The organism is Aestuariimicrobium sp. p3-SID1156 (genome assembly GCF_025144225.1).
Taxonomy (GTDB): domain Bacteria; phylum Actinomycetota; class Actinomycetes; order Propionibacteriales; family Propionibacteriaceae; genus Aestuariimicrobium.
On the sequence record NZ_JALXXB010000002.1, the window covers coordinates 1 to 224,843 of the forward strand.

Sequence of the window (224,843 nt, forward strand, 5' to 3'; positions counted from 1 at the left end):
TTCGCCAACGGTGGCGACAACATCGGCGTCTATGTCCCTGTCTTCGTCAGCGTGGAACCCATCGCAGTGGTCGCCTACTGCATCGTCTTCCTCGCGCTCGTCGCGGTCCTGGTGGCCCTGGCAAAGTTCGTCGCCACCCGGCCGCCGATCGCTGAAGTCCTCGAGCGCTGGGAAGACATCCTGTTCCCCATCGTCCTGATCGGCCTCGGCATCGTGATCCTCGTCAGCGGCGGAGCCTTCGGACTCTGACGTAGCGGCAGCGATCCAAACGGCCCCGACCGGGCACACCCCTCTCGGTTCAGACCGCGACACCTACCTGCAGCCAGTCCTGCGTGATCGCGGCAACAAGACCGCCACGGAGCGCTGCAAATACCCCGCCACCAAGCGAACGAAGCCACAGCATTCCGGCGCGCGTCCTGTCTCACGAATGTGACCTTCGCCGGTAAATGGCGGTGTTCTGTCGATGCTCCGTGGCGGCTTTAGTTGGTGGTACCGATGACAAGCGTGGTCTGGCCGTCCGTGGTCGAGAGTCCTGCCGCCGATGCGAGGGCGGCAGTGCCATCGTCAGCAGCTGAGGTGTCCTCGTCGACGTAGCCAGATCTCCAGGGGAATGGTCGTCAGTGGCGGTACCGCGGCGATGATCGAGAGAGCAGTGACCCGCCATGGCCACCGCAGGGTGATGGCGGTGATGAGCGCTATGGCGAGGTAGATGAGGAACATGCCGCCGTGCAGGGCGCCGAAGATGCTGACACCCACGTCGGTTGTGCCCGTCACGTACTTGAGGAACATCCCCGCGAGCAGACCAGCCCAGGTGAAGGCTTCGAGAAAGGCCGCGACGATGGAGACTCTTGCCACAAGCGGAAGTCCATAACGCTGCTGGGTGCTTGCGCTCATTGGTTCGCCTCGTTGCTCGGGAGTTCGTCTGCGTCCGCGACGGAGCGGGCGAGGTGCTCTGCCAGCGCGGCGCGCAGCTGGTGGGGTAGTGGGATCGCGCCGACGGATTCGCTGAGCCAAAGACCGTCGGCAGCGAGGTAGGCGACCATCTTCTGCAGTGCCCGAGGGTCGGTCGGGTCGATGCTGGCGGGGTCGGGGACCCAGCGAGTGATGACTCGTTTCCACGGCTTGCTGAGCTCGCTGTGGGTGCTCGCTTCGAGTATAAGCAGTAACTCCGCGCCGGTGGCGCCGCGGGCGCTGACTCGGGCATAGGCGGCGAGTCGCTCATCCTGCGATGCCTCATCCGGGTCCTTGCCCAGTGCGTGGATCATCTCCTCGTCCCAGTGCTGGGCTTGATGTTCGTGCAGCGCGAGCATCATGGCGTCCTTCGAGGGGAAGTGGTAGAGCAGCCCGCCTTTGGTGAGTCCGGAGGCGGCGGCGACGGATTCGTACGTGAGCGCCGTGACGCCGTCGGTCTCGACAACGCTGAGGGCGGCCTTGAGGATCGTGTCCCGTTTACTGGTCCGCATGGGCGGTCCTTTCTCGGTCAGTGCTCGGAGTGCAGCTGTGACTGGGTGCCAGGCAGGTACCGGCGCAGAAGCACTCCGGTGATGACTGCGCCCACCGCGAGAACGACTGCGACGACCAGCATCACAACGAGGTAGGCGGAGTCGAAAGCCGTCGCCGCCGCCTGGAGGATCTCTGCGTCACCCTGCGCAGCAGCCTGTGCCTCAGCGATGCTGTTGCCAGCCGCGTCCGGGGCGCCGTCGGGTAGAACGACGCGTGCGCCGTAGATAGCCGTGAGCAGGCTCCCGAGCACGGACACTGCAATGAGGCTGCCGAACTCGTAGGAGACTTCTTCGATCGAGGCGGCCATGCCTGCTCGGCGCACCGGCACGTTCCCGATAATCGCGGTGGAGGCGACCGCCAAGGCGGCTCCGATACCAGCTCCGGTCAACAGCAGTCCGAGGATCAGCACGCCGAAGGACGACTGGAATCCGATGACCGTCACCACGACGCCGCCGGCGGCGAAGGCGAGACCGCCGGTGATGAGCGCGAGCAGTCCGGTGCGGTGCAGGAACGCGCCCCCCAGGAGCGCTGTCGGCAACGCGCCCACGGCGGCCGCGGCGACCAAGAGCCCAGCTTCCAGCGGGCTGAATCCGGCGACCTGCTGGAATCGCTGCGTGGTGACGAGCTGGATGCCCCCGATCGCGAACATCGCGAACGACGCGGCCAGCACTCCGGCAGTGAACGCCGGGTTGCCGAAGATGGAGAACTCCAACAGAGGTTGCTCCATACCTCGCTGACGGCGCACGAACAGCCAGAACCCGATGGCAGCAACGAGCAGCGCAACAATGATGGTCGTTGCCGAGGGCGGCGCGTGGCCGATCTCTTTGATGGCCATCACCGTTCCGACAAGCCCGATCATCACCAAGATCGAGGAGATGGCATCCCATCGCTTCGAGGGATCCGGGTCGTTGGCCGGGCGGATCAGCCAGGTAGCGACCAGCGCCAGCACCACAACGGGCACGTTGATCAAGAACACCGAGCCCCACCAGAAGAACTCAAGGAGTGTGCCGCCAATAATCGGGCCGAGGGCGAACCCGATGACCGACATACTTCCCCAGACCGCGATGGCGATATTGCGCTCACGCTCGACCGTGAAAGTGGTGCGGATCAGCGCCAGGGTGGCCGGCATCATCGCTGCCGCACCGACAGCGAGCACAGCACGCGCAGCGATCAGGACCTCGGGTGACGGAGCGAACGCTGCCAGCAGGGAAGCCAGTCCGAAGATCACCAGACCGACAACAAACATCCGCGTGTGGCCGATGCGATCCCCCAGGGTTCCGCTGCCCAGCAACAGCCCCGCCATCACCAGGGGGTAGGCATTGATGATCCAGAGGTTCTGTGTGTTCGAAGCCTGCAGTTCCTCAGTCAGCGTCGGCAGGGCCGTGTAGAGAATCGAGTTATCCAAGGTGATCAGCAGCAGACCTGCTCCAACCGTCACCAGCAGCGACCAGCGTCGCCTCTTCGTCATCGCGGACATGCGCGTCTTCCCCTCGTCGTGAACGACATAACTGTACCGGATGGATGGTGTAGTTAAGTCGACGGAGGGAGAGACTCACGGCGCGCGCTATGCATGGCGTGCGGGCGGCGAAGCTTGGAAGGTTTTAGAGCGAAGGCGCGGCACTTCGATGCAGGCAAAACCGGACGAGCTGGTGCCTCAGTTGGGTACAGGTTTATGAGACTTTCAGCGGGTGGTCGGCCTCAGGTTCGCTTCCTGCGTGAACGCGCTCTCGGGATTGTCTTGCGAAGTCGTCTCGACGGAAAGTGCCTCAAGGCGGTGACTTCCAGGACTTTCTGCACCATGCTGGGGGTATGAGGCTTCTGGGATATACGCGGGTGAGCACGGCGACGCAGGACGCGCAGCTGCAAGTCGATGCGCTGGTGGAGGGCGGGGTGCAGAAGCGGGACGTGTTCTCCGATGTGACCTCGGGTAGCCGGACCGCGATCGAGCGACCGGGGATGAAACGTCTGCTGGACTACGCCGAGGACGGCGACACGGTGGTGGTGTGGCGCATCGACCGGCTGGGCCGGTCCCTGCTCGACGTCCTGAATACGGTCACGCTGCTGCGCGGCCAGGGCGTGAAGATCAGATCGGTCTCGGACGGGATCGACCCGGAGACGACATCGGGCCGGATGATGCTGGGCATGCTCGCGACCTTGGCCGAGTATGAGCGCGAGCTGATCACCGAACGCGTCAATGCGGGGATCGCCGCGGCGAAGCAGAACGGCACCCGCTTCGGCCGACCCCCGGTCGACCCGGCCGTGATCGCGGAGAAGCTCGAAATCGCGGGCGATGCCCGCGCGAAGGGCCGCACCGCCGAGGACGCCGCCCGACTCGTCGGCTGGTCCCGGGCGACGCTCTATCGCCATCGGCAGGCGGCCCGTGCCCGCGAGGCCGTCGCCGAGCAGGTGTGAGGTGGACGGGCCGGCGCGGTGGCGCATCCTGCGGCTGCACGTCGAGGACGGTATCCCGCTGAGCGCCCTGGCCCGGGAGACCGGGATCAGCCTGCGCACCCTGGAGCGCTGGCACGCCCGCTACCGTGCCGACGGGTACGCGGGCCTGGAGACAGGCCAGCGCTCGGACGCCGGCGCCCACCATCTGCCCAGGGAGCTCGTGCGGTTGATCGAGGGCCTGGCGCTCAGCAAGCCCCGGCCCGCGATCGCCACGATCCACCGCAAGGTCACCGACATCTGCGGTACCCGAGGGTGGCCGGTGCCTTCCTACGGGGTGGTCCGCTCGATCGCGGGTGCCCTCGATCCGGGCATGGTCACCCTAGCCCTGGAGGGCGCGGCGTCCTACCGGGACAAGCACGAACTGGTGCTGCGCCGGCACGCCGAACAACCGAATGCGATGTGGCAAAGTGACCACACGCTGCTCGACATTCTCGTGGTGGGCACCGACGGCAAACCAGTCCGCCCCTGGCTGACGACGATCCTCGATGACTGCTCCCGCGCGATCTGCGGCTACACCGTCTTCCTGGGTGCGCCGTCCGCGATGAACACCGCCCTGGCGCTGCGGCAGGCTATCTGGCACAAGAGCGACCCCGCGTGGCCGATGTGCGGGCTGCCGGACGTGCTCTATGTCGACCACGGCAGTGACTTCATCAGCCGCCACCTCGCCGGCACCGCTGTTGACCTGCACATCCGGCTGATCCACTCCACCGTCGCCCGTCCCCAGGGCCGGGGCAAGATCGAGCGGTTCTTCGGCACCGTCAACACCGAGCTTCTCGCTGACCTGCCCGGCCACATCACCGAGGGCCATCCCGCGCCGACGCCGAAGCTGTCCCTGGCCGAGCTCGACAGCGCGGTGGAGGGGTTCGTGGCCACCTACAACGACCGGACCCACAGCGAGCTCGGTGCCTCGCCGCGCACCGCGTGGATCGCCGAGGGCTGGCTGCCGCGCATGCCCGAGAGCCTGGAAGACCTCGACGGGCTGCTGCTCACGGTCGCCCAGTCCCGGGTGGTGCGCCGTGATGGCATCCGCTTCCAGGGGCTGCGCTACGTCTCCCCGACGCTGGCCGGCTACGTCGGACGGCCGGTGGTGATCCGCTACGACCCGCGCGATATCACTGAGATCCGCGTGTTCGACCACGACGAGTTCCTGTGCAAGGCCGTCAACCAGGACCATCACGACGAGAAGATCAGTCTCAAGGAGATCCAGGCTGCCCGCAACGCGCGCCGTCGCGCCCTGCGCCAAGGCATCAATGAACGCATTGCCGTCGTAGCCGCGCACACCACTGAGACGCCATCGACAGCCGAGCCGCCAGCCCCAGCACCGAAGCGGAAGCTGAAAGTCTACAAGGAGGACTTGAGGTGAGCCAGCGCTTCATCGTGACCAAAGAGCACCGCCGCTTCACCGAGTTCGCCGACGCTGTCCGCCGCGGCCACACCATCGGTCTGTGCTTCGGACCGGCCGGGGTGGGCAAGACACTCTCCGCGCGCCGCTACGCCCACTGGGAGAAGGCCTATGACCTGCTGACCTATTGGGGTCCGCGCGCCGACAGCGACGCCAAGATCTACGCCGCCCTCGCTCGGAGTCGTACCGTGCTCTACACCCCCAGCGTGCTCACCACCCCACGGGTGCTGAAGGATGAACTCGACCAGGCGATCACCCGCACCAATATCTGCATCGAGCAGCATCTGGAGGCAGTCGGTCAGATCACCCCGCAGACGTGGGGCCGACGGCACGGCAGGAACCACGTGCAGCTGGTCATCGTCGATGAGTCCGAACGGCTCCGCCCCACCGCGCTGGAGCTGCTGCGCGATCGCTACGACCGCGACAACATCGCCTTGATCCTGATCGGCATGCCCGGCCTGGAGAAGCAGTTCAGCCACTACCCGCAGTTCTACAGTCGTGTCGGCTTCGCCCACCAATACCGGCCCCTGGGCACGGACGAGCTGCTGTTCGTCCTCCAGCGCCACTGGCGCTCCCTGGGCAAGACCCTCGACCCCGAGGACTTCACCGACGCGCAAGCCATCGCTTCCATCACCCGCATCACCCGCGGGAACTTCCGACTGCTGGAGCGGCTCTTCCCGCAGATCGAGCGCGTCCTGAAGATCAACGAGCTCGACACCATCACCAACGACGTCATCGAAGCCGCCGCCAGCACCCTCGTCATCGGCACCACCTGAACAAAGACCGCCACTGAGCATCGACAGAACACCGCCATTTAACAGCGAAAGTCACATCACGAACCCGTCTCACACTAGATTCTCACGAAGGAGCGTCAGTTGAGACGTGCGAGCGGGAGGTGTGGGGCGATGAAGGTGGGGTACGCGCGGGTGAGCACTCATGGCCAGGACCTGGAGGTCCAGCGTGAGCAGCTCGCCGCGCTCGGGGTGCCGTTGCAGCGCATCTACAGCGATCATGGTCTGACGGGGAGGAACCGTGACCGGCCCGGGCTGCGCGAGGCGCTGGCCGCCTGCAGGAGCGGGGATGAGCTGGTGGTGACCAAGCTCGACCGGCTGGCGCGATCGGTTCCCGATGCTCGCGACATCGCCGGCGAGCTGGAGGCCGGGGGAGTGACGCTGAACCTGGGGGGCGCGACGTACAACCCGCGAGATCCCATGGGTCGATTGTTGTTCAACGCCTTGGCCATGATCGCGGAGTTCGAGGCGGACCTGATCCGCGCGCGCACTGCCGAGGGCATCGAACACGCCCGGCGAGCCGGGCGGCTGCCCGGTGGGAAGGCAAAGCTCTCACCCCTTCGCAAGGCCCACCTGGTGCGTGACCATGAGTCGGGGGAATACACCGTGGCCCAGCTGGTGGAGGCCTACGGAGTGTCACGAGCAACGGTCTACCGCATCATCCAGAGCAAGAGGCCCGGCTCCGCCGCGCTGGAGAGCCCGCAATGATCCGGCCCTGCACCCCGCACCTGGTTCAAGCGGTCACCGACTGGATGCACCAGGGCAACCTGTTCATCGTGGACGTGGAGCGCGTCCCCGGTCGACCCACCAGAGCACCCCGGCAACCAGGAAGTAGAAGGCGAGGATCGACACCACCCACACCGACACCCCCGCGTAGCCGAGCTTGGGCACGTCGAGGATGCCGTAGGGGTACCAGTCGATGATCGCCCCGCGGACCATGGTCACCACCAGCCAGACGATCGGGATGAGCGAGGCCAGCCCGATCCGCCGCCAGCTCACCCGCCCCCGCGGACCGAAGACCAGCCACAGCACCGGCGCCAGGATCGGGGTGGCGATGTGCTGGACCCCGTCGTGAAACCGTTGCAGCGGCGTCATCGGGTCGTCGCTGCGCAACAGCAGGTTGAAGACCACCCCCGTGATGATGATGCAGACCAGCCCGCACAGGTGCAGCACGTGGAAAAGCGTCGAGGATGCCCGAGGTCGCAGCGCCAGCGTCCACCCCGTCACTGCCAGCAGGGCATTCGACATGAAGGTGAAGTACATCGGCTGGTTCGCCAGGTGCGGCCAGCCCGCCGGGAAGATGTGGTGGAAGCCCGCCCCCTCCATCATCGTTGACTCGGTCAGCCACCCAGTGCGTAGCGAGAGCAGGCAGCCGAGCAGCGCCAGCGTTCCCAGGATCGCGAAACAGACCCGCGCCACCGGCTCCCAGCGCAGCTGCGGGCGCTCCGTCGAGCTCATGCCGAGAACAGGCCGAGCGCGGGCACTGCCTCGGCTGAGCGTCGCCGCACGATCGCGATGACCTCGTCCAACCAGCCTGTGACAAGCTGCTTCTCGGCATCCGACAGCCCATGGATGGCGGTGAGGTAGTCGTCGCCAGCGTCCGCACGCTGCTGCAGGGCCGTGATCACCTCGGCAGGCGCCTCGACCCTCACTCCCACGCACCCGTCGAGCATGGCCTGGCAGTTGTCGATGAGCTGCTGGCGTCCCTCGTCGCTGGGCTGGAGCTTGCTGACCAGAGCCTTGAGCCGCTTGAGCCGCTCGTTCTGCCCGGACGCCAGCTGCTCCAGTGCCCCGTCGAGCACCTCGCGGCCGAACTCCTGTTGTGCGAAGAAGAGCGCGCGCACCTGCCGGTACCAGTTCTCCAGCGCGACGAGCGAGGCGATGTAGGTGAGGTTCTTCTCCAGCAGGCTGTTGAGCTTGCGGTAGCTGTGTCGCTTGTTCGGCCGCCGCAGGCCGGAGACGACCTCGGGAACGAGCAGCACGTCATCGTCCTCGACGTCCTCACGCAGGATCGACCCGGCACCCACGACCACGCCGAAGCCGGTGGTCACCGGCCCGACCGAGCCGCCCTGGCCACCCAGGAAGATCGGCTTCTGGTCCAGCAGCACCCCGCGCGGGACGTCGCCGAACAGGGAGGCAGTGGTCTTGTCACCGTCGGGGGTGAAGTTGAAGTGGATGTAGCTTGAGCCGACCTCGGAGTGGTCCTTGCGGGAGGAGCCGCCGGCCATCATCACGTCACAGAAGTTGATCAAGGAACCGAGCGTGACATAGGGGAACAGGATCGTCTGCTTCAACCCCACCGTATGCGCGCCGGAGGCCTCCTCCTCCAGGATCGAGCCCTCGCGCACATGCGCGCCCAGGGTCATCGATGATCCGGCCAGGAAGACCGACGTCGAGAAGTAGCCGCCCTTGAGCTCGACCCTCGGGCCCAGCCAGCAGTTCTCGACCGTCACCGGCCCCTCCGCGCCGAGGATGCACCCGGCGGAGATGACCGTCTTGGCGCCCCGCAGCCGCGTCCCCGGGTGGAGCACCACACCCTCACCGCTGATGCGATCCACCGTGACGTCATCGGCGATGTCGATCGTCCACGGGTTGGGGATGCTGACCCCCTTGTCGATGAGGGCCTGCGCCTTGTCGAAGCCGCGCGGTTCCTGCATGTGGGTTGCCTTCCTGACGGTCCAGCACGTGGCACCGAGCCTAGACTGCCCGACCCTCCAGCAGCGTCAGAACGGCTGTCACCCGGCGAGGGGTCCGGGAGCCGGCGGCTTGGTGGGTTTGCCCGGTTGGGTCTTGAGGAAGGGATCCCAGATCGCGCCGGAGGTGACCCGCGGGCCGGACTGCACCGGCTTGCGCGCCCCCGAGTTTGGGGATGCCTCGGTCTGCCCGGGAGTGTTCGGGCGCACCGGCTCGCCCATGGCCTTCCTCAGGGCCTGGGCGATGTCGCTGCCCGCTGAGGGGTCGAATTTGCGAGTCTCGGCCATGGCTGAAGGATACGGGCGGTTGGGCCGACCCTGCGTCCCGGTCTCAGGCCTGCTTGGCGTGGCGGGCGCTGGATCTCGCGGGCCGCGCCCCGGGCCTGGCCCATCCCCCTGTCCCCCATGTCACGCGCCTGGTTCCTGCTGTTCATAGGGGGAAATCTAGACCTCTAGAGTGGGGTCGTGCCCAGAATCGCAGCTGCCAGCGTCCGGGAGCATCGCGCCCAGATGCAGGCCAAGCTGATCGATGCGGCCGAACGCATCCTGCAGGCCGGGGCGCCGCTGACCGCGGGAGAGGTCGCCTCAGCGGCGGGCATCGCACGCAACTCGCTGTACCGCTACGTCGACTCGGTGGAGGACCTGAGGATCCTGGTGCTCAACCGTCACCTGCCCCAATGGGGGACGGTCGTCGGCGAGGCGATGGCGCAGGCCGATTCTCCGGGCGACAAGGTGCTGGCCTACGTCCGCGCCTCCCTGGAGGAGGGCGCTCCCGGCCGGCAGGCCTGGGTCATGCGCACCGCTGGCAGCATCGCTCCGGCCGAGCGCAAGGACCTCGACGAGGCCCATGCGGCCCTCGAAGCCGTCCTGGACGAGCAGATTGCCGCCAGCGGTGCCGAGAATCCCGAGCTGGTGGCCACGATCATTCATCGCGTCCTCGACGCCGGTTTCGAGCGCATGGAGGCGGGCGACGACCCCGATCAGGTCGTCGGGAGCTGTCTGGGCGCCGTATCCGGTCTCCTGATCAGCTGAGGTCGCCGCGGCCAGCGGCCCTCCGGGATCCCGGGTTGGTCACGGGGCGGGCCAGGGGTTCGGCTTGCATCCCTGGGTTCCCTTGGACTGCTGCATCATCACCGGTGCCAACCTGCCCCTGCCCGCGCACCCGACATGCCCCAGCCCGAGCGTGTGCCCCACCTCGTGGTTGATCAGGTAGGCGCGGTACTCACTGAGCGGGATGCCGGCATAGGTTGGAGTCGCCCAGATCCAGCGGTCGGCGTTGACCAACACCTCCGGCCCGGTGGCGCAGGACCACAGGCTGCGGGTCTTCAGCGGGCATCGCCGATCCACAGATGTCGGGCTGGCCAGGCGCACCACGAGCTGGGCCTGCGTGGCGTCCTTGACCAGGCGGAAACGTTGCCCAGCTCCCGGCCCCTGCCGGACACCGCGCCAGCTGCGCGGGTCGTCGAGGATCTTCTGCACCTCCAGTGCGGTCGCATTGACATCAACGTCCACGGAGGACTCCACCATCAGGATCCAGCGGCGGGCGTTCGGGGTGGTCGCCATCTCAACGGTGGAGGTCCGGTACTTGTTGGTACTGGCCAGGTTCGACCGTACGAAACCGTCCGGGTCACGGGTGGCCCCGGGGGGCAGGGTCGCGGTCGGCGTCACCTTCGGGGACGCGCTCGGCCGCGCTGTGGGGGATGCCGTGCCCGGCGTCCGGCCGGGGCTGGGGGGCGTACTGGACGCGACAGGCGAGGAGGACGCACCGGCAGGCGGTGCTGCCGGCGTCCCCTCGTGGTTGGAGACGGTGCAGCCACGGATGACGGCAACGAGGAGGACGAATGCCAGGACGATGCCGAGCGTCCGGAGCAGACGGGCCTGCTGGACGCGACGCGCCAAGGGGGAAGTCACGCCACCATTGTCCGCCACTCGGCACCCCCATTCGCTACTACGCGCCGTGGTTCAGAACTCGGACCAGCGACGTCGTCGGTCCGAGTGACAACTTACGGCGCGTAGTAGGGAGAAGGGGCGCTCAGTGCAGGCCGAGGAAGCCGACCATCTGATCGACCAGGGCGTACGCGCCGGCCTCGTCGAGGTCCTCGGCGACGATGCGCAGCACCGGCTCCGTGCCGGAGAAGCGCGTCACCAGCCAGGCGCCGTCCGCGAGGAGGACCTTCACCCCGTCGTCATAGGAGACCCGCTGGATCTCGCGGCCGAGGTCCGGCAGCTCGTGGCGCTCGAAGAGCTGGTCCATCAGCTCCTGGCGACGTTCGGGGGTGAAGTTCCAGGCGGTCTCGACCATCTCGAGGTTGCCGTACTCCGCGACGATGTCACCCCAGTGGTCACTGAGATGGCGTCCGCTGGCGGCCAGCATCTCCACCAGCAGGGACGCGGCGTAGACCCCGTCCTTGCCGGCGATGTGCCCGCGCACCGTCAGCCCGCCGGAGGACTCGCCGCCGATGATGGCGTCGTACTTGTCCATGCCCGCCGAGATGTGCTTGAAGCCAACCGGCACCTCGTAGGCCTTCTGGCCATGCTTCTCGGCGACCCGGTCCAGCAGGTGGGTGGTGGCCAGGTTGCGCACCACCGGACCGCTCCAGCCCTTCTCGACCAGCAGGTAGCGGTAGAGCAGCACCAGGATCTGGTTCGCCGACAGGTAGTTGCCCTGGTCGTCGATGATGCCGAGTCGGTCGGCGTCACCGTCGGTGCCGATGCCCAGATCGGCATCCGACTCAGCCACCTTCTGCCGCAGCTCATGGAGGGTCTCCATGTTCGGGGAGGGCAGGCGTCCCCCGAAGAGGGTGTCGTGACGGTTGTTGATCACCTCGACATCGCAGCGAGCGGTCATCAGGATCGTCTGCAGGCAGGTCTGGGAGACACCGAACATCGGGTCGAGCACGATCTTCAGGTGGGCATGCCGGATGGTCTCGGTGTCGATCTGTTCCAGGATGGAGTCGATGTACCAGTTCATGGACTTCTGCACCGTGACCAGCGGGTGGCCCTCGAGCTCGTGCGGGGCGACCGTCTTCACATCCTCCGGCGTGAGCGCGTAGATCTGGCCCTGCAGGGAGGCGGTGACCTCGGCATCGGCATCGCGTCCGCCCTCGGTGAAGACCTTGATGCCGTTGTAGACCGCCGGGTTGTGCGAGGCGGTCACTGCCATGCCGTAGGCGCAGTCCTTGCTGCGGACAGTGAACATGATCATCGGGGTCGGGGCGGCGCGGTCGATCACCGTCACGGGGATGCCGTTGCCGACCATCACCGCCGCCAGCCACCAGGCCGACTCGCGCGACAGGAAGCGCCGGTCGTAGCCGATGACGATGCCGCGTTCGGCGACGCCCTCGGAGTGCATCCGGTGGGCCAGCCCCTGACCCAGGAGCTGCACATTCTGCTTGGTGAAACCCTCCGCGATGATGGCGCGCCAGCCGCCCGTGCCGAATTCGATCATGCTCCCAACCTAGAGGTGGGTTCTGCCGAGGCCGGCATTCGGCCCCAAAGTGCTCAGCCCGCCTGTGGACGCCCAGGGTTCGGTCACAATGGCCTTCCACGCGGGGTTCGAGGAGGAGCTGCGGATGGGTGTGAAGCTGTGGGGGCTGGAACCGGAACTGGTGGCCGCTGTGCAGGCGCGGGTGCCCGGTGCCCAGGTCATCGAGGACGAATGCTCGATCGAACCCGCTGACGTGGTGGTGCACGACCCCCGGCGGAGTGACCCGACGCGGTGGGACACCATGCTGGCCTGCCGCGACGTCTGGAGGATCCTGGTGGACCGGGCCCCGGCACGCTATGTGCAGCTCTCCACCATGCACCTGCTCGACCGCTACGACCCGGGTTGGATGATCACCGAGCGATTCGCTCCGCTCCCGGGTGATGACCCGGCGCTGCTGATCGCCCACCTGGCCGAGCTGACCAGCCGTGAGATCACCCGGGCGCGTCCGATCGAGGCCTGCGTCCTGAGGCTGGGGGACCTGGTCGACCACGAGCCCGGCTGGGACGAGCTGCACCTCGACGACGCGGCGGCCGCCATCGCGACGGCGACCAGCGTGACCCTGGTTGATGAGCCGGTGCAGGCGGCAGCCCTTGCCCGCGGAGATGATCATGGTCCGTTGGGGACCCGCTGGCGCGTCCTGCACATCACCAACGGCAGTGGCCGCTACCCCGTGGCCACCGCCGGGGACGAGCCCTTCAGCTACGCGCCGCAGCACCCGTGCTCCGAGCGCCGGCCGCGACCGCGTCCGACCATGATCGACACCCACTGGCCGCAGCCCGTGAGCCGGGCCCTGCCCGAGGACGACGCGGTCGTCCTCTACGGCGCCGGCGGGGCACTCGGGGGTCCGGCCAGCGAGGCGCTGGCGCAGCGCTCACGGGTGGTGCAGTGCGATGCGCTCGACCCGGCGGAGTGGACGACGGTGCGACAGGAGGGCTCTGGGGTCCCGACGGCGATTCGGCTGCCGGCACCGCACGAGCAGCGCGTCTGTGATGTGCGTGACCCCGAGCAGGTGCTGGCGGCGTCCGAGGGAGCGACCTCGATCGTGTCGATGGGCGTGGTCAGGCATGACCCGGTCCTGGCCTGGGAGGTCAACCTGGCCGGGCTGCTGCACATCATCGATGCGGCGCGGGCTCGGGGCATCCGGCGGCTGGTGACCTGCGGGCCTGCGCTGTCGCTGCGGCAGCACCCGATCGGCTACCACGAGGACCGCTGGGTGCCCGGTGACGCGCCCCCGCGCCCCGGCGACCATCTCTACTCACTCACCCAGTTCCTCGCCCAGGAGGCCCTGCGGGTGCTGGCCGAGGAGTGGGACATCTCGGCCTGCATCGTGCTGTTCACCGGTTTCTCGGTGCCCGACGATCCGGACGCCTCGGAGTTCCTGCGGCGGAGCGAGTTTCAGGTGAACTGGCACGACGGTGCCCGGGCGGTAGCTGCCGCGGTGGCGGTGGAGGAACTGCCCAGTTCGGCGCCGACGGTGGAGGTGCGGGCGCGGGGGCCGCATGGCTGGCGTCCGCAGTGTGGGGCCGAGCGGTTGCTGGGTTGGCGCGCTGAGGCGGACATGTCGCCGATGTGGTGGCACCCGGACGCCTCCGGTGGCGATACGGTCAGCTCATGAACGAGCAGCGCAGCCTTGTCGCGCCGGGACGAGCCGAGGTCGACACCACCCTGTGGACCGCTCCCGGCAGTGTCCCCGCGACGCACGCGATCCTGTCGTGGACGCCCGAGGCGTTGACCTGCCGCATGGTCTGCGCAGAAGTCGAGCCGCGCGCGACCTACACGCGTCCCAATGACCCGGTGCACAAGGACTCGTGCCTGGAATGGTTCCTGGCGCCCTGGCCGGGGACGGGGCTGTATCTGAACCTGGAGGCGAACGCGCTGGGCACCTTCTACGCCGCCTTCGGGACGGTGGCTGATCGGGAATTCCTCACCCCGGAGCAACGCCTGCTGGTGGGCTGTCGTGCCGATGTGGAGGAGGGGCAGTGGTCGATCACCTGGACCGTCCCCGCGGAGTTGCTCAGTGCGCTGGCCGAGGTGGCGGGGCGTGAGCCGGTGGAGCTGACTGCGGGCACGATCATGGAAGCGAACTTCTACAAGTGCGGTGACGACACCGAGGTGGAGCACTACGGCGCGTGGAACCCGATTACGGCCGAGACCCCCGCTTTCCACCGTCCGGAGGAGTTCGGCAGGCTCGAACTGGCCTGAGCCTCCGCCCGTGGTCGGATTTCTCGCAGCAGGCCGGGGCGAGGCTTGCCACTGGCCCCGCGCGGGTAAAGGCTGGCGGCATGGAAGCCCCACCTCACGACGCCCAGCCGGTGTCCCAGCCGACACCACCGCGCCCCGCTCCTGACCAAGGGGCGCCCGCGGTCATGATCAACGGCCTGGGGAAACGATTCGGGGCCAAGGTGGCGGTGAACCAGGTCAGGCTGGCGATCCCGCGGGGGAGCTTCTTCGGCATCGTCGGCCCGAACGGCGCCGGCAAGACCACGCTGCTGCGGATGACCACCGGCCTGCTGAGGCCCGATATCGGCGAGGCGATCGTGGACGGCGTCAACGTCTGGGCCGATCCGGTGGAGGCCAAGCGCCGAATGGGCATCCTGCCCGATGAGCGACGCATGTTCGAGCGGCTCTCGGGGCGCGAACTGCTGCTCTACAACGGACTCCTGCGCGGCATGGACGAGAAGTTGATCAAGGAACGCAGTGAGGACCTGCTGGCCGTGCTCGAGCTGTCCGGGGACGCCGACAAGCTCGTGATCGACTACAGCTCCGGCATGCACAAGAAGATCGCGCTGGCCGCGGCGCTGCTGCACGACCCGCGGGTTCTCTTCCTGGATGAGCCGATGGAGTCGGTCGACCCGGTCTCGGCGCGAACCATTCGACACGTCCTGTCGCGGCTGGTGGAGCGTGGCGCAACGGTGGTGCTCTCGAGCCACGTGATGGACATGGTCGAGAAGCTCTGCAGCCATGTCGCGATCATGGCCCAGGGCCAGCTCGTCGCGGCGGGACCGATGGAGCAGGTGCGGCAGGGCCAGCCGCTGGAGGACCGTTTCGTCCAGTTGGTGGGTGCCCCTGCCGATGCGCTGGAGAGGAGGCTGTCGTGGTTGGGAGATTCCTCCGACTGAGGTGGGCCCTGGTCCTCGGTGGCTTCCGGGTCGGCAACCTGACCCAGAAGATCGGCGCGATCCTGGGCGCCGTCATGGGGCTGGCCGTGGGTGTCGGAGGCTTCGCGATCGGGATCGCGCTTCGCTGGATGCCCGACCCCTGGCAGGGCTTCGTCGTGCAGATCGGCCTGGCGCTGGCCTTTCTGGTGTGGCTCCTCGGACCTATCACGGTCGCCGGCACGGACGCCGCGCTAGACCCTGCCAAGTTCAGTCTGCTGCCCCTTACCAGGCGCGATCTGGCACTGGGCCTGGGGGCGTCCACGCTGGTCGGCCCGGGAGGGCTCGCCACAGCGTTGATGCTGGTGGGCGCGGTGATCGGGCTGTCGGACTCGCCGCTCGGGGTGCCGGTACTGGTGCTCGGTGCGCTGCTCTTCCTGGTGATGTGTGCGCTGATCTCGCGCCTGGTGGTGTCCCTGGTGGGGTTGGGGATGCGCAAGCGGGGGACCCGTGACGTGATGGCGGTGGCGATTCCGCTGGTGGTGATCCTGATGAGCCAGCTGCCCAACATCATCGCCCAGACCACGAGCCGGCAGAGTGCTGAACAGCTGCAGCGTGAGGTCGAGATCGCTGCGGGGGTGACCCGGTGGTTGCCGAGTTCGTTCGCGGCCGAGGCCATGCTTGCCGGTCACTCCGGGGTTGTGGGGCGTGGGCTGCTGGAAGTTGCGGGCGGGGTGCTGCTGCTGGTGCCGATCATCTTCGCGTGGGGTGTGCTGCTGCGCAGGGTGATGGTGAACCCGCCGGTGAGTGACGGACCGGTGAAGGGGGTCTCGGCGGACAAGCCGTGGGTTCCTGGGGTGCTCAGGGGTTTCCGCCCGAGGGTGCGTGCCGTGACCGGGTTGGACCTCAAGACCATGTTCCGCGAGCCCGCCCAGCGTGTGGGCCTCATCGTGCTCGGGATCTTCGCACTGGCCGGGCTGGTGGTGCCCATGGTGCTGTTGCGTGGGCAGCCGCTGGCTGCCTTCATCATCGTGGGGGTGGCGCTGCTGGTGGGGATGAGCAACGCCAACATGTACGGCTACGACGGCAGCTCGATGTGGGTGAACGTGGCCGCCGGCGACGATGCCGCGGGGGACATCCTGGGCAAGTTGCTCGCCCGGATCCTGGTCTACCTGCCGGTCCTGGGGCTCGCCTCGATCGTGATGGCGCTGGTGCTGGCACCCTCCCTGGTGGTGTCGGTGCTCGGACTGTCGCTGGGCGCAGGGCTGGCGTGCCTCGGGCTGGCCTGCGTCCAGTCGGTGATCGCGCCCTACCCGGTCATCTACTCCCAGGACTCGCTGATGGCGCAGAACCAGGCAGGCTTCCTGGCCGTGGTGCTGCAGTTCGTGGTCTTCCCGGTGCTGGGGATCGCCATCGGGCCCTTCGTGGTGCTGTCGATGCTGTACCGGAGGAGCGCGTGGATCCCGTCGGTGTCGGGGTTGGGCGCTCTGGCCGTCGGGGCACTGCTGTGCTGGAGTGGCTGTCTTCTGGCCGCGGCGTATGGCAGGAACCGGCAGCCGGAGCTGCTGCAGGCGATCTCGAAGCGGGCAGAGGCCTGAGGTTCCGCCCGGCTGCGGGCGTCCGAGGGAAAATCGGTTGGGGACAACCGGCGGCCCGGCGTATTCTTGCGGAGCTGATTCCGAGCAGCCAGCACGGGGTACCGCACGCTGGTTCTGCGTCACCAGGGCCGCTCGCACTGAAGAAATTTCAGTCTGCATGGTAGCCAGAGGGTTCAATTCCTTCATTGGGACGCCACGCCGGGACTCCGGTGGGGGAGGCCTTGCGCCGTTCGCACGTCGAGCGGCCCGCCAAACCCGCCGCCCGGGGTGGCGTTCGTGTCGGAATCGGTCCAGCGGAAAGTCAGCATTGTCCCTATCCCCATGTGCTGCCGCACAGGCAGCACACTGTGACCGCGTCGAAGGAGGTCGCCGTCATGACCATGTCCCCGTTCCGTATCACCGCACAGCCCGGTGAGAACATCCTCGTCTACCGCAAGGGGTCGTTCGCCTGCGTCTTGCGCCCCGGCGACCAGCGCTCGCATCGGTGGTCTGAGCGTCACGTCGTGGTGCCGATGAAGCAGCAGTCGGCTGAGCTGCCGCTGCAGGAGATCGGCACCGCTGATGGCCTGCAGGTGCGTGTGTCGGCCGTGACCCGCTGGGAGGTCGCCGATCCGCGGGCCTTCCACGAGGTGGACGCCAACCCGGAGTCTGCCCTCTACCTCGCCACCCAGATCGCTCTGCGTGACCTGGTCGCGAGCCTCGAGGCACCGGAGGCGGTGCAGCGTCTGCGTGCCGAGCCCGAGCTGGTGCGCCAGCTCGTGGACGCTGTGCAGTCGCAGGTGGAGGCGCTCGGTATTCGGGTGCTGGCTGTGGTGATCAAGGACGTGCAGCTGCCCGTGGAGATGCGTCGTGCTGCGATCGACCTGGCCACTGCCAAGGTCCGAGGCCTGGCGCAGCTGGAGGAGGCACGGGCTCGCACCGCGTCCCTGCGTGCTCTGGCGAACGGCGCGCGCCTGCTCGACGAGCACCCGGCGCTGGCCCAGCTGCAGCTGGTGCAGGCGGCTCCGATGGGCTCGCAGCTGGTGTTGAAGCTGGGTACCGACGAGCGAGCGGAGTGACGGGTGGGGGCAGTGCGCTACCGCGTACTGCCCCTACCCCAGTGTCGAATGAGACCCAGATCCACCAAACTGGGATCTACGCGACGTCACGCCGCTTTCTCTACATCTTGGTCAGATGGGCTCCTTATCGGAGGTCACGAATAACTCACTTCGGGGGCCTTATCCATCCACTTGAAACGGCCCTCATCCTCCGACTCCACTTGTTCAAGCAAAACTGTCTCCATGCGGATCCGTTGCTCCACGTGATGGGCGCGGTTCGCGAATCGGAGGTCGCGAATCCCTCTGCACCGCCAACGCCCCCCTGGAGGAATCACAACCTCGCTTTCGCGAAGGTGTGAATCCGCCGCCTCCGCAGTTCTTTCCCCGATATAGAACCCGAGCAATGGGCGAAGCTCGAGCCGAAGGGAGGAAGGTCTCCGGACCCATTCGTTTGCCCTCCAAAGGTCAGGTGGTTCAGGGCAAATGCTGCCGAAATGATATGATTTTGTTGTGGCGGATATGGGGAATTGAAATTTAACGCATGCGCCTGCGGTGAGTTCGCGATGTTTCTCTGTCACCCATCGGTCATGCCGATACGAGTCGGCGGGGTGGGTGTCTTGGTAGCGCAGGCATTGGACTCTCCAGACCACGTCTTTAGGGTTGAATCGAAACAGCAATGATTCGGAGCTCAACAGCGTTAGGAATGTTGGGTTGGAGCGATTTTCATGTATCCAGTGGTGAATGCTCTCGAGGTGCTCAGGCTTCAGGAGTTGCAGGACCTTGTCCTCGTGTTCCTTGAGGCGCTTTACTAGGTGGTCGTCCTGGGTGCGTTCTTTGTGCCACGGCGCAAAGGGGGGCGGGGTAGGCTCGCGTGATTCCATAAGTGTTCGTGCATACTGATCGAAGGCGTCATTGACGTCGATCCTGCTGCGAAACAGGTTCGGAAGCTGGTGCTGCACATGCTGAGCGACCCAGTGGCGAGGTGGTAGGCACCAAGCGGGTGGAGGGGGCTCGGAATTGAACCATGTGTCGAGCGCCCCGAGAGTGTTCTCCTTTATGGCCTCGTCTACTGCCGCTTCTCGTGCCTTCTCGAGTTCTTGGAGCCGTCTACGGTGAAGGCGTCGTACAAGCGGTCGGTCAAGCTTGTGGAACTCGTCGTCGATGCTGGCAACTCTCGCTGCTGCGTCGCTTAGAGGCATGGAAAAAGCTTTTAGGTATAGAAGTGCTCAACTGATCGATTGGGGCCAAGGGTGGGCGAGTCAAGCTTGTTGCGTCGCGTACTCCGTTGCCAATTCTTCCATCTGCTCTAGCACCAAGCGCACCGCCTCCGGGGCTTTGTCTGGCGGGTACCTGTGAATGCGCAGCAACCGCTTCACCTCGGCCCGGAGCTTCGCCTGGACATCGGCCCGACGGGTCCAGTCCGTGCGGGTATCGCGGCGCATGATCGCGACCAACTCTCTGGCGATCTGGGCCAGCACGTCCTCGCCCTGCTCCAGCACGGCCGAGTCGTTTTGGCTCACCGCGTCGTAGAAGGCCAGCTCGTCATGGCTCAGCGGAGGATCAAACTTCGCACCCCGATCAGCCTCACCTGACACCTCGTCGGCCAGCAGCGTCAGCTCGTGCATGACCTCGGCGGCGGTCAGCTGCTGGTTGGTGTACTTCACCATCTGCTCGTTGATCCGCTCGCTGAACGCCTTGCGGCGCACCACGTTGTTCCTTGTCGAGCGCGCCGCCTCCTGGATCAACAGATCCCGTAGGGCCTCAATCGCCAAATGCCCGGTGTCGCCAACCAGCGCGTCCTGCAGCGCCTTGTGGTTGAGCTTGCGAATGTCGGGCCGATCAATGCCCGCCACCTGGTAGATGTCGGTGATCCCCCCCGCAGCGGTGGCATCGGCCATCGCCCTGCGCAGGGCCCGGGCGATCTGGTCTGGGATCGGCTGCCCGCTCGCCTCGCGCTCCATGGCGTCGTACTTGGCCATCCAGGTGCGGACCTCCTCATAGAAGGCCACCTCCTGCCGGATGTCGCCGAGGCTCTCCGCCCCGGCCGACAGCGCCCACATGCGTCCAAGCTTCGACGACAGCACCCGGAAGCGATCGGCCAGCGTCTGCTCGTCCTCAGCCACCTGATTGCCCGGGGTGTGGGGCGAGCGCAGGTAGTTCACCGCCCCGCCGACCGCGTTCATCCAGCGCTGTGGATGTCCCGAGTTAGTCACGGCGCGCCAGTCGTACCCGGCCAACAGCTTGCGCAGAGCCTCCACCAAGGAGCGGGTCGCGGCGACGGCCTCGTCGATGTCGCGTCCGAGCGGCTTGCCGGACTGGTCGCTGGGGCTGTACTCCTGCAGCGCGAGCCGCAGGTTCTCTGCCAGCGGCGCGTAGGCGATCATGAGGCCGTCCTGCTTGCCGCGGAAGGTGCGGTTCACCCGCGCCAGGGCCTGCATCAGCAGCGCCCCCTTCAGCGGGCGGTCCAGGAACAGGGTGTGCAGCGGGGGAGCGTCGAACCCGGTCAGCATCATGTCCTTGATGATGATCAACTTGAGTTCGTCGTTGACGTCCTTGAGCCGGTTCTTGATGACCTTGTTCTCCGACTCCCTGCGCACGTGGTCGCGCACCGGCGGCTCATCGGACGCGGTGCCGGAGTAGACGACCTTGATGCGTCCGGTGCTGATGTCCTCGCTGTGCCAATCGGGACGCAAGCGGGTGATCTGCGTGTACAGGTCTGCGCAGATCTGTCGGGTCGCGCACACGATCATCGCCTTGCCGTGCGGTTGATCTTCCTCACCCGAGGTCGGCTGGAGCGACTCGTCCATGGCAGCGCGGCGAATCTCCCATTGCTCGACGATGTCCCTGGCCAATGCCTCCAGACGAGCGGGAGCGCCATAGATCGCATTGATCACGGCCACGGAGCGCTCAATGCGGGCGCGTTCGGCGTCGTCCAGGTCGCGGGCCTGCTCGTCAGCCAGCGCATCCAGGTCCGACTCGGTGACTCCGTCGGCGAGCTTCACCTGGATCAGCCGTGGCTGGAAGTAGACCGGAACGGTGGCGCCATCCTCGACCGCGCGGCTCAGGTCGTAGACGTCGATGTAGTCGCCGAACACCTCGCGGGTGTTGCGTTCGTTCTCGCTGATCGGGGTGCCGGTGAAGGCGATCAGGGTCGCGTGCGGCAGCGCGTCCTTGAGGTGGCGGGCGTACCCGTCGAGGTCGTCGTAGTGGCTGCGGTGGGCTTCGTCGACGATGACGATGACATTGCGCCGATCGGTCAGCAGGGGATGGTCGAGGCCTGCCTGGCGCTCCTCGATGGAGCGTCCGAACTTCTGCAGGGTGGTGAAGTAGATGCCACCGGAGTTGCGGTTGCTGAGTTCGCTGCGCAGCTGGGTGCGGGTGCGCACCTGGATGGGTTCCTCCGGCAGCAGCGTGGAGCGCTTGAAGGTTTCGTACAGCTGCCCGTCCAGCTCGGTGCGGTCGGTGATGACCACCAGCGTGGGGTTGAGCATCTGCGGATGCCCGATGACCAGGTTGGCGTAGAGCTCCATCTCCATCGACTTGCCCGAACCCTGGGTGTGCCAGACGACGCCGGCCTTGCCGTCAGAGTCGACGGCGATCAGTGTGCTGTTGACGGCCTTGCGGACGGCGAAATATTGGTGGGGCTTGGCGATGCGCTTGGTCAGCCCGGAGTCGCTGGCGTCGAAGGCGGTGAAGTGCTGCACCATGTCGAGGAAGCGGTCCTGTTGTAAGAGCCCGAAGGCCAGCGCTTCCAGTTCGGGGTGTTCAGCGTCGGTGGGCAGGGGGACGCCGTGGTCGTCGACCTTCCACGGCGAGTAGTGGTTGAGCGGTGTGAAGGGCGTGCCGTACCTCGCTGCCAGGCCGTCGCTGACCACGGTCGCGACGACGGTGCGGAAGGTAATCGGGAACTCGTGCAGGTAGGTGCCCAGCTGGGCGTGCGCCTTGGCGATCGTGGCGCTCTTGGTGCCAGCCTGCTTCAGCTCGACGACGACCAGGGGCAGCCCGTTGACGTAGAGGACGACGTCGAGCCGGCGTCGGTGCTGGCTGTCCTGGACGCGCAGCTGCTGGATCGCCCGGAAGGAGTTCTCGGCCGGATCAGCGGAGATGAGGCGCAGGGTGGGGGTCTGTTCCCGGCCGTCGCTGTCGGTCCAGGTGATGCTGCGGTAGCCGTGGACGAGATAGTCGTGGAACGTCTTGTTCTCCGCCAGCGGGTCCTGGGAGCCGGGTTGGAGCAGGTCGGCCTTGGCCTGTAGCAGGTACTGGTCGGGGACCGTTGGGTTGAGACGGCGCAGGGCCATCAGGAAGTCGTCGTGGAGGATGAGGTCGGCGTCCGAGGAGCGCTGCGGGTCGACATCGGCACCCTTGCCGGGAAGCCAGGCGAGTTCGCCCAGCCATTCGAGGAGGGCGGCCTCCCACTGCGATTCGGTGATCATGGGTGTTCTCCTGTTCAGCGGCGGCGTGAGGCGGCTCTGCTTGTGCGCCGGGCAGCGTTGAGGTCGATGATGTCGGCATCGGGCCAGTGGATGTCGGGCATCGGAATCCCGGCCCAGTGGTTGATGAGCTCTGGGGGTAGCCCGGTGTAGCGAGCCAGGGAGAGCGCGCTCATGTCGGTCACCCTGGCCAGTGCCTGCTTGAACAGCAGGGGACGCTCATCGGTGACCTCCACAGGTTCGACCAGGGGGTCGCGCCAGCCCAGACTCGACAGCTGGATCTGGAGACTCCTCGCCCGAGCGTCGCTGATGAGTCGCAGGGTGTGTGCCCGCATGATGATGGCGCCCACGCTGACCCCGAAGTCGGCCTTCACGGGTAGCAGCGCGCGCAGGCTGGTTCCCTCGTCGACACGACCCACCATCTCGGACGCGGGTAGGAGCAGGGCGCCCGCGAAGCGATGGGCACGCTGCTCGCGCGGGTCACGGGTGCTGGTCAGTGGGCTGGGCAGGTCACGATCCCAGATGTGGTGGGCTGCCTCATGGGCGAGGGTGAAACGCGCGACCGCGCCGGGGACCTTGGTGCCCAGCGCAATCAGGGGCCGGGAGTTGTGGCGAGAAGGCAGCGTGATGCCGGTGTGGTCCTCCGACGGGAGGCCTTGCGGCATGAGATGCGGCACGACCGCGATGCCCTGCCGCTCCAGCAGGCGGGTGACGTTAGGGACGGGCTCGGTGGCGTTGAGACCGCCGGCGCGCCGCACTTCGCGCGCGCACTGTTCCTCGTCTTCCAGCAGGTCGGGGTCGGAAGGGAACTCGAAGGTGCGGTAGCCAGAATCCTCGGACGCTGTGCTGAAGACACGACTCGCTTCGCGCGCGAGGCGCACGACCTGCTTCTCGTCCAAGGCGCGTGCGCGTGCCCGCTTGCGAAAAGTGGGCGTGACAGCCTCGGCGACGGGGTCCTGGGCACTGAAAAACTCCAGCGGGAGTCCGAAGCGGATGGTCAGGGTATGCGCCAGATCAGCAGGGAAGCGCTGGGAGCCGCCTACGATCTTCGACAGGCGCGCCGCACTGATGTGTAGATCGTCGGCGAGACGGCTGCGTGAGATTCCTTGCATTTCACACAGCGCGCCAATGCGGTCCCCTGAGAGTTGGGCTGTGGGAGACGTCACGCCTGGTCTTCCTCTTCGGCTGGCAGATCGAAGACGAACAGGTCTTCGTCGTTCTCGGAGGCCACGAACCGCAGATCCTCTTCACGGAGGATTCCGCCGCGGGGGATCCTCAGATCAAGGTCACAGGGAGTCGCCCCGCCGAACCGGCCCGGTGCCAGCGTATGGATGATCCGCAGATCGTAGCCAGCGTCCCGTTTGGCGGGATCGAGGTACGCCCAGATGAGCAGGAACGGGGTACCGGCGAGCGCTTCGAGTGAGGTCAGACGGCTACTGAGCCCCATACCCGGGAGTGGAGCTTCGAACCGAGGGTTGGTCCACTTCAGTCGCCTCGCGTGGTTCGAGCCTGCATGGGGGATCCCATCCGGCTGAGAATAGGGCGACTTCAGGAAACGGATGGAAATACCGGTCTGGGAATCCTCGAGGATCAGCTGGCCCATCTTCCGCGGGTCGCCCTCAACCTTCCAGCCGGCGAGGTTGGGCATGGCTTCGCGAGCCAGGCGCACGTCCTGCCGCACATTCATGGGTCGGGTGTGCGGAAACCGCTCATGCGCGAACCCGGCTGCCCGTGTTTCCGTCTGGGTGATCGCAGCACTCATCGCCTCGTCCAGCGCTGGTGCCAACGCCTGCATTCGATCCAGGATGATGGCTCTGATGTCGTCCATGCCCAAACCTTTCCCCGCCCGCCTATGAGAGAAAGTTTTGCATACAGATGTAACCAATCACAGCTTCTCCTCCGCGAGTCGCTCGGCATCCTTGACGCGCAGGGTTCCGTCCATGAGCTTGGGGAGGAGAGTGTCGCGGAGTTCGGCGAGGGTGCGGGATTCGCGGCGGGCGACTTGAATGCGAGCACCGAGCGACCGCAGGAGATCAACCAACTCGTCGGCGAAGTGCTCTGCTGCAGGCGCTGGCAAGTCCATGGCCACGTCTGGTCGTACTCGCTGGTGGCTACCTGAAGTGCCAGCGGCATGCTCGCTCAAGTACGCGGTCGTTCGAGAGTTCGCCAAAACAGCCCATAGGGCGCTGGTGGGGAGCGATTTTGGCTCAAGGACAAGGAACTCAGTAGACGCCGCAGCGCTGTCCTCTGGATCGGGAACATCCCATACGCGAGGAAAGCGCGGGTTGAGCTTTGAGAGAAGAACACTCGGATTCGAGACCTTGAACTTGCCGCTCAAGATTGAACTGCCGGACTCACGTTCTGGGAGAATGTCTGCATCAAATGCGGGAAGCGAGTAGTGCCAAACGGTCGCCCATTCGCTCAGATCGCCTGCTGAAACCTGGACCCGGCTGAGTTCCGCCAAGTCCCGGAGGGTGGCATCAGTGGGAAGCTGCTCGGCATGCGCTGACATCAGTTCCGAAGCAGTCTGGACGAGGCGCTTGTTGGCGGCGATCTTGTCGTCGAGGGCGCCGAGGACCTCGGCGATGGCGCGTTGAGTGCTCAGCTGAGGCGCCGGAATCGAGAACCGACGGATCAGACCCGCGTTCAGGTTCTGCTGAGCTGCCCCATTGGCCAACGAGATCAAGCTTGGCCGATGCCTTAGGAGCGCGTAGAAAAGCCAGCGCGCATCGCACCTGGTTGGGTCAGGAATCAAGGCGCAGGCCGCCTGATTGCATGAAGCATCGATCCCCAACCAGCCAAGCTTGCCCACCGTTGCCCCATACATGGCCATGAGTACGGTGCCGCGCGGGAGAACCTTGGCGCTGGAGTTCTGGAGCCCGGAATCCGTAAGGTGCTCTTCGGTACTCAAAATCTGAGCATCCTGCAGTTCAGAGGTCTTCACCCAAGGAATCCCCTCTCGTGCGAAGTAATCGCTCGTGCCGCGGGGCGGGGTCCCTCCGCTCGTGACCTGAGTACACAGGGATTCGATGCTAGATAGTGCGATCATGAGAGCCTCCCGAGCTGCTGTCGGATGACGGCCTCCAAGCGATGGGATTCTTCGAAGTGACTCTCGAGTTCAGTGGTCAGGCGAGCGAGTCTCTGGCTCAGTTCCTCGCCATCTGAAGCGATGGCTTGAGCCCCCACATATCGTCCCGGGGTCAACGCATACCCCGCGTCCTTGATCTCGGCCAGCGGCACCGACTTGCAGAACCCGGACACGTCCTCGTACTCGTCCAGCAACTCAGCCTCGTCATCGTGGCTAGCCATCTCGGTGACGTCCACCGTGCCCAACCCAAGACGCTCCATACCTCTCCAGGCGTGATAGGTGTCCGCGATCTTGTGGATGTCGGCATCCGAGAATGCCCGCTCGGCCCGGGTCACCATATGCCCCATCGACCGGGCATCAATGAACAGCACCTCGCCGCGACGATCCACCGAACCACCCGCACCGGCGCTCTTGTCCCTGCTGAAGAACCAGATACAGACTGGAATTCCCGTCGACCTGAACAGCTTCTCGGGCAGCGCCACCATGCAGGCGACAAGGTCGTTCTCGACCAGCTGCGCACGAATCTGACCTTCGCCACCGCTGTTGGAGGTCATCGAGCCATTCGCCATCACCACGCCAGCGGTGCCGCCGGGGGCGAGCTTGGAGATGATGTGCTGCATCCAGGCGTAGTTCGCGTTGTTGGCCGGCGGAACGCCGTAGACCCAGCGGGAATCCTCCTCCAACCGGTTCCAGTCCTTGATGTTGAACGGCGGGTTCGCCATCACATAATCCATCTGGGTGCCGGCGTGGTAGTCCAGCGAGAAGGTGTCCCCCCAGCGCGGCCCCAGGTTGCCGTTCAGCCCATGAATTGCGAGGTTCATCTTCGCCATGCGCCAGGTGGACTCGTTCAGCTCTTGCCCGTAGACAGACAGATTCGAGGGGTCCTCGTCATGGGCGGCCAGGAACTTCTCGGCCTGTACGAACATGCCGCCCGAACCGCAGCAGGGGTCATAGACCCGTCCGCGCTTGGGCTGGAGCAGCTCCACGATCACCCGGACCACGCTGGCAGGTGTGTAGTACTCCCCGCCGCGGCGTCCCTCCGCTGAGGCGAACTTCGCCAGGAAGTACTCATACACCTCGCCCAACAGGTCACGAGCCCGAGCCGCTCCCTGCCCGGTGAACTGCACCGAGTTGAGCAGGTCGAGGAGCTCCGCCAGCCGACGCTGGTCGACATTGGCGCGGTTGAACAGGCGGGGGAGGGTGCCTGCCAGTGACGGATTGTCGGCCATCAGCTTTTCCATGGCCGCGTTGATGCGCTCACCGATGGTCTTTCCGTCGGCAGCCTTGGCGTACTGCACCAGCGTGGTCCAACGCGCCGAAGGGTCCACCCAAAACACCCCGCTACCGAGGTATTCGTCGCGGTCCTCCAGGGTCTCCTCGACCATCTCTTCGGAATGCCCAGCCAGCTCAGCACGCAAAGCCTCGCGGCGCTCGCTGAAGGCGTCCGAGACGTACTTGAGGAACACCAGACCCAGGACGACGTCCTTGTACTGGGAGGCGTCCATGGAGCCGCGCAGCTTGTCGGCCGCCTTCCACAGCGTGTCCTTCAACTCCTTGGGAGTCGAGGGCGTGAGCGTGTCGGGCTTCTTCGGGCGTGCCATCACTGGCCTTTCTCGTCGGCGGTCAGGGGAGTGAGCGTGAGGGATCCGGACAACACAGACCTCGACGCCACGTCGCGCAGTTCCTTGAGGAGAGTCTGCCGTTCCCGGAGTTGGGATTCATAGTCGGCCAGCAGATTGAACAATTCCTCAACCTGCGGGTCGGCAGTGATGGTGAGGGGGAGCTGCCAGGTGCGCCATTTGCCATTGCCGGCTGGTAGACGGTTGATGGCGTCCGCCACTGCGACGGTGGTCAGGCGTGGCGAACTGAGACGCAGGACGCGTGCTGGATAGGCGACCGCCGAGCCGCCCACGCGATCGACGATTGCGGCCGGTTGGCCCTGGGTGATGACGATGATGTCGCCGGGTTCGGTGAGCGCCAGGTGCGGATGCTGCTGGGTGAGCGTGAGCAGGTCGACCTTCTGTGGGCTGCCTGAGCGGACGGCATCGGGCGTCCAGAGGCGGGTTGTTCCCGGTTCGGTGGTGCCGATGCGAGCTCCCGGCAGCATGCGCGCCCAACCTTGGGCGATCACCTGGTCGAGGGTGGCCGTGAGACTGTGGCGTGGCTCGCCAAGTGTGAAGTCGAAGGGCATCGGATCGGGCAGGGGCTGACGCAGAGCGGCGCGCAGCTGGGTGAGCCGAATGGCGTCGTCGGCGGGACCGGAGGTGTGCTGGGCCCTCTGGGCGGCCTGGGTCTCAACAAGTGATCCGCCGGACGCGACCAACCTCGCGCGGTCCACCGAGGTGAGGACGCCGAATGCTCGTGCTGTGGGGGCCGACAGTGAGGCCAGGACATCGTCCAGTACGACTTGTGCTGTGCGTCGGGTGAGGCGCGTGCCCGACAGGTCAGCGGTGCGGAGCGCATCTGTGGCATTCGGCGTGCTCATGACCCACAACGCCAGGTGCTGGCGGGAACCGTCCTCGGTGAGGCCTTGCGGAAGTCGGATGGCAGCGCGGACGAGATCGTCTCGCAGCAGGCGGTCGCGTTCGGCCACGCGCGAAGGCTGGAGTGAGTCAACCAGGGTTGCCGCTGGCCCCAGGACCAAGGCGGTCGAGCGAGGTTCGAGCTGGAGGGCAATCTCGTTGAGGAGGTCCAGGCCGGCGTCCGCATCGTCGGGCAGTCTGGCCAGCAGGACGCTGTCGAGGGTGAGTGGCCAGTTCTCATCGAGGTTCAGCCGGCGCGGTGCGGCGCCATGAACCAGGTAGCGGCGCAGGACGTCACGCCCGGTGGGTCCGGTGGTTGGCAGGCTGATGGATGGGGAAGCAACCTCGTCGTCGCTCAGCAGGTGGATGACCAGGTCGGAGGTTGAGGCGTTGACGTCCACGAGGATGCCGCTGTCTCCGAGGAGTTCACGGGCAAGGGCGACCAGAAGACCGGTCAGGTCGCCGGCCAGCCGAGAAGCATGACCAGCGTCGCGGCGATGGAGGATCCGCTCGTAGGCTTCTCGTGGGTGCCACGCGCTGCTGCACAGTTCCTCCGTGGCGGGAGCCATCTCTTCCAAGCGGGGCAGAAGGGCGTCCACCTCGTGGAAGAGGAACTCATCATCTGGATCCAGCCCGTCGGCAGCGTCCACGAGGTCGTCGGCGGACAGGTCGGTCAGTGGTTCGTCGAGGAGGATCCGGACCGCCAGCAGGGTGAGGAAGTCGTTGAGTTCTGCCTCGGTTGCGTGGCGTGTGGCTCGGGTGATCGCAAGGTCTGCTCGAGGCGTCGGGTTGTTGCCGCGGCCAGTGGCTTCGAGCCAGGAAGCGATGGTCTCGGGGTCAAAGGACCCGTCGGGCAACGGTTCGGGGAAAGGCTGACCAGCGAGGGGACGACTGCGCCACATCGACACCACCGGACGCTCCACCTGGGCAAGGCGGGCAATGTCAGCCAGCGTGAATGTCATGGCGTCCCCTTCTCGTGTCGGTGATGTTCAGAGTTTAGGATTTTCGACTGCACTCAACATCAAATGGAGTGATAAGGGGGGTTATCAGATATCGAACGTGACGCACGCCAAGTTGGGGTTCACAGTGGTGTCAACGTCGACGGGATGCGTCGGCCCGACTTCTTTCAGGAGTAATCATGAGCAAGACCCCAGCCATCGGGGCCGCCTTGGCGGTGGCCATCCTGTTCGCCGGCTGCACGGCTACCGGCGGCGAGCCCAAGCCCGCGGCTTCGGAGCCCGCGGGCACCAACCGTCCGGCGTTCAGCGCGCCTGCCGCCACCGAGGGCGAGCCGACTGCGGCGGAGGAGACCACTGAGGCGGAGCCCACCGAGGCCGAGGCGACCGAGGAGGAACAGGACGCGAAGCCGTTCGGATCCTCGTGGACCTGGGAGGATGGTCTCTCCATCACCGTCAGCAAGCCCAAGGACTACAAGCCGAACGTGTACGCCGCCGGTACCGAGGGCTTCACCAAGTTCGTCGTGTTCGATGTCACCCTCGTCAACAAGTCGACCAAGACGTGGGATCCCTCGATGTTCAGTGCCTCCATGCAGTCGGGTAACGAGGAAGCCTCCGAGGTCTACGACTACGGCAAGCTCAAGGAGCGACCCAACACCAAGCTTCTCAAGGGCCGTGAGGTCACCTTCCAGATCGCCTTCGGGGTGAAGGATCCCAAGGACCTCGTGCTCGAAGTCACCCCTGACTGGGAGCGCAAGCCGGCGCTCTACCACAGCTGAACGATGTAAGCGCCCGGAGGGATGACGCTCCGTGCGCTCTTGCTCACCGATCGTTGCGCGTGAACGCCCAGGCCCGGTCCAGCAGCATCATGGACGCCACCAGCCCGCAGACCATCGCGAGTACCTGGAGCACCACGGTGATCCCGTTCTGCAGGGCCCCCATCAGGTCTCCGGAGTTGAAGTAGAGCAGTGCCCGTAGTGCCGGCGCCCCCGGGATCATCACCAGGAGCGTCGGCACCAGCATGATGAGGCGCGTCAACCTCAGGCGCCGTGACACGAGGTGGATCGTCAGACCGATCACCAGCGCCCCGATGAACGTCGCCAGGTGCGCGACGACTCCGGCGTCCAGTAGCCCCAGTCGCACCACCCCGCCGACGATGCCGATGATTGCGGACGCCACGGACTCACGCAGGGGCGAATTGAACATGATCGCCCAGCCGAACACCGCCAGGAAGCTGGCGGCCACCCTCAGCGTCCACTGGGCTGCGCTGGGTAGGTCGAGTGGGGGAGAGTCGGAGGGTTGGAGGCCCACCACGGTGGCTATCGACCAGCTCCCGATGCCCATGGACAGCATCACGACCCCCGCGTAGACGATGCGTCCCATGCCCGCCTGCAGGTCGAGTCGCGCGATGTCGAGGCTGCCGGTGAGGAGCGGAAACCCCGGGACCAGGAAGATGCTCACCGCCATGAAACCGGCGGCAATGTGGGGCACCGAGCCCAGGCGCCCCCCGTGCAGGCCCATCAGCAGGGCCAGGTAGACGACATCCGCGACCATCGTCGAGATGGCCACAGCACCGAAGAGATTGAGACGACTGGCCAGCAGGCGTCGATGCACCATGAAGGACGCGCAGCCTGCAAGCAGCACGGCCAGCAGGTCGCGTCCGCCGGTCTGGTTGAGGAAGCCGACGCTGGCGCAGGCCAGCCCTACCGCCAAGGTGACCAGCCAGGACGGATGCAAAGGGGCGCGGCGCTCAATGGCGTCCAAGCGCTCGGCGATGTCATCGGCGCTCATCGAGGGGTGCAACTCACGGGAGAAGCGCTGGATCTCCTTGATGCGATCGGCGTTGACTCCGGGAGTCGTGACCACCCCGATCTGGGTGCGGAAGATCGGCCCGCGATGGACGGTGGCGACGATATTGGTGAAGGTGATCTGCGCCTGCAGCCGGTCCAGCCCCAGCGCGCGGGCGACGCGTTGCATCGACTGCTGGACGCGCAGCGAACTGGTGCCGGCGCCCAGCATGAGGTGACCGACTCGCAGGACGAGGTTGGAGCGGCGAATCAGGTCCTGGGGCTCCAGCTCGAACTCTGTGTAGGGGCGGTCGTCAGTCACAGCCCCAGAGTCTAGGCGCGGGTCCTCATCCCGGCCTGGACCAGTGAGGCGACGAAGCAGACAACGGCCACCGCGCCGACGATCATTCCTCCGGCTTGCCAACTCATGCCGCCGATTCCAGCCTGCCTCGGGGCCAGAACCGGAGGAGCGGAGGTGAACAGAGGGTGACGAAGTCCCGAGGCGATCGTGTGGGCGGGCGTCAGGCGGTGGTGCTGACCTCGACGTCAGCGTCCAGGAGCTCTTCGGAGACCTCGCCGACCCGCTCGGGGCTGACGGCCGCAGTGAACTGGAGCAGGACCGTGGTGTCGAACCCCTCACGTGCTGAATCAAGGGCAGTGGCCCGCACGCAGTGGTCGGTGGCGATCCCGCAGACGTCGACCTCGGTGATGTCGTTGCCTCGGAGGAAGTCGGCAAGCCCGATCTGCTGGTGCTGGTCGCGGCCCTCGAAGCCGGAGTAGGCAGCCTCGTAGTCGCCCTTGTCGAAGACGCCGTCAAACTCCCGCCAGGTCAGGTTCGGGTGGAACTCGGCCCCTTCGGTACCGGCGACGCAATGGGGAGGCCAGGAGTCGACGAAGTCAGGATCGTCGCTGAAATGGGCACCCGGGTCGATGTGGTGGTCGCGGGTGGCCACGACCACGTCGTAGTTCTCAGCCTGGGTGTCGAGGTACTGGCTGATGGCCGAGGCCACCGCGGCCCCACCGTTGACCGCCAGGGAGCCGCCCTCGCAGAAGTCGTTCTGGACATCGACCACGATCAACGCACGCGCCATGTGTCCAGACTACGGTTCGCCCAGCAGGGATGTCCTCAAACGGGCACGGAAGAAACCCGCGGAGCCGTTTTCGGGCATGAAGTCGAAGGTCCTTGGCGTTCCGTGCCCGTTTGAGGACATGGTCGCCTAGCGTGAAGGGATCAGGTGCCACCGCACCGACCCCGAGATCAGTGAAATGGAAGGAGAACGACCATGCCGAAGGCTGACAAGCAGGGCCACGCCAAGGACGGCGAGATTCCCTCGACCCTGGAACGATCCGATCAGAAGGCCCAGGACACCTTCGCCCAGACCTACGACTCCGCGATGGAGACCTACAACGATGACGAGTCGCGTGCGGCGCGTACCGCCTGGGCAGCGGTCAAGCACACCCACGAGAAGGTCGGAGACCACTGGGAGCCCAAGGACTCGAAGGACTGGGGGCCCTCCGACGAGCGCGCTGCCGAGGGTGGGCCGAATGCCTCCGGCAAGTCCTACGGCGGGGTCGATGCCAATGCAACCAAGGAACACCTCTACGAGATCGCCCAGAGACTCGACATCGACGGCCGCTCGAGCATGTCCAAGGATGAGCTGGCCGAGGCGATCCAGAAGGCGAACGACCGCGACACCCGCCAGGCCAACGAGCGCTCGAAGAAGAACTGACGCCCATCCCGTCCCGGCCTCCGCTGACCCTCCAGTCCGGGGTGACGGGCGGGCGGTTCACGCTCCTCGCCCGGGTGCATCTGGCAGGCTTGCCCGATGGCAGTCCTGATCGATCGCCCGGCGTGGCCGGCCCATGACACGCTGTTCTGCCATCTGGTTTCCGACTCCTCCCCCGAGGAGTTGCACGACCTCGCCGAACGAGTTGGCCTCCCGCCCCGCGCCTTCGACCGCGACCACTACGACGTCCCGGCCCGCCTCTACGACTCGTGCGTCGCCGCCGGGGCCATCCCCACCGATTCCCGCACCCTCGTGGTCGCCCTCCGTCGCAGCGGGCTTCGGCGTCCCAAAGCGGTGGTGCAGGCCGAGAACCAGGCTCTTCGTGCACAACTTCTCGGCCGGTGGCCGCTGCCCCAAGCCCCGGGTGTCGCGAAGGACCTGCTTGACCGATGGGGCGCGCTTGGCCGCTATTCCCGCGACCTTCGCCGCCTCGAAGAGCGTCTGACCGCGCTCCGCAGCCTGCAGTGTGATGACCTCCTGGTCACCCTGGCGGTCTGGTACCACGACGCGGTGTTCGAGGGACGCCGGGGCGCCGACGAAGACGAGTCCGCGCAGCTGGCCGAGCACCAACTGGCCGGGCTGGTGAGTGATGACCAGCGCGCAGAGGTGGTGCGCCTCGTGCGCACGACGATCATGCACAACCCCGAGCCGGGGGACTGGCGAGCCGAGCATGTCTGCGATGTCGACCTCGCAGTCCTGGCTGCCCCGCCCGACCGCTACGACGAGTACCGCCGCCAGGTTCGTCGCGACTACGCCGAGGTCCCGCTCGACCGCTACCGCGAAGGCAGGCTGGCCGTCCTGAACCACCTCGCCAGCCTCGACCCGCTCTTCCATACGGCCAGGGCCCGCGAGCACTGGACGCCCGCAGCCCGCGCCAACATCGCCCGCGACCGGGCCATGCTCAACTGATCGCCTCCACCATTTCGACCAGGGCGTCGACCCGCTGCCCGGGCCAACCATGCAGTTCCCGACGCCACTCGTCGGGGACCTGCGAGGCCCCGTACACCGCTCCGGCCAGCGAACCCGCGATCGCGGCCACCGTGTCGGTGTCGTAGCCGCATCGAACCGCTCGCTCGAGGGTGTCCCGCAGGCCGTCGCCGCGCACGATCGCCGACCACGCCGCCTGCAGCGCCGCGACCACCCAACCGTTGTTCTCGAATTCGTGCGGCTCCCCCGCCTCAGCCTCGTCCAGCCGCGCGGCCCACTTCTGCTGGCTCTCCTCCGGCAGGACGCCCAACTGTTCGCGCAAGGCAAGTTCTCCGGTGAAGATCGCGTGACGAATCGCGAGGGACCACACCACGCAGGCCTCGGCGGCGTCCTCTTCGAAGTGGGTGAGCGAACTGATGGCGGTGGCGGCTTCGATGAGCCCGGCAGGGTCGTCGAGGTAGCCCAGAGCGACCGGACCGGTGCGCATTAGTGAGCCATTGCCCGCCGACCTGCCCCTCACCTGGTGCAGGGCTTCTGCCTCCTCGAGTGCCAGCCGTGATAGTTCTGCGACGTGGTCGATGCCCCGCATCCGGCCGCGAACCGCACGTAGCACATCGCCGATCTGGATGCCCACGTCCTTGGCGTCCTCGGCCCAGCCGACCCACTCACGCACGATGCGCCCTTGAGTGTCCGAATCCCGCAGGTCCTCGCCGTGGGCCAGTGCGCGCAGTATTGGGATGGACATGGCGGTGTCGTCAGTCCACTCGCCCAACTCCCAGGTGGTGTTGGCGTGCATCCTGATCGGTTCCCGGGCAGGAATCGGCGGATTGAACTCGTAGGGTGCCCCGAGCGCATCGCCGGCGACGGACCCGAGCACCGCACCCAGCCGCCGGTCCATGTGTCCATCCAGGGTTGTGGAGCCGGGTTGGTCAGTGGTCTGCATCTCCCCAGCCTGCCCCAGACCTCTGACGAAAGCTGTCATGGGGCCGTAGTAGCCTGCCCGCATGACAATCCCGGCGTGGGGGATGATCCCGTTCGTGGTGATGCTCGGGTGCATCGCGGTGCTACCCCTGATGAAGTCCACAGAACACTGGTGGGAGAAGAACACCTCCAAACTGGGAGTCGCACTCGTCCTCGGGATCCCCGTCGCCATCTGGATCTGGTTGGGGGAGGGGTCGCTCCCGGTCGCCCACGCACTGGTCGAGTACGCGCAATTCATCACCCTGCTGGGCAGCCTGTTCGTGATCTCGGGTGGGATCTTCCTGGCCGGCGACCTGCTGGCGAAACCCAGGAACAACCTCACCTTCCTGGCGATCGGCGCCGTGCTGGCCTCGTTCATCGGGACCACGGGAGCGGCGATGCTGCTGATTCGGCCGATCCTGAACATGAATGCCGAGCGTCGCCACAAGGTGCACACGGTGGTCTTCGCGATCCTGGTCGTGGCCAACTCCGGCGGCCTGCTCACCCCGCTCGGGGACCCGCCGCTGTTCCTGGGGATGCTGCGCGGGGTGCCGTTCACCTGGACCTTCCATCTCTTCCCCGAGTGGCTGTTCACGAACGTGATGCTGCTGATCACCTACTTCGGCCTCGAACGCAGGGCCTATGCGCGTGAGGAGGAGGCAGACATCCAGCACGACATCGAAATGCTGCGTCCACTCCGGGTACGGGGAGGGCAGAACCTGCTCCTGCTCGGAGTCGTCGTCCTGGCCGTTGCCTTCGCCCCCTCCATCAACCTCGAGGTGCTGCACGGAGGCAGCCACCCGATCGGCGACTGGATCCCCTGGCGCGAACTCATCATGATCGGAGCCGCTACCATCTCCTATGTGGCGACGGCCAAGCGGACCCGCTTCCACGACAACGAGTTCACCTGGGATCCGATCCTCGAAGTGGCTGCGCTGTTCATCGGCATCTTCCTCACCATGATCCCGGCGCTGAAGTACCTCGCCCAGGTCGCCCCCAAGCTGCCCCTGAACGAGATCACCTTCTTCGTCTTCTCCGGGGGCCTCTCCTCGGTGCTCGACAATGCGCCGACCTACGCCACGTTCTTCGAAATGGCCGCACAATTGCCCGGTGAGCCGCGGGTTGCGGGCGTCCCCGAGGCCTACCTGGTCGCCATCTCGCTGGGCGCAGTCTTCTGCGGGGCGCTCACCTACATCGGCAACGGCCCCAACTTCATGGTCAAATCGGTGGCCGAGTCACGTGGGGTCGCCATGCCGAGTTTCGGCGGCTACGTGGTGTGGACCTTCCAGTACATGGTCCCCGTATTGGTGGCTATGGTCCTGATCTTCATCGCGGACGCCTGGCTGTGGCACATCCTGGGCATCGTGCTGGCCCTCGCGCTGGCGCTTCGGTCGTTCATGCTGGCTCGGGCTCATCGCGTCTGACCCCGGCACTGGCTGAGCAGCTGCGACCCCTGGGGGGAAATCTCTTACCGCTATTGAGCGAACGCTTGTAAAGAAGTTGCAGTCCCCGTAGCGTCGGCAGCGTCCACCTCGCATGCAGGCGAGCGGGACGACGACGAAAGGATTCGCGATGAAGCGACGCACATTCGGGCTCGGCGCAGCGGCTGCGGTGGCCACCGGGTTCATGGCCCAGCAGGCCCATGCCGCCCCGCCGAAAGTGACCCTCCGCCCGGGCGACCCCCGCGCCTGCGACGGTGACCCCCATTTCACCAAGCACCAGATGCGCGGCCTGTGGATCGCCTCCGTGGTGAACATCGACTGGCCCAGCAAGGCCGGGATCAGCGCCGAGCAGGCCCAGAAGGAGCTGCTCGACTACTTCGACATGGCCGTCGAGATGAACCTGAACACCATCTTCCTGCAGGTGCGTCCGACTGCTGACACCTTCTGGAAGAGCGATCTGGAGCCCTGGTCGCAGTACCTCACCGGCACCCAGGGCCAGGACCCGGGCTGGGACCCGCTCGGTTTCGCCGTCGAGCACGCCCATGCCCGCGGCCTGGAGCTGCACGCCTGGATGAACCCCTACCGCATCGCGATGGACGAGGCCGGCAAGGCGCTGATCAAGGAGCACCCGGCTCGCGTCCACCCGGAATGGACCCTGCCCTACGGCGGCAAGCTGTACTACAACCCCGGCCTGCCCGAGGCGCGCAAGCATGTCGTCGCGACGATCCTGGAGGCGGTCGAGAGGTACGACGTGGACGCCATCCACTTCGATGACTACTTCTACCCCTACCCGGTCGCCGGCAAGGTGTTCGACGACTCCGAGGCCTACGCCAAGTACGGCAACGGGATGAGCCTGGGCGACTGGCGCCGCCACAACATCGACCTGCTCATCAACGAGGTGCGCGAGGGTGTGCGCTCGATCCGCCCGGGCACCCAGCTGGGCGTTTCACCGTTCGGTGTCTGGCGCAACAAGGCCACCGATCCGGAGGGCTCGGCCACCCAGGCCGGCGTGCAGACCTACGACAACCTCTACGCCGACACCCGCAAGTGGACCCGCGAAGGCATGGTCGACTACATGCTCCCGCAGATCTACTGGTCGCGGACCCTGGCGGCGGCCAGCTACGAGGCGGTCGCGACCTGGTGGGCCGCCGAGGCGGCCCGCAGTCCGCGCTGCAATGTCTACATCGGTGAGGGCGCCTACAAGATCGGCGCGAACTCCGACAAGGCCTGGGACAACCCGCGAGAGATGACCTCGCACCTGGAGTACGTTGCTGAGCTCAACGACCGCTACGGCCGCGACGTGATCCAGGGCAACGTCTACTACAACGCCACAACCACCCGCCAGAACCTGCTCGACGGCATCGGTATCACCGTGCGCGAGTGGTACGGCAAGCCCGCGCTCACCCCCCGCATGCCCTGGTTGGACGCGGCCGCGCCGGCTGCCCCGAGCGTTCGCCGCCGTGGTGGACGCCTGGAGATCAGCGGGGCGTCGGACGTGTGGCAGTACGTGATCTACCGCGTCCCGAAGAAGGCCAAGGACGTGCAGGCCTGCGACCTGGCCGACACCCGCCATGTGGTGGCCATCGTGACCGGGGATGTCCGGAACTGGACCGATCCGGAGGTCACCGAGGACTTCGGTCAGTACACCTGGCTGGTCAGCGCTGTGGATCGGGGGTCGAACGAGTCCGTGGCGACGGTGGCTCGCTGAGCGATGAGTCGCGGCCGCCCCAACGGAGCACCAGGCCGGGTCCACCGCAGTGGGCCCGGCCTGCCGAGTGGAGGTCCTACGGCGCGCTGACCGGCTCGGCGTCCTCGAAGGTGGCGGTGTCGATGACGAAACGGAACAGGACGTCGCCCTCGACCACGCGGTCGTAGGCGGCGTCCACCTCGTCGACGCCGATCTTCTCGATGCGGGCGGCCAGGCCGTGCTCGGCGCAGAAGTCGAGCATTTCCTGGGTTTCGGGGATGCCGCCGATGTTGGAGCCGGTGAGCACCTTGCCACCCCCGATGAGGTCGAAGGCGCGGACGTCCATGGCCTCGGGCGGGGCCCCGACGATGGCCATCACACCACGAGGCTTGAGCAGCCGGAGGTACTTCTTGAGGTCGATGTCGGCGCTGATGGTGTTGAGGATGAAGTCGAACTCGCCGCTGTGCTCGGTGAAGAATCCCTCCTCGGTGGTGGAGAGGGTGCGGGCGGCTCCGAGTTCCTGGGCGAGGTCGGCCTTCTTGAGGCTGCGTGACAGGACGGTGACATCGGCGCCCTTGGCGGCGGCGATCTGCACACCCATGTGGCCCAGACCGCCGAGGCCCAGCACGGCGACCTTGTCCCCGGCCTTCACCTTCCAGCGGGCGATGGGGGAGTAGGTGGTGATGCCGGCGCAGAGCAGGGGCGCGGCGACGTCGAAGTCGAGGGCGTCGGGGATGCGGCAGACGAAACGCTCGTTCACCACGACCTTCTGGGAATAGCCGCCCTGGGTGATGGTGCCGTCAACGTCCTCGGAGTTGTAGGTGCCGACCGCGCCGTTGAGGCAGTTGTTCTCGAAGCCGGCGAGGCACTGCTCGCAGGTACCGCACGAGTTCACCAGGCATCCGACGCCGACGCGATCGCCCACCGTGAACTGGGTCACCTCAGAGCCGACGGCCTCCACCACCCCGGCGATCTCGTGACCCACGGCGAGCGGGAAATGTGCCTCGCCCCACTCATTGCGGATGGTGTGGATGTCGCTGTGGCAGATGCCAGCTGCCTTGATGTCGATGACCACGTCGTCGGGGCGAGGGTCGCGGCGCTCGATGGTGGTGACCTGGAATGGCTGGTCCGGGCCGGTCTTCTGTAGGGCCTTCACTGGAATCGTCATGGTGTCCTCCTGCAGCCAGCCTACGACGTCAGTTTCGGCGTGACGGGCCTGCGGATGCTCGGGGGTGTCCCTGCCGTTGCGCGTCCCGCGGCGGGCTCAGCTGCGGGGTGGAGCGGTGCTGGCGCGCTGGACGAACTGCGTCGGTAGGGTGGTGCGGCCCAGGGTGTGCCGCTCAGCCCCGCCCACCTGCATCAGCACCAGACGCACCAGTTCCTCCCCGATGGCGTGAAAGTCCTGGCGAACGGTGGTCAGTGGGACGGCGGCGAACTCGGCCAGTCCGATGTCGTCGAAGCCGATGATCGACACGTCATCGGGGACGCGTCGACCGGCCTCGTGGAGGGCGCGCATCAGGCCGAAGGCGGTCTCGTCATTGCAACAGAAGACGGCGGACACGTCCGGGTCGAGGGCGAGCCGGCGGCCGCTCTCGTAGCCCGAGCGGGCGCTCCAGTCACCGACGAACTGCTGGGGGGGACGGATTCCTGCGCCGGCAAGCGTCTGCTGCCAGGCCGTGGAGCGCACCTGGGCGGGAACCGAGTCCACCGGACCAGAGATGTGGTGCACAGTGCGATGGCCGAGTTCCAGCAGGTGCTGGACGGCCTCTTGGGTTCCGGTGGTCTGGTCGGCGATGGCAGCGGGCAGGTAACCAGCCAGCCGGGAGTCGGAAACGGCGATCGGCAGCGTCGGGGCGATGGCCAACGACTCCGGAGCGGCGCCCTCGGCTCGGATGATGACCAGGGCGTCCATCGCCTGCTCGGAGAGGCGGCTGGCGCGTTGGGCCCAGCTTGACTCGCTCGTTCCCACGACGTCGATGAGGGTGACGGCATATCCCTCCTGTTCGGCTGCCGCGACGACGGACTTCATGGTGAGGGCCTCGCCAGTGCGTTCGAACCGGTGCGCCATCAGACCGATTGTGTGCGTCTGGCCGACGCGCAGTGCCCGGGCGGCCCGGTTGGGGGTGTAGCCCAGTTGCTGCATGGCGAGTTCCACGCGCTCGCGGGTCTCCGGTCGGACATTGGTCGACCCGCTGGAGACACGCGAGACGGTCTGTGCGGACACGCCGGCGAGCCGCGCCACGTCCTTGATGGACAGGCCGGTGCGGCGGGTCGAGGTGGCCCCGGTCGTCATACCAGCACCATATCCCGTGATCAGGAATGGTGACGTTCCCACCCAGCCGGAGGATCTCTTGGGATCGTTGCCCTTCCGTTACCAACCCCCCTTGCGGTGAGCAGTGGTAGGTCCCGTATGTTGACGTAAACATCAGTTGCGCCGCGCGCACCGGAGCGAAAGCGGCGGAACAGAACCAGGAGTGCTGGACCCGGCACCGGGATGGAAAGGACCATCTGCAATGTTTGAACTGAACCGCCGCCACTTGCTGGCCGGCGCACTCTCCGCAGCAGCCGTCACCATGGTCGGGTGCAGCGGCTCCGACGGCGATTCCGAGGGCCCCAAGGCCGGCGACAAGGTGCCCACCAGCGGCGAACTGTCCGTCTGGTGCTGGGACCCGGCCTTCAACGTCTATGCCATGAAGGAAGCGGCGAAGATCTACCAGAAGACCTCGCCCGAGGTGAAGGTCGACGTCAAGGAGACCCCCTGGGATGACATCCAGACCAAGGTCACCACCCTCGCCCAGTCCAAGAAGGGCGACCAGCTGCCCGACATCCTCCTGGTCCAGAACAACGCCTTCCAGAAGAACGTCATCAACTACCCTGAGCTCTTCGCTGATCTGAGCGATTCCGGAGTGGCCTTCGACGAGTTCGGCGAGTCGGTCGTCGGCTACTCCAAGATCGATGGCAAGAACTACGGCGTGCCCTTCGACAACGGCACCGCCATCAACGCCCTGCGCACAGACCTGCTGGAGAAGGTCGGCCTGAAGGTCTCCGACTTCACCGACATCACCTGGGACGACTACCTCACGATGGGCAAGGACGTGAAGGCCAAGACCGGCAAGCCGCTGCTGTCGGCCCAGTCCGGGCAGAGCGACATGCTGATGATGATGCTGCAGAGCGCCGGCGCGTCCCTCTTCGGCGACGACGAGAAGGCCAACATCGCCAACAACGAGACCCTCAAGGTCGTCATGAAGTACTACGGCGAGTTGATGAAGTCCGGCGTCCTGGTCGAACTCAACTCCTGGGACCAGTACATCGGCAGCTTCGTGAACTCCAATGTGGCCGGCACCATCAACGGTGTCTGGATCCTTGGTTCGGTGCAGACCGCCAAGGACCAGGCCGGCAAGTGGGAGATCACCAACGTGCCCAAGCTGGTGGGCGTGGACGGCGCGACCAACTACACCGCCAACGGTGGCTCCTCCTGGGCGGTCTCCGCCAAGGGTGACACCGCCCTGGCCGCGGACCTGCTGAAGAAGACCTTCGCCGGCTCCACCGAGCTCTACGACACGATCCTTCCCAAGTCGGGTGCGCTGGCCAACTGGTCCCCGGCCGGCAAGAGCGAGGTCTACAAGAAGCCACAGCCCTTCTTCAACAACCAGCCGATCTACTCCAAGGTCGTCGAATTCGCCGGAAAGGTCCCATCCAACAAGACCGGCGCCTACTACTACGAGGCCCGCGATGCCGTCGCCGCGGCGATGGTCAAGGTGCTCAAGGGCACCAAGATCGACGAGGCGCTGGCCGAGGCCCAGAAGAACGTCGAATTCGCGATGAAGTGATCGACCGATCCCCTTTGAGTGACTGACCGGTGAGGGGGCCGCTTGCCACGGCGGCCCCCTCCCACGACGAAAGCGTGCAGCGGTGACAGCTCCCCCCACCAGCGAGGTCGAAGCCCCCGACAGGGCCCAGGGCAAGGTCCGATTTCGCTCAGAACAACGGCGCAACCTGACCGGTTGGGTCTTCCTCCTCCCGGCAGCGATCCTGATCTGCCTGATGAACTTCTACCCGATGGTGCAGGCGCTGATCATGTCGCTGAAGACAGGGCGCGGCACCCGGTTCCGCTGGGCGGACCCGCTGTGGGAGAACTACACCCGGCTGTTCGACGACGACATCTTCCGCACCACCCTGTTCAACACCTTCTTCTACTTGATCGTGCAGGTGCCGATCATGCTGGGGCTGGCGCTGCTGCTGGCCACCCTGTTGAACAACCCCAACCTGCGCTTCCGTGGCCTGTGGCGGACGATGATCTTCCTGCCCTGCGCGGTATCGCTGGTGTCCTACTCGCTGGTCTTCCGCACCATGTTCGCCACCGACGGCCTGGTCAACGACACCCTCATCGGGCTGCACCTGTCGAACGCTCCGATCGACTGGCTCGGCAACACCTGGACCGCGCGCATCGTCATCGTGCTGGGGCTGCTGTGGCGCTGGACCGGCTACAACATGGTCTTCTTCCTGGCGGGCCTGCAGAACATCGAGTCCTCCACCCTGGAGGCCGCCCGTGTCGACGGGGCGAATGCCTGGCGCACCTTCTGGCATGTCACCGTCCCGCAGCTGAAGCCGATGATCCTGCTCTGCGCGATCATGTCCACCAACGGCACCTTGCAGCTCTTCGACGAGTCCTGGAACCTCACCCAGGGCGGCCCGGCCAACAGCACCATGACGATGAGCCACTACCTCTACCAGCTCTCGTTCAACCGCAACCCCAACTTCGGCTACGCCTCGGCGCTCTCCTACGCCATCCTCATCATGGTCGCCGTGCTGGCCTTCATCCAGCTGAAGGTGGGTGACAAGCGTGACTAGGACCAGGCTTCGCAAAATCCCGAGCTATCTCTTCCTGGCGATCGCCTCCCTGGTGTCGGTCTTCCCCCTGTTCTTCATGGTCGTCTCGGCCACGAACACCAGTCAGGAGGTGCTCAACTCCAAGCTGTGGCCCGGTGGCCACCTGGTCGAGAACTACCGCCACCTCGTGCAGGCACAGGATCTCTGGGCAGCGTTGTGGCACTCTGCGGCCAATGCCGTGGGGACCACCCTGCTCTCCCTGCTGGTCTGCTCGATCGCCGGCTACGGCTTCGAGGTGTACCACTCCAGGGGGAAGGACTGGCTGATGGGACTGATCCTGCTCGCCATGATGATCCCCTTCGCCGCGACGATGATCCCCCTGTTCCGCATGTTCGCGGAACTAGACATGATCAACTCGATGATGGCGGTCATCCTGCCGGCGGTGGCGACTCCCTTCCTGATCATGCTGTTCCGGCAGTCGGCCCGCTCCTTCCCGCACGAGATCATCGAGGCCGCCCGCATCGACGGCCTGAGTGAATTGCGGATCTTCTTCACCATGTTCATCCCGACCATGCGCGCCACCTACGCGGCAGCGGCGGTCATCACCTTCATGGCCGCCTGGAACAACTTCCTCTGGCCCAAGGTGATCCTGGTGAACAACGACTACCAGACCATCCCGATGCTCATCTCCAACCTGACGGCGGGGTACGTTACCGACTACGGCATGCTGATGCTGGCCGTACTCATCGCCTCCCTGCCGACCATGGTGCTCTTCCTCCTTTTGCAGCGAGCCTTCACCGAGGGCATTACAGGAGCCGTCAAGTGACCTTCGACAGCAATCGCCTCGCCGATCCCGAGTACTTCGGCGAGAACCGCATCCCGGCCCATTCCGACCACCGCTGGTTCGCCTCCGCCGAGGAGGCTGCCACCGGAGTCAGCAGCTTCGAGCAATGCCTCAACGGGCGCTGGCGTTTCCACTACTCCGTGAACCCCTCCGAGACGGTGCCCGGCTTCCAGGCCGTTGACCTGGACGACTCCGGCTGGGACACCATCCCGGTACCGGCCCACATCCAGCTCGAAGGGTGGGATCGACCGCAGTACACCAACACCCAGTACCCCTGGGACGGTCATGAGCAGCTCGACGTCGGGCAGGTGCCGCAGCGCCACAACCCGGTGGCGAGCTATCGCACCAGCTTCGAACTGGAGACCCCGCTGGCCGACGGCGAGGAGCTGTCGATCGTCTTCCACGGTGCCGAGTCGGCGTTGGCGGTCTGGCTGAACGGTCAGTGGGTTGGCTATGGCTGCGACTCCTTCACCCCCAGCGAGTTCGACCTCACCCCCCACCTGGTCGAGGGAAGCAATGTGCTGGCCGTCCAGGTGTTCACGTGGTCGGCCGCCTCGTGGCTGGAGGACCAGGACTTCTACCGCTTCTCCGGCATCTTCCGCGACGTGGTGCTGCTGCGCCGCCCGCGAGCCCACGTCCAGGACCTGCGGATGCGCACGCTGCTGGCTGACGACTTCGCCTCCGGTTCCCTCGAGCTGGAGCTGGACGTGTGCGGCGAGGCCGAGATGAGGGCGAGTCTGGTCGGCCTGGGGGAACTGGAGCGTCGCGGCGAGGGCTGGGTGCTGGAGGTCAACGAGCCACGACTGTGGAGCCCCGAGCAGCCGCACCTGTACGACCTGGTCATCGAGCTGGTCGACGAGCACGGGGTGGTGGAGCACATCGTGCAGAAGGTGGGCTTCCGCCGGTTCGCGATCGAGGGCGGCGTGATGCGGCTCAACGGCGCCCGGGCGGTGTTCAAGGGCGTCAACCGTCACGAGTTCGGGCTGCGTGGCCGCGTGATGGACCGTGAGACCACCGAGGCCGACGTCGTCTTGATGAAGCAGAACAACATCAACGCGGTGCGCACCAGCCACTACCCCAACAACACCTTCTTCTACGAGCTGTGCGACCAGTACGGCCTGATGGTCATCGACGAGATGAACCTGGAGACCCACGGCATGTGGGACCGGTTGTGGCGTGAGGGGCTCGACGACTCCGAGGCCTTCCCCGGCGACCGTCCAGAGTGGTTGCCAGCCCTGCTGGACCGGGCTGCCAGCATGCTGGAGCGTGACAAGAACCACCCCAGCATCATCATGTGGTCCTGCGGCAACGAGTCCTACGGTGGACGCAACATCTTCGAGGTCTCCGAATGGTTCCGGGCACAGGACGACCGGGTGGTGCACTACGAGGGCGTCCAGCACGACCCGCGCCACCCCGGCACCAGCGATGTCAACAGCCAGATGTACACCCCAGTGACTGGCGTGGAGGCCTTCCTGGCCCAGCACCGCGACAAGCCCTTCATCTTGTGCGAATACGCCCATGCGATGGGCAACTCCTTCGGAGCCGTCGACAAGTACCTCGACCTGGCCTATCGCGACGAACTCTTCCAGGGCGGTTTCATCTGGGACTTCTCCGACCAGGCCATCGCGCTGACCACCGGGGACGGTACCCGCTGGTTCGGCTACGGAGGAGACTGCGGTGAAGCCCCGCACGACGGGGAGTTCTGCGGCAACGGGATCCTGTTCGCCGACCACACCCCTAGCCCGAAGCTGGCCGAGGTGAAGAAGCTCTACCAGGGGCTGGCCGTGCACGTCGGCCTCGAGGAGTTCGTGGTCGACAACCAGTACCTGTCGACGCGGTCCTCGCACTTCGACTGCGAGGTCGTGGTGGCACGCGAGGGTGTCGAATGCTCCCGGGTACGGGTGGAGACCGATGTCGCTCCCGGAGAGCAGGGTCGCTTCCTGACCCCGGCGCTGCCCGAGGAGCCGGGGGAGTACACCGTCGACGTGGTCTTCACGCTGCGGGAGGACGAGGCTTGGGCGCCGGCCGGGCACGAGGTCGCCTTCGGACAGGGAGTGTTCAGCGTCGGTGAACTACCCGCAGGTGCTACGGTGCCGCGCCCGGAGGTGGTGACCGGCATCCACAACATCGGGGTGCGCGGTGACGACTTCGAGGTGCTCTTCTCGCTGTTGCACGGCGGGCTGGTGTCCTACCGCTACGGCTCGGACGAACCGTTGCTGCTCGGACAGCCCCGACCGAACTTCTGGCACGCCCCGACCTCCAACGAGCGGGGCTGGCACATGCCCTTCGAAGACGGTCACTGGCAGTTGGCCAGCCGCTATGCCCGACCCAAGCCCGACCACACGCCGGAGGTCGGTTGGGACGGTGACCGAGCCACGGTGCGCTTCACCTACGAGCTGCCGACCCAGCCGGTGGTGGACTGCCAGGTGGAGTACGCCGTCGACGGCGCCGGGCATGTCCGGGTGACCGTGGAATGCGAGCCGCCGGCCGAGCTGGGCGACATGCCCGAATTCGGCATGATGCTGGTGACGCGCCCCGAGTTCGATGACCTGGTCTGGTACGGCGAGGGGCCTCACGAGTGCTACGTCGACCGGCGCCAAGGAGCGCGGCTCGGCGTGTGGCAGGGCACGGTGGGGGAGCAGTTGCCCCCCTACCTGCGGCCGCAGGAGTCCGGCAGCCACACGGGAGTGCGCTGGGCCACCGTCAGTGACGGTGAGGGGCGCGGGCTGCGGTTCGACTGCCCCGGTGGGATGGAGTTCTCGGCGCTGCCGTGGACGCCCACCGAGCTGGAGGAGGCCGCCCATCCCCACGAGTTGCCGGCCCGCCACCGGACCGTGCTGCGTCCTGCGCTGATGCGCCGGGGGGTCGGCGGGGACGACTCCTGGCAGGCGCGCACCCATCCCGAGTTCTGCCTGCCGGCTGGTCAGCGACTGGCGTTCAGCTTCGGTTTCCAGGGAATCTAGGGTCTCGGGCTCCTCCGCCCTTGGGGGAGCAGCCGGCAGGACACTCTTGCCCTGCCAGAGTTGAGGCCGGTGGCACGATGGGCCCATGACTCCAGCACAGGGCACCCACAACCTCGGCCCCGCGACGGCTGACCTCCTGCTCCAGACCACCTGCGAGGGAAAGATGGCCAAGATGGGTCACGACCTGACCATTGTGGCGGAGGACTGGAAGGGCACGCTGGTCGTCGGCGAGACCCCCGAGGCTTGCAAGCTCTCCATGAATGCCGACCTCGGTTCGCTGCGGGTCCGCGAGGGCAGCGGCGGGGCCAAGCCCCTCAACGATGATGACAAGGCCAAGATCAACCGCAATGCGCAAGGGGCGTTCACGAAGGGCCATGCGCTCTCGTTCGCCAGCGATTCGATTCGCGGCAGCTGGGAGTCCGGCACCGTCACCGGGCGCCTCACCCTGAACGACGAGACTCAGGAGCAGACCTTCGACGTCGTGGCGGTGGAGGGCGGCTACAAGCTCACCGGCGTCATCACCCAGACGCGCTTCGGTCTGAAGCCCTTCAGCGCCATGATGGGTGCGCTGAAGCTGGGCGACGACATCGGCGTCACGGTGTTCGTCAAGCTCTGAGCAGCGGGTCCGGACTGCTCGGTACAGCTGACCGCCCGCGATCACCGGCGCCTCGAGTCCCTGGCCAGCAGCCGTGGTCTGACGGCTGAACTCCGAAACCTCCAGGCCGGGGGCGTCGGGCTCAGTCCTCCGAGATCTCGACGTCGTGCTTGCGCGCCGCCTTCTTGATCCGGTCCTTGATCCGGCGCACCTCGTCCTTGGTGTACTTCGCTGCGTTGGACTCCTTGTTGATGTAGCTCCACGCCGCGCGGACGTGCTCCTCGGTGTCGATCGGGTACTTGTTGTTCACCGGATCCGCGAACTCGACGTCGCCGTACTTGTGTTCACCCTCGTCGGGGTTGACGTCATCGCGACGATGGATCGGCTTGCTCATGATTCCTCCTGGGCCATCTGCTCTTTGTCATCCTGGTCAACGATCAGCGGCACGAAACGGAACTGCCCGTGCGTACTGACCTCCAGCTCCCCACCCCGACGGTGTGCGCGGTCATCGTTCCCGCTACCGGGATCACGAGGACGCCACCATCGGCCAACTGGTCGGCCAGTGCATCGGGGAAGCGGTCTGCCTCCGCCGAGACCAGAATCCTGTCGAAGGGCGCCTCCTCCGGCGCGCCCACGATCCCCCGGGACGCTAACCTGATCGCGGCCCATGGCCTTTCACTGCGCTCCAGGTTTGCGCGGCCGAACTCCATCACCTGCGGGATGCGCTCGAGCCCCAGCACGCTCCCGGTCGGGCCGACGAGCTCGGCGAGGATGGCGGTCGTCCACCCTGAGCCGCTGCCCACGTCCAGCACCGTGTGCCCAGGCAGGACGCCCAGGAGTCGCAGCATCTCGCGCACCGTCCAGGGCTGGGAGTTCGTCTGCCCGGACCCGATCGAGAGCGGCATGTCGACGCCTGCCCACTGCCGGTCCGCGAGGAGGAGGAACCCAGCACGCGGCGTGGCATCCATCGCACGCCGGACGCGTGGGTGCGGGCTCCCGACGCAGACGGGCCCAGAAGCCGCGCCGCTGCTCGGCCACGTCGACATCGACGAAGACGACCGCGTCGGTGTTCAGCACCTGGGCGCCGTACCGATTGCGGGTGACCACCGCCAGCAGGGTGCCATCAGTGCTGGTCAACTCGTGGAGCACTTCCTCCCGCAAGGGCGTCCGCGGGTAGTACTCGTTGGGAGGGAGCCTCCCGCCCAGGTGGGCCATGCGGCTGAGTCGGTCCCTGGCCATGGCCGCCGCTTCAGCGACCGAATCCTGGGACCAGCCCCAGAGGGTGACCAGGAGTTCCCCATCGGGGCCCTGCATGCGGCCGGTCTCTCGACTCCAGAATCGGGGTGGTCTGCGCATCCTGGAAATCTACCCGGTGGGCCGTCCCGCGAACCCGAGCCCTCGCCCCGGAGGGTGTCCTCAAACGGGCACGGACGGGTTCGACGAGTCGAGTTCACGCCCGTTCCTGGCTCTCAGGATTTCTTCCGTGCCCGTTTGAGGACATCGGTCGCGGACGTGTGCCACGCTCGGAGCACCACAGCCCGCAGCGCCACCGCCCACAGCACCACCGCCCACGGCACCACCGCCACGGCACCACGAGCGGGCCGCGACCACCCGAAGGAGGCCCCATGCCCGAGCCGCGGGACATCATCTGCCAGGCCGTCAGCGGCCAGCTGGAGGTTCACGAGGTTCTCCGGACCGAGGACACCATCGCCTTCCTCGACCACCGGCCCGTCTTCAAGGGCCACGTCCTCGTCTGCCCCACCCGCCACGCCGATGACCTGGTCGACCTACCCCACGACCTCCTCGAGCCCCTGTTCGCCCAGGTCCAGCGGGTCGCAGCAGGACTCCCGCAGGCGCTCGGGTGTCGGGGCACCTTCGTCGCGATGAACAACACGGTGAGCCAGTCGGTGCCGCACCTGCACGTCCACGTGGTCCCCCGCACCAAAGGGGACGGACTCCGGGGCTTCTTCTGGCCGCGCACCACCTACGAGCCGGGCGAGGCCGAGGCCTACGCAGGCCGCATCCGCGACGCCCTCACCTGACCTTCGTCCCACCAGGTCGGACCCCCATGGCACACTGGGTCCCAGGTCAAGAATGCGTCCCCAACCCCTCGGAGTGGGCGCATGGCAACCGGTAACCGCTCCGGTGCCTTCCGAGGAAGACCTGGCGTTCGGGCGTTCGCCCGCGTCAAGCGGTCTCGTTCCAGCGAGACCTGGAACGAGGAGTGCCATGTCCACCATCCCGCCCTTCGCCGACTGGACCCGTCCCTTCCCGGACGGCCAGATCAGGGTTTCCTTCCCGCCCGGCAAGGCAGATTTTTCGACGCGCCGCCGCGAGCCGGGCGAGCCCGTCGCCGAGTCCTACCTCAGCAATGTCGTCCGCATCCCCACCGATACGGGCCCGGTCGACCTCACCCCGAGCAGCGACCGCGTGAGTGTCGCACCGTCCGAGGTCTACGGTCCCGCGTGTCACATGGTCTGGTTCGTCAGCTCGTCCCATGGTTTCAGTCGCGCCATGACCCAGCCCGAGCAACACCTGCACCAGCAGCGCTTCACCGAACTGCTCGACCTGCAGGGCTGGTCCTGGCGTCCCGCCACCTGTTTCCCGACCGGACGCCAGTGGATCGAACTCGGGTCCGTTCTGCTCCAGACCCCCGAGTCCGACTGGGGCCCCGACGAGGTCCTCTTCCTCGCCCATCAATTCGGTCAGGACGCGGTCATCCGCTGGGACGCCGAGGGTTTCACCGCCCTGCCGACGCCGTCGGTGGCCACCCCCGAAGCACACAGTCACACCGTCCCCGTCTCAGCCGAACTCGCAGCCGGCGGTTGCCCACTGGTCGGCGGACGTGACGAGTGGTGCAAGCGGGAGGGCGGCCCGTGGACGAGCGGTTCCATCACCGCTGCGGCCGTGTGGCAGCAGCACCGCCGGATGCTCGTCGACGCGCTGGGCTGCGGCGTGTGCGGGGGTGGTCCGCACAGTCCAGGGCGCGCGGTCCTGGCGCGTGAGCTCTTCCTGCCCTCGCGCCAGGGCGGCTGGCAGTGGGGAGCCCCACTGTCCCGGGACGAGGTCAACTGAGACTGCGGCGGCGTCCGGGAAACCTCCACCGGGCGCCGCCGGAGGTTCAGCCCTGCCGAGCGCCGAGGTCCTCGATCAGGCGCTCGGCGAGTTCGGCCGAGGATTGCGGGTTCTGTCCGGAGTACAGGTTGCCGTCGACCACTACATGGGGACGCATCGGCAGGATCGCCTTGTCGTACTCGATGCCCGCCTCCTTCAGGGCGTCCTCGAGCAACCACTTGGCCTTCCACGCGAACGGGTTGAGGCGCTCTTCCGCATTGGACAGGCCGGTCATCGTCCGGCCGGCGAAGGCGTTGGTGCCATCGGGCCTGGTTGCGGCGAGGGCAGCAGCGGGGGCGTGGCACAGCATGGCGATCGGGCGGCCCTCCTCGAGGCGCGTGGCCAGCAGGCGCCCGGAGACCTCGTCATGGGACAGGTCCTCCATCGGGGCATGACCGCCGGGGTAGAAGACGAGGTCGTACTGGGTCTCGTCGACCTGGTCCAGCGGCACCGGAGCGTTGAGCTGGTCCTGGATCGAGGCGAGGTATTCCTTGATCTTCTCCCGCTTGCCGGGCATCCCGCCGGTGATGCCAAGGCTCAGCTCGTCCACGGTCGGGGCGATGCCGCCGGGGGTGGCGATGGTGATGTCCCAGCCGGCCTCGGTGAACAGGCGGTGGGGTTCGGCCAACTCCTCGGCCCAGTAGCCGGTCGGGTGGGTTTCCCCGTCCTTCAACGTCCAGACGGTGGCTGCGGACACGACAAACAACACGGTGGTCATGGGATTCCTTCCGTTCAGGTCACCAGTCTGTGCGCCGAGCCGGGGACGCCGAGGGGTTTTGCGCGAATCGCCCTGCGCCCGAATCACTCCGGCCCTTGAGCGTCGCGCCGACCTCGAGTTCGCCCGCTTGGGTCACGCGGCAGCCGTAGGCCAGCCGCGCTCCCGGACGCAGGGATTTCAACAGCGACCGGTCTTCGGCCCCCGTCAGCGGATGATGGTTGATGACGATGCACCGGTCGAGTTCCCGCTCCACCTCGAGCTCGACCTCTCCGAACCGCAGCACATCTCCGGGGCGGAGTGAGAGCGGGGCGTCCCGGTCATCAAGCACGATGTTGGCCCGGTAGCGATCCACGTCGCCGGGCAGGTGGTCCAACTCCGAACGCAGCAGGACGCTGACCGGAGAACTCCAGATGAACCGTGCACCACCGTCTGATCGAGCAAGCCGCACCTCGTGGCGGACCCAGTCCGAGAGACGCTCAGCGAGGCGTCCCCGATGGATCACCGACGGGATGTGTCGCTGGTAGTAGCGAACCTCCCGGATCTGTCCACCGAACAGCGCCTCCTTCGCCTCGGGCAGCTCGTCAGCGGCGACGTGGAGCCCCACCATCGACGGGAAATCCGTGGCACGCACACAGACCAGGTCCGGCCAGACCGGCGCCCACAGCCGGTCACCCACGACGCCGTTCGCATCCACCTGCACCCGCTCGAGGGAGTGCCAGGAGACACCCTTCACCGGCGTCAGGCCCAGCCGCTCGATCGTCGCCATCTCAGTGCTGCATGTCGACGAAGCGTGAGTAGTGGCCCTGGAAGGCCGTGGTGATGGTGTCCGTTGGGCCGTTACGGTGCTTGGCAACGATCATGTCCGCCTCGCCGGGCCGGTTGTCCTTGTCGTAGACATCCTCACGATGGAGCAGGATCACCATGTCCGCATCCTGCTCCAAACTGCCGGATTCGCGAAGGTCGGAGAGCATCGGCTTCTTGTCGCCACGTTGCTCGGGGCCTCGGTTCAGCTGCGAGAGGGCGATGACCGGAACCTCGAGTTCCTTGGCCAGCAGCTTGATCTGGCGGCTGAACTCCGAGACCTCCAACTGGCGGCTCTCGACCTTCTTGCCGGAGGTCATCAGCTGCATGTAGTCGATGATGACCATCTTCAGGTCATGGCGTTGCTTCAGTCGCCGCGCCTTGGCCCGGATCTCCATCATGGTCAGGTTGGGGGAGTCGTCGATGAACAGCGGCGACTCCGAGATCAGCCCGGTCTTGGCGACCACGCGCCGCCAGTCCTCGTCGTTCATCTTGCCGCCGCGGATCGAGCCCAGGAACACCTGCGCCTCCGCGCTCAGCAGGCGCATCACGATCTCGGTGTGACTCATCTCGAGGCTGAAGAAGACGGTGGTCAGCTTGTTCTTGATCGCCGCCGCTCGCGCGAAGTCCAGCGCCAGCGTCGACTTACCGACCGCAGGACGCGCCGCGATGATGATCATCTGCCCCGGGTGCAGCCCATTGGTCAGCTGGTCAAGGTCCTGGAAGCCGGTGGGGACGCCGGACATGATCCCCTTGCGTCCCTCGATCGCCTCGATCTCGTCAATGGTGGGCTCGATCAGTTCCGAGAGCGGCCGGTAGTCCTCACTGGCACGCCCGTCGGCGACCTCGTAGACCGCCTGCTGGGCGGCGTCCACGATGTCGGCCACGTCACCGGCGCCCTGGTAGCCGAGCTGGGCCACCTTGATGGACGCCTCCACCAACCTCCGCAGCACAGCCTTGTCGTGCACGATCTCGGCGTAATAGCTGGCATTCGCCGCCACCGACACGGACGCCAACAGGTCGGCCAGGTAGACATGTCCTCCGACGCGTCCGATTTCGCCGCGCTTGCTGAGCTCGTCGGCGACAGTGATGGGATCGGCCGGCTCGCCGCGTCCGTAGAGGTCGAGGATCGCGTCATAGATCATCTCGTGCGCGGGCCGGTAGAAGTCGCGCCCCTTGAGCACCTCCACCACATTGGCGATGGCGTCCTTGCTCATCAGCATGGCGCCGAGCACCGACTGCTCAGCCGCCACGTCCTGCGGGGGAGTGCGATCGATGGCCTCGTCGAAGCCCTCGCTCATGCCGGGTCCCTTCTCTCGAACCGAATTCTGTGCAGGCTATCCGCCCGCTCCGACACGACCTGCACCCCCACTGCGGCAGCAGGATCGCCTCACGCTACGCACACTCTCTGCCGGACGCAAGCAGAGTTATCCACAGGCTTGTTCCAACCCTGTGGAGAGCGGTGGACGCCACGCGGAAATGCCTGTGGACAAGGTGGACAGGTCTGTGGAGAAGTCATTCACCCACGTCGAGATATTCGCCCTGACTAGGGGTGATGGCGAGACGCGCCGAAATTTTCGCCCATCGGACTTGTTGACAGTTCAGCCAGGGTGTGCCTCCCTGCGGCCAACGGGGAGGGGTTCGTGTGCCTTCGTTGTCCACAGTCCCTGGTGTTTTCCCCAGCCAGCCCGCAGTTGATCATGTGACCTGCGCTGACCTCCCCTCCAGCTGTGCAAGGGCGGCACGAGATCTGGTACCCACCCTTGATTGCATTACCCCAGGGGGGTATCGTGTGGGACGTGACCGAGCACCATCATCACCACGGCTACATCAGCCAGAAGGATGCCTACCTCACGCGGCTCCGTCGGATTGAAGGGCAGGCCCGTGGCCTGCACCGGATGGTCGAGGAGGACAAGTACTGCATTGACATCCTCACCCAGATCTCGGCCATGACAAGCGCCCTGGAAGCGGTGGCCCTTGGCCTTCTCGAGGACCATCTCAGCCACTGCGTCGTCGACGCAGCCCGCCGGGGCGGCCCCGAGTCGGATGCCAAGATCGCCGAGGCGACCGCGGCCATCCGGCGCCTGGTCAAGTCCTGAGCGTTCCTGGGCCCAGGCCCTGGGCGCCAGGTCGCGTCCACAACCCACCCGCTCCGCCCACCCAGAGGAGAACCCCATGATCACCAACTACACCGTCACCGGCATGACCTGCGGCCATTGCGTCAGCGCCGTCACCGAAGAGGTCAGCGCCCTCCAGGGCGTCGACCAGGTCGAGGTCAGCCTCGACAACGGCGGCACCATGGCCATCACCAGCGCCCAGCCCATCGAGTTGGACGCCGTCAGGGCTGCCGTCTCCGAGGCCGGCAACTACGAGGTGGCGCAGGCCTGATGACCTCCACACCTGACCTCGACACCCGCACCCGTTCGCCGCAGCGAGCCCCCCAGGCCGACCCGATCGAACTCGACATCCAGGGGATGACCTGCGCGTCCTGTGCCGCGCGCATCGAGAAGAAGTTGAACAAGGTCGAGGGTGTCGAGGCCAGCGTGAACTACGCCACCGAGAAGGCCCACATTCTCGCCCCCGAGGGCGTCCACGCCGCTGAGCTGATCGGCGTCGTCGAGAAGGCCGGCTACGGCGCCTCGATTCCGACGCCGGATTCCCAGCCGGTCGACCGGGCCGCCCAGCTGCGCACCCGCCTGATCGTCTCGGTGATCCTCTCGGTGCCGATCATGGTCGTGTCCATGATCCCTGCCCTGCAGTTCCCGGGTTGGCAGTGGGCCGCCCTGGTCGCCGCGCTCCCGGTCTGGCTGTGGGCCGGCTGGCCCTTCCACAAGTCCACCCTGGTGAACCTGCGCCACGGCGCCACCACGATGGACACCCTCATCACGATGGGCACCACCGCCGCCATGGGCTGGAGCATCTACGCGCTCCTGTTCACCCATGCCGGTGACATCGGCTTCACCCACGGCTTCGACTTCACTCTCGACCGCGCCATGTCCGGCGCCAATGTCTACTTCGAGGCCGCCGTCGCGATCATCACCTTCCTGCTGGCCGGCCGCTACATCGAGGCCCGCAGCCGCAAGGAGGCAGGTGCCGCGCTCCATGCCCTGCTCAGCATGGGCGCGAAGCAGGCCACCGTCCTGCGCGACGACCAGGAAGTCGACATCCCGATCGAAGAACTCGCCGTGGACGACGTCTTCGTCGTCCGCCCCGGGCAGAAGGTCGCCACCGACGGAGTGGTCCTGACCGGCAACTCGGCCGTCGATGCGTCCATGATCACCGGCGAGTCAGTGCCGGTCGAGATCGGCCCCGAGTCGACCGTGGTGGGCGCCACCATCAACACCACGGGACGCCTGACAGTCCGCGCCACCGCGGTCGGCGCCGACACCCAGCTCGCGCACATCGCCCGCCTGGTCGAGCAGGCGCAGACCGGCAAGTCGGCGAGCCAGCGCCTGGCGGACAAGATCTCCGGCGTCTTCGTGCCGATCGTGCTGCTCATCGCGCTCGGCACCTTCCTCACCTGGCTGCTGCTCGGCGAATCGGTCTCCTTCGCGGTGACCGCTGCCGTCGCCGTGCTGATCATCGCCTGCCCCTGTGCCCTGGGCCTGGCCACTCCCACCGCCCTGCTGGCCGGAACCGGACGAGGTGCTGAGCTCGGCATCGTCATCCGGGGGGCAGAGGTCCTGGAACAGGCGCACGACATCGACACCATCGTGCTCGACAAGACCGGCACCCTCACCACCGGCCAGATGTCGGTCGGCGAGGTCTCGGTCTCCGCCGAGGACACCACCACCGCCCAGGTGCTGGGCATCGCGTCGGCCCTGGAGGGATCCTCGGAGCACCCGATCGCCCGCGCCATCGCGGCTGCCGGCACCCCGGCCGGCCGGGTCGAGGACTTCGAGAACCTGCCCGGGCTGGGCATCCGTGGCCGCATCGACGGCACCAGCTACCACCTCGGCAACCGCGCCCTGATGGGCGACCTCGGCCTCGAGGTGCCCGAGGGCCTGGTGAGCGCCTCCCAGCGCGCAGCCCTGCAGGGGGCCACCCAGGTCTTCGTCGCCGGCGAGGATCGCGTGCTGGGCATGATCGCCGTGCAGGACACCCTGAAGGAGACCTCCGCCCGAGCCGTCGCGGAGTTCAAGGAACTGGGCCTGGCCCCGGTCATGCTGACCGGCGACAACGAGCATGCCGCGCGCAGCATCGCGGCCGGGGTCGGCATCGATCAGGTCTTCTCCGACGTCCTGCCCAGCCACAAGCTCGACGTGGTCCGCGACCTGCAGGAAAAGGGCCACCGCGTGGCCATGGTCGGTGACGGTGTGAATGACGCCGCCGCCCTCACTCGCGCCGATCTCGGCATGGCCATGGGGAGCGGGACCGACGCCGCCATCGCTGCGTCCGACATCACCCTGATGCAGCCCGACCTGCTGCTGGCCGGGGACGCCATCAGGCTCTCGCGACGCACCCTGTCGACCATCAAGGTGAACCTGTTCTGGGCCTTCTTCTACAACGTGATCGCCATCCCGATCGCAGCCCTGGGCTTCCTCAACCCGATGTTCGCGGCCGCGGCGATGGCCTTCAGCTCCGTCTTCGTGGTGGGCAACTCCCTGCGTCTGCGTGGCTTCGAGCGGACGCGCTGACTCGCCATCGGGTAAGGATTCTCAGGAAAAATTTGGGTTCTCTCAGCGTGGCGCCTAGACTGCCTCTGTTTGCTGACGCTCGCTGAGAGGTACACCCCCGTGAAGAAGCTTTCCCGCGGCCCGATCATTGCGCTGTCCAGCGTGCTGGGCCTGGGCCTGGTGGGTGGCGGTTCCGCTGCCGCCATCGCGCTCGACAAGGACACCGTCACCCTCACGGCTGACGGTTCCGAAAAGCAGGTCTCGACCCGCGCGAAGACCGTGCAGCAACTGCTGGACCAGCAGGGCATCTCGGTCTCCGGGCGCGACGTGGTCCAGCCCTCGCTCGACACCCCCATCCAGGACGGTGCGGCCGTGACCGTGCTCTACTCGCGCCCGGTGACCCTGACCGTGGACGGCTACAAGGTCACCCGCTGGACGACCGCCCGCACCGTGGACGCCGCCCTGCGCCAGCTCCGCCTGGACAACCCGAAGAACATCGTGTCGACCAACCGCTCGACCACCATCGGACGCCAGGGGCTCTCGCTGGACATCACCACCCTCAAGAAGGTGGAGGTGAAGACTGCCAAGGGAACCACGGTCGTCGAGGTACCCAGCAACGCCACCCTGGCCGAGGCACTGAAGAAGGCCGGCGTCACCTTCGCCGCCCCCGATGTCGCCTCGCCCGCCATCACCACCCCGGTCAGCCAGGCTGCTGCGGTGACCTACCAGGACGTCAAGCACCGCCCTATCATCGCCAAGGAGGAACTCCCCTTCAGGACGATCGAGAAGGAGGACAGCACCCTGGCCAAGGGCACCCGCAAGGTCGTCACCAAGGGTGTCAAGGGCATCCGCGAGAACACCATCCGCCAGGTCTGGGTGGACGGCAAGCGCGCCAAGGACCAGAAGCTCACCTCGAAGGTGACCCGCAAGCCCGTGGACGAGGTGATCCTGGTCGGCACCAAGGAGGAGCAGAAGCCCGAACCGGTGAAGACCGAGTCGAAGACCTCCTCGAAGTCCACCTCGAGCTCCTCGACCTCGACGCGGAGCAGCTCCTCGACCTCCTCGAAGACCAGCTCCTCGACCTCGAGCAAGTCCACCTCCTCCACCGGCTCGAGCGGTAGCTCGGCCACGCCGAAGGCCGGCGGCTACTCCGGGTCCTGCGAGGCCTCGATGTACTGGGACCCGCAGCCCACCGCCTCCGGTGAACAGTTCAACCCCTGGGCCATGACTGCCGCCCACAAGACCCTGCCGATGGGTACCCGACTGAAGGTCACCAATGTGGCGACCGGCAAGTCCGTGGTGGTCCGCATCAACGACCGTGGCCCCTACATCGCCGGACGATGCCTGGACCTCGCCAAGGGTGCCTTCCTGCAGATCGCCCCGGAGTCCGCTGGCGTCGCCCAGGTCACCTACGTGCAGGTCTGAGCCCGCGGAAGGGCTCGGGAATCCTCGCGACCCATCCAGAGCACCCCGTGAGGCGTCAGCCCACCCTGGTCATGCAGGGTGGGCTGACCCCTTCAGGGTGGCCTGTCCTTGCAGGCGGTCTGTCCCGGCAGGTGCCCAGCCCAGTGCCGGTTCCCTGAGAACCCCCTCGTCCGCTTGAACCCAGAAAAATTTTTCGCCGCCTCGGCGTGTCATGACCCCCACCCTGATGTCCAAGCCCTGACAAGGGTAAATGGCGAGCGCTTCTACCCGTCCACACCCGTCTGAACCCCCTCAACCCTCAACCACCGCTCAAGTTGAGTTTTGTCTGAGAATTTTCAGGGGTTATTGTGAATCGACCGTCGGGGACATCCCCCGAACACCAGCCGCCACGAGCCCCAGGTTCGGGCACCACATTCTGGAGAACGATGTCCAAGATTCGTCACGCCGCTGTCGCCCTGGCCGCTGTCGCCACCGCTGCCACCGGCAGCCTGGTTGCCGCCCCGCAGGCCAACGCCATGACCACCTCTGAGGCGAAGTACTGCTCGACCGGGCCCAATGTCTACTGCGCGATGTACTACGCCCGCGGGACCAACTACAACGCCAAGTACGGCACCAGCAACAGCGCGGTCCGCAACCTGCAGAAGGCGCTCATCGAGGTTCGTCTCGGCCCCTCCGCCGGCGCCACCGGCTACTTCGGCTCGCAGACCAAGGCCGCGCTGGTCAGGTACCAGGCCAGCCGCAAGCTGCGCCAGACCGGCGTCCTGGACTACTCCACCCTGTATGCCCTGCGCGTGGGCGCCGGCCAGAAGGTGGCCGTGGCGACCACCCCCGTGTCCACCTCCGGGACCACCGTGAGTGGTGGCTACTCCGGCTCCTGCGAGGCCTCGCACTACTGGCAGCCCCAGCCCACCGCCTCCGGTGAGTGGTTCGACGGCACCAAGCTGACCACCGCCCACAAGACCCTGCCGATGGGCACCCGCCTGAAGGTCACCAACAAGGCCAACGGCAAGTCGGTCATCGTGCGCGTCAACGACCGCGGCCCCTACATCGCGGGTCGCTGCCTGGACCTGTCGAAGGCCGCTTTCTCCCAGATCGCTCCCACCTCCCGGGGCGTTGCCCAGGTGAGCTACGTGCAGGTCAAGTGATCTGACCTTCCACAGCATTCGGCCCCCGCTCCGCTGGAACGGGGGCCGAACTGTTGTTGTCAACGGGACGCCCGGGGCATGGCTTTGGTCAGGCCCGCCTGCCCGTCACACTCCCTGCCGTCAGGCCCCGTAGCGCGTCTTGGCCCGCTGCAGGGCAGCCACATAGCCTGCCCGCTCGTAGCCGCTGGCCCTGGCCTCCTCGGGAACGGCAAGCATTCCGCGGACCCGGTCCAGGGTGAGGTCCTTTCGGGAGAGCCACTGGCCCAGGCCGTCCACCAGCGTGCTGGCATAGCCGCGCCCGTGCCGCACGAGCGCGGAGGTGGTCATCACCACATCCGCCCCGGCGAGCAGGTACTTCACCACGTCGTCGACGGTCTCCACGCCCGAGGTGCCGGCCAGGGACGCCCGGAGCTTGCCATGGAGCACGGCAATCCACGTCCGTGGCAGTCGTGCCTCGAACGGGGTGGAGAGTTCCACGCCGGGGACGACCTCGAGCCGCTCGATGTCGATGTCGGGCTGCAGGAAGCGGTTGAACAGCACCAGCCCGTCGGCCCCGGCCTCGTCCAGTGCGATCGCCATCTGGCCCACCGAGGAGAAGTAGGGGCTCAGTTTCACCGCCACCGGGATGTCCACGGCCTGCTTCACCCCCGCCAGGATCTCCAGGTGCCGCTCCTCGACCTCGGCGCCGGTGACCCCCAGATCACCGGGCACCATGTAGATGTTGAGCTCCAGCGCGGCCGCGCCGGCGTCCTGCAGTTGACGGGCGGTGTCGACCCACCCGCCGTGGGTGGCCCCGTTGAGGCTCGCGATGAGCGGGATGTCGATGGCCTTGGCGGCGTCCTCGACCAGCTGGAGGTAGTTGCGGATGATGTCCTGGCTGCCGAGCTCCTCCGGTTCCGGGAAGTAGTTCAGGGCTTCCGCGAAAGCCTCCTCGTGGCGCTCCAGCAGGGCGACCTGGCGGGCCTCCTGGCGCCGGATCTGCTCCTCGAACAGGGAATACATCACGACCGCACCCAGTCCGGTGTCGGCCAGTTCCTTGATGCCCTCCACCGACTGGGAGAGGGGTCCTGCCGAGGCGACCAGTGGGCTGCGCAGGTCCAGCCCGAGGTAGCGGGTCGCCAGGCTCGGGGATGCCCCGGTCTCGGCGACGTCGTTCAGCTCCGCCGCCGGCCCCTGGGGCTCTGGGGTCAGGTAGGTCAGCGGGGCTCGCTTGGCCATCGTTGCTGCCGAGGCGGCAGCGGCCATCACCGCCTCGTAGTTGTCCAGACCCGGCCCCTGGGAGGCCAGCTCGCGGGCGTTCGGCGCCCGCCGCGAGAGCTCCGCCTGCTGCTGGGCAGTCTTCGCATACTGCTCCTGCTCACTCATGACAGTGCCTCGTCTTCCAGGTGGGCATCGGACGCGAAGGCCGACGCGGGGCGGGTGGCCAGGTCCTCATACTCCGCCCACCGGCGTTCGACCTGGCGCTGGGCCAGGTTGAGCAGCCGATCGGCCTCCTCCGGGTTGGTCTGCTTCAGCATCTTGAACCTGAGCTCGCGCGAGTGGTACTCGGCCAGTGAGATGCGGGGACGCGGGGAGTCCAGCAGGAAGGGGTTCCCGCCCTGCTGGCGGATGACCGGGTTGTACCGCATCAGCGGCCAGTGCCCGGAGTTCACCGCCTTGTACTGCTGGTCCAGGCCCTTGCGGATGTCGATGCCATGGGCGATGCAGTGGCTGTAGGCCAGGATCAGGCTCGGCCCGTCGTAGGCCTCGGCCTCGCGGAAGGCCTTCAGTGTCTGCTGCGGGTCAGCGCCCATCGCCACGCGGGCGACATAGACCGAACCGTAGGAGACCGCCTGCATGGCCAGGTCCTTCTTGTTGGTCTCCTTGCCACCGGAGGCGAACTTCGCCACCGCACCCAGCGGGGTCGCCTTCGACGACTGCCCACCGGTGTTGGAGTAGACCTCGGTGTCCAGCACCAGGACGTTGACGTCGCGCCCGGAGGCCAGCACGTGGTCCAGGCCGCCGGAACCGATGTCGTAGGCCCAGCCATCACCACCGACGATCCACACTGAACGGCGGAGCAGGTGGTCGGAGACCGAGCGCAGGTCGGCAGCCAGTGGGCCCTCGAGGTCGGCCAGCTTCTCCTCCAGCCGGCGAACTCGCTCGGACTGGGCCAACAGTTCGGACTCGGCGACCTGGGGAGCGTTCAGAATGGCGTCCACCAGCTCGTCATCATCGATCTGCTCGCGCAACTGCTCCAGGCGGGTACGCGCCAGCTTGGTGTGCTGGTCAGCCGCCAGGCGCAGGCCGAGGCCGAACTCGGCATTGTCCTCGAAGAGCGAGTTCGACCAGGCCGGTCCGCGCCCTTCAGCATTGCGCGCCCAGGGGGTGGTGGGCAGGTTGCCGCCGTAGATGGAGGAGCAGCCGGTCGCATTGGCCACCGTCGTCCGGTCACCGAAGAGCTGGGTCAACAGCTTCAGGTAGGGCGTCTCACCGCAGCCGGCGCAGGCGCCGGAGAACTCGAACAGCGGCTGCAGGAACTGCGTCCCGCGCACGGTGCCGAAGTCGATGTGCTGCTTGTTGTTCTGCCGGATCGACTCGAAGAAGGCCACGTTCTGCCTCTCGGTCTCCCGCTCCAGCACCGGCGCCAGGTTGATCGCCTTGCGCTGGGGCTGACCGATCGGACGCACGGGGCAGGCCTCCACACAGAGCCCGCACCCGGTGCAGTCCTCCGCGTAGACCTGTAGCGTGTAGTGCGAGCTGGGCAGGCCGGCCGCGACCAGGGGGGCAGCGAGCCACCCCTCCGGTGCCTCCGAGAGCCGGGAGTCATCGTAGTGCTTGGCCCGGATCACCGAATGCGGGCAGACGAAGGCGCAGTTGCCGCACTGGATGCAGGCCTCCGGGTCCCACACCGCGATGATGTCGGAGATGTTGCGCTTCTCGTACTGCGTGGTGCCCGAGGGGTAGGTGCCGTCGATCGGCAGCTTGGACACCGGAAGGTCGTCACCGCGCCCAGCGAGCATCGTGGCGGTCACATCGCGCACGAACTCGGGCGCGTCCGCCGGGACGGGAGGCAGCAGCCCGTGCTCGGAGGTCACCCGGCCCGGCACCTCGATGTGGTGCAGGTGGCTGACCGCCATGTCGACGGCGGCATGGTTCTTGGCCACGATCTCCATCGACTTGCGGGCATAGGTCTTGGTGATTGCCGCCTTCTGCTTCTCGATGGCGACGTCACGGGGCAGCACGTCGGAGATCGCGAAGAAGCAGGTCTGCAGCACCGTGTTCGTGCGTCCCCCCAGACCGGCGGCGCGGGCGACCTCATTGGCATTGATGGCGTAGAGGTCGATGTCCAGGTCAAGGATGCGCTGCTGCATGGTGTCGGGCAGCCGGTCCCAGACCTCCTCGGCCGGGTAGGGGGAGTTCAGCAGCAGGACGGTGCCCTTGCGGGCGAACTCCAGCACATCGACCCGCTCCAGGATCGACCAGTGGTGGCAGCCGATGAACCCGGCAGCATTCACCAGGTAGGGCGCCTTGATCGGTTCGGCCCGAAACGCAGGTGCGAAACGGTGCGCGAGCCGGACTTCTTGGAGTCGTAGACGAAGTAGCCCTGGGCGTAGAACTCGTCCTCGGATCCGATGATCTTGATCGTGTTCTTGTTGGCACCCACGGTGCCGTCCGAACCCATGCCGTAGAAGACGGCGCGCTTGGTGCGCGGATCCTCCAGATCGAGGTCGGAGGAGTACTCCAGGGAGGAGTGGGTGACGTCGTCGTTGATCCCGATGGTGAACCGCGGCTTCGGGTTCGGGCGGGCCATCTCCTCGAGGATGCCCACCACCATGCCCGGGGTGAACTCCTTCGAGGACAGGCCGTAGCGTCCGCCGATGACGGTCGGCATGCCCTGCCGGCGCCCGGTGGAGGCAGCCTCGCCCAGGGCGGCGACCACGTCGAGGAACAGAGGCTCGCCGCCCGAGCCGGGCTCCTTCGTGCGGTCGAGCACGGCCAGGGTGCGCACCGTCTGCGGCAGCGCGTCCAGCAGCTGGTCGACGGGGAAGGGGCGATAGAGCCGGATGTGCAGCATGCCGACCTTCGCGTCCGGGTCCTTCTCGGTGAGCGCGTCGACGGTCATGCCGACGGTCTCGGCACCTGAGCCCATCACCACGATCACGCGCTCGGCCTCCGGGTGGCCGACGTAGTCGACGAGGTGGTAGCCGCGGCCGGTGAGCTCGGCGAACTCGTCCATGACCTGCTGGACGATGTCGGGGGTGCGCGCGTAGAAGGGGTTCACCGTCTCGCGGGACTGGAAGTAGACGTCCGGGTTCTGTGCGGTGCCACGGATGAACGGGTTGGCGGGGCTGAGCGCCCTGGAGCGGTGCTCGAGGACCAACTCATCGGGTACCAGCGCGCGCAGGTCGTCATCGGTGAGCAGTTCGAGGGTGTTCAGCTCATGGCTGGTCCGGAAGCCGTCGAAGAAGTGCAGGAAGGGGATTCGGGTACGCAGTGTCGCAGCGTGGCTGATCAGCGCGAAATCGTGAGCCTCCTGAACGGACGCCGAGGAGAGCAGCGCGAAACCGGTCTGCCGCACGGCCATGACGTCCTGGTGGTCCCCGAAGATCGACAGGCCCTGGGTGGCCAGGGAGCGCGCGGCGACGTGGAAGACGGTGGAGGTGAGCTCGCCGGCGATCTTGTACATGTTCGGGATCATCAGCAGCAGGCCTTGGGAGGCGGTGAAGGTGGTGCTCAGCGCACCGCCCTGCAGGGCCCCGTGCATGGCGCCGGCGGCACCGGCCTCGGACTGCATCTCGATCACCGTCGGGGTCTCGCCCCACAGGTTGGTGCGGCCCTTGGCCTCCCACTCATCGGCCAGCTCGGCCATGGTGGAGGACGGGGTGATCGGGTAGATCGAGCACAGCTCGCTCAGCCGATAGGCGACGTCGACCGCTGCCTCGTTGCCGTCGATGATGGCCTGGCGCCGCTGGACGTCGTTGAGGCGGTGGAAGACACGCGCGCCGGCGGGGGCTTCGGCCGATGGGCCGGTGCCCGAGGAGTTCGTGTCAGTGCCGGTGCGGGCGGGAACGGGGTTCGTCGTTGGGGCGGTCATCGCAGGCCCTCCGGGATCATCTCGATGGCGTGTACGGGGCACTGGTCGTAACAGGTGGCGCAGCCGGTGCACTTCTCGTAGTCGAACCGGTAGCGATGGCCCTTGCCGAGCTTGATGATGGCGTCCTCGGGGCAGGCACCCAGGCAGCCGTCGCACTCGAAGCAGTTGCCGCAGGACAAGCAGCGCTTGGCCTCGAAGAGGGCCTCCTCGGGCGTGAGGCCGGCGACCACCTCGCCGAAGTCGCTGCGCTGCTCGAGGGCGAGTTCCACGTGCTCGCGGCGTCCATGACCCCCGAAGTACCAGGGATTCATCATGTCGAAGGTGACCACGGGGTGCTTGGGGCCCCTCTCGGGGTTGGCGCGATTCAGCCAGACGTCGATCTGGCGAGCGGCCTTCTTGCCGTGGCCAACGCCGATGGTGACGGTGCGGTCGGAGGGGACGGCATCGCCGCCGGCGAAGATGCCGGGAACGTCGGTCATCAGCGACTGGGAGTCGACCTTGACCACGTCGTCGTCGAACTGCATCCCCGGGATGCCGTGCAGGAACTGGGTGTCAGCGCGCTGGCCGAGGGCGAGGATGACGGTGTCAGCCTCGAGCTGCTCGAACTTGCCGGTGCCGACGGCCCTGCCGTTCTCGTCGAGCTCCATGATCTCGACGGTGAGGGCGTCCTCGTCCATGGACTGGATGGTGCGCAGCCAGTTCATGGTGATGCCCTCGCGTTCGGCCTCCTCGGCCTCGATCTCGTGGGCGGGCATCTGCTCGCGGGTGCGCCGGTAGACGACCACCGACTCCTCGGCACCCAGGCGCCGGGCGACGCGGGCGGCATCCATGGCGGTGTTGCCACCACCGTAGACCGCGACCCGGCGCCCGATGAGGGGACGCTCGCCGCTGGCCACGTCACGCAGGAAACTCACCGCGTCGACGATCCTGCTGGCGTCCGCGCTGGGGATGTCGATGCGCTTGGACAGGTGGGCGCCGACCGCCACGAAGACCGCGTCAAAGCGGCCCTCGGCCTGCTCGGTGGCCAGGTCGGTGACGGTGTGGTTCTGGGTGAAGACGATGCCGAGCTGTCGGAGACGGTCGATCTCGGCGTCCAGGACGTCACGCGGGAGGCGGTACTCGGGAATGCCGTAGCGCATCATGCCGCCCGGCAGCTCGGAGGAGTCGCGGATCTCGACGCGGTGGCCGAGAATCGCCAGGTGGTAGGCGGCCGACAGGCCCGAGGGTCCCGAGCCGATCACCAGGACGCGGAATCCGGTGTGGACGCGGGGCGTGTCGAACTGCCATCCGTGCTCGATGGCCTGGTCGCCCAGGTAGCGCTCGACCGAGTGGATGGAGACGGCCTCGTCCAGATCCTGACGGTTGCAGGCGGTCTCGCAGGGGTGGTAGCAGACGCGGCCGTGGATGGCGGGGAAGGGGTTGTCACGGGTGAGCTGCCGCCAGGCCGCCTCGACCTGGCCGGCCTTGATCAGCCGCAGCCACTCCTGGATGTTCTCGCCTGCCGGGCAGCCCGCATTGCAGGGTGGCAGCAGGTCCAGGTAGATCGGCATGCGGGTGCGGACGGGGCCGACCCGCCCGGACGTCGTGCCGAGGTCCGGGGGAGCGGTCATGTCCTGGGGCTGGGTGCTCATATCGGATCCCTTCTCCGGGGACAGTGGTTGCCAGCGTTGGCAACTACAGCCGATAGTAGTCCCCGCCCCCGGGGGCGTCTGAAGCAGGTCGCACCCCGGGGCAGGATGGGCTCAGGCGGACGCCTTCTTCATCCATTCGTCGAGGTCCTTGCCGACCGACTCGGGGCTGCCCCCCAGTCCCGAGCTGGTTGCAGTGACGTATCCGCCGCCGCCCAGGTCGATGACGCAGACATTGGACGGCTGCCTGCTGTTCTCGGGGGAGGCGTCACCGCAGACTGCGCCGTTGACCACCACCGGGTTGCGGAGCCGTGCTCGTGCCTGGGAGCCGTCGCCGACCGGGATCACCATGACCACCATGCCGCCGGGGACGCCATCGGAGCGCTGGTAGACGTTGATCACGGAGGTGGTGGCGGAGGTGTCGGTCTTCTTCCAGACGCTGAACTCGGTCGGCGGCTTGAGGCCGGCGGCGGAGGTGCTCTTCCACTGGCCGGGGTCAGCGGGCACGTTGCCGGAAGGGACACTGCTGGCGCTCGACTCGGTGGCGCTGGGGGAGTCGGAGGCGCTGGGGGAGTCGGTGCCCGAAGACGACTCGCTGTTGGTGGGGGAGTCGGTGGAGGTTTCAGAGCTCGGAGCGGTCGAGCTCTCCTCGGAGGAGCTCGAGGTGGACTGCTGCACCGTCTGGGTGCTGACCGGGGTGGCGGACGGCCCGGTCTTGTCGTCCCCGCCGCGGGTGAGGAAGTAGACGCTCGCGGCCACCAGGGCCACAGCCAGCAGGCCGACGGTGAGGATCAGGGGGAGTCGGGACGTGGCCTTCGGCTCGGAGGCGTCCACGGCGCTGGAACCCGTGGGATGCTGCGGGGGGCCAGGGTAGGGCTGCGAACCGTTGTACTGCGGCTGACCGTTGTACTGCGGCTGACCGGGGTACTGCGGCTGACCGGGGTATTGCGGCTGACCCGAGTACTGCCGCTCTCCCGGGTAGGACTGGCCGCCGGCCTGGGGACCGGGGCCACCCGGCGAAGGGTGCGAGGGAGTTGGCTGCCACTGGGGCCCCGGCTGCCCCTGGGGATGGGGCTCCGACTGTCCCTGGGGCTGGGGCTGGCGGATGTGGCGGGTGGTGGCGAGGTCCTCATCCGCGGGCTGTGAAGGATACGGACGCCCGGTGAAGGGATCGCGTCCCTGTTCGGGACGGGAATTGCCCCATGAGGAGTTGTCAGGCTGGGACGAGGGAGAGTTGGTGTCCGACATGGTTCTTCTTCCGGTAGCAGTACTGCCCACCCCCGGGACGGGAGCGGGCAGTACAGGTGCTGTCGTGAACTACTTGGCGGAGTCCAGGCAGTAGGTGCGCTTGGTCTTGCCGCTGTAGGTCTGGTACCTGCTGCCCGAGGTGCAGAGGCTCTTGTCGGCCTTGCCGTCCACTCGCTTGGTGACCTTGATGTCGCTGTACAGGTTGCTGGACTTGTCGCAGGCCACGGTCTTGTAGCCGAACTCATCACCCGTCGACTTGGTGTAGCACTTGCCCTCGCCCAGGTTGTTGAGCAGGCAGTAGCGCTTGAAGGGGACGCCGTCGCGGGTCAGGGTGTACTGGGCGTAATCGGTCGGGCAGGTGGAGCCGCTGGTGACCATTCCCACGGTGAAGCCGAGGCCGGAGGTGTCGCCACAGTCGACCTTCGAGATCTTGTACATCGGGGTGTCCTTGGTGAGCGAGATGCACTCACCTTCCTTGATGTTGGCGTTGGCCAGCGTCTGGGCGGTGGTCGACTCCTCGCTGCTGGTCGACTCCTCGCTGCTGGTCGACTCCTCGCTACTGGTCGACTCCTCGCTACTGGTGGTCTCCTCGGTGGAGGTGGTTTCCTCGCTCGAGGTGGACGCCTCGGTGCTCTGCTGCTCGGACGACTGGGAGGTGCTCTGAGCTGGAGTCGTGGTGGCGACCTCGGGCTCCTTGTCCCGGGTGAGGAAGTAGGTCAGACCGACGATCGCAGCCAGCGCCAGAGCGATCAGGCCAACGATGAGCGGAGTGTTCGACTTCTTCTGGGGCGGCTCGGGAGCGAAGTTCTGCTGCCCGTACCCACCACTGGGGGGCTGGCCGTAGCCACCGCCCTGACCGTACCCGGCCTGGGTCTGGGGCTGGCCGAAGCTGTTCTGCTGTCCATACTCAGGTGCGGGCTGCTGCCCATAGCCCTGCGCGGGCTGCTGCCCATAGCCCTGCGCGGACGGCTGCTGGCCGTACTGCGGCGCCGAGGGCTGACCGTAGGGACTGCTCTGGGGCTGTCCGGGCCCGCCCTGGCCGTAGCCGCCTGGCTGTCCGGGGTTCTGCGAGTTGTAGGGCGGGTTGCTCATGGTCATTCACTCCTGTAAGGCTCAAACGGAAGTGCTTGAATGCTATTCGGACTTGGTGTCATCGTCAGCATCCAGCGCTTTTTCGAGTCGGACGATCTTCCCCTCAAGCTCGCCGGTCCAGCCGGGGCGTACGTCGGCCTTGAGCACCAGGGACGCCCGCGGGCCGTATTCCAGGACGGCTTCGGTGGCTCGGCGAACGACCTCCATGCACTCCTGCCACTCCCCCTCGATGGTGGTGAACATGGCGTCGGTGCGATGGGGCAGGCCAGACTCGCGCACGATCTTCACGGCGGCGGCGACGGCGTCATGCACAGAACCATCGGGGTTGTCATTGCCCATCGGGGACACGGAGAAAGCGATCAGCATGGGTCGAGTGTGTCACAGCGACACACTGCGATCACAGCTCGCCACGACGTCGGGGTCGTGGGTGATCACGAGCACGGGACGCCCTGCGGCGGCGCGCCACAGGTCGTCCATGAGGGCGGTGGCAGTCTCCCGGTCCAGATGCTCGGTCGGCTCGTCCAGCACCCACACGTCACTGTCATGGGCGAACAGTCGGGCCATGGCCAGGCGTCTGGCTTCACCCCCACTCAGGGTCGAGCCGGCCTCCCCGAGGAAGCGGTCGGGGGCCAGCGGGAGGCGGGCAAGGTCGAGAACCTGCTGAATGCGCTCGCTGCTGGCGTCCTTGTCACCTATGCGGATGTTCTCGGCGACCGTGGTGGAGAACACATGCGCGTCCTGGGCGAGGTAGCCGAGACGGCCGCCGGTGGTCACGGCCCCGGCCTGCGCGGGAATGGCGCCGAGGATCGTGGCGGCGATCGTGGTCTTGCCGGCGCCGGAGGGGCCGACCAGGGCGACCCGCTCCCGCGGACCGACGGTGAGGGAGAAGTCGCGCACAACCGGGTCGTGGCCGGGCCAGCCGATCGTCGCGTGTGAGACATCGATGCCGGGGGTGTCGGCGGAACTGTCCAGGGGCAGGTCGCCCACCCCGACCGGCGCAGCGGTGATGACCTCATCGAGGCGCTCGAGTGCGGAGCGCGTCCGGGTGAAGGTTTGGGCGGACTGCGTCAGGTTGGCCAGCACCTCGTGCATCGCGAGCGGCACCAGCGCGAGAACTGCCAGGAGGCGCGGAGCCATACGTCCATCGGTCACAGCCTGCCCTCCGATCAGCAGCGCGGCCGCCACGGCGACGCCGGTCGCTGCCAGCTGGGCACCCTGGGCCAGGCCGCGGGTCCACGCCGTGCGGCGTTCGATCTCGCGCAGGGCATGGTCGCGTTCGGCGAGGCGGGCGAGGGTGGCGGCGGTGTGGCCGTTGGCGACCAGATCGGTGGTGGCGCGGGCGAGCTCGTGGAACTCATCGGCCAGGCGTCCACGGGCGGGAGCGACCTCAGCATCGAGGCGGTGGGTGGCCCGCTGGGCGGCGACCGGCACGACGACCCCCGCCAGGACGGAGGTGGCGAGCAGGACCAGTGCGGTCAGGGGCGAGAAGCGTCCCAGCATGACGGTGGTGCCGAGGATGACCAGGGAGGCGGAACAGAACGGGAGGATGACGCGGACCACCAGGTCATTGATGGCGGAGACGTCGGCGATGACTCGCTGGAGCAGGTCGCCGCGGCGGCGCCCGAGCAGGGTGGTCTGGCTGAGGGCATCGTAGGTGCGCAGGCGCAAGGCCTGCTGGAGGCGGAGGGCGAGGTCGTGCCCGACCAGGCGCTCGACGTAGCGGAAGACGCCGCGCGAGATGCCGAAGAAGCGGACCCCGACGGCGGCTGCCTGGAGGTAGAGCACGGGTGGGAACTCCGCGGCGCGGCTGAGCAACCAGCCGGAAACCCCCATGAGGGCGACCGAGGCGCCGGAGGCTGCGGCGGCCAGCAGGATGGAGGCGACCAGCCGCCATCGCGCGCCGGGGACGGCAGTGAGGAGGCTGCGGAGCATGGCGGTGGTGGGGGCGGACTTCATGCGTCCGCCCCTGCCGGGAGGTTGGCCGGGGTGAGGGCGATGACGCGGTCGGCGCGGGAGATGACGGCGGGGCGGTGGGTGACGACGATGGCGCCGGCGCCTGAGGCCTTCACACTGTCCAGGACGCGGGCCTCGGTGTCGGCGTCGAGGCCGGCGGTGGGTTCGTCGAGGATGAGCCAGGTCGCCTGGCCGTGGCGGATGCGGACCAGAGCACGGGCGAGGGCGACGCGGCGGCGTTCGCCGGCCGAGAGGCCCTCGCCGAGGTCTTCGACCGGCTTGTCGACGGGCAACTCGCAGCTTGCGAGGCGCAGGGCTTCGGTGACCTGCTCATCGGTGGCGGTGGGGAGGCCGAGGCGGACGTTGTCGGCGACAGTGCCACGGACCATGCCCGGGGTCTGGGGGACCCAGGCGATCCTGGCCCACCACTGCTCGCGGTCGAGGGCGGAAATCGGGTGGTCGCCCAGCAGGATGCGTCCCGAGGTGGGGGTGGTGAAACCAGCGATGAGGGTGAGGAGGGTGGACTTGCCGACTCCCGAAGGCCCGGTGAGGGCGAGGACCTCGCCGGGGTGGGCGGTAAGGGTGAGGTTGTCGATGACCAAGTGGTCGGCGCCGGGGTGGCGGTAGGTGAGGTTCTCGACGAGGAGGCGCGCATCGGGCGGTGGGACGGGGGCAGACGACTGGGCTGGGAGGGACGGGGCGGGGCCGTCGATGATGGCGAAGGCGGCGTCGGCGGCGGCGACCCCGTCGGCGGAGTCGTGGAAGTGGACCCCGACCTGGCGGACGGGCAGGAATGCCTCCGGGGCCAGGACCAGGACGAAGAGGGCGGTGGTGAAGTCGACGTGCCCGAAGACGACGCGGAAGCCGATGGTGACGGCGACGACGGCGACCGAGAGGGTGGCGAGGAATTCGAGGGCGAAGCTGGAGAGGAAGGAGACGCGCAGGGTCTTCATCGTCTCGCGACGGTTGGCATCCTCGGTCAGGATGACGCCGCGGCGCTGGGCGCGGGCACGGCTGAAGGCCTGCAGGGTGGGCAGGCCCTCGATCAGGTCGGCGAAGTGGTTGGCGAGCCGGTCCGCGACGGCGAATCGGCGGGCCACGGACTGTTGGGTGGTCCAGCCGATCAGGGCCATGAAGACCGGGATCAGCGGGAGGGTGAAGGCGACGATGATGGCCGACTGCCAGTCCGCCCAGAGGATGGCAGCGCCGATGATGAAGGGCACGACGACGGCCAGGCCGAGCTGCGGGAGGTAGCGGGAGAAGTAGCCGTCGAGGTCGTCGAGGCCCTGGGTGGCGACCCGCATCAGGCTGGCCGAACTGACGTCGGTACGGACGGGGTTGCTCAGTCGGGCGGCGGCGAGGTCGCGACGGAGCTCGGACTTCACCTCGGCGGCGGCGCGGTGGGCGAGGGTCTCGCTGGTCCAGGCGAGCAGGCCGCGAGCGGCGAACACGCCGATGAGGCCGAGGATCTGGCCGGTGAAGGGTGCAACGGTGCGGGCGTTGAAGATCCCGACGATGCAGTGGGCGAGCAGCCAGGCCTGGGCGATGAGGAGCCCGGCGGAGATGACCCCGACCAGGACGCTCGCCGCGACGTAGCGCTTGGTGGCCTGGACTCGTTGGAGGAGCCGTGGGTGGATCGGGCCGGCCACTGCTCTCCTCTCTCGGGGGTTCTCGGGTTGTCCTCGAACGGGCATCGAACAACCTACCGGGTCGAGATGATGGCCAGAAATGGTCCCGGCCGGACCTTTCGTGCCCGTTCGAGGACATCGGGGCTGGAGGTCTTCCCGTTGACACCCGGGTGTGAACGGAGCAACGACAAGGCCCCACCCGTGAACCGTGGGTTCAGGGGGCGGGGCCGGTCGATGGATCGGTCAGGCGGTTGCCGCGGCCGGCTCGGCGGCCATGTCATCGGGCATGTTGTCGACGCTGATGCGTCGGCGGAAGACCCAGTAGGTCCAGATCTGGTAGCCGAGTACGACCGGCACGAAGATGGCAGCTGCCACCGTCATGATCTTCAACGTGTACGGAGAGGAGGACGCGCTCCACATGTCCAGGCCGGGCTGCCCTGAACTGATGAAGCCCAGGTTGCCGTACATGGTCAGGAAGAAGGACACGATCATCGCCATGATGCCCACTCCGGTGGACAGGAAAGCGACGCTGTCCTTGCCCTTGCCGACCAGGTAGCCAGCGGCCAGCACCGACAGGCCGGCCAGAGTCATGAGGATCCAGGTCAGGGTGTGCATCATGGCGTTGGACTTGCCGTAGGCGATGTTCATCCAGATGCCGAAGACCAGCAGGAGCGCCCCCGCAACCAGGGCCAGCTTGGAGCCGAGTGCCTTGGCGTCCTCGTGGAGCTCTCCGCGTGTCTTGAGTGCCAGGAAGATCGCGCCGTGGGCGCAGAAGAGCACGACGAAGAGCACTCCGCCGAGCAGGGCGAAGGGGCTGAACAGGCTCCACAAGGAGGCGGTGACCAGAGGCGGGTTGCCTCCGACCGGGATGCCCTTCACGAAGTTGGCGAAGCCAACACCCAGGACCAGCGAGGGCAGGAAGGAGCCGATGGTGGCCATCCAGTCGAAGGTATTGCGCCAGCTGCTGTCCGGGTGCTTGCTGCGGTACTCAAAGGCCACGCCGCGGATGATCAGGCCCAGCAGGACCAGCAGCAGCGGCAGGTAGAGGCCGGAGAAGAGGGTCGCATACCAACCCGGGAAGGCGGCGAACATGGCACCGCCGGCGGTGAGGAGCCAGACCTCATTGCCGTCCCAGACCGGCCCGATGGTGTTGACCATCGCGCGCTTGCGACGGTCGGAGCGGCCCATGATCGGCAGCAGCATGGCGACGCCGAAGTCGAATCCCTCGAGGAAGAAGAACCCCGTCCAGAGCACCGAGATCAGGATGAACCAGATCGGGGTGAGCAGGTGGTGGCCCGCGGAGGCCTCAAGCAGTGTGAGCATCATGGTTCTGCCCTCCCGTCAGTAGGCGAAGGACAAGGGCGCATCCTCGTCCTGCTGGATTTCGACCGGAGCCACTTCGGGGAGTCCCTTGCGCATGAAGTGGAAGAAGAGCCCGACCTCGATCACGGCGAGCAGGCCGTAAACCACCGTGTAGAGGATGGTGGAGAACAGGACGTCGCCCACGCTGTTGCCGGGGGAGACACCGGACAAGGTGGACATGACGCCCGCGACCAGCCAGGGTTGGCGTCCCATCTCGGTGAAGATCCAGCCGAAGGAGTTGGCGAGCAGCGGCAGGAAGGGCAGCACTCCCATGGTCAGCTGCCAGGACCTGCTCGGGGCGGGGATCTTGTCCTTGCGGGTGGCCCACAGGATCAGCAGGGCGCCCGCGATGCCCAGGAAGCCCAGGCCCATCATGAGTCGGAAGGTCCAGTAGGCAACCGGGATGTTCGGGGTGATCTTGACCTCCTGCTTCTTCAGCTCAGGGGCGTAGGTTCGCTGGAGCTCGGTCTGGGAACCGTCGGCACGCTTGAAGCCCTCCGCCGCATACTGCTTCTGGATGTCGTTGATGCCGGCCACCGGTGCGTTCCACTTCCCGGTTGCCAGGAAACCCAACAGACCCGGGACCTCAATGATGTGTTTGGCCTCGGTTCCGCTGGGGTTGCCAATGGAGAGCACGGAGAAGTTGGAGCCGTCGGAGGTGTTGTAGTGCGCCTCGGCAGCAGCCATCTTCATGGGTTGCGCCTCCACCATCACCTTGGACTGGAAGTCGCCGGAGACCACGACGAACAGGCTGGCAATCAGCGTGACCCAGGCACCGAACTTGGCGGCCCACCGCCAGGTGCCGGCGTCCTTGATCGCGACCTCGTCGCCGGCCTGCACACCTCGCTTGTTCTTGGCCAGGTGCCAGCCCGCGATGGCGGCGATCAGGGCGCCGGCGGTCATGTAGCAGGCGGCGATCTGGTGCGGGAAGGTGGCCAGGAAGACGGGGTTGGTGAGCACGGCCCCGAAGTCGGTGAGCTCGGCGCGGCCGTTGCGGAAGGTGGCTCCGACGGGGTTCTGCATCCACGAGTTGGCGGCGAGGATGAATACGGCCGACAGCAGGGTGCCAATCGCGGCCATGTAGATCGCCAGCAGGTGCAGCTTCTTGGGCAGCTTGTCCCAGCCGAAGATCCACAGGCCGAGGAAGGTCGACTCGAGGAAGAAGGCCAAGAGTGCTTCCAGGGCGAGCGGGGCGCCGAAGACGTCACCGACGAAGCGGGAGTACTCCGACCAGTTCATGCCGAACTGGAACTCCTGGACGATGCCGGTGACCACACCCAGGGCGAAGTTGATGAGGAATAGCTTTCCGTAGAACTTGGTCAGCTGCAGGTAGCGGTCGTTGCCGGTCTTGTACCACACCGTCTGGAGCACCGCCACGAGCATCGAGAGCCCGATGGTGATCGGCACGAAGAAGAAGTGGTACACCGTCGTGATTCCGAATTGCCAGCGGGCAATCACTTGTGCGTCCATGAGGCGAAAGATACTACGCCTCGTCGTAATTAGACCAATGGCAGGCTATTCTGGGCGACGTGCCGGTTCTGGGTGAGTTGGAGAGCGCGATCATGCGCGTGCTCTGGAATTCACGCGAGCCGATGAGTGTGAGGGCGGTGCATGACGCGCTCGCCAGCGAACGGTCTTTGGCCTACACCACGGTGATGACGGTGCTGGACCGCTTGGCGAAGAAGGGGCGAGTTGATCGCGAGCAGGATGGCCGGGTCTGGATGTACCGCCCCGCCACGACCCAGGCGGATCTGATCGTGGCCGAGATGCTGGACCTGCTCGAGGAAGCGGGGGAGGAGCAGAACGTCGTGCTCGGACAGCTCGCTTCCGCCCTGAACGCCGCGCAGCGCGAACACCTCGGCCGGGTCCTGAAGGCGCACGCCTGAACTCTGTCAGGAGCTGACAGCGCACACCTGAGCCGCGAGCCGTGCCGCGGTTGAGGCGTCGACCTGGCGGGCCGTGGTGACCCCTACTCTGTGGGATCCGGCCTCATCTTTCGCACCGTCGCCCTGATCTCCTGCGGTCTGCCTCCACCGCCTGCTGTCTCCGAACGGGCACGGAGGAGATCGGCAATGCCTGATTTCAGCCCTGGGTCGCCGTCGATCAGCGACTCGTGCCCGGTCGAGGTCATCAGGGTCAAGAACTCCCCTGTGGACAACGGGGCCAAGACTGCCGCTGGCCCCCATAACCCAGACATGAGACCCCACGAGATCCAGGCTGTGCTGAGCGCGGAGGGCATCATCTGCATCCGCGACCACCCCGGCACGGCTCGCCCATTGTCCCGAATGGCGGCGAAGGGCCTGGTCAAACGCCTGTTCCCCGGTATCTACGTGGCGGCGTCGCAGGCAGAGCTGCTCTGGGTGCGATGCGCCGCCCTGGCCCGCTGGGAGCCGGACGCCGTCATCACCGGCACCGCAGCAGCCAGGTTCAGCCATGACCCCGACGCGAAGGTGGACATCATTGAGTTCCACTCCACCCGCAAGAAGTGGGCCCCGACCGGGTTTCGGCTGCACCGCTCGCCGGTCCCTCCCGAGGACGTCGCCGAGCACAAGCAGCTCCGCATCACTCGAGTCGCCCGGACCATCGTCCACCTTGCCTCCGGTGATGACGGTGCCGCCATCGACTGCGCCTTCCGCGCCACGAGGACCCGCCTGCAGGACCTCCACGAAGCCCTCGACCGGGGCGGCCGACGCCACGGCAATCGGCGTCGCCGTGAGGTGGTGGAGGACAGCCGCGATCAGCCCTGGTCACCGGCAGAGCGACTGCTCCACAAGATCCTCCGCCAGGCGGGCGTCACCGGGTGGGCCACCAACTATCGCGTGGAACTGGGCAATCGCCACGCCCATCTCGACCTGGCCTTCGTCGATCTGGGAATCATGATCGAAGTCGACGGTCGGACCTTCCACGGGGCCGACGCCTTCGAAAGTGACCGCGCACGCCAGAACGACCTTGTCAAGGCCGGGTGGGTGCCGCTGCGGCTGACCTGGGCGATGCTTCAGGAGCCCACCCTCGTGGTCGAGCTGGTCCGCTCGCTGATCGGCCTGCGCCGCCGCCTCCACCGGGCTGCCGGCCAGCAGCTGCTCAGCTTCGCGTGATCTGTGCGTACCGCCCACGGACGTGGTGCAAGGGGGTGTCATCCGCTCCGATGGTGATGTCAACTGCGCGGCAGGTGACCTGCTGCATCCAGCCCACCTCGCAGACGTCCTCCACCTCCACTGCGGCCCAGGTCTGGGCACCTGCCAGCAACGGCCCATAGTCGGTCTGCCGGAACTCGGCATGCTTGAACGGCCCGCGCGGCGCTGGCGTCAGTCCGGCGAACATGTCGGCGATGGCACGGTCGCCCCATTCCAGCAGGGTCACGGTGGCCCGTCCGGTCTCCTCCAGTGTGCTGGCCAGTTCGGAGGTCGGGTCTATGAACCCCACCACCCGCCACGGCTCCCCGGGCACGACGAGCATCGAGCTGACCGTCAACCCCCCCGGCCACTCGCTCAACTGGCCGGCGCACCACAGGCTCACCCGGTTCCCCAGCCGCCCCCGCAACTGCCGCCCCAGCACGCGCTCGTTCTCGGCGAAGGGGTGGGAGGTGTGGATGGTCATGTCTCGGGATTTCCTGTCATTGCGTGGTCTGTCTCTCAGCCGACTGCTGGCAGTCTAGGACGCCACCTCAACAGCTGCCGCGCGGAATTGTGCCTGGTAGAGGTCGTGGTAATGCCCACCGGACGCAAGGAGTTCGGCGTGGGTCCCCTTCTCCACGATGGCTCCGTCCTCCATCACGAGGATCAGGTCCGCGTCACGAATGGTGGAAAGCCGATGCGCGATGACGAAGCTGGTCCGGCCCTCGCGCAGGGTGTTCATGGCCTGCTGCACCAGCACCTCGGTGCGGGTGTCCACCGAGCTGGTCGCCTCATCGAGGATCAGGATCGACGGGTTCGCCAGGAAGGCCCGGGCGATCGTGACCAGCTGCTTCTCGCCGGCCGAGATGTTCGAACCCTCCTCGTCGATCACGGTGTCATATCCGTCGGGCAACGAGTGCACGAACCGGTCAACATAGGTCGCCCGAGCCGCCTCCAGCATCTCCTCCTGCGTGGCATCCAATCGCCCATAGAGGATGTTGTCGCGAATGGTCCCGCCGAACAGCCAGGTGTCCTGCAGCACCATCCCCATCCGGTGGCGCAGCTCAGCGCGCGGGACCGAGGAGATGTCGACCCCGTCCAGCAGGATCTCGCCGCCATCGAGCTCGTAGAAGCGCATCAGCAGGTTCACCAGCGTGGTCTTGCCCGCCCCCGTCGGCCCCACGATGGCGATCGTCTGGCCGGGCTCGGCCACCAGCGAGAGGTCGCGGATCAACCGGCGCCCGGGGGTGTAACTGAAGTCCACGTCCCGGAACTCGACTCGCCCGCGGCTGGGCGCCAGGTGCCCCTCGGAATCGGGGCGCATCTCCTCCGCGTCCAGCACCTCGAAGACTCGTTCGGCCGACGCGACGCCCGACTGCAGGAGGTTGGCCATCGACGCGAGCTGCGTGATCGGTTGGGTGAACATGCGCGAGTACTGGATGAAGGCCTGGACGTCGCCGAGCGGCATCCTGCCCCGCGCGACCTGCAGACCACCGACCACTGCGACCACGACGTAGTTCAGGTTCCCGATCAGGAACATCACCGGCATCATCATCGAGCTCAGGAACTGGCCACGGAAGCTTCGTTCCCGGAGCTCGCGGTTGCGTTCGGCGAACAGCTGCTCCACCTCGCGCTGCCGGCCAAAGACCTTGACCAGGGCGTGCCCGGTGAAGGACTCCTCGATGGTCTGGTTCAGCGTGCCGGTGGCAGCCCACATGCCCTGGAACTCCTTCTGGGCGCGCTTGCCGATCAGCGCCGCCGCCACCCCGGACAGCGGCACGATCAGCAGCGTCGCGCCGGTCAACCACAGGCTCAGTGAGCCCATCATGATGAGCACCCCGACCACCATCAGCAGCGCGTTGAGGATCTGCTGGAGGGTCTGTTGCAGGGTCTGGGCGACGTTGTCGATGTCATTGGTCATCCGGCTGAGGAGCTCCCCGCGGGGCTGCTTGTCGAAGTAGCTGAGCGGCAGCCGGTCGAGTTTGGCAGACAGGTCGCGCCGCAGCCCGTAGACCACCCGCTGCACCACCTCGTTGAGGATCCAGCCCTGCAGGAAAGTCATCAGCATCGCGCCCACGTAGAGCACGAGCGCGAGCAGCAGGATCCGCCCGAGGGCATGCTGGTCGATCCCCTGCCCGGGCACGACCGGCATTGTGGCCAGCATGTCGGCGAAGTCCCCCCGGCCGGCGGCGCGCATCTGCTCGATGACCTGGGCCTTCGTGACCCCGGCGGGCAGGTCCTTGCCGACCACCCCCGCAACGATCTGGTCGGTCGCCCGCCCCAGGATCTTGGGCCCCACGACATTGCCCGCGACGCCGAACACCGCAAGAGCCACCACGATCCCGATCAGGATCCGCTCGCCACGCATCCGCGCGAGCAGGCGCTTCAGCGAAGGCATGAAGTTCGCGGCCTTCTCCACCGGAGCCATCCCGTGGGTTCCGGGGCCGGCGTTCTTCCGAGCGATCGCCTCGTGTTTCGAGCGCTGGTTGGCCTTGACCGACGTCGCTGCCTGGGGGACGCCGGGAGCCGGCTTCGAGCTGGGTTCGGTGCTCATGCGGCGGCCTCCTCGGCGCTCAGCTGGGAGTCGACGATCTCCTGGTAGGTGGGGCAACCGTCCAGCAACTCCTCGTGGGTGCCGCGGCCGACGATGCGGCCGTCGTCCAGCACCAGGATCTGGTCTGCGTGGCGGATGGTCGAGACGCGCTGGCCCACGATGAGCACCGACGCGTCGCGGGTGACGGGCTCGAGTGAAGCGCGCAGCCGCGCGTCCGTGGCGACGTCAAGGGCCGAGAAGGAGTCGTCGAAGACGTAGATGGCGGGTTTCTTGATCAGGGCGCGGGCGATGGAGAGGCGCTGGCGCTGGCCGCCGGAGACGTTGGTGCCGCCCTGGCTGATGGGCGCTTCGAGGCGTCCCTCCATGTCGCGCACGAAGTCCTCGGCCTGGGCGATGCGGAGGGCCTCCCACATCTGTTCGTCGGTGGCGTCCGGGTCGCCGTGGCGGAGGTTGGAGGCCACAGTGCCGCTGAACAGATAGGGCCGTTGCGGCACCAGGCCGACCGATGCCCACAGCGTGTCTGGATCGATCTCGCGGATGTTGACCCCGCCGATGGTGATCTGTCCGCTGGTGGCATCGAAGAGGCGGGGCACCAGGTTGACCAGGGTCGACTTGCCGGCGCCGGTGGCGCCGATGATGGCGGTGGTCTGGCCCGGGAGCAGGTCGAAGGAGACCTCGTGCAGGACCGGCACCTCGGCGCCGGGATAGGTGAAGGTGACGTCCTCGAAGCGGACGTGGCCGGGGTCGGGCAGCTGGCTGATGCCGTGGGATGGTGGGATGACGGAGGAGTCGGTGTCCAGGACCTCCCGGATGCGGTTGGACGAGACCATGGCGCGGGGGGCCATGAAGACCATCATCGTGCTCATCATCACGCTCATGAGGATCTGCACCAGGTAGACCATGAAGGCGGTGAGCTGGCCGATCTGCAGGTGTCCGGCGTCGATGCGCGTGCGGGCGAACCACATCACCGCCACCGAGGACACGTTCATCACGACGAAGAGGACCGGGAAGAGCAGGGACATGATGCGTCCGATGCGCAGGCCCACCCAGCGGAGGTCGGTATTGGCCTGGTCCAGACGGGCTGCCTCATGGCGCTCGCGGGCGAAGGCCCGGACCACGCGGATGCCGGTGATCTGCTCGCGGACGACGCGGTTGAGGGTGTCGATGCGCGTCTGCTGGGCGCCGAACAGCGGGATGACCAGGGCGATCAGGAATCCGAGGATGACCGCGAGGGAGAGGACTGCCATGAGGATGACCCAGGAGAGCTGGACGTCCTCGCGCAGGGCCATGAAGACGCCGCCTGCCATGGTGATCGGGGCGGAGACCATCATGATCAGGCTCATCAACACCAGCTGCTGGACCTGCTGGACGTCGTTGGTGCTGCGCGTGATGAGGGAAGGGGCGCCGAAGGTGTTCAGTTCGCGGGTGCTGAAGCTGAGCACGCGGCCGAAGATGCGGGCGCGGAGGTCAGCTCCCAGGCCCATGGCAATGCGGGCGCCCAGGTTGGCGGCGCTGATTTGCGCGATGGCCTGGACGGCGGCGACCCCGAGCATGATGGCGCCGTTGCGCCAGATGAAGGGGATGTCCTGCTCCATCACGCCGTGGTCGATGATGCGGGCGTTGAGAGTGGGTAGGTAGAGCGAGGCCGCGGCGGCGAGCACCTGCAGGAGAATGACGGCCGCGACCATGCCTGCATAGGGACGGATGTGCTGGTTGACCAGCCGGACGAGGTTCATGCGCGGTCCTTGAGGCCGTGGAGGAGGATGTCGACGAGCACCGTGTCAGGCACGTGCATGTCGAACATCGGGTGGCTTGCGGTGAAGGCGGCCGCGTGGATCTGGGCCACCACGGTCTGCAGGGGGAAGCGGAGCTCGTGCTCGAAGGGGGCGAGGGCCTCGGCCATGGCCTCTTGGAGCCGAACGAGCCGTTCATGGTGCTGCTCATGGGAATGCTGTCTCGGTGCCTGGGGGCGGTCGGCGACGGCGAGGGCGAAGACACGTCCGACCCGTTCCATGGCCCCGCGTTGGAGGCTGAGCATGTCGGCCACGCGTTGCTCGAGGGTGGGGGACTGGAGCTCTCGGAGAGCCGCACAGGTCGGTGCCGGATCGAGGACATGGCAGATGACCGCGTCGAGCAGGGCATCCATGGAGGGGAAGTAGCGGAAGATTGTGCCCTCGGCGACGCCGGCGGCTTCGGCCACGGCCCGTGCCGTGAACCCGGCCGGTCCGGCCATGGCCACGACACTGGCGGCTTCCAGGATGGAGAGCCGTCGCTGAGCGGGGGAGAGGGCGGGGGCGCGCGGGGTCACAGAGGAAAGGGTAATGAGTGAGCGCTCACTCACGCAACGCGAGACGGCTTTCCTCGCTCTCCTCCACGCTCCCGAGCCGTCAAAGGAGGGGTCCATACCGGAGGATGCGAGACCGACGCTGGAGGGGATCCCCACAGGCGCTCCGATGTCCGTAAACGGGCACGGAGGGAACCGGGGAGGCCAGAAATGGCGGGAGTTCATCCCGCGTGATTCATCCGTGCCCGTTTGCGGACATCGGTGTGTCGTTCTCGGGCGGTCGGGGAGCGATTGCCTACAGAGTTGCCGTGCCCGGGGGGTGCCGGCCCAGAGGGGTACCAGGGTCGAGCACACGCACGCTCCCGAGCAATCCCCCCTCGGCCCGACTCATCCCCTCTGAACTCCAGATGTGGGGGTCGTCCCGGTGCCGGGTGCGGTGGAAGCCCTCGCGGCTCCAAGACCCTGGTCGACAGCGGCCTGGCCGAGGCCATCGTTGACAACCTTGCTACGGGACGGTTTATACCGGATCGGAGCGGAATTCGTATCGCATTGCGCTAATCCCACCCCAGCGGATCGACATCGGGCCTATCCGCACATTTCTTTCCACGGCGTGTGACTCTTGAAGACGAGACATCATCTTTCACACGGAAGAGGGGAAAGACATGACCTCCGAACTCGATCCGACCAAGGATCAGGCGGCCGCCGAGGCCTCCGCACTCAAGGACACCGTCAAGACCGAAGCAGCCGATCTGGGCTCCACCGCCAAGGGCGAGGCCAAGCAGGTTGCTGCCGAGGTGAAGTACCAGGCCCGGGGCGTGCTCGACGAGTCGGTGTCGCAGCTGCGCTCGCAGGCTGCCACCGGCCAGAACCGCCTCGCCGAGGTGGTGCGCGACCTGGCTCGTGAGGCCGGCCAGATGGCTGGCGCCTCGGATGCCAACGGCGCTGTCACCCGGCTCGCGGGGGACGCATCCCGGGTCGGCGATGACGTGGCCTCCTGGCTCGATTCCCGCAACCCCGAGGACGTGCTGGACGACGTGCGCCGCTTCGCGGCCCGCCGCCCCGGCACCTTTTTGGCCCTGGCCGCTGGGGCAGGCTTCCTCGCTGGCCGTTTCATCCGCGGCATGCAGTCCGACGCCGACCAGCCGCGTGCGCTCGAGTCGGGACGCCGAGGGCTCTACGACCAGGGGTACTACGAGCGGGCCCAGTCGACCTACACCCAGGGCCAGTACGCCCCCGGCAACCAGTACACCCCCGGCAGCCAGTACACCCCCGGTGCTTCGTACACCACAGGCACCCAGTCCGCGCAGGGTGAGGGGCACCTCTACAGCTACTCCGACGACGAGCAGCGCCTCGGGGAGCAGAACCGATGAGTAACCCGAACAATTTTGGGGCCGGAAGTGGCAATCCCCCGATAGTGCCCGGCCCCCTCTCGTCCGGGGAGGACGAGTACCGCCGAGGTGACCAGTACGGCCAGCAGGGCCAGTACGGGCAGCAGCCCAGCTACAGTCCGGGCACCCAGGATCCGCAAGAGCCGCGCGATGGCTCTGCCGGGCAGGACGGCCAGTGGGGACAGCAGGGCCAGTACGTGCAGCCCGTGATCGGTGATCCCAACGCGGCCGACTATGGCCAGGCCGCAGCGCCCAGCGTCGATGCGAGCGAGACCGTCATCCAGCAGCGCAACCCCTACCAGGGCGACCAGCGTCACGGGGGCGAGAACCCCCACCGTGCCGACCAGGACTGGGGCTCGGTGTCCCACGATCGTCAGGAGCAGCGCTTCGAGGACCAGCGCTTCGCTTCCGGCGACGCGGGACGCGGAGGAGCCTCTGCCGCCGACCGCTCGATGCTCGAGAGCAATCCGCGCGTCCCCGGGGACAGCCGGAACCTCGGCGAGATCATGGGCGACCTCACCAACGACTTCTCGACGCTGATGCGTCAGGAGGTCGCCTTGGCCAAGGCCGAGATCAACCAGTCCGTCAAGAGCGCCGGCAAGGGCGCGGGGCTGCTGGGTGGCGCGGGTGTCGCCGGCCACATGGTGTTGCTGTTCGGCAGCCTCGCCCTGTGGTGGTTGATCGCCCACCTGCTCGACGGGGACGCTCCCAAGTACGGCTGGAGCTTCCTCATCGTGGCGGTCCTGTGGGGTATCGCCGCTGCTGTCATGGCCGCCAAGGGCAAGGCCGAACTCAACGAGGTCCAGGGGGTCCCGCAGACCCAGCAGACCCTCAAGCAGATTCCCGACGCCGTCAAGGGCAATGAGGAGAAGAACCGATGAGCACCAACGATCCCGACCAGATTCGCGAAGAAATCGAGCGCACCCGCGCCAACCTCAGCTATGACGTCAACGCCTTGGCCGACGAGGCCAACCCGAAGAATGTGGCCCAGCGTCAGGCTGACAAGGCGGTCGAGGGAGTGCGCAGCGGCATCCGCAACGTGAAGGAGCGCATCATGGGAAGCGATGACAGCTACGACCAGTACGGCCGTGACCCCTACGGCCACGAGGACCGTTCGGCCACCGACCGTGCTCGTGACGCCGCCTCGGACGCCAGGGACGCGGTGGGCGAGAAGGTTGATGACGCCCGCCACTTCGTTTCCGACAAGGCCGGGGACGCCCGTCAGGCCGCGAAGCAGGCTCCTCGTGAGGTCCGGAGCCAGGTACGTGGCAACCCGCTGGCAGCCGGCCTGATCGCCTTCGGCGTAGGCTCGCTGATCGGCAGCCTCTTCCCGGCCACCCGCTACGAGTCCCGTGCGGCCGACACCATCAAGGACAAGGCGCAGCCGGTGGTCGACGAGGTCAAGGACCTTGCCAAGGATGCTGTGGACCAGGTCAAGCCCGCCGCCCAGGGGGCCGTCGACGAGGTCAAGCAGGCTGCCCAGGACGCCAAGGACAATGTGACCGACCAGGCCCAGAGCGCCAAGGACAGCACGGTCCAGCAGGCCCAGGATGCCAAGGACAATGTCCAGTACGTCCACGAGCAGGACAAGAACACCACCCAGTTCTGATCGTCACGCACCACGAAACGGCCGGCACCTCGAGGTGCCGGCCGTTGCCGTACACGGGCCCTAGAGCGTCGTCGGTGGAGAACCCAGGGGGCGCCCCGGAACTGCCGACGCCCACGAAATCCCGATGCTCACGAAACCCCGACGCTCACGAACTCCCGACGCTCACACGCTCGCGGCGGTCAGAAGCTGACGAATGGGTTGCTCTCCTCGGCGGGCTGCTCCTCCGGGCTCTCCTCAGTGCCCTGCTCGTCCTTTGCTTCGGCGGCGCGCGTGGGGCTCCGGTCCAGCTTCACGGCGGTCCCGTAGGCGGTGATCTCACTGGCCGCGTCGGCGATCTTGCCACCGTCGAATCGCAGCCCGATGACCGCATCGGCGCCCGCGTCCTGGGCCATCTCGACCATCGCGGAGATGGCTTCCTGCCGGGTCTCGGTCAGGATTGCGGTCATGTCGGGGCTCGGACGCATGTCGCGCGGACGCGTGATGACGCCGAGGACTTCACCCAGAACCTCCACCACGTCGCGTCCGGGAATCGACTCAGTGGTGACCACGAGCACATCGCGCCGGATCATCTGGGCCTTACGACGCTCGGGCTCGGGCACGGGAGTCGGCGGCACCGGGTGCGCCGGGCCCGACTGCTGCGGCTGCGGGTGCGGCTGCTCGGACGTGCCCGGCTGGCCTGCCCATCCGGGCTGCTGCTGGGGCTGCCCCCAGGCGGGCTGCTGGGGCTGCTGACCCCACCCCGGCTGCTGTTGCGGCTGGCCCCAACCGGGCTGCTGCGGGGGCTGGCCGCCCGCACCCTGCCAGGGTCCGGAGGGCTGGCCGTAGGGGTTCTGACCATAGGGTGGGTAGCTCATGGTCGCCACGATAACGGTTGCCGGGGGCCCGGGGGAGAGCCTTGGGACGTGAGTTGCCGGCAGCGCATCAGATGAGTCGCGCGAGCCCCAGGATGTGGGCCATCGCTGATGCCCTCGATAGGCTGGGGGAGTGAGTGAGAACAACCAGCCCCAGACCCCGGCGCCGGACAGTTTCGAGCAGGCAGACGCCTCCGAGCAGCAGCAGGTCCGCCGTGACAAGCGCCAGCGCATCCTGGACGCCGGGGGGCAGGCCTACCCCGGTGACCTGCGCCGTTCCCACTCCCTGGCGCAGGTGCGTGAGGGCTGGGGCCACCTCGCGTCCGGTGAGGAAACCCAGGAGGAGGTGACCATCGGCGGTCGTGTCGTCTTCATCCGCAACACCGGCAAGCTCGCCTTCGCCACCCTCCAGGACGGCTTCACCCCCGCCGACAGCGGCGAGCGCCTGCAGGTCATGCTGTCCCTCGCCGAAGTGGGTGAGGACGCCCTCGCGGCGTGGAAGGCCGAGGTTGACCTCGGCGACCACGTCTGGGTGCGGGGGCGGGTGATCAGCTCCCGTCGTGGCGAGCTGTCGGTGATGGCCACCGAGTGGCGGATGGCGTCCAAGGCGCTGCGTCCGATGCCGGTGATGCACAAGGAACTCTCGGAGGAGACCCGAGTTCGCCAGCGCTATGCCGACCTGGTGGTCCGCCAGGAGGCCCGCGACATGGTGCGGCTGCGCTCCCTGATCACCCAGTCCATCCGACACACCTTGGAGGACCAGGGCTACCTCGAGGTCGAGACGCCCACACTCCAGCTGATCCACGGCGGAGCCGCGGCGCGTCCCTTCAGCACCCACCTCAATGCCTTCGACATCGACATGACCCTGCGGATCGCGCTGGAGCTCTACCTCAAGCGGGCGATGGTCGGCGGGGCGGACCGGGTCTACGAGATGGGACGCATCTTCCGCAACGAGGGCATCGATTCCACCCATTCGGCCGAGTTCACGATGCTGGAGGCCTACCACTCCTGGGGCGACCAGTTCACCATCGCCCAGACCATCAAGGACATCATCCAGAATGCCGCGCGTGCGGTGGACCGGATGCAGGTTGAGACCCCTGCAGGGACCATCGATCTGGGTGGTGAGTGGGAATGGCTGCCGCTCTACCCCGGGCTCTCGGCAGCTGTCGGCGAGGAGGTCACCCTCGACACCCCGCGTGCCGACCTGCAGCGCCTCGCCGAGAAGTACGAGATCGAGGTCAACCCGGACTGGAACGACGGCAAGCTGGCGATGGAGCTCTTCGGTGAGATCGTCGAACCCACGCTGATCCAGCCGACGTTCGTCTGTGACTACCCGGCCATCGCCCAGCCGCTGGCCCGCCCGCACCGCGAGGATCCGCGCATGGTCGAGGCCTGGGACCTCATCATCGGGGGCGTCGAGCGAGGCACGGGTTTCACCGAGCTGATCGACCCGATCGTCCAGCGCGAGGTGCTCACGGCGCAGTCGCTGAAGGCAGCCGCCGGAGACCCCGAGGCGATGCAGTTGGACGAGGACTTCCTCAATGCGCTCGAGTTCGGCGCCCCGCCGATGGGTGGCCTGGGGCTCGGCATCGATCGCCTGATCATGCTCTTCACCGACGCCGGCATCCGGGAGACGATCCTGTTCCCGCTGCTACGCCCCCGGGGCTGAGGCCATCGGGCGGGTGCCCTGGGGCGTGGGCGGGGACTACTTCCAGAGAGTGGAGATCGCGAACGCCGCGGCCATCAGGCCCATGCCGATGAGGACATTCCAGTCGCCCAGGTCGCGCATGAAGGGGATGCGGTTACCCGCAATGTAGTAGGTGACCAGCCACAGGCCACCGAGGATGCCGGTGGTGATGAAGGTCGGGGGCACCCAGCGACGCGAGGTGTAAGCAGCGGCGCGCTGCTTCTCGCTGCGCTTCTCCGCAAGCTCAGCCTTCTGCTTGGCCTTGCGCTTCTCGGCAGCCGACTTCGACACCTTCGACTCAGGCATGCTCGTCCTTCTGTTGGGGCCCTGTACCAGAGGTAGCCTAGTCGACCAGAGCGATGCCACCGAATGGCAGGAGATGGGCATGGAGCAGGACCGCACGGCAGCGGCCCCCGCGCGCCTGCGTCGGCTCTGGAAACTGGTCACCGGACGCGGGCAGAAACAGCCGCGCAGCCGTCGTGCACGCGCCGCCACCTTCGTGGCCATCACCCTGGCCGCGCTGATGATGACCGTCGGCGCGCTGGCCGCCAATGGTGGTGACCTCCGCGCCGGACGCAACCAGGACCTCTCTGCCCTGGTCGCCGCGAGGGCAGGGGAGAACAAGCAGCTCGCCGAGCAGATGGCGTCCCAACGCCAGGAACTGGACCAACTGCAGAAAAGCCGAGTCCGGGACCCGCGGCAGGCTGCTGCCCTGGAACGCGCCGCCCAGCAGGCGGGTGCCCGCCCGGTCACGGGGCCAGCGTTGCGCGTGGTGCTAAACGATGCCCCGGCTAAAGTGAAGCCGGAGGGGGTCGACGAGGACCTGCTGATCGTCCACCAGCAGGACATCCAGATGGTGGTGAACACATTCTGGTCGGCCGGTGCCGAGGCAATGACGGTTCAGGGGCAGCGCGTGATCTCCACCACCGGGATCAAGTGCGTGGGCAATTCCGTGGTGCTGCACGGCATCCCCTACGCGCCCCCGTACGTGATCGAGGCGATCGGTGACGTGGATGCCCTGCTCGCTGCCCTGGACAACAACCCGCAGGTGACGATCTACAAGCAGTACGCGCAGGCCTACCAGCTGGGCTGGAAGGTGGAGCGCCTCGGGGAGGTCCAGATGCCGGCCCACACCGGTGGGGTGGCCCTGAAATATGCCCAGCCCGTCCCCTGAGGGTGGCAGACTGTCCGGGTGCGGATCCTGGTCATCGACAACTACGACTCCTTCGTCTACAACCTCGTCCACTACCTGGCCCAGCTCGGCGCCGAGGTCGAGGTCTGGCGCAATGACGATCCGCGTCTGGGCAATCTCGAGGGGGACGCCGACCAGGAACTGCTCTCGCAGGGTTTCTCCGGCGTGCTGCTCTCGCCCGGCCCGGGCACCCCGGAGGAGGCTGGCGCCTGCATCGACATCGTCCGTCACCTGGGGGGGAAGCTGCCCATCTTCGGGGTCTGCCTGGGCCTGCAGTCGATGGCGGTGGCGGGCGGGGCAGTGGTGGGACGCGCCCCTGAACTGCTCCACGGCAAGACCTCCGAGGTCTTCCATGAGGGCACTGGCGTGTTCGCGGGGCTCCCGAACCCCATGATCGCGACGCGGTACCACTCGTTGGCGATCGTGCCACAGACCCTGCCGGAGGAACTCGTCGTGACGGCGCGTACGGCGTCGGGAGTGATCATGGGGATCCGCCACCGTGACCTACCCGTCGAATCGGTGCAGTTCCACCCGGAATCGGTACTCACCGAGGGCGGCTACCAGCTGCTGGCGAACTGGCTCGCCGAATGTGGGGACGCCGAGGCGCCGGCGCGAGCCGCGGGGATGTCGCCGCTGGTCAGCCTGCGCTGAACCAGCTGTCCCAGGGCCTCCGAGGTCAGGCCGAGGCCGACTCGGAGGGAAGGCTGGGGTCCCCCGACGGCGAGGGGGTGGTCGGCGTTGGAGTGGTCGTCGGCGTGGACGTCGCCGGGGATGACGGCGGCTGGGTCGTCCGCGTCGGGCTGGGGGCAGTCGTGGTAGGCACGGACGTGGTTCGGGGCAGCGTCGACGGGGGTTCCTGGGTGGGCGGCTCGGTGGAGGGAGTTGTCTGGGGCGTCGACGCCTCGGTCGTGGGAGCCGCCGCGATCTTCACCGTGATCTGCGTCGTGCGGTCGAGCGCCTCCCCAGACTTCGGGGTTTGTTCGAAGACCTGCCCGGCGGTGTGTTCGGAGGTTGTCACCGTGGTGACCGCAATCCTGAATCCCTTTTCAGCGGCCGCCGATTCGGCCGCCTCCTTCGTCTTGCCGGTGAAGTCGGGGACCAGCGATGTGCCTGTTGCCACCGTCACCTCAACGGCCTGCCCGGCCGGCACCTCGGCGCCTTCGGCAGGATTGAGCTTGCTGACATCGCCCTTGTCGAATTTCATGTCCTCGGTGGCCGGGTCATCGGCCTGTTGCCGGACCGTGAAACCGGCCTTCTTCAGCGCAGCGCTCACCTGGGCGAAGGGTTTGCCGACCAGCCCACCCGGGATCTTGGCCATCTTCGGGCCCTGGTTCACCACGATGTTGACACTGGTGCCCTCGACGGCGGTCGTCTGCCCCTCAGGGGTCTGGCTCAGCACCTGCCCCTTGGTGTCGGCGTCCCTGTTCACATAGGTGACCGTGCCGACCTTGAGCTTGTAGTTGACGATCGTCGAACGCGCCGCCTCCTCCGAGAGCCCCTTCACCCGGGGGACTGTGACCATGGCGACCTCGGGCCCTCCTCCGGGGCGGAGGACCTGCCACAGGCCGAGCGCCAGGGCCGCGACCAGGGCGAGGGCCAGTGCACCGATCACCCAGGGCAGGACGCCGCGGCGTTCCTCCTCCTCGTCATCCTCGGCGATCGTGGTGACCGGGATGACCGGCCGCGGTGGGGTCAGCTGGGAAACAGCGGTCGGGGGAGTGGTGTCAAAGGGCACCGGTTCCTGGGGGAGCGCGGCGGTGATCTCCTCACCGGCGAGCAGCCGGGCGATGTCATCGCGCATCTCCTCGGCGTCCTCGTAGCGATCCGCAGGATCCTTGGCCAGCGCCTTCAAGGTGATGGCGTCCATGCGGGGACTGATCTCGGGATCGAGGTCGCTCGGCGGCACCGGAGCCTCACGGACATGCTGGTAGGCCACCGACACGGGGGAGTCACCGATGAAGGGCGGGCGACCGGCGAGTAGCTCGTAGAGCAGGCAGCCGGCCGAGTAGATGTCGGAGCGGTTGTCGACGGTCTCCCCGCGAGCCTGCTCCGGGGAGAGGTACTGCGCGGTGCCGATGACCGCCGCGGTCTGGGTCATGGTGGCCGAGGTGTCCGCGACAGCTCGGGCGATGCCGAAGTCCATCACCTTCACCACGCCATCGGTGGTCAGCATCACGTTGGCGGGCTTGATGTCGCGGTGGATGATGCCGGCGCGGTGGCTGTAGCCCAGGGCGTCCAGGGTGCCCTGGACGAACTCGAGGGCACGTTCGGGGAGGATCTTGCGGCCATCGCGCAGGATGTCCTTGAGGGTGTGCCCCTCCACGAGCTCCATGACGATGTAGGGGACCTGGATGTGGGCGTGGGGGTCCTCGGCCTCACCGGTGTCGTAGACCGAGACAATGTTGGGGTGGTTCAGGCCGGCGGCGGATTGCGCCTCCCTCCGGAAGCGGGCCTGGAAGGTGGGGTCGGTGGCGAGGTCGACCCGAAGTCGCTTGATCGCCACGTCGCGATGCAACCTCGTGTCACGGGCACGCCAGACCTCAGCCATGCCGCCTCGCCCGATGATCTCGTCGAGACGATAACGATCACCGAGCACGGTGGGTTCCGTGGTCATCGGTCACGTCCTTTCCTCGGGGCTCTTCCTCGCAGCGTCGGGGCACTCATCGCAGGGCCTCGATCACTGCCTTGGCAACGGGGCCGGCCAGGCGACCACCGGCGATGTCATTGCGTTCGACGCCCGACTCCTCGATGAAGACGGCCACGGCCACATCGGGATTCTCGCTGAAGGCGACGAACCAGGCATAGGGCGGACGATTCGGATCCGACTGCGCGGTACCGGTCTTCCCACCCACCCGCACATCGGGGACCCGGGCGGCGGTGCCCGTTCCCTCCTCGACGGTCCTGACCATCATCTCCTGCAGGGCACGCGCATTGTCCTTGCCCATCGCCCGGTTCAGCTTCTGCGGCCGGTGGGTCGACTGGACGCGCAGGTCGGCGCCGCGCACCTCCTTCACGATGAAGGGCTGCATCACCTGACCATCGTTGGCGATCGCAGCTGCCACCATGGCCATCTGGAGCGGGGTGGCGGCGACCTCGAACTGGCCGATGGAACTCTGTGCGGTCTGGGGAGGGTTGAGGTCCTGCGGGAAACGGGAGGAGACCAGCGGCACGTCGGTCTCGAAGTTCTGATTGAAGCCGAACTTCTCGGCCTGCTCCTTCAGCTTCTCAGCGCCCACCTTCATGCCGATGTTGGCGAAGGCGGTGTTGCAGGACACCGTGAGTGCCTGTTCGATGGTGATCCTGTCCCCACCGCAGTCGGTCTCGTTGCCCAGCCAGGTGTTGGTCTGGGGGAGTTTCAGGTGTTTCGGGGCATCGAACAGGGTCTCGGTGCTGAACCCGTTCTCGAGGGCTGCGGCGGCGGTGACCAGCTTGAAGGTCGACCCCGGCGGGTAGACCTCCTTGCTCGCGCGGTTGAGCAGGGGCTTGTTCTTGTCTGCAAGCAGGGCACTCCAGTTCTTCTGGGCCTGCTTCAGGTCGGTGGTGGCCAGCTCATTCGGGTCATAGGTGGGCAGGCTCAGATAGGTCAGGACAGCACCGGTGTGAGTGTCCAGGGCGACGACCGCACCCTTTCGTCCTGCCATCGCATCCCAGGCTGCTCGCTGGGCCTTCGCATTCAGCGTCGTCTGCACCGAGCTGCCCGCCGGGGCCTTGCCTGTCAGGGCGTCGATGGTGCGTGCCAGCGCCTGGTCAGCGCTGGTGCCGGCCAGGCGCTTGTTGTGGTTGAGCTCGATCCCAGCCTTGCCAAAGTCATAGGAGTAGTAACCGGTGGCCGTGGCGTAGAGCTGGGGCTGGGAGTAGTGGCGGGTGTACTTGAAGCGTCCGCTGCTGGGCTTGGACAGGGCGACGGCGTCGGTGCCGACGAGGATCGCGCCGCGGTTGCGTGCGAACTCTGCGTCGGCGACCCGCCGGTTGCGCGGGTCATTGTTCAGCGGGGTGGCGCGCCCCACCTCCAGCCAGGAGACGTTGAGCAGCAGGGCGGCCATCATCAGCGCGGCGAGCATGGCGACGCGTCGGATCGGGCGATTCATGCTGTTGCCCCCTTCGAGAACACTTGGGTCACAGCGTCAGCATCGGTGGCCATCACGGGCTCGTGCTGGACAAGGGTGACCGGCTTGCGGGCCGAATGGCTGATCACGATCAGCAGCCCGACGATGGCCCAGTTCGCGACCAGGGAGGAGCCACCCTGAGACATGAAGGGGGTGGTGAGACCGGTGAGCGGCAGGAGGCGGGTGACGCCCCCGATGATCGCGAAGACCTGGAGAGCGAAGACGAAACCCAACCCGGTGGCCAGTAGCTTGGTGAACTCGTCGTGGGCAGCCAGGGCCGCACGCAGGGCTCGGGCAACGATGATGGCATACAGCATGATGACTGCCATCAGGCCCGCGGCGCCGAGTTCCTCACCGATCGCAGCGGCGATGAAGTCACTCTTGGCGAAGGTGGTGAGGCCGGGACGCCCCAGGCCCCAGCCGCGTCCGGTCAGCCCGCCGTAGGCGAACCCGTACTGGGCCTGAATGACCTGCAGGTTGCGGTCGTAGTCGTCGAAAGGGTGCAGCCAGGCATTGACGCGGATCTTGACATGGTCGAAAAGGCGCCAGGCGAGCAGGCCGCCGGCCGCGAACATGAGACCTCCCACCACGACCCATCCGATGCGTCCGGTGGCGACGTAGAGCATCACCACGAAGAGGCCGAAGAAGAGCAGCGCGGTCCCGAGGTCGGTCTGGAAGACCATGACGGACATCGCCGCCGCCCACATGATCGCGATCGGGCCAAGGTCACGAAGTCGCGGGAGGTGGAGCGGGCCGACCTTGGCTCCGGAGAGCGCCAGTACTTCACGCGTCTGCACCAGGTAGGCGCTGAAGGCGATTGCCAGCAGGATCTTGGCGACCTCGGAGGGCTGGAAGGAGTAGGGACCGATGCGAATCCAGATGCGGGCACCCAGCACCTCGCGTCCCAGGCCCGGCACCATCGGCAGCAGCAACAGGACAAGGCCGCCCAGGAACATCAGGTAGGGGAAACGGTCAAAGACCCGCACGTCCCGGATGAAAACCAGCACCATCGCGAACAGGACCATGCCCAGACCAGTCCACAGGAACTGCGTCCAGGCATCATTGCGCGGAGGGCTGGGGATCAGGTCAATGCGGTGGATCATCGCCAGGCCCAGGCCATTGAGCGCGATGACGCAGGGAAGGATGATCGGGTCGGCGTAGGCCGCGCGCCAGCGGATCAGCAGGTGGCAGGCCAGGGCCATGCCCAGCCACAGCCCGCACACCCAGGGCCAGTTGGAGGGCACCTCGCCTGTCATGTTGAGGCCGGTGAGCAGCCACCCGCCCAAGCCGAAGGTGGACGCCAGCAGGACGAGCGCCAACTCGACATTCCTGCGGCGCCGGTAGGTCACCATGGTGGCGCCCTCGACGAGGGCGACGGGGGGCCCAGCAACCTCCAGCCCGGACATCAGCAATCCTCCGCCGAGGTGGGGGTGCTGCCGGGAGGGGAGGAGGCAGTGGTCTGCGGCTGGGACAACGCCGATTCCGGCGCGGGGATGCCCTCAGGACTGGTGGATGCCGAGGGGCTCATGGAGGAGGGGCTCACCGAGGAGGAGGGGCCGCTCGACGGAGAGGACGAGGGGCCCTCCTGTGGCGGGGTGTTGCGCTGGGCGCGCTTGGCGCGGCAGGCATTGGCCAGCGAGCGAAGCTCGGCGACCGTGCGTCGCGCAGCAGGCAGGTCGTCGGCCTGGATCGTGGCGGCCACACGGTTCTGGTAGAAGGTGGGCAGGTCATCGACCGTGACCTCAGAGGTCTCGGCCACCCGCTGGAATTTCACCCCCAGCAGCTGGCCGGGGATGCCGTTGTAGATCGTCACCTTCTCCTCAGGAGAGGAGCCGACGTAGTACTGGCTCTTCGCGTAGGCGACCCCCCCGAAGCCCAGGCCGGCCAACACGACCACCACCAGGATGCTGCTGAGGACCGGTCCAAGCCAGCGTCGGGGCTTGACGAGGGTGGGCGCATAGCGGAGTGATTCAACGCGTTCGGGATCGATGACAACGTCAGCGGTCTGCTCCTCGTCGTCCTCCTCAGCGACGATGGCGGCGCTCGTGCTCGTCGGGTCGATCTCGGGGACGGTGGTGTCCACGGCGGCGCCGATCACCTCGGCGGGGCGAGCATCCAGCTCGTCCGACTGGGGCAGGACATCGGCCAGGATGATGGTGATGTTGTCGGCACCGCCACCGTGATAGGCCTGCTGGATGAGACCGTCCATGGCGCGGTCGAGGTCGGTGCCCTGCAGGTGGTCCAGGATCTGCTGGTCGTTGGCGAAGCCACAGAGGCCATCGCTGCAGAACAGCAGCCGGTCACCCTCCTGCAGATCAACCAGCAGGGTATCGGGACGGTGGGTGGGCTGGCCGTTGAGGACCTTCAGCAGCAGGTTGCGGTGAGGGTGGGTCTCTGCTTCGGCCTCGGAGATCTTGCCCTCGGCCACCAGGGACATCACCCAGGAGTGGTCGGTGGTCAGTCGTTCGAGGTGGCCGTTGCGCAGGAGGTAGGCCCGGGAGTCACCGATGTGGACGAGACCAAGCTGTTCCCCGGAGAACATCGCTCCGGTGACGGTGGTTCCCATGCCGTCCAGGGAGTGGTCGGCGGCCACCAGGTCAGCGAGCCTGTCGTTGGCGTGGATGACCGCGTCCCCCAGGACCGTGAGCATCTCCTCGCCCTGCAGGCGCTGGTCGATCCTGTCGATGGTGGTGATCGCCACAGTGCTGGCCAGGTCGCCCGCCGCCGCCCCACCCATGCCGTCGGCGACGACGAGCATGTTGGGGGAGGCGAAGCCGGAGTCCTGGTTGTTCTTGCGCAGCGGCCCGATCTCAGAATGGGTGCGGAAGTCGAGGCTGAAGGTCATTGTTTCTCCAACCTCATCACGGTGCGTCCGATGCGAATGAGGTCTCCGGCGCGGACGGGGGTGGGGGCGGTGATGCGCACGGTGTTCAGGCTGGTTCCGTTGGTGGATCGCAGGTCCTCAATGCGCCACTGCCCTTGATCGTCCTGGGTGAGCTGGGCATGCCGGGTGGAGGCATAGTCATCGTCGATGTTGAGGGCCGAGTCCGCGGCCCGTCCGATCCCGACCACCCCTGCCAGCGGAATGGTCAGACCCGCTTGTCGACCTTCAATCACGACCAGTGAGTTGGGTGCCTTCCGTGAGGGGCGTCGGCGTGGCTTGCCGGGGTTCACCAGGGCGAGCTCACCGGTCGCGGTGATCGAGCGGCCGAACATGTCGGTGCGGATCACATTGGCCACGAAGATGATGAATGCCCACATGACCGCCAAGAAGGCGATCTTCAGGGCGCCGACGATGACTTCACTCAAAATCAAGCCCCCGCCGGGGAGTGGATCAGCATCCGGGTGGTGCCGATCTCCAGGCGAGAACCATCGCCCAGGGTTGCTTCACGACACTTGGTCCCATTGACGGTGATGCCATTCGTGCTGCCCAGGTCCTCGATGTGGATGACCATGTGGGGACCCTGCCCCTGGACGTGGATCATCGCGTGCTTGCGGCTCACGCCCGGATCGTTGATGCGCAGGTCGGCCTCGGAACCCCGCCCGATCAGCAGCCCTGGTGGGGTCAGCGGGTGGCGGACACCGTTGACCTCCAGCACCAGCGGGGAACGGCGCTGAGGCTGCAGGCCGACCGGGTTCTGGTACGGGCTCTGCTGCTGGTAGGGGCGCTGCCCCTCGGGCGCATGGGCGCGCGGGGGTTGGGGCTGTCGAGCCTCGACGGTGGCGGCGGCAGAACTGGTGACCGTGAAGCGGCCCGTGGGCAGGGTGTCGTCACGTTCGTAGTCGATGACGATGGGCCCGTTGAAGACGTAGCGCCTCTCGGAGGCATGGTCGCGAAGCTCGGGCACGATCTCCGCGTTCAGCGTCCGGGCGTAGGGCACCAGTCGCTCGTAGTCGCGAGGGGAGAGCCCGACCACGAAGCTGTTCGGGACGAGGCGCTTGTCGCGACTGAGCAGCTTGGCCTCCGCGTCCAGCTCGCGCTGCAGGCGGGCAGCGATCTCCACCGGCTGCACGTCGCCCTTGAAGGCGCGCGCGAAGACGCCGTTGACGGCACCCTCGATGGACTTCTCGACCCTGTCGAACAGGCCCATGGGTGGCTCCTTTCCGCTGGCGACGACTCGACCCGTGGATCGGGCGTCCCGTCCATGCTAGCGACGAGAGCCCCCCACCCAGCCTAGCGGCAGACCCCGGTGGGACCGATTCCCACCAGATGGGGCCTGCGGGGGGATCAGGCGTCCGGTGGTGTGGGTGGGATGGGGGCGCCGAAGGGGATCGCTGGTTCGGTGTTGACCAGTGAGTAGGCGGCGCGCTGCAGGTAGTCGCGCATGGCAGCGTCCAGCTCGGGCTCCAGGTTGGCGGCATCGACGCCGGCCATCATGTGGTGGAGCCAGCGGTCACGAGCCTCGGGGGAGATCTGGAAGGGCATGTGGCGCATGCGCAGGCGGGGGTGGCCGCGGCGCTCGGAGAAGGTGGTCGGCCCGCCCCAGTACTGCTCCAGGAACATGCGCAGGCGCTCCTCGGCAGGGCCGAGGTCCTCCTCCGGGTACATCGCCTTCAGCAGCGGGTCAGCGGCCACTCCCTGGTAGAAGACGTGGACGATCGTACGGAAGGTCTCCGCCCCGCCCATGCGCTCGTAGGGGGTCTGGTTCGCCGAGTTCTGCATGGACCAATTGTTGCAGGCGTCGCCGACAAGCCCTCAGGGACGGGCACGCCCCCAAAGGACGGGCATGGCCTCAGGCCAGGCGGCCGAAGCGCTCCACGGCGTTGATGCTACCGACGACCTGGATCATGTCGTTGGGGCCGAGCACAGTGTCGGGGTTTGCCGGACGCCATCCCTGCCCGGGCTCCTTGACCGCCACCACGGACACCTCGTGCCGGTCCCACAGGTTGAGCTGCCCCAGCCGTTTGCCCTGGAGCTCGACGGTGGGGATGGTGCGGACCAGGGCGAAGTCGGTGCCGAGCTCGACGTAGTCGAGCAGGGCGCCACGGACCAGGTGGGCCACGCGTCGGCCCATGTCCTTCTCCGGCTGGATGACATGCTGGACGCCGAGTTGGCGCAAGATGCGGGCGTGGGGGTCGGTGACCGCCTTCGCCCAGACGTCGGGGACACCCATGCCGACGACCAGCGACGCGGTCAGGATGCTGGCCTCGATGTCAGACCCGATGGCCACCACCACCCGGTCGAACTCGCCGACTGCCAGCTCGTTGAGCACTTCCTCGTCGGTGGTGTCTCCACGAACGACGTGGGTCAGTTTCGTGTTGAGCTTCTGGACCGACTCGCCGTTGTTGTCCACGCCCAGCACCTGGGCGCCGGACTTCATGAGTTCCAGTGCCACGGAGGCGCCGAAGCGTCCCAGCCCCAGCACCGCAACAGAATCGACGGCACCGGAGACAGCAGCGGGGTCGGTACCCCCGAAGAGCGACAACCTAGCCAATGATCGGCCTTTCTGTGGGGAGGTCGTAGAGCCTCTGACGATGGGGGGCCGCGAGAGCCGTGGCCACAGTGATGGGCCCCAGGCGTCCGATGAACATCAGGACCACCAGCACCAGCTGGGCGGGGTCGTTGAGCTTGGGGGTGATGCCCGTTGTCAGGCCCACTGTGCCGAACGCCGAACAGGCCTCGAAGAGCACCTCATCGAGGGAGAACGGGGTGAGTGCCAGCAGCAGTGCGGTGGCCGAGACGACGAGTGCCACGGCCAGGAGGGCCACGGTGATCGCCTGGCGGTGCACCGAACGTGAGAGCCGCTTGCCGAAGACATTGACTGCGTCCTGCGCTCGGATCTCGCTGAGGATGATGAAGAAGAGAACGCCGAAGGTGGTGATCTTGATGCCACCGGCAGTACCTGCCGGTCCGGCGCCAATGAACATGAGGACATCCATGCCCAGCCAGGTGACACCGTGCATGGCGCCGATGTCGACCGAGTTGAAGCCGGCGGTCCGGGTCTGGACGGCTTGGAAGAAGCCCGCCAGGAGACGGCCGGCCGGGTCGAGGTGGGACAGCGAATTGTTCCACTCCAAAACCGTGATGTAGGTCGTCGACAGCACCAGCAGGCTCAGGGTGCCGATGAGTACCAGCCGGGTGTTCATGGTCCACTTCAGAGGCGCCCGGAGGTGGCGTTGGAGCTGCCAGAGCACCGGGAATCCGAGGCCACCCAGAATGATGCCCACGCAGATCGGAAGGCTCACGAAGGGATCGTTGGCGAAGCCGATCATGTTGTCGCTGTAGAGCGCGAAGCCCGCGTTGTTGAAACAGGAGACGGCGTGGAAGGCGGCGTACCACAGGGCTCGTTCGAGGCTGTAGCCCAGCGACAGGAACCGCGCGAACAGCATCAGTGCGACCACGAACTCGATGAGCAGCCCGGTGCCGAGGACTCGTCGCAGCAGGGCGCCCACATCCCTGACCTCGCCCTCGCCCTTGGTCTCGGAGGTGGCGTTGAGGCGCGAGGACAGGCTCAGTTTCCGGGTCACCGTCAGGCCCAGGATAGTGGCCGCCGACATGACGCCGAAACCGCCGATCTGGATCAGGCACATGATGACCGTCTTGCCGAACCCCGTCCAGTAGGTAGCGGTGTCCACTGTGGACAGGCCCGTCACGCAGAGCGCGGACGTGGCGGTGAACAGGGCGGGGAAGAAGGGGATGCCACCGGGGTGCTGGGTGGAGATGGGCAACATCAAGAGACCAGTCCCCATGGCCAGGACCGTCAGGAAGCCGACGAAGGTCGCGCGGGCCGGCTGGGGAATCCGCGTGGGGCTGGAGGCTGCCACTCGCACAAGGCTAGCGCCTCCTGGAAGGGAAACAGCCGGTTCCTGGGGGGAACCGGCTGTCAGTCGGGGTGACAGGATTTGAACCTGCGGCCTCGTCGTCCCGAACGACGCGCGCTACCAAGCTGCGCCACACCCCGGAGTTGGACCGTCAGTGAGTGTATCGCACCCGTGAGGCCTGACGCGAACCAGCCCTCAGCCGGCTCGAGGGGTCAGCGTCACCAGGGTTGCCTCGGGGCGGCAGAAGACGCGGTAGGGGGCGAAGGGAGAGGTTCCCAGACCGGCCGAGACATGCAGCCAGGACGTGTGCCCTCCCGCGATGTGGGTGGACAGCCCCTTCACCCGATCAGTGTCGAGGTCGCAGTTGGTGATCAGCGCACCAGTCGGCAAACAGACCTGGCCGCCATGGGTGTGGCCGGCGAAGATCACGTCGACCCCATCGGCCGTCATCGCGTCCAGCAGTCGGAGATAGGGGGCATGGGTGACCGCCAGGGTGAGGTCGGCATCAGTGGCGACCGGGCCGGCCACCTGTGGGTAGTCGTCACGATCGAGATGGCCGTCGTCGGTGCCACGCAGGTCAATCGTTATCCCCCTCACGACCAGACGGTGCCGCTGGTGGGTGAGGTCGACCCAGCCCCGTTCGCGCAGGGCTGCGCCCAGTTCCTGCCAGGGCAGGTCGTCGGTCTGCCTCCCCGAGCGGTGGGAGCGGCCGTTCAGCAGGTACATGAACGGGTTCTTGAATTGGGGGGCCTTGTAATCATTCGACCCCCAGACGAAGGCGCCGGGGATGTCCAGCAGCGGGTCGAGGGCCTCCAGCGCCGTGCCCATCCCTGCCTGTGACGCCATGTTGTCCCCGGTGTTGATGACCAAGTCCGGCTCCAGTTCAGCCAGTTCACGCACGAAGGCGACCTTGTCCCGCTGGCGCGGGAGCAGGTGCAGGTCGGAGATGTGCAGCACGCGCAGCGGCTCCCGCCCAGCGGGGAGCACCGGGCAGGTGACCTCGCGCAGGGTGAACAGGTGGGCCTCGGTCAGCCCCCAGGCCAGCCCCGCGACGCCGAGGCTGCCCACGACGGCAGCGGCACTGCCGAGGAGTCGGCTGGCAGCGCTCACGGCTTCTTCCCGTTGCCGGGCTTGGTGGGTACCACCGTGGGCTCGTTCGGCTTGGGTGCCGGTGCGGCCGTGGTCGGCGCCGGCTTGGGCGCTGGCTTGGGCGCTGGCTTGGGTGCCGGTGCGGCCGTGGTCGGCGCCGGCTTGGGCGCTGGCTTGGGCGCCGCCGTTGGGGTTGGCTTCGATTCGGGCGTCGGTCGCGATGTCGGCTGTTGTGTGCGCCTGGTGGGTTCCGGCTTGGGGTCCGGCTGCGGTTCGGGGCGCGGCAAACCGCTGGAGACCTGCAGGTAGATGGTGGTGCCGAGCTTCTGCTCACCCCGCGGGTAGGCGCCCAGGAAGGCGCCCACGGAGTAGCGCGAGGGTACCCGCCAGGTCACGGTGTTGAACCCGGCAGCCTCGATGGTCTTCTTGGCCTGGTCATAGCCCATCCCGGAGACATCGGGCACCGTGGCCTTCTTGCCCTCGAGAATGCGAGCGCTGGGCTGCTTGAATCCGGTCTTCGGCTTGCCCTTCAGTGCCTCGGCCATGGCGAGCTTGTAGATCCTGCCGGCGTCACCAGAGCCCGATCCCTCCAAGAGCGTTCCCGAGGGGGTCATCCAGTTCTTGAGGCTCTGCCTGCGTTTCTTCCAGTAGGCCGTGCCCTTCTCGATCGAGATCATCGAGATCCCCGCCATCTCAGGGGTGTAGCCGGCGAACCAGACGGCCTCATTGCTCTCGGTCGTGCCCGTCTTGCCGGCCTGGGGGTAACCGCCGTCGATCGCCGCTCGCGCACCGGTGCCCGGGCGCTCCATGACGTGCTTGAGCACGTAGTTGACGCCGTCAGCGACATCGGGCTCCATCACCTTGGTGCACTTGCTCGGCGGGATGGCGAACTTCTTGCCGGCCTTGTTCTGGACCGACTTGAGGATCAGCGGGTTGCAGTGGACACCGCGGTTGGCGAAGGTGGCGTAGGCCTCGGCAATCGACATCGGGGTGACCTCGGCAGTACCCAGGATGAAGGAGGGGTAGCTCGCCTGGGTGTCCATGTTCTTGCCGTTGGCGAGCTTCGCTCCGGCACGCTGCGCCATCCGGGTGACCTTGCAGTTGCCGACCTGCTGGGCCAGGGGAACGAAGTAGGTGTTCACCGAGCCCTGGGCGGCCTGGATCATCGTGATCCGCTCGTCGTCGTAACCGGACACCGAATTGGACACCGTGTACTCACTGGTCAGGGTGAAAGTGCCCTCGCAGTTCTTCCACACCGTGTCCTTGAAGTCGGCCTCCCGCTTGGCGAGGATCCTGGTGTCCGGGGTGAAGCCGGCCTCCAGGGCGGCGGCGACGCCGAAGGCCTTGAAGGTCGATCCGGCCTGGAAGCCGCTGGCATCCCCGAATTCTCGTTCGACGTTGTAGTTGAGGTAGGTCTGCCCCGGCTTGTCGCCCATCTTGTTGCGCGATTGGGCCATGGCCACGATCAGGCCGGTCTTGGGCTGGATGATCACCGAGGTCGAGATCGCCGGGTCGGTCGGCTTGATGACCGAGTGGATGGCCTTCTCGGCGGCACGCTGGGTGCGCGGGTCGATGAGCGTCTGGATGGTCAGGCCGCCGCGCTTGAGGAAGTTCCAGCGCTCCTCGGGGGTCTTGCCGAAGCTGGGCATCTTGTCGCTCACCAGTGTGCGACGCACGTAGTCGCAGATCATCGGGAACTCGGAGTACATGCACCCGTTGGGCTGGGGCTGGATCTTCTTCGGGTCGAACTGCTCCGCACGGGCCTGGCGGTGCTGCTCGGGGGTGATGATCTCCAGGTCCAACATGCGGTTGAGCACCACATTGCGTCGGGACAGCGCACCGGACGGATTCAGCCGTGGGTTGGTGGCGTTCGGGTTCTGCACCAGACCAGCCAGCATGGCCGACTGCCCGATCGTGAGCTTCGCCGCAGAGGTGTTGAAGAAGTGGCGCGCTGCTGCCTCGACGCCGTAAGCGCCGTCACCGTAGTAGGCGATGTTCAGGTAGCGCTCGAGGATCTGCTTCTTGGCGTCCTTGCCCAGACGCTTCTCCAGGGCAATGGCGTAGCGCAACTCGCGAACCTTGCGCGAGATCGTCTGTTCCTGCGCCTTGGCGATGCCCTCTTCGTCATCGTTCAGCTGGGCCTCGTTGACCAGCACTTGCTTGACGTACTGCTGGGTCAGCGTCGAGCCACCCTGGGTGGCCGAACCTGCCGAGTTGCGGACGAAGGCTCGGGCGGTGCCGAGGGGGTCGAAGGCACCATGCTCGAAGAAGCGGTGGTCCTCGATGGCGACCTGCGCATCCTGCATGTTCTTGCTGATCTTCGACAGCGGCACGTACACACGGTTCTGGTCGTAGAACGTCCCCAGCACTGAGCCATCGGCCATCAGGATTTTCGACTGCTCGGGCTGCGGCGGGATCTCCAGCGCTGCGGGGAGTTGGTCGAGGCTGTCCGCGCCCGCCTTCGAGACCCCACCCAGCATCGCCACGAAGGGCACCGCCAGCCCCGCGGTGAGGACGCCGCACAAGGCACTCACCGCGAAGAACATCAGCAGGGAGTACGCCCTGTTGGCCTTCGTCTGGTTCATGCGGTTCAGATTACGGGACTGCACCAACATTTCTGGTATCCGAACCCTCCAGGGGGACCGCTACGCTGGGCCCATGACCAAGTGGGAATACTTCACCGCGCCCATCCTGACCCATGTCTCCACCCAGATCCTGAACAACTTCGGGGCCGAGGGCTGGGAACTCGTCCAGATCATTCCCGGGCCCAACCCGGAGAACCTGGTCGGCTACTTCAAGCGCCCCATCCAGGCCGCACCCGTCAAGTGATCCACCGCTGGACAGAGACTCCGTACACACACGAGGGACGCCCAGAGCTGGGCGTCCCTCGTGCTGTGTGCGGGGATCGACCCCTGCCCACGTCAGTCGGTGCGGGCAAGCAGGCGCTGCGGTTGTAGGAGGCGGAACTCCTTGGGGCGAACCTCGATGATGTCGCGCTTCTCGAAGTCCGTCAGCGCCTTGTTGACGGTCTCGCGGGAAGCCCCCACCATCTGGGCGATCTCGGACTGGGTGAGGTCATGGCGCACACTGGGCGGGGTTCCGGTGGCCGGATCGCCGGGCACACCGAAGCGTTCATGGAGGTGCAGGATCAGCCAGGCGACTCGGCCGGGGACGTCGGAGAGGACCATCCCGGCGGCTTGGTCGTCGCGTCGACGCAGGCGCGTTGCGAGTTGGGCCAGCATGGCGGAGGTGACATCGGGTCGGTCGTTCACCATCGCCGCGAGCTCGTCTGCCTCAAAGCGCAACAGCACCGACTCAGTGACGGTGCGCGCCGCAGTCGACCGCGTCCCCTGGTCGAAGACCGAGAGCTCACCGAACATGTCGCCGGGGCCCATCAACCACAGCAGCGATTCACGGGCCGGCGGGGGATCAATCCGGCGCCGACGCGGGGGCAGAGTCGGCTTGCGCTGGGGGTGGGGCACCACCTGGGGCTGGTTGCGAGCCAACCGGACGAGCTTCACCTTCCCCTGCAGGATCAGGTAGCACTGCTCGGCGGGGTCGCCGACCGAGAACATGCGCTCTCCGCGCGGGACCTTGAGCTGGGTCGCCAGATCGAGCACGACTTCACGAGATTCGGGGCTCAGGCTGGCCAGAAAGGGGATCTGGGTGTCCACGCGTGAAACCAAGGGTCCCACCTCCTGTGCGTCATTGCGGGCCGGCGAGTCACAGGTTAGCCGATGGGGGTGCCCTGTCCCCGGAGCTGACTAGACTCGGAATGGTGAGCTCCTCGCACCAATCACCCGGGTCCGGGGCGACATCGCAACCGGCGGAGGTCGATCGTCGTCTGGCGGAGTGCTACCCGGACGCGCAGTGCGAACTCGACTTCACCACGCCCCTGGAACTCTTGGTTGCCACAGTGTTGTCGGCGCAGTCGACTGACAGGGGTGTCAACCTGGTCACGCCGGCCCTCTTCCGTCGCTACCCGGACGCGGTCGCCTATGCCGAGGCGGACCTTCCCGAACTGGAGGAGATGGTGCGACCGACCGGGTTCTTCCGCAACAAGGCGACGGCGCTCAAGGGGATCGGGCAGGTGCTCGTCGACGAGTACGACGGGTGCGTCCCCCAGACCCTGGAGGAGCTGGTCAAGCTCCCCGGCGTGGGTCGCAAGACCGCGAATGTGGTGCTGGGCAACGCCTTCGGTGTCCCTGGCCTGACCCCCGACACCCACTTCATGAGGGTTTCGCGACGACTGGGGTGGACGCAGTCCACCAAGCCCGACAGGGTGGAACGCGACGTGGCGGACCTGTTCCCCCCTCGTGAGTGGGTGGAGCTCAGTCACCGCCTGATCTGGCACGGACGCCGCCGCTGCCATGCCCGCAAGCCAGCGTGCGGCGCCTGTCCGGTCGCTGAGTTGTGCCCGTCCTTCGGTGAGGGGCCCACAGACCCCGAAGTGGCGGCCAAGCTCGTCAAAGAGGTCCGCCGATGAAGCGTCTCGCAGCAACGATGGTCTCGCTCCTGCTGGCGGCCACCGCCGCCGGGTGTGGGGGGCAGGAACCGCCCGCAGCCCCCGCGCCGACCACCAACGCCGACCTGGTGAAGTCCCGCAAGGCTGCAGGCATCCCCGACTGCCCGCCAAGCCAGGAGAAGGCAGCCGTGCCACGCGGCCTGCCAGCCCTCACCCTGGAGTGCCTGGGTTCGGGGTCGGTCGTGCACCTGTCGGGGATCGAGACCGACAAGCCGATGATCATCAACCTGTGGGCGCAGTGGTGCGCGCCCTGCCGGGCCGAGGCGCCCCACCTGCTGTCCGCGTGGAAGCAGATCGGTGACAAGACCACCTTCCTGGGGGTGAACACCAAGGAGGAACAGGAGATCGCCATCGCCTTCGCGCAGGAGGCGCGCTGGCCATGGCCGCATGTGGTCGATCCCGAGAGCACGCTCGCGGAGAACATGCCGATCCCACGGGCGCTGCCGGTCACCTTGTTCGTGGATCGTTCGGGCACGGTCGTCTTCACCCACACCGGCGAGTTCACCTCGCCCCGGGAGATCACCGACCTGGCGCGCAAGCACCTGGGCGTGGGGTCGTGAGCCTGCAGCGACTGGTCGAGCAGCTGCTGCCGGTGGGGACCCCGTACGGTGAGCCCTCGGCCGCTGATGCCTCGGTGAGGCTTCCGCTTCCGCCACGGACCCGCAAGTCGGCGATCCTGGCCCTGATCACCGATGAGGAGCAGCCCTGCCTGTTGTTCACCGAGCGGGCGACCACCCTGCGCGCCCACGCCGGGCAGATCTCCTTCCCCGGCGGACGCATCGACCCCAGTGACAGGGACGCCGAGGAGGCCGCGCTCCGTGAGGCTCGCGAGGAGATCGCCCTGGATCCCCGTCGGGTCAGCGTCCTTGGACGCCTTCCAGCGACTCCGCTGATCCGGGCTTTCAATGCGACCGTGGTGGTGGGTGCCTGGGATGGTCGCCAGGAGCTGGTGCCCTCCCCGGCCGAGGTGGCGCAGATCTTGTGCTACCCGGTGGAGCGGCTTGCCAGCGCCGAGGTGCGCGCATCGGCCCCCCACCCGAGGGGCGAGGGGCCGGCGTTCGTCCTGGAGGACATGGTGATCTGGGGCTTCACCGCCCACCTCACCGATCGAATCCTCGAACTGGGCGGCTGGAGCCGTGAATGGGATCGACGAAAGGTGATCCGGGTTCCGGAGCGCTTCATGCGCGAAGGACGCCCCAGGCCCAGTTGATGGTGAGCCTCGTGAGAGGCCGGGGTCAGGTGAGGTTGGGGTTGTTCGCGCGGACCTTGTCGGCGGCCTTTTCGTGCTCGGCCACGGCCTTCTTGTCCTGCTTCAGGCCGACGCGGTCGAGCGCATTGACCTTCACGGACTGCTGGCCGCGCTTGACCGATTCGCCGAGGGCGGCGATGGACGCCTTGGCCTCGGCGATGGTCTGCTCAGGTGCGTGCACCTTGCTGACCTCTTTCTTGCCCAGAAGCGCGAGGACGCCCGCGAGGATGAGCAGGACCAGCGCCATCGTGACGAAACCGAGGGCCAGTGAGGTCAGCGTCCCGAAGCCCTCGACCAGCGAGTCCCACAGCTGGGCGAAGCCGAAGCCGCCGGCCATGAAGAGCAGGGCTGCAGCGCAGGCCCCCAGGTAACCGGCACCACCGAACATGCCAGCACCGATCCCGCCGTGCTTGGCCATCGGCTGGATTTCGGCCTTGGCCAGCGCGACATTGTCCTCCAGCATGCGGGTGCCGTCGGTCTTCAGGCTGGCGATGATCTCGCCGATGCCCATCTGGCCCACCCGCGAGGCGTTCAGCGTGGGTCCGGTCTGCACCGCATGGCGGGGCTGCTCACCCTCAGAGCGATGGGCGCCTGCGGCGGTGGCGCCATGAGACGTGGGTCCGGGCTGCTGGCTCACGATGATTCCTTCCCTCGGGACTGGTCCCACACGCCAGCCTATCGCCCACCCTCGCCGTTGTGCGGGAATTCACCGACTGCGCGGAAAATCCCCCCACTGTGAGGTGATCCCCTCGGTGCCGTGCTCATCGGCCAGCGCGGGCGTGGGCGCGTCCCTGGCGCCACAGCAGCACACCGCCGAGCAGGGCAGCCGCGGCGCTCGCGACCAGAACGGCAGTCTTGGCCGATTCAGTGAGGTCGGGTCGGCCCGGAAAGGCGAGCTCGGAGATGAGCATGGAGACGGTGAAGCCGATGCCGGCCACCACCGCCATGCCGAGCATGTCCCCCCAGCCCACACCGTCGGGCAGAGAGGCGCGGGTGAACCGTGCGGTCAGCCGGGCGCCGCAGAAGATGCCGACTGCCTTGCCGATCACCAGCCCCAGCATGATGCCGAGCGGCACCGGATCACGGAACAACGAGCTCAGGCTGTCGGCGTCCACTCGCACCCCGGCGGCGAAGAGCGCAAACAGCGGAACGACGAGGCCGGCTGACCAGGGCTCGAGTCGATGCATCCATCGGTCGAGGTTGTCATGGAGGATGTGCTCCTCGGTCCTGACCAGCAGGCCCAGTGCCACACCGGCGATGGTGGCGTGGACGCCACTCTGCAGGGTGCACCACCACACGGCGACAGCGATCGGCACGAAGAGCCAGCCGTTGGTGATGCCAGCCTTCTGCAGGCCCCACCACAGCACCAGCAGCGCGAGGGCCCCGGCGAGCCAGAGCGGGGCGAAGCCGTGGGCGAAGAAGATCGCGATGACCAGGATCGCGCCCAGGTCGTCGACCACCGCCAGGGTCAACAGGGCTGCCCGGAGGCCGGTGGGCAGGTGGCGCCCCACCAGGGCGAGGACTGAGAGGGCGAAGGCGATGTCGGTGGCCATCGGCACTGCCCAGCCTCCAAGGTTGCCCTCCGGCAGTGCCAGGTTGGTGCCCACGTAGATCAGCGCCGGGACCGCCATGCCCGCGATCGCGGCGACGATGGGAACCAGCGCGTCCATCGGCCGGGACAGTGCGCCCTCCACGAACTCGCGCTTGAGTTCCATCCCCGCGACGAAGAAGAAGATCGTGAGGACGCCATCGGCTGCCCAGTGGGCCACCGACATGCCTGCGATCTCGGCCTGGCTGGTGGCCTGGTAGCCGCTGGGAAAGAGGTTGGCCCAGGCGAGCGCGCAGAACGTGGCCAGCAGCATGAGAACGCCGCCAGTCAGCTGGTTGCGGAAGATGCCGGAGAGGTGGAGGCGGTCGGCCGGACGGCTCGGCGGGAAAACGGGCGGGCGGGTCGAGGTCGCAGGCATCGCGGGACTTTCGGGGTTTCTGGACAGGATGTCGACCAGACTTCCCGACGCACCGCAGCCCACAATACAGCTGACCGGGCTGGGGTCCTCACAGACGGATCACGAGGCCGTCGTCGTCCACCTCGATGGGGGCAGTCAATTCCTGGTGGTCGACATGGGCTCGCCAGCACTCCAGACGGTAGGGAAGGCGCAGGTTTCCCGCCGCCGGGGCGGCGTCGTCATGGAGGGCGCCGATCTCGGCGGCCAGCTGCTCGCGGTCGGAATCAGCCATGCCCTGCGCAGCCGGGAGCCGGGTCACCATGTCGAGCAGGCCCGCACGATCGATCGGCACCCAGTGCCGGAAGGACTTCTCGTCGATGGCGGGAAAGTACTTCGACTCTCGCACCGCCGCCACCGACTCGGCGCCGAAGGCTCCACGCATCGCGTCCGGGTCGACCTGCTGGACTCTGGCCACCAGCCGCCGAACCCACGGCACTGAATCGTCGCGGACGAGGTAGGACACCCCGAAATGGCCCCCGGGGGACAGCACCCGCGCAATCTCGGACAACACCAGCCCGGGGGCATAGCGATGGAGGTCCTGGTGGCAGATGACGGCGTCGAACTGGCAGGGGTCGAAGGGGAGCTGCTCAGCTTGGGCCCGCACCGGAATGATTCCGGGGACCCCACGCAGGGATTCGGTGACATGCTGCGACTTGTCCAGCGCGAACACCTCATGTCCGGCGGACGCGAGCTGACGCGGTAGCGCAGCCCCGGACAGGCTCAGGATGCGCAGCGGTTGGGTCCAGGTCAACCACTCCAGGGCAGCTGCGGGCAGGCGGAAGCCCGGTCGGGGTCCGGTGGGCGCCCCGGCTGCGGTGGTACTGCGTGACATGCAGTCGATGGTAGCGAGAGCGCAGGGACCCCTCGGAGGCTGTGGAGAACTCCCGCGTGGGAGTTCGCCTGTGGACAACGGGGTCAGAGAGGCGAGCGGCGACCATGACCTGTCCGTGAAGGACGCGATCATGATCTGTCGGGACCTCGGTCTGGTGGAGCAGGTGCAAGGGGCAGCAGCTGCCCTGCAGGCGCGCGTGGAGGTGACGAGGGAGCCCGAGCAGCTGCGTCGGTCCTGGCGGGGCGCCCGCGCAGTCTTCGTGGGCGCTGACTCGGCAAGCTGGGTCGCTGGTCTGGGGCTTCCGCCCCGCTCGGGCGTACATCTGGTCGGTCGGCGGGCTGAGGACGTGATGAGCTGGTCGGTGCCGCTGGAGGCGACCGTCGTGGTGCTACCGGATCAAATCGGCTTCGTCAGCGCGATCCTTGACCAGAGGGACAGCGAGGTCGGCGGCCGGCTGGTGAGGATTGTCGGCGCCTCCGGTGGCCTGGGAGCCAGTACGTTGGCCGCCGGCCTGGCCCAGACCGCGGCCCGCAGCGGACCCTCGGCCCTGGTGGAGCTCGCCCGCGCTGGTGGCGGGCTGGACATCCTGATGGGCCTGGAGCGAGAAGCCGGCTGGCGATGGGATGAGTTGGTGGGTGCCACCGGGCATCTGGACGACCTCGCTCCGCGCCTGCCCCGACTGGGCGGGATGGCCCTGGTGTCGACGGGACGCCATGGACGTGAGCCCGGTGCCGAGGCCGCTGTGACGGTGCTGAAATCCCTGCTGCGTGGCCACCAGACGGTCGTGGTCGACGGGGGACGAGACGACCTCGCCAACGGCGACCCCTGGACCCAGGCACGCACCCTGCTGGTGGTCGGCGCCGATGTGCGCGGGGTGCTGGCCGCTCGCGTCCTGGTCGAGGAACGGGGGTGGGTCGACCTGGAGGTCGTGGTGCGGCGAGGGCCGGGGCGCAGCCTTCCTGTCGATGAGGTGGCCGGGGCGCTCTCGCTCCCCGTGGTGGGGGTGGTGGGCCACCACAGCGGCCTTCCGCGGGCGTTGGAACAGGGCGCGCCACCAGCTACGAGCGTCCCGCGCTTTGCCCGGCAGTGCCGGCGCATCCTGGACGGGCTGGCCGCATGAGGGTTGACCCGACGATGGCGGCCGACCTCGAGGGGGTGCGAGTCCGCTTGGCGGCGCTGGGGCGCAGCCACCAGCCCGAGGATGTGGCTGCCGCCATGCGCGAGCAGGGAATGGTTGTCACCGACTCGATGGTGGTCTGGGTGCTCGAGATGCTGCGCCACACTTCGATCGGAGCCGGGCCGTTGGATCCGCTGCTGTCCCTTCCCGGGGTGACTGATGTCCTGGTCAATGGAGCCGATGAGGTGTGGATCGACCGGGGCCAGGGGCTTGAGCGCACGTCTGTGCGCTTCGCGGACGAGGAAGAGGTGAGGCGCCTGGCCACGCGGCTCGCTGCCAATGCCGGACGACGGCTCGACGAGAGCAGTCCGTGGGTGGACGCCCGGATGGGTGACGGCACCCGAGTGCATGCGGTACTGCCTGCCTTGGCCTCCCCCGGTACCTGCATCTCCCTGCGAGTGCCCTCCCGACGCCAACTCAGTCTCGAGGACTGGCGAGAGGGTGGTGGCCTGGACGCCTTCGGGGAGTCGCTGTTGTCCACACTCGTCGAGCAGAGGGCAGCCTTCCTCGTGTCGGGTGGGACGGGGTCGGGCAAGACCACGCTGCTCTCGACCATCCTTGGGGCGGTGCCCGCCACCGAGAGGATCGTCGTGGTGGAGGATTCACGCGAACTCACTCCTGCTCATCCCCACGTCGTGAGACTCGAGGCGCGGTTGGCCAATGCCGAAGGGGCGGGAGCGGTGAGCCTCACCGTCCTGGTGCGCCAGGCGCTACGGATGCGTCCTGACCGCTTGGTGGTCGGCGAGGTGCGTGGCGCCGAGATCTGTGACCTGCTGACGGCCATGAACACCGGCCACGAGGGTGGTTGCGGCACGATCCATGCCAACTCGGTCGCCGATGTCCCGGCACGCCTCGAGGCGCTTGCCGCTCTGGGACACCTGAGTCGGGATGCCTGCCATGCGCAGGCGCTCGCGGCCCTCGATCTGGTGCTTCACGTGGCTCGGTGGCCCGATGGACGCCGTCGGCTCACGCAGGTCGGGCTCGTCACCGGGGAGGTCGGTTCACTGCACATCGAGACGGCGGTCGAGTGGGGCCCGAGCGGCGTTCGACGTGGGTCGGGTTGGGAGGCGTTGAAGCGCCGGTGGCAGCTGTGATGGCCTGGGTCGCGGCCGGCGCAGGGGCGGTCACTGTCGCCTGCCTCGTGACACCACCGGCGCCTGCCCTACGGCGTGTGGCGACGAGCCGGCGCAGCCTGCGCGGCAGGCGCCGAGGGCTGGTCGTCTCAGGCGCGGTGCTGGGACTGCTGCTGGTACTGGGTCTCGCGGACAGCGTCGCATCGCCCTTCCTGCTCCTGGGCGTGGTCTCCTCGGGCACGTTGGGGTTGCTGGGTTGGCACTCCAGACGGACCCGGGCGGCACGTCAGGAGGCCGAACGAGTGGCCCGGTCCTGCCAGGTCCTCGCCGGCCAGCTGAGGGTTGGGCGGATCCCCGTGGAGGCATTGGCCACAGCCGCCGAGGACTGCCCGAGCCTGGCCGAGGTGGTGTCCGCCCAGCGCATCGGCGCCGATGTCTCGGCAGCCCTGCGGTCTGCCTCCCGGAAGCCGGGGGCGGCTGGTCTGGCCTCGCTGGCGTCGGCCTGGTACCTCGCCGAACGTTCCGGGGCGCCCATGGCCGCAGCTGCTGAGCACGTGTCGACCCAACTGGCCGACGCAGCCCGGCTGCGTCGCGCGGTCTCCGCTGAGCTGGCCCCCGCCAGGGCCACCGGCAAGCTGCTGGCGGCGCTGCCCCTGGTGGGGATTGCGATGGGCTTCCTGATGGGTGGCCATCCTGACGAGTTCCTGCTGGTGCATCCCCTGGGGCGGTGGTGCCTGGCCATGGGCATCAGCTTGGCCTGCCTTGGGGTGCTGTGGACCGAGGTCCTGGCCGAGCGCGTGGAGAGGCGCACCCGATGAGGAATGGGGGAGGGTGATGAGCCTGACCATGACTCTGTTGGCTGCGGGCGCGGGCGCCACGGCGTGGTGGCTGATTGGGGCCCCGCCCGCGGCACGAGGCCTGCTGGCCCCGACGCGCGAGTTCGACAGTGTGGCGAGCAGGCCGCGCCTGCCACCGCCCCCTGCCCCGCTACGACTGTTGTACGCCGCCGTCGCGGGTGTGGCTGCGCTGGTACTCATCCCGGGGTCGAGGGGCGTTGTCGCCTTCGGCATCACCGCTTCGCTCGTGCACCTCGGCACCAGGCGCATGGTGTCGCCAGAGGTGAGACGCACCCGTCGGGAACTCACCGAGGAATTGCCCGAGTGCCTGTCCCTGCTGGCCGGGGTTCTGGCCGTGGGGTCACCGCTGCGGGTGGCCGTGGCTGAGGTCGCCAGCGTGTCGCCCTCGGCGACGAGGAGCCTGCTGGAATCAGTCGCCGGGCACATCCAGGTCGGCCGGGGCGAGGATGAGGCGTGGCAGGCGGTGGTGGATGATCCCGTGGCGGCGCCGGTCTGGGGCCCCGCAGCCCGCGACCTGGCACGCAACGCCCACTCAGGTGCTGCCGTGGTGGACCTCCTCCGGCGGCACGCGGCCGATGCCCGGGCAGAACGCGCGGGAGATGTCGAGAAGCGAGCCCGGACCGTCGGCGTGCAGTCGGTGATGCCACTCATGGTGTGCTTCCTGCCGGCCTTCGTGCTGGTCGGAGTGGTCCCCATCATTGCGGGACTGGTGGGCCAGTTCCCGCCCTGACATTGTGCGAACATGATCGACTGCAGGCCCCTCGGCGACACCCGTCGAGGGGCCTGTTGGCGCCCGTGCTGGTCGCCTCCCCTGAATGCGCTCGGTGCCCGCAGCACGCCGGCGAAAGTTGTCCACAGGGTGTTGTCCCTTCCACCCATGGGCGGCCTCAGAGCACATGATCCCTGCGAACCCACGGGGGGTGGGTCAACCAACGAAAGGGAAAACACCCATGAACGAGCTCGCCGTCAACGAGAGCACCATCACCAAGCCCACTGGTGCGAAGCAGGGCATCGACCTGCTCGACACCGCTGGCTACGCCCCGGCTCCCAAGACGCACGCCCTGGCTCGAGCCCAGCGTCGAGCCGCCCGTCTGTCCTCGCGCGGTATGAGCACCGCCGAGTATGCGGTCGGCATCTTGGCAGCAATCACCTTCGCCCTGGTCCTGCTGCGCATCTTCAGGGACAACCGCCTGTTCAAGACGGTGTTCGACATGGTGCTGAAGATGCTGAAGATGGCCGCCGACAAGATCTGATCCGCACGCTGGTGGGGCGCCGTCCACGGGTTGCACGGCGCCCTTCTGGTCAAACTGGAGGCAATCATGCGTAGATCCCCCACCCGCGCCCTGTCGGCACATGGCTCCCGGTCATCACACCGCGCTTCGGCATGGAGGCGCCGCACGTCACCCGATCGCGGCATGGTCACCCTGGAACTCGCCATCGGCATCCTGTCCGCGGCGATCGTGGTGTTCTTCTGCTGCGCTGCCCTCGCCCTGCTCATCCTGCAGGACCAGCTCGAGGTCGTCGCTGCCCAGAGCGCCCGCCACGCTGCCAGGGGTGACCTGGAGCAGCTGGACGACGCCAAGAGCAAGGCTCCCCGGGGTGCCCGCGTCGAGGTGTCCAAGGTCGGAGGCTGGGCCACCAGCACGGTGACTGCTCAGCGCAGCTGGGGCCGGCTTGGTCCCTTCACTGTCACCGCCACAGCGGCTGCTCCGTTGGAGCCGGGCGAATGAGGGGTGATGAGCACGGTAGCGGCACCGTCCTCACCGCCACCATTGCGCTCTGCTTGACCTTCGGCGCACTGGTGGGGGTGTGGGTCATCGGCTGGGCATCCAGTCACCAGCGCGCCACGCGCGTCGCTGACCTCGCCGCACTCGCCGGCGCCGATGCCACCGCTTCGGGCGGAGACGGATGCAGCGAGGCCCGCCGGGTGGCCGACCGCAACGGGGGATCAGTCTACCGCTGCACACTCAAAGGTGAAGCACCCTCCTTCGTCCTGGTGGTGGAGGTGACGGTGCCGCTCCGGCCCCGCATCACCCTGGCGGGTGCTCCCACCACGGTCAGGGCAGAGGCGGCCGCCGGACCCGCCTGACGTCGGTTGCCGAGGAGCCCGTTCCTGTCACAGGCACGTTCTAGCCTGAGGTCATGATCACCACCCTGGCCGTGCAGGGCTACCGCTCCCTGCACCAGCTGGTCATGCCGCTGGCACCGGTCACCCTCGTCACCGGGGAGAACGGGTCCGGCAAGACCAGCCTCTACCGCTCCCTGCGGCTGCTGGCGGCCACCTCCCGCGAGGGGGTCGTCGAACCGCTCGCCCGGGACGGAGGTCTGGAGCGCATCCTGTGGGCGGGGCCAGAGGTGATCAGCGGCGCCATGCGGCGGGGAGAGGTCCCCATCCAGGGCGCGCACAAGCGCCACAAACCGGTGAGCCTCCTGCTCGGGGTGGTTCAGGATGACCTGGGCTACCTGGTCGACATCGGCCTGCCACCACCCAGCACGAAGACCCTGTTCAGCCATGACCCGGTGATCAAGCGTGAGGAGGTCTTCGCCCCACCATTGTTTCGACCAGCCTCCCGCCTGGTCAGCCGCAAGGGCGGACGGGTGATAACCCACGCCGGTGCCCACACCCGAATGCTGGAGGAGTACCTCCCCGCCCGCACCAGCATGCTGGCAGAGTTCGCGGACCCGGAGCAGACACCCGAGCTGCTCAATCTTCGTCGCGCGATGGCCGGCTGGCGGTTCTACGATGCCTTCCGCACCGATGTGCAGGCGCCGGCACGCCAACGCTGCCTCACCACCTGGACGCCGGTCCTGGCTGAGGACGGCCGGGACCTCGCCGCTGCGCTGGGGAGCATCCGTGAGTCCGCGTGGGCAGGCCCCCTCGACCAGGCCATCACCAGCGCTTTCCCCGGCACCGAACTCGCCGTGGATGACGCCGATGGGCAGCTCATCCTCCGCGTCCATCAGCCCGGCATGCTCCGCCCCCTCACCGCCGACGAACTCAGCGACGGCACCCTGCGCTTCCTGCTCCTCGCGGCCGCGCTCCTCAGCCCCCAGCCGCCGGGACTGCTGGTGGTCAACGAACCCGAGACCAGCCTGCACCCCGACGTTCTGCCCGTCCTGGCCGACCTGATCGTGCACGTGTCGAAGCGGACCCAGGTGCTGGTCGTGTCCCACTCGAGGGAACTCATCGCGCCTCTCAAGGACGCCGGGGGCGAGGACACCGTCATCCACCACCACCTGGTCAAGAACCTCGGCCAGACCCGCATCGAGGGTCAGGGCCTGTTCAGCACCCCACGCTGGGAGTGGGGGAGCCGCTGAACCGCCAGCCCAGGTCCGCGGCGGCGGCGATCAGCCCACAGCATCGCGCTCATCAGGCCAGCTACGCGCTCATCAGGCCAGCATCGCGGTCACCAGGTCCAGCGCCGCCGCCTTGTCGAGCATCTGGTTCCCATTGCCGCACTTCGGCGACACCACGCAGGCCGGGCAGCCCGCCTCGCAGGCGCAGCTGTCCAGTCGCTCCCGGGCTGCCTCCAGCCACTCCCGAGCCGCCTCGAAACCTCGCTCCGCGAAGCCCGCGCCACCCGGCGTCCCGTCGTGGACGAAGATCGTGCACTCGCCCGTATCGGGATGCAGTGCCGTCGACAGGCCACCGATGTCCCACCGGTCACAGGGCGCGAACAGGCCCAACAATCCGATCGCGGTGTGCTCCGCCGCATGGGCCGCGGCTCCGAGGCGAAGCCCCTCCAGACCGACCTTCGTCACCAGCGACGAGGGGATCGTCCACCACATCGACCGGGTTGTCAGCGAGTTCTCAGGCATCTCCAACGGTGTCTGGTCCCACACCGCCCCAGTCCTCTCGTCGCGCCTCAGGTACCCGGTCACCTGGCCGGTCAGTCGCACCTCACCCAGGCACAGGCGGACTCCCTGCGTCCCGAACGGCTCATCACGCGACTGCCGCAAGATCTGCAGGTCCTGGACGCTGACAGCCTGCGTCCAGTAGGTCACGCTGCCCCGGTGGACGATCGCCTGGCACAGTTCCGGGTCGTACTCGTCGACCAGCCACTGCTCGCCCTGGTGCAGGTAGACAGCGCCCGGGTGCACCGTGCGGTCAGCCGCCGACGGGTCCACCTGGCCGATGATCCGCCCGGTGTCCCGCTCCACGATCTGCACCGCAGACGGCCCCATCGTGCGCAGGCTGATGTGGTCCACAGCGCGATCCGGCCGCGTCCAGAACCATGAGCCGCCTCGTCGCCGCAGCACCCCCTGCCGGGTGGCCATGTCGGCCATCGTCTCGGTCCGATCCCCGAACCACCGGGCATCGGCGCTTGTCAGCGGCTTCTCCTGCGCCGCCGCCGCCAGGTGGGCACCCAGCACATGGGGATTGTCCACCCACAACACGGTCCGTTCCACCGGGGCGTCGAGGACCAACTCGGGGTGCGTGGCCAGATACTGGTCGCGCGGATCGTCCCCGGCCATCATCACCACCACGGCGTCCCGGTCGCGCCGCCCCGCGCGACCGGACTGCTGCCACAGCGAGGCCATCGTCCCCGGGAAGCCGGCCACCACCACCGCATCCATCCCCGACACGTCGATGCCCAGCTCCAGCGCATTGGTCGCCGCGACACCCATCAGCTCCCCGGTCTGCAGCGCCGCCTCCAGCCCACGCCGGTCACCGGCCAGGTATCCCGACCGATAGGACGCCACCCGCCCGGCGTCCCCGACCTGGTCGCCCGCCTGCAGCGCGATCAACTCGGCCTGCACCCGCGAGCCCACGAAGGTGATCGTCTGCTTGCCTTCCCCGACCAACCGCGCCATCACCTCCGAGGCGTCGGGCCCCAGCCCTCCGGCTGGCTGCCAGATCACCACATCCCTGGCCGGACGCGGGGAAGCATCCTCGCCCACCACCTCGACGAAGGGCTCTCCGACCAGCAGGCCGCCAGAATTCCCGGCCTCGGTCGCGGTCGCCGATGCCAGCACGAAGACCGGGTCGGCGCCATAGTGCGCGCACAAGCGCCGCAGGCGCCGCAGCACCTGCGCCACGTTCGCGCCGAACACCCCCTTGTAGCGGTGCGCCTCGTCCACCACGACATAGCGCAGCGACCCCAGCAACCCCGCCCACCTCGAGTGCTGCGGCAGCACCGAGCGGTGCACCATGTCCGGGTTGGTGAACACCATCCCGGCATGATCACGAGCGAAGCGCCGTTCCGCCTGGTCCGAATCCCCATCCAGCGCTCCCACAGCCCAGCCCTTCGGGCCCAGCGCCCGCGCAGCCCGCAACTGGTCATGGGCCAACGCCTTGGTGGGGGAGAGGTAGAGCGCAGTGTGCTGCCGTCTGGTCAGCAGCCGGTTGCGCAGGCTGTCCACCGCCACCCCCAGCGACGGGGTCGCCGAGGCCGTCGCCGCCATCACCGGCATCAGGTAGGCCAAGGTTTTGCCCGAGGCGGTCGAGGTGCAGATCGCGGCATGGCGTCCGGCATGCACGAGGTCAGCGAGCTCGACCTGGTGCCGCCACGGACGCTCGATCCCGGCGTCGATGATCGACTGCTGCACGTCTGCGGGCAGCCACGAGGGCCAGTCCACCACCTCGCCCGTCCGTGCAGGACGGTGATGGTGGTGCAGCACGCGCGCATCGTCCATCAGCCAGTCGGGAACACTCACGCCCTTGAGCATGCCACCCCCCTCCGACAAGTCCGGGCGTGCGGCAGGGCTGGAAGACTGGGCCCATGGCCCTCGACCCACTCCTCAGCCCCGACGACGCCCAGCGCCTGCACGAATCACTGCTGGCGATTGACTACACCACCGATGCCGTCCTCGAACGCATCGGCGAGGAGGGCCAGGCCGGCCTGCATCGCAACATCTCGCTGCCCGCCGACCTCGCGCTCACCGGCGGCACGTCCACCATGGACGCCCTCGCGGCAGCCATTCGCCTCTGGCTCCTGCAGCGTCCCGCCCCGCGCTCGGCGATCGAGGGTGCGCTGCCCGTGGACGCCCTCCTCGGCGCCGGGATCCTCCAGGCAGAGAACGATCAGGGCGAGGGCGAGCAGCTCGTCGCCGGCATCGACATCCGCCCCTACGGCTCCCCCGACGACGGCGCCTCCGGCTGGCTGGTCAGCGACCTCACGCCTGGCTTCGACCACCGCCCGGTCACCATCGGCCCCGACTATGTCCTGGGTGCCAGCCCCGCCTCCACCACCCTGGCCCAGGTGACGATGCGCCAGCCCATCGGCCGCGCTCTCGACCTGGGCACCGGCTGCGGTATCCAGTCCCTCCACCTGGCCCGGCACGCCACGAAGGTCGTCGCCACCGACCTCAATCCGCGCGCCCTCCAGCTCGCCCGCCTCACCATGCAGCTCAACGGCCTTGACGTCGACCTGCGTGAGGGCAGCCTCTACGAGCCCGTCACGTCAGAGGCTTTCGACCTCATCGTCACCAACCCGCCCTATGTGATGAGCCCGCCCAGCCCCGAACGCCTCGTCTACCGCGAGGGCAGCTTCGAGGGCGACGGCCTGGTCCGTGCCGTCATCTCCGGCGCCCGCGACCACCTCACTCCCGGCGGGACGCTCCAGGTCCTCGGCAACTGGGCCATCCTGCGCGACCAGCCCTGGCAGGGCCGCCTGGACGCCTGGGCCGCGCCCGACTGCGACTTCTGGGTGATCGAACGCGAGCGCCTCAGCACCTTCGAGTACATCGAGATGTGGCTGACCGACGCGGGCCTCCACCAGAGCCCGCAGTGGGAGCAGAAGTATCGTGAGTGGGTCGACTACTTCGACCGTCTCGGCATCATCGGAGTCGGCATGGGCTGGCTCACCCTCACCCGCAGCGAGCGGGACAATCCCGAACGCCGCTACGAGGAGTGGCCGTGGGCGGTCGAACAGCCCGTCGGCCCGGCCATCGGACGCACGCAGCAGGACCTCACCACCGCCCGCCTCCCGCGTCCTGACCTGCTCGCCAGCACCTTCACCCTGGCCGACCACATCGTGGAGGAGTCCACCGGCGCTCCCGGCGCTGCCGGCCCCGAGCACATCGTGATCCGTCAAAACAGCGGCCTGAGGAGGGCCATTGATGCCGGCACCGCACTGGCCGCCGTCCTCGGCGCCTGCGATGGCGACTTGACTCTGGGAGCGATCATCAACGCCGTCTCCCAGCTGCTCGAGGTCGACGCGGAGGACCTCACCCTAGAGCTCGAACCCCGACTTCGTGAGGCCATCCGGGACGGCTTCCTCAACCGCATCGACTCCTAGTAGACGACCACAGCCTCAGTCGAGGCAGGACTCGTGCCCAGGCACGTGCTGGAAGAAGCGTGGTGGACCGATCTGCCTGCGTCCGCACTAGCGTGGGGGTATGGACAGCGAACCCGTGGTCACGGACTGGCGTCCTGTGCAGATTCGCCACCTGGCGCGCATGGTGAACCCTCCGCGCCTCACCATGGCACCGCTCTGCCTGGCCATCGACGGACGCAGCGCGTCGGGGAAGACGACCCTCGCCGCGCAGCTGGCGGCGTCCATGCCGGATTCAGTGGTCGTGCACACCGATGACCTGGCCTGGCACGAACCGCTGTTCGACTGGGCCCACTTGCTCACCGAGGCGGTCCTGCTACCCGCCCGCAAGCGGCAGCCGGTCTCTTTCACCCCGCCCGCCTGGCGTGCCCGCGGACGCGAGGGCAGCATCGACATTCCGGTCGGAACCCGCGCCGTCATCGTCGAGGGGGTCGGGTCCGCGCACCGTTCCACCGCCGGCATGCTCGATGCGGTCCTGTGGGTGCAATCGGACGCCGCCGTCGCCGAGGCCCGCGGTCTTGCCCGTGACCTTGAGTCGGGCGAGAACGGGGACGAGCAGGCGACCATCGCCTTCTGGGAGGAATGGATCCGCAGCGAGCGGCGTTACCTCGAACGCGACCGCCCCTGGGAGCGGGCAAGCTGGCTCATCAATGGGACGCCCAGCCAGCCGCCGCCGCAAGGGAGCGTCCTGATCGGGCAGGCCTGAGAGTTTTCCACAGGCCGGGTGCGGTTGCTTGACAGCTGACGTACGGTCGGGAGGTGCGCTCCGCCCGGATAGCATGACCGCGACACACCCCAACAGAAGGCAGATGATGGCTGGAACACGACTCGTGATCGTCGAGTCACCGACCAAGGCGACCAAGATCGCCAGCTACCTCGGTGACGGGTACATCGTGGAGTCCAGTCGAGGACACATCTGTGATCTTCCCCGCAACGCCGCGGAGGTTCCGGCCAAGTACAAGGGTGAGAAGTGGGCGCGTCTGGGCGTCGACATCTCCAAGGACTTCGAGGCCCTCTACGTGGTGGACGCCGACAAGAAGGCGACCCTGCGCAGCCTCAAGCAGCACCTGGCCGAGGCCGATGAACTGCTGCTCGCCACCGACGGTGACCGCGAAGGGGAGGCCATCGCCTGGCACCTCCTGCGCGAGCTGAAGCCCAAGGTTCCCGCCAAGCGGATGGTCTTCCACGAGATCACCCGCGAGGCCATCACCGAGGCGGTGCAGAACCCGCGCGAACTCGACATGGACCTGGTCGACGCCCAGGAGGCCCGGCGCATCCTCGACCGGCTTTACGGTTTTGAGGTCTCGCCAGTGCTGTGGAAGAAGGTCAAGCCGAAGCTGTCCGCCGGGCGCGTCCAGTCGGTCGCCATGCGGTTGGTCGTTGACCGCGAGAAGGAGCGGATGGCCTTCACCTCCGCAAACTACTGGGGCATGGACGCCGAACTGGCGGTCAATTCCAGCCAGTTCACTGCCCGCCTCACCTCCGTGGACGGCACCCGCGTCGCCACCGGTTCGGACTTCAACGCCCAGGGCGAGCTGACCCGCCAGGGCGCTGTGGCCCTCACCCAGACCGCCGCGACCGCCCTGGCCGGGGCGCTGGCCACCGTGCCGTTCACCGTGTCCTCGGTGGAGTCCAGGGCCTACACCCGCAAGCCCTACGCACCCTTCCGCACCACCACGCTGCAGCAGGACGCCGGCCGCAAGCTCGGGTTCAGCGCCGACACCACGATGCGCCTGGCCCAGCAGCTCTACGAGGGCGGCTTCATCACCTACATGCGTACCGACTCGGTGAACCTGAGCGCGCAGGCCATCAACGCTGCCCGCGCCCAGGCCGCCCAGCTCTACGGCGCAGACCAGGTGCCCGATCGCCCCCGCATCTACTCCTCCAAGGTGAAGAATGCCCAGGAGGCCCACGAGGCGATCCGGCCTGCCGGCGACAGCTTCCGCACTCCCGGCCAGACGGGACTGACCGGGGACAAGTTCCGACTGTATGAACTGATCTGGCAGCGCACCATCGCGTCCCAGATGATCGACGTGCGCGGCAACACCCTGACTGTGCGCATCGACGCCACTCCTGCCGCCGCCGTCGAGGTCGAAGGCCTGGACGGGGTGGAGGTGGCGCAGTTCTCCGCTTCTGGACGCACCATCACCGAGCCCGGCTTCCTGCGCGCCTACGTCGCCTCCGTGGAGGAGGGCGATTCTGATGACGCCCAGGCCCGTCTGCCGCAGCTGTCGGAGGGGCAGCGCACGGACGTGCTCGAGTTGACCCCGACGGGGCACGACACCAAGCCGCCGGCCCGGTACACCGAACCCTCGCTGGTCGCGAAGCTCGAGGAGTTGGAGATCGGCCGCCCGAGCACCTATGCGTCCATCATCAAGACGCTGATCGGGCGCGACTACGTCTGGAAGAAGGGTTCGGCGCTGGTGCCGACCTGGCTGGCCTTTGCCGTGAGCCGTCTGCTGGTCGAGCACTTCCCGACCCTGGTCGACTACGATTTCACTGCCGAGCTCGAGGACACCCTCGATGAGGTGGCCAAGGGCAATGCCAAGCGTCTGGACGTGCTGAACGGCTTCTGGTTCGGCGATGAGGACGGCTCGCTGGGCTCCGGCTTCAACGACTGGGAGGGCCTGCACCGCCTGGTCACCGAGCTCGGTGAGATCGACGCCCGCGCCCTGTCCACCTTCGAGGTGGGCGAGTTGGGCAATGAGGTGGCGGTCCGCGTCGGGCGCTATGGCGCCTACCTGGAGGGCCCCGAGGAGCGTCGGGCAAACATCCCCGACGACTTGGCCCCTGACGAGCTGACCCCTGAGAAGGCGGCCGAGCTACTGGCCAACCCGGTGGGGGAGGAGCGCGAACTCGGTCTCGACCCCGAGACGCACAATCCGATCGTGGTCAAGAACGGACGCTTCGGGCCCTATGTCACCGAGGTCCTCGACGAGGGTGACAAGACCAAGCCGCGGACCGGCAGCCTCTTTCGCTCGATGTCGCCCGAGACGGTGACCCTGGAGCAGGCACTCGCGCTGATGAGCCTGCCGCGCGTGGTCGGCGCCGACGCCGAGGGCGTCGAGATCACCGCTCAGAACGGACGCTACGGGCCCTACCTCAAGAAGGGCAGCGATTCGCGCTCGCTGTCCTCCGAGGACCAGATCTTCGACATCACGCTGGACGAGGCGCTGGCGATCTACGCCCAGCCCAAGGCACGGGGGCGCGCTGCCGCCGCTGCGCCTCTCAAGGAGCTCGGCGACGACCCGGCCACCGGCAAGCCCATGGTGGTGAAGAACGGACGCTTCGGGCCCTACATCACCGATGGTGAGTACAACGTGACGGTGCCACGCTCGGAGACGGTGGAGGAGCTGACCCAGCAGCGGGCCGCTGAACTGCTGGCCGACAAGCGGGCCAAGGGCCCGGCCAAGAAGGCCACGCGCAAGACCGCCACGACAAAGACGGCTGCCAAGAAGGCGACCGCCACGAAGAAGACGGCAGCCAAGAAGACGACCGCCACGAAGAGCGCGGCAGCCAAGCCCGCCACCAAGGCCACCGCCGCGAAGAAGGCCGCGTCGGCAACCGCCGCCCCGGCGTCCGAGTAGTCAGGAAGGTCATGGCCAGCAAGCGCAAGGCCCTGTTCGAACTGCCGTTTTCGATCGAGACGCCGCGGTTGACCGACCCCGGACTGGGCATCCAGCGACTGGTCGTCCGCGGGGACGGCACCTGGACCCGTCTGGTCACCATTCTCGACGCACCGGACCACCGGCTGCTGCGCGCGGGTGTGATGCTGGCCCACCGCGTTCGTGATGGCCTGGGTGACTACTACCTGGATGCCCCGACCTGGGGCCCGTGGTTGCCCAAGGACCATTCCGAACCGATGGGTGCCGCCGGCGACCTGCCCGAGGATCTCACCGAGCTGGTGCGTCCCTTCCGGCGCCGCGCCGCCCTCGGCCCGGTGGCCGCGGTCGAGACCGATCGCGCCAGCTACACCGTCAAGGACCGCGAGGATGTCAGCCTCGGCACGCTCGTCGACGAGAAGATGACCGTGCGTCGCAATGGGCTGACGATCGGTCGATTCCGCGAGGTCACGCTGACTCCCAGTCCGGCAATGAGCGGTGCCCAGAAGCGTTTCCTGATTGCCGCCCTGACCGGGGTGGGCGCGATCCAGACCGACGAGTTCCCGGACCTGGTGCGCCGCCTCGGTGCCCCCGCGACCGGGCTGACGGACTATCCGGAACCGCGCGCCTGGGATTCGCGAGTGAACCTGGAGACCTTCGTGTCGCAGCTCTTCGCTGCCCGCCTCCAGCACATCGTCCGGGCGGACCTGGCCCTGCGTGCCAGCGAGCTGGCCCGTCGAGCAGCCGCAGCGGCGGTGGATGAAGGGCTGCACGGCGAACCCGCCACACCACCAGCCCCGCTGGACTGTGGGCCGCTGATGTCAGAGTTGATGCGTCTGCGTCACCAGGTGTCGAGCCTGCAGTCGGTGTTGGAGCCGGGCTGGCTGGAGCAGGTGGAAGAGGACCTGCAAGCGGTACTGGACGCCGGTGCCGAACGCCCGGTGAGTTCGCTGAGCGAGCGGTACTTTGCAGTCCTCGACGCCCTGGTGTCCGCCATCCGCGCCCCGCAGTTGGGCGACCGCAGTCGTGAGCAGGCGGCGCCGGTGCTGCGTGACCAGCTGCAGTCGGGCATGCGGATCCTGGTCGATCGCTGCGACAACCTCGGCGCCGAGAGCACGGATGCCGACTGGCTGGCCGCCCTGGTCGCCTGCCGCCAACTGCTCGGGACCGTGGATGGCCTGGAAATCCTCTTCGGCAAGCTCGCTCGCAAGCTCCGCAAGCAGCTTCGTCGCGTGCAGGCCCTGCTGGAGCCCTGCCAGCCGCTGGCCGACTGGCCGACGGACGAGGAACTGGCGACGTGGTCTCCGACCCAGGTCTTCGAAGCCGGACGCACCTTGCAGCGCGCCGGTGATTCCCGCGATGCTGCTCGCGTCCGCTTTGTCCAGGACTGGCGGACACTGCGCAAGAAGCTGACGGCGCTGGCATGAGCGGGGTCTTCGTCGTCTTCGAGGGCGGGGACGGGGCCGGAAAGTCGACCCAGATGAAGCTGCTCGCGGCGTGGCTGGCACGGCAGGGCATCGCCCACCGGGTCACCTTCGAACCCGGCGACACCTGGCTGGGGGCGCGGGTGCGGCAGCTGGTGCTCTCCACCGATTCCGGCCCGATCTCCCCGCGGGCTGAGGCCTTGCTGTACGCCGCTGACAAGGCGCAACACATCGATGAGGTGGTGACGCCCGCCCTGCTCGCCGATGAGGTCGTGGTGAGCGACCGGTATGTCGACTCCACCCTGGCCTACCAGGGTGCCGGCCGTCAGGTCGACGGTGCTGGAGTGGAGGCGGTGGCGCGCTGGGCGACCCGCGACCTGCGTCCCCACCTCACCGTGCTGCTGGATGTGGACCCGGACCAGGCCGTTCACACCAAGGCAGATCCGGACCGACTGGAGAGTGCAGGGCGCGACTTCCACCGTCGGGCGCGGGAGCTCTTCCTGGAACTGGCCGCACGGGACCCCGAACGCTACCTGGTGTTGCCGGGGCGTGCGAGCCGTGAGGAGATCGCTGCGCAGGTGCGTGAGCGCTTGCTCCCGCTCCTGCGCGAGGCCGGTCTTGTCGGGCCCGGGTGATGGAATGACGCCATGAGTGTGTGGAGCGACCTGGTCGGGCAGGATGCCGCGGTGGCGACCCTCCGACGAGCCGTTGAGTCGGCCCACCGGACGATGGATTCGAGCGCTGCCGGGGGCGGTCATGCGATGAGCCATGCCTGGTTGTTCACCGGCCCTCCGGGGTCCGGGCGCTCCAACGCCGCTCGCGCCTTCGGCGCAGCGCTGCAGTGTGCTCGTGGAGGGTGCGGTGCCTGCACCGAATGCCGGACATCCTTGTCGGGGGCACATCCTGATGTGACGTTGGTGAGGACCGAGAAGCTGTCCATCGGGGTGGACGAGGTGCGTGACCTGGTGCGGGCCGCGTCCATGAGCCCGGTGACCGGTCGCTACCAGATCATCGTCGTCGAGGATGCAGACCGGGTGACCGATCGGGGCGCGGACGCGCTACTGAAGGCGATCGAGGAACCTGCACCCCGCACGGTGTGGCTGCTGTGTGCGCCGAACCCGGACGAGGTCATCGTGACGATTCGGTCGCGCTGCCGGCTGCTGAACCTGGCCACCCCCACGGACGCAGCAGTGGCCGAGCTGTTGGTCCGCCGTGACGGGGTTGATGCGGCGATGGCTGCCTATGCGGCGCGGGCTGCGCAGGGCCACATCGGACGGGCACGCGTGTTGGCTCTCAACGAGGATGCCCGGCGTCGGCGTCATGCGGTGCTGCAGATCCCCGGGCAGCTCAGTTCGATCGGTGCCTGCATGGTCGCCGCCGACAATCTGGTCAAGGCCAGCGTCGAGGAGGCCGCTCAGCGCACCGCCGTGGTCGACGAGAAGGAGAGGTTGGCGCTCTCGGAGGCGTTGGGAGTGGGCACCAAAGGCGCGCGTCCGAGGAACGCGGCTGCCGCGCTGAAGGAGCTCGAGGAACAACAGAAGGCGCGGGCCAAGCGGGCGCAACGGGATGCATTGGACCTTGTCCTGACGGAACTGACCACGTGGTACCGCGATGTGCTGGGGCTGCAGACCCGTGGTGTCGACCTTGAATTGGACCCCACCGGCGCGGGTGGCCCGCACCTGATCAACCCGGAATTGCGCAACGAGCTGGCGAAGGCTGCGCGCGGATCGACTCCGGAGCAGACGCTGCGCCGGATCGACGCCATTCTGGAGGCGCGTGAGGCGTTGGAAGGGAATGTGGCGCCGCTGTTGGCGATGGAGTCGCTGATGGTGAGCCTGGCGTCGCCCCGCTAGGTTCCAGGGTCCTTGGCCTACTGGACCGCAGGGGCGGGTGGCGTGCGTGTCCGTCGGCGGCGGTGAGGCGGTGGATGTTTCAATGGAACGTGATCCCTCTTCCCCGAAGGAGCCCGCGATGAGCCACGACCGCAATGACCCGAGTTTCCGCGACGACCAGGCCTTCGGTGCCCAAGAGGGTCTCCACGGGCGCGAGGGTTTCCAGGCAGAGGGCGATGTCGACTTCGAGGCCACCCAGGCGCTTCCGACCGAGATCCACCACGAGCCGACAGCAGTCCTGCCGGTCGATGAGGTGCAGGGAGCCGGAGGCGCGACTGCAGCCGGCGTTGCAGGTGGGGCGGTCGGTGCCACCGCTGTGGGCGCCGGTTCTGCCGGACGGACCCCGAGCGAGATCGATGCTGACGTCGTGCGCAGCCAGCGCGAGGCGGAGCAGCGTCGCGCGATCGAGGACGAGCATCGCCGTCGCCGAGAGGCCGAAGCAGCCCGACAGCGAGCGCTGGGCGTCGTGGCTGCCCCGGCGCAGGAGCAGGCCCACGCGGCTGCCGTGCGTCCGACCAAGCGCACCACCGACAAGTGGTTGCCCTCGCTGGGCCTGCTGCTGTTCCGTTGGGTGATCGCTGCGATCCTGGGAATCCGCGGCTACCAGATGATCACCGACATCCCCGCCACGCGGGACCTGATGGCCAGGATCGGACTGCCCTATCTGGACTACCTCCCCTGGGCGCTGGCCATCGCCCTGCTGCTGGGCGCCCTGGGCCTGGTCTTCGGCTTCGCGGTACGGATCATCGGGCTCTGCGTCGCGGCCCTGGCCATCTGCGTGCTGGTGATGGTGAAGTGGGGCGTCGTGCCGATCTTCCAGTCGGGCGTGACCGGTTTCATCGGGGAGCTTGAGGTCCTGCTGGCTGCAGCCGGGCTCCTCCTCGTCACCCTCGGTGGGGGAGCCTGGGGCATAGACGGTGGCTGGCGTCGCAACCGGATGCGCGACAAGTACGGCGTGGAATGAGTTCTCCCCGGGAGTCGACCGGACGACCTCAGCCTCGGTCGCCCCGCTCCTGCTGTCGTCGCAGCTTCCAGAGATGCCTGGCCCGCTTGTGCGCTCGGGCCCACATCTCCAATTCCTCGACCTCGTCGGGGCGCCCGTGGAAACGCCGGTAGCTGTAGACCAGCAAGCCAAGCGCAATGATCGAGGACGCCACCAGCGTCGCGCCCACGGGCTTCCCGCCGAGGAGCCACCAGTCCTCCCGAAGGAACCACCAGCCGGGTGCCGGGGGCTGCCACAACCACAATCCGCCGAATGCCGCCACGCCCAGGGCCGCGAGCGCGGACATCGAGATTCGGAACCAGGTCTCCACGCCCTCGGCCGCTCCTCGCAGGGCATGGATGCGCACCGGTTGGATCAGGTGCCGCACCCAGGGATGCACGCGGTTCAGCACCACCAGCCCGGCAAGAAGCATCAGCATGCCCGGACCGGGCAGCGCCAGCGCAGCGATCCCTGCGACCACCAGCGTCCAACCAAGCACAGCCAGCACCATCTTCATGGGGACGCCGTGGCGCTCGTGGGGGCGGGGTCCAGTCATGACATCCGAGTCTGACACATCGGCGACCCAGCCATCGGGCACCGGAGGGTAGCCTTGCACGCATGACTTCTGCGCAGGTGATGGCGGTGACCTTCGAACGCCACGGCCAGCTCCACTACCTGCGCGCTGCACCGGGGGAGCGCTACCGCGTCGGTGAGAACGTGCTCTACCCCACCGATGCCGGCCCGGAGGTGGCCCAGGTCGTCTGGGCACCGGAATACGTCGACCTCGACAGCTCGGGGTTCCCCGAATGCGCCGGCCACGCGACCGCCGCCGACCTCGAGCGCGACGAGCGCAATCGCCGAGCCCGTGCCGAAGCCTTCACCCTCGCCCGCCAGCTCATCCATGACCACGGTCTCGACATGAAGGTGATGGCGGTCGACCTGCTCGAGAACATCGAGGACGCCGACAGGTTGGTCGCCATCTACTACACCGCCCCCGAGCGGGTGGACTTCCGTGCCCTGGTGCCCGAGCTCGCGCGCGGACTCAAGGCCCGCATCGACCTGCGCCAGATCAGTGCCAGGGACGGGTCGACCCTGGTGGGCGGCATCGGCAACTGTGGCCGTGAACTGTGCTGCTCCACCTTCCTCAAGAAGGTCGAGCCCGTGGCCATGCGCCTCACGAAGTTGCAGAACCTTCCCCAGAACCCGCTCCAGATCTCCGGGGCCTGCGGCAAGTTGATGTGCTGCCTGAAGTACGAGCATCCGCTCTACGTCGACTTCGCCGCCCGCGCCCCGGACATCGGCAGCGAAGTGCAGACCAGCCAGGGACCTGCGCGCGTCCTTGGGCACCAGATGCCGGCCGACGCCGTGGTCGTCCGCCAACGCGACGGACAGGTGCGCCGCTGCCCCTTGGAAGAGGTCTGCTCCTCCTCGAAGGCGCGCAAGGAACGTTCCGCCGTCCTCACGAAGCGCGAGGAGAGCCAGGGCCGTCATCCACAGGCTGACGGACGCTGAGCCGGTCCCTCCTAGACTCGTCCCCAAGCCGTAGCGCCCGTCGCAGCCTGATCGGAGAAGCCATGCGTCGTCCCCTGTCCCTCATCGCTGGGATGGTGGCCCTGACCACCGTGATCAGCGGCTGCACCCTGCTCGACAGCAGCGGGAAGTCCAGCTCCTCACAGACCACGTCGTCCCAGGCGAAGCCCACCGAGAAGATCGACCCGAACAACCTGCCGGTGGCCTACTACAACAAGGACGACCACAAACTGTTCGCCAACGCCCCAACCTCACCTGATCGCACGTCGATCAGCTCTGATGCCAAGCCGAAGGGCTTCACCGACGCCCCCGCTGGCGAGGGCCTCCAGCGCTACCTTGACCAGAAGATCTCCTGGGAGAAGTGCGACGAGAAGTTCGAGTGTGGCTCCGTGAAGGTGCCCCTCAACTGGGACGAACCGGACGGCCAGGCGATCACGCTGGCGATGAAGAAGCTGCCGGCGTCCGGGACGAAGAAGGGGACGATGTTCATCAACCCCGGCGGCCCCGGTGGCTCGGGTCAGGACTACGTGACCGGCTTCGACGCCAAGGGTTTCCCCGACTACGACATCATCGGCTGGGACCCGCGCGGTTCCGGGGAGTCCACCCCGGTCGTCTGCGCTGACGACGCCGCGATGGACAAGTACAACAGCGTCGACATCTCCCCGGATGACGAGCAGGAGTTCACCACGCTCGAGAAAGCCCAGAAGGACTTCGCCAGGTGGTGCCGGGACAACTCCGGGCCGCTGCTGGACCACATCTCCACCATCGACAACGTGCGTGACCTTGACTACCTGCGCCATCTGGTCGGTGACAAGAAGCTCACCTACATGGGCGTGAGCTATGGCACCCTCATCGGCTCGATCTACGCCGAGCTCTACCCCAAGCGCGCCGGCCGCCTGGTGCTCGACTCTGCGGTCAACATCACCGACCGGGACTCAGTGATCCAGCAGATGGGCTTCGATCTGGCCCTCACACAGTTCGGCGACTGGTGCGCCCAGCAGGGGCGCCTGCTCTGCCCCTACGGAAGCACCGGCGAGCAGGTCGTCACCAACATCACCGAATGGTTCGCGGCGCTGGACAGCAGGCCCATCAAGGAACTTGACCAGAATCGTGGTGTCCTCGGCGTCGCGGCCTTCCTGTACTCCGGCAAGGAGGCCTACAGCACCCTGCTGACGGCCATCCGCATGGCCCGCCAGCTCAACGAGCCCAAGTATCTGGTGATGGCGGCCGAATTGCTCATGGGCAAGGACGAGCGCGGCAACTACACCCCGATGGCCTTCAGCTTCCCCGCCATCTCCTGTGCTGATTCCCCTGATGAGGGCAAGGGTTCGGTGGTCAAGGACTGGAAGGATGCTGAGCAGAAGGCCCCGGTTTTCGGCAAGTACATGGGCCCCGGTCTCACCTGTACCTACTGGTCCGCCAAGCCCATGGACCCGCTGGAGATCACCGCGAAGGGCGCTGACCCGATCCTCGTCCTGGGAGCCACCGGTGACCCCGCCACCCCCTATCAGCAGTCCCAATGGATGGCCAGCCAGCTCGAATCCGGCCATCTGGTCACGTGGAAGGGGGCCGGCCACGGCGTCTACAGCCTGGGCAACCAGTGCGCCAAGGACGCGGTCGAGAAGTTCATCAACGACGGCAAGGTCCCCGTTGACGGCCTGACCTGCTGAGCCCCGGCCGCCCGACCTCATGGAGTGCTCAGCGATTCTGATTGGTGACTGCGGGGTCAGCCTCGGTATAGTTCCTGAGGCTGACCAGTCCTCGGGCTGACCTAGCACGCCGTCTTAGCTCAGTAGGTAGAGCGGCGCTCTCGTAAAGCGCAGGCCACGGGTTCGATCCCCGTAGACGGCTCCACTCCCTCCCCCGGCGTCGGCTGGTTGACGGGCGTTCGTTAGAGTCTCCTCGTCAGACCTCGTGAGATCGCGGGGACATCGTCAGGAGGCTCCATGTTGGATTGTGTGATCGTCGGTGCAGGCCTGGCTGGCCTGTCGGCAGCCACCGACCTGGTCGCCCGCGGACGCTCCGTGGTGGTGCTCGAGGCCCGTGAACGGGTCGGGGGACGCGTCGAGACCCTGCAGCTTGAGGACGGCACCCGGGTGGACCTGGGCGGTCAATGGATCGCCGACTCCCACTCGCACATGCTGGCACTGGCCGAGCGGCTCGGTCTTCCCACTGCTGGGGTCGCCAGCGGGGACATCATCCTGCGGCTGGCCGGCACCGTGAGCCAGGTCCCCGCCGACACCGAGATCCAGGCCAGCCTGAACCCCTTCGAGGTCGCCGACCTGGGCCAGGGTCTGGCGCGTTTCCGTCGCCTCTCCCAGCGCGTCCTGCGTGACAAGGCCTGGGCCGGCAGCAATGCCGCCTGGCTCGCCCAGCCACTCACCCGCTGGGTGCGCAGCAACCTGCGCACGCCGGGCGCCCAGGCCTGGTTCATGAAGGTCTTCGAGGACGCCTTCGGCTCCCAGCCCGATGGTCTCGCCCTGAGCGAGCTCACACTCAGCGACGGACTGGGCCACGCCAATGGCGGTGTCGACCTGGAGTCCTTGATCGCCGTGAACGGGGGGGTGAACCAGCGCCGTGTCGTCGGTGGCATGGCTCGTGTCACCGAGGGCCTGGCCGCAGCTCTGGGTGATCGCATCAGGCTCGATTCCCCGGCGGCGACCATCACCGCCACCGACCACCGCGTCATCGTCACCCTGCGCGATGGCTCCACGGTCGAGGCCTCCCAGTGCCTCGTGGCGCTCCCTCCCGTGCTTGCCACCGCGCTGGACTACCAGCCCCCGCTCGACCAGTGGCGTCAGGAGACAGCCGCCCGCGTCGCTCCCGGCCGCATCATCAAGGCGGTGGCCTCCTATCCTGACCGGTGGTGGGCGGAGGCGGGCCACTCCGGCCAGATGGGCGCCGACGACGGCCCCGTTCGTGTCCTCTTCGACGTCTCCGACGAGGCGAGCGATCGTGGGGTCCTGACCGGCTTCTTCGGCGGCGCCTTCGCCGACCGGACGCCCGGGCTCCGCGAGGTCGCCTTCTCCCAGGCGGTCGCCGAGGCCTTCGGCGAGGGACCGGGCCATCTGGAATACGTCGAGCGTGACTGGCGGGCCGAGGAGTTCACGGGCGGCTGCCACGGAGCCCACTTCGCGCCGGGTGTGTGGACAGCTTTCGGCCCCTCACTGGCGGCGCCGCACGGCCGCGTCCACTTCGCCGGATCCGAGTACGCCACCCGGTTCAACGGCTACCTGGAGGGGGCTGTGCGCAGCGCAGAGGAGGCTGCAGCAGAGGTCGCGCGCCAACTGGACTGAGGGCTCCCCCGGTGCTGGCTATTCTGGGTCGCACGAAATAGGAGGAACCTGGTGTATTGCGCACGCTGCGGGGCAGCGGCCGGCCGTGGCCGTCATTGCCTTGTCTGTGGGGCGGACCTGAACCGCGCCGGAGCGCTCCGGATGACCTCGGGCAGCCTCCCCGACCTGGGTGAGGGTCTGGGTCTGCCCGACGAGATCCTCCGCCGTCACCAGGCCGAGCAGGAGACCCGCGTCCGTCAGCGGGCCCAGCCCCCCGCCCGCGACCGGCAGGACCCCCAGCAGGATTCCGAGGAGCCGACCGTCCGCCGGGACCTCCCGGGCGCCCCTGCGGTCCGCAGTCAGGAGCCGGTCGGTGAACCGGCGCCAGTCGATGACGACCATGGGGTGGCCGCGCGGCCGGTCGCGCTGACCCTGGCCGTCCTGGTCCTCGCCGCAGCCCTGGCTATCGTCGGTTTCCTGGCCGTCCGTTTCCGTGATTTCGGCACCGGACGAGACAAGGCCGCCTCCCCGAGCGCCGCCCCGGCCAGCTCCACCACGCCCAGGCCCACGCCGAAGGCGACGCCAACCCCCAAACCCGCCGTCACGCCGAAGCCGACGCCGAAGCCGTCACCGACGATGACCCTGCCGCCCGAGGCCTCCCGCACGTGCAGCGAGACGGTACAGACCAATGAGCAGACCTCCTGCGGCACCGCCCTGGCGATGGAGCGGCTGGCCAAGGGGAGGTCGGGTACCTTCCAGATCCGGGTCACCAGTCCCACCAGCGGGCGCACCTTCTCCTCCACCTGCGAGAAGGGCAACCCCTACACGATCTGCACCGCCGGGGTCGCGAAGGCCTGGATCAAGTCCTGAGCCTCAGGCCGTGACCTCTGACCAGGGTCGATCCACCTCGATCTCGGTGACGCTGCTCGTCGGGTAGCTGCAGCGCACCTTGTCCGCCAGCTCCCGATCCGTCGTCCAGAGCAACTGCGAGGCCAGCGAGGGGATGCCGGGGGAGTGGGCCACCACCAGCAGCTCGCTGACGTCCTCGTCGACCTCCCCGATCCGTTGCGCGATCGTGTCGGGGGACGCGTCGTAGAGGGCGTCCATGAACTCTGCGCGACAGTCCAGGCCGAGCGCCTCGAAGGTTTGCCGGGTGCGCACCGCGGAGGACACCAGGGCCAGCTGGATGCCCCGATCACGCAGGTCGGCACCGACCTGTTCGGCCTCACGAAACCCCTCCGGGGTCAGGGGCCGCGAGGCGTCCCCGGCAGGACCGACGCTCTCAGCCTGGGAATGGCGCATCAGGTAGAGGTGCTTCATGGACCTCAGGGTAGTCGCATGGCAGGATCGGCTCATGGCCTTCTTCGACCTGCCCCTGGACAAACTCCGCGCCTACCGCCCGGAGGTGAGCAGGCCTGATGACTTCGAGGAGTTCTGGCGTCGAACCATCGACGACACCCGTGCGCACGACCTCAACGTGCGCACTGTCGCCGTCGACAACCGCCAGCCGCTGGTTGACGCCCAGGATGTCACCTTCGCAGGCTACGGCGGACAGGACATCCACGCCTGGCTGCTGGCCCCCGCGGGAGCGAAGGAGCCGATGCCCTGCGTGGTCTCCGCCATCGGGTACACCGGCGGACGTGGCTTCCCCTTCGTCACCCCCTGGGTCGCCGCAGGGTTCGCCCACCTCGTCCTGGACACCCGCGGGCAGGGCTGGGGGACGCCGACGCTGTGGGCGTCCACCCCGGACAACGACCCGAACGCCGGGATGAACAGCCACCCCGGCATGATGACGCGCGGCATCTCCAGCCCGGACACCTATTACTACCGTCGCGCCTACATGGACGCGCTCCGTGGGCTGGAGGCGGCCCGTGAGTTCGACATCGTCGACTCCACCCGCATCGTGGCGCAGGGAGGCAGCCAGGGCGGCGGGCTCGCGATCGCCATGGCCGGGCTGGCGCCCCTGGCCAACCTCTCCCTGGCCGGGGCCCTGGTCGACGTGCCCTTCCTCTGCCACTTCGAACGCGCCATCACCCTCACCAATGACGGCCCCTACAAGGAGATCTCCGAGCTGGCGCGCCGTCATCCCGGTTTCCTCGACACCATGCTGAAGACCCTGCCCTACTTCGACGGGGTGAACCTGGCGCGGTACGCCGAGGTGCCAGCCCTGTTCAGCGTGGGCCTGATGGACACCGTCTGCGCGCCCTCGACCGTCTTCGCGGCCTACAACAACTGGTCCGATGCGCACGAGGAGACCCCGGACACCGACATCAAGGTCTACCCGCACAGCGGTCACGAGGGTGGCCAGAACGTGCACCAGTGGGCGGCGCTGGGCTGGCTACTGGACAAGTTCGGGGACTGAATCCTCAGCCGACCGAGTCGACCGGGTGCCCGTCCTCCAGGTAGAGGAACACGCCATCGGCCCTCAGCGCGGCCCGCACCCGGCGGCGCACCCGTTTGCGCAGCAGGTCAAGAGCCTCCTCCACCGGGAGGAATCTGCAGTCGCTGATCTCCTCGGGCTGCAAGCGGATCGTGGCCTTCTGTTGCTCAGTGACGACGCCGCAGTGGAAGAGGAAACGGATGCCCAGCGGCTCGTCCAGAGAAGGGTCATCAGAATCATGCCTGGCGCCGCGGGTGTCGACCACCACCAGCCGCCCGGAGCGGACAGCCAGACCGGTCTCCTCGAGGACTTCGCGCTGGCAGGCCTCCCAGGGGGTCTCGCCAGAGGCCTCCATGATGCCGCCGGGAATGGTCCACCCGGACTTGTAGGTCGGCTTGAGCACCAGCAGCTGGCCGCGCTCGTCGAAGACCATCGCCCCGCACGAGACCGGAATCGTCGGCAGGGCCCAGTCAATGCCCTCGACGGGCATCCTGGGCTCGTCATCCTGTCCCGGAGTACTCATCGGACCGCCACCACCAGGTCGCGCTGAATGGAGGAATCCACGCGGTGGCTGAAGTCCAGCCACGGTCCCCCCTCCATCACCCGCAGGTCCAGCTGATGCAGTGAGCTGACCAGCGTCTCGCGGGCCAGCCCGTGGGTGTTCCAGGACAGCCCGATCGCACCGCCCGGCTTCAACTGGGACACCCAGACCGGAAGCGCCTCCTCGAGCAGGGCCTGCGGGGAACGGTCACGGCGGGCGTCCCGATCAGCTGCCCCGTGGACCACGCCGTAGGGAAGATCAGCCACCACGGCGTCGAACGTGCGGCGCCCCCAGAGCTGGGCAGAGGTACGGGTGTCGCCGGTGAAGACGCCCAGGGTGAGCGGACGCCGACCAGGCAGCCGTACGGTGGCATCGAAACGCCTGCCCAGCGACCTGCCCTCCCGCCGCACCGGGGTCATGTCGGCGGTGTGCTTCAGCCGCTTGCGGCGAAGCCAGGTCTTGAGGAAGGCCGCCATCTGCTCGACCGCCTTCGGATCACCCTCGACACCGAATCCGTCATGACCCAACATCCAGGCCGTGGTCAGCGTCGTGCCGCGACCGGCCAGCGGGTCGAGCACCTCCAGCGCCCCGCCAGAACCTCTGACCTGCGCCAGCGTGACGTTCAGCAGCAGCCGGGTGAACTGCTCATTGGTCTTGCCCGGGTATTTGGGGATCGTGACCAGGTCCTCATCCAGCCAGTCGGTGCGGGGGAGTTCGACCGGACGCAGCAGCTCACCCTCGACCTCGAAGAGCGCCAAACTCGCCGACGCGCGTGCCACGACCTCGCTGTCCAGCGTCGGGGTCTGGAAGGAGAGATAGCCGACCCCGGCCACCGTCCGCGCTTCGACCGACGTCAGGCCGGGGTGACAGATGGCCAGTTCGGCCGCGGCGAGTCGATCGGACTCGCCGGCATAGACCCGGTTCGCAGCCGGCGCCAGCAGCAGCAGGTAGGTGCTCAAGCCAGGTTGGCGTGGTGGTGCTCGTAGGGGGTGCCCTTGGCGCGCTCGATGGAGTTGGCGATCTCCTGCTCCGCCTCGGCGCGGCCCACCCAGGTGGCGCCCTCCACCGACTTGCCGGGCTCCAGATCCTTGTAGACGGTGAAGAAGTGCTCGATCTCGAGCAGCATCATCTCGGAGACCGAGTCGATGTCTGTGATGTGGTTCTGGCGCTTGTCGGCGGTCGGGATGCACAGCACCTTGTCGTCACCGCCCATCTCGTCGCGCATGCGGAACATCGCCACGGCGCGGCACTCGATGAGGCAGCCGGGGAAGGTCGGCTCGGGCACCAGCACGAGGGCGTCGAGCGGGTCACCATCCTCACCCAGGGTGCCCTCGACGAATCCGTAGTCGTAGGGGTACTGGGTGGACGTGAAGAGCGTCCGGTCAAGTCGGATGCGACCAGTGTTGTGGTCCATCTCGTACTTGTTCTTGGTGCCCTTGGGGATCTCGATGGTGACGTCGAATCGCGGTCCATCAGGGATGGGTGCGAACTCGACCGACCTGGTCTCGTTGGTCAAGGCTGGCTCTTCTCTATGATGGGTTCACCCTCGTCGGGGGCCAGCTTACCGCGTTCGGAGGTTTCCCATGACCCAGCCACGGGGCCGCAGTCGCGTGGCCGTGGCCATTGTGGCGATGGCCACAAGCGGGCTGGTCGCCACCGCCTTCCTGGCACGCGAACCGCTGATGCACGCCGCCGGCCTGCGTGGGGGTCCCCTGCCTCCCGCCTCTTCCACCCAGTTCAGCCCCACCGGGACGCCTTCGCCTGCTGCTTCAGGCCCTTCTGCCGATCCGGCGACGATGCCCCCAGCCGCCCTGGCCTCCGCCTCGGTACCGGTGGACCCTGCGAAGCTGTCCCAACGTATCACCTCGGTGCCCCGTAGGTTCGGGGGACGGTCGTCAGCAATGGTGCTCGACACCGCCTCCGGTCGCGTCCTGCACCAGGACCACCAGTCCGAGTTGTTCACCCCGGCCTCGAACATGAAGACGTTGACGGTATTGGGGGCGCTGCATTCGATGGAGTCCTCGACACAGTTCGAGACCTCGGTCACCTCGCCCGCCCCGGGACGCCTGGTGCTGCGCGGTGGGGGCGATCCCTTCCTGCGCACCGTCCCCGACCCGAAGGTGCCCGAGCTCGCCAGCCTGCGCATCCTCGCCGAGCTCACCGCGAAGGAGCTCAAGGAGGAGGGCCGGACCAGCGTCACGCTCGGCTTCGACGACTCCCTGTTCACCGGCCCGGCCTGGGCGCCGAGCTGGCCCGCCCACTACAACGACCAGGTGACCCCGATCTCAGCCCTCATGGTTGACGGGGGCCGCGGCATCAAGCCCGACGGGACCGTGACCAACCCGGCGCGCTCCCAGACGCCCGCGCTGGCTGCCGCTCAGGCCTTCGCCGCCCAGCTCAAGACCCAGGGCATCACCGTCACCGGCTCTCCCACGGCAGCCAGGGCCGCCGGGGACCGCGTGGCATCGGTGCAATCCGCCGAGCTCGATCAACTTGTCACCCTGGCCATGGTCCACTCGGACAACACCGCCACAGAGATGCTGCTGCGCCAGGTCGCTCTGGCATCAGGCAGGCCGGGAAGCTTCGACGGTGGAACGCAGGCTCTGCAATCGATCCTGGGTGAGCTGGGTATCTGGCAGCAGGGCGCGGTGCTCCGCGATGGTTGCGGGCTTTCCCGCGGCACTCGGATCACCCCGACGATGCTGGCCGGCGCCTGGCAGAAGATCGCGACCACCCCGCGACTGCGGACCCTGGTCACGGCCACCCCGGTGGCCGGTGTCTCGGGCACCCTCCATGATCGTTTTCTGGTCGACGAAGCCCTGGGCGGACGAGGTCGGGTGCACGCGAAGACGGGAACGCTGTCGGAGATCTCGAGCCTGTCGGGCTGGACGGTGACCCGCTCCGGGCAGAGCTTGGTGGTGGTGCTCATGGTCAACGAGTCGAAGAATGACTGGTGGGCGCGAGCCTGGATCGACACCGTGGCGGCCCGGATCAGCGAGTGCGGCTGCTCATGAGCCTGCCCTGGATCGACTGGGAGCTTGCTGGCCGCACCGCCGCCCGACTGGTACCGCCCGGCCCCCGCGCCACCCGTGCTGAACGTGCCGAGTGCGTGGCTGACCTGCGCGAGGCTGCCCTGCGCGCGCCCGCGCTGGTGTCGGAAGCCACCGGCCTGCCGCTGGCGTCCGGCGGCCTGGACCTCGTGCTGGATCGCCCACGCTGGGCGCAGTCGATGGTCCAGACCGCCCCGGCGTTGTGGGAACAGCTGGGCGGCGTGCGCACGCCCACGTTGGGTGGACGTGTGAAGGGGCGTGCTGCAGCCACCCAGCTCGGCGCCGGGCTGGCCGTGCTGGGCACCAGGATCCTCGGCCAGTTCGAGCCCTTCGCCGACCCCTCACGGTTGCTGCTGGTGGCCCCCAATGTGATGCTCGCGGAGCGTCAGATGGGCGTGGAGCCGCGAGATTTCCGGCAGTGGGTGTGCCTGCACGAGCAGACCCACCGGGTCCAGTTCGAGGCCGCACCCTGGTTGCCGACGCACCTGCTCGCGCTGGTCTCCACGGTGCTGGCGGCGGAGGAGCGCGCCGATGAGAGGGTCCTGGACATCCTGGGGCGACTCGGTCGGGATGCCTCCGCAGCCGGGGACAGGTTCAGCAATGGCATGCTCATGGACCTGCTCGCAGCTCCTGGCGCCCGCACCGCCCTTGACCGGGCGATGGCCCTGATGACGCTGCTGGAGGGCCACGCCGACGTGGTGATGGACCTGGCCGGTCCCGAGGTCATCCCGTCGTTGGGGACCATCCGTCGCCGCTTTGAGGGGCGCCGGGATTCGGGCGGGAGACATGCCCTGGTGGGGCGCCTGGTGGGGATGGACGCCAAACTCGCCCAGTACCGCGACGGTGCCGCCTTCTGTCGGGCCGTGATCGACAGTGCCGGTCACCGCGCGATGAACAAGGTCTTCGAGGGCCCCGAGAACCTGCCGACAAGGGCGGAGCTGGCGAATCCGGCTGCCTGGTTGGCCCGGATTCTCTGATGGCCCGCCGGGAGCTGGGCCCCGCCGGTTTCGAGGTGGCGCGTGCGGTGCGGGATGCGCTGGCCGGGGTCCGCAGACAGACCATGATCATCGGTGTCTCGGGAGGCGCCGACTCCATGGCCCTGGCGGCAGCCGTGGCCTGGGAACAGCGGCGACGGGAACGCGCGGGGGAGCCAGCCCTCCATGGCAGGGCGGTTGTTGTTGATCATGGAATCCAGCCAGGTTCCGCCGCGGTGGCTGATGCCGTCGCCGGGCGGGTCCAGCAGCTCGGTCTCGGGTCTGAGGTGTTCCGGGTCCGCATTGCTCCGGATGCCCTCGGTGGCCCCGAGGCGGCCGCCCGTGAGGCCCGCTACGCCGCCCTTCGCCGCGCGGCAGGGGGTGGGGTGATCGTGGTCGGCCACACCCTCGACGACCAGGCCGAGACGGTGCTGCTGGGCCTGGCCCGAGGGTCAGGCACTCGCTCCCTGGCGGGAATGGCACCACGATCAGGAGACCTCCTGCGTCCGCTGTTGACAGTGCGACGTGCCATCACGCGGCAGGCCTGTCGGGAGTGGGGGATTGAGGTCTGGGAGGACCCGCACAACGAGTCCGACGACTACACGCGGGTGCGCGTCCGCAAACATGTCCTGCCGATCGTGGAGAGCCAACTCGGCCCGGGTGTCGCAGAGTCATTGGCCCGTACGGCCGTCCTGGCGCGCGCGGACGCCGAAGCCCTGGAGCAGTGGGCCGCGCGCGAACTCGTCCTGGCCCGGTCAGGGGCCACGGAGGCCGGCTCGCCGCTTGACTGCGCCCATCTCGCGACCCTGCCCACCGCAGTGCTGGGGCGCGTCCTCAAGGGGTGGCTGGAAGAGTCCGGCGGACGTGACCTGACCAGCGACCATGTCCGGGCGGTCGCGGCTCTGGTGACAGCGTGGCGAGGCCAGGGGGCGGTGGCGATACCGGGTGGTGAGGTCGTGCGGCGCGAGGGCAGGCTGCACGCCACCGCTCGGAATCTGTAGGCTGGGCGCATGGATGCGACCGACATTGCGCAGGATCTGGAGCACGTCCTCTACACCGCTGAGCAGGTGGATGGGCGCCTGAAGGAGGTCGCCGCCCAGATCGACGCCGACTATGCCGGACGCGAAGTGCTGCTCGTGGGCGTCCTGAACGGTGCGGTCATGGTGATGGCCGACCTGTCGCGAGCCCTGAAGAGCCACTGCACCATGGATTGGATGGCGGTCTCGTCCTACGGCTCGGGCACCAAGAGCTCCGGGGTGGTCCGCATCCTCAAGGATCTCTCCACCGACATCCTCGACAAGGACGTCCTCATCGTCGAGGACATCGTCGACACCGGGCTGACGCTGAGCTACCTGGTGCAGAACCTTCAGTCGCGGGGACCTGCGTCGGTGGAAATCATGACCATGTTCCGCAAGCCGGAAGCACAGACCAGTGACGTCGATGTGAAGTACGTCGGCTTCGACATTCCCAACGAGTTCGTCGTGGGTTACGGCCTCGACTACGCCGGGCGCTACCGCAACCTGCGTGACGTCGGCACCCTGGCTGCGCACGTCTACAGCTGAGGTCCCCTGCTGATCCCCATGGTGGGCTGCCCTGCTCTCAGTGCGTGATGCTGCCCAGGCGTAGTGGGCGAACGCCCTCGGTCTCGTCGACGAGCTGGGTGGCCACATGATGGGACGCCAGCCGAGCCGCACCCAGGGCCGCTCCGAACTGGTCGAAGTTGCTGACCATGAGCTTGGGCGGGATCTGGACGCTCTCCTGCAGCGCGGCCCGCATGTCCTCGATGAAGATCGGCGCCAGGGGGGCGAAGGAGCCGCTGATCACGATCACCTCTGGGTCGATCAGGCAGGCTGAGAGGGAAACCACCTTGGCGAGGGTCACCATGTCCTCGCGCAGCTGCTGCACAGTCCTCTCCTCGCCCCGGTAGGCGGCTTGGAGGGCTGCCCCGTAGGGATCCTTCTCGTCCTTCCAGGTCAGCATCCATCGGGGCACAATGGTGGTCAGCTCGGGCTGCTTGGACATGTCGCCGGCGAGGTCATGGGCCCCGCGGCGCACCTTGCCCTCGTTGAAGACGCCGAAGTTCGAGCGCCGTCCCAGGTGCACTATCAGCATCTCCTGGGAGCCCTTGGCCACCCCGGCGACGTGTTCGGCCCAGGTCCAGGCGTGGATGTCGTTCTTGATGAGGAGTCGGCCGGGGATGAGGTCTCCGAACAGGTCTGCGATGTGCTGTCCTTCCCATTCCGGAATCGCGACCGAGCGCTCGATGGTTCCATCGGGGGTGACGGGGCCGCTCACAGCCACTCCGGTCATCCAGACGCCGGCGGGGTCGGTGTCTCCGATGACGACCTCCATGAGCTCGGCAACCGCCTGCCGGCGGTCCTCGTGGGTGGGATTGTCAGGCAGCCTGACCTCATGGCGTGACTCGATGGTGTTGTCCAGGTGGTTTCGCTGGGCCCTGAACCATCGAGGGCCGAAGTCGAGCCCGAGGATGTGGGCGTCGATGCGCTTCAGCGAGTACAGCTTGGCGGGGCGGCCACGTCCGGAGTTGGCATCCGGATCATGGACGACGATCCAGTTCTTCTCCTCAAGGTCGCCCAGGACACCCCGGACCGTGGCGGGGGTCAATCCGGTCGCTTCGGAGAGTTCAGAGATGCGCCAGCGTCGGGCGAAATCTGTGGGTTCGTACCATTCGGAACCGTTCATGATCCTGAGCACCAGGACTTCATTCCACTGGCGCACAGAACTCGGGTCGGCGGCATACAGACTCACGGCAAGCCACCCTTGCGCAGTGAGCGGGCTGGGTCAACCCTGCGGGCGTGAATATCTCAACGGGTGCTGCGAAATTCGGCACTCATCGCCGATAAGTCCAACACTGACAATGTTTCGGTCGCGTAGCTCTCTGAGGCGGGGGATCAGGAGGTCTTTGAGCGCGGCCGGCGAGATGGTGTTGACGTTGATCTTGGTTGCCCCTTCGAAGCCAGCGAGGGTCGACACGCGCCATTTGATGTTGATGTACCAGGGCAGCGGGATGCCCACCCGATGCGGGCGCTGGTGCCATTCCTCGTTTGAGGCCACATCAGCGCCGGTAGCGGCATGCAGGGCGTGGACCAGGTCGCTCATGCCGTCGACCTCGATGGGGTCCATCAGCCACGGGTCGCAGACCGGGGAGGTGGAGAGCACCTTGATGGTCGGGTAGCGGTGCCCGAAGCCGGCGATCGCAATCGCGTGGTCGTTCTGGGCAAGCACCAGGTGATGGTGGATGGCCGGCTGCATCACCCGAGTATTGAACATCCCCGGCTGCTGGATCTCGCGGGTCAGTGCCCGCTGGTTGCTGCCGCCGTATTCGTCGATTGCCACCAACTGCTTGTGCAGGTGGTCGAAGGATGCGCCCGCGGGTGTCAGCCAGTTCTGGAAGACAGCCACATGCCGTGCCCGGGGTATCGTCTCCAGCAGGCGCTGCAGGGCTGAAATCGTGAACCGAGTGTACTGGCGGTGCTCCTCGACGGTGAGTGTGCCGGCGGAGGCCAACTGGCTGGTGTCGGTGGCGTCGTCCACCAGATGTCGCCTGGCCACCACGACATCGTGGCCGCCACCGAAGAACCCACTGGCGCGGGAGATGACCTCCTTCTCACCGAGCGCCTCGATCTCGGCATCCGAGAGCCCCGAGATGCGTAGCTTGCCCTTCTGTACGGCCAGCACGTGCTCGCGACCGGCCGGTGTCGACAGGTAGCCCGCCCGGCGCGCGGCAGTGGTGGGGTCCAGCTCATAGCCGTGGTTGAGGTGCCAGTAGTCGTAGCTGAGGATCTCGAAGAGGTTGGGGATGCAGCGGAACTCGGCGACAGTGTCGAAGAGTTCCTCGGCCCGGACACCCTCGAGCTGTCGCCACTGGCCTCCCTCCCGGACCAGCCGCGACTTCTCCGGAGGGGTCTCGAGGTAGCGCGTGTGGCAGAAGGCGCACAGCCGATCGTGCTCGGCCGGGTCCACCGGCTGTGGTGCAGGGCCGGTGATCCCGAGCGGGCGGTTGCCGCGCCCGGGGACGGTCCAGACCTCATTGCCGCTGATCGGGTGCCGCTGTTTGACGGTCCCCTCAGACATCACCCGGAGGAACTCTGAGTTGGTCACTCCTGGCCGAGCCAGCGGTTCCACTTCTCGATCTTGTGCTCGGCCTCCACGATGCGGACGGTGCCCGATGTGGAGCGCATCACGATGGACTGGGTGATCACGTGCTCGCCCTCGTAGCGCACCCCGCGCAGCAGGTCACCATCGGTGATGCCGGTGGCGGCGAAGAAGCAGTTGTCGGTGCGCACCAGATCGTCGGTGCTGAGGACGCGATCCAGGTCGTGGCCGGCGTCGATCGCCTTCTGGCGCTCGTCATCGTCCTGGGGCCAGAGCCGGCCCTGGATCACACCGCCGGTGGCCTTGATGGCGCAGGCCGCGACGATGCCCTCGGGGGTGCCGCCGATACCCAGCAGCATGTCGACGCCGGTATTGGGGCGGGCCGCAGCGATGGCCCCAGCGACGTCGCCGTCCATGATGAACTTCACGCGGGCACCTGCCTCGCGGATCTCCTTGACGAGCTGCTCGTGGCGGGGGCGCTCGAGGACGCAGACGGTGACCTGGCTGACCGGCTTGTCCAGCGCCTCGGCGACCGCGCGAATGTTGTCGCCCACCGACTTGGACAGGTCGACGACGTCGGCGGCTTCGGGGCCCACGACGAGCTTCTCCATGTAGAAGACGGCGGAGGGGTCGAACATCGAGCCGCGCTCGGCAGCGGCGAAGACGGCCAGCGCATTGTCGTAGGCCATCGCAGTGAGGCGGGTGCCGTCGATGGGGTCCACGGCCACGTCGACCTCGGCGCCGGTGCCATCGCCCACCTTCTCGCCGTTGAACAGCATGGGGGCCTCGTCCTTCTCACCCTCACCGATGACGACGGTTCCGTTCATGCGGACGGTGTCCATGTAGGCGCGCATCGCGTCCACGGCGGCGCCGTCAGCGGCGTTCTTGTCCCCGCGGCCAACCCAACGGCTGCCGGCAATCGCGGCAGCCTCGGTCACGCGCACCAGCTCGAGCGCGAGGTGGCGGTCTGGGCTGTTGGGGGAGTCCTGGGTGGTAATGGGCTGGGTGATCACCGGGTTTCTCCGATCAGTTGTGGTCCGCGGGCTTCGTCGTCCGGGTTCATCCTCATCCTAGAGGTTGGCGGCGACGCTGGCCCCCTCGGGGCATGGACCAGAATGAGGCCATGTCAGCCACTTCAATGACGAAGCCTGCCTCGGCCACCCCGGAGCCGAAACGACTTCCTGCGCGCGAACTGCTGTCCCTCGCCCTGGACGACGACTCCTTCCGCTCCTGGGATCTCCCGCTCACCTACCCGGCCGACGCGCCGATGGGTGCCTCCCGGGAGTACATCGACCAGCTCATCGATGCCCAGGAGAAGTCGGGCAGCGATGAGGCGGTGACCACCGGGGAGGGCCTGCTCCATGGGCGCCGCATCGCCATCATCGCCAGCGAGTTCTCCTTCCTGGCTGGTTCCATAGGACGCAATACTGCCCAGCGCATCGTGGCCGCTGTGCGTCGCGCCACCTCCGAGGGGCTTCCGCTGGTGGCTGCGCCCAGTTCCGGGGGGACTCGCATGCAGGAGGGGACGCCTGCCTTCCTGCAGATGGTCGAGATCTCCAAGGCGGTCACAGCGCACAAGTCGGCCGGCCTGCCCTACCTGGTCTACCTGCGGCACCCGACCACGGGCGGAGTGATGGCGTCCTGGGGGTCCCTGGGGCAGGTGACCGCCGCCGAACCGCAGGCGATACTGGGCTTCCTGGGGCCGCGCGTCTACGAGGCACTCCACGGCGCGACGTTCCCCGCTGACGTCCAGGTCGCCGAGAACCTCTACCGGCGCGGCATCATCGATGCCGTCGTCCCGCCGCAGTACATCGGACGCCTGCTGGACAGGGTGCTCCGGATCACCTCCGCGGTTGAGCGCTCTGGGCCGGTCCGGGCACCGATGATGACGGTCCGGGACGCCTCAGCTCTTCCCGAGACCGACGTGTGGCAGAGCGTGCTCGCCTCTCGGCGCCCCGATCGCCCGGGCGTTCGCGACCTGCTGAAGGTGGCCGATGACGTGATCCCGCTCAATGGCACCGGCCAGGGGGAGCGCGACCCCGTCCTGCTGCTGGCGTTGGCCCGCTTCGACAACCAACCCTGCGTGGTGCTGGGACAGTGCCGCCGGAGACAGACCGCCGACCAGCAGCTCGGGCCGGAGGGGCTCCGGGTCGCCCGCCGCGGCATGCAGCTCGCCACCGAGCTGGGCCTGCCCCTGGTCACGGTCATCGACACCTCCGGGGCTGCGCTGTCGCCCGAGGCTGAGAACGGGGGGTTGGCCGGTGAGATCGCGCGTTGCCTGGCGGATCTGTCCACCGTCCGGACCCCAGTGGTCTCCATCATGATGGGGCAGGGAACCGGCGGAGCTGCCCTCGCCCTGCTGCCCAGTGACAGGGTGATCGCTGCCCAGAACTCCTGGCTCTCGCCGCTCCCGCCCGAAGGCGCCAGTGCGATCGTGCACCGCACCGTGGAGCATGCCGACGAGATGGCGCGCTCCCAGCGCATTTCCTGTCGGGAGATGCTCGCCGAAGGCTTCGTCGACACCGTCGTGCTGGAGAACCCCGATGCTGCTGATGAGCCAGAGCAGTTCTGCCGCCGGCTGGCACTGGCGCTCCAGGCCGAGTTGTCGGCCCTGACGCGGCGGCCCCTGCAGTCGCTGTTGACCGCGCGCGGGGTGCCCTGGGCCTGAGCAGCAACGGGCCGGTTCCCGGCGAAGAGGTGGGAGGGGGTGGGGATCGTGACGACCGTCCACCTCCCGGCGTCCCGATCAGTATCGTCGAGCGAGTACGCGATTCGCCCACCCAAGATGGAGGATGCCATGCCCACCCCCGTGACCGCCGAGGACAAGAAGGCCATTCGTCGCGCCGTGCTGCAGCGCCTCGGGATCGAGGACGGGGGCATGGAGGGCACCATCGAGGAGCTCGACCAGGCCTCCGACATCGTGCGCGACGAGCCGATCGATGAGAGCGAGCAGGCGCAGCAGCAGATCGCCGCCGACCTGCAGAACCTGCTAGAGGAATCCGACGACCAGGCCGATCGGGACGCCGACGCGGCGCGAAACCTCGACTTCTCCGCCAAGGACGCCGTCGAGCCGGGCGCCGTGGTCGGCCTGTCCGGTGACCGCTATGTCGTCGGTATCGTGGTGGACGAGGTCGAGGTGGACGGCCAGACCTATTCCGGGCTCTCGGAGGACTCCCCGCTCTACGAGGCGGTCAAGGGGCTGAGAGCGGGTCAGGACTACACGTTTCAGGAGCGCAAGGGCACCGTCGACTTCGTCGCCTGAGGTCGTCCGGTTCCTCGCCTGAGGTCGTCCGGGTCAGCGCCCGGACGCAACCCGACGCCTTGGGGGCCCTGTGTAGGATTGGCGCGATTTGTCGCCTCCCCTGAAGGTGCCCATGAACAACGTCAAGAAGGCCTTCCGCGGGCCTGTCCTGTGGATCCTGCTCGCCCTGGTGCTGATCATCGCCGCGATGAACTTCGCTAGTCAGGCAACCGGGTTCAAGGATGTCCCCACCAGCGAGGTCGTGGCCGCCATCAACGGCACCGAAAAGCTGCAGAAGGTCGAGCTGATCGATGGTGAACAGACCATCCGGGTCACCAAGGACGGCGGCAAGACCAAGATCAAGTCGCAGTGGGTCGACAACTACGGCCAGGAGCTGATCCCGCAGCTGGAGAAGCGGGTGGCGAACAAGAGTCTGGACGAGTGGGTGTCCTCCAACCCCCGCCCGGGGTTGTTGACCAGCCTGCTGTACAACGTGCTGCCCTTCCTGCTGCTCATCATCGGCTTCTTCTTCGTGATGAACCTGGTCCAGGGTGGCGCCGGCGGTGGTCGCGGCGTGATGGGCTTTGGCAAGTCCCGCGCCAAGATCGCCTCCAAGGACACTCCGCAGACCACCTTCAAGGACGTCGCCGGTTGCGAGGAGGCCATCGAGGAGCTCCACGAGATCAAGGAGTTCCTGGCCGAGCCCGCCAAGTTCCAGCGCGTGGGCGCCAAGATTCCCAAGGGCGTTCTGCTCTACGGCCCGCCCGGGACCGGCAAGACCCTGCTCGCCCGCGCCGTCGCCGGCGAGGCGGGTGTCCCCTTCTTCTCCATCTCCGGTTCGGACTTCGTGGAGATGTTCGTCGGTGTCGGCGCATCCCGCGTCCGTGACTTGTTCGAACAGGCCAAGGAGAATGCGCCCGCGATCGTCTTCATCGACGAGATCGATGCTGTCGGACGCCACCGTGGCGCCGGGATGGGCGGCGGCCACGACGAGCGCGAGCAGACCCTGAACCAGCTGCTGGTGGAGATGGACGGCTTCGACGTGCGCGGCGGTGTCATCCTCATCGCGGCCACCAACCGACCTGATGTGCTGGACCCGGCTCTGCTGCGCCCAGGTCGTTTCGACCGCCAGATTGCCGTCGAGGCACCGGACCTGAACGGCCGTGCGCAGATCCTGTCGGTGCATGCGCAGGGAAAGCCGATGGCCGACGACGTTGACCTGCAGTCGGTGGCCCGACGCACGCCCGGCTTCACCGGCGCCGATCTGGCCAATGTCCTGAACGAGGCAGCGCTGCTGACCGCTCGGCTGAACCTGCCGCTGATCGGTCGCGCCGAGATCGACGAGGCGATTGACCGCGTCATCGCAGGCCCTCAGAAGCGCACTCGCCTGATGAACGAGCACGAGAAGCTGGTCACCGCCTACCACGAGGGTGGCCACGCCATGGTCGCGGCCGCGATGCCCGGGGTGGACCCGGTGCAGAAGCTGACCATTCTGCCCCGCGGTCGCGCGCTGGGTTACACGATGGTGATGCCCGACCAGGACAAGTACTCCCAGACCCGTGGCGAGTTGTTGGGCCAGATGGCCTACATGCTCGGTGGTCGTGCCGCCGAGGAGCTCATTTTCCACGACCCCTCCACCGGGGCAGGCAACGACATCGAGAAGGCCACCAAGGTGGCGCGCGCGATGGTCACCCAGTATGGCTTCAGCTCCCGCATCGGCACGGTGCAGCTCGGCGGTGGCGATACCGAGCCCTTCCTGGGCATGACCGGCGCAGGTCAGCGCTCGACGGACTACTCGGATGCGACCGCCGCCGTGGTCGACCAGGAAGTGGCGCAGCTGCTGGAAACAGCCCACCAGGAGGCCTTCGACGTCCTCGAGGCAAACCGGGAGATCCTCGACGAGCTGGTCCGCCAGCTCGTGGTGAAGGAGACCCTGTCCCGCCAGGAGGTCGCCGACATCTTCCGTGACCTCAAGCGGTGGCCTGAGCGCGGCGGCTTCACCGGGTCCGACCAGCGCCGTCCGTCCGACATTCCGCCGGTGGCGATGCCGGAGTTGCCGAATGCGGGTGAGCCCGAGACCCACCCCGCCGGAGGTGCCCAGCTGCCTCCCGGCCAGCTCGGCTCGACCCCGATGCCCGGTGACGAGCAAGGCCCGCACGAGCCCTGGCAGCCGCCACAGGACTGGGCCCCGCCGGCCTGGCCCGGGGGATCGCACCAGTGAGTGCGGAGTCGGCCCGGGGTGAGGCGGCGATGGACCTGCCCCGCATCGAGGCCGCCGTCCGCGAAATCCTGCTGGCCATCGGGGAGGACCCCGATCGCGACGGACTGCAAGGCACCCCGGGGAGGGTGGCCCGCAGCTACCAGGAGATCTTCGCCGGACTCGGCCAGGACGCCGGTGAGCTGCTGGCGACCACCTTCGACATCGAGCACGAGGAGATGGTCCTCGTCCGCGACATCGAACTGTGGAGCATGTGCGAGCACCACCTGCTCCCCTTCACCGGGGTCGCGCATGTGGCCTACATCCCCAACGCGAACGGGCGGGTGACCGGCCTTTCGAAGCTTGCCCGCCTGGTGGACCTCTACGCCAAGCGCCCCCAGGTGCAGGAACGCCTCACCTCCCAGATTGCCGATGCACTCGTGCAGCACCTGCAGGTTCGCGGCTGCCTGGTGGTCGTCGAGGCCGAGCACCAGTGCATGACGATGCGTGGGGTCCGCAAGCCCGGCTCACGCACCACCACCTCGGCAGTGCGCGGCGCCATGCACATGCCCGAGACTCGCGCCGAAGCCTTCGCGCTGATCAACTCGCCCCGTCGCTGATTGACCCGTCGCTGATTGACCCGTCGCTGATTGACCCGTCGCTGATTGACCCGTCGCTGACCCACTGCCACCGGAAGGGGAGCACCATGCGCACGCTCGTGATGGGCATCCTCAACGTCACCCCCGACTCCTTCAGCGACGGTGGTGAACACCAGACCCCGGAGGATGCCCTGGCGCATGCCCGTCACATGCTGTCCGAGGGCGCTGACCTCATCGACGTGGGGGGCGAATCCACCCGCCCGGGCTCCGTGCGTCCCGAGGTCGAGGAGGAACTCGCGCGGGTGGTGCCGGTTGTGGAGAAGCTCGCCGGCGCCGGGGTCATCGTCTCGGTGGACACCATGCGCGCCGAGGTGGCCCGGGCCTGCCTTGACAGGGGAGCGGCGATCATCAACGACGTCTCCGCCGGTCTGGCCGACCCGGACATGCTCGCCACGGTCGCCGAATCCGGGGCTGACTACGTCGCCATGCACTGGCGCGGGCATGGTGACGTGATGGACCACCGTGCCCACTATGAGGACGTCACCGCTGAGGTGAAGGCCGAGCTGGGCCAGCGCATCGAGGCCGCAAGGGCGGCTGGCATCGCGTCCGAGCGCATCATCATTGACCCCGGCTACGGCTTCGCGAAGGATGCCGAGCAGAACTGGGAACTGCTGGCCCGCCAGCAGGAGTTCGTCGACCTCGGCTACCGCGTGTTGGTCGGGGTGAGCCGCAAACGCTTCCTCGGTGACCTGCTCCGTACTGACCTCGGCCCGCGTCCGGTGACGCGACGCGATGATGCATCCGCGGCGATCACCACCTATTCAGCGATGCAGGGAGTGTGGGCCGTCCGGACCCACACCGTGCGCCAGCACCGCGACGCGGTCGAGGTGATGGACCGTCTCAGGGCTGCGGTAGGGTCACGGTAGAAGCGAGGGGAGACACCCATGGCCACTGAACCCGTGTGGATCAGTCTGACCGGCGTCACGGCGACCGGTTTCCATGGCGTGCTCGAAGACGAACGAGCCACTGGACAGCAGTTCGTCGTCGACCTGCGCATCGAATCCGAGGTCGACCTGGCCGCGGATGACTTGGCTGGAACGGTCAATTACGCGGAGGTTGCCGACAGGGTGGTCGCGCAGATCACCGGCGGACCAGTCCAGCTCATTGAGACCCTTGCCGGACGCATCGCCGACGACGTGTGTCAGCTGTCGAACGTGCGAACCGTTGAGGTTGTGGTGCACAAACCACAGGCGCCGATCGCGGTGCCGTTCACCGATGTTGCCGTCACAGTGATCAGGAGCCAATCGTGACCTTTATCGATGTCGACACCCTCGGCAACCTGCGCCCCATCAACAAGGTGGTCTTCAGTCTGGGGTCCAATGTGGGCGACAGCCTGGAGATCCTGCAGGGTGCCGTGACCCAGCTCGCCACCACCCCTGACCTCATCCCGGTGGACGTCTCCGGCGTCTACCTCACTGACCCCGTGGGCGAGGTGGAGCAGGAGGACTTCTACAACCTGGTGATGGTCGCCGAGACCACCCTCGAGCCCGCCACCATTCTGGACCGCGTGGACGCCATCGAGCAGGCCTTCGGCCGTACCCGCGACGTCAAGGGTGGCCCCCGCACCCTCGACATTGACATCATCATGGTGGGCAAGCGCGAACGCGATACCCCCGAGCTGACCCTGCCCCACCCCGAGGCCCAGAACCGCGCCTTCGTGCTGGTGCCCTGGCTCGAGATCGACCCGAAGGGTGACCTGGCTGGGGTCCCGCTCACTGAGCTGGTCGAGAAGGTCGGTCGCGAGGGAGTACGCCGTACCGACGAGGTGATCGAGCTCCCGTGACCCGGGTCTTCGACGAGGATCCCGACGTCGAGCCCGAGCACGAACCCGGTGGGCACCTGCGCCCACTCGGCGTGGGGACGGTCCTGGTCACCCTGCTCATCGGAGTCCTGCTCGGATGGGCACTGGTCAGCCTGCTGGAACTGGTCGACCAGCCGCTGCCGGTCACCCCGTGGACGATGTCGGCCCTGCTCGTGGTCCTCGCGATCGCGGCGCTGGTGGCTGCCCGTCGCATGCGGGCTGCGCTGGCGAGCAGGAAGACGCGGCCAAGCTCGGAAACCGGGGTCGCGGCGCTCTCTGCCGGACGCGCCATGCTTGTCACCGGGCTGCTCCTGGCCGGCGGTCACGTCGCCTACGTGGTGACCCAGATGACCCGCCTGGACATCGACCTGCACCGTGAACGACTGGTCGGGGGATCGGTGGCGATTGTGGCCTCGGCCCTGTTCGCCTGGGCAGGTTCTCGGCTGGAACGGGCATGTCAGATCCCTCGTGACGGAGGCGCTGACGTATGATTCGGCCATGGCCACTCATGCTCTGCAGCAGCCCAGCTCCCGTGAACGACGCGCGACCCTTGGCTTCCTGATCGCCGCCACCGTCATCGGTGTTGTCTGTGCCTTCGGGCCCATCTGGATGGTGCGCGTCGGCCTGGCCGTCGCCCTGCTCGGTGCCGCGGCCAGCGTGTGGTACTCCTTCAAGGAGATCTCCCGCATCGAGATCCTGCACCGCTCCGAGCTGAAGGCCGTCCGTGACCGCGCCGCCGAGGCAGCCCGCCAGCACCACACCGAGTCGATGGAATTGATCGACACCTTCACCCAGCGCTACAAGGCCCACGGCGAGCAGCTGGGCAACCTGCGGGAGGAGCTGGCCTCCCGTCAGCAGGAGCTCTCCACCCTGCGCGGCAACCTGGTGTCGACCCAGGCGGAGGCCGACCGACGTGCCGAGCGCATCACTGAACTGGAAGCGCTCCTCGAGGCGACCGAGGCCAAGCTCAACCAGAACGTGGTCACCCTGCCCCGGCGCCCAGGGCCGTTGCCCACCGCCGCCGAGCTGTGGAGCGATGGCAACCACCCGACCCTGGTCGACGTCGCGCTGCTGCGCATGCCGGAGCTGCCTGAGCGCAAGCGCGCCTGACCCTCCCCTTGCCCTCTGAACGGGCCTGCCTGCTGGCGGGCCCGTTCTGTGCGTTCGGGCCAGAGGTGGCTATTTGTCGAGGTCCCCGATGGTCCAGCCCAGTGAGGCGATGACCGCGTCCAGGTGTTCGCGGGGAGTGCCCACCAGAGCCGACTGCAGGGCGTTCACGGTGGCGAAGGTCGGCGTGCGCAGGGCGAATCTCCAGGGCGTGGTGCCGCCGCGGGAGACCACGTGGATGCCGGCAACACCGAGCGGCGCCTCGATGGACAGCCATGTCTCTGAATCCGGCAGCTTGATGATCTTTGACAGTTTCACATCGACCGGACCGGACACCGAAGCCAGTCGTGCTGCGCACTGGGAGATCAGCGCGAGCGATTCACTGATCTCGACAGCGAGCTGGGCGAACCTGCCTTTCGCGTCGCCTGAATCGATGGTTCTCGTCGCCGGCCATTCCAATTCGGAATAGGCGAGATAGCCCGGGGCTCGCCGCAGGTCGGCACGAGCTCCACTGGCCCGCGCGGCCGGCCCGGATATCCCATGGGAATTGATGGAGTTCTGATCAATATTCCCCAGGCCGTCGGGGAGTTCGAGGCGCGCGACGGCGCCGGCAAGATCAATGCCGGCCACTCGGCCGCTCCAGGCGTCCAATTCGGTGAGCCACTCATCATCAACATCAGCAGCCAGCCCCCCGAGCCGACTGAGCATGGGATGCAATCTGTTGCCGGACAAGCGCAGCAGGAGATTTCGTTGGTCATCGCGAGAACGACGAATCGCCGCAGACAGTTCAGCGTCCCGGAGGGAGTGACCGGCCCAACTGAGGAAAGCCAAATGGGAGCCGACCCGCGCGACCTCCGCCAGCAGCGTCCGCAGCCAGACGGCCCGTGGCGGCGGCGTCAGGCCCATCGCCTGCTCGCAGGCCATCGCCGCCACCAGCTCGCCACTGAAGGACGCCTGCCAGTCGTGGCGGTCGGCCAGCATCAATACCTGGCGATAGTCGCGCACTTCGAAAAGCTTTTCCGCGGCACGGTGCAGATATCCCGGCTGGATCTCAGCGGCGTGCACAATGTCGCCGTCCCACCAGAGGCGCAGACCGACAAGTCCTGCACGGGTGGGGTGTTGCGGACCCAAATCGATGACCCGCGTCCCCAATGTGTCGGCGTCATGGGCAGATCCGTCCTGGGCCAGCGCGCCAATCCACCACTGCTCAGGTTCATTCACGCCCCCAGCCTGCCAGATCTCACCGGGGTGCTCACACTTCTCGCGCCGCGTGGTAAATGCTCGTGTTATTGGTATATATTGCTGAGCACCAACCCCAGTGGCTGTGAAGGAGCCCCGAATGGTTCAGCGCAGTGTTGTCATTCTTGAAGACGACATCGACGGCGGCGAGGCCGCTGAGACCGTCCAATTCGCCCTCGACGGCGTTGCCTATGAGATTGACCTGAACGAGGAGAATGCCGCCAAGCTGCGTGACGCGCTGCAGTTGTGGATCGGGCATGCGCGCAAGGGCGGCAACGGCCGTCGCCGCGCCGCCGCGTCGCGTGGCACCGGCCGTTCACGTTCGCAGGCCGCCGACATCCGTACCTGGGCCCGTGAGCAGGGCTACGAGGTCTCTGGTCGCGGCCGCGTCCCCGAGGAGATTCGGGCGGCCTACGCGGCTGCCCACTGACCCTCGCAGTAGACTCCTCACCTTGGCGCCGGGATCAGGCGCCCACCGAAGCCCTCGAGCTCTTCCCCTGGAGCTCGAGGGCTTCCTGTGTGGCGTCGTCGCGGCAACGCACACCCAGTTCTGCCCCGGGCGAACGGGGGAAGCAGACGGGTGCTTCTGCTCGTTACTAGACTTGACAACACTCTCCGTGGAGATTCCTGGAGAGGGTGGAGGAGACACATGTTTGAGCGGTTCACTGACCGGGCCCGACGCGTTGTCGTGCTCGCGCAGGACGAAGCGAAATTGCTGAACCACAACTACATCGGCACCGAGCACCTCCTGCTTGGTCTCATCCACGAGGGCGAAGGCGTCGCCGCCAAGGCCCTGGAGCAGATGGGCATCTCGCTGGAAGCCGTGCGCGAGGAGGTGGAAGAGGTCATCGGCCACGGCCAGACCCCGCCCACCGGACACGTGCCGTTCACCCCGCGCGCCAAGAAGGTTCTGGAGCTGTCGCTGCGCGAAGCGCTCCAGATGAACCATTCCTACATCGGTACTGAGCACATCCTGCTGGGTCTGGTCCGTGAGGGCGAGGGCGTGGCGGCTTCGGTGCTGATCAAGCTGGGCGCCGACCTGAACCGCGTGCGCAACACGGTGTTGCAGCTGCTGAGCGGCTACCAGGGCAAGGAGGCCGCGACCTCCGGTGCCCCCGAGGGCAGCGCGACCCCACAGTCGGGCACCGTGCTCGACCAGTTCGGGCGCAACCTCACCCAGCTCGCGCGCGAGAACAAGCTCGACCCGGTCATCGGGCGCGAGAAGGAGATTGAGCGCGTCATGGTCGTGCTCTCCCGACGCACCAAGAACAACCCGGTGCTGATCGGTGAGCCCGGCGTCGGCAAGTCGGCCTGCGTGGAGGGCCTGGCCCAGGCGATCGTCAAGGGCGAGGTACCCGAGACCCTGCGCGACAAGCAGATCTACACCCTCGACCTGGGTGCGCTGGTCGCCGGCTCTCGCTACCGCGGTGACTTCGAGGAGCGCCTGAAGAAGGTGCTCAAGGAGATCAAGCAGCGTGGGGACATCATGCTGTTCATCGACGAGATCCACACTCTGGTGGGTGCGGGTGCCGCTGAGGGCGCCATCGATGCCGCCAGTATCCTGAAGCCGATGCTGGCCCGCGGTGAGCTGCAGACCATCGGTGCGACCACGCTCGATGAGTATCGCAAGAACATCGAGAAGGACGCCGCCCTGGAGCGCCGTTTCCAGCCCATCCAGGTGGCCGAGCCGTCGGTGGCCCTCACCATCGACATCCTCAAGGGCTTGCGAGACCGCTACGAGGCGCACCACCGCATCACCGTCACTGACGAGGCACTGTCGGCCGCGGCCAACCTGGCCGACCGCTACATCCAGGACCGCTTCCTGCCCGACAAGGCCATCGACCTGGTGGACGAGGCGGGTGCTCGGCTGCGTATCAAGCGCATGACCGCCCCGCCGGACCTGCGCGAGTTCGACGAGAAGATCGCGGCCGTCCGCCTGGAGAAGGAAGCTGCGATCGACGCCCAGGACTTCGAGCGTGCCGCCAGCCTGCGTGATGACGAGCAGAAGCTGCTCGCCGAGCGTGAGGGCAAGGAGGCCGAATGGCGTGCGGGCGATACTGCCAGCGACGCTGTCGTCGGCGAGGAGGAGATCGCCGAGGTCCTCTCCGGTGCCACCGGCATCCCGGTCTTCAAGCTGACCGAGGAGGAGTCCGCTCGGCTGCTCCGCATGGAGGAGGGGCTGGGCAAGCGCTATATCGGCCAGCACGATGCGGTCAAGGCGCTCTCGCGCTCGATCCGCCGTACCCGCGCCGGGTTGAAGGACCCCAAGCGCCCCTCGGGCTCGTTCATCTTCGCCGGACCCTCGGGCGTCGGCAAGACCGAGCTCACCAAGGCGCTCACCGAGTTCCTCTTCGGTGATGAGGACGCCCTGATCACCCTGGACATGTCCGAGTACTCCGAGAAGCACACCGCCTCGCGGATGTTCGGCTCGCCTCCCGGCTACGTCGGCTACGAGGAGGGCGGCCAGCTCACCGAGAAGGTGCGCCGCAAGCCCTTCAGCGTGATCTTGTTCGACGAGATCGAGAAGGCGCACCCGGACATCTTCAACTCGCTGCTGCAGATCCTGGACGAGGGTCGTCTGACCGACGCCCAGGGCCGCGTGGTCGACTTCAAGAACACGGTGATCGTCATGACCACCAACCTTGGGTCGCGTGACATCTCCAAGTCGGTCAACCTGGGCTTCAGCCGTCAGGGTGACGAGACCTCGAGCTACGAGCGGATGAAGGCGAAGGTGGCAGATGAGCTCAAGCAGCACTTCCGTCCCGAGTTCCTCAACCGTGTCGACGAGATCGTGGTCTTCCACCAGCTGACCCAGGCCGACATCGAGAACATCGTCGACCTGATGGTGGCCCAGATCGAGGCCCGCATGAAGGACAAGGACATGGGTGTCGAGCTGACTCCGGCTGCCAAGTCGCTGGTCGCCAAGCGCGGCTTCGACCCGGTGCTGGGTGCTCGTCCGCTGCGTCGCGCACTCCAGCGCGATGTGGAGGACATGTTGGCCGAGAAGATCCTCTTCGGCGAGATCAAGCCGGGCCAGGTCGTCGTGGTCGATGTGGCCGAAGAGGGTGCGGAGAACCCGTTCACCTTCACCGGCACCCCGAAGTCCGAGGTGCCCGACGACGTGGCCGAGCTGGAGCAGGCCCAGTGACCTGCTGAGTCGTCTGGTCTGAACGCGCGAACGGCGCCGGAGTGATCTCCGGCGCCGTTCGGTGTTCTGGATCGACCCCGCCGCCCCGCGCCCCTTCTCGCTACTACGCGCCGTAAACAGACACTCGGACCGCCGACGTCGACGGTCCGAGTGCGGAACCGCGGCGCGTAGTAGCGCCGGGGGGTGCGCAGTGGAATCAGATGCCGCGGCGCACAGCGAAGACGCCGCCGTGGTTGATGACAGCCCATGCGTTCTTGGTGACCGGGTCCACACCGTAGGTGCCCAGCTCGTAACCCGGACGCCAGGCGCCCTTGACAAACGTGGCCCTGCCGCCGAAGTTCCCGTCGACGGCGTGACCCAGCGGCCGTCGTCAGTGCGCGTGGCCAGGCCGTAATCGCCGTTGGCGCGGAAACCGCGGGGCGTCCCCGACATCTGGAGCACGAACACGTCAGACTCGTCGGTCTCGTCAGCGTTGGGCCACAGTCCCTCCAGGGCCGGGTCGTTCAGCTGCAGGTTGTCGGCCATGCCGAACAGGTACAGGCGAGCCGAGTCGTCCCCCTGGCCGGCGGCCTCCCAACCGGTCACAACACGCTTGCTCATCGGACGCGCGGCGTAGTCCGCCTTGGTGGACTTGTTCGTGCCGGCCAGAATCGCAGCGGTGGTGCCGCGGAACGAATCCCGCACGGAGGTGTAGCTCTCGCCCTGGCCGATGAGGAAGTCCGCACCGTTCAGTGAGTAGCCCCACTGCTCACGCCAGAACCAGCCGGTCTCCGGGGGAGTGGTCTTGAGGCTGACATTGGCGTAGTCCTGACCGGTGCTCATCGAGTAGAAATCGATCCACAGGCGGGGACCATCGACGGTCACGATGTAGTGGGTCACCGTCCACAGCTCCTGGGAGATCACGGTCTCGTCCGGGCCGGCAGCGTAGGTGTCCGCATTCGCGGGACGCCTGGGCACGTAGAACTTGTAGCTGTCCGAGCCGGCGATGAGCTGCTCCACCTCGCTCTTGCCGTCAGGGGAGGTGATCAGGGAACGGTGGTGGACGTGGTCGTGGCCGCCGATCACCAGCGGGACATTGCCGCGGTCCATGATCGAGATGAAGCGGTTGTAGGCCTCGAGGTTCTGGCCGGGGTTCGACCCGAAGAGGGTGTCGACGTGGTTCTGGCCGATCAGGTTCTTGTGGGCGAAGACCAGGCAGTGCATGCCGGCGGGACGGTTGATGACACGGTCCTCGATCCAGTCCAGCTGGTCGACGATGTTGGTGTTGGTGCTGCCGGAGCCGTCGGGACGGGTGAACTGGTCCAGCATGATGACGCGGAGGTTCTTGTTGTCGAAGGAGTAGGACAGGCCCTTGAGCAACTCAGAGGGGAAGGAGAAGTTGGTGGCGCCAGCCAGCACCCCACCCATTCCGGTCGCCTGCGGGAACAGGACAGGCAGTTCGCGGGCGGCCGTCGCCGAGGCCTCATGGTTGCCGCGGAGGGTGAAGAACCCGATCCCCGCGTCGTAGAGCGGCGCCGCAGCCTCAGCCTTGAACGGCAGGGTGCGAACGGTGGGCTGGTTGTTGTAGGTGTCGTTCTCGACATCCACGTTGTCCCCGACCTGGATCACGAACCTGACGTCCTTGGCGATGAACTCCTTGTTCACCAACTTCTGGATGCCGGCGGCGGTGCTGCCGGGGTTCTGGCCGTCCAGGTTGGCCTTCCACTGGGTGTCGGACATGAGGCCGAAGGTCAGGTGACCTTGACGTGAATCGACAGGAGTCGTCAGACGTCGCGCGAATCCGTCTCGTTGTTGCGACGCGCCGCTCGGTTGCCCAGGGCACTGAGAGCGTCCACGACTTTGCGCGCCGCGCCGGACTCGCCCATCCGCCGACGCGCCTCGCGTCCCTCGACGGTCTCGGGGGACGTGCCATCGGGCAGCAGTCGGTTCGCGACCCCCATCAGGCGGGTGGTGGTCGCCGGCGCCAGCCCACGGAAGCGCGTGGCAGCCCAGGTGAGCGGGGTGAGCGACACCAGGGGACGCCCCTCGAGCAGGCCGCGAACCATTTTCGCGGCCGCGCGGTCGGCGTCCATCGAGAGCCCGGGCAGGGACGCCGAGGGGGCGAACCAGGCGTACTCCTTCTCCACGTCACCGGAGAACTCCGCGCGCAGGTGCGAGCCGGTTCGCATCAGGCCGGGCACGATCGTGGTGGCGGTGACACCGGTGCCGGCCAGCGAGGCAGCCAAGCCATCAGAGAACCCGACGGCACCGAACTTCGCCGTGGCGTAGGGAAGCAGGTGCGGCGGGGAGACCATACCCCCCACCGAGGTGACCGTCCCGATGCGGCCCCGGCCGCGTTCCTTCATGGCGGGCAGCACCTGCCAGGCCACGTTGATCGGCCCCATCAGCATGGTGGCGATGGCGTCGTCGAAGTGTTCGAGAGTGATGGCTTCTGCGGGGGCAACCTGGATGATGCCGGCCACTGTCAGGCACACCTCGATCGGCCCAACCTCGGATTCGATGCGCTGCAGCACCTCACCGACCTGTTCGCGGTTGCGGACATCGCAGACCATGCTGATGACCTCACCGGAGGTCTCGACGCGCAACTGCTCGGCCGCCTCCTCGAGGGTCTGCTGATCGCGGGAGGTGATCACCACCCGGTAGCCGTGTTCGAGGAGTTCACGGGCACACTGCAGCCCCAGGCCACGGGAGGCGCCGAAGACCGCTGCCACTCCGCCGTGCGCCTCCCGGGCAGGGTTGGTGGTCACGGTTTCAGAACCACCTTCATGCAACCGTCGGACTTGGTCTGGAACATCTTGTAGGCGTCGGGCGCTTCGCTGAGCGGGACGCGGTGGGTCGCGAGGGACTCCACGTCGAGCACGTCGGCTCCCTCGTTGAGGATGCTGAACAGCTCGGGGGTCCAGCGCTTCACGTGGCACTGGCCCATCCTCAGGGTCAGGCCCTTGTCGAACATGGTCATCATGGGCATCGGGTCTGCCATGCCGCCGTAGACGCCGCTGATGGACACGGTCCCGCCTCGGCGGGCGAGGTCCACGGCCAGGTGCAGCGCGGACAGGCGGTCGATGCCGGCCTTCTCCATGGCGGTGCGAGCGATGGGCTTGGGCAGGTGGACGGTGGCGCTGATCATCTTCTTCGAAACCGGGTTGCCATGGGCTTCCATCCCCACGGCCTCCAGTACGGAGTCAGCTCCGCGTCCGTCGGTGAGGTCCTTGACGGCGGCCTCCACATCGCCCACTTCAGCGACGTTGAGAACCTGCGCCCCGTGCCGCCTGGCGGCGTCCAATCGTTCGGGGACCAGGTCCAGGCCGATGATGTTCTGGACGCCCTGGTGCTTGGCGGCTCGGACGGCGAGCTGCCCGACCGGGCCCAGGCCGATGACAGCCAGGGTGCCGCCCTGGGGGACGTCGGCGTAGACCAGCCCCTGCCAGGCGGTGGGGAGAATGTCGGAGAGGTAGAGGAAGCGCTCGTCGCTACCCTCTTGCGGGAGCTTGACCGGCCCGAAGTCCGCGTGCGGGACCCGGACGTACTCGGCCTGCCCGCCGGGTACGGCGCCGTAGAGGCTGGTGTACCCGAACAGGGAGGCGCCCTTGCCCTGCTCCACATTCTGCGTGGTTTCGCACTGGGAGTAGAGCTGTCGCTCGCACATCCAGCAGTGCCCACAGGAGATGGTGAACGGGACGACCACGCGATCGCCGGGCTGGAGGTTGGAGACCTCGGAACCCACCTGCTCGACGATGCCCATGAACTCGTGCCCCAGGATGTCGCCAGGTGTGAGGTAGGGCGCGAGAACGCTGTACAGGTGGAGGTCGGAACCGCAGATGGCGGTGGAGGTGACCTTGATGATCGCATCCGTGGGTTCCTGGATGCGAGGGTCCGGGACCTCGGTGATCTTGACGTCTTCGATGCCCTGCCATGTGAGTGCCTTCATGGACCAAGGGTAGGCAGACCATTGCCGTGGGCGCTGCCGTCGGAGAATGTTCACACCCTGCGGGGTGACGTGGGTGACGGTTACCGTGGGGGCATGCCCGCCTTCGCGTATCGGACGCCTGCCGCGCTTCGCGGGCTGGTGGCGTCCTGTGTGGGCTACGACTTCAGGACGCCCCCGGGCCTGGTGCACCACGGCCTTCCCTCGACCGCGCTGACCATGATCATCTCGTTCGATGAGCCGCTCGACTGTGGCTGGGATGAGCGCGAGCGCGACCGGTTCTGGATGCTGGTCGGTGGCTTGCACCTGCGGCCTGCGCAGATTCGGACCCTTGGACGCCAGCACGGCATCCAGTTGTCGCTGACGCCGCTGGGGGCACGGGTTCTCCTGGGGGTGCCAGCATCCGAGCTGGCGCATCAGCTTGTTCACCACTCGGAACTCGGGGTGAGGCTGGGTGGAGACCTCCAGGATCGCATGGTGATGGCACCATGGCCCGAGCGATTCCGGCTGCTCGACTGCCATCTGCTGGGCGTCACCGGGAACTCCCGATTCGCGCTCGATCCATCGCTCACGGAGGCCTGGCGCCTGCTCACGAACGGGGCAGGCGGGGAACGTGTCGATGATGTGGCACGGCGAGTTGGATGGTCGCGGCGCCAGCTGTCGAGCAGGTTCGCGAGCGAGTTCGGCGTCAGCCCGAAGCAGGTAGCGCGGTTGGCGCGGTTCGAACAGGCCTCGCAGATGGTCAAGTCCGGGCGTCCGCTGGCGGAGGTGGCTCGGCATGCTGGCTACAGCGACCAACCCCACATGAATCGCGAATTCAGAGAGCTCGCCGGGTTGACCCCCACCGGTGTGGCCGAAGACTTCCCAATCGTTCAAGACCCCCCGGTATGAGGCGGGGCACAGTGGTGCCATGACCACACCACAGCTGTACCACTGCCTCCGTTACACCGACGCCGCCAAGGCCATCGAGTTCCTCAGTGCGGTCGGATTCGAGGAGCGTCTGGTCGTGCGTGATGAGACTGACCCATCGATCGTGGTGCATGCCCAGTTCCAGTGGCGCGACAACGGCGGCCTCATGTTCGGCTCGATCCGCGGGGACGTCAAGGACGACGTGTTCCGGCCGGGTGTCGGGGTCGCGAACATCGTCGTCGAGTCCGATGAGGCGGTGGACGCCCTTGTCGAGCGTGCTCTCGAGGCCGGCGCGACGCTTGCCCAGGAGCCGATGAACCCTCCGCACGGTGGTCGGATGGCCGGCGTCAAGGACTTCGACGGGAACTACTGGAACATCGACTCCTACCCGGGAGTCTGAGCCTGCTCCTAAGCTGGGCGGCATGACTCGCCCCATTGCCCTCGTCACCGGAGCCACCCGCGGGATCGGCCGCGCCGTCGTCGACATCCTGGCTCCCGACCACCACGTCCTGGTCGGGGGACGCGATGCCGCGGCGGTCGATGAGATCGTCACCCAGCTCCCGTCGGGCGCCCCGTTCGTGGCGGACCTGACCGACGCGGACGCAGTGGCGTCCGCCTGTGAGGGGATTGATCGGCTGGACGTGGTGGTGCACTCCGCTGGCGTCGAGATGGGCGGGGAGCAGGCCGACCTCAGCCGCGAGGACTGGGGGCGGGTGCTGGAGCTCAACGTGATCGCGCTGGCCGATCTGAATCGTCAGCTCACTCCGGCACTGCGCGCGGCGAAGGGGCTGGTGGTCGCCATCAACTCGGGATCCGGCTTCACCTCGCGAGCCGGGGGAGGGGCCTATGCGGCGTCCAAGTTCGCACTGCGGGCCTGGACCGATGCGCTGCGCGAGGAGGAGCGCGAGCACGGCGTCCGGGTGAGCTCGGTGCATCCCGGTCGGGTGGACACCGAGATGCAGCAGCGGATCCAGAACCTGGGCGATGACTACGACGGTTCGCTCTACCTGCGTCCGGAGTCGGTCGCGAAGGCGGTGAGGTTCGTCGTCGACGCGACCGAGGATGCGGTGGTCGAGGAGGTCTCGATCCGTCCTCGGGGCTGACTCTGCCTGTCGAGGCCCACAGGAGGCCTCTGGGCACGTGGTCGTCAGGTGTGCACGCGATCGATTGCACACCAGACGGATTCCTGGATCTCTGCCACACGCAAACCAACCCATCTTTGTCAGCCCTACCTGCAATGACAGGGAGGGCTGACAAAGATGGGTTGGTTTACGTGGGAGCGCCAGGGTCAGACCTACTCCGGGTGCGCTATGACCAGTTCCGCAGCAGCCGACATCAGCGAGTCCGGCAAGTTCGTCCGTTCGCCCTTCACCGCGCCCCGTACCACCTGCTCCCGCAGCGCCGTGACCGTCCGCAGCGGGTCAGTCTCGGACGCCACGATCCGCTGGATGTGCGACTTGTGCGCCGCCGCGGTCTGCGCCCGCTCCAGCCACTCCCCGGTGCGTCGCTGGACCTCGTTCGACCCGGGACGCAGCGGTTCGGGCGCGGTCCAGACCAGCTCCTCGTCGACAGCGGCAGTACCGAGCTCGACCACGAGCGCACCGGTCGCGGCATCACGCGAACCCACCGAGCTCTCGACAAGCCCGCCCAGGAAGCGTGCCCGCCAGGTTCGCCTCTCAGGGAGTACTGACGGCTCACCCGCGGCAGCAGAGACGACCAGGCGACCAGCAGCGTCGTCCCACTGCATCCGCGTCCGAGCGACAGCTGGCTCCAGGGCGCCATCGTCCTCGAGCAGTTCGTACTCGCCATCGGCTCCGAGCACCACCCACAGCTCGACGACCTCCGGCAGCTCCGAAGCCCGGGTCCCTGCTCCAGCGTGCGGGATGATCGTCCCTTCCTGCGCCAGCACGGGCACAGAATCCAGCGGACGGTGCATTGTCAGCGTCCGGTCGCCGTCGTACCTGACGCCAGTGAGCAGGTCGACCCACTGCCCCTCCGGCAGCCAGACCTTCACCGCACCCATCCGCGTATCGGCGTCCACTGGCGTCGTCACCGGAGCCACGAGCAGCCCACGCCCCAGCCAGTACTCGTTGTCGATGTCGTAGGAGTGGGGGTTTTCACCATGCGTGTGGTACATCGGACGCACGATCGGCAGCCCGGTCGCCCATTCGGTGTACAGGTAGGGCACCAGCTCATGCCGCCAGCGCAGGAAGCGCCCCATGATCTCGGCCACCTCGGGGGAGAACTTCCACGGTTCCTTCCCCAGGAACGGGTCGTCGGTGGAGTGCAGGCGATTGATCGGTGACAGGACGCCAAACTGCAGCCAACGCAGCGCCAGTTCGTCATTGCGCTCACCGAAGGCGTGCCCTCCGATGTCGTGGCTCCAGATGCCGTAGCCGATGTTGGCCGCCGCGGCCGTGAACCACGGCTGGAAATCCAGGCTCGCCCAGGTCGCGATCGTGTCCCCGCTGAACCCGACCGGGTACCGGTGCGAGCCCGGGCCGCAGTAACGCGACAGGATCAGCGGCCGCTTGCCACGCCGCTCCATGTCCTGCACGTGGAGGTGGTTGAGCAGCCACAGCGGGTCCAGCCCGGTGCTGCTGGTGGTGCCCTGCTGCCAGTCGATCCACCAGAAGTCGACGCCCTGGTCCTCCAGTGGGTGGTGCACTCCCTCGAAATAGGCCTTGATGAACTGGGGGTCGTTCAGGTCGAAGTCGACCGGCAGTTCCAGCTCGGGGTCGCGGCCCATGATCTCGCAGACCCGCGCGTAGGAATCCTCGAAGGCCCGGATGCCATCAGCCGGGTGCACATTCAGCGTCACCGCCAGCCCGCGCTCGTGCAGCCCGCGCAGGAAGGCCTCCGGGTCCGGGAACAGCGTCCGATTCCACGTGTAGCCGGTCCACCCGTTCCCGAACCGCCGATCGACCTCGGTGATGTGCCAGTCCATGTCGATGACGGCCACGCTGAAGGGCAGGTCCTCGGCGGCGAAGCGATCCACCAGCTCCAGGTAGCCCTCCTGGGTGTACTTGTGGAAGCGGCTCCACCAGTTCCCGAAGGCATAGCGGGGGATCAGCGGTGGGGGAGTGGTCAACCGGTAGAAGTCCTGGATCGTGGCCCCATGGTCATTGCCGTGGGTGAACACGTAGACGTCCAGACGGCGCGGGCTCGGGGGGTGCATCACGCCATCGCTGCCCATCACGAAGGATCGTGAATCGTCCAGCACGGAGATCCCCAGCCGGCTGCACAACCCGTCATCGACCGGGCAGGACCCATCGATCGTGTCCAGGGTGCGCGTGGTGCCGCCGAGGTTGGTGCGATGTCCGCTCAGCTCGTCGAATTTGTTCTCCATGGGCATGCCATAGCGCCACACCGAGTGGTAGCTGTTGCGCGCCCGCACCGACAGACCGCTCGCGCTCGGCTCCTTGCCGTCCCAGTCGAACTGGAAGGTCTCGGTGATGACCTGCACCGCGTCCCCTCGCCGAGCGACCGCCACCGACACCGGCTCCATGGGACGCTGCGCGACCACTTGGGTCGGCTCGTCCACCAGTCCTCCGTCCGGGTCCCATTCGAAGCGCATCAGCTGGGGCCCCAGCACGCTCACCCGCCAGTGGTCACCGGCAATGATCTGGTCACACTCGTGACGCGATTCGTCAGGCATGGAAAAAACCTCCAGGGGGACGCGATGGGCGGGCCAGTCATCAACCCTATGCCCCGGATCGCGACGCCACAGGTGGGGCGCCGCTTCCGTCAGTGGCGGGTCGTCGATAGCCTGCCCCCATGGCGAAGATCCTGCTGACCACCCCTCCCGAAGTCTCCGACGAGATCCTGGCCCCCGACCTACGAACCCGTCTGGAGTCCCTGGGCGAGGTCGACCAGCTCGAGGGCCGACAGCTCCCCGACGACTTCGCTGACACCTGGGACGTGCTCGTGACCGGCTGGGGAACTCCCTGCGTCCCGGCTGTCAGCGGCACCACCCTGCGACTGATCGCGCACAGTGCTGGCACCATGCGCGGAATCATCGATCCCGACCTCATCGCATCCGGGCAGATCGCAGTGAGCCAGGCCGGCAGCGACCCGATGGCTCGAGCAGTCGCCGAACACGCGCTCGCCTCAACCCTCGTGATGCTGCGCGAACTCCACACCTATGACCGCGGGATGCAGTCCACCCGCGACTGGGCCACCAGTCGTCAGCCGGCGCTCTCGACCGCGATCCACACCCAGCGCCATGGCCTGATCGGACTGAGCCGCACCGGTCAGTGGCATGCGCGCATGCTCAAGGGCCTGGGCGTGCGTGAGGTGGTCGCCTTCGACCCCTACTTCCCCCCGGACGCCGCCCGCGAGCTGGGGGTTGAGCTCGTCTCCCTCTCGGACGCGATGAGCAACCCGGTGGTGGCGGTCCACGCCCCGGTCACCGAGGAGACGCGCCGGATGATCGGCCCCGGCCAGCTTGACCTGATGCCTGAGGGTGGTCTGTTCGTCAACACGGCGCGGTCGGCGGTCATCTGCATGGACGCTCTGGAGGAGCGACTCGTGCAGGGTCGTCTGCGGGCGGCCCTGGACGTCTTCGAGGAGGAGCCGCTGCCGAGCGACTACGTCCTGTTCGGCCTGCCCAATGTCATGCTGACCCCGCATGTCGCCGGCGCCACCGTCGATGCGCGGCACGAGATGGGGGAGGCCGTCGTTGACGAGGTCGAGCGTTTCCTCAACGGTCAGCCGTTGCAGTTCCAGGTCGACCCGGCGCGGGCGCACCAGCTCAGCTGAGACCCGCCGGGCGTCGCGGATGCCTCAGACGAACGAGAACGCAGCTGTCATGAGCAGGAACGTGGCCAGCTGCGTCACCTCGATGATCGAGCCGAAGGTGTCACCGGTCATCCCGCCCAGACGCCTGGCCAGATGGCCCCGCCAGGCCCACCCCACCGCCCCACTCAGGGCGCCCGCCACCAGGACGTAGCCTGCTGCGTTGCTGCCCAGCAGCCACCAGCCCGCGCTCCCCCACAGCGCCGCCACCAGGATCCATTCCAGCCAGACCACCCAGACCGGGACCACTCCGGCAAACAGGGAGCCGAAGCCTCCCGGACGGGCGGAGGAGTTCCGCTCGCTGCAGGCGCCCACGATGATCACTCGTCCCGTCACCGCGCCGAGCGCGATCGCGCACATCGCCCACGACCGGGGAAGCGCAGCCAACGCTGCGACATCGACCAGCAGCACCATCACCAGGGTGACCACGCCCATCGGTCCAACGTCGGAACGCTTCATGATCGCCAGCGCCTGCGCTGCCGGCTTGCGCGACCCCAGGCCGTCGGCGGTGTCGGCCAGGCCATCCAGGTGCAGGCCGCCAGTCAGCAGCGCAAGCACGGCCACCGCCAGCACGGCCCCCAACAGCTCTGAACGCGCGGAACCCACACAGTATGCGCCCGCAGCCAGCGCCCCGACCACAGCACCCACCAGCGGGAACGCGCCCATCGTGCGCCGCGCCAGGCCCGGGTCAATCTCGGACACTGCCGGCACGGGAATGACGGTGAACATCCCCAGCGCCGTCCCGAAGCCAGACCTCCACCGCGCCATCTCAGCCGACTCCCATCTCAGCGATTCCCCTCTCAACCCACTCTCTGGGCCAACCCGGCGACGCACCACCACACCTCGCGGGAGGCGGACGCGACGCGGGCATTCAGGCGTCCCAGTTCGTCGCGGTACAACCGCCCAGACGCCGTCGCCGGCACCACACCCGAGCCCACTTCGTTGCTCACCACCAGCACTTCGCGTTCGGTCGTGGCGACCGCAGCCAGCAGCTCCGCCACCCGCTGCTCGATCTCGGGACGCCAGGAGTCATCGTTCCGCTCGCACTTCTGCCAGGCGTCCGCCTCGTCGAGCACGCGTGAGAGCCAGACCGACAGGCAGTCCACCAGCACCGAAGCTTCGTCCCCGCTGCTGAGCACGGAGGCCAGGTCCAGCGTCTCGATGGTCGTCCAGTTGCCGGGGCGCCGCTCGCGGTGGACCCGAACGCGCTCCAACCACTCGGCGTCCTGCCCGTAGTCAGAGGTGGCGACGTACTCCACGCGCTCCCGGTCGGCGAGCTGCAGCTCTGCCCAGTGCGACTTGCCCGACCGCGCCCCGCCCAGCACCAGGCACACGCCCGGGCCCGGCCGATGGTCCATCGACTGCACCTGCCCGCGGTCAGCCAGTTCGCCCAGCAGCTGCTGTGCCCGTGCATCCTGCTCCTCCACTCGGACGCGGTACTCACGCACGACTCGACCTCCCCGTCTGCCTCATCCTCACTGCCCGGCGGCGATGCCGGCGTCGGCGAAGGTGGCCATCTCGGCCAGCACCCGCGCGGAGCACTGTACCAGCGGCAGCGCCAGGGCGGCTCCCGTCCCCTCACCCAACCGCAGACCAAGATCAACAAGCGGTCGCAGGTCCAGGTGTGCCAGGGCGGCCGTGATCCCGGGTTCCAGTCCGGCATGGCCAGAGATCAGGTAGCCCTTGGCCTCCGGTGCCAGTGCCACCGCCACGCAGGCGGCGGAACAGGCGATCACCCCATCCAGGATCACCGGCACGCGGCGACTCGCGGCGGCCAGGATGAACCCTGCGATCGCCGCCTGTTCCAGCCCACCCACGGCCGCGAGCACGCCCACCGGATCACTCGGGTCAGGGGAGTGCATCGCCAGGGCCTGCTCCAGCACCTGGGTCTTGTGGGCCAGCATCGCGTTGTCAGCGCCGGCTCCGGGGCCGGTCACCGAGACCACGGGTTGTCCACTGAACACCGAGATCAGCGCGGCCGAGGGGGTGGTGTTGCCGATGCCCATGTCCCCGGTGAGCAGGCAATCCGCGCCCGCGTCGATGGCCTCAAGACCGGCCTCGATCCCGACCTCCAGGGCAGCGACCGCCTCCTCGCGCGACATGGCCGCACCGACGCTGAAATCTGCCGTGCCGCGCCGGACAGTGCGCGTCCGCACGGCCTCGTGGGGTTCGTAGTCGGTGGCGACTCCCACGTCGGTGATCATGACCCTGGCCCCGACCTGACGCGCCAGGGCGTTGATGGCCGCCCCGCCGTGGGCCATGTTCGCCAGCATCTGGACGGTCACCTCCTGCGGCCACGGCGTGACACCCTGGGCGCAGATTCCATGATCACCACCGAAGACACCGATGACCGCCTGCTGTGGAATCGGTGGCGGACACTGCCCGCTGATCCCCGCGAGCTGGATGCTGACCTCCTCCAGGAGCCCCAGGCTGCCGGGGATCTTCGTCAGCTGGTTCTGCCGTTCCGTGGCCTCAGCGATCAGGCTGGCGTCGAGCGGAGGGATGGCGGCGAGGGTGTTGGCGAGGAGAGCAGTCATCGGGGGTCCTTTCGGGGGGTCCTACCGGAGGGTGGTGTTGGATGGGTGGGGTGATCCTGATTCTGGGTGGTACCGCTGAGGGCCGTCAGCTCGCTGCTGCGCTGTCCGAGCTGGGCTGCCCGGCGGTGCTCTCCCTGGCGGGACGCACGCGGGCCCCCCTGTCTGAGGGGCCGGTGCGCACCGGAGGCTTCGGCGGGGTGGAGGGATTGCGCAGCTACCTGCGCACGCAGGCGATCAGCCAGGTCGTGGACGCGACCCACCCCTTCGCCGAACAGATGACTCGACATGCAGTCAGTGCCTGCGCGGCCGAGGGGGTGCCCCTGCTGCGGCTGGAGCGTCCCAGTTGGGGGCAGCATGTGGACGCGGGCCGCTGGCACTGGGTGGATGACCACGCGCAGGCGGCCAGCCTCTGCGCCGCGCTGCCGGGGCCGGTACTGCTCACCGTCGGACGGCTGCACACCGGCGACTATGTGGATGACCTGGGTGGACGTCGCGTGGTGGCCCGGGTGGCCGAGGCTCCCGCCCTGGACCTGCCGGCTGCCTGGACCCTCCTGTGTGCGCGCGGTCCCTTTGACCTGACCGGGGAGCGGGCCCTGATGCAGCACTACGGGATCCGCGTGCTGGTGACCAAGGATGCCGGGGGCGCCCACACCGATGCGAAGCTGCAGGCGGCTGCCGAGGGCGGGGTGGACGTCGTGATCGTGCGTCGGCCGCCGACGCCCTCGGGGCTCCTCACAGTCTCCACGGTGTCGGAGGTTCTGCAGGCCCTCCAGGCACCGGCCGGCTGACGGGGGCCAGCCAGCGCCGGTCCTGGGTGGGGTCACTGTCCGCCATCCTGCGGAGCGGCTCCGTCCGATGCCTGGGCGGAGTGAAGGTGGAGAGCGGTGACCTCCCCGATCACGACGATCGCCGGTGGGACGACATCCTGGGCCGCCACCGTCGCCGCGACTCTCCCCAGGGGGGCGAAGAAGGCCTCCTGGCCCGGCAGCGAGCCGTCGCTGATCACCGCAGTGGGGGTTTGCGCGGGCAGGCCTGATTCCAGCAGCCGTTCGGTGATCTGGGGGAGGTACTTGATCGCCATGAGCAGGACAAGAGTCGTGTTGGCCCTGGCGAGGGCCGCCCAGTCGACGCTGCTGCGGGGGTCATCGGGGGGCACATGCCCCGAGACCACGGTGAACCCCTGCACCATCGAACGATGCGTCACCGGCACCCCGGCGAGCGCGGGCACCGAGACCGCCGAGGTGACCCCGGGGATGACTCGGACAGGCACTCCGGCGGCAGCACAGGCCAGCCACTCCTCCCCGCCCCGGCCGAAGACGAAGGCGTCGCCCCCCTTGAGCCGAACCACCCTGCGCCCGGCCCGCGCCTGTTCGATGAGGATCTCGTTGATGCGCTCCTGCGGGGTGAAGGGGCCGCGGGGGACCTTGCCCACGTTGACCAACTCCGGCTTCGATTCCAGGTCGTGGAGCACCGACACCGGACCGAGTCGATCATGGACGATGACGTCAGCCTCTTCGAGGGCGTGCAGACCGGCGACGGTGATCAGGTCTGGATCCCCGGGGCCGCCGCCAACCAGGACCACCTCACCGGGACGCAGCGGTTGGCGAGCTGAGCGGGTCATGCATCCTCCTTCAGCCCGGCGATGGTCTCGACCAGGCGTTGATTCACTTCAGGCGACCGCGCGGCCAGGCGTAGCCAGGTCGGGCCGAGACCGGGAAAGGTCTCCCCTCGGCGCACGGCGAAGCCGCGCTCGGCAAGCGGTTCACGCAGGGACGCCGTGCTGATCGAGCGGGTGTCGACGAGCACGAATGGCGCGCGTCCGGGGACCGTGGGAAGCCCACTACGATGCAGGCGTGCCACGAGGTCGCGGCGCTGGTGGGCCGCCTCTCGGGCGAGGCGATCCGCCTGCTGGTTGGCCTCCGCACTCAGGCAGGCGACGGTGGCGGCCAGCGCCGGGCTGGAGACCGACCATGGGGGTTGCTGGCGGGCCAGCAGTTCGATGAGGGCGGGGTCCCCGACGACATAGCCGGCGCGCAGGCCCGCCAGCGACCACGTCTTGGTCAGCGACCGCAGCGCCAACCGCCCCGACATATCCGGGGCGATGATCGACTCCGGCGCCCCGACGAGGATGTCGAGGAAGGCTTCATCGACCACCAACACCCCGGCGTCCAGAGCCAGCAGCTGATCGAGAGGGTGCAGCACGCCGGTCGGGTTGGTGGGATTGCCCACCACGATCAGGTCCGCGTGGGGCACGAGCGCGCCCTGCAGTTGAAAGCCGTCCGCGGCAGACAGCAGGTGGCGAACCGGTCGGTGGCCGGCAGCCAGCAGTGCCGCTTCGGGCTCGGTGAACTGAGGGTGTACCACCAGGGATCGCCAAGGGCGTCCTCGGGTCGACCCTCCGGCAGGCGGAAGCGCTCGCGCCACCAGCGTGAACGCCTCGGCAGCACCGGCGGTGGGCAGGACCATCTCCTCACCCACCCCGTGATGGCGTGCGATCGCGGCGCGGGCGGCGCGGGGGTCGGGGTAGCTGCCCCAGTCCAGGTCAGCGAGGATCTGTTCCAGCAACCACTGCGGTGGCCGAGAGGCTCGGACGTTGACCGCGAAGTCGACCAGCCCCGCCGCAGCGTCCTGATCGCCGTGATGCCACAGATCAGGGTCGGCGGCCAGGCGTTGGTGGGCATGCTGGTGAACTGCGTTGATGAAGCGCTGGGCCAGCTGCGGGTGCCCGGCCCAGTGCACATGCAGATAAGACGCGTGCAGGCTCGGCGTCGCGACCCCCTCTGCTCGTCCGTCAAGCTCCCAGGCGGGCAGGAGACCGGTCCGGTCAGCCAGGGTGGTGCGATGGAATTCGTGGCCGGTGACGGTCTCACCGGCGCGGCCGAGCAACGAGTCGCGAGGTGCGGTGGCTCGGCGGTAGCCCATGGTCAGTTTCGGCCCCATGGCGGCAGTGGTGGGAATCGCCCCCACCATCGGCTCACCCTCGACCCGCTCGCACAAGTAGAGCAGCCCTGCACATTCGGCCACGGTGGGCAGGCCCTCCCCCACTCGACGGGCGATGTCCTCGCGCAGGCTCTCATTGTTGGCCAGGTCAGTGGCGTGAACCTCGGGGAAGCCGCCTCCCAACCACAGCCCCGAGATGTCGTCTGGCAGACGGGTGTCCTGGAGGGGATCCACGACGACCGGCTCGCATCCACCGGCGAGCAGTAGCTCGTCGGTTTCCGGGTAGCGGAAGGTGAAGGCTCGCCCTCCGGCGATCGCAACCCGTGGACGGCCGGCGGGGGGCCGTCCGGTGGCGCTCGGCGGCGGCTTCACCGCGAGGCAGGGATCCCACACCTCGCCCTGACGGGCCGGAGCCGACTGCGCCACCTCCAGGATGGCTGCCAGATCCAGGTGGTGGGAGATGACCTTCCCCATGGTGCGGATACCGGCATCCGTCCTCTCGGCGGCAGGCACCAGCCCGAGGTGGCGTGAGGGGGCTTCGATCTCCAGGTTGCGCGGAAGGAGTCCCAGCACCCGCACGGGCTCACCACCGGGTCCGTGCACCTCGCTGACCGCCTCACAGACCTCGGACGCATGGCGTTCGCTGCCCACCTGGTTCAGGACCACGCCAGCAATCCGGATCCGGGGATCGAAGCCAGCCATGCCGGCAACTACGGCGCCCACGCTGCGCGAGCTGTGACGTACGTCAACCACCAGCACCACGGGGGCGTCCAGGAGTCGCGCGATGTGGGCGGTCGATCCCTCGCCGCGGCTGCCCAGGCGTCCGTCGAAGAGCCCCATCACGCCCTCGACCACGGCCACATCGCAGTCGCGACTGCCGTGGAGGAACAGGGGGAGGACAAGGTCCTCAGGGCAGAGAATCGGGTCCAGGTTCCGGCCCGGACGCCCGGATGCGAGGCTGTGGTAACCGGGGTCGATGTAGTCAGGCCCCACCTTGAAGGGCGCGACGCGGTGCCCGGCGGCGGTGAGGGCGGCCATCAGCCCAGTGGCGACGGTGGTCTTTCCCTGCCCTGAGGCCGGGGCTGCGATGACCACCCGCGGGGGGAGGGGGGCGGTCACCATTCGATGCCCGCCTGCCCCCGCTGGCCGCGATCGAAGGGGTGAGTGATCTTGGTCATCTCGGTGACCAGGTCGGCCAGATCCAACACCACCTGCGGGCAGCGGCGTCCGGTGATGACCACGTGCTGGGTGCCGGGCCGCTGCCGCAGCACCTCGACGACTTCTGCCGGGTCGATCCATCCCCACGCCATCGGATAGGTGAATTCGTCGAGCAGCCAGAAGCGGTGGCGTTCCTCGGCCAGGCCCTGCCTGATGTGGGCCCATCCCTCCACGGCCGCCTGCTCGGCATCTGCCTTGTTCTCTGGCCCCCGGTTGGCGCGGGTCCAGCTCCAGCCGGTGCCCATGCGCTCCCAGGTCACCTCGCCGCGTCCGCTGTCAGCGAGCACCTTGAAGGCGTCCTGCTCTCCGCTGTGCCACGCGGCTGACTTGACGAACTGGTAGACACCCACCGACCAGCCCTGGGCCCAGGCGCGCATCGCCATCCCACAGGCAGCGGTGGTTTTTCCCTTCCCCTCGCCGGTGTGCACGATCAGCACCGGGCGAAGCCGTCGTTCGCGGGTGCTCAGGCCGTCCTGGGGGACGACGGGGGTCGTTCCGCGGCTCATGGCCGGGCGTGGGGGGTCAGCATTCGTGCCTCCTCGCAGGTCCGCGCCTGCATCGGGTGGGCCAGGCCTGGTGGCATGGCAGGTTGGGCTCGAAAGTCCTGACTCGCGACCTGGTCGCTCACAGTGGCGGGACCGTTCCGGATTCGCACCGGTATTCCATCTCGCCCAACGAGTCCATCCTTCCACAGGGCATTCCCGGGGCCGGAGGGGAGCCCACCAATTCTGGCTAGGATCGCAGGGTGATCCATGACCCCGACTGCACCGTGTTCGGACGCGCCCCGGGGCTGCCCGATGACCTCTTCGAACACGACGGCCTCATCACGAAGCGGCATATCCGCGCCACCGCCGTGGGGCACCTGCGTCCGCTGCCGGGGCAGTTGCTCTGGGATGTGGGCACCGGAGCAGGCTCCATCGCCATCGAGTGGTGTCGCGGCGCTGACGGGGCCCGAGCCATCGGTCTGGAGCGCAACCCGACCCGGGCCGGGCGAGCTCGCGCCAATGCGGCCCGACTCACCCCCGCAGGCAGCCTGGAGGTCCGCGAGGGCCCGGCAGCGGAGGCGCTCGACAGCCTCCCTGCCCCCGATGCTGTCTTCGTGGGGGGAGGGCTGAGTTCAGCGGTGCTGGACAGGGCCGTGGCGCGGATTCGTCCCGGAGGGCGAATCGTCGCCCATGGGGTCACTGTGGAGGCCGAGTTGGTCTGCGCCCAGGCCCATTCCCGGTGGGGCGGTCAGCTCAGCCGGATGCAGGTCGAATTGGGCGAGCCGTTGGGATCGCTGCAGGGCTGGACGCCTGGGCGCACCGTCATCCAGTGGTTCCTGCAGCGCTGATCCCGAGGCGGGCAGCCACCTGGGCGGCCGTGCGAGGCAGCGTGCCCTCAAGGGTCAGGCCGGCGCAGCGCATCATCTGCACCTGCCAGGGCGGACGCAGCCTGGCCCGGGCCAGGAGGTCCTCCTCGCCCAGCAGCTCGATGCCACCCTCACGCACCTGGTGGTCGGCGACGACGGCCACCCGGTCGGCCCAGGCGAAGGCCAGGTCAACCTCGTGGGTGGCCAGCAGAATGGCGGTCCGCAGGCGGGCGAGGGCGTCCAGCAGTTCGGTGACGCCCGCCGGGTCCAGGCCGGCCGTGGGCTCGTCCAGCAGCAGCACTTGCGGGCGCATCGCCACGGCCCCGGCGATCACCACCCGCTTGCGTTCGCCATAGCTGAGCTGGTGGGTGGGGCGCTCGGCCAGGTGCTCGATGCCGAGCAGGGCCAGGGAATCGGCGACCCGTTGGCGGACGGTTGCCTCGTCCAGCCCAAGATTCAAGGGGCCGAAGGAGACGTCCTGGGTGACATCGGCACTGAACAGCTGGTCATCCGGGTTCTGCAGCACGAGCTGGACGCGGGCGCGGTGGGCGCGTAGAGCGGCCTTGTCGTGGCGCAGCGGGGAGCCGTCGACCAGTACCTGCCCCGACTGCGCTGCCATCGCTCCCGACAGACAGCGCAACAGGGTGGTCTTGCCCGAGCCGTTGGCGCCCAGCAGGGCCACTCGCTCACCGGGGTGAAGGCTCACCGAGGCGCCGGCGAGCACCGGCGGGCCACCCGGAAAATGAGCCTGTAGAGCCTCGGCCTGCAGCAGTGCGGGGGTCATGTCAGTCTCCATCCGAGGTTCGCAGTCCAGATCGCCACCAGGACCAGGATCGTCGTGGCCAAGAACCGTGTGCTGCGGGCACGGTGGGGGGTGAGGGTGGGCAGGGTCTCCTCGTAGCCACGAGCTTCGAGTCCCTCCTGCAGTCGGCGCGCACGCTCCCAGGAGGTCAGCATGACACTGCCCATCGTGGCGGCGGTGACCTGCCAGCGTCGGCGGAAGCTGGCCTGGTCCACCAGGCGTGCCTTCTGCGCCTCGCGAATCGCGAACGTGGTGCCGAGCAGGAGGAACAGCAGTCGGTAGGTCAGGTTGGCCAGTTCCAGCAGGGGGTCGGGGATGCGCAGGCCGCGCATCCACCCGAGCAGGTCCACCATCGGAGTGGTGGTGGCCAGCAGTACCAGGGCCAGGGTGCCGGAGAGGCTGTGGGCGGCCAGGGTCCCGGAGCGCACGAGTGACTGGTGCGTCACCCGGAGTGGCATGCCCCGGTCGAATCCGTGCCATTCCAGTGCGACCGGCAGCGTCCCGATCAGGACGAAGACCACCGGTGCTGTCAGCGCACCAAGCACGAGACGGGGGCGGATCTGCGCAGGACCGAGCATGCAGAACAGCGCCACGATTCCGACCAGGATGCACCCCGGCCACGGTGGGCTGAACAGGGCCGTGAGGATCAACCCGACGCTGAACAGGGTCTTCTCCTCCACACGAAGACGCCGCCAGGGGCTGGCCCACGCGGCGTCGTCAATCGCGACATGATGCAGGCTCATTGCTGCAGGTTTCTCGCCAACCGGGGCTACTGCTGCGTGACGCGGCGCCCGCGCAGGTTCCCCAGGGCGAAGCCGAGGGCGCCGGCGCCGAGGGCCGCCTGCAGCGCGAACAGACCGGATTCGATCTCGCCGCTTCCGGGCGTGAACACTGGCTCGAACCACGGTTCCACCCCACGATCCTCAAGGATCTGGGTGACAACCGAGTCCGTACCGGCGAAGGCTTCGCCCTCGTCACTGGTCCTGGGAGCCAGGATGACGCTGAACGCGAACACGGCGACTAGGGCAAGGACCAGCAGGAGGCTCACCCAGGGCTTCATCCGCGGGCCGGTGGGGGCGGAGGGCGCGCGCTCGGCGGGCGCGTCCTGCACTGTGACCGCCGGGGGAGGGGGGCTGACAGTCGACCGATGGGTGGCCGGGGGATTGAGGTTCTCAGGCATGGGTCGCCTCCTTCGCGGACAACACGCCGAGGCGGAACAGGTCAGCGGCGGCGACTCGGCGCAGGAATCCAAACAGCAGGACGCCGATGATTCCCTCACCGATGGCCAGTGGGATCTGGGTGAAGGCAAAGACACTGAGGAACTTGCCCGCGGCGCCCATCAGGCCCGTTTGTGGATCGGGGTAGGCGATGGCCAGCTGCAGGGCGGTGACACAGTAGGTGGCGAGGTCGGCGATGGCCATGCACACAGCCACGGCGGCCCACCACGGTGCCTTGACCTTCCTCAGCAGCACGTAGCAGCCGTACCCGGCCCACGGCCCGGCAACGCCCATTGAGAAGACGTTGGCGCCCAGAGTGGTCAATCCTCCATGGGCCAGGAGCAGGGCCTGGAAAAGCAGCACCAGGGTGCACAGAAAGGCCATCACCGGGGGCTTGAACAAGATCGCGCCGGCACCGGCCCCCGTGGGGTGGGAGGAACTGCCGGTCACCGATGGCAGCTTGATGGCTGACAGGACGAAGGTGAAGGCGCCGGCTGCCGCCAGCAACAGTTTGGTCTCTGTGGATTCACGCGACAGCCGTACGACCTGGCGGGCGCCGTGGATGACGAAGGGTGCGGAGACGGCGAACCAGATTCCGGCCTGCACCGGGGGCAGAAAGCCCTCTGCGATGTGCATGGATGGTCCTTTCTCGGGATTGCGCGTCCCGACAGCGGGCGAGGGGCCAGTTCCTGACTTTCCGCAGCTTCCTGGTGGAGCCTGCGGACCACAGTGGCGCGACCGTCCCGGACAGGTGTTCCCGGGGTTCCTGGCGTGTCCCTCTCAGATGTGGAGTTCTGCTCCCAAGAATCCCATTCCGGTCATCGCCACCCTCGGCGGGGTGGCCCAATTGCGCCGGATACGGTGGGACCGTGACCACGAGCTACCTGCGCACCGGCCCCGACATCTACGAGGAATCCTTCCGGATCATCCGCGCCGAGACCGACCTGAGCCGCTTCCCCGCCGATGTCGCCCGGGTGGTGGTTCGTATGATCCATGCCGCCGGGGACACCACTATCGCCGAGGACGTCGCCTTCAGCCAGGGAGTGGTGGACGCTGCCAGTGCAGCCCTGCGTGGCGGCGCGCCGGTGTTGTGCGACTCCTCCATGGTCGCCACCGGCATCATCCCCTCCCGGCTGCCGGCTGACAATGACGTCGTCTGTCTGATCAAGGACCCCGAGCTGGCCCGGGTCGCTGCTGCGAAGGGGATCACCAAGACGATGGCGGCCGTGGACCTGTGGTTGCCCCGCCTCGAGGGTGCTGTGGTGGCCATCGGGAATGCGCCCACAGCCCTGTTCCGTCTGCTGGAGGTGGTCGCCGACAGGGGCGTGCGTCCAGCGGCGGTGATCGGCATCCCCGTTGGGTTCGTGGGTGCTGCCGAGTCGAAGCAGGCACTTGTCGACAGCCCCCTGGGCCTGGAACACCTGGTGGTCCGGGGACGCCGCGGGGGAAGCGCCATGACGGTCGCGGCGGTCAATGCGATGGCATCCACCGATGAGCGAACCAACACCTCCCGTCAGGGGAACTGAGCCCGGCGCCGCTGGGGGGCGCCGAGGTCAACTGGAACGGTCCGGGCTGCGGACGGGCTGGACCACCGGTGCCTGCGCCACTGCGGCGGCGACTGCTGCCTGGCAGGCGCTGCTGACCGGTGAATTCCCGGACCCGGTGACCGTCACGCTGCCTCAAGGACGCACTCCGTCCTTCGCGCTCACCCGCGAACTGCTCGAGCCGGGTCGCGCCATGGCGGCGGTCACCAAGGACGCCGGCGATGATCCCGACGTCACCCATGGCGCGGTGATCCGAGTGGAGGTGCGACACGGGCTCCCGGGGAGTGGTGTGGTCTTCCGCGGCGGCCCTGGGGTGGGGCGGGTCACCCTGCCAGGCCTGCCGCTGGCGGTGGGGGAACCCGCGATCAACCCGATGCCGCGCCAGATGATCACCGAGAACCTGGCCCGGGTGAGTGCGCAGCGGGGGGCGTCCTGTGATGTGGTCGTCGAGATCAGCGTGGAGGAGGGTGCCGAGCTGGCCCGACATACCTGGAACCCGCGCATCGGGATCGTGGATGGCATCTCGATCCTGGGTACCACCGGCGTGGTGGTGCCCTATTCCTGTTCCGCCTGGATCGACAGCATTCGTCGCGGAGTGGACGTGGCCCGTGCCGCGGGGCTGCAGCACCTGGCCGGATGCACCGGCTCGACCTCCGAGCGGGTCGCCACCAGCCTGTTCGGGCTGCCCGAACTGGCCCTGCTCGACATGGGCGACTTCGCCGGGGCCGTACTGAAGTATGTCTCCCGCCACCCGGTGGCGCGGCTCTCGCTGGTGGGCGGTTTCGCGAAGCTGTCGAAGCTGGCCAATGGTCACTTGGACCTGCATTCCCACCGGACCCGGATCGACACCACCCACCTGGCCGACATCGCTGCCTCCGGCGGTGCCGATGAGGCCTTGCGCGACCAGGTGCGCGCCTCCGCCACTGCCATGGGCGCCCTCCAACTCTGCCTGGAGCAGGGCATTCCACTGGGAGACCTGGTGGCCGCACGGGCCCGTCAGGAGGCCATCGCCGTGCTCAAGGGAGCTCCGGTGACGGTCGATGTGGTGTGCATCGACCGCGCCGGGACGGTCGTGGGTCTCAGCCCGGGGGCCTGAGCCCTCGGTGGTTGCTCAGGCCTGCGTCTGAGTCGGCACCTCGGTCTCGTCATGGGGTTGGAGCAGCGCGTTGATCTCGTCACGAATCGCCCGGGAGCGCTTCGGTTCCCGGTTGCTGAGCACCGCCACGGTCGCGCCCTTGACCCGGCAGGTGGCTGCGGTCCACGCCGAACCTCCCCAGGCATCATCGACCCGGACGCAGAAGGTGTGCCGCTGCTCGGCCTCTCGCGCGACCCTCTCGTTGGTGTGCGGGTCGTCAGTGGAAGCCATCACGTACCAGGCACCCTCAAGGTCGCCCTCCTCGTAGCTGCGGCGCACCCACTCGATCGCCCCGGTCTCTGCCAGGTGCGTCAGGGAAGTGGAGGCCTTCGGCGAGACCAGCCGGACGCGGGCGCCGGCCTCCAGCAGCTTCGGGACGCGGCGTGAGCTGACGGTTCCGCCACCCACCACGACCGTCAGTCGACCCTCCAACAGCAGGCCCGCCGGATAGGTGGGGGAGCCCTCCAGCCGTCGGTCGGGACGCATCTCGCGGTATCGCTCGATCACGACCGAGGCGAGTTCTTCACAATCTCCGATCACCTCGGCCAACCGCACTTCGACCTCGGGATGCTGCTCGGCGAAGGCCTGGGACTGTTCCCGGGTCCAGGTACGCAGGCGGCCGGGGAACATCCAGTGGCCCATCACCACCACCTTGTCCGCACCGTCGCGGGCCACCCGTTCCAGGGTTTCGGGCAGGCGGGGGGTGGTGACCTGGATGAAGCAGGGCTCGACCACCTTCCAGCCGCCGACCTCCTGGTGCATGCGGGACAGCCGGACGTGGTCGGCATTGGCCTCGGGCACCACGGCCCCGCGCCCGACCATGACCACCGTCGTCTCGGCACGGGACCACTCGCCGCGGGCTTCCTCCAGCCGCCGGTCCACCGCAGCCATCAGCGCCGGGGCCGGCCCCAGGTGGCGGGCGTAGTCGAAGGAGACCCCGGGGAAGCGCTCCAGGGCCTCATCGATGAACCCGGGGATGTCGGCTCGAACGTGATTGCCGGTCCCCAGCATCAGCGGGACCACCACCACCCGCCGACCGGCCCCGCCCGGCACGGCATCGGGGGCGGGCTCGGGCAGGCGTGCGGCGGCAGCAATGAGCGCCTCGGTGACCGAGGGCTCGCAGAGCTCGACGAAACCGACACTCACGTCGATGTCCGGCAGCAGGGCGGCGACCCGTGCGGTCAGGTCTCGGGCCACCTGCTCTCCGGCGGCATCGCGGGTGCCGTGGGCGGCGATGACGAGGGGTGCAGACATTAGTGGACCTCCTGGGTCTCGGTATCGGTCGCGGGCATCCAGTGGTAGTCGCGCGGGGTGACGATGCGACGCTCACCGTCCCCGGTGGTGACGAAGCGGGTGGTGGAGGAGCCGATCACCACCAGCGAGTTCATGTCGACCCATTCGGGTTGGAACTCGGCCAGGGTGCTCATCACCACCTTCTGTCGAGGACGGCAGGCCTGTTGGACCACGGCCACGGGCGTGGTTGGCGGCCGGTGGCCGGCCATGATCTCCAGGGCGCGGGGCAGGTGCCGGGTGCGACTGCGGCTGCGTGGGTTGTACAGCGCGGTGACCAGGTCGCCCTCGGCGGCAGCCTGCAGGCGGCGTTCGATGTCATTCCAGTCGGTGTGCAGGTCCGACAGCGAGATGGTGGCGTGGTCGTGCCCCAGCGGTGCGCCCAGGATGGCGGAGACGGCCAGTTCGGCGGTCACCCCCGGCACGATCTGCACCTCGATGCCGTCGGTGCCCTGCTCCAGCACCGGGGAGGCCATCGCATAGATCGCCGGGTCACCACCGCAGACCAGGGCCACGTTCTCCCCCTGGCGCGCCGCCTCGATGGCGGCGGCGGTGCGAGCCTCCTCGGTGCCCATCTTGGACGCCATGATCCGGGTGCCGGGCCGGGCCAGGTCGCGAATCTGCTTCACATAGGGGCCATAGCCGACGATGAACGTGGCCTGGCGCAGGTGTTCGATGGCGCGGGGGGTGAGCAGGTCTCGTGAGCCGGGGCCCAGGCCGACGACGCTGAGGCGGCCGCGGGCCGGCAGGCGTCCGATGGCGCAGGTGGCATCACTGTTGTGCTGCTTGGGCACCAGCAGCCTCGCACCCCGGGCGAGCACGGAGGCCTCCGCAACCGACGGCGTTCCGACATGGTCCCGGACCAGGTCACTGGGCGTGGGGACTTCCTGCGCGGCCAGCTCCTCGGGCGTGAAGTCGACCAGCGGGACCCCCAGCTGGTGGACCAGCTGCAGTAGTCCGATCTCGCCGGCCTTGAGGTCGACGGTGGTGATGGCGGCCACCGACTCGAGGGCCAGGTGGTTCTCGGCCAGCGTCTGTTCCAGCAGCTCGCGCAGGGTCTCCACCGGGGTGCCCCGGTTGCAGCCCATGCCGACGACCAGGCTCTTCGGGTGCAGCACCACGGTGGGCAGGTCGCTGGGAGGAACCACGGTCTGGTCGGTGACCACGATCCGGGCGACCGGGTCGGCGGCCGCGGTGGAGACGGTGGCCGGCAGCGGTGGCATCGGCCAGGGCTGCGCCTTCTCCACCAGTACCGGACGTTCGTCGATGATGGCGCGGGTCACGCCGGCCACATCGCCGGAATAGGGCCAGCCCAGGGTGTCCAGAGCGGGCAGGTTCAGGGCGTCGGTAGCGGTGGTCAGCACCGCGGTGGCACCGATGCCTTCGGCGATGCGGCGGGCCAGGTCGTTGGCGCCACCGGCATGACCACCGACCAGCGGGACGGCGAAGCGTCCAGCCTCGTCGACGACCACCACGCCGGGGTCGGCCTTCTTGTCGGCGAGGAGGGGAGCGAGCAGCCGCGTGGTGGCTCCAAGGGCCAGATGGCTGACCAGCAGGTCGCATTCCTGCCAGGCGGTGGGAAGGTTCTCTCCCACCATCCCGTCGTAGCGGCGCGAGACGATGCCCAGGGCATGGTCGATCTGGTCGGCATGGCGGCGGGCCGCCGCGGAGTTCACCAGCTGGCCGATGATCGGGGCCTGGTCATCGGTTTCGAACCGATCCTCGGCCTGGTCGGGCAGGCCGGCGTGCTCGTTGGCGGTTTCGGGCTCTGGCGCTGGTCGCGCGATCAGACTCGGATCATCGGGAGAACCGTCGAGCACCAGCACCACATGCGGATCGAGCACATCGGTCAGTGCGCGGGCCTGTTCGCCGGTGAGGATGCGGAGGCGCTCATCGTCCTCCCCGAGGCGTTCGGCCAGCACATAGGTGCGCTCGATGTCGGCCAGCGCGGTGGCAATCTCGGCGATGCCCTCTCCTCTGCCGGTCAACACCGCGACCTTCCGGTTCTCGCGGCAGGCCTGCAGGGCGGTTTCCAATGGCTGGCCATGTGCGGAGGCCATCACCGCGTCATCCCAGGGCAGGGCCACCCGGGCGAAGGCGGCTGCCACCGAGCTCACCGCAGGCAGCACCTTCACCTCGAAGCCCTCCAGTCGCAGCCGACGCAGCACGCCGTGGAAGCCGGGGTCCCCGCTGGCCAGCACCAGCGCGTCCTCGCCCTCGGGCAGTTGGTGCAGGCGTTCCAGGGCCGGGCCCAGGGGGCCGAGCACGACCCGCCGTTCCTCGGGGACGCCGAGGGCGTCCAGGTGGCGGCGTCCCCCCAGGACCAGGGCGCAGCGTTCGGCCAGGTCACGGGAGGCAGGCTGGATCTCGCCCAGGTAGCCGTGGATGTGGATCATGCTCGCTCCTCCAGGTGGTTGGGGTGGCCGGTGACGGGGCCTGCGCCGTGGCTGCGCAGTTCCTGCTGGGCATCGGGGTCTGCTTTGCGGTACTCGTGGCGGAATCCGGGGTGGTAGAGGTGGCTGCGGCTGCCCTGGGGGTCGGCGGCCAGGGCCGGCCCGACCAGAACCACGGTGTGCTTCCAGAGCTTGTGCTCCCGCATCGTGGCGGACAGTTCGGACAGCGGGCAGCGCATCATCATCTGCTCAGGCCAGGAGACGCGGTAGCCGACGATGCACGGGGTCTCGGGCGGATAGCCGCCGGCCAGCAGCTCTTCCTGCAGTTGCTTGTTGCGGGCCGCCGACAGGTACAGCGCCATCGTGGCGCCATGGGCGGCGAAGGAGCGCACTGTCTCTCGAGGCGGCATGGGGGTGCGTCCGCCCTCGAGGCGGGTGAGGATCAGTGACTGGGAGACCTCGGGCAGGGTGATCTCGGCGTTCATCGCCGCCGCCGCTGCGGAGAAGGCCGACACGCCGGGCACCGTCTCGATCTCCAGTCCCAGGGGCCGGCAGATCCGCACCTGTTCGGCGGTGGCGCCATAGATGGAGGGGTCCCCGGTGTGCACTCTGGCGACCAGCAGGCCTTCCTCGGCGGCCCGACGGTAGTGCGCCTCGGTCTCCTCCAGTGCCTCACCGGCGGAGTCGACCAGGACCGCGCCGGGCTTGTGGTTCGCGACGATGCCGGGGTGGACGAGGCTGGAGGCCCAGATGATGATGTCGGCCTGGGCGATCACCTGTGCCCCGCGCACCGTGATCAGGTCCGCAGCACCGGGCCCGGCCCCCACGAAAACCACCTTGCCGCTCACAGTCGACCTCCTGTTCCCTCACGTCGTGCGGGCGCGAGAACGGTGCTGAAGTAGGGCGCCTGCTGCCCCTGCGCCAGCTCTTCGGTGCGGAGGAGTTGCTCGTCCTCCATGCCCAGCTGAATCCCGAGGACGCCCTCGCGCTGGTGCTCGTGCAACACCTCCACGACGTCACCGATGCGGCGTCCACCCTTGTAGGCGACCACGGTGTCGACCGTGTCGAGGATGCGCCCGAGGGTCTCCAGACCGGCTGTCACCGGAACCAGGGCCAGGGTCTCGGTACCCTCCACCAGCGGGGTGCCGCTGGCCGACGCCAGGGCCTGCATGGCGGTGATACCGGGAACGGTCTCGACCTTCACGTCCGGCAGCTGCTCCAGGACGTGCGCGGCCAGGTAGCTGAAGGTTGAGTAGACATTGGGGTCGCCGACCGTGGCGAAAGCGACCAGGCGGGCGCCGCCGCCGAACGCCTCCACGGCGGCCTCGGCGGAGGCAAGCCAGGACTCCTTGCGGCGGGTGCTCACCCCGGAGCGGTCGGCCATCGAGAAGGGGATCGGGCGGATCGCGTCGCCGGCGGCGGGGCAAACGGTTCGCACGATGATCTCCGCGCGCCCCATGCCTGCCCTCGTGGAGGCCTCGGTGGCGGGCACCAGCACCACGTCGGCCTGTTCCAGTGTGCGCAGTGCTTTGAGTGTGACCAGCTCAGGGTCACCGGGGCCAACGCCCAGGCCCACCAGTCGTGGGGACGCATCAATGAGGGCCATGGTGGCGCCTTCCCGGGTCTCTCGCCCATCGGTTCTCGGCTGACACGAGGCGAGTATCTGACTCCTGCGGATGCAGTCACAGTGGCGGGACCGTGCCGGAATGTCACCGGCTTCCTCGGGCTCGTGCAGTGCTCATCGTCGCAGAGCCGTCTCGCACGGTGTCCGCCGGGTCGGCGAAATGGACGCCCGGAGCTGGGCGCCAGATGGGGTCAGCGCCCCATGGTCAGCAGGGTGTCGACGTCGATGTGGGTCTCGATGGCGTCGGCGGTGAGGTCGATCATGTGCTCGCGGCGAGCCGAAAAGCCCATGGCCCCCGGCTGGGGGCGCCAGCTGCTGCCGGACTGTTCGGCGATGTGGGTGAGCCACGCCCGGCGGAAGTCGTCATGTTCCAACGCCCCATGCCACATGGTTCCCCAAGTGGCACCGTGATGGAGACCGCCCAGGAAGGGTTCGGCACCGCGGTCGAAGGCGTCCTCGGTGGGCGTGGTACGACCGTGGTGGATCTCATACCCGCCGACCTCGTGTCCCTCCCAGAGTCCTGTGGGTCGGCGCAGCACCTTGTCGGTCTGGAAATGGACGGTGGCGGGCAGGAGGCCCAGACCTGGCCTGGAGCTTCCGGGGGTTCCGTCCCGACCGGCCTCCACCTCGTCATCGATGGTCTGGCTGAGCATCTGGTACCCGCCGCAGATGCCGAGGATCGGGCGGTGGCGGCGGGCTCGTTCCTGCAGGGCGGTGGCCAGGCCGTTGTCGTGCAGCCAGGCCAGGTCGGCCAGGGTGGCCCGTGAACCGGGCACCACCACCAGGTCGGCAGCGGCCACGTGGGCGGGGGAGGCGGTCACCACCACCTGGACCCCCGGTTCCTCGCCGAGGGCGTCGATGTCGGTGGCATTTGAGATGCGGGGCAGTCTGATGGCAGCGACTGTCAGCACCTCCCCCGTGGACCCGATGGTGCCGCGGGACCCCAGCGACAGGGAGTCCTCACCGTCGATGCGGACCCCATCCAGCCACGGCAGGACGCCCAGGTTGGCCAGGCCGGTGCGCCGCGTGAGTTCGGCCAGACCGGGGTCCAGGATCGCCTGGTCGCCACGGAACTTGTTGATGACGTAGCCGGCGAGCAGGGCGCGGTCCTCGGGGTCCAGCAGCCCCCAGGTGCCGAAGATGGACGCCAGGATTCCCCCGCGGTCGATGTCCCCGACCAGTACCACCGGGAGGTTGAACCGCCTGGCCAGGCCCATATTGGTGTAGTCGCCGGAGCGCAGATTGATTTCGGCCGGGGAGCCGGCCCCTTCGCAGATGACCAACTCGTGGGCCTCGGCCAACTCCTCGTAGGCGGCCCAGGCTGCCGCCGCCAAGTGGCGGCGTTCGGTGGCGTACTGGCCCGATTCGAGGGTGCCCCCGGGTTCGCCGCGCAGCACGATGAAGGAGCGCCGGTCGGTCCCGGGCTTGAGCAGCACGGGGTTCATCGCCGATTGGGGCTCGAGGCCGGCGGCGAGGGCCTGCAGGTACTGGGCGCGTCCGATCTCGGCCCCATCGGGGCAGACCATGGAGTTGTTGCTCATGTTCTGCGCCTTGAAGGGGGCCACGTTGATGCCGCGACGTCGCGCCACGCGGCACAGGCCCGTCACGAACAGCGACTTGCCGGCGTCCGAACTGGTGCCTGCGATGAGGATTCCGGTCATGGGTTGCTCCTGGCGCGAGTCATCAGGGCGATTCCGGCGAGCGCGGCGCAGCTCGTGGCGGTGGCGGCGGCAGTGACAGCACCCACCAGCACGGCTGCGCGGCGCAATTCCGCGCTGCGCGGTCGTGGCCCCTCTCCGAGCAGGGGGCGCTCCTCCACGCGGGAGAAGTAGACGTTCCGTCCACCCAGCTGGACGCCCAGAGCTCCCGCCCAGGCCGATTCGCACCAGCCCCCGTTTGGCGAGGGGTGGCGATGGGCATCCCGGCGCATGGTGCCCCAGGCGTGGGCGCGGTTGCCCCCGACCACCGGGGCGAGGAGACAGGCCAGGGCGCCGGTGATGCGGGCAGGAAGCAGGTCGGCGAGGTCGTCGAGGCGGGCCGCAGGGGTGCCGAAGCGGGCGTAACGGGTGTTGCGGTGGCCCACCATGGCGTCCAGGGTGTTGGAGGCACGGTGGGTGAGCAGCCCGGGGATGCCGAGCGCAGCGCCCCAGAACAGGGAGGCGACGGCGGCGTCGGCGGTGTTCTCGGCCATGGATTCCACGGCTGCGCGGGCCAGTTCCTCCTCCGGGAGCGCCGACGGGTCGCGCCCACACAGGTGGGGGAGTTGCTCGCGGGCCCCGGCCAGGTCACCCGCGTCGAGTCGGTCAGCCAGGGTGATGCCCTCGCGGCAGAGGCTGCGGGCCCCGACCACCGCCCAGGTGGCGAGGGCGGTCGTGGCGATGTGGGTGAGGGGGTGGCGACGGCTGATGGTCTCTCCGGCGACGCCCAGGGCGACCACCGGGGCAAGACAGAGTCCAAGGTGCAGGGTGCCAGCATCGCGCCGGTCAGCCCAGGTGAGGCTTTCCACCTGCTGGGCGAACCGGCCGAACCAGGCCACCGGATGGTGCCGGGAGGGGTCGCCGAGGGCGGCATCGGCAACCACGCCGAGGGCAAGCCCGACGGCACGGGTCAGCAGTCGCATGCTCGGCAGGTTAGCAGCGGCCTCCGACGGGTCCGCCGGGCAGGGTTCGGGTGATGATCTCGCAGTTGGCCAGTGGCTCCCAGGTCACCTCGCGGTGACCACGCCCGTCAAGCAGCGCCAGGAGGACGCGGAGGGTGTCGCCGTGGCTGACCAGCACGACCTCGGCGCCGGGGTCGAAGGCGACCGACAACTCTTCGACGAGGACCCGCATCCGGGCGTGGACCTGCTGGAGTGATTCCCCGCCGCCCCAGGCGACCTCGCTGATGTCGACTCCCTCGGGCACCTGTTCGGGGGCCAGTTCGCTGGTCAACCGGCCCTCCAGGTTCCCCAGGGACTGTTCGCGCAGCAGCGGAGTCTGGTGGGGCGTCAGCCGATGGCGTCCGGCGACCACCCGGGCGGTCTCGATCGCACGCAGCTGGTCGCTGCACCAGACCCCCGCAATAGCTCGGGACGCGAGCAGGTCTGCGGCCGCAGCGGCCTGCTCGCGTCCCAGGTCGGTGAGTGGAACGTGGAGAGTCTGGCCCTGGAGCCTACCCTCCACATTCCAGGTGCTCTGACCATGGCGCAGGAGGTGCAACAGCATGGGCCAGAGTCTAGGTGGGTTGGCGCCAGGCGTACTCTCGAAGCATGGCCCGCCGCCCCGACCCCCAGTGTCCCGTCCGCCCAGGGGATCCGTGCAGCTTGTGCTACCCGGGCGCCGATGGGCCGCAGAACTGTGGCCTGGTCTGGCAGGTGATGCAGGATCCCGACCTGCAGGAGATCCTCGCGGAGAAGCGTCGGGAGTATGCCGAGCGTCTGCGCCGGATCAGGCCGTCAGCCTGAGTATTCCGAACCGAGTTGGCCCACGGGTGCGCGGCCCGGTGGTCAGTCGGTGACGATGAGAGCCAGGCCGCGATCCAGGGCTTCTTCCATGGCGGGCGGGTCCGGGCGGGGGGCATTGAGGTGGTCGAGGGCCAGGCCGTTGACCAGGGCTGTCACCAGTGATGCGGCCATCGTGGGTGTGAGTCCTTCGCGGAGCCGGCCCTGTTCCTGTGCCTGGGTCAGGACCTGCTCGAGGGTGCGGTGGAACTCGCCCAGGGTCATGACGTAGAGCTCGGCCAGCCAGTCACGCGTGGAGGCGGCGGCGCCGTAGCTCACCCAGACCGCCACATCCTCCCGGCAGGTCGCGTCGATGGGCAGCAGTTGCCGCAGGGACGCCCGGAGCCCGGCGCGATAGGTCGTGTGCTCCCCGGTGGGGGCTGAGCGCTCGGCCTGGCGTTGCGAGGAGCGGACCAGTGCGGCAATGAGGAGGTCCTGGCGGGTCTTGTAGTGGTACTGGATGGTGCCCGCCGAGAGGTCTGATTCCTGCGCAACCGTGCGGACGCTGACCACGTCGAAGCCCTGGTTGGCGATGACGCGGATTGCGGCGTCGGCGATCCGGGTCTGGGCCGGTGTCATCGGGGTCTCAAAGACGTTGGGGTCCATGCTTGCTTCCTTTCCTCATACAAGTGTATGGTCTACCCGGTCGTACGAACGTATGGGGGTTGACATGGAACTGGCCGCGCTTGTGGGTCTCGCGCTGATGGACAGCCTGAGCCTGGGGACGCTGGTGATCCCGCTGGTGCTCGTGGTCACCCGGCGACGGGTCGATGTGGGTCCGCTGATGATCTACTTCGCAACCATCGTGCTGGTCTACTTCGGGATCGGGGTGGCTCTGCTCGCCGGCTTCGACCTGCTGACCGGGCCGTTAACGCGTGCGCTCTCGAGTGAGCCGGCGCAGTGGATCAAGCTGGTGGCCGGAGCCGCCCTGCTGGCCTACGGTGTGCTCGCCCCGACTCCCGAGGTACGCGATGAGGCTCAGCTCAAGGTGCGCTCCCTGGCGCCTGCGGCGATGGTGGCTCTCGGGCTGGGAGCCGTGCTAACCGAGGTGGCGACCATGGTTCCATACCTGGCTGCGAATGGGATCATTTCCGGCATGGACGCGGGCTGGCCGCTGCGGCTGATCGTGCTCGCCGGCTACTGCCTGGTGATGATCCTGCCGGCCGGCGTGCTGATCGGGGTGGCGGCGATCTGGGGAAATCGGGTCTGGCCGAAGCTGGAGAAGCTGGTGCCCAGGCTGGAGCGCGAGGCGAAGGTGACCCTGCTGTGGATCGCGGCGATTGTCGGGCTCTGGATGGTGGGGAGCAGTTGGGGCGTACTGCGCGGCTGAATATCGCATGTCGCGGTGCGACAGCGATTTGCTCAGGGGGCCTCGGAGGGATGCTGGGTGAAGGACTGGCCCACTTGCTGCCGGTGAGGGTGTGCTTGTCGGCGGCGGCGTGGATGCACGGCTTGTCGAGCGGGAAGGGATCACACGGCGACCGTGTTGTGGCCGGGACCAGGACGGGGTTGCCCGGCGCCGGGGGAGTGGTGTTGGTCGGAACCTTGTCACCCTCGAACGTGATGAAGCCCTTGGGGGTGAAGTTGCCGGTGAAGCTGGTGATCGGGTTGCGCTTGGTGGTGCCTTCGGGCAGGTTCACATCGGCGTCGGTGCCGACCAGCCAGGTCACGACCTTCGGCTCGGACTTGACCATGGTGCCGACGCGCTTGGTCGCCTGGGTCTGCCAAGTGAAGTGGTAACGCCGGCCTCGGTGAAGGTCTAGTTCATGTCACCGTGGTTGCCCGGCTTGGACCAGCACGCCTTATACCGCTCATCGGTGCTGGAGAACAGTCGCTCCACATCACCGGTGGACGCGTTCCAGGTGAACACCTCCACGTCTCCGGGGCCCTCGAGCTTCTGGAGGGTGATCTCCACTTTCTCGGGGTAGGTCGAGTCGACCACGTCATTCGGGAAGGCGCCGGAACCATGGCCCGGCCACACCGGGGCCCATAGGATGCGTCCGGGGCGTCCGAGGAAGGACAGCTCGTGGCGCTGGGGCAGCTGAATGCGGGAGGTCTCGACGCTCTCACGGTTGGCGTCGGGGCCGAGGCGGACGTAGACCGAGTCGGCGGGGACAGCGCTCTGGCCATCGATGACCTTGACCTTCAGGCCACCGTCCTCGTAGGCGATGTGGGCTGCGTCCACGCGGGTGCGGTAGAGCAGCTGGGAACTTTGCACCAGGGTAGTCAAGGGGCCCGAGCTGGCGGGAGGTACGGCGTAAGGGGAGTCTCCTTGTGGCTGGTAGGCTTTGGCGGCACTCTCCGATCTTCAAGGGGGCACTGGGGTGGAGCTAACCTCTGTCGAGGTCTGCGCTGGGGCTGGTGGCCAGGCGCTGGGTCTCGAGCAAGCAGGCTTCAGCCATGCTGCGCTCGTCGAGGTGGACGCGCATGCCTGCGCAACCCTACGGGCGAATCGGCCGATGTGGAACGTGATAGAGGCCGATCTCCGCGAATGGGTGCCCGGTCCAGAGCTAGAGCGACTGGGATTGGATCTCCTCGCGGGGGGAGTTCCCTGTCCCCCTTTTTCCAAAGCAGGCAAGCAGCTGGGGCATGTGGATGAAAGGGATCTGTTTCCTACGGCGTTGGCGCTCGTCAGGAAGCTGCGACCCAGGGCGGTTATGCTCGAGAACGTCCGTGGGCTGATGGATCCCGTCTTCTCGGACTATCGCGCGGAGATCCTCTCAGAGCTGGAGGCCCTCGGGTACAGGGGCGAGTGGCGCCTTCTGAATGCCTCTGACTTTGGCGTCCCGCAACTCCGCCCTCGTGCCATCCTTGTGGCTATGCAGGCCGAGAGCGCGAGTCGCTTCGCATGGCCTGCCCCGGGGGCTATCGCTGCCCCCTCCGTCGGAACAGCTTTGCTCGACTTGATGCAGGCTGAAGGGTGGCAAGGTGCTCAAGAGTGGGCGGCGAAGGCCTCCACTGTCGCGCCGACCCTCGTTGGTGGGTCGAAGAAGCACGGGGGGCCGGACCTGGGGCCGACCAGGGCGCGGCAGGCGTGGGCTGAATTGGGGGTAGAAGGACGGACTATCGCGGATTCCCCGCCTGGGGTGGATCACGAGGGGGCGCCGCGCCTCACGGTGCGCATGGCGGCCCGAATCCAAGGATTTCCAGATGATTGGGAAATCGTGGGGCGCAAGACGAACGCTTACCGTCAAGTCGGTAACGCGTTTCCGCCTCCCGTGGCGCGTGCGGTTGGCGCTGCCATTCGCGACGCGCTGCTCGGATCCTCTCCTGAACGGGCCGCGTTCGGGTGCTCGCACAGTGAAAGGTTGCCAGGGCTTTGAATGAACCCCAGGAATCGCTGATTTCCCAGAGGCGGGGCGAGTTTCACGCGGGATTGCTCGGGAGAGTCCTCACCGTAGGTGCGGATGGGGTCCCCTCCAACGCAGACAGGGGGAACCAGCTCTCCGTGGCTATCGCTGCCCACGTTGTGGAGGCTCTGCATCTGGAGACGATCGATGAACGTCGCGCGGGGCAGACGCTTGGTGGGCGCTTCGAGCAAGCTGTGGCCGGTTTCGTTGAGCAGACCTTCTTGAGGCTTGACATGTTGCGGCCTGGTGCCTGGTCCGTCTTGAACATCGGGTCGTCGAGGGCGAGCAACAGGCTGTCGGCATATGAGCCCTATCGGCATCTGGCTGAGCTGGACGAAGCGTTGAGTCGGGACCCATCGATCCGTACAGTCATTGGAAATGCGTACATGATCTCGCCCGACATTCTGGTGGTCCGACAACCTGAGTCAGATCAATCTATCAATTGCCTTGATTGGCTCGTGGATCATAGTTTCGCTCAACACTCTCCGATCAGGATGGACTCTCCGTCTGGGAGTGCCATGCTGCACGCCGTAATTTCATGCAAATGGACGATGCGATCGGACAGGGCGCAGAATGCGCGCAGCGAGGCCCTCAACCTGATTCGGAATCGCAAGGGTCGGGCGCCGCACATTGCGGTCGTGACAGCGGAACCCCTTCCCAGCAGGATTTCGAGCCTGGCGCTGGGGACGGGAGACATCGACTGCGTGTATCACTTCGCTCTAAACGAACTCGTTGCGGCAGTCTCGGACCTGGGCAGTGACGATTCTCGTGAGTTGCTGCAGATCATGATAGAGGGTCAGCGTTTGAAGGACATCTCAGATCTGCCGCTGGACCTCACGATCTAACGGCGTGCAGGCTCTGGTCACGCTGCGCTGTGATGCCTCACTGCCTGAGTGAGACTAGACTCGTTGCCTTGCCGGTGGGCTCGGTGACACGGCGCACGCCGCGCTCAGACATGAAGTCCTCCGCTGCCTGGGCGAGCGCGCGTTGATAGTTCCGAAGAGGAGCAAACCCCGCGACCGTCTCGTATCCGAGTTCGGCCAGTACGGCGCTGAGGTTGCAGAACTTGAAGTCGACGCTCTTCTTTGAACGTCCGGTGAGTTGTTGGACACGCAAGTTGAATTCGCTCTTGACCAGTGCGTCGCCTCTCTTCTGGGCGCTCAGCATCCCCAAGTACTCCCTCAGAAGAGTTTCAATTTCATTCTGGTTCCACGCCGCGGCCATACGTGACAGGTTAACGCATCAACCTCGCGTCAATAGCTGAGGCAGGACACGAGCGGTCTTACACCAGCACAACACGCCCGCGTGCTGGCATCACAACCGCCCACAACGCCAGCGCGCTCGCGGCCGCACAGGCCAGCATCGCCGTGGCCATGGGCACCACAGAGGTCATCTGCACGTGGTTGATCACCGGCCCCATGCAGGCCGCCACGCCCATGTTCAGGGCACCCATCAGGCTCGCTGCCACACCCGAATCCGCCCGGTGGTTCTGCATGGCCAGCACCTGGGCGTTGGGCATGCACTGGCCGAAACCGAAGGTGTAGGTGAAGATGAACGGCACCAGCGCGACGTAGCCATCGCTCACGCGGTCCACTGCGAGCAGCGCCAGTCCGCCGATCAGCATCAGCGACGTCCCCAGCACCAGGATCCGTAGCGCCCCGATGCGCGGGCTCATCCGGCTGCCGAACTGGACGCCCAGGAACACGCCCACCGAACAGATCGCGAAGACCGTGCCGAAGCCGCGCGGAGAAAGCTGGTAGACCTCCTGCAGCAGCACCGAGGAGCTGGAGACATAGCTGAACAGGCCACCGAAGGCGAGCGCCGACACCAGCCACACGCCGACGAAGAGCCGGTCTCCCAGCACCCTCCGGTAGGCCGCAAACAGGGGAGCGAGCCCACCGGCGGTACGTTCATGTGGCTGTCTCGTCTCCACGATGAACAGCGAGATCAGCGCGACGACCGCCGCGCCGTAGGCCGCCAGTACCCAGAACACGCCACGCCAGTTCGTGATCGTGACCAGCCACGACCCGACCAGCGGCGCCAGGATCGGCGCCAAACCATTGATCAGCGCAAGACGCGACATCATCGTGATCAGTCGGCGTCCACCGAACAGGTCGCGGGCCATCGCCATCGCGACCACCGCGCCGCCGGCCGCACCCACCCCCTGCAGCGCACGCATCGCCGTCAGCATCTCCACGTTCACCGACATCGCCACCGCCACCGAGGCGAGCACGTGCAGGGCACTCATCATGACCAGGGGCAGTCGGCGTCCCACTCGGTCGCTGAGCGGGCCGATCACGAGCTGGCCCAGCGCGAAGCCGATCACCGTTGCCGAGAGCGTCACCTGCACCTGCTGATCGGTGATGCCCAGATCTCCCTTGAGCGAGGGGAAGGCGGGCAGGTACATGTCGATGGTGAATGGGCCCAACCCGGTCAGCAGCCCGAGGGTGGCAATGATGGCGATCTTGCGACGGCGGGAGTAGGTGTCTCCCAGGTGGCGCTCCACGTACGTGTCCAACGATGTTCCTGTTCCGGGCATCAGAAAACCCGCCGACCCCGGTGGTGCGGCGGGCAACTATGCGCGAGGTTCAGTTTACGTTCCTGTGCCCGTGCGACCAAGACTCCTGCTTGGCTGGATACATGGACATTGCACTCATTGGGGGACACGGGAAGATCGCGCTTCTTGCGGAGCCGCTGCTGGTCCAGGCCGGACACCGGGTTGGGGCGGTGATCCGTAACTCTGAGCAGGCCGCTAACGTGGAGGCGACCGGCGCGACCCCGGTCGTCGTCGACATTGAGGCCCTCGATCCCCAGGGCTGGGACGACCTGCTGCGCGGCAGGGACGCGATCATCTGGTCGGCAGGAGCGGGCGGGGGCAATCCTGAGCGCACGGGCCGAGTCGACCGGGACGCCGCGATCGCGTCCATGGAGTCGGCCGAGCGCGTGGGCGTCCGGCGCTACGTGATGGTGAGCTACTTCGGCGCCCGGCCGGACCACGGCGTCCCGCAGGACAACAGCTTTTTCGCCTACGCGGAAGCGAAGGCCGCAGCCGATCAGCACCTGAAGTCCACCGATCTCGACTGGACGATCCTCAAGCCCAGCCGACTGACGCTCGCGGCGCCGAGTGGGCGGATCGATACGACGGCCACCGAATCCGGCGAGGTCAGCCGCGGGAACGTGGCCCAGGTGATCGCCGCTGTGGTGGGGCGGGATGATCTCAACGGCGTGGAGCTGGCTTTCAACGACGGTGAGGTCGAGATCGCCCAGGCTGTGGACGGAGCGGTTACGAAGAGCTGAGGTGGCCGACGATGTCGAACGTGTAGCCATCGGCCCTCGCGAGGTAGATGTCTTGCTGGGCTGACTCGAGATTCAGGTGGACCGCCCCTCGGGGGCCGGCCAGCACGATGCCGTCCTCGACGGCGGAGTTCACCGCTGTCATGGAAGTCCGGCACCGAACAGAAGTACGTGGATGCCACCATGGCGGCCGTGCAGGCCGTGGAGCAGGCGATCGAATATCTCGGGAAGTTCGGCTACACCCAGGAATAGGCGTACACGATCATCAGTGTGGCCCCCTGCGAGATGCACATCGGCGGCATCGTCGACATCCCGAACGCGGACCGCTCTTTCTACTCGACGCCCCGCTCGCGGCTAGAGTGACGCGCATGAACTCATCCCTGACCTCTGTGGCGTGTGTGGTCACCGACCGCCCCGCCCGGTACGGCAAGCAATTGGCCTCGCACTTCAGCCACAAGGTCCCCTTCACCTGGGACGAGGACGAGAAGACCGGCAACGGATCCTTCGCCGACGGTCGTGCGCAGGCCACCATCACCGCCCGCCAGGACTCCCTGGAGCTGGTTCTCGAAGCCCCCGCCGACGAGATCGACCGTTTCGAAGGCGTGGTGGGACGCCACTTGGTCCGCTTCGGCGCCAAGGACGAGCTGGTCTGCCAGTGGAGGCGCAGCGACGGTTCCCAGGGCACCCACCAGCACTACGACGGGGAGTGACCCGATGCGCATCGCCATCGCAGGAGCCTCCGGTCTGATCGGCTCCACCCTCACCCAGCATCTCCGGGACCACGGCCATGAGGTCGTGCGCCTGGTCCGGCATGCGCCCAGGGACGCCGACGAGCGGCGCATCGACAGCTCTGCGCGCACCATTGAGTCCCCGGGGCTCAGCGACGTGGACGCGGTCGTCAACCTGGCCGGCGTCGGCATCGCCGATGGCCGCTGGACCGGGGAGCGCAAGCGCGCCATGCGTGCGTCGCGCGTTGTCACCACCGAGACGATCGTGGAGGCCCTGGCCGACGCACCCCGCTGCAAGACCCTGCTCAACGGCTCGGCTGTCGGTTACTACGGCGACCAGGGTTCCCGCGAACTCCGCGAGGACGACGTCTACGGTCGCGACTACCTGGCCAACCTCTGCGTGGCCTGGGAGAAGGCCGCCGGTCTGGCTCCTGAGGGCGTCCGGGTCGTCACGCTGCGCACCGGGCATGTCCTGTCACGCGAGGGCGGCATCCTGGGCAAGCAGCGCCTGATCTACCAGCTCGGGTTCGGCGGTCCGATCGGCTCTGGCGAACAGTACGTCAGCTGGATCTCCATCGAGGACTACTGCCGCGCGGTCGAGTTCCTGCTCACCCACCCCGAGGTGTCCGGGCCGGTGAACATGACCGGGCCCGCGCCGGTGCCGCAGGCGGAGTTCAGTCGAGCCTTCGCGCATGCCCTGGGGCGGCCCGCGAAAATGCCGATGCCGCTGCCCCTCGCCAGCCTGGTGTTCACCAAGGAAATGGTGCAGGACGCCCTGTTGGCCAGCCAGAACGCGGTCCCCGCGAAGCTGCTCGAGCACGGCTTCCAGTTCCGCCACCGCACCGTCGACGAGGCGATGGACGCCGCCACGTAGGCGCTGGGGTCAGGTCTCGGTGCGACGCAGCCAGCCGCGGCGCCACGTCGGGACCACCGCCAGCAGGAACGCACACAGCGCCCCGGCGGTGGTCATGAACCAGGCCGGTCCGGCCGACACCCGGTCATCGGTGGCGACCGCGATCAGCATGAGAAGCATGAGCAGCCCGAGCAGCAACTGGGTGGCGGTGAAGGTCGCCACCAGCCAGGACCATCGGCGCCCGAGCAGACCGCCGGCGGCGAGGAGAGCCGTCACCGCAGACGCCAGTGTCGCCAGGAAGTAGTAGACCCAGAAACTCTCGAAGACCCCGGAATTGCCGACCAGCAAGTGTGGGGTCCACTGGGACAACAGCACACCGCTACTCCACGGGTGGCCGGTGGGGTAGTACATCGGCGTGAACAGGCCGTAGACCAGCGCCAGCGCCGAGGTCGCCATCAGGATCTGTGTCATCAGCCGCGTCCTCAGCGGAGCGCGGCGCTGGAAACCGGGGGGCTCCACCGGCCCCTGCAGGATCGGGTAGGGGCCGGGACGACCCGGCTGCCACGGTCCGGCGGGGTAGTAGGGCGCGGGCGGCGGGAAGCCGTACGGGCTCGGGGCCCCGGGCGGCGCGGCCGGGCGGAACGGTGGCTGCGCACCCCACGGGGCGCCCGGCGGGCGGGGCTGCTGGGGCGGTGGCCATGGGTTCTGCGCCATGCGTTCGAGGCTACCAGCGCGCCACTGCCGGCCCTGCGGACCAGCCGCTTGGGCCTGACTCAGATGTAGTAGACCTTGCCCGGCACCTCTTCGACCCAATACCCCTAGAAGGGGCCGTCGTACATCTTGATGTACTGGCGGCCACCCAGACAGGCGCGCTGGATGCTGCGCGCAGTCGTGGTGACCGTGAAGGTTCTGGTGCCGCGGGTGTAGCGGCGTCCATCGGCCAGCACCTCGAAACAGGTGACCTTGCCCGGGTTGAAACGCACGGTGCGGGCAAAACGGAAGTCCCAGCGGTCGGTCTCGTAGCCGGTGCGGTAGGTGGCGACCGACTCCTGGGCGTACCAGCCGGCCATCGGGCCAGAACTCAGCAGGGACCAGCAGCCGACGCGTCCCTTGAACGAGGTCCGAGCAGAGGACTCGTACACAGTGGTGGCACTGGGCGTCCAGTACTTCTCGACACTGCCCTGCCGCAACAGCACCTTCACGCCGGCCTGGACGCGCACCTTGCCAGGCTTGCTCCACGTGCAGAAGTCGCGTATCAGCTGGTCGAGCACGACGCCGAACGGGGCCAGGCGGGTCATGTTGTACAGCTGGTGGAAGCAGTCGGCATGCACGGAGTGGTAGCTGGTGTGCAGGTTGTTGTTGGTGTTGTAGTAGCGGCTCACGTAGCCGGGGTTACGGCAGTTCCCGCGGTAGCGCCACATCGTGTAGAGCCCGCCCTTGATCAGCGGGAGGACACGCGTGTCCTTGGAGAGGTAGTAGTACTCCAGCAGGTCGATGATGGCGTAGGCCTGGCCGTTGAAAACCTGGGAGGAGTGGCCGTCGGGGAAGGGGTACTCCTCCAGCCACAGGCACTGGTTGGCGTCCACGCTCGCGATCCAGGGCTTGCCGACGGCTCGCGGCACGAAGAAGGCCTGCAGCAGCTGGTCGCGGTACTTCAGGAAGATCGGGTCACCGGTGAACTTGTGCAGGCGCCAGGCGGCGGTGACGAACTCGCCCTGGGCGAAGGCGCTGTGCCAGCCAGCCGCCAAGGTGCCGTGGGCGACGCTCCAGGGGAACTCGTAACGGACGAAGGCGCCGCCATCGCGGTAGGCAGCCCGTTTCATCATGCCGTGCATGACCTGGACGGCCTTGTCCAGGCTTGCCTGCACCTGATTCAGCTCTAAGTTGTTGATCTGGTAGTTGATGAACCAGCCCACGCGCGAGGGGTGTGCTCCCCAGACGTCCTTGATGTAGGACAGGGGCACGCCGTCAGGGGCCATTCTGAAGCCGGCCGAATAATCCGGGTCGATGGTCTTCTTCGGGCCGTGGTTGGGCCATCCGTTGGGGATCCAGGCCAGGGCCGGGGTGGACAGCTGCTTGAAGGTGGGTTGGGCCCCGTGGGCCGAGGAGGTCACCAGGAGGTCCAGCGGGGCGCTCCCGGTTCCGAAAAGCTCAGTGCCGGTCAGGGCAAGGGAGGCCAGACCGGCTCCCAGCGCTGAACGACGAGTGAGGGCTGTGCGTCGTGTGAGCACGGTCATGGTGTGTCTCGATTCAGATGCTCGGCCGTGCCACCTCGCGCGACCCTGGCGTCCATCGCCTCGGACATTAGACAACACCCCTCGTCCTGACGAGAAACTGGGACGCCCGAATTCCCGACAGGGTCGTCACGGCGAAGACGCTGGAGAACGTCACCGCCGCGTCGGATCGATGACCAGGTCGGCGAGCTCCCACGGCCGGTGGAGTCGCCAGTGTTCGGCCTCCTGGGCGGCCCAGCGATCCCAGTGCGGGGCGTACAGGTCGCCATCTCGCGCCAGGGCCCGGTGCTTGCGGGTGGCGGCGTCCAGCTCCAGCCAGATGCCGAGGGTCGCCAGCTCGCGGTTCTCGGGAGTGAGGGCTCCGCAGCCCTCGATGATGATGCCCTCGTCGGGGTTGATCGGGTACCACTCGGCGGGCTCGTTGGTGTCCCAGTTCCAGCTGCGGTAGCCGGGGTTTTCTGGGCGGAGCATCGCCGGGACCATCGAGGAGGCGGCCGCGAGGCCGTCCCAGCCGGGGTAGCAGTCCTCCAGGCTGACGAGGTGGACGCCGAGCAGGGCGCGCAGATTCGTGGCGAAGGTGGTCTTGCCCGAGCCCGAGCCCCCGTCGACGAGCACCACCAGGCGGCGGCTCATGAGCCGATCACCCACAGCGTCCCCGCTTGCCAAGCGGCGATCAGGGCGGCCGCACCGATGGCGATGCTCACACCGACCGCGATGGCGTCCGGCCAGCCGACCGTGGAGGGCCGCGCCCAGGTCCGCTCGTTCCCACCGAATCCTCGGGCCTCCATCGCGGTCGCCAGCCGCGACCCACGCCGGACGGCGAAGACCATCAGCGCAAAGGCCATGGTGAACCAGCGCCTCAGGCGTCCGGTGTCGCCCAGGCCGCGGGCGCGGCGGGCGTGTTCGAGCGAGCGCCAGTCGTCCAGGAAGAGCCCGACCATGCGCACGCCGGCCAGCGTCCCCAACACGAAGCGGGCGGGGAGCTTCGCGACCTGGGCCAGGCCGTCGGCCATGTCGGTGGGGTCGACGGTGGTGAAGAGCAGGATCGTGGGCAGACCGAGGGCGAAGACACGGAGGAAGGCGGCCAGTGCCATGCGCACGGACTGGTCGCTGATCGTGATCAGGAACCAGTGGAAGTGCACCTCACCACCGGGTTTGCCGTAGAGCGCCATCGAGATCGCGCCGAGGGGGGCGACCAGCAGCAGGGGGATCAGCCTCGTGCCGATGGTGCGCAGCGGGAAGCCGACGACCGGCGCCAGGGCCAGGCATGACAGGAAGACGACGGTCGCGGAGACCCAGTCCAGCGTGATGATCACCGGGATGCTGAGCAGGATCGCGAGCAGAAGCCGTGTCACCGGGTTGATGCGGTTGATCATGGTTCAGCCCACCTCCAACCCGCTCGGAGTGAGGTGCCAGTGGTGCTGGCCCAGGGCGCGTTGGTAGGCCTGGTCGTGGGTGACCGACAGCACCGTGGCACCTTGGGTGACCAGCGTGGCGATGAGCTGGACAAGCTCGATCCAGGTGGAGCGGTCCTGCCCGAAGGTGGGTTCGTCGAGGAAGATCACCTGCGGACCGGTCGCGAGGACGGTGGCGACCGAGAGCCGGCGCTTCTCGCCCCCTGAGAGGGTGAACGGGTTTGCCCGGGCGAGTCCGGTGAGGCGCAGGGTTTCCATCAGCGGTTCGATGCGGGACGCGGTACGGGCGGCGTCCCAGCCCAGGGCGCGGGGGCCGGCTTCCAGTTCCTCCCGCACGGTGGTGGCGACGAACTGGTGCTCGGGTTCCTGGAAGACGGTGCCGATGCGGGTGGTCAGGTCGCGGCCTGGCCAGGTGGATGGGTCCTCCGCGCGCACGTGACGCCAGCGCCAGCCCTGGCGGGCGGGGGGACGCAGGTGTTCGGCGGCGCTGATGGTCCCGTCGAGGGGTGCGAGGAGTCCGGCGAGGGTGAGGGCCAGGGTCGACTTGCCGGCGCCGTTCGGGCCGGTCAGGACCGTCGAGCCGCCTTCGCGGAGCTGGGGGTTCAGGTCGTGCTGGACGATGTGCTCGCGGGTGCGTCCGATGGTGAGGTTCTCGCCGGTGAGGATCGCTGGTGTTGCCTCCGTGGCAGGGAGCTGGAGGTCGGGGAGGGGCTCTCCGGGCACCCAGATCCCGGCGTCCACGAGGGTGTGGCGGTGGCGTTCGATGGTCTCGCGGGCAGGGCCGTCGGCGAGCAGGCCGCCGTCGGAGCCCAGGACGATGACCCGGTCGACCAGGTCAATCCAGGTGTCGACGCGGTGCTCGACCACGACCAGGGTACGGCTGCGGTCGGCCACCAGGCGTTCGACAGCGCCGGTGACCTCGGCGATGCCGACGGGGTCGAGGTTGGCGGTCGGCTCGTCCAGCAGCAGGATGTCGGCGCGCATCGCGATCGCGCCGGCCAGGGCGAGCCGCTGCTTCTGGCCGCCGGACAGTGCTGAGGTCGGACGGTTCAATTCGACGCCCAGGCCGACCTCGGCCAGGGCATGGCGGACTCGGGGCCAGATCTCCTCGCGGGGCACGCGCAGGTTCTCGCAACCGAAGGCCACGTCATCACCGACGCGTTCGAGCACGACGGAGGACTCAGGGTCCTGCTGGACCAGTCCCATCCGGCCGATGCAGCGGGTGGGGTGCTTGCCGTCGACCAGCAGGCGTCCGGCCTGTTCGCCCTCGTCACCGGCGATAACTCCGGCCATCGCGTGGAGCAGGGTGGACTTGCCGCTCCCGGAGGCGCCCAACAGCAGGACGCGCTCGCCGTCCGCGATCTCGAAGGTGAGGTCGCGGACGGCCCAGCGGGTGCGGCTGGCGTGGCGCCAACCCCACCCTTCAGCAGAGATCGCCACCTCAGGCGATGCGGCGGTCGCGTCCCGAGGCGAAACGGTCAAGCGCACCGGTGGAGGCCAGCGCACGGACCAGTAGCCAGCCCAGGATGCCCGCGAGCACGATGCCGGAGATCACCCAGGTGATGCCGTAGATGAGGTTGAAGGCCAGCGACTTCTCGATGTTGCGGTAGAGGAAGTACTCCAGGATGACCGCGCCGATGCCCGCGCCGGCGCCGGCGAGCATGGCGACGGAGAGACTGAAGCGACGGTAGAGGAAGAGGGCGAAGATGATCTCGGCGCCCAGACCCTGTGCAAAGCCGGAATACAGGGTCTCGATGCCCCACTGGTTGCCGATCGCGAAGGAGACGCTGGCGGCGATCATCTCGACCAGGATCGCGGCTCCCGGCTTGCGGATGGCCAGGCCGCCGACGACGCCGCCGAGCACCCAGACGCCTGAGGCGAGGCCACCCAGGCCGGGGGTGATGGCGTCGAACCAGGGGACGCCGGCACCCCCGATGAAGTTCCAGACCCAGAAGATGAGGCCGACGGCCACGCCGAGGACGGCGGTGACCACGATGTCGACCACGCGCCAGCCGCGGGTGGGGGCGGCGGAGGTTTCGTCGACTGCTGCATTGTGCGTGGAGTTGTGCGCGGTGCTTGCCATGGTGTGCTCCCTGTGGTTGGGGGGCACGGGTGCATGCCGACCTTCGGCATGAAGAGACGCTCTCCCTGCGCCGGTATGAGCCGGATCAGGTTCGACGGTCGGGGCGATGCAGCCCCCTCTCAGCCCGTTCCCGGACTCCCGTGGTGCTGGCCAGTCTAGAGAGTGATGCCGTGATCTGTCTCTTTGGCGAGGCCGTCGGTGAGGAGGGAGTCGAGGGCTCTGGCCGTTTGCTCGGGATCGTGGTGTGCCTCAACCGCCCTGAGCAGCGTTGCCCGCGCAAGGGGGCTGCTGGCGTGGCGGAGCTCGGCCATGAGCCGGCCCCGGCACTGGCGGTCGGTGCCCTGCCATTGCTGGACGCGGCGCGGCTCGGTGGAGGTCGGCTTCCCTGCGGCGAGCCACTGGCAGTCGGTGGCGACGGGGCAGTGGGCGCAGTCGGGGTTGCGGGCGGTGCAGAGGAGCGCGCCGAGTTCCATCGACGCCGCGGCCCAGTGGGGGGCCGTGGTGTCGTCCGTGGCGTCGAGCCACTGGAGGGCGCGCCGCCTGTCGGCCGTGGTGGGTGTGGGGGAGGCGTCGTCCGGGGTGTCGATCCGGGCGAGGACGCGGCGAACATTGGTGTCCATGACCGGCTCGCGGCGTCCATGGGCGAAGCTGGCGATAGCGGCGGCGGTGTACTCCCCGACCCCGGGCAGCCGCCTGAGGGCTTCGGCGGTGGTGGGAACCTGGTTGTGGAGCTCGGTGGCGATGGTCGTGGCTGCCGCGTGGAGGCGAAGCGCACGCCGCGGGTAGCCCAGGCGTCCCCAGGCCCGGACCGCTTCGGAGGCGGGCTCGGCGGCAAGGTCGGCGGGTGTGGGCCAGCGGGTGAGCCACTCATGCCACGGCCCCAGGACACGGTTGACCGGGGTCTGCTGGAGCATGAACTCACTCACCATCACACCCCACGGGGAGGCGTCGGCCCGACGCCACGGGAGGTCACGCGCGTTCTGGTCGTACCAGTCGAGGATCGTGGCGACGATCTCGGTGCGTGGGCGTCCCGGCTGCGGGGCGGTGCTGCGGGCGGGCATGGGTCGATTGTGCCGCGTCCGCCCGCGGGGGCCCTACTTGCGCGGGCAAAGGGGCATCCGCGCGGCCAGCAACTCGCTGCCCGTCGCAAACCAACCCATCTTTGTCAGCCCTACCTGTCATTGCGGGTAGGGCTGACAAAGATGGGTTGGTTTGTGTCGCCGCCGCTCCGTCGCCCCCGGCCAGACCGCCTGCATTGCTACGCGTGGACGCCAAACGGCACCCTCCCCGCCGTTGTCCACAGATTTGGCGGCGGGTCTGGTGATCGCCCCCGTCGCGAGGGACGGTTGGCCGTATGCGCTACATGACTCGATCCAATCTCCTGGCTGAGGGGTTGACCCACGGTGAGATCCGTGGCGATGTGAACGCCGGCAGGTTGACCAGGCTGTCGCCCGGGGTCTACGCCCGCGAGGTCGTTCCGGACAGGACCGAACATCACCTCGCTCAAGCTCGATGCGAACGGGGAATCCTCGGGTTGGAATCCGCGGCGCTGCTTCACGGGCTTCCCGTCGACACGGTGCCGGACTTGATTCAGGTCATCGAGCCCGGCAGATATGGGACGCGGCAGCGCCGGGCGAAACTCCTCACGGGTTCACCGATCGGTGAGGACGCCGTCGTCAGCCTGCAGGACGTTCGCTGCACCAGCCTCGTCTGGACGCTCGTGGAACTCGCGCGGCACCGTCCTGTCGCGTCCGCGATGATCCCTTGGGAAGCCGCATTCAACACCGCCTACCGGGAGGGTTCGCTCGACCAACTGCGCGCGGACCTGGAGGAGATCACTGCGGGGCTGGCCAGGCATCGCGCGGTGGAGCGGCTGCGTTTCGTGTTGTCGGACGCATCGCACCTCTCGGAGAGCCCGATGGAAACCCGCTCCCGACTCCTGATCAGGGAACTGGGATTCCCTGCGCCGGTCCAGCAATACGAGGTGTGGTCGTCTGAAGGGAAACTCTTGGGTCGCACGGATTTCGCATGGCCGGATCGGGGCGTGGTGGGGGAGTACGACGGAACGGGCAAGTACACGCACCTGGCCCCTGAGGGTGAGGATGGCACGTCGGTACTGTTTCGGGAGAAGTACCGGCAGCAGGACTTGGAGATCGCAGGGTGGACATGCGGTCGCTGGGGCAAGGTCGAGGTCTTCAGGACACCCAAGCTGAAGGTGGTGCTCGAGAGGATGTTCGCGCTGGCGTCCAAGCGTCCCCTACCTGTCATTCACCCCGCCCCCAAGAACCGTAGGCCGCCGGAATGGGCACTGAGCGGGCCCGAACCCTGGTGAGGATCACTCCCTTGGTTGGCACCCGTCGCACACCAAACCATCTTTGTCAGCCCTACCCGCAATGACAGGTAGGGCTGACAAAGATGGGTTGGTCTGGAATCGGGAGGCCGCGTCCGGCCACGCCGGGGCGCTCGGGGTGGGCGCGGGGGCGGGAAGAGCACGCCCGAGCACCGGTCAGCCGACGAGCTGCATCACCTGGACGCGCTTCTGGGAACCCTGCAGCTCAGCGGTGGCCACGTAGGTGCCCGGGCGGAGGTACTCGTCCACGCTCTTGCACTCCGCGGCCGAACGCTGGGTGTTCCAGGTCCAGGAGTGGCTCCACGGCTTGAAGGGCTGCAGCTTCAGCAGGCCCGAGACCTGGGAGGCGCCGCAGTCCTCGGTGGACCAGATCCGGTCCGAGCCCGAGGTGATCGTCAGGTCGAAGGGGACCGCGGAGAAGTCGAGAATGCAGGCAGTCGCGCTGGTGAAGGTCACCGACAGCTGGGTGCTCGCACCCGACTTCACGGTCTTGGCGCCGGACACGTTCACGACGACGTCCTCGGGCTTGCACATCACCGGTCCGGTCGGTGTGGGGCTGGCGCTCGGCTTCGCACTCGACGGGGACGCCGAGGGCGAGGGCGTGGCGGGGGTCCTGCCCGCCGAGGCACTCGTGCTCGTGGTCGGGGAGGCCGAGCTGGAGCTGGATCCCGACGCGGCGAGCGTGCTGGAGGCCCCACCAGTGGACGCACCTGATGTCGCGGAGGACGGGCTCGAGGACGGGCCACCCGCGGTCGCACTGGACTCCTGCGGGGCGGGCGCGCCGGTCTGTTCCGTGCCCCCACCGAACAGCGCGCCGAGGAACCAGAACAGCAGGACCAGGACCAGCAGCACTGCTGCCGCCACGATGCCACGTCGAATCCAGTAGGTGCGCTCCGGTTCGGGACCGACCGGGTGGAGCAGAGTGTCCATGGCGTGAGACTAACCAGCCGACACCCTCATGGCCGTGAGCCCCGCCGAAGCCCCTCAGGAGAGCTGGTCGTTGAGCGCAGCCTCGGTCATCCGCATCAAGCCGTCGCGAATCATGCGGGCCCTCTGGACGCTGATGCCCTCCACCGCCGCGAGCTCGGTCGACGAGGCAGCCAGCAGGTCCTGCAGCGTCCCGAACTCTCCCATCAGCCGTTCGGCCAGGTCATCGCTGATCCGTGGCAGGGCGTAGACCTGACGGTGGCCATGGGCACGCACCCGATCATCAAGGTGGGACCGGCCGAACCCGAAAGCGGCGGCCACCTGGGAGAGGTCCAGCAGCTGGGTGTCGTCCAGCGCCTCCAGCCCGGCAGCCCCGGGCCCGTCGTTCACGTAGTCGCGCCCCAGTAGCGACAACTCCCGGTCGCGCCCGTGGGAGAGCTCAGCCACCTGCGTCTCCAGGAGGCGTCCCTCGACACCGAGCACGACCAGCGCATCACGTACCTCGAGTTCGAGTCGGCGCCCGAACTCCAGCCGTTGGGCGAGCCGGGCCACATCGGCGACCGTCGCCTGGTCCTGGATTTCGAGCACGTTGAGCGCCCGACCCAGCTGGACCGCCTGCAGGCGATGGCTGTACATGGCGGTCAGTGCCTGGTTGGTCCGCGCCAGCACGAGCTGGGTCGACTCCACCGGATGCCGGACACCGTCCATGAACAGGCTGATGGTCGCCATCGCCGCCGACACCGCCACCACGGGGACCCCGGTCTGGCGCGAGAGGCGATCCGAGGTGCGATGCCGCGTCCCCGTTTCTTCAGTGGGCAGGTTGCCCTTCGGCACGAAATGGACGCCTGCGCGCACGATGCGGCTGAGATCGTCACTGAGCACAATTCCGCCGTCCAACTTGCACAGCTCGCGCAATGCACTGGGGGTGAAGGGGACGTCGATGGGGAAGCCGCCGGAGATGGTCTTCTGCACCTCAGGAGTGTTGCCGAGCACGATCAGCGCCCCGGTGCGTCCGTGCACGATGCGTTCCAGGCCATCGCGAAAGGCGGTGCCCGGCGCGATGAGTGCCTGGTAGTGACGGAGTCGGTCGGCGGATTCCATGGAGTCGATCCTAATCTGGGCCGCCGCATCGGTCCCAGTCCGTGGGATCGGTGGCCGCCTTCTGGGCCGCATTCTGGGAGCGGGCTGGCGCCTTCTCCATCTGACCGCTATTCGGTGGCAGACCTCCTCAGGTCGAGGACGCCGAGCGCCTCGGCGAGGGTCGAGACCTCCACGACCTTCAGCCCGTGCATCCGCGGCAGTTTCTGGGACTGGTCACGCGAGTTCGCGGGCACGATGGCGAGTTCGAAGCCCAGCCGCGCCGCTTCGGCGACCCGCCGCTCCAGCCCGGGGACGCGCCGCAGGTCGCCGGCCAGGCCGACTTCCCCCATCGCCACCACGCGCTGGGGGAAGTTCCGGTCGACCGCAGCTGAGGCGATCGCGATGGCCACCGCCAGGTCGATCGAGGGGTCGCTGACGCGCGCGCCGCCGACGGTGGACACGTAGACGTCCTTCTGTGACAAGGGGATGCGCGCCTTGCGCTCCAGCACCGCCAGCACGAGGGCCACTCTGGAGCTCTCCAGGCCATGGGTCGTGCGTCGGGGTGAGGTCTGGTACGGCGACGGGGCGACGAGCGCCTGCAGCTCCGCGAGCAGCGGGCGCCTCCCTTCCATGGTCACGGTCACGCAGGTGCCCGGGACCGGTTCGGAGTGCTGGGTGGTGAAGATGTGGGTCGGGTCGGGGACCTCGACGATGCCCGCATCATTCATTTCGAAGCAGCCCACCTCGTCGGCCGGCCCGAAACGGTTCTTCGTGGCGCGCACCATGCGGAAACCGGAGTGGCGATCACCTTCGAAGGCGAGCACGACGTCGACCAGGTGTTCCAGCGTCCGGGGGCCGGCGATGGAGCCCTCCTTGGTGACGTGCCCGACGATGATGACCGCCATGCCGCGCCGCTTCGCCACCCGGACCAGGGCGCCGGTCACCTCGCGCACCTGCGACACCCCGCCGGGGGAGCCGTCGGCCTCGGCGGTGCCGATCGTTTGGACCGAGTCGACCACCAGCAGGCTGGGTTCGACCTCCTCGATGTGCCCCAGGACGGTGCCCAGGTCGTTCTCCGCGGCCAGGTAGAGGTGATCGGCCAGCGCCCCGGTGCGGGATGCCCGCAGGCGGACCTGGGCGGCAGACTCCTCACCCGAAATGTAGAGCGTCTTCTCGCCCGGTCTGGCGGCGTCCCCGGCGGCCCACTTGGCGGCGACCTCGAGCAGGAGCGTCGACTTGCCCACGCCCGGTTCTCCGGCCAACAGTGCGACCACGCCGGGCACCAGACCGCCACCCAGGACGCGGTCGAGCTCGCCGATCCCGGTCAGACGACGGTCCTGCTGGGCCTGCGGCACCTGCCCGATGGGGATCGCCTTGGTGGTCGGCGCCGAGGTGGTCACCTGCGGGAGCTTGGGCGCTCCCCTCTCGACCACGGACCCCCACGTCTGGCACTCCCCGCAGCGCCCCACCCAGCGCACGGTCGTCCAGCCGCACTCAGTGCACTGGAACGCGTCGGTCGTCTTCGCTTTCGCCATGTCCGCCACCCTAGGCCGCGGTGTGATCCTTCAAAAGCAGGTTCGACTGGCCCGGACCGGTTGGTCGCGGGCGCCCCGGCATCCACCGCGGCGCCCGCCAGGCCTAACCGACCGGCCTCACCCCTCCGCGGCGGCTCACCGCGCGTCCGCGGGAACGGGCACCCCACCGAAGCCGACGTCGTAGGCCGACTCGTCGTGCAGGGTCAGATCGACGCCCCGCTCCTCGTCCTCCCGGCTCACCCGCAGGCCCATGGTCCTGCGCAGGACCAGGGCGATGGCCGTGGTCACCACGGCCGTGAAGACCACGGCGACGAGCACAGCCACCGTCTGGGACACCAGGAGACCGGCGTCTCCGCCGTAGAACAGGCCCGCCCGGCCCTCGTCCGGCAGGGCGAAGAGGCCGATCAGCACGGTGCCCAGGATGCCGGAGACGAGGTGCACGCCGACGACGTCGAGCGAATCGTCGAAGCCGAGGCGGTACTTGAGGTTGACCGCGAGCGCGCTGGCCGCACCGGCGACCAGGCCGATCGCCACGGCGCCCAGGGGGCTCACATAGGCGCAGGAGGGAGTGATGGCGACCAGGCCCGAGATGATCCCGGAAGCGGTGCCGATCGAGGTCGGGCGCCCGCGGCGCTTCCATTCCACGAACACCCAGCCGAGCATGCCGGCGGCGCCGGCGGCGAGGGTGTCCACCCAGATCAGCCCGAGCTCGTCGACACCGCCCGCTGCGCCCCCGTTGAACCCGAACCAGCCGAACCACAGCAGGGCCGCGCCGAGCATGGTGAACGGCACGTTATGCGGTCGGTGACCGGGGTCCACTCCGAAGCCCTGCCGCTTGCCCAGCAGCAGCGCGAGCACGAGGGCGGCCACGCCGGCGCTGATGTGCACCACGAGGCCACCGGCGAAGTCGAGGGCCTCACCCAGGCGCGCGCCGACGGCGCCGTCCGCAGAGAGGAGCCCGCCACCCCACACCATGTAGGCCAGCGGGGCGTAGACGACGGTCGTCCAGACGGGCACGAAGACGCACCACGTGACGAACTTGAAGCGGTCGGCCACCGCGCCGGAGATGAGGGCGACCGCGATGATCGCGAAGGTGGCGCCGTAGGCCGCGGCGACGAGCCCGCCCTCGGCCATCGTGCCGGTCAGCCCGAGATCACCGGCGGGGTTTCCCACCACCCCGGCCCACCCGTCTCCGCCGGTCATGCCGTGGACCCACAGGACCCAGGCGACTCCGACGAGGCCCATCGAGACGAAGGACATCATGATCATGTTGAGCGAGGATTTTGCGCGGGTCATGCCGCCGTAGAAAATGGCCAGTCCGGGTGTCATGAGCAGGACCATCGCCGCGCTCGTCACCATCCATACTGTCCCTGCATCCAGGACGTTCGACTCCTCCATGGGGGTCTCCTTTGGTCCGGGCCGCGAGCCGGGGGCGAACGCCGGTCCCACGGCCTCGCTGCCCGGCCCCGATCGGGACCGATGCGGGGAGGCTACCGAAGGAGTCGGGCGTTGAAAACCCCCCCTGCGATTCATGGACACCTGAGTACATCGCGACACCATCTGGGGTCAACCCGACAACACCAGAGCAGGCGGGCGCAGGGGCCGAGACAGGGGCCGGCGAGGGGGAGCGGAATCAGATGCGAACTTCGCCCTTGCCCGGGACCTCGAAGACCGCGGCGTTCAGGCCGGGGGTTCCGTTGGGGGAGGTGAACTCGATGTCGACGCCATCCAGACCATCCTCCAGGTCGACGTTCAGCCAGTCCTCGATCCGCGGACGGTTACCGGCGATGTGCATCGACTTCAGGGTGATCGACCCCTCAAGAGCCGAGGGCAGCAGGTCTGGGCTGGACTTCCAGGTCAGGAAGTAGGGCAGCTGGGGGTCCGACATCAGGCCGCGAACGCCGATCTGCTCCCACTCCAGCAGGCGACCGTCTGGGAAGTGACGCGAACCGGGCACGGCCTGGCGCTCGAGGCGCTGTTCGTAGGGGGCGATGTCATCGACGGAGATGACCCAGCCCAGCCAGCCACCGCCCATCTCGGAGCGGGCACGCACGACCTGACCGTAGACGGCCTTCTCGGCGGCGGGGTGGTCGAGCACCTCGACGACCTCCACGTAGCGGCCGTCGGTCAGCGGGAGGAGGTTGTTGCGGGTGCCGAAGCGCGGGTGGAAACCACCGTTGATGAACTTGGCGCCCAGCGCTGCACCCAGCCGGTCGACGGTGGATTCCAGGCCCTCGGGGCCGGCTGCGAAGGTCAGGTGGTCGACATGCATGGGTCCATTCTTGCCCGCAGTGAGCACATCACGAAATCGGGGTGCGTGAATGCCCAGCTTCCCTCGCCCCGGTCCGGTGGGGACGCCCATCCGTGGGCGCATCCCGGCGTCGCTACGTGCTTCGTGCTTCCTGCGTGGCCGGGTGCAACGGCATTCGCCTGGCGAGGAACGCCTCGCAATGCCCGACCAGCACGTCGTAGGCATGGGCGCCGACCAGCTCCACAAGTTCGTCGCGTCCGGAACGGAACAGCGGCTCGCTCCCGACATGGGCCGAGGGGGCAGTCGTGCAGTACCAGTCGAGGTCGGCCCCGCCCGGGCCCCAGCCCTCGCGTCCGAACTCACCGATGGAGATGTCGAGGGTGGGTGTCCCGTCGGCCCGTTCACCATGTCGGTACTGGCGCCGGAAGGGGAGTTGCCAGCAGACCTCGGGCTTGGTCTCCACGTGCGAACGTCCCTCCGAAAGCGCCAGCAGGTGCAGCGCACACCCCGCGCCACCCTCGAAGCCGCCCGGATTGCAGAAGATGCAGGCCCCGTCCACGACCCGGGTCTTGCGCCCGTTCTCTCCGGCACCGTCAGGCTCGTCATCGACCGCCCACCCCTCGCGCAACCCCGACTCGCGATGTGCCCACAATTCCGGGGTCAGCCGCGAGACGTGCGAGGCGACGTTCTGCTCATCGGCAGCCTCGGTGAAGTGGGCTCCGAAGGTGCAGCATCCGGCGTCCGGACGCTCGGAGTCGATGCCCCGACAGCCCGCCCCGAAAATGCAGGAGTAGTCGCTGGTCAGCCAGGTCAGATCGGCCCTGATCAGCTGCGCGTTATCAGCTGGGTCGATGAATTCGACCCAGTACCGCGGGATGGGAGATGTGATCTCGTCGGAGATGACGCGCGTCCTCATTGGGAGAAGCCTACGACCGTGTCACGGGGGAGCGGTAGCGTGGGCGGGGTGAGCGCGAACAATCCGGTCGTCCTGTCGACGAGCTCGGTCTACCCCGAAGCCACCTCCAGTGGTTTCGAGCTCGCCGCGCGTATCGGCTACGACGGCGTGGAGGTGATGATCGGCATCGATCCGGTGGCTGCCGACATCGACCGCGTCGAGGCGCTGCGGGACTACCACCAGGTGCCGGTGGCGAGCGTCCACGCCCCTACGCTGCTGGTCACCCAGTCGACCTGGGGCGCCGACCCGTGGGACAAGCTGCGACGTTCGGGCGAGGCCGCCCGGCGGCTGGGGGCGAAGGTGGTCGTGGTGCACCCGCCCTTCGTCTGGCAGCGGTCCTATGGCAAGACCTTCGTGAACGGGATTCGCAGGCTGAACGAGCAGTTCGCCCCGATCAAGTTCTGCGTCGAAAACATGTACCCATGGCGGACGCCCGTGGGCGGGCTGATGACCTACGCCCCGCACTGGAACCCGTCCGAGATGGGTTACGACCACCTCACCCTCGACCTCTCGCACGCCTCGACCGCTCGCGCGAAGTCGCGTGAACTGGTGAAGAACTGGGGAGGGCGCCTGGGTCACCTGCACTTCACCGATGGCAACGGTTCCTTCAAGGACGAGCACCTCTTCCCCGGCGAGGGCAACCAGGAGGCCTGGGAACTGCTCGATGACCTGGTCGAGGCGGGTTACGACGGCCAGATCGTACTCGAGGTGAATTCGCGCAAGGCGGGCAACCGTGCCCGCCGCGAGGCGATGCTCGGCCAGACCCTCATCGACATCCGGACCCGTCTGGGTCAGAAGGTCGACAAGGCCACCGTCGAGCACACCCAGGAGGCGCTGGAACTGCTGGCCACGGCCACTGACCCCGACCAGCTCGGCCCTGATCCCGAGGGCGCGCGTGGCAATGACTGGAGGGACGGCTGATGCGCGATTCACGGCTCCGTCGCAGCGCGCGATGGTTGGTCACCAGCGATCGGGTCGCGGACCTGGTGGGCAGCGGCGGGCACCTCGAGGAGGTCGTGGACCGCTTCATCGCTGGCGACCACCCCGCCGAGGCGATCGTCGTCGCCCTCGATCGCGTCTCGAAAGGGCTGGACGTCAGCTTCACCCAGGCGGTCGGTTCGTCGGTCAACCTGCCCGACCCGGACGCCATCACCGCCGACTACCTGGAGGTCGTCCGCCTGGCTGCGGCCTCCGGATTGAAGGGCTTCGACGTCTCGGTCTCCGCCCACGGATTGGGGCTGGACGTCGGCGACGTAGAGGGCGCGAGGGAGCGCATCGGCCGCGTCGCGTCCGCCGTCGAGGGGGTGGGGGCCCACATCACCATGGGAATGGGACGCGCCGACCAGATCGAGGACACCCTTGACCTGGCCCGCAGCCTCCGCCCCCAGCACCCGGGCCTGGGCATCACACTGCAGGCGAACCTGCGGCGCAGTGCACGTGACCTCAGCGAGTTCCTGGCCGAGGGCAGCCGTGTCCGCGTGGTCAAGGGCGCCTACCAGACGCCGGTGGAGGAGCGCTGGGACACCAGCCACCAGGTCGACCGGGCCTATGTGCGGATGCTGCGCACCCTGATGGAGAGCCCGGCCACCCCCCTGGTCGCCTCCCATGACCCGCGGATCGTCTCGATCACCCACGAGCTCGTGCGACGCAGCGACCGAAGCCGCGATGACTACGAGTTCCAGATGCTGATGGGTGTGCGTCCCCTCGAACACCGGCGCCTGGTCGACACCGGGCGACCTCTGCGGGTCTCCATCCCCTATGGGCGGGCCTGGTACGACTACCTCGCGGACCGGGTGATCGACAATCCCGACATGCTCCGCAAGGTGCTGCGGCAGTTGCTCAGCCGGCGATGACCGGGGGAGGGGCTACGGCCGCCGCCGTGCCGACCGCTGTCATGCCCAGTGCCCGCCGCAGGCGACTGGTCTGGGAGACCATCCTGCTGCTGGGTCTGTCGCTGGGGCAATCCGCTGTCTACGCGATCCTGCGCATCATCGAGAGGTCCACCCGCCCAGACCAACCGCTGAAGAAGCAGACCTCCACGCTGAACGTCTCGGTCACCCCCGACCGGCCCTGGCTCGACCTGCTCTACCAACTGGCGAACACGTTCTTTCTCGTTGTTCCGGCGCTGATGGCCTGCTTCCTGGTCGCGACCGTTCTTCCACCCCCGGGACGCCTGCGGGCGATGGGACTCGACGGTTCACGCAGGGGGTTCGACATCGTCTGGGGCTGGCTCATCACCGCTGCGATCGGCGTCCCCGGTCTGGGGTTGTACCTGGGCGCCAAGGCCATGGGCATCAACACCACCGTCGCGGCTGCGAACCTGACCGACACCTGGTGGACCATCCCCGTCCTCGTCGCGGCCGCCTTCGCGAACGGCTTCCTGGAGGAAGTGGTGATGATCGGCTACCTGTTCACCCGCTGGGGTCAGGCGGGCTGGCGGGCGGCCACGGTCGTCCTTGTCAGCTCTGTGGTCCGGGGAAGCTACCACCTCTACCAGGGCTGGGGAGGGTTCATCGGGAACCTGCTGATGGGGGTGGCCTTCGGCCTGTTCTTCCTCAAGACCAAACGTCTGTGGCCGCTGGTGCTGGCCCACGGGCTGATCGACTGCTTCGCCTTCGTCGGGTATTCGCTGCTGAAGCCGCATGTCGGTTGGCTGTAGGAGTCGTCAGGAGCGCCACGTAGAATCGCCCCCATGCATGTTGGAGTCTTTGGGGCCACTGGCCAGGTCGGTGCGGTGATGCGCACGCTGCTCGAGGAACGCGAGTTCCCGATCAGCTCGATTCGTTTCTTCTCCTCGGCGCGTTCCGCCGGCAAGACCCTGGACTTCCAGGGCAAGCCCGTGGTCGTGGAGGACGTCGCCACCGCCGACTTCTCCGGGCTCGACATCGCCCTGTTCTCCGCCGGCAAGGAGGCCTCCCTCGAGTACGGTCCCAAGGTCGCCGCCGCTGGCGCGGTTGTCATCGACAACTCTTCGGGCTGGCGGAAGGATCCGGAGGTCCCGCTGGTCGTCAGCGAGGTGAACCCCGGGGACATCAAGGATCGCCCCAAGGGAATCATCGCCAACCCGAACTGCACCACCATGGCCGCCATGCCGGTCCTGGCCCCGCTGAACGACGAGGCCGGTCTCGTCCGACTGGTGGTGGCCACCTACCAGGCCGTCTCCGGTTCCGGTCTGGCCGGGGTGGACGCCCTCGCCGGGCAGCTTGCCAACACCCCCGACCCGGCCCGTCTGTCCCGCGATGGCTCGGTCTTCGAGGCCGGCGACACTGCGCCCTACCTCGAGCCGATCGCCCACAACGTGGTTCCGGTCGCAGGCTCGGTCGTCGACGACGGCAGCGGGGAGACTGACGAGGAGCAGAAGCTGCGCCATGAGTCGCGCAAGATCCTGCACCTGCCCGACCTGCGCGTGGCCGGCACCTGCGTGCGCATCCCCGTCTTCTCCGGCCATTCGTTGGCGGTCCACGCCGAGTTCGAGCGCGACCTCACCCCCGAGCGCGCCACCGAACTGCTCAAGGACGCCCCGGGTGTGGAGCTGGTCGACATTCCCACGCCGCGCAAGGCAGCGGGTGCCGACCCCTCCCTGGTGGGTCGCATCCGCGCCGACCAGTCCGCCCCCGAGAACAAGGGGTTGGTGCTCTTCCTGTCCAATGACAACCTGCGCAAGGGTGCCGCGCTGAATGCCATCCAGATCGCCGAACTCGTCGCCCAGGAGCTCCAGTCTCGATGACCAGCCCGCTGGACGGTCGGCTGGCCGTCATCGGGGCCGGGTCCATGGGCTCGGCCATCATCGGGGGGTTGCTGAGGGCCGGGGTCGCTCCCGACCAGGTCGTGGCCACCACCCGCACGCAGGGGAGCGGTGCCAAGCTCGCTGCCGACCTCGGTATCGGCACGACCACGGACAACGCCGAAGCAGTCAGCGGTGCCGACGTGGTGCTCCTCGCCGTGAAGCCGAAGGACATCCTCTCCGTTGCCCGCCAGCTCCCGGTCGCCCCGGGAACAGTGGTGGTGTCGGTGGCGGCCGGCATCTCCACGGCCGCCCTGGAGGATGCACTGCCTGAGGGTGCGAGGGTGGTTCGCGCGATGCCGAACACCCCGGCCGCCGTGGGCCTGGCGATGACCGGCATCTCCGCCGGCACCTCGGCTGACGCCGAGGCCGTGGACATCGCCGAGCGACTGCTCCAGGCCGTCGGCAAGGTGGTGGTGCTCCCCGAGCCCCAGCAGGACCTGGTCGTCGCTTCGGCCGGTTCAGCCGTCGCCTATCTCTTCCTGGTGGCGGAGGCCATGATTGACGCCGGGGTTACCCTGGGGCTCACTCGCCGGCAGGCCGACGAGATGGTGCGTCAGACCTTCGCAGGAGCGGCCGGGATGCTGGAAACCGGTGAACACCCCGGCCGCCTGCGCGAGCAGGTCACCTCCCCGGGAGGAACCACGGCCGCCGGCCTGGCCGCCCTCGAAGCGCATGGCCTGCGGACGGCCCTGCTGGAGGCGATGCGGGCGGCGTCCGAACGATCAGCCGAACTGGGCCGCTGAAGCAGCCCGACTGGCGATGATTCCGCGCCCAGAGGAGCGGATTTTCCCGCGTCGTCGATTTCTTCGCAGGGGCTCGCCGCCGGTATGCTTGACCATTGCCTCTGGGCTGCTGCCATGCGGTCCGGATTCCTGTACACACTCGAAAGGCCACCATCGTGGGTTCTGTCATCAAGAAGCGTCGCAAGCGCATGGCGAAGAAGAAGCACCGCAAGCTGCTGAAGAAGACGCGCATCCAGCGTCGTCGCGCCGGCAAGTAATTCCCGTCTTGACGCTGGGAGGTCTCCCATGCGCGGACGTCCCCTGAAGCGCTGGCTGGGCATCGGCCGCCGCGCAGACGCTGCCTCCACCCGACCGCCGGCTGCGCAGGTCCCTGCGCCCGGGCCGTCGGGTGGAGGCCTTGACCCCGCCGCACCTGAGGAGTTCCTCGGCCCCCTCGACGCCGGCGCCCGGGTGATCGTCCTGACCCGGGAGGGCTGCCACCTGTGCAGCGAAGCCCTCAACACCGTCCAGGCCCACTGCGCGCCGGGCACCTGGGCCGGGTTGAACGTCGACGACCATCCCACCCTCAGGGAGCGGTACACCGACCACGTGCCGGTCGTCTTCGTTGACGGGCGACTCCTGGCCTACTGGAGCCTCGATGAGGGACAGTTGGCCAGTGCCCTGGCCGGTGCGGACTGGTCAAGTCCGCCCAGCCTGTGACAGCATTCACATTTTGGATGACGATGTGGCCCAAGGAGGACCGATGAGCACGACCGAACAGATTTCGGGCGCGAGCATCGGACGTCTGCCGCTCTACCTTCGCGAACTCACCGAACTGTCCGACAAGGGCGTTGCCACCGTGAGTTCGGAGGCATTGGCCGAAGCATCGGGGGTGCAGTCCGCGCTCCTTCGACGCGACCTCTCCCAGTTCGGCAGCTATGGCACCCGTGGGGTGGGCTACAACGTGCAGCAGCTGCGTCGCGCCATCCTCCGGATCATCGGCGGCACCCGGGTCCGTCGCGTCATCATCGTCGGCGCCGGCAACCTGGGCCAGGCGCTGGTCCGCCATGCTGGTTTCGCCGACCTCAACTTCAAGGTGGTCGGTCTGGTCGACGTTGCCCCCGAGCTGGTCGGCACCGAGGTGAACGGGGTGGTGGTCACCCACCCGGACCGCATGATCGAGACGATCCGCAGCACCGGCGCGGAACTCGCCGTGGTCGCGACCCCGGCGTCCGCTGCCCAGGAGGTCGTCGACCTCGCCCTGGAGGCGGGCATCACCAGTGTCCTCAACATGGCTCCGGTTGCCCTGCACGTTCCCGCTGACGTGGCCGTGCGGAATGTCGACTTTGCCCAGGAATTGCAGATCCTCAGCTACCACCAGGCCCGCCGACGCGTGGTGGAGCATGCCTGAGCAGGACGTGAACGAGACCATGACGAGCGAGACATCCAGTCAGACTGGCAGCAGCCCCAGCATGAAGAAGGCAGCAGTGATGGAAGAGACGCCGACCCGCGTGGTTCTCGTGGGCGCCGGCCCTGGACCCTCGTGGCTGCTGACGCTGGCCGGGGTGGACGCCCTCAACGCCGCTGATGAGGTGATCATCACCTCCCCCGACATCGACCTGTCCCACCCCGAGGTGCACCTTCGCCAGACGAGCCGTCTCGACTGGGACCACATCAACCCCGCTGACTTCCACGGGCGCCAGGTCGCGATCGCGGTCTGGGGCGACCCGCTGATGGACTCTCGCGCCGCCGACCTGGCCGGTGCCTGCGTCGACCTCGGCCTCGAGGTCGACATCGTGCCCGGCGTCGCCGCCCGCACCTCCCTGCCCGAGTTCGCCGGCATCTCGCTGGGCAGCACCGTGCAGCTGGTTGACCTGGTCGCCACCCAGGACGCCGAGCTCGCCGAAACCGGGCCCGTCGTCATGATCGGTGACGCCGACCACCTCTCCGTGGCCGCTGAACTGGCCGAACGCGCCGGGCGCCACGAGGACGAGCCGGTGCTGGTCACCGTGCACGCAGCCAGCCCCGAGCAGACCTCACGGTCCACCACCCTGGGTGAGCTCTCCGAGCTGGCCCGCGAGCTGGCCGGAACCCCCGGTCCAGTCGTCGTCGCGCTCGGCGCCGCGGCGTCCCCTGATCGTCGCAACCGACTGAACTGGTTCGAGAGCAAGCCGCTGTTCGGCTGGCGCGTGCTGGTGCCCCGCACCAAGGACCAGGCCGGAGTACTGACCTCACGCCTGGCCAGCCACGGCGCCGTCCCGGAGGTCGTGCCGACCATCTCGATCGAGCCGCCGCGCACCCCGCAGCACTTCGACCGCGCCATCACCGGCCTGGTCGAGGGCCGCTACCGCTGGGTTGCCTTCACCAGCGCCAACGCCGTGCGCGCCGTTCGCGAGAAGTTCACCGACTACGGCCTGGACGCCCGCAGCTTCGGCGGCATCCAGATCGCTGCTGTCGGCGCGATGACCGCCCAGGCGCTGCGCGCGTGGGGCCTGGAACCCGACCTGGTGCCGCTGGGGGAGCAGTCCGCCGCCGGCCTGAGCGCGGAGTTTCCCGCCTTCGACGAACTGCTGGACCCGATGAACCGGGTGCTGTTGCCCAAGGCCGACATCGCCACCGAGGTGCTGGCCGCCGGAATGGTCGAGCTCGGCTGGGAGGTCGAGGAGGTCGTGGCCTACCGCACCGTCCGTGCCGCCCCGCCGCCGGCCGAGACCCGTGAGGCCATCAAGACCGGACGCTTCGACGCGGTGGTCTTCACCTCATCCTCGACGGTACGCAACCTGGTCGGCATCGCCGGCAAGCCGCACAAGCTCAGCATCATCGCCGCCATCGGGCCGCGTACGGCCGAGACCTGCGAGGAGCACGGGCTGCGCGTCGACGTCCAGGCCGAGAACCCCTCGGCCGTCGAGCTCGCCGATGCCCTCGCCGCGTTCGCCCTGCGCCGTCGTGCAGAGCTGGCCGCCAAGGGCAAGCCGACTGTGCGTCCCACCCTGCAGCGCCGCCGCGGCCGCCCCGTCGGCTCCTGACCCCCGCCTTCGCCCACGTGCGCGGGCAAGTACGCATTCGGGGCGGGGTATCCTAGGGCGCACCGCCAGCCGTCGACCAGGGGAGAATCATGACCGAGGCAGTCGCTGACACCACGATCGTCCACCTAGTCCGCCACGGCGAGGTCGAGAACCCCGAGGGCGTCCTCTATGGTCGCCTGCCCGACTTCCACCTCTCCGAACGCGGACGCCTGATGGCCGAGCGCATCGCCGAGTTCTTCGCGGCGAAGAAGGAGGCCGGGGCCAACATCACCCATCTGGCCACCTCCCCCCTCGAACGCGCCCGCGAGACCATGCAGCCCATCGCCACGGTCTTTCCCGAGCTCGAGGTCTGCAGCCTCCCGCTGGTCATCGAGGCCGCCAATGACTTCGAGGGCATGGTCTTCGGCCGCGACAACAAGGCCCTGCGCAACCCCCGCAACTGGTGGAAGCTCCGCAACCCGCTGACCCCCTCCTGGGGTGAACCCTTCGTCGAGATCGCCGCCCGCATGCGCATCGGCATCCAGACCGCCGCCGAGGCCGCCGGCCCGGGTGGTGAGGCGATCGTGGTCAGCCACCAGCTCCCCATCTGGATCGCGCGCCTCGACGCCGAGGGCCGTCGACTGGCCCACGACCCGCGCAAGCGAGAGGCCGTCCTCGCCTCGGTCACCGCCTTCCACGTCAAGCAGGGCCGGGTCGTCCGCGTCGCCTACGAGGCGCCCGCCGCCGACCTCATCCCGGCCAAGGACCAGAAGATGAACTTCTCGGCGGGGGGGCAAGTGAACCGACGCGACCTGCTGCACCTCGTCCCTGCCCTCGGGATCGGGATCGCCGGACTCACCGTGTCCGGCTGCTCCCGCAACCCCGTGGCCAGCTCCGAGATCGGCTTCGCGCCGGGCGACGGCTCCTTCACCCTCGTCCCCCTCGACAAGCGCGCCAAGGCCCCGACCCTGACCGGCACCGACCTGGACGGCAAGCCGCTGAGCAGTTCGAGCCATTCGGGCAAGGTCATCGTCCTCAACGTGTGGGGCTCCTGGTGCGGGCCCTGCCGCAAGGAGGCACCCGAGCTCGCCAAGGCCTCGAAGCAGACCGCCAAGGACGCGCAGTTCCTCGGCATCAACACCCGCGACGCCTCGGCCCAGGCAGCGCAGGCCTTCAGCCGTGAGTTCGGCATCAGCTACCCCAACTTCTTCGACCCCGACGGCGAGCTCCTGCTCAGCTTCCCCGAGCTGCCGCCCAAGGCGATTCCGAGCACTCTGGTGATCGACCGCCAGGGGCGCGTGGCTGCCCGCGTCCTCGGCGAGACCACCGCCAGCACCCTGGTCGGCATCATCAACGACATCGCGGCAGGCAAGTGATGGGGGAGTGGGCACGCGCCGCGATCAGCGGTTCCATGCCGGTCGCCATGCCGCTGGCGATGCTGGCCGGGCTGGTCTCCTTCTTCTCGCCCTGTGTGCTCCCGCTGCTTCCCGGCTACCTGTCCTATGCCACCGGCCTGACCGCCGCTGAACTCCAGACCACCAGCACGGGACGCCGAGGGCTGCGCGCCGGGCGCGTCCTGCTCGGAACCATCGGTTTCGTGCTCGGTTTCGCCGCCGTCTTCGTGGTGACCGGGGCATTGGTCGGGAGCCTGGGGCATGCGCTGCTGCGCCACCAACGGACCATCACCATCGTGATGGGCGTGCTGGTGATCGCGCTCGGACTGGTCTTCTCCGGCCTGCTCCGCTTCGGGCAGAACACCCTGCGCCTCAACGTCGCCCCCCGGATGGGCGTCGCCTTCGCCCCGCTGCTCGGCATCGTCTTCGGGCTGGGCTGGACCCCCTGCATCGGTCCCACCCTGGGCGTGGTCCTCACCCTCGCGCTCAACGAGGGCTCCTCGGTGCGTGGCGGGGTGCTGGCCTTCTGCTACGCCCTCGGCCTGGGCATTCCCTTCATCGTCGCCGGACTGGCGCTGAGCCGGCTGGGCGGGGCGCTGAACTGGGTGAAGCGGCACCAGCGTGGCGTCCAACTGGTCGGTGGCCTGGTGATGGTGTTGATCGGCATCGCCCTGGTCACCGGGCTGTGGGACGTCCTGATCAGCCACCTGCAGCAACTCGCGAGCCGCTGGGAGACCCCGATCTGATGTCTGGCACCACGATCCCCGAGACAGAGCAGAAGGGCGAGGAGCAGAAGCCCCAGAAGGACAGGCCCCAGGACCCCGGGCTCAGCCCGATGGAGAGCCTGCGCTGGCTGTGGACCCAGCTGACCAGCATGCGCACCGCCCTGGTGCTGCTCTTCCTGGTCGCCCTGGCCGCCATCCCGGGTTCGCTGATCCCGCAGCGCTCGGTCACCCCCATCCGCGTCCAGGACTTCCAGCGCGACCACCCCACGCTCAACAAGCTCTACGAACCACTGGGCATGTATGACGTGTACAGCTCGCCCTGGTTCTCCGCGATCTACCTGCTGCTCTTCCTCAGCCTGCTGGGCTGCATCATCCCGCGGATCCGCGTCTACCTGCGGGCGGTGAAGACGCCCCCGCCGCGCATCCCCTCCCGACTCACCCGACTGCCCGAATCGCGCACGGGCCAGCTGAAACCCGGCCTCGCCGCGACCGAGGCGCTGGAGAAGGCGACCGAGGTGCTCAAGCGCAAGCGCTTCCGCGTCGCCGCGTCCGAGGGTTCGGCGAAGCAGGGGGACTGGCGCGGGCTGAGCGCCGAGCGCGGCTACCTGCGCGAGTTCGGCAACCTGCTCTTCCACCTCTCCCTGGTCGGCGTCCTGATCGGCGTGGCGTGGAACAACCTGTACAGCTACAAGGGCACCGCCATGGTGGTGGAGGGTCGCGGCTTCTCCAATGTCATCACCCAGTACGACGAGTTCCGCGCCGGCCCGATGGTCAACACCGACGAGCTGCCCCCGTTCTCGCTCAAGCTCAAGCGCTTCTTCGCCGAGTTCGAGAAGGGACCGGTCCAGCGCGGAGCGGCCCGTCTCTTTCGCGCCGAGGTGACGGCCACCTCGAAGGACAAGACCGAGGACACCGCGATCGAGGTCAACCACCCGCTGACGATCGGCCAGGACAAGGTCCACGTGATCGGTCACGGCTACGCCGCCCACGTGACCATCAAGGACGGCAAGGGCAACCTCGCCTTCCAGGGCCCCGTGATCTTCCTGCCCCAGGACGGCAACCTCACCTCCATGGGCGTCATCAAGGCCCCGGACGCCCGCCCGAAACAGCTGGCCTTCGAGGGCCTCTTCCTGCCGACCGCCGTGGTCGACCAGCGTGGCCCGCACTCGACCTTCCCGGACGCCGCCAACCCCGAACTCTTCCTCAACGTCTGGTCCGGCCCGCCGCGCCAGGAGACCGGACGGCCCGAGAACGTCTACGTCCTCAACAAGGCCGGCCTCAGCCAGGTCACCAACGAGTCAGGCGGACCGGTCGCCATCCGCCTCAAGCCGGGGACCGGCTACAAGCTGCCCGACGGCCAGGGGTCGATCTCCTTCGACGGCTGGTCGCGCTGGGCGAAGCTGCAGATCTCCCATGCCCCCGGCCTTCCGGTGGCCTTCACCTCCCTTGCCCTGGGGACGCTGGGACTCTGCCTGAGCCTGTTCATCCGCCCGCGGCGCCTCTGGGTGCGGCTCCGGGAGGACGGTCAGGTGGAGGTGGCCGGCCTCGACCGTGCCGACTCACGGAGCGGTCTGCCGGAGGACGTCGAGGAACTCCTCGCTACTCTTGCTGGCGAATCACCTGACCAGAGGCCAGAACCGCCTGACCCAGAACCAGTGGCCACCGAAGGAGAAAAACGATGACCCTCGCCGAGTACGCCAGCGGAGGAATCGTCACCGCCTTCATCTTCTACCTGCTGGCCCTGCTGGCACACAGCGCCGAATGGGCGACCCTGCGCGGTGTCCCCCTGCGCGACACCAGCGCCACTGCGCTGGCTGCTGACGACGACGAGTTCGACCCAGCCCGCCTGCGCTCCGACATGTTCGGGCGCCTGGGAATCATCCTCACCGGCCTGGGCGCCCTCAGCCAGCTCGCCGGGGTGGTCGCCCGCGGCGTCGCCGCCGGTCGCGCCCCCTGGGGAAACATGTACGAGTTCCTCACCGCCGCGCTGCTCTTCGCCGTCGTCGCCTACATGTTCGGCGTCTCGCGTTGGGGGCTGCGCTGGCTCGGCCTGCCGATGACGCTGCTGTTGTCCGTCGGCAATGGCTTGGCGGTGACCGTCTTCTACGTCGAGATCGCGCCGCTGGTCCCGGCCCTGCACTCGGTCTGGTTCATCATCCACATCGTCGCCGCCTGCATCTCGGCTGCGGCCTTCAACCTGGGTGCACTCGCCTCGATCGTCTACCTGGTCAAGCGCAGCGCGGTCCTGCGTGCCGAGAAGCGCTCCCCGGAGAACCCGACGCTCACCGGCATCATGGCCCGCGTCCCCTCGCTGGCCTCGATCGACCGCTTCGCCTACCGGGCCCACGCCTTCGGCTTCCCGATCTGGACCTTCACCATTGCCGCCGGGTCGATCTGGGCCGAGTACGCCTGGGGACGCTTCTGGGGCTGGGACCCCAAGGAGACCTGGTCGCTGGTCACCTGGGTGGTCTACGCCGCCTATCTGCACGCCCGCGCCACGGCCGGGTGGAAAGGCCGCAATGCTGCGATCATCGCGGTGGTCGGGATCGCGTCCTTCTGGTTCAACTTCATCGGGGTCAACCTGCTGGTGAGCGGCCTGCACTCCTACGCCGGCATCTGAGCCACCATGGCCCGCCGCGACGACGACTGGCTGCGTCACCTGCACGACACCCACTGGGTGCCGATGGTCCAACTCGCCAGCCTGCTGCTCGGTTCCTCGGCCGGCGCGGAAGACATCGTCGTCGATGCCTTCGTCGCCGCGAACACCCGACGCTCGCAGTTCCTCACCGAGGACCACGCCGCCACCTACCTGCGCAGTGCCGTGGTCAACCGGACGCGATCCTCCCACCGACACCGGGCGTCCTCCGAGGACCGGGTGTCCGTGGCCCCCGGGCAGGGCCACGCGGACCTGGACGAGGTGCTACGAGCCCTGGACGTGATCGACAGCCTCCCGCAGCGTCCACGCGAGGTCCTCGTCCTGCGCTACTGGGGCGGGATGGAGGAGGACGAGGTTGCCGAAACCCTCGGGATCAGCCGGCTCGCCGTCCGAACCCACCTCCACCGGGGGCTGCGCACGGTCCGGGAGAGCCTGGGGACCAGCCACGAACTGACGGTCCCACGGGTTCGCAGGGCCCTGGCCGAACAGGCCGCGACGATCCATCCCGGAGGCAATCTGAGCGAACTGCTCGATCGTGTGGCCGAGAGCCAGGACGACGACCGCCCCGCCACCCGAACTCGCAGCCTGCTGATGTGGTCCACCGTGGCACTGCTGATCGGCCTGCTGCTGCCCAACATCCTCCCCCAGATACTGGGCCGGAACGGCGGCGCCATAGTGCCCACCGCGATGCCCTCCACTGCCCAGGTGGGGACGACGGACTCCGGACCGCCCTCGCTGCCGACCCTCCAGCGTGGGCTGCCGATCTACTACGTCGGGCCGGGAAACCTGCTCTACCGCGAGTTCCGTGACCTGCCGACCCAGAGTGATCGCCTGACCACCGCCATCGCCGCAGTCCTCAATGTGGTCCCGCTGGACCCTGCCCTCTCCTCCCTGTGGACCGGGGGGCAGGTGAACTCCGCCACCGTGGTCGGCAATCGGATCGTGGTGGACATCTCGGCGTCCGCTTTCGACGGCTTCACCTCACGGGAAGTGGCTCTGGCGGCCATCAATCAGGTGGTCTACACCGCGATCGCAACGGTGGGGGACCGCAACGGGGAGAAGACCGTCCAGATCCTGCGTGACGGTTCACCCAACCTGCCAGTCCTGGGAGCGCCGGCGACCGATTTCGTGCGCGAGGGACTGGTGCCACTCGCCCCGATCTGGATCCTCAGCCCGGACCCAACCACCCGGCTGACCGACAAGCCCTTCGCCATCGAGGGTCTGCAACAGGTGTCGGTCCCCTCGGCCATCGTTCACTGGCAGATCACCCGGCCCGACGGCACCAAGGTCGTCGACGGGCAGGCCACCGCCGCCGGCAACGCCGGTGGCTGGCGGACCTGGCGCACGATGACCCAGCTGCGCAGCGGGAAGTACGTGCTGCGGGTGTGGAGTGACAACACTCCCGCCACGGTTCGTGCCCTGGAAGTGGACTGAGCCCCACCCGACCAGGGCTCAGCGGCGACCGAGCATCCGCGCCGCGATTCGTGCCGACAATGAGGTGGGCACGAACCTGTTGGCCATCGCCATCACGGCATTGCTGGGCCCGTCGACGATCGACGGGTGGCCCTTGGCGAGGGCGGCGAAGGTGGTCTCCACCACCTGCTCCGGCCTGCGGCGACGGGTCAGGGTGGTGTCGTCCCCGGCCACGGAGAAGAAGCCGGATTCGGTGGGGCCGGGGTTGATCGCGATCACCCTGACCCCTGTGCCACGGGTCTCGTCGGAGAGTGCGGTGCTGAAGGAACGGACATAGGCCTTGGACGCCGCATAGGCCGCCATGCCGGGGATCGGCTGGAAGCTGGCGGTGCTCGCCACGTTGATGATCGAGCCCTGTCCGGCGTCCAGCATGGCCGGCAGGAAGCTTCGGGTGAGGTCGGTGAGGGCCACCACGTTGACCTCCAGCATCCCGCGCAGGCGCCCCGGGTCGGTGTCGCCGACATCGCCGATGATCCCGAAGCCGGCGTTGTTGACCAGCGTGTCCACGTGGACCTGCTTCGCGGTCAGGTCGGTCACCAGACCAGCGCGTGCCTCGCGATCGGCCAGGTCCACCGGGAGGGAGATGACCTGGGCACCGGACGACTCGAGCTCGGTGGTGAGGGAGGCCAGGCGCATGGTGTCGCGTCCGGTGATGACGAGGTTCATGTCGTGCGCTACGAGCCAGCGGGCAAAGGCCGCACCGAGGCCGCCGGTGGCTCCGGTCACCAGCGCCCAGCGGCGCTCGGTCCGGGGAATGGTTGCGCCCACGGGGCCGGGGGCCTTGTCGCTGGTTGCCATGTGGCCAGTGTAGGGGGGTCTGTCCCGCTGGTGTTGTCGGTGGTCCGTGACAGACTGGGGGCATGACGACCTTGCCCGATCCCCAGCACTACGACCTGGTCATCATCGGCTCAGGATCAGGGAATTCCATGATCAACGACGAGCTGGACCACTGGCGGATCGCCATGGTCGACGATGGGTTGCGCTATGGCGGCACCTGCCTCAACGTCGGCTGCATCCCGACCAAGATGTTCGTGCTGCCCGCCGACCTCGCCGATGGCCCGCGGGACGCCGCCAGGTTGGGCGTCGACCTGGCCCTGCGCGGGGTCGACTTCCCAGCCGTCCGGGACCGCATCTTCCGTCGCATCGACGCGATCAGCGAGGGTGGGCTGGACTGGCGAGAACGGCAGGAGCATGTCGACGTGTACCGCGAGACCGGTCGCTTCGTCGATCCGCACACCCTCGAGCTCTCCTCGGGGCGCCGGATCAGCGGTGACCGGATCGTGATCGCAGCCGGCTCCCGTCCCCGTCCCCTCAGTGTCCCCGCGGCTCCCTCCGTGGCGGAGCTGGTCCACACCTCCGACAGCATCATGCGGATCGACGAACTGCCCAAGCGGT

General features: G+C 67.8%; 208 protein-coding genes, 2 tRNA genes, 5 pseudogenes and 4 riboswitches (1 of these 219 running past the window's edge). Of the genes and pseudogenes, 108 read left to right on the top strand and 107 right to left on the bottom strand.

The window, feature by feature from the left end; translation table 11 throughout:
- A partial coding sequence (locus M3G03_RS02740; RefSeq protein ID WP_259807925.1) for a cadmium resistance transporter occupies positions 1-249 on the top strand: 249 nt, incomplete at its 5' end.
- A gap of 315 nt (positions 250-564) precedes the next feature.
- Here the strand turns inward: M3G03_RS02740 and M3G03_RS02745 are convergent.
- The 3 genes from M3G03_RS02745 to M3G03_RS02755 are packed head-to-tail and all read right to left on the bottom strand — an operon-like array spanning position 565 to position 2,980.
- Positions 565-894: a DUF3817 domain-containing protein gene (locus M3G03_RS02745; protein WP_042329407.1), complete on the bottom strand. Its 330-nt coding sequence runs from the start codon at positions 892-894 to the stop codon at positions 565-567.
- A complete protein-coding gene (locus tag M3G03_RS02750) occupies positions 891-1,463 on the bottom strand; it encodes a TetR/AcrR family transcriptional regulator (protein ID WP_259807928.1) in 573 nt (190 codons plus the stop codon). The genes M3G03_RS02745 and M3G03_RS02750 overlap by 4 nt, the downstream gene beginning before the upstream one ends.
- Before the next feature lie 17 nt (positions 1,464-1,480).
- Positions 1,481-2,980, bottom strand: coding sequence for an MFS transporter (locus M3G03_RS02755; RefSeq protein WP_259807930.1), 1,500 nt, complete (start codon positions 2,978-2,980; stop codon positions 1,481-1,483).
- A gap of 332 nt (positions 2,981-3,312) precedes the next feature.
- Here M3G03_RS02755 and M3G03_RS02760 point away from each other — a divergent pair, with 332 nt between their 5' ends.
- The 4 genes from M3G03_RS02760 (at position 3,313) to M3G03_RS02775 (ending at position 6,855) form a co-directional block, all read left to right on the top strand.
- Positions 3,313-3,915, top strand: coding sequence for a recombinase family protein (locus M3G03_RS02760; RefSeq protein ID WP_017836496.1), 603 nt, complete (start codon positions 3,313-3,315; stop codon positions 3,913-3,915).
- A 1-nt stretch (position 3,916) separates the two neighbouring features.
- Positions 3,917-5,317, top strand: a complete 1,401-nt coding sequence (locus M3G03_RS02765) for a Mu transposase C-terminal domain-containing protein (protein WP_017836497.1) — start codon at positions 3,917-3,919, stop codon at positions 5,315-5,317.
- A complete protein-coding gene (locus tag M3G03_RS02770) occupies positions 5,314-6,132 on the top strand; it encodes an AAA family ATPase (protein WP_017836498.1) in 819 nt (272 codons plus the stop codon). The genes M3G03_RS02765 and M3G03_RS02770 overlap by 4 nt, the downstream gene beginning before the upstream one ends.
- Positions 6,133-6,261: 129 nt before the next feature.
- The gene (locus M3G03_RS02775) at positions 6,262-6,855 is read left to right on the top strand and encodes a recombinase family protein (RefSeq protein WP_259807937.1); all 594 of its coding nucleotides are present in this window, start codon (positions 6,262-6,264) and stop codon (positions 6,853-6,855) included.
- 63 nt (positions 6,856-6,918) lie between these two features.
- Here M3G03_RS02775 and M3G03_RS02780 read toward each other — a convergent pair whose 3' ends face one another.
- The 3 genes from M3G03_RS02780 to M3G03_RS02790 form a co-directional block, all read right to left on the bottom strand.
- Complete coding sequence (locus M3G03_RS02780; protein ID WP_259807939.1) at positions 6,919-7,605, bottom strand: Pr6Pr family membrane protein; 687 nt, start codon at positions 7,603-7,605, stop codon at positions 6,919-6,921.
- Positions 7,602-8,804: a UDP-N-acetylglucosamine pyrophosphorylase gene (locus M3G03_RS02785; protein WP_259807941.1), complete on the bottom strand. Its 1,203-nt coding sequence runs from the start codon at positions 8,802-8,804 to the stop codon at positions 7,602-7,604. The genes M3G03_RS02780 and M3G03_RS02785 overlap by 4 nt, the downstream gene beginning before the upstream one ends.
- Before the next feature lie 78 nt (positions 8,805-8,882).
- Positions 8,883-9,128, bottom strand: a complete 246-nt coding sequence (locus tag M3G03_RS02790) for a hypothetical protein (protein ID WP_259807942.1) — start codon at positions 9,126-9,128, stop codon at positions 8,883-8,885.
- A 177-nt stretch (positions 9,129-9,305) separates the two neighbouring features.
- Here M3G03_RS02790 and M3G03_RS02795 point away from each other — a divergent pair, with 177 nt between their 5' ends.
- Positions 9,306-9,872 carry a TetR/AcrR family transcriptional regulator gene (locus M3G03_RS02795; RefSeq protein ID WP_259807943.1) on the top strand — a complete coding sequence of 189 codons (567 nt, stop codon included), beginning with the start codon at positions 9,306-9,308 and terminating at the stop codon, positions 9,870-9,872.
- A gap of 39 nt (positions 9,873-9,911) precedes the next feature.
- On the opposite strand, the gene M3G03_RS02800 is transcribed toward M3G03_RS02795, so the two are convergent.
- Both M3G03_RS02800 and M3G03_RS02805 read right to left on the bottom strand, forming a co-directional pair.
- A complete protein-coding gene (locus M3G03_RS02800) occupies positions 9,912-10,751 on the bottom strand; it encodes a DUF3152 domain-containing protein (RefSeq protein ID WP_259807944.1) in 840 nt (279 codons plus the stop codon).
- 121 nt (positions 10,752-10,872) lie between these two features.
- Entirely contained in the window at positions 10,873-12,288 is a 1,416-nt protein-coding gene (locus tag M3G03_RS02805) for a phosphoglucomutase/phosphomannomutase family protein (protein WP_259807945.1), read from the bottom strand.
- Between the two features lie 49 nt (positions 12,289-12,337).
- Here M3G03_RS02805 and M3G03_RS02810 point away from each other — a divergent pair, with 49 nt between their 5' ends.
- The 5 genes from M3G03_RS02810 (at position 12,338) to M3G03_RS02830 (ending at position 18,078) form a co-directional block, all read left to right on the top strand.
- Positions 12,338-13,942 carry an NAD(P)-dependent oxidoreductase gene (locus tag M3G03_RS02810; protein WP_259807946.1) on the top strand — a complete coding sequence of 535 codons (1,605 nt, stop codon included), beginning with the start codon at positions 12,338-12,340 and terminating at the stop codon, positions 13,940-13,942.
- A complete protein-coding gene (locus M3G03_RS02815; RefSeq protein WP_259807947.1) occupies positions 13,939-14,529 on the top strand; it encodes a carbohydrate-binding family 9-like protein in 591 nt (196 codons plus the stop codon). The genes M3G03_RS02810 and M3G03_RS02815 overlap by 4 nt, the downstream gene beginning before the upstream one ends.
- A gap of 80 nt (positions 14,530-14,609) precedes the next feature.
- Positions 14,610-15,446, top strand: coding sequence for an ABC transporter ATP-binding protein (locus M3G03_RS02820; RefSeq protein ID WP_259807948.1), 837 nt, complete (start codon positions 14,610-14,612; stop codon positions 15,444-15,446).
- Positions 15,422-17,020, top strand: coding sequence for a hypothetical protein (locus tag M3G03_RS02825; RefSeq protein ID WP_259807949.1), 1,599 nt, complete (start codon positions 15,422-15,424; stop codon positions 17,018-17,020). The genes M3G03_RS02820 and M3G03_RS02825 overlap by 25 nt, the downstream gene beginning before the upstream one ends.
- 374 nt (positions 17,021-17,394) lie before the next feature.
- Positions 17,395-18,078, top strand: coding sequence for an SPFH domain-containing protein (locus M3G03_RS02830; RefSeq protein WP_259807950.1), 684 nt, complete (start codon positions 17,395-17,397; stop codon positions 18,076-18,078).
- Positions 18,079-19,316: 1,238 nt separating this feature from the next.
- Here the strand turns inward: M3G03_RS02830 and M3G03_RS02835 are convergent.
- From M3G03_RS02835 to M3G03_RS02860, 6 genes are read right to left on the bottom strand one after another with little or no spacing between them, the layout of a single operon-like run.
- The gene (locus M3G03_RS02835; protein ID WP_259807952.1) at positions 19,317-22,490 is read right to left on the bottom strand and encodes a type I restriction endonuclease subunit R; all 3,174 of its coding nucleotides are present in this window, start codon (positions 22,488-22,490) and stop codon (positions 19,317-19,319) included.
- A 14-nt stretch (positions 22,491-22,504) separates the two neighbouring features.
- On the bottom strand, positions 22,505-23,599 hold the full coding sequence (locus M3G03_RS02840) for an XRE family transcriptional regulator (protein ID WP_259807953.1): 1,095 nt from the start codon (positions 23,597-23,599) through the stop codon (positions 22,505-22,507).
- A gap of 50 nt (positions 23,600-23,649) precedes the next feature.
- Entirely contained in the window at positions 23,650-24,315 is a 666-nt protein-coding gene (locus M3G03_RS02845; RefSeq protein ID WP_259807954.1) for a hypothetical protein, read from the bottom strand.
- A 57-nt stretch (positions 24,316-24,372) separates the two neighbouring features.
- Positions 24,373-25,536, bottom strand: a complete 1,164-nt coding sequence (locus M3G03_RS02850) for a restriction endonuclease subunit S (RefSeq protein WP_259807955.1) — start codon at positions 25,534-25,536, stop codon at positions 24,373-24,375.
- Positions 25,533-27,176 (bottom strand): class I SAM-dependent DNA methyltransferase, encoded by a 1,644-nt coding sequence (locus M3G03_RS02855; protein ID WP_259807956.1) that lies wholly within the window; start codon positions 27,174-27,176, stop codon positions 25,533-25,535. Before M3G03_RS02855 ends, M3G03_RS02850 begins: the two co-directional genes overlap by 4 nt.
- Positions 27,176-29,059, bottom strand: coding sequence for a hypothetical protein (locus M3G03_RS02860; protein ID WP_259807957.1), 1,884 nt, complete (start codon positions 29,057-29,059; stop codon positions 27,176-27,178). Before M3G03_RS02860 ends, M3G03_RS02855 begins: the two co-directional genes overlap by 1 nt.
- A 176-nt stretch (positions 29,060-29,235) precedes the next feature.
- Here M3G03_RS02860 and M3G03_RS02865 point away from each other — a divergent pair, with 176 nt between their 5' ends.
- Positions 29,236-29,832, top strand: coding sequence for a hypothetical protein (locus M3G03_RS02865; protein WP_259807958.1), 597 nt, complete (start codon positions 29,236-29,238; stop codon positions 29,830-29,832).
- Positions 29,833-29,875: 43 nt separating this feature from the next.
- Here M3G03_RS02865 and M3G03_RS02870 read toward each other — a convergent pair whose 3' ends face one another.
- Together M3G03_RS02870 and M3G03_RS02875 are read right to left on the bottom strand one after the other, a co-directional pair.
- Entirely contained in the window at positions 29,876-31,162 is a 1,287-nt protein-coding gene (locus tag M3G03_RS02870; RefSeq protein WP_259807959.1) for a threonine/serine exporter ThrE family protein, read from the bottom strand.
- 199 nt (positions 31,163-31,361) lie between these two features.
- Complete coding sequence (locus M3G03_RS02875) at positions 31,362-31,931, bottom strand: isochorismatase family protein (RefSeq protein WP_259807961.1); 570 nt, start codon at positions 31,929-31,931, stop codon at positions 31,362-31,364.
- Between the two features lie 192 nt (positions 31,932-32,123).
- Here M3G03_RS02875 and M3G03_RS02880 point away from each other — a divergent pair, with 192 nt between their 5' ends.
- Positions 32,124-32,570, top strand: coding sequence for a ChaB family protein (locus M3G03_RS02880; RefSeq protein WP_259807963.1), 447 nt, complete (start codon positions 32,124-32,126; stop codon positions 32,568-32,570).
- A 96-nt stretch (positions 32,571-32,666) separates the two neighbouring features.
- Positions 32,667-33,536, top strand: a complete 870-nt coding sequence (locus M3G03_RS02885) for a DUF4031 domain-containing protein (protein ID WP_259807965.1) — start codon at positions 32,667-32,669, stop codon at positions 33,534-33,536.
- Here M3G03_RS02885 and M3G03_RS02890 read toward each other — a convergent pair.
- Positions 33,529-34,497: an ADP-ribosylglycohydrolase family protein gene (locus M3G03_RS02890; protein ID WP_259807966.1), complete on the bottom strand. Its 969-nt coding sequence runs from the start codon at positions 34,495-34,497 to the stop codon at positions 33,529-33,531. The two genes, M3G03_RS02885 and M3G03_RS02890, sit on opposite strands and share 8 nt — an antisense overlap.
- 61 nt (positions 34,498-34,558) lie before the next feature.
- Between M3G03_RS02890 and M3G03_RS02895 the strand changes: the two genes are divergently transcribed.
- Positions 34,559-35,938 carry a sodium:proton antiporter gene (locus tag M3G03_RS02895; RefSeq protein WP_259807967.1) on the top strand — a complete coding sequence of 460 codons (1,380 nt, stop codon included), beginning with the start codon at positions 34,559-34,561 and terminating at the stop codon, positions 35,936-35,938.
- Between the two features lie 148 nt (positions 35,939-36,086).
- Positions 36,087-37,664: a glycoside hydrolase family 10 protein gene (locus M3G03_RS02900; protein ID WP_259807968.1), complete on the top strand. Its 1,578-nt coding sequence runs from the start codon at positions 36,087-36,089 to the stop codon at positions 37,662-37,664.
- Positions 37,665-37,740: 76 nt separating this feature from the next.
- Here M3G03_RS02900 and M3G03_RS02905 read toward each other — a convergent pair whose 3' ends face one another.
- Positions 37,741-38,811: an NAD(P)-dependent alcohol dehydrogenase gene (locus M3G03_RS02905; RefSeq protein WP_259807969.1), complete on the bottom strand. Its 1,071-nt coding sequence runs from the start codon at positions 38,809-38,811 to the stop codon at positions 37,741-37,743.
- Between the two features lie 96 nt (positions 38,812-38,907).
- The gene (locus M3G03_RS02910; protein WP_259807970.1) at positions 38,908-39,936 is read right to left on the bottom strand and encodes a LacI family DNA-binding transcriptional regulator; all 1,029 of its coding nucleotides are present in this window, start codon (positions 39,934-39,936) and stop codon (positions 38,908-38,910) included.
- A gap of 220 nt (positions 39,937-40,156) precedes the next feature.
- Here M3G03_RS02910 and M3G03_RS02915 point away from each other — a divergent pair, with 220 nt between their 5' ends.
- The 5 genes from M3G03_RS02915 (at position 40,157) to M3G03_RS02935 (ending at position 46,896) form a co-directional block, all read left to right on the top strand.
- Positions 40,157-41,473, top strand: a complete 1,317-nt coding sequence (locus tag M3G03_RS02915; protein ID WP_259807971.1) for an ABC transporter substrate-binding protein — start codon at positions 40,157-40,159, stop codon at positions 41,471-41,473.
- A gap of 82 nt (positions 41,474-41,555) precedes the next feature.
- On the top strand, positions 41,556-42,494 hold the full coding sequence (locus tag M3G03_RS02920) for a carbohydrate ABC transporter permease (RefSeq protein ID WP_259807972.1): 939 nt from the start codon (positions 41,556-41,558) through the stop codon (positions 42,492-42,494).
- Positions 42,487-43,299, top strand: a complete 813-nt coding sequence (locus M3G03_RS02925; RefSeq protein WP_259807974.1) for a carbohydrate ABC transporter permease — start codon at positions 42,487-42,489, stop codon at positions 43,297-43,299. Before M3G03_RS02920 ends, M3G03_RS02925 begins: the two co-directional genes overlap by 8 nt.
- Positions 43,296-46,280, top strand: a complete 2,985-nt coding sequence (locus M3G03_RS02930; protein WP_259807976.1) for a glycoside hydrolase family 2 TIM barrel-domain containing protein — start codon at positions 43,296-43,298, stop codon at positions 46,278-46,280. Before M3G03_RS02925 ends, M3G03_RS02930 begins: the two co-directional genes overlap by 4 nt.
- Positions 46,281-46,365: 85 nt before the next feature.
- On the top strand, positions 46,366-46,896 hold the full coding sequence (locus tag M3G03_RS02935; RefSeq protein WP_259807977.1) for a YceI family protein: 531 nt from the start codon (positions 46,366-46,368) through the stop codon (positions 46,894-46,896).
- Between the two features lie 121 nt (positions 46,897-47,017).
- Here M3G03_RS02935 and M3G03_RS02940 read toward each other — a convergent pair whose 3' ends face one another.
- Both M3G03_RS02940 and M3G03_RS02945 read right to left on the bottom strand, forming a co-directional pair.
- Positions 47,018-47,269 (bottom strand): DUF6582 domain-containing protein, encoded by a 252-nt coding sequence (locus M3G03_RS02940; RefSeq protein ID WP_259807978.1) that lies wholly within the window; start codon positions 47,267-47,269, stop codon positions 47,018-47,020.
- Positions 47,270-47,312: 43 nt separating this feature from the next.
- Positions 47,313-47,921 (bottom strand): protein-L-isoaspartate carboxylmethyltransferase, encoded by a 609-nt coding sequence (locus tag M3G03_RS02945; RefSeq protein ID WP_311197457.1) that lies wholly within the window; start codon positions 47,919-47,921, stop codon positions 47,313-47,315.
- Positions 47,922-48,500: 579 nt separating this feature from the next.
- Between M3G03_RS02945 and M3G03_RS02950 the strand changes: the two genes are divergently transcribed.
- Both M3G03_RS02950 and M3G03_RS02955 read left to right on the top strand, forming a co-directional pair.
- Entirely contained in the window at positions 48,501-48,917 is a 417-nt protein-coding gene (locus tag M3G03_RS02950) for an HIT family protein (RefSeq protein WP_259807979.1), read from the top strand.
- A 44-nt stretch (positions 48,918-48,961) separates the two neighbouring features.
- A riboswitch (SAM riboswitch) is annotated at positions 48,962-49,075 on the top strand.
- Between the two features lie 29 nt (positions 49,076-49,104).
- Positions 49,105-49,950, top strand: a complete 846-nt coding sequence (locus M3G03_RS02955; protein WP_259807980.1) for a DUF3293 domain-containing protein — start codon at positions 49,105-49,107, stop codon at positions 49,948-49,950.
- A 46-nt stretch (positions 49,951-49,996) separates the two neighbouring features.
- Here M3G03_RS02955 and M3G03_RS02960 read toward each other — a convergent pair whose 3' ends face one another.
- The 3 genes from M3G03_RS02960 to dnaB are packed head-to-tail and all read right to left on the bottom strand — an operon-like array spanning position 49,997 to position 52,809.
- On the bottom strand, positions 49,997-50,707 hold the full coding sequence (locus M3G03_RS02960; protein WP_259807981.1) for a type 1 glutamine amidotransferase domain-containing protein: 711 nt from the start codon (positions 50,705-50,707) through the stop codon (positions 49,997-49,999).
- A 19-nt stretch (positions 50,708-50,726) separates the two neighbouring features.
- Complete coding sequence (locus M3G03_RS02965) at positions 50,727-51,473, bottom strand: MOSC domain-containing protein (RefSeq protein WP_259807982.1); 747 nt, start codon at positions 51,471-51,473, stop codon at positions 50,727-50,729.
- Between the two features lies 1 nt (position 51,474).
- Entirely contained in the window at positions 51,475-52,809 is a 1,335-nt protein-coding gene (gene dnaB / locus M3G03_RS02970; RefSeq protein ID WP_259807983.1) for a replicative DNA helicase, read from the bottom strand.
- Positions 52,810-53,307: 498 nt separating this feature from the next.
- Here dnaB and M3G03_RS02975 point away from each other — a divergent pair, with 498 nt between their 5' ends.
- From M3G03_RS02975 to M3G03_RS02995, 5 genes are all read left to right on the top strand, one after another.
- Positions 53,308-53,607, top strand: a complete 300-nt coding sequence (locus M3G03_RS02975) for a metal-sensitive transcriptional regulator (RefSeq protein ID WP_259807984.1) — start codon at positions 53,308-53,310, stop codon at positions 53,605-53,607.
- A 76-nt stretch (positions 53,608-53,683) separates the two neighbouring features.
- Positions 53,684-53,896, top strand: a complete 213-nt coding sequence (locus M3G03_RS02980; RefSeq protein ID WP_259807986.1) for a heavy-metal-associated domain-containing protein — start codon at positions 53,684-53,686, stop codon at positions 53,894-53,896.
- Positions 53,896-56,145 (top strand): cation-translocating P-type ATPase, encoded by a 2,250-nt coding sequence (locus M3G03_RS02985; RefSeq protein WP_259807988.1) that lies wholly within the window; start codon positions 53,896-53,898, stop codon positions 56,143-56,145. The genes M3G03_RS02980 and M3G03_RS02985 overlap by 1 nt, the downstream gene beginning before the upstream one ends.
- 99 nt (positions 56,146-56,244) lie before the next feature.
- Positions 56,245-57,549, top strand: a complete 1,305-nt coding sequence (locus tag M3G03_RS02990) for a septal ring lytic transglycosylase RlpA family protein (protein ID WP_259807990.1) — start codon at positions 56,245-56,247, stop codon at positions 57,547-57,549.
- A gap of 425 nt (positions 57,550-57,974) precedes the next feature.
- A complete protein-coding gene (locus tag M3G03_RS02995) occupies positions 57,975-58,694 on the top strand; it encodes a septal ring lytic transglycosylase RlpA family protein (RefSeq protein WP_259807992.1) in 720 nt (239 codons plus the stop codon).
- 120 nt (positions 58,695-58,814) lie between these two features.
- Here the strand turns inward: M3G03_RS02995 and M3G03_RS03000 are convergent, their stop codons facing one another.
- The 10 genes and pseudogenes from M3G03_RS03000 to M3G03_RS03045 form a co-directional block, all read right to left on the bottom strand.
- On the bottom strand, positions 58,815-59,939 hold the full coding sequence (locus M3G03_RS03000) for a dihydroorotate dehydrogenase-like protein (protein ID WP_396121877.1): 1,125 nt from the start codon (positions 59,937-59,939) through the stop codon (positions 58,815-58,817).
- Positions 59,940-60,055: 116 nt separating this feature from the next.
- Positions 60,056-63,771: pseudogene (gene nifJ, locus M3G03_RS03005) on the bottom strand (pyruvate:ferredoxin (flavodoxin) oxidoreductase).
- Positions 63,768-65,402, bottom strand: a complete 1,635-nt coding sequence (locus M3G03_RS03010) for an NAD(P)-binding protein (protein WP_259807993.1) — start codon at positions 65,400-65,402, stop codon at positions 63,768-63,770. The pseudogene nifJ and the gene M3G03_RS03010 overlap by 4 nt, the downstream one beginning before the upstream one ends.
- Before the next feature lie 111 nt (positions 65,403-65,513).
- Entirely contained in the window at positions 65,514-66,647 is a 1,134-nt protein-coding gene (locus M3G03_RS03015) for a hypothetical protein (RefSeq protein WP_259807994.1), read from the bottom strand.
- Positions 66,648-66,716: 69 nt separating this feature from the next.
- Positions 66,717-67,739: a hypothetical protein gene (locus M3G03_RS03020; protein WP_259807995.1), complete on the bottom strand. Its 1,023-nt coding sequence runs from the start codon at positions 67,737-67,739 to the stop codon at positions 66,717-66,719.
- A gap of 42 nt (positions 67,740-67,781) precedes the next feature.
- Positions 67,782-68,105 (bottom strand): thiamine-binding protein, encoded by a 324-nt coding sequence (locus M3G03_RS03025; RefSeq protein ID WP_259807996.1) that lies wholly within the window; start codon positions 68,103-68,105, stop codon positions 67,782-67,784.
- A 12-nt stretch (positions 68,106-68,117) separates the two neighbouring features.
- Positions 68,118-69,695 (bottom strand): thiol reductant ABC exporter subunit CydC, encoded by a 1,578-nt coding sequence (cydC, locus tag M3G03_RS03030; protein WP_259807997.1) that lies wholly within the window; start codon positions 69,693-69,695, stop codon positions 68,118-68,120.
- Positions 69,692-71,386 (bottom strand): thiol reductant ABC exporter subunit CydD, encoded by a 1,695-nt coding sequence (gene cydD, locus M3G03_RS03035; RefSeq protein WP_259807998.1) that lies wholly within the window; start codon positions 71,384-71,386, stop codon positions 69,692-69,694. Before cydD ends, cydC begins: the two co-directional genes overlap by 4 nt.
- A 177-nt stretch (positions 71,387-71,563) precedes the next feature.
- Positions 71,564-72,643 (bottom strand): cytochrome d ubiquinol oxidase subunit II, encoded by a 1,080-nt coding sequence (cydB, locus tag M3G03_RS03040; protein WP_259808584.1) that lies wholly within the window; start codon positions 72,641-72,643, stop codon positions 71,564-71,566.
- Between the two features lie 18 nt (positions 72,644-72,661).
- Positions 72,662-74,152 (bottom strand): cytochrome ubiquinol oxidase subunit I, encoded by a 1,491-nt coding sequence (locus M3G03_RS03045; RefSeq protein WP_259807999.1) that lies wholly within the window; start codon positions 74,150-74,152, stop codon positions 72,662-72,664.
- A gap of 59 nt (positions 74,153-74,211) precedes the next feature.
- On the opposite strand from M3G03_RS03045, the gene M3G03_RS03050 reads away from it, so the two are divergent.
- Together M3G03_RS03050 and M3G03_RS03055 are read left to right on the top strand one after the other, a co-directional pair.
- On the top strand, positions 74,212-74,568 hold the full coding sequence (locus M3G03_RS03050; protein ID WP_259808000.1) for a BlaI/MecI/CopY family transcriptional regulator: 357 nt from the start codon (positions 74,212-74,214) through the stop codon (positions 74,566-74,568).
- Between the two features lie 309 nt (positions 74,569-74,877).
- Positions 74,878-75,777, top strand: coding sequence for an endonuclease domain-containing protein (locus tag M3G03_RS03055; RefSeq protein ID WP_259808002.1), 900 nt, complete (start codon positions 74,878-74,880; stop codon positions 75,775-75,777).
- Here M3G03_RS03055 and M3G03_RS03060 read toward each other — a convergent pair.
- The 4 genes from M3G03_RS03060 to M3G03_RS03075 are packed head-to-tail and all read right to left on the bottom strand — an operon-like array spanning position 75,764 to position 80,657.
- The gene (locus tag M3G03_RS03060) at positions 75,764-76,279 is read right to left on the bottom strand and encodes a flavin reductase family protein (RefSeq protein ID WP_259808004.1); all 516 of its coding nucleotides are present in this window, start codon (positions 76,277-76,279) and stop codon (positions 75,764-75,766) included. The two genes, M3G03_RS03055 and M3G03_RS03060, sit on opposite strands and share 14 nt — an antisense overlap.
- 54 nt (positions 76,280-76,333) lie before the next feature.
- Positions 76,334-78,349 (bottom strand): ABC transporter ATP-binding protein, encoded by a 2,016-nt coding sequence (locus M3G03_RS03065; RefSeq protein WP_311197459.1) that lies wholly within the window; start codon positions 78,347-78,349, stop codon positions 76,334-76,336.
- Positions 78,346-80,085, bottom strand: a complete 1,740-nt coding sequence (locus tag M3G03_RS03070) for an ABC transporter ATP-binding protein (RefSeq protein ID WP_259808006.1) — start codon at positions 80,083-80,085, stop codon at positions 78,346-78,348. The genes M3G03_RS03065 and M3G03_RS03070 overlap by 4 nt, the downstream gene beginning before the upstream one ends.
- Positions 80,082-80,657, bottom strand: a complete 576-nt coding sequence (locus M3G03_RS03075; RefSeq protein WP_259808007.1) for a TetR family transcriptional regulator — start codon at positions 80,655-80,657, stop codon at positions 80,082-80,084. Before M3G03_RS03075 ends, M3G03_RS03070 begins: the two co-directional genes overlap by 4 nt.
- 638 nt (positions 80,658-81,295) lie before the next feature.
- On the opposite strand from M3G03_RS03075, the gene M3G03_RS03080 reads away from it, so the two are divergent.
- From M3G03_RS03080 to M3G03_RS03090, 3 genes are read left to right on the top strand one after another with little or no spacing between them, the layout of a single operon-like run.
- A complete protein-coding gene (locus M3G03_RS03080; RefSeq protein WP_259808008.1) occupies positions 81,296-82,003 on the top strand; it encodes a hypothetical protein in 708 nt (235 codons plus the stop codon).
- Complete coding sequence (locus M3G03_RS03085; RefSeq protein ID WP_259808009.1) at positions 82,000-82,902, top strand: phage holin family protein; 903 nt, start codon at positions 82,000-82,002, stop codon at positions 82,900-82,902. Before M3G03_RS03080 ends, M3G03_RS03085 begins: the two co-directional genes overlap by 4 nt.
- Positions 82,899-83,630 (top strand): DUF3618 domain-containing protein, encoded by a 732-nt coding sequence (locus tag M3G03_RS03090; protein ID WP_259808010.1) that lies wholly within the window; start codon positions 82,899-82,901, stop codon positions 83,628-83,630. The genes M3G03_RS03085 and M3G03_RS03090 overlap by 4 nt, the downstream gene beginning before the upstream one ends.
- Before the next feature lie 179 nt (positions 83,631-83,809).
- Here the strand turns inward: M3G03_RS03090 and M3G03_RS12835 are convergent, their stop codons facing one another.
- On the bottom strand, positions 83,810-84,484 hold the full coding sequence (locus M3G03_RS12835; RefSeq protein WP_311197460.1) for a heavy metal-binding domain-containing protein: 675 nt from the start codon (positions 84,482-84,484) through the stop codon (positions 83,810-83,812).
- A 229-nt stretch (positions 84,485-84,713) separates the two neighbouring features.
- Here M3G03_RS12835 and lysS point away from each other — a divergent pair, with 229 nt between their 5' ends.
- Positions 84,714-86,150, top strand: coding sequence for a lysine--tRNA ligase (gene lysS / locus M3G03_RS03100; protein WP_396121878.1), 1,437 nt, complete (start codon positions 84,714-84,716; stop codon positions 86,148-86,150).
- A gap of 36 nt (positions 86,151-86,186) precedes the next feature.
- Here lysS and M3G03_RS03105 read toward each other — a convergent pair whose 3' ends face one another.
- Positions 86,187-86,474 carry a cell division protein CrgA gene (locus M3G03_RS03105; protein WP_259808012.1) on the bottom strand — a complete coding sequence of 96 codons (288 nt, stop codon included), beginning with the start codon at positions 86,472-86,474 and terminating at the stop codon, positions 86,187-86,189.
- A 79-nt stretch (positions 86,475-86,553) separates the two neighbouring features.
- Here M3G03_RS03105 and M3G03_RS03110 point away from each other — a divergent pair, with 79 nt between their 5' ends.
- Both M3G03_RS03110 and M3G03_RS03115 read left to right on the top strand, forming a co-directional pair.
- On the top strand, positions 86,554-87,342 hold the full coding sequence (locus M3G03_RS03110) for a DUF881 domain-containing protein (RefSeq protein WP_259808013.1): 789 nt from the start codon (positions 86,554-86,556) through the stop codon (positions 87,340-87,342).
- Between the two features lie 18 nt (positions 87,343-87,360).
- Positions 87,361-88,011, top strand: coding sequence for an aminodeoxychorismate/anthranilate synthase component II (locus tag M3G03_RS03115; RefSeq protein WP_259808014.1), 651 nt, complete (start codon positions 87,361-87,363; stop codon positions 88,009-88,011).
- A 25-nt stretch (positions 88,012-88,036) separates the two neighbouring features.
- Here M3G03_RS03115 and pknB read toward each other — a convergent pair whose 3' ends face one another.
- The 13 genes and pseudogenes from pknB to M3G03_RS03175 all read right to left on the bottom strand — a co-directional run bounded on the left by pknB (position 88,037) and on the right by M3G03_RS03175 (position 101,902).
- A complete protein-coding gene (gene pknB, locus M3G03_RS03120; RefSeq protein WP_259808015.1) occupies positions 88,037-89,974 on the bottom strand; it encodes a Stk1 family PASTA domain-containing Ser/Thr kinase in 1,938 nt (645 codons plus the stop codon).
- Positions 89,975-90,020: 46 nt separating this feature from the next.
- Entirely contained in the window at positions 90,021-91,448 is a 1,428-nt protein-coding gene (locus M3G03_RS03125) for a penicillin-binding protein 2 (RefSeq protein ID WP_259808017.1), read from the bottom strand.
- Positions 91,445-92,872, bottom strand: coding sequence for an FtsW/RodA/SpoVE family cell cycle protein (locus M3G03_RS03130; RefSeq protein WP_259808019.1), 1,428 nt, complete (start codon positions 92,870-92,872; stop codon positions 91,445-91,447). Before M3G03_RS03130 ends, M3G03_RS03125 begins: the two co-directional genes overlap by 4 nt.
- Positions 92,872-94,311, bottom strand: coding sequence for a PP2C family serine/threonine-protein phosphatase (locus M3G03_RS03135; protein WP_259808020.1), 1,440 nt, complete (start codon positions 94,309-94,311; stop codon positions 92,872-92,874). The genes M3G03_RS03130 and M3G03_RS03135 overlap by 1 nt, the downstream gene beginning before the upstream one ends.
- The gene (locus M3G03_RS03140; RefSeq protein ID WP_259808022.1) at positions 94,308-94,775 is read right to left on the bottom strand and encodes an FHA domain-containing protein; all 468 of its coding nucleotides are present in this window, start codon (positions 94,773-94,775) and stop codon (positions 94,308-94,310) included. The genes M3G03_RS03135 and M3G03_RS03140 overlap by 4 nt, the downstream gene beginning before the upstream one ends.
- A gap of 2 nt (positions 94,776-94,777) precedes the next feature.
- Positions 94,778-95,080, bottom strand: a pseudogene (locus M3G03_RS12890) (FHA domain-containing protein); the annotation flags it as partial.
- A gap of 122 nt (positions 95,081-95,202) precedes the next feature.
- Positions 95,203-95,557 (bottom strand): annotated as a pseudogene (locus tag M3G03_RS12895) (DUF3662 domain-containing protein); the annotation flags it as partial.
- Positions 95,558-95,694: 137 nt separating this feature from the next.
- Entirely contained in the window at positions 95,695-96,129 is a 435-nt protein-coding gene (locus tag M3G03_RS03150; protein WP_259808025.1) for a globin, read from the bottom strand.
- A 70-nt stretch (positions 96,130-96,199) separates the two neighbouring features.
- Positions 96,200-96,901 (bottom strand): TrkA family potassium uptake protein, encoded by a 702-nt coding sequence (locus M3G03_RS03155; protein WP_259808027.1) that lies wholly within the window; start codon positions 96,899-96,901, stop codon positions 96,200-96,202.
- Positions 96,894-98,231: a TrkH family potassium uptake protein gene (locus tag M3G03_RS03160; protein ID WP_259808029.1), complete on the bottom strand. Its 1,338-nt coding sequence runs from the start codon at positions 98,229-98,231 to the stop codon at positions 96,894-96,896. The genes M3G03_RS03155 and M3G03_RS03160 overlap by 8 nt, the downstream gene beginning before the upstream one ends.
- Before the next feature lie 63 nt (positions 98,232-98,294).
- A tRNA-Pro gene (locus M3G03_RS03165) sits at positions 98,295-98,368 on the bottom strand.
- Between the two features lie 55 nt (positions 98,369-98,423).
- Entirely contained in the window at positions 98,424-99,338 is a 915-nt protein-coding gene (locus M3G03_RS03170; protein WP_259808031.1) for a metallophosphoesterase, read from the bottom strand.
- Positions 99,335-101,902, bottom strand: a complete 2,568-nt coding sequence (locus M3G03_RS03175) for a penicillin-binding protein (RefSeq protein ID WP_259808033.1) — start codon at positions 101,900-101,902, stop codon at positions 99,335-99,337. Before M3G03_RS03175 ends, M3G03_RS03170 begins: the two co-directional genes overlap by 4 nt.
- A gap of 73 nt (positions 101,903-101,975) precedes the next feature.
- Here M3G03_RS03175 and M3G03_RS03180 point away from each other — a divergent pair, with 73 nt between their 5' ends.
- Complete coding sequence (locus tag M3G03_RS03180; RefSeq protein ID WP_259808035.1) at positions 101,976-102,146, top strand: DUF4177 domain-containing protein; 171 nt, start codon at positions 101,976-101,978, stop codon at positions 102,144-102,146.
- Positions 102,147-102,238: 92 nt separating this feature from the next.
- Here M3G03_RS03180 and M3G03_RS03185 read toward each other — a convergent pair whose 3' ends face one another.
- Positions 102,239-102,991, bottom strand: a complete 753-nt coding sequence (locus tag M3G03_RS03185; RefSeq protein ID WP_259808037.1) for a Crp/Fnr family transcriptional regulator — start codon at positions 102,989-102,991, stop codon at positions 102,239-102,241.
- 101 nt (positions 102,992-103,092) lie between these two features.
- On the opposite strand from M3G03_RS03185, the gene nth reads away from it, so the two are divergent.
- Genes nth through M3G03_RS03200 form a run of 3 tightly spaced genes read left to right on the top strand, consistent with a single transcriptional unit; the run spans position 103,093 to position 105,052 of the window.
- The gene (gene nth, locus M3G03_RS03190) at positions 103,093-103,803 is read left to right on the top strand and encodes an endonuclease III (RefSeq protein WP_259808039.1); all 711 of its coding nucleotides are present in this window, start codon (positions 103,093-103,095) and stop codon (positions 103,801-103,803) included.
- The gene (locus M3G03_RS03195) at positions 103,800-104,402 is read left to right on the top strand and encodes a TlpA disulfide reductase family protein (RefSeq protein WP_259808042.1); all 603 of its coding nucleotides are present in this window, start codon (positions 103,800-103,802) and stop codon (positions 104,400-104,402) included. The genes nth and M3G03_RS03195 overlap by 4 nt, the downstream gene beginning before the upstream one ends.
- Complete coding sequence (locus tag M3G03_RS03200; protein ID WP_259808043.1) at positions 104,399-105,052, top strand: CoA pyrophosphatase; 654 nt, start codon at positions 104,399-104,401, stop codon at positions 105,050-105,052. Before M3G03_RS03195 ends, M3G03_RS03200 begins: the two co-directional genes overlap by 4 nt.
- 25 nt (positions 105,053-105,077) lie before the next feature.
- On the opposite strand, the gene M3G03_RS03205 is transcribed toward M3G03_RS03200, so the two are convergent.
- The 3 genes from M3G03_RS03205 to M3G03_RS03215 all read right to left on the bottom strand — a co-directional run bounded on the left by M3G03_RS03205 (position 105,078) and on the right by M3G03_RS03215 (position 107,929).
- On the bottom strand, positions 105,078-105,728 hold the full coding sequence (locus M3G03_RS03205; protein WP_259808044.1) for a phage holin family protein: 651 nt from the start codon (positions 105,726-105,728) through the stop codon (positions 105,078-105,080).
- A 124-nt stretch (positions 105,729-105,852) separates the two neighbouring features.
- On the bottom strand, positions 105,853-107,058 hold the full coding sequence (nhaA, locus tag M3G03_RS03210; protein ID WP_259808045.1) for a Na+/H+ antiporter NhaA: 1,206 nt from the start codon (positions 107,056-107,058) through the stop codon (positions 105,853-105,855).
- 88 nt (positions 107,059-107,146) lie between these two features.
- On the bottom strand, positions 107,147-107,929 hold the full coding sequence (locus M3G03_RS03215; RefSeq protein ID WP_259808046.1) for a class I SAM-dependent methyltransferase: 783 nt from the start codon (positions 107,927-107,929) through the stop codon (positions 107,147-107,149).
- A 130-nt stretch (positions 107,930-108,059) separates the two neighbouring features.
- Between M3G03_RS03215 and ssd the strand changes: the two genes are divergently transcribed.
- The 8 genes from ssd (at position 108,060) to M3G03_RS03255 (ending at position 114,354) form a co-directional block, all read left to right on the top strand.
- Complete coding sequence (ssd, locus tag M3G03_RS03220) at positions 108,060-109,049, top strand: septum site-determining protein Ssd (RefSeq protein ID WP_259808047.1); 990 nt, start codon at positions 108,060-108,062, stop codon at positions 109,047-109,049.
- Positions 109,046-110,200 carry a TadA family conjugal transfer-associated ATPase gene (locus tag M3G03_RS03225; RefSeq protein ID WP_259808048.1) on the top strand — a complete coding sequence of 385 codons (1,155 nt, stop codon included), beginning with the start codon at positions 109,046-109,048 and terminating at the stop codon, positions 110,198-110,200. The genes ssd and M3G03_RS03225 overlap by 4 nt, the downstream gene beginning before the upstream one ends.
- Before the next feature lie 77 nt (positions 110,201-110,277).
- Entirely contained in the window at positions 110,278-110,997 is a 720-nt protein-coding gene (locus tag M3G03_RS03230; RefSeq protein ID WP_259808049.1) for a type II secretion system F family protein, read from the top strand.
- A 16-nt stretch (positions 110,998-111,013) separates the two neighbouring features.
- On the top strand, positions 111,014-111,766 hold the full coding sequence (locus M3G03_RS03235) for a type II secretion system F family protein (RefSeq protein WP_259808051.1): 753 nt from the start codon (positions 111,014-111,016) through the stop codon (positions 111,764-111,766).
- Positions 111,767-111,986: 220 nt separating this feature from the next.
- Positions 111,987-112,289 (top strand): DUF4244 domain-containing protein, encoded by a 303-nt coding sequence (locus M3G03_RS03240; protein ID WP_259808053.1) that lies wholly within the window; start codon positions 111,987-111,989, stop codon positions 112,287-112,289.
- A 162-nt stretch (positions 112,290-112,451) separates the two neighbouring features.
- Positions 112,452-112,766, top strand: coding sequence for a TadE family type IV pilus minor pilin (locus M3G03_RS03245; protein WP_259808055.1), 315 nt, complete (start codon positions 112,452-112,454; stop codon positions 112,764-112,766).
- Positions 112,763-113,125, top strand: coding sequence for an Rv3654c family TadE-like protein (locus tag M3G03_RS03250; protein WP_259808057.1), 363 nt, complete (start codon positions 112,763-112,765; stop codon positions 113,123-113,125). The genes M3G03_RS03245 and M3G03_RS03250 overlap by 4 nt, the downstream gene beginning before the upstream one ends.
- A 53-nt stretch (positions 113,126-113,178) precedes the next feature.
- Positions 113,179-114,354 carry an AAA family ATPase gene (locus tag M3G03_RS03255; protein ID WP_259808059.1) on the top strand — a complete coding sequence of 392 codons (1,176 nt, stop codon included), beginning with the start codon at positions 113,179-113,181 and terminating at the stop codon, positions 114,352-114,354.
- A gap of 72 nt (positions 114,355-114,426) precedes the next feature.
- Here the strand turns inward: M3G03_RS03255 and M3G03_RS03260 are convergent, their stop codons facing one another.
- On the bottom strand, positions 114,427-116,673 hold the full coding sequence (locus M3G03_RS03260) for a DEAD/DEAH box helicase (RefSeq protein ID WP_259808587.1): 2,247 nt from the start codon (positions 116,671-116,673) through the stop codon (positions 114,427-114,429).
- An 86-nt stretch (positions 116,674-116,759) separates the two neighbouring features.
- Here M3G03_RS03260 and M3G03_RS03265 point away from each other — a divergent pair, with 86 nt between their 5' ends.
- The 7 genes from M3G03_RS03265 (at position 116,760) to M3G03_RS03295 (ending at position 126,195) form a co-directional block, all read left to right on the top strand.
- Positions 116,760-118,277, top strand: a complete 1,518-nt coding sequence (locus M3G03_RS03265; protein WP_259808061.1) for a methyltransferase — start codon at positions 116,760-116,762, stop codon at positions 118,275-118,277.
- A gap of 100 nt (positions 118,278-118,377) precedes the next feature.
- Positions 118,378-119,019 (top strand): uridine kinase, encoded by a 642-nt coding sequence (locus M3G03_RS03270; RefSeq protein ID WP_259808063.1) that lies wholly within the window; start codon positions 118,378-118,380, stop codon positions 119,017-119,019.
- A gap of 106 nt (positions 119,020-119,125) precedes the next feature.
- Positions 119,126-121,900: a type I DNA topoisomerase gene (topA, locus tag M3G03_RS03275; RefSeq protein WP_259808065.1), complete on the top strand. Its 2,775-nt coding sequence runs from the start codon at positions 119,126-119,128 to the stop codon at positions 121,898-121,900.
- An 11-nt stretch (positions 121,901-121,911) separates the two neighbouring features.
- A complete protein-coding gene (locus tag M3G03_RS03280; protein WP_259808068.1) occupies positions 121,912-123,342 on the top strand; it encodes a hypothetical protein in 1,431 nt (476 codons plus the stop codon).
- Complete coding sequence (gene tmk / locus M3G03_RS03285) at positions 123,339-123,974, top strand: dTMP kinase (protein WP_259808069.1); 636 nt, start codon at positions 123,339-123,341, stop codon at positions 123,972-123,974. The genes M3G03_RS03280 and tmk overlap by 4 nt, the downstream gene beginning before the upstream one ends.
- Positions 123,975-123,986: 12 nt before the next feature.
- Positions 123,987-125,192, top strand: coding sequence for a DNA polymerase III subunit delta' (locus M3G03_RS03290; protein WP_259808070.1), 1,206 nt, complete (start codon positions 123,987-123,989; stop codon positions 125,190-125,192).
- A 118-nt stretch (positions 125,193-125,310) separates the two neighbouring features.
- The gene (locus M3G03_RS03295; protein ID WP_259808071.1) at positions 125,311-126,195 is read left to right on the top strand and encodes a DoxX family protein; all 885 of its coding nucleotides are present in this window, start codon (positions 125,311-125,313) and stop codon (positions 126,193-126,195) included.
- 28 nt (positions 126,196-126,223) lie between these two features.
- Here M3G03_RS03295 and M3G03_RS03300 read toward each other — a convergent pair whose 3' ends face one another.
- The gene (locus M3G03_RS03300) at positions 126,224-126,769 is read right to left on the bottom strand and encodes a PGPGW domain-containing protein (protein ID WP_259808072.1); all 546 of its coding nucleotides are present in this window, start codon (positions 126,767-126,769) and stop codon (positions 126,224-126,226) included.
- 62 nt (positions 126,770-126,831) lie between these two features.
- On the opposite strand from M3G03_RS03300, the gene M3G03_RS03305 reads away from it, so the two are divergent.
- The 5 genes from M3G03_RS03305 (at position 126,832) to M3G03_RS03325 (ending at position 131,888) form a co-directional block, all read left to right on the top strand.
- Positions 126,832-127,725: a regulatory iron-sulfur-containing complex subunit RicT gene (locus M3G03_RS03305; RefSeq protein ID WP_259808073.1), complete on the top strand. Its 894-nt coding sequence runs from the start codon at positions 126,832-126,834 to the stop codon at positions 127,723-127,725.
- Between the two features lie 62 nt (positions 127,726-127,787).
- Positions 127,788-129,413 carry an alpha/beta hydrolase gene (locus tag M3G03_RS03310; RefSeq protein ID WP_259808074.1) on the top strand — a complete coding sequence of 542 codons (1,626 nt, stop codon included), beginning with the start codon at positions 127,788-127,790 and terminating at the stop codon, positions 129,411-129,413.
- Between the two features lie 108 nt (positions 129,414-129,521).
- Positions 129,522-129,597 (top strand) — tRNA-Thr (locus M3G03_RS03315).
- A gap of 92 nt (positions 129,598-129,689) precedes the next feature.
- Complete coding sequence (locus tag M3G03_RS03320) at positions 129,690-131,039, top strand: FAD-dependent oxidoreductase (protein WP_259808075.1); 1,350 nt, start codon at positions 129,690-129,692, stop codon at positions 131,037-131,039.
- A gap of 51 nt (positions 131,040-131,090) precedes the next feature.
- Positions 131,091-131,888, top strand: coding sequence for a hypothetical protein (locus tag M3G03_RS03325; RefSeq protein WP_259808077.1), 798 nt, complete (start codon positions 131,091-131,093; stop codon positions 131,886-131,888).
- Between the two features lie 3 nt (positions 131,889-131,891).
- Here the strand turns inward: M3G03_RS03325 and M3G03_RS03330 are convergent, their stop codons facing one another.
- Positions 131,892-132,338 carry a histidine phosphatase family protein gene (locus M3G03_RS03330; RefSeq protein WP_259808079.1) on the bottom strand — a complete coding sequence of 149 codons (447 nt, stop codon included), beginning with the start codon at positions 132,336-132,338 and terminating at the stop codon, positions 131,892-131,894.
- 34 nt (positions 132,339-132,372) lie between these two features.
- Between M3G03_RS03330 and M3G03_RS03335 the strand changes: the two genes are divergently transcribed.
- A complete protein-coding gene (locus tag M3G03_RS03335) occupies positions 132,373-133,380 on the top strand; it encodes an acetylxylan esterase (protein ID WP_259808081.1) in 1,008 nt (335 codons plus the stop codon).
- Between the two features lie 4 nt (positions 133,381-133,384).
- Here M3G03_RS03335 and M3G03_RS03340 read toward each other — a convergent pair whose 3' ends face one another.
- Genes M3G03_RS03340 through M3G03_RS03350 form a run of 3 tightly spaced genes read right to left on the bottom strand, consistent with a single transcriptional unit; the run spans position 133,385 to position 135,455 of the window.
- Positions 133,385-133,921 carry an NUDIX hydrolase gene (locus tag M3G03_RS03340; RefSeq protein ID WP_259808083.1) on the bottom strand — a complete coding sequence of 179 codons (537 nt, stop codon included), beginning with the start codon at positions 133,919-133,921 and terminating at the stop codon, positions 133,385-133,387.
- Positions 133,918-134,898 (bottom strand): TRM11 family methyltransferase, encoded by a 981-nt coding sequence (locus M3G03_RS03345; RefSeq protein ID WP_259808085.1) that lies wholly within the window; start codon positions 134,896-134,898, stop codon positions 133,918-133,920. The genes M3G03_RS03340 and M3G03_RS03345 overlap by 4 nt, the downstream gene beginning before the upstream one ends.
- Complete coding sequence (locus M3G03_RS03350; protein ID WP_259808087.1) at positions 134,895-135,455, bottom strand: inorganic diphosphatase; 561 nt, start codon at positions 135,453-135,455, stop codon at positions 134,895-134,897. Before M3G03_RS03350 ends, M3G03_RS03345 begins: the two co-directional genes overlap by 4 nt.
- A 67-nt stretch (positions 135,456-135,522) precedes the next feature.
- On the opposite strand from M3G03_RS03350, the gene dacB reads away from it, so the two are divergent.
- Genes dacB through hpt form a run of 4 tightly spaced genes read left to right on the top strand, consistent with a single transcriptional unit; the run spans position 135,523 to position 139,525 of the window.
- Positions 135,523-136,953: a D-alanyl-D-alanine carboxypeptidase/D-alanyl-D-alanine-endopeptidase gene (gene dacB, locus M3G03_RS03355; protein WP_259808088.1), complete on the top strand. Its 1,431-nt coding sequence runs from the start codon at positions 135,523-135,525 to the stop codon at positions 136,951-136,953.
- Complete coding sequence (locus M3G03_RS03360; RefSeq protein ID WP_259808089.1) at positions 136,950-137,966, top strand: zinc-dependent metalloprotease; 1,017 nt, start codon at positions 136,950-136,952, stop codon at positions 137,964-137,966. Before dacB ends, M3G03_RS03360 begins: the two co-directional genes overlap by 4 nt.
- A complete protein-coding gene (gene tilS / locus M3G03_RS03365) occupies positions 137,966-138,964 on the top strand; it encodes a tRNA lysidine(34) synthetase TilS (protein WP_259808090.1) in 999 nt (332 codons plus the stop codon). The genes M3G03_RS03360 and tilS overlap by 1 nt, the downstream gene beginning before the upstream one ends.
- Before the next feature lie 9 nt (positions 138,965-138,973).
- Complete coding sequence (gene hpt / locus M3G03_RS03370; RefSeq protein WP_259808091.1) at positions 138,974-139,525, top strand: hypoxanthine phosphoribosyltransferase; 552 nt, start codon at positions 138,974-138,976, stop codon at positions 139,523-139,525.
- Positions 139,526-139,562: 37 nt separating this feature from the next.
- Here hpt and M3G03_RS03375 read toward each other — a convergent pair whose 3' ends face one another.
- From M3G03_RS03375 to glpX, 3 genes are read right to left on the bottom strand one after another with little or no spacing between them, the layout of a single operon-like run.
- Positions 139,563-140,732, bottom strand: coding sequence for an ROK family transcriptional regulator (locus M3G03_RS03375; protein ID WP_259808092.1), 1,170 nt, complete (start codon positions 140,730-140,732; stop codon positions 139,563-139,565).
- 33 nt (positions 140,733-140,765) lie between these two features.
- Positions 140,766-142,058, bottom strand: coding sequence for a DUF4921 family protein (locus tag M3G03_RS03380; RefSeq protein WP_259808093.1), 1,293 nt, complete (start codon positions 142,056-142,058; stop codon positions 140,766-140,768).
- 23 nt (positions 142,059-142,081) lie between these two features.
- Positions 142,082-143,092: a class II fructose-bisphosphatase gene (gene glpX, locus M3G03_RS03385; protein WP_259808094.1), complete on the bottom strand. Its 1,011-nt coding sequence runs from the start codon at positions 143,090-143,092 to the stop codon at positions 142,082-142,084.
- A 110-nt stretch (positions 143,093-143,202) separates the two neighbouring features.
- On the opposite strand from glpX, the gene M3G03_RS03390 reads away from it, so the two are divergent.
- From M3G03_RS03390 to M3G03_RS03430, 9 genes are all read left to right on the top strand, one after another.
- A complete protein-coding gene (locus tag M3G03_RS03390) occupies positions 143,203-144,747 on the top strand; it encodes an acetyl-CoA carboxylase carboxyltransferase subunit alpha/beta (RefSeq protein WP_259808095.1) in 1,545 nt (514 codons plus the stop codon).
- A gap of 129 nt (positions 144,748-144,876) precedes the next feature.
- Complete coding sequence (locus M3G03_RS03395; RefSeq protein ID WP_259808096.1) at positions 144,877-145,341, top strand: hypothetical protein; 465 nt, start codon at positions 144,877-144,879, stop codon at positions 145,339-145,341.
- A gap of 112 nt (positions 145,342-145,453) precedes the next feature.
- On the top strand, positions 145,454-147,541 hold the full coding sequence (gene ftsH / locus M3G03_RS03400) for an ATP-dependent zinc metalloprotease FtsH (RefSeq protein WP_259808097.1): 2,088 nt from the start codon (positions 145,454-145,456) through the stop codon (positions 147,539-147,541).
- Positions 147,542-147,570: 29 nt separating this feature from the next.
- Complete coding sequence (gene folE / locus M3G03_RS03405; protein ID WP_259808588.1) at positions 147,571-148,137, top strand: GTP cyclohydrolase I FolE; 567 nt, start codon at positions 147,571-147,573, stop codon at positions 148,135-148,137.
- A gap of 86 nt (positions 148,138-148,223) precedes the next feature.
- Positions 148,224-149,042, top strand: coding sequence for a dihydropteroate synthase (gene folP / locus M3G03_RS03410; protein WP_259808098.1), 819 nt, complete (start codon positions 148,224-148,226; stop codon positions 149,040-149,042).
- Positions 149,043-149,060: 18 nt separating this feature from the next.
- A complete protein-coding gene (folB, locus tag M3G03_RS03415; protein ID WP_259808099.1) occupies positions 149,061-149,426 on the top strand; it encodes a dihydroneopterin aldolase in 366 nt (121 codons plus the stop codon).
- Entirely contained in the window at positions 149,423-149,959 is a 537-nt protein-coding gene (folK, locus tag M3G03_RS03420) for a 2-amino-4-hydroxy-6-hydroxymethyldihydropteridine diphosphokinase (RefSeq protein WP_311197464.1), read from the top strand. The genes folB and folK overlap by 4 nt, the downstream gene beginning before the upstream one ends.
- Positions 149,956-150,468, top strand: a complete 513-nt coding sequence (locus M3G03_RS03425; protein ID WP_259808101.1) for a DUF3180 domain-containing protein — start codon at positions 149,956-149,958, stop codon at positions 150,466-150,468. Before folK ends, M3G03_RS03425 begins: the two co-directional genes overlap by 4 nt.
- Positions 150,469-150,475: 7 nt before the next feature.
- Complete coding sequence (locus M3G03_RS03430) at positions 150,476-151,087, top strand: hypothetical protein (RefSeq protein WP_259808103.1); 612 nt, start codon at positions 150,476-150,478, stop codon at positions 151,085-151,087.
- A gap of 69 nt (positions 151,088-151,156) precedes the next feature.
- Here M3G03_RS03430 and M3G03_RS03435 read toward each other — a convergent pair whose 3' ends face one another.
- Positions 151,157-152,236, bottom strand: coding sequence for an NADH-quinone oxidoreductase subunit D (locus M3G03_RS03435; protein ID WP_259808105.1), 1,080 nt, complete (start codon positions 152,234-152,236; stop codon positions 151,157-151,159).
- A 187-nt stretch (positions 152,237-152,423) separates the two neighbouring features.
- Between M3G03_RS03435 and M3G03_RS03440 the strand changes: the two genes are divergently transcribed.
- Both M3G03_RS03440 and M3G03_RS03445 read left to right on the top strand, forming a co-directional pair.
- On the top strand, positions 152,424-152,753 hold the full coding sequence (locus tag M3G03_RS03440; protein WP_259808106.1) for an Lsr2 family protein: 330 nt from the start codon (positions 152,424-152,426) through the stop codon (positions 152,751-152,753).
- Between the two features lie 219 nt (positions 152,754-152,972).
- Entirely contained in the window at positions 152,973-155,471 is a 2,499-nt protein-coding gene (locus tag M3G03_RS03445) for an ATP-dependent Clp protease ATP-binding subunit (RefSeq protein ID WP_259808108.1), read from the top strand.
- Between the two features lie 1,101 nt (positions 155,472-156,572).
- Here M3G03_RS03445 and M3G03_RS12900 read toward each other — a convergent pair.
- The 3 genes and pseudogenes from M3G03_RS12900 to M3G03_RS03460 all read right to left on the bottom strand — a co-directional run.
- Positions 156,573-157,190, bottom strand: a pseudogene (locus M3G03_RS12900) (metallophosphoesterase family protein); the annotation flags it as partial.
- 44 nt (positions 157,191-157,234) lie between these two features.
- The gene (locus tag M3G03_RS03455; RefSeq protein WP_259808112.1) at positions 157,235-158,218 is read right to left on the bottom strand and encodes an SDR family oxidoreductase; all 984 of its coding nucleotides are present in this window, start codon (positions 158,216-158,218) and stop codon (positions 157,235-157,237) included.
- Positions 158,215-159,399: a zinc-dependent alcohol dehydrogenase gene (locus M3G03_RS03460; protein ID WP_259808113.1), complete on the bottom strand. Its 1,185-nt coding sequence runs from the start codon at positions 159,397-159,399 to the stop codon at positions 158,215-158,217. Before M3G03_RS03460 ends, M3G03_RS03455 begins: the two co-directional genes overlap by 4 nt.
- A 93-nt stretch (positions 159,400-159,492) precedes the next feature.
- On the opposite strand from M3G03_RS03460, the gene M3G03_RS03465 reads away from it, so the two are divergent.
- The 3 genes from M3G03_RS03465 to M3G03_RS03475 are packed head-to-tail and all read left to right on the top strand — an operon-like array spanning position 159,493 to position 161,408.
- Entirely contained in the window at positions 159,493-160,287 is a 795-nt protein-coding gene (locus M3G03_RS03465; protein WP_259808115.1) for a helix-turn-helix transcriptional regulator, read from the top strand.
- Positions 160,288-160,306: 19 nt separating this feature from the next.
- Positions 160,307-160,705 (top strand): VOC family protein, encoded by a 399-nt coding sequence (locus M3G03_RS03470; RefSeq protein ID WP_259808116.1) that lies wholly within the window; start codon positions 160,307-160,309, stop codon positions 160,703-160,705.
- Positions 160,706-160,727: 22 nt separating this feature from the next.
- Positions 160,728-161,408 (top strand): SDR family oxidoreductase, encoded by a 681-nt coding sequence (locus tag M3G03_RS03475; protein ID WP_259808117.1) that lies wholly within the window; start codon positions 160,728-160,730, stop codon positions 161,406-161,408.
- A gap of 191 nt (positions 161,409-161,599) precedes the next feature.
- Here the strand turns inward: M3G03_RS03475 and M3G03_RS03480 are convergent, their stop codons facing one another.
- A complete protein-coding gene (locus M3G03_RS03480) occupies positions 161,600-163,963 on the bottom strand; it encodes a TIM-barrel domain-containing protein (RefSeq protein ID WP_259808118.1) in 2,364 nt (787 codons plus the stop codon).
- Positions 163,964-164,082: 119 nt separating this feature from the next.
- Here M3G03_RS03480 and M3G03_RS03485 point away from each other — a divergent pair, with 119 nt between their 5' ends.
- The gene (locus M3G03_RS03485) at positions 164,083-165,066 is read left to right on the top strand and encodes a hydroxyacid dehydrogenase (protein WP_259808119.1); all 984 of its coding nucleotides are present in this window, start codon (positions 164,083-164,085) and stop codon (positions 165,064-165,066) included.
- Between the two features lie 24 nt (positions 165,067-165,090).
- On the opposite strand, the gene cobS is transcribed toward M3G03_RS03485, so the two are convergent.
- The 3 genes from cobS to cobT are packed head-to-tail and all read right to left on the bottom strand — an operon-like array spanning position 165,091 to position 167,639.
- Positions 165,091-165,870, bottom strand: coding sequence for an adenosylcobinamide-GDP ribazoletransferase (cobS, locus tag M3G03_RS03490; protein ID WP_259808120.1), 780 nt, complete (start codon positions 165,868-165,870; stop codon positions 165,091-165,093).
- A 32-nt stretch (positions 165,871-165,902) separates the two neighbouring features.
- Positions 165,903-166,550, bottom strand: a complete 648-nt coding sequence (cobU, locus tag M3G03_RS03495) for a bifunctional adenosylcobinamide kinase/adenosylcobinamide-phosphate guanylyltransferase (RefSeq protein WP_259808121.1) — start codon at positions 166,548-166,550, stop codon at positions 165,903-165,905.
- 27 nt (positions 166,551-166,577) lie between these two features.
- Positions 166,578-167,639, bottom strand: coding sequence for a nicotinate-nucleotide--dimethylbenzimidazole phosphoribosyltransferase (cobT, locus tag M3G03_RS03500; RefSeq protein WP_259808123.1), 1,062 nt, complete (start codon positions 167,637-167,639; stop codon positions 166,578-166,580).
- A gap of 50 nt (positions 167,640-167,689) precedes the next feature.
- Between cobT and M3G03_RS03505 the strand changes: the two genes are divergently transcribed.
- On the top strand, positions 167,690-168,427 hold the full coding sequence (locus M3G03_RS03505) for a cobalt-precorrin-6A reductase (protein ID WP_259808125.1): 738 nt from the start codon (positions 167,690-167,692) through the stop codon (positions 168,425-168,427).
- A gap of 32 nt (positions 168,428-168,459) precedes the next feature.
- Here the strand turns inward: M3G03_RS03505 and cobA are convergent, their stop codons facing one another.
- Genes cobA through cobO form a run of 3 tightly spaced genes read right to left on the bottom strand, consistent with a single transcriptional unit; the run spans position 168,460 to position 172,303 of the window.
- On the bottom strand, positions 168,460-169,260 hold the full coding sequence (gene cobA / locus M3G03_RS03510; RefSeq protein WP_259808127.1) for a uroporphyrinogen-III C-methyltransferase: 801 nt from the start codon (positions 169,258-169,260) through the stop codon (positions 168,460-168,462).
- Positions 169,257-171,701 (bottom strand): cobyrinate a,c-diamide synthase, encoded by a 2,445-nt coding sequence (locus tag M3G03_RS03515; RefSeq protein ID WP_396121867.1) that lies wholly within the window; start codon positions 171,699-171,701, stop codon positions 169,257-169,259. Before M3G03_RS03515 ends, cobA begins: the two co-directional genes overlap by 4 nt.
- Entirely contained in the window at positions 171,695-172,303 is a 609-nt protein-coding gene (gene cobO / locus M3G03_RS03520) for a cob(I)yrinic acid a,c-diamide adenosyltransferase (RefSeq protein WP_259808130.1), read from the bottom strand. The genes M3G03_RS03515 and cobO overlap by 7 nt, the downstream gene beginning before the upstream one ends.
- Positions 172,304-172,375: 72 nt before the next feature.
- Positions 172,376-172,497, bottom strand: a riboswitch (cobalamin riboswitch).
- A 45-nt stretch (positions 172,498-172,542) separates the two neighbouring features.
- Between cobO and cbiT the strand changes: the two genes are divergently transcribed.
- Positions 172,543-173,130, top strand: a complete 588-nt coding sequence (gene cbiT, locus M3G03_RS03525; RefSeq protein WP_259808132.1) for a precorrin-6Y C5,15-methyltransferase (decarboxylating) subunit CbiT — start codon at positions 172,543-172,545, stop codon at positions 173,128-173,130.
- Here the strand turns inward: cbiT and M3G03_RS03530 are convergent.
- Genes M3G03_RS03530 through M3G03_RS03545 form a run of 4 tightly spaced genes read right to left on the bottom strand, consistent with a single transcriptional unit; the run spans position 173,105 to position 175,803 of the window.
- Positions 173,105-173,932 carry an energy-coupling factor ABC transporter ATP-binding protein gene (locus M3G03_RS03530; protein ID WP_259808135.1) on the bottom strand — a complete coding sequence of 276 codons (828 nt, stop codon included), beginning with the start codon at positions 173,930-173,932 and terminating at the stop codon, positions 173,105-173,107. The two genes, cbiT and M3G03_RS03530, sit on opposite strands and share 26 nt — an antisense overlap.
- Complete coding sequence (cbiQ, locus tag M3G03_RS03535; protein WP_259808137.1) at positions 173,929-174,693, bottom strand: cobalt ECF transporter T component CbiQ; 765 nt, start codon at positions 174,691-174,693, stop codon at positions 173,929-173,931. Before cbiQ ends, M3G03_RS03530 begins: the two co-directional genes overlap by 4 nt.
- Positions 174,694-174,719: 26 nt before the next feature.
- Positions 174,720-175,130 (bottom strand): energy-coupling factor ABC transporter substrate-binding protein, encoded by a 411-nt coding sequence (locus M3G03_RS03540; protein ID WP_259808139.1) that lies wholly within the window; start codon positions 175,128-175,130, stop codon positions 174,720-174,722.
- A complete protein-coding gene (locus M3G03_RS03545) occupies positions 175,123-175,803 on the bottom strand; it encodes an energy-coupling factor ABC transporter permease (RefSeq protein WP_259808141.1) in 681 nt (226 codons plus the stop codon). The genes M3G03_RS03540 and M3G03_RS03545 overlap by 8 nt, the downstream gene beginning before the upstream one ends.
- 233 nt (positions 175,804-176,036) lie before the next feature.
- Here M3G03_RS03545 and M3G03_RS03550 point away from each other — a divergent pair, with 233 nt between their 5' ends.
- Both M3G03_RS03550 and M3G03_RS03555 read left to right on the top strand, forming a co-directional pair.
- Positions 176,037-176,693 (top strand): precorrin-8X methylmutase, encoded by a 657-nt coding sequence (locus M3G03_RS03550; protein ID WP_259808143.1) that lies wholly within the window; start codon positions 176,037-176,039, stop codon positions 176,691-176,693.
- On the top strand, positions 176,659-177,807 hold the full coding sequence (locus M3G03_RS03555; RefSeq protein ID WP_259808145.1) for a cobalt-precorrin-5B (C(1))-methyltransferase: 1,149 nt from the start codon (positions 176,659-176,661) through the stop codon (positions 177,805-177,807). The genes M3G03_RS03550 and M3G03_RS03555 overlap by 35 nt, the downstream gene beginning before the upstream one ends.
- A 15-nt stretch (positions 177,808-177,822) precedes the next feature.
- Here the strand turns inward: M3G03_RS03555 and M3G03_RS03560 are convergent, their stop codons facing one another.
- The 7 genes from M3G03_RS03560 to M3G03_RS03590 all read right to left on the bottom strand — a co-directional run bounded on the left by M3G03_RS03560 (position 177,823) and on the right by M3G03_RS03590 (position 186,356).
- The gene (locus M3G03_RS03560) at positions 177,823-179,100 is read right to left on the bottom strand and encodes a CbiX/SirB N-terminal domain-containing protein (RefSeq protein WP_259808148.1); all 1,278 of its coding nucleotides are present in this window, start codon (positions 179,098-179,100) and stop codon (positions 177,823-177,825) included.
- A complete protein-coding gene (gene cobJ, locus M3G03_RS03565; protein WP_259808151.1) occupies positions 179,100-181,532 on the bottom strand; it encodes a precorrin-3B C(17)-methyltransferase in 2,433 nt (810 codons plus the stop codon). The genes M3G03_RS03560 and cobJ overlap by 1 nt, the downstream gene beginning before the upstream one ends.
- The gene (gene cobM / locus M3G03_RS03570; protein WP_259808152.1) at positions 181,529-182,377 is read right to left on the bottom strand and encodes a precorrin-4 C(11)-methyltransferase; all 849 of its coding nucleotides are present in this window, start codon (positions 182,375-182,377) and stop codon (positions 181,529-181,531) included. Before cobM ends, cobJ begins: the two co-directional genes overlap by 4 nt.
- Positions 182,374-183,135, bottom strand: a complete 762-nt coding sequence (cobI, locus tag M3G03_RS03575) for a precorrin-2 C(20)-methyltransferase (protein WP_259808153.1) — start codon at positions 183,133-183,135, stop codon at positions 182,374-182,376. Before cobI ends, cobM begins: the two co-directional genes overlap by 4 nt.
- A gap of 30 nt (positions 183,136-183,165) precedes the next feature.
- Positions 183,166-183,304: riboswitch (cobalamin riboswitch) on the bottom strand.
- Positions 183,305-183,344: 40 nt separating this feature from the next.
- On the bottom strand, positions 183,345-184,814 hold the full coding sequence (locus tag M3G03_RS03580) for a cobyric acid synthase (RefSeq protein WP_259808154.1): 1,470 nt from the start codon (positions 184,812-184,814) through the stop codon (positions 183,345-183,347).
- A complete protein-coding gene (locus M3G03_RS03585) occupies positions 184,811-185,773 on the bottom strand; it encodes a cobalamin biosynthesis protein (RefSeq protein WP_259808155.1) in 963 nt (320 codons plus the stop codon). Before M3G03_RS03585 ends, M3G03_RS03580 begins: the two co-directional genes overlap by 4 nt.
- Before the next feature lie 10 nt (positions 185,774-185,783).
- On the bottom strand, positions 185,784-186,356 hold the full coding sequence (locus tag M3G03_RS03590; protein WP_259808156.1) for a histidine phosphatase family protein: 573 nt from the start codon (positions 186,354-186,356) through the stop codon (positions 185,784-185,786).
- A 44-nt stretch (positions 186,357-186,400) separates the two neighbouring features.
- Here M3G03_RS03590 and M3G03_RS03595 point away from each other — a divergent pair, with 44 nt between their 5' ends.
- A complete protein-coding gene (locus tag M3G03_RS03595; protein WP_259808157.1) occupies positions 186,401-186,595 on the top strand; it encodes a DUF6767 domain-containing protein in 195 nt (64 codons plus the stop codon).
- A gap of 42 nt (positions 186,596-186,637) precedes the next feature.
- Here the strand turns inward: M3G03_RS03595 and M3G03_RS03600 are convergent, their stop codons facing one another.
- A complete protein-coding gene (locus M3G03_RS03600) occupies positions 186,638-187,237 on the bottom strand; it encodes a TetR/AcrR family transcriptional regulator (RefSeq protein WP_259808158.1) in 600 nt (199 codons plus the stop codon).
- Positions 187,238-187,301: 64 nt separating this feature from the next.
- Between M3G03_RS03600 and M3G03_RS03605 the strand changes: the two genes are divergently transcribed.
- Complete coding sequence (locus tag M3G03_RS03605) at positions 187,302-187,961, top strand: GAP family protein (protein WP_259808159.1); 660 nt, start codon at positions 187,302-187,304, stop codon at positions 187,959-187,961.
- Positions 187,962-188,390: 429 nt separating this feature from the next.
- Here M3G03_RS03605 and M3G03_RS03610 read toward each other — a convergent pair whose 3' ends face one another.
- Positions 188,391-188,849 (bottom strand): hypothetical protein, encoded by a 459-nt coding sequence (locus M3G03_RS03610; protein ID WP_259808161.1) that lies wholly within the window; start codon positions 188,847-188,849, stop codon positions 188,391-188,393.
- A gap of 106 nt (positions 188,850-188,955) precedes the next feature.
- On the opposite strand from M3G03_RS03610, the gene M3G03_RS03615 reads away from it, so the two are divergent.
- Together M3G03_RS03615 and M3G03_RS03620 are read left to right on the top strand one after the other, a co-directional pair.
- On the top strand, positions 188,956-189,954 hold the full coding sequence (locus tag M3G03_RS03615) for a DNA cytosine methyltransferase (protein WP_259808163.1): 999 nt from the start codon (positions 188,956-188,958) through the stop codon (positions 189,952-189,954).
- Positions 189,955-190,007: 53 nt separating this feature from the next.
- Complete coding sequence (locus M3G03_RS03620) at positions 190,008-190,826, top strand: NgoMIV family type II restriction endonuclease (protein ID WP_259808590.1); 819 nt, start codon at positions 190,008-190,010, stop codon at positions 190,824-190,826.
- Between the two features lie 37 nt (positions 190,827-190,863).
- Here M3G03_RS03620 and M3G03_RS03625 read toward each other — a convergent pair whose 3' ends face one another.
- Together M3G03_RS03625 and M3G03_RS03630 are read right to left on the bottom strand one after the other, a co-directional pair.
- Positions 190,864-191,205: a hypothetical protein gene (locus M3G03_RS03625; protein WP_259808164.1), complete on the bottom strand. Its 342-nt coding sequence runs from the start codon at positions 191,203-191,205 to the stop codon at positions 190,864-190,866.
- Between the two features lie 58 nt (positions 191,206-191,263).
- Positions 191,264-192,487: a multidrug effflux MFS transporter gene (locus tag M3G03_RS03630; protein WP_259808166.1), complete on the bottom strand. Its 1,224-nt coding sequence runs from the start codon at positions 192,485-192,487 to the stop codon at positions 191,264-191,266.
- 134 nt (positions 192,488-192,621) lie between these two features.
- Between M3G03_RS03630 and M3G03_RS03635 the strand changes: the two genes are divergently transcribed.
- Entirely contained in the window at positions 192,622-193,278 is a 657-nt protein-coding gene (locus M3G03_RS03635; RefSeq protein ID WP_259808168.1) for an NAD(P)-binding oxidoreductase, read from the top strand.
- On the opposite strand, the gene M3G03_RS03640 is transcribed toward M3G03_RS03635, so the two are convergent.
- Positions 193,265-193,411 (bottom strand): hypothetical protein, encoded by a 147-nt coding sequence (locus M3G03_RS03640; protein WP_259808170.1) that lies wholly within the window; start codon positions 193,409-193,411, stop codon positions 193,265-193,267. The two genes, M3G03_RS03635 and M3G03_RS03640, sit on opposite strands and share 14 nt — an antisense overlap.
- A gap of 232 nt (positions 193,412-193,643) precedes the next feature.
- Between M3G03_RS03640 and M3G03_RS03645 the strand changes: the two genes are divergently transcribed.
- Positions 193,644-193,985 (top strand): DUF2218 domain-containing protein, encoded by a 342-nt coding sequence (locus M3G03_RS03645; RefSeq protein WP_259808171.1) that lies wholly within the window; start codon positions 193,644-193,646, stop codon positions 193,983-193,985.
- 4 nt (positions 193,986-193,989) lie between these two features.
- Positions 193,990-194,877 carry a TIGR01777 family oxidoreductase gene (locus M3G03_RS03650; RefSeq protein WP_259808172.1) on the top strand — a complete coding sequence of 296 codons (888 nt, stop codon included), beginning with the start codon at positions 193,990-193,992 and terminating at the stop codon, positions 194,875-194,877.
- Between the two features lie 9 nt (positions 194,878-194,886).
- On the opposite strand, the gene M3G03_RS03655 is transcribed toward M3G03_RS03650, so the two are convergent.
- The 7 genes from M3G03_RS03655 to M3G03_RS03685 all read right to left on the bottom strand — a co-directional run bounded on the left by M3G03_RS03655 (position 194,887) and on the right by M3G03_RS03685 (position 201,649).
- Entirely contained in the window at positions 194,887-195,570 is a 684-nt protein-coding gene (locus tag M3G03_RS03655) for a hypothetical protein (protein ID WP_259808174.1), read from the bottom strand.
- A gap of 104 nt (positions 195,571-195,674) precedes the next feature.
- The gene (locus M3G03_RS03660; protein ID WP_259808175.1) at positions 195,675-197,093 is read right to left on the bottom strand and encodes a D-glucuronyl C5-epimerase family protein; all 1,419 of its coding nucleotides are present in this window, start codon (positions 197,091-197,093) and stop codon (positions 195,675-195,677) included.
- Positions 197,094-197,243: 150 nt separating this feature from the next.
- Positions 197,244-197,723 (bottom strand): cobalt ABC transporter, encoded by a 480-nt coding sequence (locus M3G03_RS03665; protein WP_259808177.1) that lies wholly within the window; start codon positions 197,721-197,723, stop codon positions 197,244-197,246.
- A complete protein-coding gene (locus M3G03_RS03670; protein ID WP_259808179.1) occupies positions 197,720-198,466 on the bottom strand; it encodes an energy-coupling factor transporter transmembrane protein EcfT in 747 nt (248 codons plus the stop codon). Before M3G03_RS03670 ends, M3G03_RS03665 begins: the two co-directional genes overlap by 4 nt.
- A gap of 3 nt (positions 198,467-198,469) precedes the next feature.
- On the bottom strand, positions 198,470-199,993 hold the full coding sequence (locus M3G03_RS03675) for an ABC transporter ATP-binding protein (protein ID WP_259808180.1): 1,524 nt from the start codon (positions 199,991-199,993) through the stop codon (positions 198,470-198,472).
- Positions 199,947-200,588 carry an ECF transporter S component gene (locus M3G03_RS03680; RefSeq protein ID WP_259808182.1) on the bottom strand — a complete coding sequence of 214 codons (642 nt, stop codon included), beginning with the start codon at positions 200,586-200,588 and terminating at the stop codon, positions 199,947-199,949. The genes M3G03_RS03675 and M3G03_RS03680 overlap by 47 nt, the downstream gene beginning before the upstream one ends.
- 44 nt (positions 200,589-200,632) lie before the next feature.
- Positions 200,633-200,740, bottom strand: a riboswitch (TPP riboswitch).
- Positions 200,741-200,743: 3 nt separating this feature from the next.
- Complete coding sequence (locus tag M3G03_RS03685) at positions 200,744-201,649, bottom strand: A/G-specific adenine glycosylase (RefSeq protein WP_259808183.1); 906 nt, start codon at positions 201,647-201,649, stop codon at positions 200,744-200,746.
- Positions 201,650-201,951: 302 nt separating this feature from the next.
- On the opposite strand from M3G03_RS03685, the gene M3G03_RS03690 reads away from it, so the two are divergent.
- On the top strand, positions 201,952-202,920 hold the full coding sequence (locus tag M3G03_RS03690) for a hypothetical protein (protein ID WP_259808185.1): 969 nt from the start codon (positions 201,952-201,954) through the stop codon (positions 202,918-202,920).
- 174 nt (positions 202,921-203,094) lie between these two features.
- Here the strand turns inward: M3G03_RS03690 and M3G03_RS03695 are convergent, their stop codons facing one another.
- The 6 genes from M3G03_RS03695 to M3G03_RS03720 form a co-directional block, all read right to left on the bottom strand.
- Positions 203,095-203,868, bottom strand: a complete 774-nt coding sequence (locus M3G03_RS03695; RefSeq protein WP_259808187.1) for a hypothetical protein — start codon at positions 203,866-203,868, stop codon at positions 203,095-203,097.
- A 54-nt stretch (positions 203,869-203,922) separates the two neighbouring features.
- Positions 203,923-204,966 carry a DNA integrity scanning diadenylate cyclase DisA gene (gene disA / locus M3G03_RS03700; protein ID WP_259808189.1) on the bottom strand — a complete coding sequence of 348 codons (1,044 nt, stop codon included), beginning with the start codon at positions 204,964-204,966 and terminating at the stop codon, positions 203,923-203,925.
- 107 nt (positions 204,967-205,073) lie between these two features.
- On the bottom strand, positions 205,074-206,480 hold the full coding sequence (gene radA, locus M3G03_RS03705; RefSeq protein ID WP_259808190.1) for a DNA repair protein RadA: 1,407 nt from the start codon (positions 206,478-206,480) through the stop codon (positions 205,074-205,076).
- A 135-nt stretch (positions 206,481-206,615) separates the two neighbouring features.
- Positions 206,616-207,878, bottom strand: a complete 1,263-nt coding sequence (locus M3G03_RS03710) for an ammonium transporter (RefSeq protein WP_259808191.1) — start codon at positions 207,876-207,878, stop codon at positions 206,616-206,618.
- A 235-nt stretch (positions 207,879-208,113) separates the two neighbouring features.
- Entirely contained in the window at positions 208,114-208,752 is a 639-nt protein-coding gene (locus tag M3G03_RS03715; RefSeq protein ID WP_259808192.1) for a VOC family protein, read from the bottom strand.
- Between the two features lie 112 nt (positions 208,753-208,864).
- Positions 208,865-209,647, bottom strand: coding sequence for a hypothetical protein (locus tag M3G03_RS03720; protein ID WP_259808193.1), 783 nt, complete (start codon positions 209,645-209,647; stop codon positions 208,865-208,867).
- A gap of 39 nt (positions 209,648-209,686) precedes the next feature.
- Between M3G03_RS03720 and M3G03_RS03725 the strand changes: the two genes are divergently transcribed.
- From M3G03_RS03725 to M3G03_RS03795, 15 genes and pseudogenes are all read left to right on the top strand, one after another.
- Positions 209,687-210,607: a TIM barrel protein gene (locus tag M3G03_RS03725; RefSeq protein WP_396121879.1), complete on the top strand. Its 921-nt coding sequence runs from the start codon at positions 209,687-209,689 to the stop codon at positions 210,605-210,607.
- Positions 210,607-211,539 carry a proline dehydrogenase family protein gene (locus M3G03_RS03730; protein ID WP_259808195.1) on the top strand — a complete coding sequence of 311 codons (933 nt, stop codon included), beginning with the start codon at positions 210,607-210,609 and terminating at the stop codon, positions 211,537-211,539. Before M3G03_RS03725 ends, M3G03_RS03730 begins: the two co-directional genes overlap by 1 nt.
- 41 nt (positions 211,540-211,580) lie before the next feature.
- Entirely contained in the window at positions 211,581-212,345 is a 765-nt protein-coding gene (locus M3G03_RS03735; RefSeq protein ID WP_259808591.1) for a CPBP family intramembrane glutamic endopeptidase, read from the top strand.
- 33 nt (positions 212,346-212,378) lie between these two features.
- A complete protein-coding gene (locus M3G03_RS03740; RefSeq protein ID WP_396121869.1) occupies positions 212,379-213,413 on the top strand; it encodes an aspartate-semialdehyde dehydrogenase in 1,035 nt (344 codons plus the stop codon).
- Entirely contained in the window at positions 213,410-214,216 is an 807-nt protein-coding gene (gene proC, locus M3G03_RS03745) for a pyrroline-5-carboxylate reductase (RefSeq protein ID WP_259808196.1), read from the top strand. Before M3G03_RS03740 ends, proC begins: the two co-directional genes overlap by 4 nt.
- Before the next feature lie 155 nt (positions 214,217-214,371).
- Positions 214,372-214,473 (top strand): 30S ribosomal protein bS22, encoded by a 102-nt coding sequence (locus M3G03_RS03750; protein WP_002550589.1) that lies wholly within the window; start codon positions 214,372-214,374, stop codon positions 214,471-214,473.
- 28 nt (positions 214,474-214,501) lie between these two features.
- Positions 214,502-214,915: a glutaredoxin family protein gene (locus tag M3G03_RS03755; protein WP_259808213.1), complete on the top strand. Its 414-nt coding sequence runs from the start codon at positions 214,502-214,504 to the stop codon at positions 214,913-214,915.
- Positions 214,916-214,958: 43 nt separating this feature from the next.
- Positions 214,959-215,606, top strand: a complete 648-nt coding sequence (locus M3G03_RS03760) for a redox-sensing transcriptional repressor Rex (RefSeq protein ID WP_259808214.1) — start codon at positions 214,959-214,961, stop codon at positions 215,604-215,606.
- Positions 215,607-215,625: 19 nt separating this feature from the next.
- Positions 215,626-217,221, top strand: a complete 1,596-nt coding sequence (locus M3G03_RS03765; RefSeq protein ID WP_396121880.1) for a uroporphyrinogen-III synthase — start codon at positions 215,626-215,628, stop codon at positions 217,219-217,221.
- A gap of 89 nt (positions 217,222-217,310) precedes the next feature.
- Positions 217,311-217,994, top strand: a pseudogene (locus M3G03_RS03770) (histidine phosphatase family protein); the annotation flags it as partial.
- Entirely contained in the window at positions 217,974-218,576 is a 603-nt protein-coding gene (locus M3G03_RS03775; protein ID WP_259808593.1) for a TlpA disulfide reductase family protein, read from the top strand. The pseudogene M3G03_RS03770 and the gene M3G03_RS03775, both read left to right, overlap by 21 nt.
- Before the next feature lie 35 nt (positions 218,577-218,611).
- Positions 218,612-219,340 (top strand): cytochrome c biogenesis CcdA family protein, encoded by a 729-nt coding sequence (locus M3G03_RS03780; protein WP_259808594.1) that lies wholly within the window; start codon positions 218,612-218,614, stop codon positions 219,338-219,340.
- Between the two features lie 89 nt (positions 219,341-219,429).
- Positions 219,430-221,001, top strand: a complete 1,572-nt coding sequence (locus M3G03_RS03785; protein ID WP_396121881.1) for a cytochrome c biogenesis protein ResB — start codon at positions 219,430-219,432, stop codon at positions 220,999-221,001.
- On the top strand, positions 220,998-221,939 hold the full coding sequence (gene ccsB / locus M3G03_RS03790) for a c-type cytochrome biogenesis protein CcsB (RefSeq protein WP_259808219.1): 942 nt from the start codon (positions 220,998-221,000) through the stop codon (positions 221,937-221,939). Before M3G03_RS03785 ends, ccsB begins: the two co-directional genes overlap by 4 nt.
- Before the next feature lie 6 nt (positions 221,940-221,945).
- Positions 221,946-223,409, top strand: a complete 1,464-nt coding sequence (locus M3G03_RS03795; RefSeq protein ID WP_259808222.1) for a sigma-70 family RNA polymerase sigma factor — start codon at positions 221,946-221,948, stop codon at positions 223,407-223,409.
- Between the two features lie 18 nt (positions 223,410-223,427).
- Here the strand turns inward: M3G03_RS03795 and M3G03_RS03800 are convergent, their stop codons facing one another.
- Positions 223,428-224,246 (bottom strand): SDR family oxidoreductase, encoded by an 819-nt coding sequence (locus tag M3G03_RS03800; RefSeq protein WP_259808223.1) that lies wholly within the window; start codon positions 224,244-224,246, stop codon positions 223,428-223,430.
- Between the two features lie 62 nt (positions 224,247-224,308).
- Here M3G03_RS03800 and M3G03_RS03805 point away from each other — a divergent pair, with 62 nt between their 5' ends.
- Positions 224,309-224,843: the 5' end (the start) of a mycothione reductase gene (locus tag M3G03_RS03805; RefSeq protein WP_259808225.1), read on the top strand. The gene runs 896 nt beyond the window's last position; the window shows 535 of its 1,431 coding nt (coding positions 1-535); the start codon lies at positions 224,309-224,311; its stop codon lies off the right edge, out of view.

Coding starts and splice junctions, on each gene's coding strand:
- M3G03_RS02745 (WP_042329407.1), bottom strand. CDS start 894: ATGAGCGCAAGCACCCAGCAGCGTTATGGACTTCCGCTTGTGGCAAGA.
- M3G03_RS02750 (WP_259807928.1), bottom strand. CDS start 1,463: ATGCGGACCAGTAAACGGGACACGATCCTCAAGGCCGCCCTCAGCGTT.
- M3G03_RS02755 (WP_259807930.1), bottom strand. CDS start 2,980: ATGTCCGCGATGACGAAGAGGCGACGCTGGTCGCTGCTGGTGACGGTT.
- M3G03_RS02760 (WP_017836496.1), top strand. CDS start 3,313: ATGAGGCTTCTGGGATATACGCGGGTGAGCACGGCGACGCAGGACGCG.
- M3G03_RS02775 (WP_259807937.1), top strand. CDS start 6,262: ATGAAGGTGGGGTACGCGCGGGTGAGCACTCATGGCCAGGACCTGGAG.
- M3G03_RS02780 (WP_259807939.1), bottom strand. CDS start 7,605: ATGAGCTCGACGGAGCGCCCGCAGCTGCGCTGGGAGCCGGTGGCGCGG.
- M3G03_RS02785 (WP_259807941.1), bottom strand. CDS start 8,804: ATGCAGGAACCGCGCGGCTTCGACAAGGCGCAGGCCCTCATCGACAAG.
- M3G03_RS02790 (WP_259807942.1), bottom strand. CDS start 9,128: ATGGCCGAGACTCGCAAATTCGACCCCTCAGCGGGCAGCGACATCGCC.
- M3G03_RS02805 (WP_259807945.1), bottom strand. CDS start 12,288: ATGATCGAATTCGGCACGGGCGGCTGGCGCGCCATCATCGCGGAGGGT.
- M3G03_RS02815 (WP_259807947.1), top strand. CDS start 13,939: ATGAACGAGCAGCGCAGCCTTGTCGCGCCGGGACGAGCCGAGGTCGAC.
- M3G03_RS02820 (WP_259807948.1), top strand. CDS start 14,610: ATGGAAGCCCCACCTCACGACGCCCAGCCGGTGTCCCAGCCGACACCA.
- M3G03_RS02830 (WP_259807950.1), top strand. CDS start 17,395: ATGACCATGTCCCCGTTCCGTATCACCGCACAGCCCGGTGAGAACATC.
- M3G03_RS02835 (WP_259807952.1), bottom strand. CDS start 22,490: ATGATCACCGAATCGCAGTGGGAGGCCGCCCTCCTCGAATGGCTGGGC.
- M3G03_RS02840 (WP_259807953.1), bottom strand. CDS start 23,599: ATGCAAGGAATCTCACGCAGCCGTCTCGCCGACGATCTACACATCAGT.
- M3G03_RS02845 (WP_259807954.1), bottom strand. CDS start 24,315: ATGGACGACATCAGAGCCATCATCCTGGATCGAATGCAGGCGTTGGCA.
- M3G03_RS02850 (WP_259807955.1), bottom strand. CDS start 25,536: ATGATCGCACTATCTAGCATCGAATCCCTGTGTACTCAGGTCACGAGC.
- M3G03_RS02855 (WP_259807956.1), bottom strand. CDS start 27,176: ATGGCACGCCCGAAGAAGCCCGACACGCTCACGCCCTCGACTCCCAAG.
- M3G03_RS02860 (WP_259807957.1), bottom strand. CDS start 29,059: ATGACATTCACGCTGGCTGACATTGCCCGCCTTGCCCAGGTGGAGCGT.
- M3G03_RS02865 (WP_259807958.1), top strand. CDS start 29,236: ATGAGCAAGACCCCAGCCATCGGGGCCGCCTTGGCGGTGGCCATCCTG.
- M3G03_RS02875 (WP_259807961.1), bottom strand. CDS start 31,931: ATGGCGCGTGCGTTGATCGTGGTCGATGTCCAGAACGACTTCTGCGAG.
- M3G03_RS02880 (WP_259807963.1), top strand. CDS start 32,124: ATGCCGAAGGCTGACAAGCAGGGCCACGCCAAGGACGGCGAGATTCCC.
- M3G03_RS02885 (WP_259807965.1), top strand. CDS start 32,667: ATGGCAGTCCTGATCGATCGCCCGGCGTGGCCGGCCCATGACACGCTG.
- M3G03_RS02890 (WP_259807966.1), bottom strand. CDS start 34,497: ATGCAGACCACTGACCAACCCGGCTCCACAACCCTGGATGGACACATG.
- M3G03_RS02895 (WP_259807967.1), top strand. CDS start 34,559: ATGACAATCCCGGCGTGGGGGATGATCCCGTTCGTGGTGATGCTCGGG.
- M3G03_RS02900 (WP_259807968.1), top strand. CDS start 36,087: ATGAAGCGACGCACATTCGGGCTCGGCGCAGCGGCTGCGGTGGCCACC.
- M3G03_RS02905 (WP_259807969.1), bottom strand. CDS start 38,811: ATGACGATTCCAGTGAAGGCCCTACAGAAGACCGGCCCGGACCAGCCA.
- M3G03_RS02910 (WP_259807970.1), bottom strand. CDS start 39,936: ATGACGACCGGGGCCACCTCGACCCGCCGCACCGGCCTGTCCATCAAG.
- M3G03_RS02915 (WP_259807971.1), top strand. CDS start 40,157: ATGTTTGAACTGAACCGCCGCCACTTGCTGGCCGGCGCACTCTCCGCA.
- M3G03_RS02935 (WP_259807977.1), top strand. CDS start 46,366: ATGACTCCAGCACAGGGCACCCACAACCTCGGCCCCGCGACGGCTGAC.
- M3G03_RS02940 (WP_259807978.1), bottom strand. CDS start 47,269: ATGAGCAAGCCGATCCATCGTCGCGATGACGTCAACCCCGACGAGGGT.
- M3G03_RS02945 (WP_311197457.1), bottom strand. CDS start 47,921: ATGTCGACGTGGCCGAGCAGCGGCGCGGCTTCTGGGCCCGTCTGCGTC.
- M3G03_RS02950 (WP_259807979.1), top strand. CDS start 48,501: ATGCCCGAGCCGCGGGACATCATCTGCCAGGCCGTCAGCGGCCAGCTG.
- M3G03_RS02955 (WP_259807980.1), top strand. CDS start 49,105: ATGTCCACCATCCCGCCCTTCGCCGACTGGACCCGTCCCTTCCCGGAC.
- M3G03_RS02960 (WP_259807981.1), bottom strand. CDS start 50,707: ATGACCACCGTGTTGTTTGTCGTGTCCGCAGCCACCGTCTGGACGTTG.
- M3G03_RS02965 (WP_259807982.1), bottom strand. CDS start 51,473: ATGGCGACGATCGAGCGGCTGGGCCTGACGCCGGTGAAGGGTGTCTCC.
- dnaB (WP_259807983.1), bottom strand. CDS start 52,809: ATGAGCGAGGGCTTCGACGAGGCCATCGATCGCACTCCCCCGCAGGAC.
- M3G03_RS02980 (WP_259807986.1), top strand. CDS start 53,684: ATGATCACCAACTACACCGTCACCGGCATGACCTGCGGCCATTGCGTC.
- M3G03_RS02985 (WP_259807988.1), top strand. CDS start 53,896: ATGACCTCCACACCTGACCTCGACACCCGCACCCGTTCGCCGCAGCGA.
- M3G03_RS02995 (WP_259807992.1), top strand. CDS start 57,975: ATGTCCAAGATTCGTCACGCCGCTGTCGCCCTGGCCGCTGTCGCCACC.
- M3G03_RS03000 (WP_396121877.1), bottom strand. CDS start 59,939: ATGGCCGCTGCCGCCTCGGCAGCAACGATGGCCAAGCGAGCCCCGCTG.
- M3G03_RS03010 (WP_259807993.1), bottom strand. CDS start 65,402: ATGAGCACCCAGCCCCAGGACATGACCGCTCCCCCGGACCTCGGCACG.
- M3G03_RS03015 (WP_259807994.1), bottom strand. CDS start 66,647: ATGTCGGACACCAACTCTCCCTCGTCCCAGCCTGACAACTCCTCATGG.
- M3G03_RS03020 (WP_259807995.1), bottom strand. CDS start 67,739: ATGAGCAACCCGCCCTACAACTCGCAGAACCCCGGACAGCCAGGCGGC.
- M3G03_RS03025 (WP_259807996.1), bottom strand. CDS start 68,105: ATGCTGATCGCTTTCTCCGTGTCCCCGATGGGCAATGACAACCCCGAT.
- cydC (WP_259807997.1), bottom strand. CDS start 69,695: ATGAAGTCCGCCCCCACCACCGCCATGCTCCGCAGCCTCCTCACTGCC.
- cydD (WP_259807998.1), bottom strand. CDS start 71,386: ATGCCCGTTCGAGGACAACCCGAGAACCCCCGAGAGAGGAGAGCAGTG.
- cydB (WP_259808584.1), bottom strand. CDS start 72,643: ATGCTCACACTGCTTGAGGCCTCCGCGGGCCACCACCTGCTCACCCCG.
- M3G03_RS03045 (WP_259807999.1), bottom strand. CDS start 74,152: ATGGACGCACAAGTGATTGCCCGCTGGCAATTCGGAATCACGACGGTG.
- M3G03_RS03055 (WP_259808002.1), top strand. CDS start 74,878: ATGAGACCCCACGAGATCCAGGCTGTGCTGAGCGCGGAGGGCATCATC.
- M3G03_RS03060 (WP_259808004.1), bottom strand. CDS start 76,279: ATGACCATCCACACCTCCCACCCCTTCGCCGAGAACGAGCGCGTGCTG.
- M3G03_RS03065 (WP_311197459.1), bottom strand. CDS start 78,349: ATGAGCACCGAACCCAGCTCGAAGCCGGCTCCCGGCGTCCCCCAGGCA.
- M3G03_RS03070 (WP_259808006.1), bottom strand. CDS start 80,085: ATGAACCTCGTCCGGCTGGTCAACCAGCACATCCGTCCCTATGCAGGC.
- M3G03_RS03080 (WP_259808008.1), top strand. CDS start 81,296: ATGACCTCCGAACTCGATCCGACCAAGGATCAGGCGGCCGCCGAGGCC.
- M3G03_RS03085 (WP_259808009.1), top strand. CDS start 82,000: ATGAGTAACCCGAACAATTTTGGGGCCGGAAGTGGCAATCCCCCGATA.
- M3G03_RS03090 (WP_259808010.1), top strand. CDS start 82,899: ATGAGCACCAACGATCCCGACCAGATTCGCGAAGAAATCGAGCGCACC.
- M3G03_RS12835 (WP_311197460.1), bottom strand. CDS start 84,484: ATGAGCTACCCACCCTATGGTCAGAACCCCTACGGCCAGCCCTCCGGA.
- M3G03_RS03105 (WP_259808012.1), bottom strand. CDS start 86,474: ATGCCTGAGTCGAAGGTGTCGAAGTCGGCTGCCGAGAAGCGCAAGGCC.
- M3G03_RS03110 (WP_259808013.1), top strand. CDS start 86,554: ATGGAGCAGGACCGCACGGCAGCGGCCCCCGCGCGCCTGCGTCGGCTC.
- pknB (WP_259808015.1), bottom strand. CDS start 89,974: ATGACCACGGAACCCACCGTGCTCGGTGATCGTTATCGTCTCGACGAG.
- M3G03_RS03125 (WP_259808017.1), bottom strand. CDS start 91,448: ATGAATCGCCCGATCCGACGCGTCGCCATGCTCGCCGCGCTGATGATG.
- M3G03_RS03130 (WP_259808019.1), bottom strand. CDS start 92,872: ATGTCCGGGCTGGAGGTTGCTGGGCCCCCCGTCGCCCTCGTCGAGGGC.
- M3G03_RS03135 (WP_259808020.1), bottom strand. CDS start 94,311: ATGACCTTCAGCCTCGACTTCCGCACCCATTCTGAGATCGGGCCGCTG.
- M3G03_RS03150 (WP_259808025.1), bottom strand. CDS start 96,129: ATGCAGAACTCGGCGAACCAGACCCCCTACGAGCGCATGGGCGGGGCG.
- M3G03_RS03175 (WP_259808033.1), bottom strand. CDS start 101,902: ATGAACCAGACGAAGGCCAACAGGGCGTACTCCCTGCTGATGTTCTTC.
- M3G03_RS03180 (WP_259808035.1), top strand. CDS start 101,976: ATGACCAAGTGGGAATACTTCACCGCGCCCATCCTGACCCATGTCTCC.
- nth (WP_259808039.1), top strand. CDS start 103,093: ATGGTGAGCTCCTCGCACCAATCACCCGGGTCCGGGGCGACATCGCAA.
- M3G03_RS03195 (WP_259808042.1), top strand. CDS start 103,800: ATGAAGCGTCTCGCAGCAACGATGGTCTCGCTCCTGCTGGCGGCCACC.
- nhaA (WP_259808045.1), bottom strand. CDS start 107,058: ATGCCTGCGACCTCGACCCGCCCGCCCGTTTTCCCGCCGAGCCGTCCG.
- M3G03_RS03215 (WP_259808046.1), bottom strand. CDS start 107,929: ATGTCACGCAGTACCACCGCAGCCGGGGCGCCCACCGGACCCCGACCG.
- ssd (WP_259808047.1), top strand. CDS start 108,060: ATGATCTGTCGGGACCTCGGTCTGGTGGAGCAGGTGCAAGGGGCAGCA.
- M3G03_RS03225 (WP_259808048.1), top strand. CDS start 109,046: ATGAGGGTTGACCCGACGATGGCGGCCGACCTCGAGGGGGTGCGAGTC.
- M3G03_RS03235 (WP_259808051.1), top strand. CDS start 111,014: ATGAGCCTGACCATGACTCTGTTGGCTGCGGGCGCGGGCGCCACGGCG.
- M3G03_RS03240 (WP_259808053.1), top strand. CDS start 111,987: ATGAACGAGCTCGCCGTCAACGAGAGCACCATCACCAAGCCCACTGGT.
- M3G03_RS03245 (WP_259808055.1), top strand. CDS start 112,452: ATGGTCACCCTGGAACTCGCCATCGGCATCCTGTCCGCGGCGATCGTG.
- M3G03_RS03250 (WP_259808057.1), top strand. CDS start 112,763: ATGAGGGGTGATGAGCACGGTAGCGGCACCGTCCTCACCGCCACCATT.
- M3G03_RS03255 (WP_259808059.1), top strand. CDS start 113,179: ATGATCACCACCCTGGCCGTGCAGGGCTACCGCTCCCTGCACCAGCTG.
- M3G03_RS03260 (WP_259808587.1), bottom strand. CDS start 116,673: ATGGACGATGCGCGCGTGCTGCACCACCATCACCGTCCTGCACGGACG.
- M3G03_RS03265 (WP_259808061.1), top strand. CDS start 116,760: ATGGCCCTCGACCCACTCCTCAGCCCCGACGACGCCCAGCGCCTGCAC.
- M3G03_RS03270 (WP_259808063.1), top strand. CDS start 118,378: ATGGACAGCGAACCCGTGGTCACGGACTGGCGTCCTGTGCAGATTCGC.
- topA (WP_259808065.1), top strand. CDS start 119,126: ATGGCTGGAACACGACTCGTGATCGTCGAGTCACCGACCAAGGCGACC.
- M3G03_RS03280 (WP_259808068.1), top strand. CDS start 121,912: ATGGCCAGCAAGCGCAAGGCCCTGTTCGAACTGCCGTTTTCGATCGAG.
- tmk (WP_259808069.1), top strand. CDS start 123,339: ATGAGCGGGGTCTTCGTCGTCTTCGAGGGCGGGGACGGGGCCGGAAAG.
- M3G03_RS03290 (WP_259808070.1), top strand. CDS start 123,987: ATGAGTGTGTGGAGCGACCTGGTCGGGCAGGATGCCGCGGTGGCGACC.
- M3G03_RS03295 (WP_259808071.1), top strand. CDS start 125,311: ATGAGCCACGACCGCAATGACCCGAGTTTCCGCGACGACCAGGCCTTC.
- M3G03_RS03300 (WP_259808072.1), bottom strand. CDS start 126,769: ATGACTGGACCCCGCCCCCACGAGCGCCACGGCGTCCCCATGAAGATG.
- M3G03_RS03305 (WP_259808073.1), top strand. CDS start 126,832: ATGACTTCTGCGCAGGTGATGGCGGTGACCTTCGAACGCCACGGCCAG.
- M3G03_RS03310 (WP_259808074.1), top strand. CDS start 127,788: ATGCGTCGTCCCCTGTCCCTCATCGCTGGGATGGTGGCCCTGACCACC.
- M3G03_RS03320 (WP_259808075.1), top strand. CDS start 129,690: ATGTTGGATTGTGTGATCGTCGGTGCAGGCCTGGCTGGCCTGTCGGCA.
- M3G03_RS03330 (WP_259808079.1), bottom strand. CDS start 132,338: ATGAAGCACCTCTACCTGATGCGCCATTCCCAGGCTGAGAGCGTCGGT.
- M3G03_RS03335 (WP_259808081.1), top strand. CDS start 132,373: ATGGCCTTCTTCGACCTGCCCCTGGACAAACTCCGCGCCTACCGCCCG.
- M3G03_RS03340 (WP_259808083.1), bottom strand. CDS start 133,921: ATGAGTACTCCGGGACAGGATGACGAGCCCAGGATGCCCGTCGAGGGC.
- dacB (WP_259808088.1), top strand. CDS start 135,523: ATGACCCAGCCACGGGGCCGCAGTCGCGTGGCCGTGGCCATTGTGGCG.
- M3G03_RS03360 (WP_259808089.1), top strand. CDS start 136,950: ATGAGCCTGCCCTGGATCGACTGGGAGCTTGCTGGCCGCACCGCCGCC.
- tilS (WP_259808090.1), top strand. CDS start 137,966: ATGGCCCGCCGGGAGCTGGGCCCCGCCGGTTTCGAGGTGGCGCGTGCG.
- hpt (WP_259808091.1), top strand. CDS start 138,974: ATGGATGCGACCGACATTGCGCAGGATCTGGAGCACGTCCTCTACACC.
- M3G03_RS03380 (WP_259808093.1), bottom strand. CDS start 142,058: ATGTCTGAGGGGACCGTCAAACAGCGGCACCCGATCAGCGGCAATGAG.
- M3G03_RS03390 (WP_259808095.1), top strand. CDS start 143,203: ATGTCAGCCACTTCAATGACGAAGCCTGCCTCGGCCACCCCGGAGCCG.
- M3G03_RS03395 (WP_259808096.1), top strand. CDS start 144,877: ATGCCCACCCCCGTGACCGCCGAGGACAAGAAGGCCATTCGTCGCGCC.
- ftsH (WP_259808097.1), top strand. CDS start 145,454: ATGAACAACGTCAAGAAGGCCTTCCGCGGGCCTGTCCTGTGGATCCTG.
- folE (WP_259808588.1), top strand. CDS start 147,571: ATGGACCTGCCCCGCATCGAGGCCGCCGTCCGCGAAATCCTGCTGGCC.
- folP (WP_259808098.1), top strand. CDS start 148,224: ATGCGCACGCTCGTGATGGGCATCCTCAACGTCACCCCCGACTCCTTC.
- folB (WP_259808099.1), top strand. CDS start 149,061: ATGGCCACTGAACCCGTGTGGATCAGTCTGACCGGCGTCACGGCGACC.
- M3G03_RS03430 (WP_259808103.1), top strand. CDS start 150,476: ATGGCCACTCATGCTCTGCAGCAGCCCAGCTCCCGTGAACGACGCGCG.
- M3G03_RS03440 (WP_259808106.1), top strand. CDS start 152,424: ATGGTTCAGCGCAGTGTTGTCATTCTTGAAGACGACATCGACGGCGGC.
- M3G03_RS03445 (WP_259808108.1), top strand. CDS start 152,973: ATGTTTGAGCGGTTCACTGACCGGGCCCGACGCGTTGTCGTGCTCGCG.
- M3G03_RS03460 (WP_259808113.1), bottom strand. CDS start 159,399: ATGAAGGCACTCACATGGCAGGGCATCGAAGACGTCAAGATCACCGAG.
- M3G03_RS03465 (WP_259808115.1), top strand. CDS start 159,493: ATGCCCGCCTTCGCGTATCGGACGCCTGCCGCGCTTCGCGGGCTGGTG.
- M3G03_RS03470 (WP_259808116.1), top strand. CDS start 160,307: ATGACCACACCACAGCTGTACCACTGCCTCCGTTACACCGACGCCGCC.
- M3G03_RS03475 (WP_259808117.1), top strand. CDS start 160,728: ATGACTCGCCCCATTGCCCTCGTCACCGGAGCCACCCGCGGGATCGGC.
- M3G03_RS03480 (WP_259808118.1), bottom strand. CDS start 163,963: ATGCCTGACGAATCGCGTCACGAGTGTGACCAGATCATTGCCGGTGAC.
- M3G03_RS03485 (WP_259808119.1), top strand. CDS start 164,083: ATGGCGAAGATCCTGCTGACCACCCCTCCCGAAGTCTCCGACGAGATC.
- cobS (WP_259808120.1), bottom strand. CDS start 165,870: ATGGCGCGGTGGAGGTCTGGCTTCGGGACGGCGCTGGGGATGTTCACC.
- cobT (WP_259808123.1), bottom strand. CDS start 167,639: ATGACTGCTCTCCTCGCCAACACCCTCGCCGCCATCCCTCCGCTCGAC.
- cobA (WP_259808127.1), bottom strand. CDS start 169,260: ATGACCCGCTCAGCTCGCCAACCGCTGCGTCCCGGTGAGGTGGTCCTG.
- M3G03_RS03515 (WP_396121867.1), bottom strand. CDS start 171,701: ATGGTGACCGCCCCCCTCCCCCCGCGGGTGGTCATCGCAGCCCCGGCC.
- cobO (WP_259808130.1), bottom strand. CDS start 172,303: ATGAGCCGCGGAACGACCCCCGTCGTCCCCCAGGACGGCCTGAGCACC.
- M3G03_RS03530 (WP_259808135.1), bottom strand. CDS start 173,932: ATGACCCCCGCACTGCTGCAGGCCGAGGCTCTACAGGCTCATTTTCCG.
- cbiQ (WP_259808137.1), bottom strand. CDS start 174,693: ATGAGCCTGCATCATGTCGCGATTGACGACGCCGCGTGGGCCAGCCCC.
- M3G03_RS03540 (WP_259808139.1), bottom strand. CDS start 175,130: ATGCCTGAGAACCTCAATCCCCCGGCCACCCATCGGTCGACTGTCAGC.
- M3G03_RS03545 (WP_259808141.1), bottom strand. CDS start 175,803: ATGCACATCGCAGAGGGCTTTCTGCCCCCGGTGCAGGCCGGAATCTGG.
- M3G03_RS03555 (WP_259808145.1), top strand. CDS start 176,659: ATGAGCGAACCAACACCTCCCGTCAGGGGAACTGAGCCCGGCGCCGCT.
- M3G03_RS03560 (WP_259808148.1), bottom strand. CDS start 179,100: ATGTCTGCACCCCTCGTCATCGCCGCCCACGGCACCCGCGATGCCGCC.
- cobJ (WP_259808151.1), bottom strand. CDS start 181,532: ATGATCCACATCCACGGCTACCTGGGCGAGATCCAGCCTGCCTCCCGT.
- cobI (WP_259808153.1), bottom strand. CDS start 183,135: ATGGCCCTCATTGATGCGTCCCCACGACTGGTGGGCCTGGGCGTTGGC.
- M3G03_RS03580 (WP_259808154.1), bottom strand. CDS start 184,814: ATGACCGGAATCCTCATCGCAGGCACCAGTTCGGACGCCGGCAAGTCG.
- M3G03_RS03585 (WP_259808155.1), bottom strand. CDS start 185,773: ATGCGACTGCTGACCCGTGCCGTCGGGCTTGCCCTCGGCGTGGTTGCC.
- M3G03_RS03590 (WP_259808156.1), bottom strand. CDS start 186,356: ATGCTGTTGCACCTCCTGCGCCATGGTCAGAGCACCTGGAATGTGGAG.
- M3G03_RS03595 (WP_259808157.1), top strand. CDS start 186,401: ATGGCCCGCCGCCCCGACCCCCAGTGTCCCGTCCGCCCAGGGGATCCG.
- M3G03_RS03600 (WP_259808158.1), bottom strand. CDS start 187,237: ATGGACCCCAACGTCTTTGAGACCCCGATGACACCGGCCCAGACCCGG.
- M3G03_RS03605 (WP_259808159.1), top strand. CDS start 187,302: ATGGAACTGGCCGCGCTTGTGGGTCTCGCGCTGATGGACAGCCTGAGC.
- M3G03_RS03625 (WP_259808164.1), bottom strand. CDS start 191,205: ATGGCCGCGGCGTGGAACCAGAATGAAATTGAAACTCTTCTGAGGGAG.
- M3G03_RS03635 (WP_259808168.1), top strand. CDS start 192,622: ATGGACATTGCACTCATTGGGGGACACGGGAAGATCGCGCTTCTTGCG.
- M3G03_RS03645 (WP_259808171.1), top strand. CDS start 193,644: ATGAACTCATCCCTGACCTCTGTGGCGTGTGTGGTCACCGACCGCCCC.
- M3G03_RS03650 (WP_259808172.1), top strand. CDS start 193,990: ATGCGCATCGCCATCGCAGGAGCCTCCGGTCTGATCGGCTCCACCCTC.
- M3G03_RS03655 (WP_259808174.1), bottom strand. CDS start 195,570: ATGGCGCAGAACCCATGGCCACCGCCCCAGCAGCCCCGCCCGCCGGGC.
- M3G03_RS03660 (WP_259808175.1), bottom strand. CDS start 197,093: ATGACCGTGCTCACACGACGCACAGCCCTCACTCGTCGTTCAGCGCTG.
- M3G03_RS03665 (WP_259808177.1), bottom strand. CDS start 197,723: ATGAGCCGCCGCCTGGTGGTGCTCGTCGACGGGGGCTCGGGCTCGGGC.
- M3G03_RS03670 (WP_259808179.1), bottom strand. CDS start 198,466: ATGATCAACCGCATCAACCCGGTGACACGGCTTCTGCTCGCGATCCTG.
- M3G03_RS03680 (WP_259808182.1), bottom strand. CDS start 200,588: ATGGCAAGCACCGCGCACAACTCCACGCACAATGCAGCAGTCGACGAA.
- M3G03_RS03685 (WP_259808183.1), bottom strand. CDS start 201,649: ATGCCCGCCCGCAGCACCGCCCCGCAGCCGGGACGCCCACGCACCGAG.
- M3G03_RS03690 (WP_259808185.1), top strand. CDS start 201,952: ATGACTCGATCCAATCTCCTGGCTGAGGGGTTGACCCACGGTGAGATC.
- M3G03_RS03695 (WP_259808187.1), bottom strand. CDS start 203,868: ATGGACACTCTGCTCCACCCGGTCGGTCCCGAACCGGAGCGCACCTAC.
- disA (WP_259808189.1), bottom strand. CDS start 204,966: ATGGAATCCGCCGACCGACTCCGTCACTACCAGGCACTCATCGCGCCG.
- radA (WP_259808190.1), bottom strand. CDS start 206,480: ATGGCGAAAGCGAAGACGACCGACGCGTTCCAGTGCACTGAGTGCGGC.
- M3G03_RS03710 (WP_259808191.1), bottom strand. CDS start 207,878: ATGGAGGAGTCGAACGTCCTGGATGCAGGGACAGTATGGATGGTGACG.
- M3G03_RS03715 (WP_259808192.1), bottom strand. CDS start 208,752: ATGCATGTCGACCACCTGACCTTCGCAGCCGGCCCCGAGGGCCTGGAA.
- M3G03_RS03720 (WP_259808193.1), bottom strand. CDS start 209,647: ATGAGGACGCGCGTCATCTCCGACGAGATCACATCTCCCATCCCGCGG.
- M3G03_RS03730 (WP_259808195.1), top strand. CDS start 210,607: ATGCGCGATTCACGGCTCCGTCGCAGCGCGCGATGGTTGGTCACCAGC.
- M3G03_RS03735 (WP_259808591.1), top strand. CDS start 211,581: ATGCCCAGTGCCCGCCGCAGGCGACTGGTCTGGGAGACCATCCTGCTG.
- M3G03_RS03740 (WP_396121869.1), top strand. CDS start 212,379: ATGCATGTTGGAGTCTTTGGGGCCACTGGCCAGGTCGGTGCGGTGATG.
- proC (WP_259808196.1), top strand. CDS start 213,410: ATGACCAGCCCGCTGGACGGTCGGCTGGCCGTCATCGGGGCCGGGTCC.
- M3G03_RS03755 (WP_259808213.1), top strand. CDS start 214,502: ATGCGCGGACGTCCCCTGAAGCGCTGGCTGGGCATCGGCCGCCGCGCA.
- M3G03_RS03760 (WP_259808214.1), top strand. CDS start 214,959: ATGAGCACGACCGAACAGATTTCGGGCGCGAGCATCGGACGTCTGCCG.
- M3G03_RS03765 (WP_396121880.1), top strand. CDS start 215,626: ATGACGAGCGAGACATCCAGTCAGACTGGCAGCAGCCCCAGCATGAAG.
- M3G03_RS03775 (WP_259808593.1), top strand. CDS start 217,974: ATGAACTTCTCGGCGGGGGGGCAAGTGAACCGACGCGACCTGCTGCAC.
- M3G03_RS03780 (WP_259808594.1), top strand. CDS start 218,612: ATGCCGGTCGCCATGCCGCTGGCGATGCTGGCCGGGCTGGTCTCCTTC.
- M3G03_RS03785 (WP_396121881.1), top strand. CDS start 219,430: ATGGAGAGCCTGCGCTGGCTGTGGACCCAGCTGACCAGCATGCGCACC.
- ccsB (WP_259808219.1), top strand. CDS start 220,998: ATGACCCTCGCCGAGTACGCCAGCGGAGGAATCGTCACCGCCTTCATC.
- M3G03_RS03795 (WP_259808222.1), top strand. CDS start 221,946: ATGGCCCGCCGCGACGACGACTGGCTGCGTCACCTGCACGACACCCAC.
- M3G03_RS03800 (WP_259808223.1), bottom strand. CDS start 224,246: ATGGCAACCAGCGACAAGGCCCCCGGCCCCGTGGGCGCAACCATTCCC.